Origin of the sequence: Streptomyces sp. MUM 203J, assembly GCF_022414595.1 — a bacterium.
Classification (GTDB): domain Bacteria; phylum Actinomycetota; class Actinomycetes; order Streptomycetales; family Streptomycetaceae; genus Streptomyces.
This window is the reverse complement of the sequence record NZ_JADWYO010000001.1, coordinates 57,672-288,357: the sequence shown is the minus strand read 5'-3', so window position 1 is coordinate 288,357 and position 230,686 is coordinate 57,672. Positions and strand designations below refer to the sequence as shown.

189 protein-coding genes, 2 tRNA genes, 6 pseudogenes and 1 riboswitch (2 of these 198 only partly in view) are annotated in these 230,686 nt (G+C 71.8%); of the genes and pseudogenes, 124 read left to right on the top strand and 73 right to left on the bottom strand.

Features of this window, described 5'->3' with window-relative positions; all coding sequences use genetic code 11:
- Window positions 1-3: the 5' portion of an NERD domain-containing protein gene (locus tag I3F58_RS01230; RefSeq protein WP_240106226.1), read on the bottom strand. It extends 801 nt beyond the left edge of the window; 3 of the gene's 804 nt are visible here — the first part of the coding sequence; it begins with the start codon at window positions 1-3; its stop codon lies off the left edge, out of view.
- Window positions 4-213: 210 nt separating this feature from the next.
- Here I3F58_RS01230 and I3F58_RS01225 point away from each other — a divergent pair, with 210 nt between their 5' ends.
- The 4 genes from I3F58_RS01225 to I3F58_RS01210 all read left to right on the top strand — a co-directional run bounded on the left by I3F58_RS01225 (window position 214) and on the right by I3F58_RS01210 (window position 7,972).
- Window positions 214-2,517 carry a PBS lyase gene (locus tag I3F58_RS01225; RefSeq protein WP_240106225.1) on the top strand — a complete coding sequence of 768 codons (2,304 nt, stop codon included), beginning with the start codon at window positions 214-216 and terminating at the stop codon, window positions 2,515-2,517.
- A gap of 1,106 nt (window positions 2,518-3,623) precedes the next feature.
- Window positions 3,624-4,718: a hypothetical protein gene (locus I3F58_RS01220; RefSeq protein ID WP_240106224.1), complete on the top strand. Its 1,095-nt coding sequence runs from the start codon at window positions 3,624-3,626 to the stop codon at window positions 4,716-4,718.
- A gap of 1 nt (window position 4,719) precedes the next feature.
- Window positions 4,720-7,092: a hypothetical protein gene (locus I3F58_RS01215; protein WP_240106223.1), complete on the top strand. Its 2,373-nt coding sequence runs from the start codon at window positions 4,720-4,722 to the stop codon at window positions 7,090-7,092.
- 193 nt (window positions 7,093-7,285) lie between these two features.
- Entirely contained in the window at window positions 7,286-7,972 is a 687-nt protein-coding gene (locus I3F58_RS01210) for a Crp/Fnr family transcriptional regulator (protein ID WP_240106222.1), read from the top strand.
- Between the two features lie 428 nt (window positions 7,973-8,400).
- Here I3F58_RS01210 and I3F58_RS01205 read toward each other — a convergent pair whose 3' ends face one another.
- Window positions 8,401-8,634, bottom strand: coding sequence for a winged helix-turn-helix domain-containing protein (locus I3F58_RS01205; RefSeq protein WP_240106221.1), 234 nt, complete (start codon window positions 8,632-8,634; stop codon window positions 8,401-8,403).
- Between the two features lie 151 nt (window positions 8,635-8,785).
- Between I3F58_RS01205 and I3F58_RS01200 the strand changes: the two genes are divergently transcribed.
- From I3F58_RS01200 to I3F58_RS01190, 3 genes are all read left to right on the top strand, one after another.
- Window positions 8,786-9,124, top strand: a complete 339-nt coding sequence (locus I3F58_RS01200; protein WP_240106220.1) for a hypothetical protein — start codon at window positions 8,786-8,788, stop codon at window positions 9,122-9,124.
- A complete protein-coding gene (locus I3F58_RS01195; protein WP_240106219.1) occupies window positions 9,121-9,585 on the top strand; it encodes a hypothetical protein in 465 nt (154 codons plus the stop codon). The genes I3F58_RS01200 and I3F58_RS01195 overlap by 4 nt, the downstream gene beginning before the upstream one ends.
- Before the next feature lie 99 nt (window positions 9,586-9,684).
- Window positions 9,685-10,668, top strand: coding sequence for an ATP-dependent DNA ligase (locus tag I3F58_RS01190; RefSeq protein WP_240106218.1), 984 nt, complete (start codon window positions 9,685-9,687; stop codon window positions 10,666-10,668).
- 3 nt (window positions 10,669-10,671) lie between these two features.
- Here I3F58_RS01190 and ligD read toward each other — a convergent pair whose 3' ends face one another.
- Window positions 10,672-11,562 carry a non-homologous end-joining DNA ligase gene (ligD, locus tag I3F58_RS01185; RefSeq protein WP_240106217.1) on the bottom strand — a complete coding sequence of 297 codons (891 nt, stop codon included), beginning with the start codon at window positions 11,560-11,562 and terminating at the stop codon, window positions 10,672-10,674.
- Window positions 11,563-11,612: 50 nt separating this feature from the next.
- Here ligD and I3F58_RS01180 point away from each other — a divergent pair.
- Window positions 11,613-11,738 (top strand): annotated as a pseudogene (locus tag I3F58_RS01180) (Ku protein); the annotation flags it as partial.
- A 128-nt stretch (window positions 11,739-11,866) separates the two neighbouring features.
- On the opposite strand, the gene I3F58_RS01175 reads toward I3F58_RS01180, so the two are convergent.
- The 5 genes from I3F58_RS01175 to I3F58_RS01155 form a co-directional block, all read right to left on the bottom strand.
- Entirely contained in the window at window positions 11,867-12,751 is an 885-nt protein-coding gene (locus tag I3F58_RS01175) for a DUF4190 domain-containing protein (RefSeq protein WP_240106216.1), read from the bottom strand.
- A 48-nt stretch (window positions 12,752-12,799) separates the two neighbouring features.
- Complete coding sequence (locus I3F58_RS01170) at window positions 12,800-13,846, bottom strand: Ku protein (protein ID WP_240106215.1); 1,047 nt, start codon at window positions 13,844-13,846, stop codon at window positions 12,800-12,802.
- A gap of 99 nt (window positions 13,847-13,945) precedes the next feature.
- Entirely contained in the window at window positions 13,946-14,479 is a 534-nt protein-coding gene (locus tag I3F58_RS01165; RefSeq protein ID WP_240106214.1) for a DUF6262 family protein, read from the bottom strand.
- Complete coding sequence (locus tag I3F58_RS01160; RefSeq protein WP_240106213.1) at window positions 14,476-16,962, bottom strand: site-specific integrase; 2,487 nt, start codon at window positions 16,960-16,962, stop codon at window positions 14,476-14,478. The genes I3F58_RS01165 and I3F58_RS01160 overlap by 4 nt, the downstream gene beginning before the upstream one ends.
- Window positions 16,959-18,122, bottom strand: a complete 1,164-nt coding sequence (locus tag I3F58_RS01155; RefSeq protein WP_240106212.1) for a tyrosine-type recombinase/integrase — start codon at window positions 18,120-18,122, stop codon at window positions 16,959-16,961. The genes I3F58_RS01160 and I3F58_RS01155 overlap by 4 nt, the downstream gene beginning before the upstream one ends.
- Before the next feature lie 128 nt (window positions 18,123-18,250).
- Between I3F58_RS01155 and I3F58_RS01150 the strand changes: the two are divergent.
- A pseudogene (locus tag I3F58_RS01150) lies at window positions 18,251-19,204 on the top strand (Ku protein); the annotation flags it as partial.
- 56 nt (window positions 19,205-19,260) lie between these two features.
- On the opposite strand, the gene I3F58_RS01145 reads toward I3F58_RS01150, so the two are convergent.
- The 3 genes from I3F58_RS01145 to I3F58_RS01135 form a co-directional block, all read right to left on the bottom strand.
- Window positions 19,261-19,605, bottom strand: coding sequence for a hypothetical protein (locus I3F58_RS01145; RefSeq protein WP_240106211.1), 345 nt, complete (start codon window positions 19,603-19,605; stop codon window positions 19,261-19,263).
- A gap of 1,091 nt (window positions 19,606-20,696) precedes the next feature.
- Window positions 20,697-20,957, bottom strand: coding sequence for a hypothetical protein (locus I3F58_RS01140; protein WP_240106210.1), 261 nt, complete (start codon window positions 20,955-20,957; stop codon window positions 20,697-20,699).
- Between the two features lie 184 nt (window positions 20,958-21,141).
- On the bottom strand, window positions 21,142-21,405 hold the full coding sequence (locus I3F58_RS01135; RefSeq protein WP_240106209.1) for a hypothetical protein: 264 nt from the start codon (window positions 21,403-21,405) through the stop codon (window positions 21,142-21,144).
- A 517-nt stretch (window positions 21,406-21,922) separates the two neighbouring features.
- Between I3F58_RS01135 and I3F58_RS01130 the strand changes: the two genes are divergently transcribed.
- The 11 genes from I3F58_RS01130 to I3F58_RS01080 all read left to right on the top strand — a co-directional run bounded on the left by I3F58_RS01130 (window position 21,923) and on the right by I3F58_RS01080 (window position 38,240).
- Complete coding sequence (locus tag I3F58_RS01130; protein WP_240106208.1) at window positions 21,923-22,204, top strand: hypothetical protein; 282 nt, start codon at window positions 21,923-21,925, stop codon at window positions 22,202-22,204.
- Between the two features lie 9 nt (window positions 22,205-22,213).
- The gene (locus I3F58_RS01125; RefSeq protein WP_240106207.1) at window positions 22,214-23,989 is read left to right on the top strand and encodes an AfsR/SARP family transcriptional regulator; all 1,776 of its coding nucleotides are present in this window, start codon (window positions 22,214-22,216) and stop codon (window positions 23,987-23,989) included.
- 5 nt (window positions 23,990-23,994) lie between these two features.
- Complete coding sequence (locus I3F58_RS01120; RefSeq protein ID WP_240106206.1) at window positions 23,995-26,166, top strand: TOMM precursor leader peptide-binding protein; 2,172 nt, start codon at window positions 23,995-23,997, stop codon at window positions 26,164-26,166.
- Window positions 26,153-28,051 carry a TOMM precursor leader peptide-binding protein gene (locus tag I3F58_RS01115; protein ID WP_240106205.1) on the top strand — a complete coding sequence of 633 codons (1,899 nt, stop codon included), beginning with the start codon at window positions 26,153-26,155 and terminating at the stop codon, window positions 28,049-28,051. The genes I3F58_RS01120 and I3F58_RS01115 overlap by 14 nt, the downstream gene beginning before the upstream one ends.
- Before the next feature lie 35 nt (window positions 28,052-28,086).
- Window positions 28,087-29,670: a SagB family peptide dehydrogenase gene (locus I3F58_RS01110; RefSeq protein WP_240106204.1), complete on the top strand. Its 1,584-nt coding sequence runs from the start codon at window positions 28,087-28,089 to the stop codon at window positions 29,668-29,670.
- Window positions 29,671-29,697: 27 nt separating this feature from the next.
- Window positions 29,698-32,379 carry a lantibiotic dehydratase gene (locus tag I3F58_RS01105; protein ID WP_240106203.1) on the top strand — a complete coding sequence of 894 codons (2,682 nt, stop codon included), beginning with the start codon at window positions 29,698-29,700 and terminating at the stop codon, window positions 32,377-32,379.
- A 71-nt stretch (window positions 32,380-32,450) separates the two neighbouring features.
- Window positions 32,451-33,413: a lantibiotic dehydratase C-terminal domain-containing protein gene (locus I3F58_RS01100; RefSeq protein ID WP_240106328.1), complete on the top strand. Its 963-nt coding sequence runs from the start codon at window positions 32,451-32,453 to the stop codon at window positions 33,411-33,413.
- On the top strand, window positions 33,410-34,516 hold the full coding sequence (locus I3F58_RS01095) for a M50 family metallopeptidase (RefSeq protein WP_240106202.1): 1,107 nt from the start codon (window positions 33,410-33,412) through the stop codon (window positions 34,514-34,516). The genes I3F58_RS01100 and I3F58_RS01095 overlap by 4 nt, the downstream gene beginning before the upstream one ends.
- A 23-nt stretch (window positions 34,517-34,539) precedes the next feature.
- On the top strand, window positions 34,540-35,457 hold the full coding sequence (locus I3F58_RS01090) for an ABC transporter ATP-binding protein (RefSeq protein ID WP_240106201.1): 918 nt from the start codon (window positions 34,540-34,542) through the stop codon (window positions 35,455-35,457).
- Window positions 35,458-35,520: 63 nt separating this feature from the next.
- Window positions 35,521-36,279 (top strand): ABC transporter permease, encoded by a 759-nt coding sequence (locus tag I3F58_RS01085; protein ID WP_240106200.1) that lies wholly within the window; start codon window positions 35,521-35,523, stop codon window positions 36,277-36,279.
- Window positions 36,276-38,240 (top strand): TOMM precursor leader peptide-binding protein, encoded by a 1,965-nt coding sequence (locus tag I3F58_RS01080; RefSeq protein WP_240106199.1) that lies wholly within the window; start codon window positions 36,276-36,278, stop codon window positions 38,238-38,240. Before I3F58_RS01085 ends, I3F58_RS01080 begins: the two co-directional genes overlap by 4 nt.
- 101 nt (window positions 38,241-38,341) lie before the next feature.
- Here I3F58_RS01080 and I3F58_RS01075 read toward each other — a convergent pair whose 3' ends face one another.
- A complete protein-coding gene (locus I3F58_RS01075; RefSeq protein ID WP_149184560.1) occupies window positions 38,342-38,515 on the bottom strand; it encodes a thiazolylpeptide-type bacteriocin in 174 nt (57 codons plus the stop codon).
- A 286-nt stretch (window positions 38,516-38,801) separates the two neighbouring features.
- Between I3F58_RS01075 and I3F58_RS01070 the strand changes: the two genes are divergently transcribed.
- Window positions 38,802-40,061: an amidohydrolase gene (locus I3F58_RS01070; protein WP_240106327.1), complete on the top strand. Its 1,260-nt coding sequence runs from the start codon at window positions 38,802-38,804 to the stop codon at window positions 40,059-40,061.
- Entirely contained in the window at window positions 40,058-40,318 is a 261-nt protein-coding gene (locus I3F58_RS01065; RefSeq protein WP_240106198.1) for a hypothetical protein, read from the top strand. The genes I3F58_RS01070 and I3F58_RS01065 overlap by 4 nt, the downstream gene beginning before the upstream one ends.
- A gap of 223 nt (window positions 40,319-40,541) precedes the next feature.
- Here I3F58_RS01065 and I3F58_RS01060 read toward each other — a convergent pair whose 3' ends face one another.
- Both I3F58_RS01060 and I3F58_RS01055 read right to left on the bottom strand, forming a co-directional pair.
- Window positions 40,542-41,537, bottom strand: coding sequence for a helix-turn-helix transcriptional regulator (locus tag I3F58_RS01060; RefSeq protein WP_240106197.1), 996 nt, complete (start codon window positions 41,535-41,537; stop codon window positions 40,542-40,544).
- A 223-nt stretch (window positions 41,538-41,760) separates the two neighbouring features.
- Entirely contained in the window at window positions 41,761-43,266 is a 1,506-nt protein-coding gene (locus I3F58_RS01055; protein WP_240106196.1) for a SulP family inorganic anion transporter, read from the bottom strand.
- A 246-nt stretch (window positions 43,267-43,512) separates the two neighbouring features.
- Here I3F58_RS01055 and I3F58_RS01050 point away from each other — a divergent pair, with 246 nt between their 5' ends.
- From I3F58_RS01050 to I3F58_RS01035, 4 genes are all read left to right on the top strand, one after another.
- Window positions 43,513-43,920, top strand: coding sequence for a MerR family transcriptional regulator (locus I3F58_RS01050; RefSeq protein WP_240106195.1), 408 nt, complete (start codon window positions 43,513-43,515; stop codon window positions 43,918-43,920).
- 898 nt (window positions 43,921-44,818) lie between these two features.
- Window positions 44,819-46,582, top strand: a complete 1,764-nt coding sequence (locus I3F58_RS01045; protein WP_240106194.1) for a DUF11 domain-containing protein — start codon at window positions 44,819-44,821, stop codon at window positions 46,580-46,582.
- A gap of 129 nt (window positions 46,583-46,711) precedes the next feature.
- A complete protein-coding gene (locus I3F58_RS01040; RefSeq protein WP_240106193.1) occupies window positions 46,712-48,868 on the top strand; it encodes a DUF11 domain-containing protein in 2,157 nt (718 codons plus the stop codon).
- Between the two features lie 85 nt (window positions 48,869-48,953).
- Window positions 48,954-50,738 (top strand): hypothetical protein, encoded by a 1,785-nt coding sequence (locus I3F58_RS01035; RefSeq protein WP_240106192.1) that lies wholly within the window; start codon window positions 48,954-48,956, stop codon window positions 50,736-50,738.
- Between the two features lie 192 nt (window positions 50,739-50,930).
- On the opposite strand, the gene I3F58_RS01030 is transcribed toward I3F58_RS01035, so the two are convergent.
- Entirely contained in the window at window positions 50,931-51,536 is a 606-nt protein-coding gene (locus I3F58_RS01030) for a TetR/AcrR family transcriptional regulator (RefSeq protein WP_240106191.1), read from the bottom strand.
- 44 nt (window positions 51,537-51,580) lie between these two features.
- Window positions 51,581-52,261 (bottom strand): cyclopropane-fatty-acyl-phospholipid synthase family protein, encoded by a 681-nt coding sequence (locus I3F58_RS01025; protein WP_240106190.1) that lies wholly within the window; start codon window positions 52,259-52,261, stop codon window positions 51,581-51,583.
- Window positions 52,262-52,357: 96 nt separating this feature from the next.
- Between I3F58_RS01025 and I3F58_RS01020 the strand changes: the two genes are divergently transcribed.
- On the top strand, window positions 52,358-53,281 hold the full coding sequence (locus I3F58_RS01020; protein ID WP_240106189.1) for an NAD(P)/FAD-dependent oxidoreductase: 924 nt from the start codon (window positions 52,358-52,360) through the stop codon (window positions 53,279-53,281).
- Window positions 53,282-53,761: 480 nt separating this feature from the next.
- On the opposite strand, the gene I3F58_RS01015 is transcribed toward I3F58_RS01020, so the two are convergent.
- The 4 genes from I3F58_RS01015 to I3F58_RS01000 form a co-directional block, all read right to left on the bottom strand.
- Window positions 53,762-54,592, bottom strand: a complete 831-nt coding sequence (locus I3F58_RS01015) for an RNA methyltransferase (RefSeq protein WP_240106188.1) — start codon at window positions 54,590-54,592, stop codon at window positions 53,762-53,764.
- 188 nt (window positions 54,593-54,780) lie between these two features.
- Complete coding sequence (locus tag I3F58_RS01010; protein ID WP_240106187.1) at window positions 54,781-55,068, bottom strand: hypothetical protein; 288 nt, start codon at window positions 55,066-55,068, stop codon at window positions 54,781-54,783.
- A 545-nt stretch (window positions 55,069-55,613) separates the two neighbouring features.
- A tRNA-Arg gene (locus I3F58_RS01005) sits at window positions 55,614-55,714 on the bottom strand.
- A 356-nt stretch (window positions 55,715-56,070) separates the two neighbouring features.
- Window positions 56,071-57,762 (bottom strand): DUF6119 family protein, encoded by a 1,692-nt coding sequence (locus I3F58_RS01000; RefSeq protein ID WP_240106186.1) that lies wholly within the window; start codon window positions 57,760-57,762, stop codon window positions 56,071-56,073.
- A 144-nt stretch (window positions 57,763-57,906) separates the two neighbouring features.
- Between I3F58_RS01000 and I3F58_RS00995 the strand changes: the two genes are divergently transcribed.
- The 4 genes from I3F58_RS00995 to I3F58_RS00980 all read left to right on the top strand — a co-directional run bounded on the left by I3F58_RS00995 (window position 57,907) and on the right by I3F58_RS00980 (window position 66,645).
- Window positions 57,907-60,066 (top strand): N-6 DNA methylase, encoded by a 2,160-nt coding sequence (locus I3F58_RS00995; protein ID WP_240106185.1) that lies wholly within the window; start codon window positions 57,907-57,909, stop codon window positions 60,064-60,066.
- Window positions 60,067-60,155: 89 nt separating this feature from the next.
- Window positions 60,156-62,150 carry a class I SAM-dependent DNA methyltransferase gene (locus I3F58_RS00990; RefSeq protein ID WP_240106184.1) on the top strand — a complete coding sequence of 665 codons (1,995 nt, stop codon included), beginning with the start codon at window positions 60,156-60,158 and terminating at the stop codon, window positions 62,148-62,150.
- The gene (locus I3F58_RS00985; protein ID WP_240106183.1) at window positions 62,147-63,457 is read left to right on the top strand and encodes a restriction endonuclease subunit S; all 1,311 of its coding nucleotides are present in this window, start codon (window positions 62,147-62,149) and stop codon (window positions 63,455-63,457) included. Before I3F58_RS00990 ends, I3F58_RS00985 begins: the two co-directional genes overlap by 4 nt.
- Window positions 63,454-66,645, top strand: coding sequence for a type I restriction endonuclease subunit R (locus I3F58_RS00980; protein WP_240106182.1), 3,192 nt, complete (start codon window positions 63,454-63,456; stop codon window positions 66,643-66,645). Before I3F58_RS00985 ends, I3F58_RS00980 begins: the two co-directional genes overlap by 4 nt.
- A 62-nt stretch (window positions 66,646-66,707) precedes the next feature.
- On the opposite strand, the gene I3F58_RS00975 is transcribed toward I3F58_RS00980, so the two are convergent.
- The 3 genes and pseudogenes from I3F58_RS00975 to I3F58_RS00965 all read right to left on the bottom strand — a co-directional run.
- On the bottom strand, window positions 66,708-66,920 hold the full coding sequence (locus I3F58_RS00975) for a DUF397 domain-containing protein (protein WP_240106181.1): 213 nt from the start codon (window positions 66,918-66,920) through the stop codon (window positions 66,708-66,710).
- Window positions 66,921-66,996: 76 nt separating this feature from the next.
- The gene (locus I3F58_RS00970; RefSeq protein ID WP_240106180.1) at window positions 66,997-67,836 is read right to left on the bottom strand and encodes an IS5 family transposase; all 840 of its coding nucleotides are present in this window, start codon (window positions 67,834-67,836) and stop codon (window positions 66,997-66,999) included.
- A gap of 230 nt (window positions 67,837-68,066) precedes the next feature.
- Window positions 68,067-68,912, bottom strand: a pseudogene (locus tag I3F58_RS00965) (helix-turn-helix domain-containing protein); the annotation flags it as partial.
- Between the two features lie 110 nt (window positions 68,913-69,022).
- Between I3F58_RS00965 and I3F58_RS00960 the strand changes: the two are divergent.
- From I3F58_RS00960 to I3F58_RS00940, 5 genes are all read left to right on the top strand, one after another.
- Window positions 69,023-69,523: an ATP-binding protein gene (locus I3F58_RS00960; RefSeq protein WP_240106179.1), complete on the top strand. Its 501-nt coding sequence runs from the start codon at window positions 69,023-69,025 to the stop codon at window positions 69,521-69,523.
- Between the two features lie 127 nt (window positions 69,524-69,650).
- Window positions 69,651-71,228, top strand: coding sequence for a serine/threonine-protein kinase (locus I3F58_RS00955; protein ID WP_240106178.1), 1,578 nt, complete (start codon window positions 69,651-69,653; stop codon window positions 71,226-71,228).
- 69 nt (window positions 71,229-71,297) lie between these two features.
- Window positions 71,298-73,496: an AIPR family protein gene (locus I3F58_RS00950; RefSeq protein WP_240106177.1), complete on the top strand. Its 2,199-nt coding sequence runs from the start codon at window positions 71,298-71,300 to the stop codon at window positions 73,494-73,496.
- A 24-nt stretch (window positions 73,497-73,520) separates the two neighbouring features.
- Window positions 73,521-75,653: a UvrD-helicase domain-containing protein gene (locus I3F58_RS00945; RefSeq protein WP_240106176.1), complete on the top strand. Its 2,133-nt coding sequence runs from the start codon at window positions 73,521-73,523 to the stop codon at window positions 75,651-75,653.
- A 66-nt stretch (window positions 75,654-75,719) separates the two neighbouring features.
- On the top strand, window positions 75,720-76,523 hold the full coding sequence (locus tag I3F58_RS00940) for a hypothetical protein (RefSeq protein WP_240106175.1): 804 nt from the start codon (window positions 75,720-75,722) through the stop codon (window positions 76,521-76,523).
- A 47-nt stretch (window positions 76,524-76,570) separates the two neighbouring features.
- Here the strand turns inward: I3F58_RS00940 and I3F58_RS00935 are convergent, their stop codons facing one another.
- Entirely contained in the window at window positions 76,571-76,984 is a 414-nt protein-coding gene (locus tag I3F58_RS00935; RefSeq protein WP_240106174.1) for a PIN domain-containing protein, read from the bottom strand.
- Complete coding sequence (locus I3F58_RS00930; protein WP_240106173.1) at window positions 76,981-77,244, bottom strand: CopG family transcriptional regulator; 264 nt, start codon at window positions 77,242-77,244, stop codon at window positions 76,981-76,983. Before I3F58_RS00930 ends, I3F58_RS00935 begins: the two co-directional genes overlap by 4 nt.
- A gap of 401 nt (window positions 77,245-77,645) precedes the next feature.
- Here I3F58_RS00930 and I3F58_RS00925 point away from each other — a divergent pair, with 401 nt between their 5' ends.
- Window positions 77,646-78,386 (top strand): hypothetical protein, encoded by a 741-nt coding sequence (locus I3F58_RS00925; protein WP_240106172.1) that lies wholly within the window; start codon window positions 77,646-77,648, stop codon window positions 78,384-78,386.
- A 368-nt stretch (window positions 78,387-78,754) separates the two neighbouring features.
- Here I3F58_RS00925 and I3F58_RS00920 read toward each other — a convergent pair.
- Window positions 78,755-78,826: transfer RNA gene (locus I3F58_RS00920), tRNA-Arg, on the bottom strand.
- A 107-nt stretch (window positions 78,827-78,933) separates the two neighbouring features.
- Here I3F58_RS00920 and I3F58_RS00915 point away from each other — a divergent pair.
- The 25 genes from I3F58_RS00915 to I3F58_RS00795 all read left to right on the top strand — a co-directional run bounded on the left by I3F58_RS00915 (window position 78,934) and on the right by I3F58_RS00795 (window position 105,974).
- Complete coding sequence (locus I3F58_RS00915) at window positions 78,934-79,410, top strand: response regulator (RefSeq protein WP_240106171.1); 477 nt, start codon at window positions 78,934-78,936, stop codon at window positions 79,408-79,410.
- Between the two features lie 69 nt (window positions 79,411-79,479).
- On the top strand, window positions 79,480-80,469 hold the full coding sequence (nrtL, locus tag I3F58_RS00910; RefSeq protein ID WP_240106170.1) for an ArgS-related anticodon-binding protein NrtL: 990 nt from the start codon (window positions 79,480-79,482) through the stop codon (window positions 80,467-80,469).
- Window positions 80,470-80,482: 13 nt separating this feature from the next.
- On the top strand, window positions 80,483-81,874 hold the full coding sequence (gene lysA / locus I3F58_RS00905; RefSeq protein WP_240106169.1) for a diaminopimelate decarboxylase: 1,392 nt from the start codon (window positions 80,483-80,485) through the stop codon (window positions 81,872-81,874).
- Between the two features lie 110 nt (window positions 81,875-81,984).
- Window positions 81,985-83,274 (top strand): homoserine dehydrogenase, encoded by a 1,290-nt coding sequence (locus I3F58_RS00900; protein ID WP_240106326.1) that lies wholly within the window; start codon window positions 81,985-81,987, stop codon window positions 83,272-83,274.
- Between the two features lie 7 nt (window positions 83,275-83,281).
- Window positions 83,282-84,361 (top strand): threonine synthase, encoded by a 1,080-nt coding sequence (thrC, locus tag I3F58_RS00895; protein ID WP_240106168.1) that lies wholly within the window; start codon window positions 83,282-83,284, stop codon window positions 84,359-84,361.
- A gap of 324 nt (window positions 84,362-84,685) precedes the next feature.
- Window positions 84,686-85,603, top strand: a complete 918-nt coding sequence (thrB, locus tag I3F58_RS00890; protein WP_240106167.1) for a homoserine kinase — start codon at window positions 84,686-84,688, stop codon at window positions 85,601-85,603.
- 1,524 nt (window positions 85,604-87,127) lie between these two features.
- On the top strand, window positions 87,128-89,233 hold the full coding sequence (gene rho / locus I3F58_RS00885; RefSeq protein WP_240106166.1) for a transcription termination factor Rho: 2,106 nt from the start codon (window positions 87,128-87,130) through the stop codon (window positions 89,231-89,233).
- Between the two features lie 185 nt (window positions 89,234-89,418).
- The gene (locus I3F58_RS00880) at window positions 89,419-90,513 is read left to right on the top strand and encodes an LCP family protein (protein WP_240106165.1); all 1,095 of its coding nucleotides are present in this window, start codon (window positions 89,419-89,421) and stop codon (window positions 90,511-90,513) included.
- Between the two features lie 187 nt (window positions 90,514-90,700).
- On the top strand, window positions 90,701-90,928 hold the full coding sequence (gene rpmE, locus I3F58_RS00875) for a 50S ribosomal protein L31 (RefSeq protein ID WP_240106164.1): 228 nt from the start codon (window positions 90,701-90,703) through the stop codon (window positions 90,926-90,928).
- A 138-nt stretch (window positions 90,929-91,066) separates the two neighbouring features.
- Window positions 91,067-92,134 carry a peptide chain release factor 1 gene (prfA, locus tag I3F58_RS00870; protein ID WP_240106163.1) on the top strand — a complete coding sequence of 356 codons (1,068 nt, stop codon included), beginning with the start codon at window positions 91,067-91,069 and terminating at the stop codon, window positions 92,132-92,134.
- A gap of 45 nt (window positions 92,135-92,179) precedes the next feature.
- On the top strand, window positions 92,180-93,025 hold the full coding sequence (prmC, locus tag I3F58_RS00865; protein WP_240106162.1) for a peptide chain release factor N(5)-glutamine methyltransferase: 846 nt from the start codon (window positions 92,180-92,182) through the stop codon (window positions 93,023-93,025).
- Window positions 93,026-93,077: 52 nt separating this feature from the next.
- Window positions 93,078-93,725 (top strand): L-threonylcarbamoyladenylate synthase, encoded by a 648-nt coding sequence (locus I3F58_RS00860; RefSeq protein ID WP_240106161.1) that lies wholly within the window; start codon window positions 93,078-93,080, stop codon window positions 93,723-93,725.
- Window positions 93,722-94,360 carry a protein-tyrosine-phosphatase gene (locus I3F58_RS00855; RefSeq protein ID WP_240106160.1) on the top strand — a complete coding sequence of 213 codons (639 nt, stop codon included), beginning with the start codon at window positions 93,722-93,724 and terminating at the stop codon, window positions 94,358-94,360. The genes I3F58_RS00860 and I3F58_RS00855 overlap by 4 nt, the downstream gene beginning before the upstream one ends.
- A gap of 173 nt (window positions 94,361-94,533) precedes the next feature.
- Window positions 94,534-95,778 (top strand): serine hydroxymethyltransferase, encoded by a 1,245-nt coding sequence (glyA, locus tag I3F58_RS00850; RefSeq protein ID WP_240106159.1) that lies wholly within the window; start codon window positions 94,534-94,536, stop codon window positions 95,776-95,778.
- A gap of 109 nt (window positions 95,779-95,887) precedes the next feature.
- Complete coding sequence (locus I3F58_RS00845) at window positions 95,888-97,207, top strand: MraY family glycosyltransferase (RefSeq protein ID WP_240106158.1); 1,320 nt, start codon at window positions 95,888-95,890, stop codon at window positions 97,205-97,207.
- A gap of 261 nt (window positions 97,208-97,468) precedes the next feature.
- Window positions 97,469-97,927, top strand: a complete 459-nt coding sequence (locus I3F58_RS00840; RefSeq protein ID WP_240106157.1) for a hypothetical protein — start codon at window positions 97,469-97,471, stop codon at window positions 97,925-97,927.
- A gap of 218 nt (window positions 97,928-98,145) precedes the next feature.
- Window positions 98,146-98,961 (top strand): F0F1 ATP synthase subunit A, encoded by an 816-nt coding sequence (gene atpB, locus I3F58_RS00835; protein ID WP_240106156.1) that lies wholly within the window; start codon window positions 98,146-98,148, stop codon window positions 98,959-98,961.
- A gap of 76 nt (window positions 98,962-99,037) precedes the next feature.
- Window positions 99,038-99,289, top strand: a complete 252-nt coding sequence (locus tag I3F58_RS00830; RefSeq protein WP_240106155.1) for a F0F1 ATP synthase subunit C — start codon at window positions 99,038-99,040, stop codon at window positions 99,287-99,289.
- 40 nt (window positions 99,290-99,329) lie between these two features.
- The gene (locus I3F58_RS00825) at window positions 99,330-99,875 is read left to right on the top strand and encodes a F0F1 ATP synthase subunit B (protein ID WP_240106154.1); all 546 of its coding nucleotides are present in this window, start codon (window positions 99,330-99,332) and stop codon (window positions 99,873-99,875) included.
- A complete protein-coding gene (locus tag I3F58_RS00820; RefSeq protein WP_240106153.1) occupies window positions 99,872-100,687 on the top strand; it encodes a F0F1 ATP synthase subunit delta in 816 nt (271 codons plus the stop codon). Before I3F58_RS00825 ends, I3F58_RS00820 begins: the two co-directional genes overlap by 4 nt.
- Window positions 100,688-100,846: 159 nt before the next feature.
- Window positions 100,847-102,445, top strand: coding sequence for a F0F1 ATP synthase subunit alpha (gene atpA, locus I3F58_RS00815; RefSeq protein ID WP_240106152.1), 1,599 nt, complete (start codon window positions 100,847-100,849; stop codon window positions 102,443-102,445).
- A gap of 20 nt (window positions 102,446-102,465) precedes the next feature.
- Window positions 102,466-103,392 (top strand): F0F1 ATP synthase subunit gamma, encoded by a 927-nt coding sequence (locus tag I3F58_RS00810; protein WP_240106151.1) that lies wholly within the window; start codon window positions 102,466-102,468, stop codon window positions 103,390-103,392.
- Window positions 103,392-104,834 (top strand): F0F1 ATP synthase subunit beta, encoded by a 1,443-nt coding sequence (atpD, locus tag I3F58_RS00805; RefSeq protein WP_240106150.1) that lies wholly within the window; start codon window positions 103,392-103,394, stop codon window positions 104,832-104,834. Before I3F58_RS00810 ends, atpD begins: the two co-directional genes overlap by 1 nt.
- 142 nt (window positions 104,835-104,976) lie before the next feature.
- On the top strand, window positions 104,977-105,354 hold the full coding sequence (locus tag I3F58_RS00800) for a F0F1 ATP synthase subunit epsilon (protein WP_240106149.1): 378 nt from the start codon (window positions 104,977-104,979) through the stop codon (window positions 105,352-105,354).
- A 173-nt stretch (window positions 105,355-105,527) separates the two neighbouring features.
- Entirely contained in the window at window positions 105,528-105,974 is a 447-nt protein-coding gene (locus I3F58_RS00795; protein ID WP_240106148.1) for a DUF2550 domain-containing protein, read from the top strand.
- A gap of 64 nt (window positions 105,975-106,038) precedes the next feature.
- On the opposite strand, the gene I3F58_RS00790 is transcribed toward I3F58_RS00795, so the two are convergent.
- The 3 genes from I3F58_RS00790 to I3F58_RS00780 all read right to left on the bottom strand — a co-directional run bounded on the left by I3F58_RS00790 (window position 106,039) and on the right by I3F58_RS00780 (window position 109,897).
- On the bottom strand, window positions 106,039-107,811 hold the full coding sequence (locus I3F58_RS00790) for a glycoside hydrolase family 18 chitinase (RefSeq protein WP_240106325.1): 1,773 nt from the start codon (window positions 107,809-107,811) through the stop codon (window positions 106,039-106,041).
- A gap of 236 nt (window positions 107,812-108,047) precedes the next feature.
- Window positions 108,048-108,722 carry a response regulator transcription factor gene (locus I3F58_RS00785; protein WP_240106147.1) on the bottom strand — a complete coding sequence of 225 codons (675 nt, stop codon included), beginning with the start codon at window positions 108,720-108,722 and terminating at the stop codon, window positions 108,048-108,050.
- A complete protein-coding gene (locus tag I3F58_RS00780) occupies window positions 108,719-109,897 on the bottom strand; it encodes a sensor histidine kinase (protein ID WP_240106324.1) in 1,179 nt (392 codons plus the stop codon). The genes I3F58_RS00785 and I3F58_RS00780 overlap by 4 nt, the downstream gene beginning before the upstream one ends.
- A gap of 202 nt (window positions 109,898-110,099) precedes the next feature.
- Between I3F58_RS00780 and I3F58_RS00775 the strand changes: the two genes are divergently transcribed.
- On the top strand, window positions 110,100-110,705 hold the full coding sequence (locus I3F58_RS00775) for a hypothetical protein (RefSeq protein ID WP_240106146.1): 606 nt from the start codon (window positions 110,100-110,102) through the stop codon (window positions 110,703-110,705).
- A gap of 137 nt (window positions 110,706-110,842) precedes the next feature.
- Here I3F58_RS00775 and I3F58_RS00770 read toward each other — a convergent pair whose 3' ends face one another.
- Window positions 110,843-111,415 carry a cob(I)yrinic acid a,c-diamide adenosyltransferase gene (locus I3F58_RS00770; RefSeq protein ID WP_240106145.1) on the bottom strand — a complete coding sequence of 191 codons (573 nt, stop codon included), beginning with the start codon at window positions 111,413-111,415 and terminating at the stop codon, window positions 110,843-110,845.
- 217 nt (window positions 111,416-111,632) lie between these two features.
- On the opposite strand from I3F58_RS00770, the gene I3F58_RS00765 reads away from it, so the two are divergent.
- The 3 genes from I3F58_RS00765 (at window position 111,633) to I3F58_RS00755 (ending at window position 116,186) form a co-directional block, all read left to right on the top strand.
- Window positions 111,633-112,481: a 3-hydroxyacyl-CoA dehydrogenase family protein gene (locus tag I3F58_RS00765; RefSeq protein WP_240106144.1), complete on the top strand. Its 849-nt coding sequence runs from the start codon at window positions 111,633-111,635 to the stop codon at window positions 112,479-112,481.
- A 159-nt stretch (window positions 112,482-112,640) separates the two neighbouring features.
- The gene (locus tag I3F58_RS00760) at window positions 112,641-112,964 is read left to right on the top strand and encodes an STAS domain-containing protein (protein ID WP_240106143.1); all 324 of its coding nucleotides are present in this window, start codon (window positions 112,641-112,643) and stop codon (window positions 112,962-112,964) included.
- Window positions 112,965-113,231: 267 nt separating this feature from the next.
- Window positions 113,232-116,186, top strand: coding sequence for an ATP-binding protein (locus I3F58_RS00755; protein ID WP_240106142.1), 2,955 nt, complete (start codon window positions 113,232-113,234; stop codon window positions 116,184-116,186).
- A gap of 79 nt (window positions 116,187-116,265) precedes the next feature.
- Here I3F58_RS00755 and nucS read toward each other — a convergent pair whose 3' ends face one another.
- Window positions 116,266-116,937, bottom strand: a complete 672-nt coding sequence (gene nucS, locus I3F58_RS00750; protein ID WP_240106141.1) for an endonuclease NucS — start codon at window positions 116,935-116,937, stop codon at window positions 116,266-116,268.
- Between the two features lie 261 nt (window positions 116,938-117,198).
- Between nucS and I3F58_RS00745 the strand changes: the two genes are divergently transcribed.
- Entirely contained in the window at window positions 117,199-117,591 is a 393-nt protein-coding gene (locus tag I3F58_RS00745) for an SCO5389 family protein (protein ID WP_240106140.1), read from the top strand.
- Between the two features lie 72 nt (window positions 117,592-117,663).
- Here the strand turns inward: I3F58_RS00745 and I3F58_RS00740 are convergent, their stop codons facing one another.
- Entirely contained in the window at window positions 117,664-118,701 is a 1,038-nt protein-coding gene (locus I3F58_RS00740; RefSeq protein WP_240106139.1) for an LLM class flavin-dependent oxidoreductase, read from the bottom strand.
- A 253-nt stretch (window positions 118,702-118,954) separates the two neighbouring features.
- Here I3F58_RS00740 and I3F58_RS00735 point away from each other — a divergent pair, with 253 nt between their 5' ends.
- Window positions 118,955-119,293 (top strand): ATP/GTP-binding protein, encoded by a 339-nt coding sequence (locus tag I3F58_RS00735; RefSeq protein ID WP_240106138.1) that lies wholly within the window; start codon window positions 118,955-118,957, stop codon window positions 119,291-119,293.
- A gap of 10 nt (window positions 119,294-119,303) precedes the next feature.
- Here I3F58_RS00735 and I3F58_RS00730 read toward each other — a convergent pair whose 3' ends face one another.
- The 7 genes from I3F58_RS00730 to mce form a co-directional block, all read right to left on the bottom strand.
- Window positions 119,304-120,131, bottom strand: a complete 828-nt coding sequence (locus tag I3F58_RS00730) for an ABC transporter permease (RefSeq protein ID WP_240106137.1) — start codon at window positions 120,129-120,131, stop codon at window positions 119,304-119,306.
- Window positions 120,128-121,354, bottom strand: coding sequence for an ABC transporter ATP-binding protein (locus tag I3F58_RS00725; protein ID WP_240106136.1), 1,227 nt, complete (start codon window positions 121,352-121,354; stop codon window positions 120,128-120,130). The genes I3F58_RS00730 and I3F58_RS00725 overlap by 4 nt, the downstream gene beginning before the upstream one ends.
- Window positions 121,355-121,531: 177 nt before the next feature.
- Window positions 121,532-122,311 (bottom strand): ABC transporter permease subunit, encoded by a 780-nt coding sequence (locus I3F58_RS00720; protein WP_240106135.1) that lies wholly within the window; start codon window positions 122,309-122,311, stop codon window positions 121,532-121,534.
- 6 nt (window positions 122,312-122,317) lie between these two features.
- Window positions 122,318-123,268, bottom strand: coding sequence for an ABC transporter ATP-binding protein (locus I3F58_RS00715; RefSeq protein WP_240106134.1), 951 nt, complete (start codon window positions 123,266-123,268; stop codon window positions 122,318-122,320).
- A gap of 230 nt (window positions 123,269-123,498) precedes the next feature.
- Window positions 123,499-124,437, bottom strand: coding sequence for a cellulose-binding protein (locus tag I3F58_RS00710; RefSeq protein ID WP_240106133.1), 939 nt, complete (start codon window positions 124,435-124,437; stop codon window positions 123,499-123,501).
- Between the two features lie 116 nt (window positions 124,438-124,553).
- Window positions 124,554-129,209, bottom strand: coding sequence for a polarized growth protein Scy (scy, locus tag I3F58_RS00705; protein ID WP_240106132.1), 4,656 nt, complete (start codon window positions 129,207-129,209; stop codon window positions 124,554-124,556).
- 175 nt (window positions 129,210-129,384) lie between these two features.
- Window positions 129,385-129,837, bottom strand: coding sequence for a methylmalonyl-CoA epimerase (gene mce, locus I3F58_RS00700; protein WP_240106131.1), 453 nt, complete (start codon window positions 129,835-129,837; stop codon window positions 129,385-129,387).
- 150 nt (window positions 129,838-129,987) lie between these two features.
- On the opposite strand from mce, the gene I3F58_RS00695 reads away from it, so the two are divergent.
- Window positions 129,988-131,202 (top strand): acetyl-CoA C-acetyltransferase, encoded by a 1,215-nt coding sequence (locus I3F58_RS00695; protein WP_240106130.1) that lies wholly within the window; start codon window positions 129,988-129,990, stop codon window positions 131,200-131,202.
- A 49-nt stretch (window positions 131,203-131,251) separates the two neighbouring features.
- Window positions 131,252-132,208, top strand: a complete 957-nt coding sequence (gene meaB / locus I3F58_RS00690; RefSeq protein WP_240106129.1) for a methylmalonyl Co-A mutase-associated GTPase MeaB — start codon at window positions 131,252-131,254, stop codon at window positions 132,206-132,208.
- 413 nt (window positions 132,209-132,621) lie between these two features.
- Here the strand turns inward: meaB and I3F58_RS00685 are convergent, their stop codons facing one another.
- Together I3F58_RS00685 and I3F58_RS00680 are read right to left on the bottom strand one after the other, a co-directional pair.
- Window positions 132,622-132,921 (bottom strand): MTH1187 family thiamine-binding protein, encoded by a 300-nt coding sequence (locus I3F58_RS00685; RefSeq protein ID WP_240106128.1) that lies wholly within the window; start codon window positions 132,919-132,921, stop codon window positions 132,622-132,624.
- On the bottom strand, window positions 132,918-133,265 hold the full coding sequence (locus tag I3F58_RS00680) for a DUF3817 domain-containing protein (protein WP_240106127.1): 348 nt from the start codon (window positions 133,263-133,265) through the stop codon (window positions 132,918-132,920). The genes I3F58_RS00685 and I3F58_RS00680 overlap by 4 nt, the downstream gene beginning before the upstream one ends.
- 183 nt (window positions 133,266-133,448) lie before the next feature.
- Here I3F58_RS00680 and I3F58_RS00675 point away from each other — a divergent pair, with 183 nt between their 5' ends.
- The 4 genes from I3F58_RS00675 (at window position 133,449) to I3F58_RS00660 (ending at window position 136,130) form a co-directional block, all read left to right on the top strand.
- Window positions 133,449-134,087, top strand: a complete 639-nt coding sequence (locus tag I3F58_RS00675) for an AIM24 family protein (protein WP_240106126.1) — start codon at window positions 133,449-133,451, stop codon at window positions 134,085-134,087.
- A complete protein-coding gene (locus tag I3F58_RS00670) occupies window positions 134,087-134,737 on the top strand; it encodes an AIM24 family protein (protein WP_240106125.1) in 651 nt (216 codons plus the stop codon). The genes I3F58_RS00675 and I3F58_RS00670 overlap by 1 nt, the downstream gene beginning before the upstream one ends.
- A 23-nt stretch (window positions 134,738-134,760) precedes the next feature.
- Window positions 134,761-135,516: an AIM24 family protein gene (locus tag I3F58_RS00665; RefSeq protein WP_240106323.1), complete on the top strand. Its 756-nt coding sequence runs from the start codon at window positions 134,761-134,763 to the stop codon at window positions 135,514-135,516.
- Between the two features lie 137 nt (window positions 135,517-135,653).
- A complete protein-coding gene (locus tag I3F58_RS00660; protein ID WP_240106124.1) occupies window positions 135,654-136,130 on the top strand; it encodes a MarR family winged helix-turn-helix transcriptional regulator in 477 nt (158 codons plus the stop codon).
- 145 nt (window positions 136,131-136,275) lie between these two features.
- Here I3F58_RS00660 and I3F58_RS00655 read toward each other — a convergent pair whose 3' ends face one another.
- Entirely contained in the window at window positions 136,276-136,563 is a 288-nt protein-coding gene (locus I3F58_RS00655; protein ID WP_374207878.1) for a hypothetical protein, read from the bottom strand.
- On the bottom strand, window positions 136,560-137,291 hold the full coding sequence (locus I3F58_RS00650) for an HNH endonuclease family protein (protein ID WP_240106123.1): 732 nt from the start codon (window positions 137,289-137,291) through the stop codon (window positions 136,560-136,562). Before I3F58_RS00650 ends, I3F58_RS00655 begins: the two co-directional genes overlap by 4 nt.
- Window positions 137,292-137,455: 164 nt before the next feature.
- On the opposite strand from I3F58_RS00650, the gene I3F58_RS00645 reads away from it, so the two are divergent.
- The 4 genes from I3F58_RS00645 (at window position 137,456) to I3F58_RS00630 (ending at window position 140,744) form a co-directional block, all read left to right on the top strand.
- Window positions 137,456-137,965 (top strand): MarR family winged helix-turn-helix transcriptional regulator, encoded by a 510-nt coding sequence (locus I3F58_RS00645; protein WP_240106122.1) that lies wholly within the window; start codon window positions 137,456-137,458, stop codon window positions 137,963-137,965.
- Between the two features lie 52 nt (window positions 137,966-138,017).
- A complete protein-coding gene (locus I3F58_RS00640; RefSeq protein WP_240106121.1) occupies window positions 138,018-138,350 on the top strand; it encodes a DUF3817 domain-containing protein in 333 nt (110 codons plus the stop codon).
- 85 nt (window positions 138,351-138,435) lie between these two features.
- A complete protein-coding gene (locus I3F58_RS00635) occupies window positions 138,436-140,136 on the top strand; it encodes a methylmalonyl-CoA mutase (RefSeq protein WP_240106120.1) in 1,701 nt (566 codons plus the stop codon).
- Window positions 140,137-140,252: 116 nt separating this feature from the next.
- The gene (locus I3F58_RS00630; RefSeq protein ID WP_240106321.1) at window positions 140,253-140,744 is read left to right on the top strand and encodes a GNAT family N-acetyltransferase; all 492 of its coding nucleotides are present in this window, start codon (window positions 140,253-140,255) and stop codon (window positions 140,742-140,744) included.
- Between the two features lie 6 nt (window positions 140,745-140,750).
- Here I3F58_RS00630 and I3F58_RS00625 read toward each other — a convergent pair whose 3' ends face one another.
- Window positions 140,751-141,389 carry a TetR/AcrR family transcriptional regulator gene (locus I3F58_RS00625; RefSeq protein WP_240106119.1) on the bottom strand — a complete coding sequence of 213 codons (639 nt, stop codon included), beginning with the start codon at window positions 141,387-141,389 and terminating at the stop codon, window positions 140,751-140,753.
- A 254-nt stretch (window positions 141,390-141,643) separates the two neighbouring features.
- On the opposite strand from I3F58_RS00625, the gene I3F58_RS00620 reads away from it, so the two are divergent.
- The 8 genes from I3F58_RS00620 to I3F58_RS00585 all read left to right on the top strand — a co-directional run bounded on the left by I3F58_RS00620 (window position 141,644) and on the right by I3F58_RS00585 (window position 154,264).
- A complete protein-coding gene (locus I3F58_RS00620) occupies window positions 141,644-142,624 on the top strand; it encodes a tetratricopeptide repeat protein (RefSeq protein WP_240106118.1) in 981 nt (326 codons plus the stop codon).
- 634 nt (window positions 142,625-143,258) lie between these two features.
- Window positions 143,259-143,924, top strand: a complete 666-nt coding sequence (locus I3F58_RS00615; RefSeq protein ID WP_240106117.1) for a DUF6230 family protein — start codon at window positions 143,259-143,261, stop codon at window positions 143,922-143,924.
- A 95-nt stretch (window positions 143,925-144,019) separates the two neighbouring features.
- Window positions 144,020-144,658 carry a DUF6114 domain-containing protein gene (locus I3F58_RS00610; protein ID WP_240106116.1) on the top strand — a complete coding sequence of 213 codons (639 nt, stop codon included), beginning with the start codon at window positions 144,020-144,022 and terminating at the stop codon, window positions 144,656-144,658.
- The gene (locus I3F58_RS00605) at window positions 144,648-146,105 is read left to right on the top strand and encodes a hypothetical protein (RefSeq protein WP_240106115.1); all 1,458 of its coding nucleotides are present in this window, start codon (window positions 144,648-144,650) and stop codon (window positions 146,103-146,105) included. Before I3F58_RS00610 ends, I3F58_RS00605 begins: the two co-directional genes overlap by 11 nt.
- A 181-nt stretch (window positions 146,106-146,286) precedes the next feature.
- Window positions 146,287-147,147, top strand: a complete 861-nt coding sequence (locus I3F58_RS00600) for a helix-turn-helix transcriptional regulator (protein ID WP_240106114.1) — start codon at window positions 146,287-146,289, stop codon at window positions 147,145-147,147.
- Window positions 147,128-147,415 carry a DUF397 domain-containing protein gene (locus I3F58_RS00595; RefSeq protein ID WP_240106113.1) on the top strand — a complete coding sequence of 96 codons (288 nt, stop codon included), beginning with the start codon at window positions 147,128-147,130 and terminating at the stop codon, window positions 147,413-147,415. Before I3F58_RS00600 ends, I3F58_RS00595 begins: the two co-directional genes overlap by 20 nt.
- 683 nt (window positions 147,416-148,098) lie before the next feature.
- A complete protein-coding gene (locus I3F58_RS00590) occupies window positions 148,099-152,934 on the top strand; it encodes an RICIN domain-containing protein (RefSeq protein ID WP_240106320.1) in 4,836 nt (1,611 codons plus the stop codon).
- 10 nt (window positions 152,935-152,944) lie between these two features.
- Window positions 152,945-154,264, top strand: coding sequence for a hypothetical protein (locus tag I3F58_RS00585; RefSeq protein WP_240106112.1), 1,320 nt, complete (start codon window positions 152,945-152,947; stop codon window positions 154,262-154,264).
- A gap of 99 nt (window positions 154,265-154,363) precedes the next feature.
- Here I3F58_RS00585 and pyk read toward each other — a convergent pair whose 3' ends face one another.
- From pyk to pta, 3 genes are all read right to left on the bottom strand, one after another.
- Window positions 154,364-155,794: a pyruvate kinase gene (pyk, locus tag I3F58_RS00580; protein ID WP_240106111.1), complete on the bottom strand. Its 1,431-nt coding sequence runs from the start codon at window positions 155,792-155,794 to the stop codon at window positions 154,364-154,366.
- 112 nt (window positions 155,795-155,906) lie between these two features.
- Entirely contained in the window at window positions 155,907-157,124 is a 1,218-nt protein-coding gene (locus tag I3F58_RS00575) for an acetate kinase (RefSeq protein WP_240106110.1), read from the bottom strand.
- Between the two features lie 122 nt (window positions 157,125-157,246).
- Window positions 157,247-159,391 (bottom strand): phosphate acetyltransferase, encoded by a 2,145-nt coding sequence (pta, locus tag I3F58_RS00570; RefSeq protein WP_240106109.1) that lies wholly within the window; start codon window positions 159,389-159,391, stop codon window positions 157,247-157,249.
- 258 nt (window positions 159,392-159,649) lie between these two features.
- Between pta and I3F58_RS00565 the strand changes: the two genes are divergently transcribed.
- Complete coding sequence (locus I3F58_RS00565) at window positions 159,650-160,675, top strand: ATP-dependent 6-phosphofructokinase (protein WP_240106108.1); 1,026 nt, start codon at window positions 159,650-159,652, stop codon at window positions 160,673-160,675.
- Window positions 160,676-160,749: 74 nt separating this feature from the next.
- A complete protein-coding gene (locus tag I3F58_RS00560) occupies window positions 160,750-161,736 on the top strand; it encodes a helix-turn-helix domain-containing protein (RefSeq protein WP_240106107.1) in 987 nt (328 codons plus the stop codon).
- A 9-nt stretch (window positions 161,737-161,745) separates the two neighbouring features.
- On the opposite strand, the gene I3F58_RS00555 is transcribed toward I3F58_RS00560, so the two are convergent.
- From I3F58_RS00555 to I3F58_RS00545, 3 genes are all read right to left on the bottom strand, one after another.
- Window positions 161,746-162,357 carry a helix-turn-helix transcriptional regulator gene (locus I3F58_RS00555; protein WP_240106319.1) on the bottom strand — a complete coding sequence of 204 codons (612 nt, stop codon included), beginning with the start codon at window positions 162,355-162,357 and terminating at the stop codon, window positions 161,746-161,748.
- A 211-nt stretch (window positions 162,358-162,568) separates the two neighbouring features.
- Window positions 162,569-163,258 carry a response regulator gene (locus I3F58_RS00550; protein ID WP_240106106.1) on the bottom strand — a complete coding sequence of 230 codons (690 nt, stop codon included), beginning with the start codon at window positions 163,256-163,258 and terminating at the stop codon, window positions 162,569-162,571.
- The gene (locus I3F58_RS00545) at window positions 163,255-164,994 is read right to left on the bottom strand and encodes a sensor histidine kinase (RefSeq protein ID WP_240106105.1); all 1,740 of its coding nucleotides are present in this window, start codon (window positions 164,992-164,994) and stop codon (window positions 163,255-163,257) included. The genes I3F58_RS00550 and I3F58_RS00545 overlap by 4 nt, the downstream gene beginning before the upstream one ends.
- 191 nt (window positions 164,995-165,185) lie before the next feature.
- On the opposite strand from I3F58_RS00545, the gene I3F58_RS00540 reads away from it, so the two are divergent.
- Both I3F58_RS00540 and I3F58_RS00535 read left to right on the top strand, forming a co-directional pair.
- The gene (locus tag I3F58_RS00540; RefSeq protein WP_240106104.1) at window positions 165,186-166,541 is read left to right on the top strand and encodes a cation:dicarboxylate symporter family transporter; all 1,356 of its coding nucleotides are present in this window, start codon (window positions 165,186-165,188) and stop codon (window positions 166,539-166,541) included.
- Window positions 166,542-166,735: 194 nt separating this feature from the next.
- A complete protein-coding gene (locus tag I3F58_RS00535) occupies window positions 166,736-167,965 on the top strand; it encodes a YncE family protein (protein ID WP_240106103.1) in 1,230 nt (409 codons plus the stop codon).
- A 365-nt stretch (window positions 167,966-168,330) separates the two neighbouring features.
- Here I3F58_RS00535 and I3F58_RS00530 read toward each other — a convergent pair whose 3' ends face one another.
- Both I3F58_RS00530 and I3F58_RS00525 read right to left on the bottom strand, forming a co-directional pair.
- A complete protein-coding gene (locus tag I3F58_RS00530) occupies window positions 168,331-169,221 on the bottom strand; it encodes an aldo/keto reductase (protein WP_240106102.1) in 891 nt (296 codons plus the stop codon).
- The gene (locus I3F58_RS00525; protein WP_240106101.1) at window positions 169,218-170,132 is read right to left on the bottom strand and encodes an NAD-dependent epimerase/dehydratase family protein; all 915 of its coding nucleotides are present in this window, start codon (window positions 170,130-170,132) and stop codon (window positions 169,218-169,220) included. Before I3F58_RS00525 ends, I3F58_RS00530 begins: the two co-directional genes overlap by 4 nt.
- A gap of 70 nt (window positions 170,133-170,202) precedes the next feature.
- Here I3F58_RS00525 and I3F58_RS00520 point away from each other — a divergent pair, with 70 nt between their 5' ends.
- From I3F58_RS00520 to I3F58_RS00500, 5 genes are all read left to right on the top strand, one after another.
- Window positions 170,203-170,715 (top strand): Lrp/AsnC family transcriptional regulator, encoded by a 513-nt coding sequence (locus I3F58_RS00520; protein WP_240106100.1) that lies wholly within the window; start codon window positions 170,203-170,205, stop codon window positions 170,713-170,715.
- Between the two features lie 110 nt (window positions 170,716-170,825).
- Window positions 170,826-171,389 carry an RNA polymerase sigma factor gene (locus tag I3F58_RS00515; RefSeq protein ID WP_240106099.1) on the top strand — a complete coding sequence of 188 codons (564 nt, stop codon included), beginning with the start codon at window positions 170,826-170,828 and terminating at the stop codon, window positions 171,387-171,389.
- Complete coding sequence (locus tag I3F58_RS00510; protein WP_240106098.1) at window positions 171,386-171,883, top strand: transmembrane transport protein; 498 nt, start codon at window positions 171,386-171,388, stop codon at window positions 171,881-171,883. The genes I3F58_RS00515 and I3F58_RS00510 overlap by 4 nt, the downstream gene beginning before the upstream one ends.
- Window positions 171,884-171,934: 51 nt before the next feature.
- A complete protein-coding gene (locus tag I3F58_RS00505) occupies window positions 171,935-172,072 on the top strand; it encodes a hypothetical protein (protein WP_240106097.1) in 138 nt (45 codons plus the stop codon).
- A 957-nt stretch (window positions 172,073-173,029) separates the two neighbouring features.
- Window positions 173,030-175,234, top strand: a complete 2,205-nt coding sequence (locus tag I3F58_RS00500; protein WP_240106318.1) for a UvrD-helicase domain-containing protein — start codon at window positions 173,030-173,032, stop codon at window positions 175,232-175,234.
- 66 nt (window positions 175,235-175,300) lie between these two features.
- Here I3F58_RS00500 and glgB read toward each other — a convergent pair whose 3' ends face one another.
- The 5 genes from glgB to I3F58_RS00475 all read right to left on the bottom strand — a co-directional run bounded on the left by glgB (window position 175,301) and on the right by I3F58_RS00475 (window position 184,338).
- Window positions 175,301-177,670 (bottom strand): 1,4-alpha-glucan branching enzyme, encoded by a 2,370-nt coding sequence (gene glgB / locus I3F58_RS00495; protein ID WP_374207877.1) that lies wholly within the window; start codon window positions 177,668-177,670, stop codon window positions 175,301-175,303.
- Window position 177,671: 1 nt separating this feature from the next.
- Complete coding sequence (locus I3F58_RS00490; RefSeq protein WP_240106095.1) at window positions 177,672-179,075, bottom strand: phosphotransferase; 1,404 nt, start codon at window positions 179,073-179,075, stop codon at window positions 177,672-177,674.
- Between the two features lie 331 nt (window positions 179,076-179,406).
- Window positions 179,407-181,140, bottom strand: coding sequence for a maltose alpha-D-glucosyltransferase (gene treS / locus I3F58_RS00485; RefSeq protein WP_240106094.1), 1,734 nt, complete (start codon window positions 181,138-181,140; stop codon window positions 179,407-179,409).
- Window positions 181,137-183,131, bottom strand: a complete 1,995-nt coding sequence (locus tag I3F58_RS00480; protein ID WP_240106317.1) for an alpha-1,4-glucan--maltose-1-phosphate maltosyltransferase — start codon at window positions 183,129-183,131, stop codon at window positions 181,137-181,139. Before I3F58_RS00480 ends, treS begins: the two co-directional genes overlap by 4 nt.
- 280 nt (window positions 183,132-183,411) lie before the next feature.
- Entirely contained in the window at window positions 183,412-184,338 is a 927-nt protein-coding gene (locus I3F58_RS00475) for an SDR family oxidoreductase (protein ID WP_240106093.1), read from the bottom strand.
- Between the two features lie 117 nt (window positions 184,339-184,455).
- Between I3F58_RS00475 and I3F58_RS00470 the strand changes: the two genes are divergently transcribed.
- The 7 genes from I3F58_RS00470 (at window position 184,456) to glgP (ending at window position 194,674) form a co-directional block, all read left to right on the top strand.
- On the top strand, window positions 184,456-185,409 hold the full coding sequence (locus tag I3F58_RS00470) for an AraC family transcriptional regulator (RefSeq protein ID WP_240106092.1): 954 nt from the start codon (window positions 184,456-184,458) through the stop codon (window positions 185,407-185,409).
- 316 nt (window positions 185,410-185,725) lie between these two features.
- The gene (locus tag I3F58_RS00465; protein ID WP_240106091.1) at window positions 185,726-186,196 is read left to right on the top strand and encodes a hypothetical protein; all 471 of its coding nucleotides are present in this window, start codon (window positions 185,726-185,728) and stop codon (window positions 186,194-186,196) included.
- 235 nt (window positions 186,197-186,431) lie between these two features.
- Entirely contained in the window at window positions 186,432-187,877 is a 1,446-nt protein-coding gene (locus I3F58_RS00460) for a 4-hydroxyphenylacetate 3-hydroxylase family protein (RefSeq protein ID WP_240106090.1), read from the top strand.
- Window positions 187,874-189,322 carry an MFS transporter gene (locus I3F58_RS00455; RefSeq protein WP_308354930.1) on the top strand — a complete coding sequence of 483 codons (1,449 nt, stop codon included), beginning with the start codon at window positions 187,874-187,876 and terminating at the stop codon, window positions 189,320-189,322. Before I3F58_RS00460 ends, I3F58_RS00455 begins: the two co-directional genes overlap by 4 nt.
- A gap of 81 nt (window positions 189,323-189,403) precedes the next feature.
- On the top strand, window positions 189,404-190,564 hold the full coding sequence (locus tag I3F58_RS00450; protein ID WP_240106089.1) for a monodechloroaminopyrrolnitrin synthase PrnB family protein: 1,161 nt from the start codon (window positions 189,404-189,406) through the stop codon (window positions 190,562-190,564).
- Between the two features lie 16 nt (window positions 190,565-190,580).
- Entirely contained in the window at window positions 190,581-191,888 is a 1,308-nt protein-coding gene (locus tag I3F58_RS00445) for an FAD-dependent monooxygenase (protein WP_240106088.1), read from the top strand.
- Window positions 191,889-192,025: 137 nt separating this feature from the next.
- Window positions 192,026-194,674, top strand: coding sequence for an alpha-glucan family phosphorylase (glgP, locus tag I3F58_RS00440; RefSeq protein WP_240106087.1), 2,649 nt, complete (start codon window positions 192,026-192,028; stop codon window positions 194,672-194,674).
- A gap of 69 nt (window positions 194,675-194,743) precedes the next feature.
- On the opposite strand, the gene I3F58_RS00435 is transcribed toward glgP, so the two are convergent.
- The gene (locus I3F58_RS00435; RefSeq protein WP_240106086.1) at window positions 194,744-196,780 is read right to left on the bottom strand and encodes a M4 family metallopeptidase; all 2,037 of its coding nucleotides are present in this window, start codon (window positions 196,778-196,780) and stop codon (window positions 194,744-194,746) included.
- Between the two features lie 250 nt (window positions 196,781-197,030).
- A complete protein-coding gene (locus I3F58_RS00430) occupies window positions 197,031-197,654 on the bottom strand; it encodes a hypothetical protein (RefSeq protein WP_240106085.1) in 624 nt (207 codons plus the stop codon).
- 73 nt (window positions 197,655-197,727) lie between these two features.
- Here I3F58_RS00430 and I3F58_RS00425 point away from each other — a divergent pair.
- The 3 genes and pseudogenes from I3F58_RS00425 to I3F58_RS00415 all read left to right on the top strand — a co-directional run.
- A pseudogene (locus tag I3F58_RS00425) lies at window positions 197,728-197,931 on the top strand (hypothetical protein); the annotation flags it as partial.
- A gap of 136 nt (window positions 197,932-198,067) precedes the next feature.
- Complete coding sequence (locus I3F58_RS00420) at window positions 198,068-199,702, top strand: IS200/IS605 family accessory protein TnpB-related protein (protein ID WP_240106084.1); 1,635 nt, start codon at window positions 198,068-198,070, stop codon at window positions 199,700-199,702.
- Between the two features lie 9 nt (window positions 199,703-199,711).
- On the top strand, window positions 199,712-199,870 hold the full coding sequence (locus I3F58_RS00415) for a hypothetical protein (protein WP_240106083.1): 159 nt from the start codon (window positions 199,712-199,714) through the stop codon (window positions 199,868-199,870).
- Window positions 199,871-199,897: 27 nt separating this feature from the next.
- On the opposite strand, the gene I3F58_RS00410 is transcribed toward I3F58_RS00415, so the two are convergent.
- Both I3F58_RS00410 and I3F58_RS00405 read right to left on the bottom strand, forming a co-directional pair.
- Window positions 199,898-200,089 carry a DUF1272 domain-containing protein gene (locus I3F58_RS00410; RefSeq protein ID WP_240106082.1) on the bottom strand — a complete coding sequence of 64 codons (192 nt, stop codon included), beginning with the start codon at window positions 200,087-200,089 and terminating at the stop codon, window positions 199,898-199,900.
- Window positions 200,061-200,765 carry a TetR/AcrR family transcriptional regulator gene (locus I3F58_RS00405; protein ID WP_240106081.1) on the bottom strand — a complete coding sequence of 235 codons (705 nt, stop codon included), beginning with the start codon at window positions 200,763-200,765 and terminating at the stop codon, window positions 200,061-200,063. Before I3F58_RS00405 ends, I3F58_RS00410 begins: the two co-directional genes overlap by 29 nt.
- 41 nt (window positions 200,766-200,806) lie before the next feature.
- On the opposite strand from I3F58_RS00405, the gene I3F58_RS00400 reads away from it, so the two are divergent.
- Window positions 200,807-201,145, top strand: coding sequence for a rhodanese-like domain-containing protein (locus I3F58_RS00400; protein WP_240106080.1), 339 nt, complete (start codon window positions 200,807-200,809; stop codon window positions 201,143-201,145).
- 10 nt (window positions 201,146-201,155) lie between these two features.
- Here the strand turns inward: I3F58_RS00400 and I3F58_RS00395 are convergent, their stop codons facing one another.
- The 5 genes and pseudogenes from I3F58_RS00395 to I3F58_RS29540 form a co-directional block, all read right to left on the bottom strand.
- Window positions 201,156-201,935 carry an alpha/beta fold hydrolase gene (locus I3F58_RS00395; protein WP_240106079.1) on the bottom strand — a complete coding sequence of 260 codons (780 nt, stop codon included), beginning with the start codon at window positions 201,933-201,935 and terminating at the stop codon, window positions 201,156-201,158.
- Window positions 201,936-202,021: 86 nt separating this feature from the next.
- Window positions 202,022-202,198 (bottom strand): DUF397 domain-containing protein, encoded by a 177-nt coding sequence (locus tag I3F58_RS00390; protein ID WP_240106315.1) that lies wholly within the window; start codon window positions 202,196-202,198, stop codon window positions 202,022-202,024.
- A pseudogene (locus tag I3F58_RS00385) lies at window positions 202,116-202,699 on the bottom strand (DUF5753 domain-containing protein). The gene I3F58_RS00390 and the pseudogene I3F58_RS00385 overlap by 83 nt, the downstream one beginning before the upstream one ends.
- Complete coding sequence (locus tag I3F58_RS29715; RefSeq protein ID WP_374207876.1) at window positions 202,626-202,805, bottom strand: Scr1 family TA system antitoxin-like transcriptional regulator; 180 nt, start codon at window positions 202,803-202,805, stop codon at window positions 202,626-202,628. The pseudogene I3F58_RS00385 and the gene I3F58_RS29715 overlap by 74 nt, the downstream one beginning before the upstream one ends.
- A 23-nt stretch (window positions 202,806-202,828) precedes the next feature.
- The gene (locus I3F58_RS29540; RefSeq protein ID WP_308354936.1) at window positions 202,829-202,945 is read right to left on the bottom strand and encodes a hypothetical protein; all 117 of its coding nucleotides are present in this window, start codon (window positions 202,943-202,945) and stop codon (window positions 202,829-202,831) included.
- A 216-nt stretch (window positions 202,946-203,161) separates the two neighbouring features.
- On the opposite strand from I3F58_RS29540, the gene I3F58_RS00380 reads away from it, so the two are divergent.
- From I3F58_RS00380 to I3F58_RS00355, 6 genes and pseudogenes are all read left to right on the top strand, one after another.
- Complete coding sequence (locus I3F58_RS00380) at window positions 203,162-203,353, top strand: hypothetical protein (RefSeq protein ID WP_240106078.1); 192 nt, start codon at window positions 203,162-203,164, stop codon at window positions 203,351-203,353.
- An 89-nt stretch (window positions 203,354-203,442) separates the two neighbouring features.
- Window positions 203,443-203,907: a hypothetical protein gene (locus I3F58_RS00375; protein ID WP_240106077.1), complete on the top strand. Its 465-nt coding sequence runs from the start codon at window positions 203,443-203,445 to the stop codon at window positions 203,905-203,907.
- A gap of 122 nt (window positions 203,908-204,029) precedes the next feature.
- Window positions 204,030-204,364, top strand: a pseudogene (locus I3F58_RS00370) (YnfA family protein); the annotation flags it as partial.
- A gap of 94 nt (window positions 204,365-204,458) precedes the next feature.
- Window positions 204,459-204,803 (top strand): hypothetical protein, encoded by a 345-nt coding sequence (locus I3F58_RS00365; protein ID WP_240106076.1) that lies wholly within the window; start codon window positions 204,459-204,461, stop codon window positions 204,801-204,803.
- Window positions 204,800-205,123, top strand: a complete 324-nt coding sequence (locus tag I3F58_RS00360; RefSeq protein ID WP_240106075.1) for a hypothetical protein — start codon at window positions 204,800-204,802, stop codon at window positions 205,121-205,123. The genes I3F58_RS00365 and I3F58_RS00360 overlap by 4 nt, the downstream gene beginning before the upstream one ends.
- A 36-nt stretch (window positions 205,124-205,159) precedes the next feature.
- The gene (locus I3F58_RS00355) at window positions 205,160-207,178 is read left to right on the top strand and encodes a serine/threonine-protein kinase (RefSeq protein ID WP_308354929.1); all 2,019 of its coding nucleotides are present in this window, start codon (window positions 205,160-205,162) and stop codon (window positions 207,176-207,178) included.
- On the opposite strand, the gene I3F58_RS00350 is transcribed toward I3F58_RS00355, so the two are convergent.
- From I3F58_RS00350 to glgX, 3 genes are all read right to left on the bottom strand, one after another.
- Entirely contained in the window at window positions 207,102-209,048 is a 1,947-nt protein-coding gene (locus I3F58_RS00350) for an ABC transporter ATP-binding protein (RefSeq protein ID WP_240106073.1), read from the bottom strand. The two genes, I3F58_RS00355 and I3F58_RS00350, sit on opposite strands and share 77 nt — an antisense overlap.
- Window positions 209,045-210,832, bottom strand: coding sequence for an ABC transporter ATP-binding protein (locus I3F58_RS00345; RefSeq protein ID WP_240106072.1), 1,788 nt, complete (start codon window positions 210,830-210,832; stop codon window positions 209,045-209,047). Before I3F58_RS00345 ends, I3F58_RS00350 begins: the two co-directional genes overlap by 4 nt.
- Window positions 210,833-210,913: 81 nt before the next feature.
- On the bottom strand, window positions 210,914-213,208 hold the full coding sequence (glgX, locus tag I3F58_RS00340; protein WP_374207887.1) for a glycogen debranching protein GlgX: 2,295 nt from the start codon (window positions 213,206-213,208) through the stop codon (window positions 210,914-210,916).
- Between the two features lie 547 nt (window positions 213,209-213,755).
- On the opposite strand from glgX, the gene I3F58_RS00335 reads away from it, so the two are divergent.
- From I3F58_RS00335 to I3F58_RS00310, 6 genes are all read left to right on the top strand, one after another.
- Window positions 213,756-214,988, top strand: coding sequence for an Ig-like domain-containing protein (locus tag I3F58_RS00335; RefSeq protein WP_374207886.1), 1,233 nt, complete (start codon window positions 213,756-213,758; stop codon window positions 214,986-214,988).
- Between the two features lie 165 nt (window positions 214,989-215,153).
- Window positions 215,154-216,434, top strand: a complete 1,281-nt coding sequence (locus I3F58_RS00330; protein ID WP_240106070.1) for an Ig-like domain-containing protein — start codon at window positions 215,154-215,156, stop codon at window positions 216,432-216,434.
- Between the two features lie 78 nt (window positions 216,435-216,512).
- Window positions 216,513-217,280, top strand: a complete 768-nt coding sequence (locus tag I3F58_RS00325) for an enoyl-CoA hydratase/isomerase family protein (RefSeq protein WP_240106069.1) — start codon at window positions 216,513-216,515, stop codon at window positions 217,278-217,280.
- A gap of 332 nt (window positions 217,281-217,612) precedes the next feature.
- Entirely contained in the window at window positions 217,613-218,119 is a 507-nt protein-coding gene (locus I3F58_RS00320; RefSeq protein WP_240106068.1) for an ATP-binding protein, read from the top strand.
- Between the two features lie 261 nt (window positions 218,120-218,380).
- The gene (locus I3F58_RS00315) at window positions 218,381-219,553 is read left to right on the top strand and encodes a YncE family protein (protein ID WP_240106313.1); all 1,173 of its coding nucleotides are present in this window, start codon (window positions 218,381-218,383) and stop codon (window positions 219,551-219,553) included.
- Window positions 219,554-219,650: 97 nt separating this feature from the next.
- Window positions 219,651-219,866 carry an EF-hand domain-containing protein gene (locus tag I3F58_RS00310; protein ID WP_240106067.1) on the top strand — a complete coding sequence of 72 codons (216 nt, stop codon included), beginning with the start codon at window positions 219,651-219,653 and terminating at the stop codon, window positions 219,864-219,866.
- A gap of 60 nt (window positions 219,867-219,926) precedes the next feature.
- Here the strand turns inward: I3F58_RS00310 and I3F58_RS00305 are convergent, their stop codons facing one another.
- The 4 genes from I3F58_RS00305 to gcvT form a co-directional block, all read right to left on the bottom strand.
- The gene (locus I3F58_RS00305; RefSeq protein ID WP_240106066.1) at window positions 219,927-221,294 is read right to left on the bottom strand and encodes an L-serine ammonia-lyase; all 1,368 of its coding nucleotides are present in this window, start codon (window positions 221,292-221,294) and stop codon (window positions 219,927-219,929) included.
- Between the two features lie 166 nt (window positions 221,295-221,460).
- The gene (gene glyA, locus I3F58_RS00300) at window positions 221,461-222,717 is read right to left on the bottom strand and encodes a serine hydroxymethyltransferase (RefSeq protein ID WP_240106065.1); all 1,257 of its coding nucleotides are present in this window, start codon (window positions 222,715-222,717) and stop codon (window positions 221,461-221,463) included.
- 87 nt (window positions 222,718-222,804) lie between these two features.
- Window positions 222,805-223,182 (bottom strand): glycine cleavage system protein GcvH, encoded by a 378-nt coding sequence (gene gcvH / locus I3F58_RS00295; RefSeq protein WP_240106064.1) that lies wholly within the window; start codon window positions 223,180-223,182, stop codon window positions 222,805-222,807.
- A 156-nt stretch (window positions 223,183-223,338) separates the two neighbouring features.
- On the bottom strand, window positions 223,339-224,454 hold the full coding sequence (gene gcvT / locus I3F58_RS00290) for a glycine cleavage system aminomethyltransferase GcvT (protein WP_240106063.1): 1,116 nt from the start codon (window positions 224,452-224,454) through the stop codon (window positions 223,339-223,341).
- Between the two features lie 173 nt (window positions 224,455-224,627).
- Window positions 224,628-224,744: riboswitch (glycine riboswitch) on the bottom strand.
- A 233-nt stretch (window positions 224,745-224,977) separates the two neighbouring features.
- On the opposite strand from gcvT, the gene I3F58_RS00285 reads away from it, so the two are divergent.
- The 6 genes from I3F58_RS00285 to I3F58_RS00260 all read left to right on the top strand — a co-directional run.
- On the top strand, window positions 224,978-225,658 hold the full coding sequence (locus tag I3F58_RS00285; RefSeq protein WP_240106062.1) for an AAA family ATPase: 681 nt from the start codon (window positions 224,978-224,980) through the stop codon (window positions 225,656-225,658).
- Window positions 225,659-225,734: 76 nt separating this feature from the next.
- Window positions 225,735-226,505, top strand: coding sequence for an enhanced serine sensitivity protein SseB (locus tag I3F58_RS00280; RefSeq protein ID WP_240106061.1), 771 nt, complete (start codon window positions 225,735-225,737; stop codon window positions 226,503-226,505).
- Between the two features lie 270 nt (window positions 226,506-226,775).
- A complete protein-coding gene (locus I3F58_RS00275; protein WP_240106060.1) occupies window positions 226,776-227,096 on the top strand; it encodes a hypothetical protein in 321 nt (106 codons plus the stop codon).
- Window positions 227,097-227,308: 212 nt separating this feature from the next.
- Window positions 227,309-228,085 carry an enhanced serine sensitivity protein SseB C-terminal domain-containing protein gene (locus I3F58_RS00270; RefSeq protein WP_240106059.1) on the top strand — a complete coding sequence of 259 codons (777 nt, stop codon included), beginning with the start codon at window positions 227,309-227,311 and terminating at the stop codon, window positions 228,083-228,085.
- A 218-nt stretch (window positions 228,086-228,303) separates the two neighbouring features.
- Window positions 228,304-229,983, top strand: a complete 1,680-nt coding sequence (locus tag I3F58_RS00265; RefSeq protein WP_240106058.1) for an ABC transporter substrate-binding protein — start codon at window positions 228,304-228,306, stop codon at window positions 229,981-229,983.
- A 97-nt stretch (window positions 229,984-230,080) separates the two neighbouring features.
- Window positions 230,081-230,686, top strand: partial view of an ABC transporter permease gene (locus I3F58_RS00260; RefSeq protein WP_240106057.1) — the 5' portion only. It continues 399 nt past the right edge of the window; the window shows 606 of its 1,005 coding nt (coding positions 1-606); its start codon is at window positions 230,081-230,083; the stop codon falls past the right edge of the window.

Genomic DNA, 230,686 nt, shown 5'->3' with positions numbered 1-230,686 from the left:
CACGCACCTCACCCCCGACGCCCATGGGAGCAGCCGCCGGGCACCACGGCAAGGAGTCGAACAGCGGATCGGACAAGGTCCCGGACACCCCCCGGGCGGGTGACCGAAGATGTGGCTCAGGTGTGTCCCAGGCGTGTCCGATTGGCAGGGCATCGCCGTTCCCGGTGTGGTGCACTATTGCCCCCAAGTGCAGTGTTCACGGGGAGGGAAGGCATGTTCACGGGGATCGACGAGGTCGACTGGGCCTCGCTGGGTCATGCCTACGGCCCGGCCGACGACGTGCCGGCGCTGCTGCGGGGGCTCGCCTCCGACGACCCGGCGGAGCGCGAGCGGGCGCTCGACGGCATGTACGGCACGGTGCACCACCAGGGCGATGTGTACGACTCCACGCTCGCGTGCATTCCGTTCCTGCTGGAGCTGGTCGCGTCCCCGGACGTCCAGGACCGGGGCTGCATCGTGGAGTTGCTGGCCGGCATCGGCGGCATCGACCTGTCCGGCGATGACGAACTGCAGGAACTCGACCCGGAGGACGAGGAGTTCGAGGACGCCGCCAACTACGCGATGGCCGCGGCAGCGGTGGCCGCGGGCGCCGACGTGTTCCTCGGCCTGGTCGGTGACCAGGACCGCGAGGTGCGGCTCGCCGCCCCCGGCGCGCTGGCCTCGCTGCACGGCGACCCCGTCCGCGTCCGCGACCTGCTGCGGGAGCGGCTGACGGTCGAGCTGGACGGGGAGGTGCGGCTGGCACTCGTAGAGGCGGTCGGGCGGGTCGCGCTGCGGTACGAGTCCCTGCGCGAGGAGACGGTGGGGTGGCTCGGCTGGCTGTCGGGCGCCGCGCAGGACCCGGCCCTGCGGCTGGCCGCGCTGGCACAGCTGGCCCGGTGCGCGCCCGCGCGGCTGCCGGAGGACGTGGCCACGACGGTCACCGGACTGCTGGCGGAGCTGCGGGAGGCGACGGGCGGCCCGGCGGGCCCCGGCGCCCTGAGCGGCCCGGGCGACCCGGGCTGTCCGATCGAGGACCCGGACGGTACGGGCTGCGGGCGCGAACCGGCCCTGCCCCCCGCTATGCCCTCAAGCCTCGGAAGCGCAAGCCTTGCGGGGTACAACATTCCTCCGACCCCGTGCAATTCGGCCAAAACCGGGGGCGCACCCGGAATGCGCGAGCCGGTGGCGGCCGCCGAGTCCGGCGGGGAGCCCCGCCCGGTCGCTCCGACCCTGGTCGGGCACCTCCGCGACCTTCGGGAGGAGCAGCGCGCGGGGCGCGGCACCGCGTGGGCCGACGACCTGCTGCGTACCCTGCACGGCGCGCTCGACGACCGGGTCGACGACCGAATCGCCCTGATCAGCGCCCAGTTGCGCAGCCCCGACCCCGCCCAGCGGACCGACGCTGTGTGGATGTGCGGCAGCCTGGTCCGGACCTGGCGTGGAGGCTACGCGGAGGTGGTGCGGCTGGTCGGGGCGCAGCTCGGCACCCCCGACGTGCGGCTGCGGGCGGCTGCGGCCGGCTGGCTGGAAGGCCTGTTCTCGCTGGCCGCGCCCGCGGCGGACGCACTGGCCGCGCGGGTCGCGGTGGACCCGGCCCCGTGGGCACCCGAATGGGTGGGGGGCCGCCCCGGCGCGGCGGGCGCCCTGCTGGCCCTGACCAGAGCAGGCGATGCCCGTGCGGTGCCCGCGCTGGCCCTGGCCCTGGAGGAGCCGGAGCCGAACGGCAAGCTGCTGTACGCGATCCCGCACCTGGCGGAGGCGGGGGCGCCGCTGGTCCCGTCCCTCTGCCGGAGGCTGGGCGCGCTGCCGCTGGACGACGAGCTGGGCGAGCGGTGCGGGCCGCTGCTGCTGTCCCTGGCGGGGCTGCGGGCGGTCGAGGCGCTGCCGGAGGTGCTGCGGGTGCTGCGGGGGGCGCCCGTGTTCCGCCGCGACTGGGTGCTGGAGTCGGCGCTGCGGGCGGTGGCCGCGTTCGGGCCCGCCGCGCGGGAGGCGGCGCCGGACCTGCGGCGGCTGCTGGACGACCCCTCGGCCGGTACGGCGACGGCTGCGGCGCGGGCCCTGTGGGCGGTGGAGGGCGGCGACGCCGGGGCGGTGCTCCCGCGGCTGCGGGGGCTGCTGCTGAGCGGAGACTGCCTGAGCCGCCGGTCGGCCGCGCGGGCACTGGGCGCGTTCGGCGGACCTGCCGCCGGGGCGGCACCCGAGCTGCGGGCATGCCTGACCGTGCCGGACGTGTGGCTGCGGGTGGACGCGGCGGCGGCGCTGTGCCGCGTGACGGGAGACCTGGACGAGGCGTTGCCGGTCCTGACGTCGGCCTGGCAGGAGAACCGCCATACCCGCCTGCGGGTCGCGGAATGCCTGGCGGAGTGGGGCCCACCGGCGGTCGCCGGTGCCCCGGCCCGCCTCCTGCAGGCGGAACTGGCCCGCACCCGCCGCCACAACGCCTCCCCCGGAGGCGGCGGCAGCGACCACGACATCCACGACGACGAATGCCTCCTGGCCTTCTGCCGCGAGGCCCTGGGCCCGGCCGCCCGCTGACCGGACCCTGACCGGCCGCGCGAGCGCGCCCACGGACACGGTCGCTCAAGGGCGCCGGGGATCAGGAGGACGCGTCGGCGCGCATCACCGTCGGCGCCGACAATGCCTTGAACGGCTCGGCCTTCTGGCCTGCCCCGGCGCCTGCGCCGACGCGCCCTCCGGCCGTTCGCCGACGCCCGTGGGCGTGCGGGAGATCCCCTCCGGCCTGGATCACCCGGAACACGGCCCGGCGGCGTCGTTCCGGCCCGGTGCGGCATCCACCGGGGGAAGGCGGATGCCGCGATCGGCCTGGAGACGGTCGGCGACGCCACCGCCTCCGGCGGCTTCATCCGCGACGCCGACCGCGTGGAGGCAGGCATCTCCCGTCCAGGAGGCCGAAGCGTCCATCCAGGACCTGATGGAGCCGGGGTTCGGCACCGGACAGTACGCGGCGCCGCCGTCCGGGGCGGCGGCGCCGTGGCGGGCGCGGTCTCGCCGGAGCGGGCGACGATCCGGCTGGTGAAGCCCGAGGGCGGTTCGATGCCGTCGGCGTCGGCGTCGGCGGACCGCGGGGTCCCGCAGAGGCCGATGCCGTTCTGAGCGGAGGCGGCCGGCGCGGCGGACTGCCGCAGGCTGCCGATGAGGGCGGTACGCAGGACGGTGCGGCGCCGGAGGGGCTTCTGTTCCCGGTGGTGCACGTTCGGTTCCTTGGAGGCGCGACGGCGACCCCGGCCCAGGGAGGGGGGCGGGGTCTGGCGGCGGGAAACGTAGGGCCTGAGGCGGGAGTTGGCGGCGAACCGGTCGTGAAGCACACCGGAACGGTCTGGGGACGGGTGTACGCCATCGCGTATGCGCAGGTCACGGCGGTGCGTGCGGGAGCCGGCCACGGTGTGGGCAGTCGTCGACGACAGCGCGTGAAGTCATGCGTGCGCCCCGGCGCAGCCGCCGGGGCGCGTGTGCGACGACACCGCTCTCCGTCTCTTGCCGTAGCCCGCGTCGACGTTCCGCACCCTATGTGTCATATGACGTGGAACAGCCTCCGGCGCTTCGGTAGTCAGGAAGTCATATCGGTGGCGGGCGCGATGCGTACGCCATCAGGCGAACACGCAATCGAGAGGGGGAAGGTCATGACGGAACCCACGCCGGCGCATTTCCTGATGGCCGTCCTGGACATCGCGGACTCGGGCCAACGGGGGAACCCGGACCAGGAGTGGCTGCGCGCCCGCATGTACGAGATCACCGAAACGGCCCTGAGCGCCGCGGACATCACGGAGTACCACCTGGAGGACCGTGGCGACGGACTGGTCCTGCTCATCCCGGGCACGGTGCCGAAGACCGCGCTGCTCGGTCCCTTCACCGACGAGCTCCACCACGCACTGCGCGTCCACGCCCGGGAACACCGCACCGGACCGCGCGCACTGCGGATGCGCGCCGCCCTGCACGCCGGTGAGGCCGCCTGGGACGGCCGTGGCTGGGTGGGCGCGGACGTCAACACCACCTTCCGGCTCGCCGGCCTGGAATCACTGCGCGGGTCCCTGCGGGCCGCCCGCCGGGCGGTCCTCGCCGTCGTGGTCTCGGACCACCTGCACCAGGCCGTGGTGCGCCACGACTACCCCGGCATCGACCCCGACGAGTACCGGTCGGTCCGCTTCTCCGTCAAGGAACTGTGGGACCGGACGGCGTGGATCCGGGTGCCCGGATACCTGGAACCGCCCGGGCTCCCCACGAGCGAGGACACCGGTCCGGCCCCCGCGGCGGACTCCGGGCGCCGCGCCGCGCCCGGCCCCCGGCAGCCGCACCCGGCCACGTCTCCCACCGCCGCTCCACCGGCCGGTACCGGCAACACCGGCATCGGCGCCCTGTACGGCGGCATCAGCAGCGGCGGTATCGGCGTCGTCCAGGGCGGCACGGTCAGCCAGACGCACCACGTACCCGCCGCCGCACCCGGCGACGCCGACGCGACCGGGTCGCTCCGCCGCGAACTGCACGAGCTGCGCGCCGAACTCGACCGGGCGCTGGAGCGCCGGGAGATCGACGACGGAACCTACCAGGACGCCAGCAGCGAACTGGACGAGGCCGAGCGCCACAGCGAGGCGAACGACGAGGCGGGCCGCGGCCGGGTCCGCCGGGCCCTGCAACGACTCAGAGGAATGCTGGAGGACTTCGGCGGCCTCGCCGCCGCCGTCACCGCCCTCCTGGAGACCCTGAAGGGGGTGGCCTGACGTGCCCGGAACGCAGAATGCCCGCCAGCACGGCACGACGGGGCAGGGGGCCCTGGGAAACCAGGGCATCGCCGCGCTGTACGGCGGCATCAGTGAGGGCGGCATCGGTGTCAACCACGGATCCGTGCACCAGTACTACGTCGCCCCCGGGGCGTCGCCCGAGGAGCGGCTGCGGATGGCCTGGCGCTGCCTCGCCGCCGGGCTGCGAGAGCGCGCGGCCGAGCTCGTCGACGAGGTCCTCGCACAGGGCCATCACACCGACGAGGTGCGGTTCGTGGAACTGCTCGGCGTGCTCAGCAGGCGCAGCGCGGAGCAGCTCACCGACGCGGACTGGACCCGGCTGCGGGGCCTCCGCCGCCTCGCCAGGGCGGGCGTCCTCGCCTCGGTGCCGGACCCCGGCGGCTTCCGGGCCGCGACCTGGACCGCCGTCCAGCTGCTGACCCTCCACGTGGCGGGGGCGGACGCGGCGGCCGGCACCTCCGCCCGGGCCGGGCAGAACGGATCCGGCGAGGGGACGGCGGAGCCGGGGCCGTGGCCGGCGAAGGTGCCCCAGGCCCGGCACGCCCGCGACGGGCACGGCGACCATCGCGGCGGGCCTGCCGGCGTCCGGGGCGCGGAGGAGGTGACGGCGCTGCTCGCCGCGCTGCACCAGGAGCGGCGCACCGACCTGGAGGACCATCTGCGCTACGTGATCGGCGGCATCACCCAGCGCGCCTCCGGCACGGCCCGGCTCGTCGACGACCGCACCCGGCGGCTGGCGAACGACCGGGAACGGCGGGTGCCGGCGTTCTTCACCGCCGACCCGCTGCCGCCCCGGCCGCCCGACCCCGTCGCCAAGCGTGTCTTCACCACCCCGCTGATCGGCTGGAAGATCACCGCCTGGCTCGGCGGCGGCTACGCGGTGGCCCTGCTCTCTCTGCTCCTCATGGCGGAGATGCGGGCCAACGGCGGAGTCGGGGTCGCGTTCGGCATGGTGGCATGGGGTCTGCTGGTCGCGGGGGCCCTCTACCTCGCGGTCCGGGCCCGTGCCCGGGCGCGCACCCGGATCAGCCGGCTGCGCGAGCTCGGCGACCCGCTGGAACTGGCCCGGCTCACCGCCGCGGCCAGTGCCGCCACCGGCACCTTCGCCCGGATGGCGGCCCAGCGCGGGGCGCAGGCCGCCGCGCGCTACTCCGACGCGATGCTGGGCCCGGCCGGACGGCGCCGCGCCCGGTTCCGCGGCAAGGTCGCCGACCTCGTGCGGTCCCGCTTCGACGCGATGGTGCCCGACAATCCCGCGGCGGCCGTGGCCTGGGCCCGGGACAGCGACCTGGCGCGCCGTGAGCTGACGGCCGAACTCACCCACGCCTTCTGGCAGTCCGGGACTCCGGCGGGCCTGGACTGGCTGATCCAGCGGCGGGCCCGGGCGGAGTTCGACCGCTGGCGGCAGCACGGCCCGCGGAAGCTCGGCGAACCCGGCTGGGCCAAGCCGGTGATGGTCCTCGCCCTGCTGGCCGGAGCGCTGTTCGCCCTGGCCCTGCTGGGTGGGGTGATCACCATTCCGGCACTGGGGTGCTGGGCCGGGGCCATCGCCGTCGGCTGGTACACGGTGCTGTTCGAGGCCGATCTGGCGCGGTACGCGGAACAGTCGGCCGTCTACCAGGACGATCAGCGGACGCACAAGGCATGGCAGGCCGAGCTGCTGGCGCTGCGCCCCGACGACCCGCAGATGGCCGAGTGGCTCGACCTGGACCAGCGTCACCTGCTGCGGGAGATGCTGGACGAGCACGAGATGGAGAACCGCGACATCGTCTACAGCTTCTTCGTGCTGCTGGCGGCTCCGGAGGCGGTACGGGCCCGGGTCGCGGGCGGACCGGTGCGCTACTCCGCGTACTTCGTGAAGCTCTTCGTGCTCACGGAGAGCGGCGTGTGGGTCAGTACCTGGAAGATGGACTTCGCCACCGGCACCCACAGCGGGCGCAACGACCTGGCGTTCCGCTACGAGTCGATCAGCACCGCGATGCTGGAGACCCTGGTGGCGACACCGGCCACCGGATCCGGCGGCGGAACCGTGAACGAGGTCTCCGCCGACCGGGAGGCCCTGGCGGGCGCCCCCGGAGGGGACGCTCTGGTGCCGCGGGAGGCGCTGCGGCTGGTCCTGGAGAACCGCCAGTTCCTGGACATCCCGCTGGAGGACTACGCGCTGCTGGAGGACGCCGCCGAGAGCGTCGGCGCGCTGCGCGAGCTGGCCCGGGAGTCGTCCGGCGCCTACGCCGGCTTCCGGGTGCTGGCGGCGCTGGCCACCGAGGGCGCCGAGTGGTTCGGGAACCGGCGCAGGCACTCCCGGGAGATCTTCCTGGGGGAGACGCCCGACGAGAGGGGGGCGCACGTCTGACCGCCAGGGCGCGCCTGGCGCCAGGAGCGGGGTGCTGATCGCCCGTCACGCCCCGCGCGTCCTGGCCGGATTCCCCGCCCACCGCCGTCACAGCCTCGTACGGCCCCTGCAGCTTGGCCATACGGGTGGCGGCCCGGCGGGGAATCCCTATGCTGAAACCCGTCCGGACCCGTGGTCCGAGCGGGAGATGCGCATGCCCCAGCAAAACGCCGCCGATGCCCGTTTCACGCCCGAGCAGCTGACCCTCCTCCGGGACTCGGGCGTTGCGCGGCGCTGGCGCCTGGGCGAGGTGCTGCTGGCGCAGGGCACGCCGTCCACCGAGGTGATCCTGGTGGGGCGCGGGCTGGTGAAGGTCACCGCCGACACCCACAACGGCTACACCAGCATGCTCGCGCTGCGCGGCCCCGGTGACCTCCTGGGCGAGCTGTCCTGCGTGGACGGGCGGCCCCGGTCCGCCACCGCCCGGGCCGCCGGAGAGGTCACCGGGACGGCGATCGGGGCGGACGAGTTCCGCCGCCTGCTGACCGAGGAGGGCGGCCTCGCCCTGACGGTGCTGCGCTGCGTCGCGGGCAGACTGCGCGACGCGGACCGGCTCCGCTCGCACCAGGGCGCCTACCGGTCGGAGGAGCGGGTAGGCCGGGTGCTGCTGGAACTGGCCCGGCGCTACGGCTCCCCGCACGTGTCCGGGGCCGGCGCGCTGGAACTCCCGATCACCCAGTACGAGCTGGCGGGCGCGGCGGGGACCTCCCGTGAGTCCACGAGCCGTGCGCTGCGGACCCTGCAGGACACCGGGCTGGTGGCGCGGGCGCGCGGCCGGGTGGTCCTTCCGGTCCCGGACCGGCTCGCCCGCTGGCTCGCCGGGCCGCATGCGCGCGGCTGACGCCCGGCCGCGATTCGCAGCTGTTCGGCCACCGGCTGCGCCGGTGCTCCAGTCGGCCCGGCAGCAGCTTCAGGGTGAGATCGTCGATCGGGCGGACACGTCAGGCGATGGTCGGCCGACGGATGCCGAGGTGTGTGCCGTCGAGTGTGAGGGTGGCAATCTGGGCCAACCGGGCGGTGTGGACTGCTGCCCGGGCGAGGACGAGCCGCGTCACCGGGGCGGTGGCAGCTGCGACGGAGTGATCCGCCTGTTCGAGAGGAGCGGCTGCAGCACGGCGTATTCGTATGGCCCGACTGAGCCGTTCGGGAACCGTGCCACCGGCTCACTCCGGCGGCAGCGACCGGCCGTCCCGGCGCTTGGGCCGGCGGCCACCACGCCTGGCCGGACAAACCGGCCGAGGCCTGGGCCGTCCGATCTGGACGGATAGGTCAGCTGTCGGCGGGCGGCAGCGGGTCGACGACATAAGAGCCCTTGTGCGGCAAGGTCTCGATCAGGCCGCGCTCGCGAAGATCCCGCAGGGCGCGGCGAACGGTTCGGTCGGCAACGCCGTATGCCTCTGCCATGCGTGTGATGCCGGACAGGGCACCACCCGGCGGGATGCGGCCCGACCTGATGTCTTCCTCGATGGTGCGGGCGATCCGCTGCCACTCGTACTCAGCCATGGCGTTAGCTTCCCGTGGCGCACCGGACCCGGCATCGTCAGCCCATGGTGCACCAAGTGCGTCCATGGCGTACCGTGGTGCATCCGTGAAGCGCCCCCGCGACCGTTGCAGCGGCCCGGGGGCGTGGCCAACCTGAAGAGAGCAGGTCGACATGAGAGACCTTATCTGCCGGATCTCCGTCTGGCTCCGACTGGTGTTCGCGCCCGGCCCCGGCCGACGGCGCAGGGGCGCGGCCCGCCAGGCCGTGGCGGTCCCCGTCACCCCCCGTCCCGCCGCGCCGTCTCTACCCGTTCACCGGTCGCCGTACGGACTGCCCGAGCGGTTCGACGGCGCCACCACCGCCGTGCGGCCGTACCTGATCGCGCATGAGCGTCGGCAGCAGCGGCTTCGGCAGCAGCAGCGGCGGCGGCGTCTGACGCTCGTGCTCGCGGCGGACTTCGGTGTCGACCTCGACACCCGCGTCCTGCACGGGGCGGGGGCGGCCCGATGAGCGCGGACGTTCAGCGGCCGGGGCCGGGCGGGGCCGGTGTCCCGGAGGTGCGGAAGCCGGTCCGGATGTGCGTGCGCTGTCAGCGGATCACCGACAGCCCCGTCGTCGTCTCCGAGGTGCACCAGAACAGCGGGCCCGGCTTCAACGTGTACGGCTGCCCCGACTGCGCCCCGCACTTCCCGCCCCTGCCCGAGGCCCTCGACCTCCTGGAAGGGTGGCACCGCCGACGGCACCCGGTGAACGGGCTGTCCCTCACCGTCACGGAAGCGTGGACGGAGATGGAGCGGGCCGGACTCTCCGGCGCGTGTGTGATCGATGAGCACCGCTTCTGCACCCCGCCGCTGGATGTGTACGTGCGGCAGCGCGGACGGCCCGTCGTCGGCCCGCCGGCCGTGATGATCAGATGCGCGTGTGCCTGTCACCGAGGTCACCCCGTCCTGCGGGAGGTGGTCACCCTGTAGACGGGGTCCTCGTCCTCGCTGCACCGCCGGACCCCCGGACGGGGGACGCCGGGCGCGGCCCGAGGCGGAGGCATGGACTCCACGGGGCAGGCTGGCCCCGTGGAGCTGCCTCAGATCGCGCCGATGCTGGCCACGCCCGGAGACCTGCCGCCCGCCGGGCAGGACGCCCAGTGGGCGTACGAGACCAAGCAGGACGGCCAGCGGGTCATGTTCTACCTGCCCGGGGACGGCGGGCTGCGGCTGCGGTCGAGGTCCGGGGAGGACGTCACGGGCGCCTATCCGGAGCTCCAGCCGCTGGCCGCCGCCCTGCCCGGGGGCCTCGCCGTCATCCTGGACGGCGAGGTCGTCGCGCTCGACGCGCAGGGCCGCAGCGACTTCGCGCGGCTCCAGCCCCGTATGGGCCTCGTCGGCTCGCCCGCCCGGGCCCGGCGGCTCGCCGCCCGGGAGCCTGTGCACGCGGTGCTGTTCGATGTCGTCCACCTCGGGGGACGGCCGCTGACCGGGCTGGCCTGGAGCGCGCGGCGCGAGGAACTGGAGCGGCTCGCGCTCGCCGGGGCCGCGTGGTCCACCCCCGCGGCCCTCGTCGGTCATGGCGCCACAGCCCTGCGCGCCACCCGCGAGCACGGGCTGGAGGGGCTCGTGTGCAAGAAGCTCAGCTCCCTGTACGAGCCCGGTGTCCGTTCCCGCAACTGGATCAAGATCCGCAACATGCGTACCGCCGACGTCGTCGTCTGCGGCTGGCTGCCCGGCGGCGGGCGGCTCACCGGGCTGCCCGGCTCGGTGCTCATGGGGCAGTTCCGCCCGGACGGCGGGCTGCGGTACGTCGGTGCCGTCGGTACCGGCTGGAGCGAGGCCGAGCGTGCCGAGCTCGCCCGCCTCCTGCGCGCCGCCGAGACCGGGACCTGCCCGTTCCCCGAGCCCCCGCCCGTCTCCGCCGACGCCCGCTGGGCCGTCCCGCGTCTCGTGGGAGAGGTCCGCTACTCCGTACGGACCAGGGCCGGGCTCCTGCGCCAGCCGTCCTGGCTTCGGCTGCGGCCGGATCTGACACCCGAGGAGTCCTCCGCGTACGACGCGGAGGGGTGACTCCTAAGGAGGCGGCACCCGCCCGGCACCCTCGCCCTCGGCCAGTGCCCCCAGCAGGTCCCCGAACCGCTCCGCCCGCGCCGCCATGTCGCCCAGCAGGAACACCAGCTCCGACGGGTCACCGCAGGACTCCACCTCCTCCCAGGTGACCGGCGCCGACACGGTCGGCTCGCGGCGGGCCCGCAGGGTGTACGGCGCGGCCGTCGTCTTCGCGGCGGCGTTCTGGCTGTGGTCGACGAAGACCTTGCCGGGCCGCAGGGCCTTCGCCATCCGGTGCACCACCAGGCCCGGGAGCGTTCCCTCGGCCTCCACGGCCAGGCGTTTCGCGTAGCCGGACACCTCCTCGGACGGGGTGGGCTCGACCGCCGCGTACAGATGGAGCCCCTTGGCTCCGGAGGTCTTCGCGTACGCGGCCAGCCCGTCCTCCGCGAGCCGCTCCCGCAGCCACAGCGCCACCCGGCAGCAGTCGACGACCGTCGCCGGCGGGCCCGGGTCCAGGTCGAACACCAGCCGGTCCGCCACCCCGGGCGCCCCTGCCCGCCACTGGTGCGTGTGGAACTCCACCACCAGGTTCGCCGCCCACATCAGGGACGGCAGGTCCTCGACCACGACCTGCCGGGCGCCCGGATCGTCCGACCGGGGCACCGGGGCCGTGCTCACCCAGCCGGGTGTGCCCGGCGGCGGGTTCTTGGTGAAGAAGAGCTGACCGTCCGGGCCGTCCGGATAGCGCAGGAAGGACAGCGGGCGACCGCGCAGATGGGGGAGGAACAGGTCCGCGACGACCGCGTAGTAGTGCAGGATCTCGCCCTTGGTCGTCCCGGTCGCCGGATGGATGACCTTGTCCAGGTTACTGAGCGCCAGCCGCCGCCCCGCCACCTCCGTGATCGGCGTCATACGATGAGAGTCCCACGAATCCCGGAATTCCGGCATGAAAGGGATGAATCGTGCGATCCATCTGGAACGGCGCCGTCTCCTTCGGGCTGGTCAGCATCCCCGTCAAGCTGGTGAACGCCACCGAGAACCGCTCGGTGTCCTTCCGGCAGATCCACACCGAGGACGGCGGTTCTCTGGGGGTGTGAGGCGTTCTGTTTGGCGAGTGTGTGGTCAAGCCGCAGGCAGAGGGAGGTTTCTTGAGCGCGAGTGACTGCGACAGCTGTGGTGGATGTCGTGAGTGCCCCCAGTTGAACGGGTCTCGCCGTCAGGGTGTGGGACCGCTCCATACCGCAGAGTCGTAGTTGAAGCCGGGTCTCACTTCGATGTCCAGGCTGTCGGCAGCATTGCGCGGTAGATCGAAGGCATAGGCGGCCACTGATTGCCTGTCCGGGAGCAACGTTCCGCTGAGGCCGCCAGTGAGGCCTTCGGCGCTGTCAAAGATCCTTTCCGCGGTGCGTCCGTCGGCGTCCCTCGCTTGGACGCTGACGAGGTTGAGGTTCAGCCGTTCTTCGGAGCCGTTGCGAACGGTGACCTCGACCGTCACGGCCCGGTTGCCAGGGGAGTGACCGGCTGCCGTATCGGACGGGCTGAACGGGCGCGGAGCCGAGACCGTGACTTGCAGGCCGTCCTCGTACCGCTGGGCAGTGTTGAAGTCGAGTGCCCCGGGGGTGGCCGGAGTGGTTGTTTCTTGTCCTGGCGGCGGGCTGGTTCCAGGCGTGGCAGGCGCAGTCGTCTCTGTGGTGTCCAGTTCCCGTTCGAGGTCCTCGAAGGCGTCATTGACGATCAGTACTCCAATGATCGAGAGCACGATGGCCAGGCCTCCGAGACCCGCGCCGGTGAAGGACATGCGCCGGTTGGTGGCGTACCCCTGCTTCGCGCGGCGTGCGCCGGTAAGGCCTAGGACCAGGGCGATGATGCCGAGAACAGCGGCCATCCAGAAGAGGATCGGGATGATCCCCGCGAGGACCCCGATGATGCCGAGGATCAGGGCGGCGATGCCAAGCCCGTTGCGGGGCGGAGGCGCCTGCTCCGGTCGTCGCCGACCCGCGTCGCCGGGAGGTCCTGCGCCGGCAGGGCCTTCGCCTGGCGGCAGAGATGAGGGCCGTGAACCGCCCCAGGTAGTCCAGCGGGGCTTGTCCTTGTCTGCCATCCCCCCTCCTCTCTCCCATCGAGCAGGAGCGCTCCTGGCGTGCCGATATCAGGAGGCTCGTGCTTTGCGTCGACTGTTCCTGCCGGTGAGCGCTTTGATCAACTCCGCGCGGCTCATCGATGAACGCCCGGGGATGTCGGCTTCGGATGCGCGCTGGTAGAGCTCTGCCTTGCTCAGCCCTTCCAGTTCGGAGATCTTCGAGGACTTCTCTGCCCTTCCTGGTGTACCGCTGGCGCGTCGTTCGGTTGCTTTCCGCAACTGTGTCGGCGGACGGCCACCCGCCGCTTCGTGTGCTTCCTCTTCGCTGCTCTTCCTCGTGGCTTTGGCCTGCTCAACGCTGGCCCGCAACGCGTCCATGAGATTGATGACGTTGGTGGAGCGTGGTGGCGGCTCGCCCTTCTCCACTGTCTGGCCCGTGCGCTTCGCCTCCACGAGCTGAAGCACCTTCTCCTGGTAGGTGTCGTGGTACTCCTCCGGCTTCCAGTCGATGCTCAGCGCCTCGACCAACTGCACGGCCGTCAGCAACTCCTTGTCGGCGACCTGCGTCTCCTCCGGGAGACTCCCGATCTCCCGATGAGGGTCGCGGACCTCGTCCGCCCAGTGCATGGTGTGCATCGCCAGGACGTCGCCCTCTGCCTTCACGGCGACCAGGTACTCGCGGTTGCGCATGACGACGGTGGCGATACCGACCTTGTTCGCCTGGGCCATGGCGCTGTGGAGCAGGGCGTAGACCTTGGCGTACTCCTTGCCCTTGGGCGCCAGGTAGTAGGTTTTGTCGAAGAAGACCGGCTCGACCTGGTCCAGGTCGACGAATCCGGTGATCTCCATCGACTTGGACTGGCCAGGTGCGATCTCGTCCAGCTCGTCCGGCTCGACGACCACGTATTCATCCCCCATGTCGAAGCCCTTGACGATCTCCTCCATGGGGACTTCCTCGCCGGTGCGCTCGTTGACTCGCTTGTTACGCACCCGGTCGGACGTTCCGCGTTGGAGCTGGTTGAAGCGGATGGTGTGGCTTTCCGTCGCCGTGAACAGTTGCACCGGCAGGGCCACGAGCCCGAATGAGAGAGCACCGCTCCAGACCGCTCGGGCCATGGCTTTCCCACCTCCTGTTTTCCCATGTCACCCCCGTCGGCCGCTGATCGCATCCCGGCATACGCCACCCGGACTGTTCGTTCGGAGGAAGAAGCGCGGTCAGCGGTGGGCTTGGTTGAGGGATCGGGTCAGCTCTCGGTTAGCGGCCCGTGCGGCGTGCAGTTCCTCGGCGCGCTCTTCGAGCTGGCCTTGGAGTTCCACCACCCGCTGTTCGAGGGTGGTGATCTGCCGCCGGAGGTGGTCGATGTCAGTGGGCGTTCCGAGGCCGGAGTCGTACCAGGCCTGTTCACCGAGCTGTTGGGAGAGCCGGTTCTCCAGTTGCCGGATGCGGGCGGTGAGCCGGGCGTTGCGCTCTAGGGCGTTCGCCAGGTCGGCCTGCAGGGAGGCTCTGCTGACCTGGGCGTGTCCTTCGCCGGACGGCGGCGCCGTTGCCGCGGTGTGGATGAGTTGCAGCAGGTCGCGGTGTCGGTAGAGAAAGGACCGGTCGACTCCGGCGGCTCGGGCGATGCTGGATGCGGTGATTTCTCCGCCCTCCTTGACCGCGGCGCTGATGGCCTTCTCGACTCGCTGCCGTCGGCGTGCTGAGTCCCCCCGTCGCCCTTCGGCCATGGGGAGGTTGTTCTTGCTGGTCACAGTGGCCTTTCTGGTCGCAGGTCGGGGAGAGGTTGGCGGACCCGAGGCATCCCCAGCAGTACGCTTTGTCGGCCGCGGCGGACCAAGGAAACGGCTTCCTCGACCTCGGTGCGCTGGCTCGCGTCGAGGTCGTCCAGGCCGTCCTTGACTCGCTTGATGAGCCGTCTCACACGGCTGATCTCCTCGTCCGACGGCATCGCCTCGGCCTTGGCCCAGTCGTCCGCGTCCAGCGCAGCGGCGATCCGCTCCCGATTGCGCAGCAGGTCAGAGAGGTAAGCCTCGAGGTCGGGCAAGTAGGAGACGTCCGTACGGAAATGTCCGCAGCCGACGCAGCGGAATCTGACGGGGCAGTCGTGTCCACCCGCTGCCACGTTCGACGGCTCGGTGCAGACGCCGTAAGGAACGGCGACCTCGCCGATGGCCCGGCGGGCGTGCTCGGAGTCGAGCAGTTCCTTGGCCTGCCGCCAGATACGCTTGCCGTGCCGGTCGAACTGCATCTCGGTGACACGGTCCACGGCCTCGCGGCGCCGCTGTTCAGTGACCCGGTAGTAGGCCTGAGTGGTGTCCAGGCGTCGGTGATCCATCAAGGCACTGAGGACGTCGACGGCAACCCCGGCGTCCGCGTGCCGTTGGCAGTAGGTGTGCCGGTACGCGTAAAGGAAGACCTTCGACTTGTCGAAGGGCATCATCCCGGTGACCGGCAGACCGTCCACCTCGACCCGAGTGGGGACCAGGAACTCGGGCAGGGACCGGACCCACTCGCGGTGGCGGCCGGAGAGCCATCCCGGTGAGATGGGCTTGAGGCCGTGGGGATTGGCCACCCGCGTGGGCAGCAGCATCAGTTGGTCGGTCGGTGTGCTTGGGAAGTCGGCGCGGACCAGTGCCTGCTGTCTGGTGATCACTCCTGCCGTCGCCTGGGAGATCGGCAGTCGGCGGCCGTGGCGGTTGGCCTTGTAGTTGTCGTAGATCAGCACGTGCTGCCCGTCGGCGTCCTGCTTGAGACAGTCCCAGCGCAGCTCACAGATCTCCTGAGGCCGCCTCCCGGAGTCGATGAGCAATTCGACCGCCACCCGGTTCTCGTTGCCGTTCCGGTCCTGGCCGACGAGGGACGGCAACCGCTCGCAGATCTGCCGCATGACCTCGGCAGGGAGGTCCTTGCCGGCTTCGGTGTCTTCCGGGTCGTCGGGAATGTCCTCCGTGAGGATCGCGAAGTCATCCGGCAGCCCGTGCAGCGGCTGATCGGGCCGGGTCAGTCCCAGTGACCGCATACGGGCGAGATGGGTACGGACGTAGCGGACGACCACGACCCGTCTGCGCGCCGAGATCTCCCCGTTGTGGTGCAGGAAGGCCAGGCGGTTGGTGAACGCGGTGATGTCCCGGCGGCTGAGCGCGCGGATGTCGTTGCCGTGATCCTCGCGCTGAAGCCTCAGGCTCTCGGACAGGAGGGCGAACGCGTTGAGGATGCCCTGGATGCTGCTCATGACATTGCCACGCCGCTGAGGCAGGGAGAAGAACGCCCATTCCTTGGCCGCGGTCCTCAGCCAGGACTGGTGGATCGCGGTGAACCGCAGATGCCCGGGGTGCCCGAACGCGGCGCCGTTCCACACGTCCTTGCCCCGCTCGCCCTCCGGCGTCAGTCCGAACCGACCCACGAGGGCGCCCAGGCTGCTGCAGAGGCCGCGCGTACCCCGGGAGAGATGTGCCGGGTCCACCGCGGTCAGCGAGGGCAGTTGGAGTTCGCGGAGACGGTTGGTCAGATTGCGGAGCAGGAACTGCGTGGTGTGGAGTCCTTCGCGCGTTCGGGCCTGGACCCCGTAGAGGATCTCCGCCATCACACGATCGGGTAGTCCTCGCAGGCTGACCTCGTTGTTTGCGGATACGGGAGATGTTGTGCGCCGCCATAGCTCCTCGTCCTTCTCGCTCCGCCCGCGGGTGACCGCGTTCCTCCAGCGCTCCCGGTGGGCGTGACAGTACGGAGATACGCCGTCCCTGTACCGGTGGCAGGCAGCGACTTCGCAGGGGCCGAACGCGGGCAGCGCGACGACATCGTCGAGGGCGAGGAACTCCTCCAGCGTCACGTTCCGGCGCTTGAGCTGCGCGAGGTGAGTTGAGCACAATGGCCGCCGCCAAGACGAGAACGGCCGCTTACATCCGGACACCGAGCAGTCCTCGACCCCGACCTGCCGCCAGTTGCCGCGATCCATCTCGGCGAACTCCTCCAGCGGCGGCTCCCCGGCCTGTTTCCACCGCAGTCGGCAGCCGGAACACAACTGTCTGGTCACGCTGGTCTGCACGCAGCCGTTCACTCGGCACAGCGGCGTGCCCAGCAGCGGGTCGTCCGCAGGGAAGAAGAGCACGCCGGTCTCCGGCGACCAGTCGAAGACGGCCAGAAACGCCGGATCGACTGCCGCCCACAAGGCGGCGGTGCTGCCGTCTTCCACGTCTTGGCCGAGGGGCTGGAGGGGGACAACGCTGAGCGTCATCGACCTGGCTCCCCACCCAGGTCCCTCGGCGAGGGAACACGGCTGATCGCTTCGCGCAGCCGCGACTGCGCGGGGTGCAGGTATGGACGAGCCGAGTCCGGGTGCTTATGGCCCAGGAGAGACTGGATCTCGTCCAACGAGCCGCCGGAGTCCGCGACATTGCTGGCGAAAGCGTGCCGCATCATGTGCGGGGTGACCTTGCGGTCCAGCTCGGCACGGCGGGTCAGGGCCTCCACGGTCTCGCCGATCGCGTCCGGTGTGATGGGCGACCCCAAGGGCTCACGAAAGAGGTTCACCAGCAGGAAATCACTGCCCGCCGACCCGAGCCGTTCGTGCCGCTCCAAGACGTACTGGTCAAATGCCTGCACCACCAGGAAATCCACGGGAAGCACCACCGGACGTCGCGATTTCGACCAGGCGTTGTTCGGGTTCTGCCGCCGTACGACGTGCAGGTGGGCTCCTTCCAAGCGGCATCCCAAGGCCGCCGAGTCCACGAGCAGGTGAGCGTCACTGCGACGCAGGCCCGCCACCTGCCCGCGGCGAAGCCCCACCCTGGACAGCAGCAGGATCAACAACCTGTCGCGCGCCGAGCGACAGGCCCGGAACATCGCCACAATCTCCGCATCGCTGGCCCGATCCACGGCCTTCTCCACTTCCGGCAGGCGATGCTGAGCCTGGAGCCGGTAGCGGAGCCTGCCGTCTTCCGACTGTGCCTGAAGGGGGAGGTCCAAGCTGTCGCCGAGCTGGTAGAGCTGCTCCAGCACCCAGCCCGGGACTTCTCGCTCCGTCACCGCGTGGGCCAGGAAGCCGCGAATGGCTGTGAGCACGCCATTGATCCGGCGTGCATCCCGGGCGGGCTTCCCGCCGGGCCCTGGTACGACCGTCGCCTGCCCCTCTGGCCCAGCCGGTTGCCATTTCAGCCAGAGGATGAACGAGCTCAAGTCGCGGGCGGCTGTACGCCAGTCCCGCCCTGTAGCCGTACACCAGCGCAAGAACAGCGCGATCGCTCCGGCGTACGCCTTCGTCGTCGACTCGGCGCGGTCCTTGCTCAACCTGAGACCCCGTAGGTACCGGTCGGCTTCGTTCACCACCTGCACGTCGGTATCGACCACGGTCCAGTACGCAGCACCGGACGGCATCCGGACCGGAAAAGCACGCACCTCTTGATCTCCTTGCTCCACGGACAGACCGCAACGGTCCACCACAGAGCAACACCCCCAGAGAACCATCGCAGCACCCTCAACGACGAAGCGCACCGCGACGTCACGCAACACATCTGGAACCCCCAGAGAACGGCGGGCGCATCCGCTATCGCAAGGTGTGCGAACTGGACGGGCAGGAGGTGACCGCCGCCGAGATCGGCAAGGCGTACGAGGAGGCCGACGGCACCATGATCCCGATCACCGACCGGGACCTGGCCGCGCTGCCGCTGCCCACGGCCAGGACGATCGAGATCGTGGCGTTCGTGCCCGCCGCCGAGATCGACCCGCTCCAGATGGACGCGGCCTACTACCTCCAGGCGAACGGGGTGCCCGCCGCCAAGCCGTACACACTGCTGCGTGAGGCGCTCAAGCGCAGCGAGAAGGTCGCGATCTGCAAGTTCGCGCTGCGCGGCCGGGAGCGGCTCGGCATGCTGCGGGTCGTCGACGACGTGATCGCCATGCACGGGCTGCTCTGGCCGGACGAGATCCGCCGCCCCGAGGGGGTGGCCCCGGAGACCCCGGTCACCGTCCGGGAGGCCGAACTGGACCTGGCGGACGCACTGATGGCCACGCTGGGGGAGGTGGACATCAGCGAGCTGCACGACGACTACCGGACGGCGGTGGAGGAGCTGATCGCCGCCAAGGCGGAGGGCGCCTTGGAGGTCCCGTCGCCGCAGCCGGAGAAGGGCGCACAGGTCATCGACCTGATGGCGGCACTGGAGAGCAGCGTGCGGGCGGCCCGGGAGGCGCGCGGCGAGGAGGCGGCGGGCGGGGCCGAGGCGTCGGTCACGGAGCTGCCGGGCGAGGCACGGCGCACCCCGCCGCGTGCGGAGGCGGTGCCGAAGGGGACGGCCGGAGCCAGGAAGTCCACGGCGCGGACATCCCGGGGCACGGCGGACGCGGGCGGCGAACCGGCGCGCAAGACGACCTCGAAGGCGAAGAAGACGACCGCCAAGACGGCGGGGGCCGAGGGGGCCGGGAGGACGGCGGCCAAGAAGACCGCTGCGAAGAAGACGGCGGCACGGAAACGGCCCGCCTGACACACCTGTGTCCCCCTCTCGACGAGAGGGGGACACAGGTGTGGCTTCATGTGCTGCTACGAGACGCGGACCTCGGGTCCGTCGTCGCCCGGCTCGGGGGTTTCGAGCTGCATCCAGACCTCGTCGCAGTCCAGCGTGTCCGTGGAGTTCTCGACCTCGCAGACGGTCTCGTACACCTCGCCGTCCGTGGTCAGGACCTGGATGGAGGTGCCGTTGGCCTGGTTGGCGATCGAGACGGAGCAGGCGCCCATCGGGTAGCCCTCACCATCGTCGGTCAGGTCGTACCAGACGTAGCCCCGGTCGACGTTGGGCCCCGTGAGGGCACGGATGCCGGCGTAGGTGATCCCGTCGCTGAGTACGGCCTTGACCTCGTGACTGGCGCTGGGGTTGTAGGCGTCCATGCTGTTGCACGGTCCCGTGGGCCCGGGGGGTCCTTGCGGTCCCTCAGGTCCCTCAGGTCCCTCAGGTCCCGGAGGGCCGGGAGGTCCTGGCGGCCCGGGAGGTCCGACCTTGCACTTGTCGCCTCCGGCCGCCTCGGCCGCGGCAGCCGCCGCGTGGTCGGCGGGCGCGCCCGGGTAGCCCTTGCCCGGCTTGCAGTCGCCGGACGCCGTCGGCGCGTGGGGCGCGCCCGCGGCGAGCGCCGAACCGGAGAACCCGCCCAGCGCGAGGGCGAGCGAGGCCAGCGCCCCGCCGGCCAGCCGCGCACAGCGACGGGGCACGGGACCGAGGGCACGTACCCCCGGAAAGGGTCTCGGGGGGTGCGGAGGACTCATCAGCGGCTCCTTGCTTGATCGTTGAAGCTTCCGCCCTGGCGCCGGGCGAGCCCGGTGAAGGCGTCCGTCCTCCGGCATGCGTGCCACCCGGGCCCCCGTTCCCCAGCGCTTCGCTGCGGGGAGTCAGCACAATGGCCCACAGAGCCCCCACGTATGGCGGTCGGGGCTGCCGAGCCCTGCCGCGTTTCGCCCGCGCGTACACCGAGGGCGGGCATCGCACGGGACAGCCGCCCCAGCCGCCCCAGCGGCTCTTCGCCGGTCCTCGCCCGTCCGTGGTCCGAGCCGTGGGGCCGGCAGGGCGGTCGGACCTGCCTGCGGTCACCGACGCGGGGCGATGGTCAGTACGGCACCCGCAGGCTTGTCGACGCTCGGCGGCCGACCACGGGTGTTGGCGCGGACATGGACGCGATGCATCCGGCGGTTCAGGCTGCCCCACTTCGTGTCCAGGGCGCACGGGGACGCGTGGTGCGGAAGTTGTCGACAGTGAGGAGGCCGACCGGGGTAAGAGTGACCGACTCGGTGACACCGTCCGGGGACTTCGGTGCATCACCGTGCAGTCGGCCGACGCTCGGTTCGGCAACGTCCACACGCGGCGTGCCGTGCCTTTTACGCCGCCGACGAGGGAGGCTCTGCCGGAGTACGGCGACGACGGGGCGCTCATGCCTTTCCGGACTGCTCAGGCATCGTGGGCTGCGAACGCGTGTGCCTTCCGCATGCGCTCAGGAGCGTGCTCTTTGCGTGATGGCTCCCCACGCGGCTGTTGTCACGGCGAGGAGTGCGAGGGCACCACAGATCACCACGGTGGGGTTGACCCACGCGGGAACCAGATCATGGTGGGCGCTGCACCAGTCGTGCAGCGGAAACGGCCGCTGGGAATCGGCGGAGTGAGATTCGGCGAATCCGCTGTCATAGCCGGCGCCGTCCAGTCGGCATGCATCCTCCTTGTCCATGAGACCTGACTGGGAGAGCAGTCCGGACACCCACGCCACGGTTCCGGTGAACGTGAACGCGCAGGCAGCCTGGATCCGCCAGCGAGGACCTCCCCACGTTCTGAGAAGACATCCCTTGACCACCAGGACGATGCTTCCGACACCCACAACCGTCCACACGGCGAGGCCCGCTATGGCCGTCAGCGTGACAAGAGTGCGGTCCCCCATGGCGCGGCTACCGGTCGCCGACGGCGGCCCGGGGCCCCGCCGCCCAGGGACGGTTCTCCCGGTGGGAGCCGGACGTGGACATGCGTCGGGTCTCCGTTGCCATGCGGGCCGACAGGCGGTCGACGAAACCCTGCTCGAAGCGCTGAAACCGGTCGAAGCCGCCGGGGGCGCTCCGGCAGACGAAGAGGAGCGCAGTACCCCGGCGACCGGCGGGCTGGCTGGATGCGACGCCGAGTACCGCGTCAGTGGCGATCGGTGCGTGCGGCTGCAAGTACCTCTCCTGTCGGGCACGAAGTCGGGACGAGACAGTCCTGAAGCCGTTGTCTCTCGCTGCTGTTTCACCTGTTTCCGGGGTTGTGCCCGGGCACGATCAAGGTACCGTCGGCCGGATCGCGTGTCCGGCCGGGGGCGCTTCCGGGCCGCAGAGCGGCCGGCCCGGGTCATGTATGCGGAGGACGGCCTGGTCCGGCGGGCCGTCGGACAGCGGTCCGGGGCGGTGAACGCGCCCTCCGAGGTGCCGGGATCGGTGCCGATCGGCACCTCCTCGATCCGCTCCCGGCGGGTTGCGAAGGCACCCGCCACTTCGCCGCACCGGTCGGCGGCGGGTACACCTCGCCGACCCGAGCAACCCGTCGCCGAAGAAGCCGAGGCCGCTGTCACCAAGCTGCACTCGCGCGTGCAGCAAGCTGTCAGCGCTCAGGGGGTTCCCGTCGACACCCCGCTGGCATCGTGAAGCGCGCGATGCAGGGATGCAGCGATTCAGCAGCTCAGTGACTCCTGGGGGAAGCATGACGGGAACGGCGAGAACGTCCGGGTGGGTTCGGTTCGGTGCCGCTCTGGTCCTGTCCGTCGCCGCGCTGTCGGCCGGTGCCGGTTCGGCGGCCGCCGCCTCCGCCGCGCCGCCCGAGCGCGCCGTCCACGGGGAGGCCGCCGCCGCGTGGGAGCTGCCCGGGCAGGCCGTCCGCGCCCTGTGCGGGCACTGGGAGGAGACCTGGGAGGTACACGCCCCGAAGGGCCCCGCCACCGCTGCGCCCGTCCGGGTGTGCAAGATGGTCAACGGCTGGGACTAGGCGCCGGGCATGCGGTTTCAGCTGCTGGGGCCGCTGAGCATCAGTGACGGTCCCGACACCGTCGTGCTCCAGCCCTCCCGGCCCACGAGCCTGCTGGCTGCGCTGCTGCTGCACGCCAACAGTGTGGTGTCCGCCGAGTATCTCCAGCGGGCCATCTGGGGCGAGGAACAACCCGCCACCGCCAAGGCCGCGTTGCAGACCTGCGTGCTGCGGCTGCGGCGGCTGTTCGTCAAGCACGGGGTCGACGAGACCCCCATCGAGGCCGTCCCCGGCGGCTACCGCATCACCGCCGGGCCGCGCAGTCTGGATCTCATCGGCTTCCGTGAACTGGTGGGACGGGCACATGAGTCGGCGCAGGGGCAGGCCGAGCGGGAAGTGCGGACGCTGAAGGACGCGCTGGCGCTCTGGCAGGGATCCCTCCTCGCCAACGTGCGGTCCGACGTGCTCCACCGGGACCAGGTGCCCCGGCTCGTGGAGGAGCGGCTGCGGACCGTCGAGCGGGTCTGCGACCTGGAGCTGGCTCTCGGCCGCTGCGGTGAGGCGCTCGTCGCGCTGTGGGGCGAGACCCGCGCCCACCCGGGGCACGAGCGGTTCCACGAGCAGCTGATCGAGGCGCTCTACCGGACGGGGCGGCAGAGCGAGGCGCTGGCCGAGTACCGGAGGGTCAAGGAGTACCTGCTGGACGAGCTGGGCGTCGACCCGTCCCCCGGACTGCGGCGGCTGGAGCTGGCCATCCTGCGCGGCGACGACCTCGGGCCGTCCGCCGACGCGGCGCCCAGGGAGCCCGCACCCGCCCTCCAGCGGGCCCCCGTCAAGGAAGCACCGCCATCCGTGGTGCCCGTCCCCGCCGTGCCGTCCTTCGCCGGCCGGGACGTCGAGGTCGCCGCCATGGTCGCCCGGCTCACCGGCACCTGCGACGAGCCCGTGACCATCCTGCTGTCGGGCGCCCCCGGCATCGGCAAGACCGCGCTCGCCCAGCACGTCGCCCACCAGGTACGGGACCGGTTTCCGGGCGGGCTGCTGCTGGTGCGGATGGTGCGTCCGGACGGGCTGCCCCGCGACCCCGCCGAGGCCGCCGCCGCGGTGGCCGCAGCACGGCGGGGCCAGGAGCCTGGTGCGCCCGCGCTGCTCGTGCTGGACGACGTCGTCGACGCCGACCAGGTCCGGCCGCTGCTGCCGGAAGGTCCCGGCGGTGCCGCCGTCATCACCAGCCGGATGGGCCTCGCCGGACTCGTGGCCACGCACGGCGGCCGGGTCCACCGGCTGTCGGCGCTCGACGAGGAGGACGCCCACCGGCTGCTCGTCGCCGCGCTCGGCGCCGAACGCGTCCGCCCCGAGGAGGACGCCGCCCGCGAACTCGCCGCGCTGTGCGGCTACTTCCCGCTCGCCCTGAGGATCGTCGCCGCCCGGCTGCTGACCCGCCCGGGTCTCGGCCTCGCGGATGCCGCGGGGTGGCTGGCCGAGGACCCGCTGGCCCGGCTGTCCCTGGCGGACGACCCCAGGCTGTCCGTCGCCCGCGTGCTGGGCGCCGCCCTGGACCGGCTCGACCCCCGGCTGGCCGAGGCGTTCGTGCGGGTCGGGTCCCTGCCGCAGGCCGCCTTCCGGGCCCAGGACGGCGCCGCCGCGCTCGGCACCGGTACCGGGGAGGCCGAACAGGTGCTGGAGCGGCTGGCCGACGCCGGGTTCCTGGAGGAGGGCCCGCCCGGTCCGTACCGGATGCACGAACTGCTCCGGGTGTACGCCCGCAGAGCCCCCGACCTTTCCGAGACCTCACAGAGAGTGTGACCCGCATGGCCGACACCACCTTCGACGCGCTCGCCCCCACCCGGCCCCGGATACGCCGGGACGTGCTGTTCACCGAGACCCCCGGCGGCGTGCTCTTCCACAACGCCGACGGTGGCTTCCACCTGACCGGCCGCACCGCCTACCGCTTCGCCTCCCTCCTCGTCCCGCATCTCGCCGGACACCACCGCCTCGGCGACATCTGCCAGGGCTTCGGCCCGGCGCAGCGCGCCATGGCGGCGGAGCTGGTGAAGACCCTGTACGAGCGGGAGTTCGCCCGCGACATCCCTGAGGCGGAGGCCGCCGACGAGGCCGCCGACTCGACCGTGACCCGCAGGTTCGCCGCGCAGATCGGCTACGTCGACCACTACGCGGACGGCGCCCCCGAACGGTTCGGGCGGTTCCGCGACACCCGGGTCGCGGTCCTCGGGGACGACGAGGTGGCCCGCTGGTGCGCGCTGAGCCTGGTCCGCAACGGCTGCGCTCGGGTCGCGGTCACCGCCCTGTCCGCCGACCTCGTCGCCGAGGCCGCCGCGCTCGACGAGGACGGCTGCCCGGTGCTCCTCGACCAGCTGACCGCCGGGTCCGGCTGGCCCGAACTCACCTCGTACGACACCGTCGTCGTCACCGGACCGGACGCCGCCGGCACCACCCGCCGCCTGCTGGCCGAGGGCGTGCCGGACGGAGTCACCCTCATTCCCTCCTGGCCCTTCGGCGGTCACGCCGTCACCGGCCCGCTCGTCACCGCGACCTCCGCCGGCTGCTGGACCTGCGCCGTGCTCCGCCTCGGCGGAAACGCCGACGCCGGAGCCGCCGCCGACCTCTGGGCCACCGTCACCGGCGACGTGACACCCCCGTCCGGCCGTGCCCTGCCGACCGGTCCTGTCGCCGCCATGACCGGCAACCTCCTCGGATACGAGGTGTTCCGCCTCGCCACCGGCGCCCTGCCGCCCGAGACCGACCGGCAGATCCTCGTCCAGGACCTGGAGTCCCTGGACGTCATGGCCGAGCCCGTGCAGCCGCACCCCCGCTGCCGCCGCTGCGCCCCCCTCGTACCGGCCGGTGACCCCGGCCTGCCCGAGGCCCTCACGCTTCCCGTCACCCCCACCGTCGAGACCGCCCGCCAGGCCGAGGCCCTCGTCGACGACCTCAACCGGATCAGCGGCGCGCTCGTCCGCCCGTACAGCGGGATCTTCAAGCGGTACGACGACGAGGAGATCACCCAGACCCCGCTGAAGGTCAGCCGGGTCGAGGTGGCGCTCGGGCACGGCGAGCGGCGGCGCATCGCCGCGTTCGACGTCCACCACCTCGCGGGCGCGCGGATGCGGGCGCTGTACGCGGCGGCGGAGACGTACGTGGAACACGTCGTCCCCGTCGACCCCGGGACTCCGGGCACCGACGGCGTCACCGCGCTGGGCCCCGACCGGCTGACCACCGGCGGCGGCACCGGCGCCCGGGTCACGGACTGGACGGCTGCCGCCTCCCTCCTCACCAAGGAGCCGGTACGGGTGCCGACCGCGGCGGTACGTCCCTTCGGGGAGCGCAACCGCGACCGTGTCCACCTCGCCACCCGCGCGGGCGCCGGAGCGGGCGGCACCCCGCAGGAGGCCGCGGGCCGCGCCCTGATGTCGGCGCTGTCCCATGACGCCCTGCTGCGCGCGGTACGCGGCACGACGGAGGTACGCCCGCTGGCGACGGCACAGGAGGACGACCCTGAGCTGGTGTTCCTGCTCAAGTCCGCCGGAACGCTGGGCGTCGACGCCGAACTGCTCGACCTGGGCGAGGCCGCGCGCACCACGGCCCACGTCGTCCTGGCCCGCTCCGGGGACGGCCGCTGGGCGGTCGGCGCCGAGCTGTCCCGCCGCGCGGCGGCCTGCGCGGCTCTCCGCGACCTGCTGGGCCAGGCGCAGCTCGCGGCCGAGGACCCGGAGACGGAGGTGGACCCGGGCGATCCGCTGCTGGCCGACCTGGCGCCCGGGACGGTCGCGGTGACGGGCGAGGCGGTGCCCCCGGACGGCCCCGCGACGGACTTCCCGTCCGTCCTGGACCGGCTCCGGGCGGCGGGCCGCGACGCGCTGTACGTCCGGACCACCCCGGCGGACCTCCCGGCGGGCGGCATCAGCACGGCGTACGTCCTCCTGACGACCGGCCCGGAGGCGGGTGCGCATGCCCACGGCTGAGACCGAACTGGCGCAGCGGCTCCGCGAGGCGCTCGCCCGGCACGGTGTCACGTCGCCCGAACCGGACGTCGCGCCGCTGGGCGTGCGGGACGCGTTCACGGCGGACGCCGAGCGTGCGCCGGGGGCGGTGCCGGTGCGCTTCTACGGCCGTCAGGCCGTGGTCGGCCCGTTCCCCGCCGAAGGCCGCCGGGCCTGCGGCCTGTGCCTGGACCGCCGCTGGCAGGCGGTCCGGTCGGTGCCGTTGCGCGAGGCGCTGGAGTCGGGCGGCGCGACCCGGGCGGCGGGGGAGTACCCGTACGTCACGCCGTTCGCGGTGGAGGCGCTGGCGGCGCTCATCGCCGCACCGCGGCGCGAGGCGTCCTTCCCGCAGGTCCGTCTCCTGGACCTGGAGACGCTCCAGACCCGCGCGTTCCCCCTGGTCCCGGATCCCGAATGCCCTGCCTGCGGCGAAACCTGCCCCGACACCCCCGCCGCTGCGGAACTGCGCCTCCAGCCCCGGCCCAAGCACCGCCCGGGAAGCTTCCGCGTCCGCGACATCGGCACCTACGACCTCCCGCCCGAGCCCTACGTCAACCCGGTCTGCGGCTCCCTCGGCCCCTCCGTCATCCAGGACGTGGGCTCCCCGTCCACATCCGCGACCATCGGCTGCTTCTCCATGCGTTCGGGCGAGTACCTGCGCGAGACCTTCTGGGGCGGCCACGCCGACACCTTCGCGCAGAGCGTCCGCATCGGCATCCTGGAGGGCCTGGAGCGGTACGCCGGCATGCGGGCCCGTGCCAAGCGGGCGGGGGTGCGGGACTCCCTGGACGGCCTCCGCGCCCGGGGCGCGCACGCTCTGGACCCGCGCGCGTGCGGGCTGTACTCGGACGCGTTCCACCGCGCCAACCCCCGCGTCACCCCGTTCCGCCCGGACCGCGAGATCCCGTGGGTCTGGGGCTACTCCCTCCGCGACCACAGGCCCGTCCTGGTGCCGGAGGTCCTGACGTACTATCACGCGCCCGGACTGGAGAACCGCTTCGTCCAGGAGTCCTCCAACGGCTGTGCCTCCGGCGGCTGTCTCGAGGAGGCCGTGTACTGCGGCCTCATGGAGGTCGTCGAGCGCGACGCCTTCCTCCTCACCTGGTACGGGCGGGCCGCGCTGCCCGAGATCGACCCGCGCACCAGCGCCCGCCCCGCGACCCGCGCGATGGTGGACCGGCTGGAGATGTACGGATACGAGGCCCGGTTCTTCGACACCCGGATCACCTTCCCGGTCCCGGTCGTGACGGGCGTCGCGGTACGGCCCGACGGCGGTGTCGGCCGCATGTGCTTCGGTGCCGGGGCCGGGCTCGACCCCGAGGCCGCGCTCGCGGGCGCGCTGTGCGAGATCGCCACCGACTCGGTGAACCTGCAGGGCCGCACGGAGCGCGACTGGGAGCGGCTGCGCGCCATGGCGGACGACTTCCACCGGGTCGAGGCGCTGCACGACCACCCGATGGCCTACGGCGTCCCGGAGATGGGGGACCACGCCCACTTCCTGATCGGGGAGCCGGGCGCGCCCAGGCCGCCCAAGCGGTCCTTCGCGGAGCTGTACGGCGACGGGGCCGCCCGCCCGGCGCCGCCCGTGTCGGACGACCTGCGGGACGACCTGGAGCACTGCGTCACCGCGGTCACCGATGCCGGGTTCGACGTCGTCGTGGTCGACCAGACCATGCCGGAGCAGCGGGACCTGGGCCTGACCACGGTCAGCGTGATCGTGCCGGGACTGCTGCCGATCGACTTCGGCTGGACGCGCCAGCGGGCGCTCGGCATGCCCCGGCTCCGCACCGCGCTGCGCGAGGCCGGTCTGCGCGACCGGGACCTCGTACCGGCCGACTTCAACCCCGCGCCGCACCCGTTCCCGTGACCGCCGTCACCGACCGAGCCACCGAGGAGTCCGCCATGGGGTACGCCCATGAATACGCCGCAGCCATCATGCGGCGCGGCCGGGTCGCGATGCCGCCCGCCGACTTCGTGCCGAACTGGGCCGACGGCCCCCGCAAGACCAAGTACTACCCGGGCGCCGACAGCCTGCCGCTGCCGGACGGCGACTACCCGGCCGAGGCCACCCTGGACCGGGGCCTGGGCCCGTCCGTACCAGCCGTCGAAGGCGCGGAGTTCGACCTGGCCGCGCTGTCCGGCATGCTGCGTGACTCCTACGGCCTGACCGGCCGTCGCCTGGGCGTCCAGGCCAACACGGATCTCGCCACCCTGCCGTCCTACCCGCTCGCCAACTGGTCCCGGGGCACCGCGTCCGGCGGCGGCCTCTACCCGGTGAGCGTCTACTGGGTCTCCGGGGCGAGCGGCCCGGTACCGCCCGGCGTCCACTACTACGCGACCCGCCGCCACGCCATGCAGCGGCTGCTCGCCGGCGACGTGTCGGGCGAGGTGCGCGCCGCGCTGGGCGAGGGCGCGCCGGGGGCCGAGGCGACGGACCAGTACCTCGTCCTCGGCGTCAAGTACTGGCAGAACGCCTTCAAGTACAACAGCTTCTCCTTCCACGCGGTCAGCATGGACGTCGGTACGGTCCTGCACACCTGGCGCATGTGGGCACGGGCCCGGGGCCTCGGTGTCGAGCCGCTGATGTGGTTCGACGAGGAGCGGCTGGCGCGGCTGCTGGGCGTACGGACCGAGGAGGAGGGCGTCTTCGCGGTCGTCCCGCTGAGGTGGCGCGGGACACCGGCGCCGTCGGCTCCGGTGACGGCCGCCGTACGGCACCGGGACTCCGAGCGGTCCCGTACTGTCCTCTCCTTCGACGCCGTCACCCGCATGCAGGCCGCCACCGCCGAGCACGCCGCCGACCGCCCCGCCCCCGGGGCGCTCGCCCCCGCCGCCCCGCGTCCCGGCGGGTCCACGCCGGGCACCCCGCTGCCCGCACCCCGGCCGCTCACCGCCGACGTCCGCACCGCCCTGCGCCGCCGCCGCAGCAGCTTCGGCCGCTTCGACGCGGGGCGCCCGGTCGCGCAGGACCAGCTGGCGGCCTGCCTGCGCGCCGCCGTGGAGGCGGCCGGACTCGGCGGCGACACCGGGACCGGAAGCACCGGCCTGGTCGGCCTGTACGTGTTCGTCAACCACGTCGAGGGCCTCGCCCCCGGCGCGTACGCGTACCAGCACGAAGGGCACCGGCTCCGGCTGGTCAAGGAGGGGCGGCCCGGTCCGTTCCTCCAGAGGAACTACTTCCTGGCCAACTACAACCTGGAGCAGGCCGGGGCGGTCATCGTGCCGACCGTCCGCACGACCGCAGTCCTCGACGCCGTGGGGGACCGGGGCTACCGGATCGTCAACGCCGCCGTCGGCGCCGTGTCGCAGGGCGTCTACACCGCCTCGTCCGCGATGGACCTCGGCTGCGGGGTCGCCCTGGGCTTCGACAACATCTCGTACATCGAGGAACTCGGGCTGGAGGAGAGCGGCGAGGCGCCGCTGCTGATCATGATGATCGGCAACGACCGGCCCGCGCCCGCCGACTTCCGGTACGAGATCGCCTGAGACCGCCAGATGAGGAGGACGACCTCGATGCCGCCGTTCATGCTCCGGGTCGCCGGGCTGCCCGTCGAGACCGTGCGGGAGCTGCGCTGCCCGGACAGCCGCCGCTGGGCCGACGACGTGCTGGCCGCCGGCGAGGAACTCGGCGCGTCAGGAGCCGAACTGGGTGATCTGCTGCACCCCCTGGTCGGGCGGGCCGCCGACGACGCTGAGCGCCGCAGGCTGCTGAGGCTGCGCCGGGACGTGTTCAACAACCGTCTCCCGCAGGACGCCGGCACCGCGTCGGCCCTGGTCTCCGGGCTCGACCCGGACGTGGGCCGGGCGCTCGCGGACTGGCTGGCCGCCCGCCGCGGCCTCGCGGCCCGCACCGCCGAGGGCGCCGCACTGCTGGCCGCCGAGACGGCCCGCAGCCGCGCGGCCCTGGCCCGGCTGGCGGGCGAGGAGCGGCTGCGCAAGGGCCTGCTGCTGGCCTCGCCCACGCTGGACGCCCAGCTCGACGCGTACGTACGGAAGACGGCGGCGGAGCCGGACGCCCGCCCGGACAAGAAGCGGCGCAAGATCGAACGCTCTCTGCTCTCGTACCTGTACCGCACGGCCTGCAAGACCAGTCCCTTCTCGACGTTCACCGGGGTCGCCCTCGGAGAGTTCGCGGAGGGTGCGGCGAACGGCCTGGAGGCGCGGATCGCGGAGGAATGGACCGGGCACGCCCGGCTCAACGTCGTAGCGCTGCGCCGTCTCGCGGAGACCGTGGCCACCGACCCGGCCCGCCGCGCCGACCTGCCCGTGTCCCTGGCCTCCGGCTGGGGGCGGGACGAGGACCGGGTGCGGTACGTGCGCCGCTGGGTGACAGCGGGAGACGACGACACGGCCGTCACGTTCGACGCGGTGAAGGACCGGCTTTTCTTCCTGCGCCGCAGCGGCACCCTGGAGCGGCTGCTCGGCCTCTTCGAGGAGCGTGGCAGCCTGCGCTTCGGTGAGCTGACCGACTGGCTCGCAGCCGACCGGGGCGCCGGGGAGGAGGAGTGCGCCCAGTACCTCCAGGCCTTGCTGGACGTGGGCATGGTGCAGGTGCCGTGCCTGCGGACCGAGGTGCACGACACGGACCCGCTGCGCGCCTTCCAGGTGTCACTGCGGGGCCTCGGACGGGCCTGGGCGGACGCGCTGGCCGCCCGGCTCGACGCGGCCGTCTCCCGCGTGGACCGGTTCGCGGCCGCGGACCCGGCGGAGCGGAGCGCGCTGCTGGACGAGCTGAGGGCCGAACTCCGCGCCGTGCAGGAGGAGCTGGGCGCGGAAGGACGGGCCCGGGTGCCGCAGACCGTCCTGTACGAGGACGCGGCGGCGGGCTCCGGGGCGGTCCTGGACCGGGCGGCGTGGGAGCAGCGGGTCGCGGGGCCGCTGAGCGAGGTCGAGCGGATCCTGCCCGCCTTCGACGTGACGCTGCCGCAGCGGATCACCTTCAAGGGGTTCTTCCTCGCCCGGTACGGGCAGGGCGGGCGCTGCGACGACCTGCTGAAACTGGTGCACGACTTCCACGAGGACTTCTTCGACCAGTACATGACCTTCACGGCCCGGCGTACCACGTTCGACGCCGAGGGCCGGTACGTCCCCGAGGTGAACTGGCTGGGCCTGCCGCAGGTGAAGGCGCTCGACACGGCCCGTGAGGCCTTCGTGGCCCGCATGCGGGCTCTCTGGGACGCCTGCGAGGGGGAGGAGATCACCGTCGACGACTCCCTCATCGACGAGGTGGCCGCCGAACTCTCCCCCGTGGCACCGGACTTCCTCCCCATGAGCCATCACCTCCAGCTCGCGGACCCCGGCGGCGGATCCGCCCCGCTGGCCGTGCTGAACCGCTCGTACGGCGGCCTCTCCTTCCCCTTCAGCCGCTTCACCCACTGCTTCGAGGGCATCGAGGAGAGGCTGCTGCGGCGGGCGGAGGAGATCCGCCCCGAGGGAGCGGTCTTCGCGGAGGTCACCGGCGGACAGGTCACCAGCAACCTCAACCTGCACGGACGGCTCACCCGCTACGAGATCGTCTGCCCGGGAGAACGCGGCACGCTGGAACCGGAGTTCCGCATCCCCCTGGAGGACCTGTTCATCCGGCACGACGAGGCCGCCGACCGCCTGGTGCTGCGCTCGGCCCGGCTGGGCCGCGAGGTGATTCCCGTGTACCTCGGCTACCTCGTCCCGCTGGCCCTCCCCGAACTGCCCCGCACCCTGCTGCTGCTCTCCCCGACGTCCATGGCGCCGCTCGACGTCTGGGGCGGCGTCCCCGAGGGCGAGCCGCGCGACGGGGTGACCCGAAGGCCGCGCGTCCGGTACGGCAGCGTGGTGCTCGGCCGCCGGAGCTGGAGCTGCCAGGCCGCCGCGCTGCCGCGGGCCCGGCCCGGCACGACGGACGAGGACTGGTTCCTCGGCTGGCACCGCTTCCGGCGGGCGCACGGACTGCCCGACCGGGTGTTCGCGACCGTCTCCGGCGGCGGGGCGCGCGGTGCGACCGGCGCCAAGCCGCAGTACGTCGACTTCGACAGCGCGCTGTCGCTGTCCGCGTTCGAGGGGCTGATCAGGACGGACGGGGCCCGGGTCGTGTTCCGCGAGATGCTCCCGGACGAGACCGCCCTCCACACCGCGTCCGCCCGAGGCCGCCACGTCGCAGAACTCGCGGTGGAGACCCTGCTGTCCACCCGCATCCCCGGAAGGGACGCCCACCAGTGACCGACACCGCACTCCGTACGGGCGCAGCCTGGCAGGCCACCCACGTCTTCTACGCGGCCAACCCCCGCCCCATGCTGCTCCACTGCATCCGCCCCCTCGTCGCCGAGCTGGAGGCGGACGGGCTGCTCGACGGCTACTTCTTCATCAACTACTGGCTCGAAGGCCCCCACGTCCGCCTCCGCGTCAAGCCCTCCTCCCCGGACGCCGCGGACGAGGTCCGGCGCCGCACCGGACAGGCGGTCGACGCCTTCCTCGCGGAGCGCCCCGCCCTGTACGAGGTCGACTCCGGCTTCCTCAAGGACTTCTACAACACCCTCTTCGAGATCGAGTTCCCCGCCGCCGAGCGCGCCCACTACACCGACGACGAGGGCCGCATGCGGCTGCGGCCCAACAACTCCCGCAGTCCGGAGCCCTACGAACCGGAGTACGGCAAGTACGGCGGACCGGCCGGCATCGAGCTGGCCGAGTGGCACTTCCGGCACTCCAGCGACCTGGTCATCGAGGCGTTCCGCACCAAGAACCTGCACCTGCGGACCGTGCTCCTCGGCACCTCCGCCCAGCTGATGATGGTGATGTCCGGCACCTTCCTGCCCGGTGACGGCGAGCTGGCCGACTACCTCGACAGCTACTACGAGTTCTGGCACCGGGCCTTCCCCGGCACGGGCTTCATCGGCAGTGAGGAGTACGACACGAACTACGCGGCGATAGCCCCGAAGCTGGCCTCCCGGTTCGCGGCCGTGCGCGCCGCCGTGTCCGGCACGGCGGGCGCGCCCCCGCTGCCGGCCTTCCTGGCCGGGTGGGCCGGGCACTGCGCCGAACTCCGCGACCGGGCACGCGAGCTGGCCGTCAACGGCGACCTGGTCTTCCGCTCCTGGGACGGTGAGCGCGACGAGCGGGTCACCGACCCCGCCGAGGCGTTGCCGCGGCTGCTCTCCCCGTACATGCACATGACCAACAACCGGCTGCACGTGACCATCCGTGACGAGGCCTATCTGGCGCATGTCCTGGGCCGTGCCCTGCGGGAGTCCCGGTGACCTCGCCGCCCGACGCCTTCACCGCTTACCGGCCCCGGCTCCGGCCCGAGGTGGTGATCAGCGACGCCCTGCTGCACGGGCCGGACACCGTGCACCTGATCAAGGACACCGGAAGTGGGCAGTCCTTCAAGGTGGGCACGAAGGAGCACTTCCTGATCTCCCGGATGGACGGGGAGCGCAGCCTGGAGGCGATCGGCGGGGAGTACGCCCGGGAGTACGGGCGCAGGCTGGCCGCCGCCAACTGGCAGCAGCTGCTGGGCATGCTCGGCAAGCGGGGGCTGCTGGCGGGCTCCCCGGCAGCCGCCCCGGCACCCGCGCCCCAGGAGCCCCGCACCCTGCTGCGCGGCAGTCTCCGGCTCGTCGCCGACGCCGACGCGACGACCGCCCGGCTGCACAGGGCGGTCGGGTGGCTGCTGTCGCCGTGGTGCATGGTCCCCCTGCTGGTCCTGGTGGTCGCCATGGAGGCCGTACTGGCCTGGAACGCGGGTGAACTGGTCTCGGCCGCCTGGGAACTGTTCACGAACCCGGTGCTGCTCATGGCGGCGGCCACGCTGATGTGGCTCAGCACCGCCCTGCACGAGCTGGCGCACGGCGTGGTGGCCCGCCACTACGGCGGTCACGTCTCCGAGATCGGCCTGCGCTGGAGGCTGCCGGTCGTCATCATGTACTGCACGGTCGACAACTTCCTCTATCTGTCCGCCCGTCGGCACCGCATCGCCACCGCCGTGGCGGGTGCCGTGATGAACCTGCTGTTCCTGCTGCCGTTCTTCGCGGTGTGGCGGTACGCCCCCGTCGACGACGCCACCCGGGGTGCCCTGGCGGGGCTGCTGTTCCTCGGGAGCGTGCAGGGGCTCAGCATGCTGATCCCGCTGCCCCCGCTCGACGGCTACAAGATCGTCGCCCAGCTCGCAGGCGCCACCGAGCTGGCCGCGTCGAGCCGGACGTACCTGCGGCTGGCCGTCCGCCGCGACCCGGACGCCCGCACCTACCCACGCCGGGCCCGCCGCGCCTACACCGCGTACGGGGTGTGCGTGCCGCTGGTGCTCGGCGCCCTGGTCGCGGCGGTCGTCGCGATCGTCCACCACCTGCTCACCACCGCGTGAGCACCGAGAAGGAGAGTCCCACCATGAGCACCACCGTCCAGGACGGGCCCGCCGTCGCCCTCGACTCCGTGCACAAGCACTACGGCTCCACCAAAGCCGTGGACGGCATCTCGCTGACGGTGGAGCGCGGTGAGTTCTTCGGGCTGCTCGGCCCCAACGGCGCCGGCAAGACCACCCTCATCGAGATCACGGAGGGCCTGCGCCAGGCCGACTCAGGCTCCGTCCGGGTCCTCGGCGAGAGCCCGTGGCCCCGCAACGTCGGACTGCTGCCGAGGATCGGCGTCCAGACCCAGGCGTCCGCCTTCTTCGTCCGGCTCACCGCCCGCGAGCACCTGCGGACCGTCGCCGCCCTGTACGGCGCCGGGCACGAGGCCGCGGAACGGGCCCTGGCCTCAGTCCGGCTGACCGAGCATGGCGACGTACGGGTCGAGGACCTGTCCGGCGGACAGCGCCAGCGGCTGGCCATCGCCGCCGCCCTCGTCCACGAGCCCGAGCTGATCTTCCTGGACGAGCCGACCGCCGCGCTGGACCCGCAGGCCCGCCGCGACCTGTGGCAGGTGCTGCGCGACCTGAAGGGCGCGGGCCGCACCATCGTCTACACGACCCACCACCTGGACGAGGCCGAGGTGCTGTGCGACCGGGTCGCCATCATCGTCGCCGGACGCGTCGCCGCGCTGGACACGCCCGCCCGGATGGTCGCCGCGGGCAGCCCCGTCACCCGGCTGCTGGTGCCCGCCGACCGGCTGACGCTGGAGGCGGCCCGGGACATCCCCGGCGTCGAGGCCGCCACCCTGGACGGGGACACGATCGTGCTGGAGACCCTGGACTCGGGCCCCGTCCTGGCCCGGGTCGACGCGCTCGCCGGGCTCCGGGGAGTGCGCACCCGCACCGCCAGTCTCGAAGACGTCTACCTCGAACTGACCGGCCGCGAGGCGAAGTAGAGCACCCGCGTCCTTCCCGGCGCACCCCTCCCGTACAACGCGTACACGAAAGAGAAACACCACATGAGCGCATACGCCGCGTTGAGCCAGGCCGGCTACCGGGCCTACGTCCGCGACAAGACCACCCTCTTCTTCACCTTCGCCTTCCCGCTCCTCTTCCTCGTCGTCTTCGGCCTGATCTTCCACGGCAAGAACGTCGAGCAGAGCGGCCTGCCGTACATCAACTACATCGCGCCGGGCGTGCTGGCCTGGGGCGTCGCCAACGCGGCCGTCTTCGGCATCGGTTTCGTGCTGATGCAGTGGCGCCGCGACGACCTGCTGCGGCTGATCCGCATGTCCCCGGTCCGGCTCCCCGCCGTCCTGGGCTCCCGGTACGTGCTCGCGCTGGGCATCGGCCTCTTGCAGGCCGTGCTGTTCGTCGGCGTGGCCCTCCTGCCGTGGTTCGGGCTCAAGCTCTCCTCCGGGTGGCCGCTGGCGCTGCCGGTGCTGTTCCTCGGCATCACCGCGTTCCTGGCGGTGGGCGTGATCGTCGGCACGTACGCGAAGACGCCCGAGGCGGTCGCGGCGGTCGCCAACTGCCTGATGATCCCGATGGCGTTCCTGTCCGGTTCGTTCTTCCCGCTGGACGCGATGCCGGACTGGATGCAGACCCTCGCGAAGGCACTGCCGCTGCACTACCTGGTCGAGGGGACGTCCGCCGCGATCACCGGCGGCGACAGCGTCGGTACCGACGTCGCCGTGGCGTGCGGGGTGCTGGCCGCCTGCGCCGTCGTCTTCGGGGCGATCGCACTGAAGACCTTCCGCTGGAGTGACCAGTCATGACCGCTGTCGCCGAACGGCCCCTGGCAGCGGCCCGGACCCGTCTGCAGCGCGAACTCTCCGCCCGGCACGCCCTGTTCCCGTCCCTGCCGGCCCCCCTGGTGGTGCCGCTGGGCCATGCCGACACGCTCGGCTTCGGTGTGGCGGACCCGTACGCGGCCGAACGCCCGGCCGCGAACGTGCAGCTCACGTCCCGGGCCGTGCTCCTCGGCCCCTGGAGCGGCCCCGGCCCCTGGGACGGTCCGGGCAGGGGACCGTGCGGGCAGTGCCTGGCCATGCGGTGGCAGCGGCTGCGGAGCCGCTCGGAACGGGAGGCCCTCGAACTGGGCTTCCCGTCACAGGGCGCCACCGAGTGGCCGGTCCTCACCGACTTCGCGGTGGACGCGGTGTGGGCCGCCTACCAGGCCGTGCTGCCGGGCGGGCGGCCCGCCCCGGTCGGGTTCGCCGCGGCCGACCGGGCCCTGCCCCAGGTGACCCGCGTCGACCTCGGGACGCTCGCCACCGCCACGTTCCCGCTGCTGCCCGAGCCGCTCTGCCCGTCCTGCGTACGGGAACGCCCCGACACCGCCGACGCGGCCCGCATGGACCTGCGCCCGAGGCCCAAGCCCGACCGGGACGGCTACCGGCTGAAACCCCTGGAGGCGTACCCGCTGCCGACCGCCGCCCTGGCCAACCCGGTCTGCGGGGCCATCGGCACCGACACCTGGATCAACCCCGCGTCCACGACCACCGCCCCGGTCGCCGGCACCCACTTCGTCCGCGGTTACGCCGGGCTGAACGACGTCACCTGGAGCGGCCAGGCCAACCGCTACTCCACCAGCAGGACCCTCGCCTACCTGGAGGGCCTCGAACGGTACGCGGGCACCCACCGCCGCCGCGGCACCTCGCCGGTGACGGAGTCGTACAACGCCCTGTGCGGCGCAGGCGCCCGGGTCCTGGACCCGGCCGACTGCGGCTTCTACGCCCCGGAGACGTACGCGACGGACCACCTGGTCAGCCCCTTCGACCCGGACCGCCCGATCCCCTGGGTGTGGGGCCACTCCCTCCGCGACGACGAGCCGGTCCTCGTCCCGGCCAGGCTCGCCCACTACAGCGCCGGAGTCGACGCCGACAACTTCGTCTTCGAGTGCTCCAACGGCTGCGCCACCGGAGGCAGCCTGGAGGAGGCGATCCTGTTCGGCCTGCTGGAGCTGATCGAGCGGGACGCGTTCCTGCTCACCTGGTACACCCGGACCCGGCTCACCGAGATCGACCTGGCGAGCTGCCGGACCCCGGCCATCCACGACATGGTCCACCGGGCCGCGCTGCACGGCTACGACGTGCACGCCTTCGACACCCGCATGGACCTGGCCGTCCCGGTCGTCTCCGCCGTGGCGGTCCGCCGCGACGGCGGCCTCGGCACGCTGTCCTTCGCCGCAGCGGCGGGCCTCGACCCGGAAGGCACCGTCGAGGCGGCCCTCTCCGAGGTGCTCACCTACATCCCGTACCTGCCCTACCAGGTGGCCGAGCGCCGCACCGAACTGGAGGCGATGGCCGCGGACTTCAGCAAGGTCCTGCACCTGAAGGACCACGCGCAGCTGTACGGCCTGCCGGAGATGGCCGAGCACGCCCGCGAGTACCTGGAGCCGACCGCCGTACGGGGCCTCACCGACCTGTACGCGGACTGGGAGGAGCTCCGCCCGCGCACCGGCGACCTGCTGGACGACCTGCGGCTGGTGCGCGACGGACTGACGGGCGCGGGCTTCGACGTGATCGCCGTGGACCAGACGACCCCCGAGCAGCACCGCATGGGCCTGCACTCCGTCAGCACCACGGTCCCGGGGCTGCTGCCGCTGGACTTCGGCTGGACGCGGCAGCGCGCGCTGCGGATGCCCAGGCTGCGCACGGGGCTGCGGGACGCGGGAAGAAGGCCGGACACCCTGCCGGAGGAGGAGATCAAGACCGTCCCGCACCCGTTCCCGTGACGCACGCTCCGAGGGGCTGCCGCAACAAGGGGCAGCCCCTTCCCGGGCGACGGGGGTCCGCCGGGGAAGGGGCTGCGGCTCGGGCAGACGCCGGACCGGGGTCAGGCGCTGCAGGAGGTCGTGCTGGTGGTGCTGGAGCAGGTGGAGGTCGAGGACGAGGAGCACGAACCGGCGAGGACGACCTCGACCGCGTCCGAGTAGTCCGAGATCTCGAAGGTCTCCGACTCCAGCTCCAGGATCTCGTCGGCGAGGGTGGCAAGCTCGGTCTTGGCCATGGTGCTCTCCTTGGTCGCTGGCTGTCTGGCTTCTGGCTACGGGTCAACGGCCGTCCGGGCGCCCGCCGGCCGTACCGGCGGCGCTCCCGGGGCTGCCCCCATTCCAGCCGCGCCCGCTGTCAGATGGCCCCGCCGTCCACTGCCAGCCCGCTGACACCGGGTGACAGCGGGCCGAAGGCCGGCCGCCCGGCCGGTCCCCGAGACTCCTCCGTACAAAGGCGTACGCAGCGAAGCCAGATCCACGTTCCACGTCCCTGACGAGCCCGTACAGACCTCAGCGAGGAGAATCCCCGTGACACCAGGCACGGCCGGAGGACCATCGGCACCCCCGCTGCCCGCGATCCCGCGCGAGGCCCTGCGCCCCGCCCTGGAGCTCTACCTCGACCTGCACGCCCATCCCGAACCGTCCGGCGCCGAGCACCGCACCGCCGACCGCTTCGCCGCCGAACTAGCGCGCCACGGCTGCGCGGTCACGCTCGGGGTCGGCGGCCACGGCGTGGTGGGCGTCCTGCGGGGCGGCCCCGGCCCGACGGTCCTCCTGCGCGCCGAACTCGACGCCCTGCCGGTGACCGAGCGGACCGGCCTCCCCTACGCGAGCACCGTCCCGGGCGTCATGCACGCGTGCGGCCACGACCTGCACCTGGCCGCCGTCGCGGGGGCGGCAGGCGAACTGGCCCGCATGCGGGACCGCTGGCGCGGCACCGTCCTCCTGGTCGGCCAGCCCGCCGAGGAGACCCTGACGGGTGCGCGGGCCATGCTGGACGACGGCCTGTACGACCGGTTCGGCACGCCCGACCTGGCGCTCGCCCAGCACACGGCCCCGCTCCCGGCGGGTACGGTCGCCCACGCGACACCCGGCACCCCGCTCATGTCCGGCAGCGTCACGCTGGACGTGGTGATCCACGGCCGGGGCGGCCACGCGGGCACCCCGCACCTGACCGCGGACCCGGTGCTGGCCGCGGCGGCAGCCGTGGTGCGTCTCCAGTCGGTCGTCTCGCGCGAGACCGCGCCCTCGGAACAGGCGGTCCTGACCGTGGGCGCGCTGAGGGCGGGCGAGTCCGCCAACATCACTCCCGACAGGGCGGAGCTGAAACTCTCCATCAGGGCGTTCACCGACGAGACCCTCACCAGGACGAGGCGGGCCGCGGAGCGCGTCATCAGAGCGGAGAGCGAGGCCTCCGCCTGCCCACGGCCCCCGGAGTTCGCGGAGACCTCCCGCTCGCACCCGCTGACCCCCGACAGCAGGGCGACAGCACGGCTGACAGACGTCCACCAGCAGGTGCTGGGCCCGCACCGAGTGCTCCACACCCCGCCGACGACGGCCACGGAGGACTTCTCCCGGTACGGCTCCGGGGGAGTTCCGCTCGCCTACTGGCTGCTGGGCGTGACGGGCGCCCGCGCGTGGCGGGAGGCCCGGGCGGGAGGCCCGCCGGTGCCGCCGAACCACGCTCCCGGCTTCGCCCCCGACGTACGGACGGCCCTCCCGGCCGGCATCGCCGCGCTGACGTCGGCCGCGCTGCACGCCCTGGAGGAGGCGTCCCCGTGACGACCGGCTACCTGGACGTGCAGGCGGTACGCGACGACGACCGCGCCCCGGCCTCGGCGACCACCCTGGTCCGCCTCCTGGCCCTGCTGCCCCCGGACTGGTCCTGTACGGAGGCGATCGGCCCGAACTGGATCCGCCTGCGTATCGCGCTCACGGCCCCGGCGGACGAGGCGACGGCCCGAGGGGCGGTACGCGCGACCCTCGCGGACCCCGCGCTGAGGGGCTGGAGACTGACCGGCCTGAGAACGGCGGCCTGAGGCCGGGGCGCGAGGCCGCCCGGGCGCCGGGAACAGGCTCGGTGAGGTGCGTCCCATGCTCCTCCGGCGTGTGCCGACGGGCTCCTCCGGGCCGCTCGGGACAGGGGCCGTCTCAGAAGCGCCGTCCGGGGGCGCCCCCCGGCTCCGGGAAGCGGCGGGACAGGGGAAGGGACCGCCGGACGCGGCCCGTTCGCGCCCCGGGCACGCGCGGTGCCGGGATCCGCTAGATCCACCCCCGCTCCCGCGCGAGGAGCGCGGCATGCGCCCGGTTCCCCGCGCCCAGGGTCTGCAGCAGCTCGGCCACGTGCCGCCGGTAGGTCCGCACGGAGACGCCCAGCTCCCGGGCGTCGGCCTCGTCCTTGCCGACGGTGCACATGGCGACGAGCACCCGCCGCTCCATCTCGCTCAGCCCGCAGCCCCGGCTCCCGCCGTCGGCCTTCTCGAAGTCCTCGGAGGCGTCCCAGATCTTCTCGAACAGGGCGATGATGTTGGCGACGAGCCCACTCCGCCGGGCCAGCAGGGCCCCGCGCGACGTGTTGGCGGGATCGAGGGGCACCAGCGCGGTGGCACGGTCGTAGACGAGCAACCGCTCGGAGGTACTCTCCGAGACCCGTATCTCGGCTCCGTGGGCGACGAGCTCCCGCAGGTAGTCGGACGTGGCCGGATCGTCGAGCACGTCCCGTACGACGACGTTGCGTATCCGCACCCCGCGCCGCAGACACCGCAGGTCGAGCGGCCGGGACCGGGCGATGTTCTCGGGGGAGAGCTTGCGGTAGGGCTCGACGGCGAGGATCTCGTCCCGCGCGAAGAACGCGAGATCGTCGATCCGGTCACGGATCTCGCTCAGGTTCTCCAGCTGCTCGATGCCGGGATCGGCGTACGACCGTGTCGCCTGCTCCGCCCGCAGCCCGTCCACGACGTGCCGCGACCGGGTGACGCGCATCAGCTCCTGGTGCAGTTCGTGCATCCGGGCATCCATCAGCCGGGTGAGCGCGACCTCGGGGTCCACCGGGGAGACAACGCTGTCGTCACACCCGTCGACCCACTGCAGCAAGCCCATGTCCCGCAGCCGCCGCAGACACCGCCGGGCGTGCTCGGGGCTGTCGTGCAGGAGCAGATGGATGTCGTCGGCGGTGGTGCCGGGGTTCCGCAGGAAGTGCCGGTAGAGCTCCTCCTCCTGCGCCGACACACCGAACACGGCCATCTCGTTCTCGCGCATCTTCCCCCCGAGATCGATCGTGCCAAGTCCCGGCGAAGAAAACGCGGATGGTCGGTCAGCGCCCGCCGGGATGATGCGGCCAAAGTGTAGGTGAAGTGATCGGGTTTGTGTCTTTGCCGTGCACGAACCTGTGATGACGGTTTCCGGACCGCGCCGGGACATCCCCCCGTGCGAAGAGGACCGCCCCTGCAGGCAGGGGCGGTCCTCTTCGCACGGGGACGGGTCAGTGGCCGGCGGTGAGCTGCCCGGCCAGCTTGTCGTGCATCTCGGCGCTGGGCTCGTTGAGGCCGATGATGGTGACCTTCTTGCCGCGCTGGGCGTACTTGGTCTCTATCGCGTCGAGGGCGGCGACGGAGGAGGCGTCCCAGATGTGGGCGTCGGACAGGTCGATGACCACGTCGTCCGGGTCGTCCTTGTAGTCGAACTGGTAGACGAGGTCGTTGGACGAGGCGAAGAACAGCTCCCCGGTGACCGCGTAGACGACCTGGTTGCCGTCGGGGTCGACGACCCCGCTGACCTCGGCGAGGTGCGCGACCCGCTTGGCGAAGATCACCATCGCGGTGAGGGAGCCGACGATGACGCCGATGGCCAGGTTGTGGGTGGCGACGACGACGGCGACGGTCACGACCATGACGAGCGTCTCGCCCAGCGGCAGCCGCTTCAGGGTCCTGGGCCGGACCGAGTGCCAGTCGAAGGTGGCCACCGACACCATGATCATCACGGCGACGAGGGCGGCCATCGGGATGTCGGACACGACCGGCCCGAAGACGATGCACAGCACCATCAGGAAGGCGCCGGCCAGGAAGGTCGACAGTCGCGTACGGGCGCCGGACACCTTCACGTTGATCATCGTCTGGCCGATCATCGCACAGCCGCCCATGCCGCCGAAGAAGCCGGTGACGATGTTGGCGACGCCCTGACCGATGGACTCGCGGGTCTTGTTGGAGTGGGTGTCGGTGATGTCGTCGACCAGCTTGGCCGTCATCAGCGACTCCATGAGCCCGACCAGCGCGAAGGCGAGGGCGTACGGGGCGATGACGGCCAGCGTGTCGAGCGTGAACGGCACGTCGGGCAGCCCCGGCACGGGCAGCGAGGAGGGCAGCTCGCCCTTGTCGCCGACGGTCGGCACGGCCAGCCCGGCACCGACGGTGATGACGGTGAGGATCACGATGGAGACCAGCGGCGCGGGCACGACGGTGGTGAGCTTCGGGAAGAACACCATCATCAGCAGACCGCCGAGGATCAGCGGATAGACGATCCACGGCACGTCCTTCATCTCCGGCACCTGGGCCATGAAGATCAGAACGGCGAGCGCGTTGACGAAGCCGACCATGACGCTGCGCGGGATGAACCGCATCAGCTTGGCCACGCCGAGCGCGCCCAGGGCGATCTGGATCAGTCCGCCGAGGATGACGGCGCCGATCAGGTAGCCGAGGCCGTACTGGTGGTTCAGCGGGGCGATGACCAGGGCTATCGCGCCGGTCGCCGCGGAGATCATGGCCTTTCGGCCACCGACGACCGAGATGACGACGGCCATCGTGAACGACGCGAACAGGCCGATCGCCGGGTCGACACCGGCGATGATCGAGAACGAGATCGCCTCGGGGATCAGGGCGAGCGCCACCACCAGCCCCGCCAGAACCTCGGTGCGGAAGACCTTGGGGGAGGCGAGCCAGTCGGGCCTGGACAGCTTGGACTGCCGGGGAGCGGCGGACAGCGGTGAGGACATGCAACCGTTTCTGTTCGGGGGGAGTCCCCGGCGGCCCGACCTCGACGGGGGCCCTGCCGGTGGGAGTGGCGGCCGGTGGGCCGCCGGTCGGGCATCATTGCCCGGAAGCCGTAGATCCACGACTCTACCCTGACGTGAGGGCAGAGTGCGACTTGCGGCTTGTGAAATGCAGGTAAACGGCACGCTCGGGCTTGTGATCCAAGTCACTCTCCGGGTGGGCGCAACAGGGGACGGAGACAGCGGGCGATGGTGGACCAGCGGCGGCAGATGCAGATCGGTGAGGTTGCCGAGAGGACCGGTCTGTCGCTCCGCACGATCCGCCACTACGAGGACGTGGGCCTTGTCACCCCCTCCGCCCGCAGCAAGGGCGGTTTCCGCCTCTACACCGAGACCGACGTCGACCGGCTGATGGTGATCCGCCGCATGAAGCCGCTGGACTTCTCCCTCGACGAGATGCGCGAGCTCCTCGGCATCGTCGACCGCCTGGCCGCACCCGACACGCCCCCCGCCGGAGCCGAACGCACCCGCCTCCGTGAACGCCTCGACTCCTACCAGAAGGTCGCCGAGGCCCGCTGCGAGAAGCTCCGTGCCCAGCTCCTGGCCGCGGAGGACTTCGCCGCCACCCTCCACCGCAAACTCGACGAGACCGCCTGACGGCAGGCCGGGCCGTGCGCGGGCGGTGACGCCCGCGGGGGACGGCCCGGCTCCGTGCCCGACGGGGCGGCCGGGCCGATGCCCCGTGCCCGGCGGAGGGGTGCGCCCGGGCGAGCGGCCGTGCCAGGCCGGTCCGGCCCGGACTGGCTGTGGAGGCTCGGCCGCGGCGCCCCCGTGGACCCGGGAGTGCCGGGCGGCCTCCCGCGTCATGCCTCCACCGGCCGTGACGCAATCCCGCCCCGGTGGGAGGCCGCTCCGCGGCCACGGCTCCGGGGGCGCGGTGCGAAGCGCCCCTCAGTGGGCGGCGGTCCACGAGCGGGTGGCGCCGTATCGGCGCTGCCGGGCGGCTGCGCGTGTCCGTCCGGCGGGGAGCGGTCGGGCGGCCGGGTGCGGCCGGGGTGCTGCCGCCTCTCCGGTGACGGCTCCCGGGTCTGCTCCCGGCCGGGGCCCGTCTGCTCCCGGGCCGGCTCCCGGCCGGAGGGCCCGTCGCACGGCACGCCCCCTCGTCCCGTGGGCCGGCCGGCGTGCCCGCGAGCCCCTGCGCCCTCGTGCGGCGGAGGGGGCGGGAGGGTGTCCGCGGGCGGAGGCCGGCCCGGTCCTGCCTCGGCAGCCGCCCGCACCTACGCCGTGCCGGTGAGCCCGGTGGCCGACCTCGCGGTGACCGTGCCGTCGAACCGTCAGGCCGGTGAAGGTGTCGGCCACTCCGCACCGGGCCTTGGCCCGGACCCGCGCCGGTATCCCCCCGTGCCCCTTGGCGGGACTCCGTGGGCCGCGCTGCGGCACCGATTGGAGTATGACGAAATGTCGCGGTCTGCACAGACGTGTACATAAATATGAGTAACAGATCGTCAGGGAACGCGGGGCCGGTCAGCCCCCTGCGGGAGAGCGAGGGCCCTTCATGGCGAGCGGTCTCAAGGCGGCGCGGGACGGAGCCGCGGACGCCGGTGTGCGGCGCAGGGCTGCGCACACGCTTCCGGGTGTCCTGGTGGGTGTGGTTCTCGCCGGAGCGACGGCCCTTCCCGCGTCCGCGACGCTCGCCCCGCCGCTGGAGGGGCGGGGGAGCGGCTGCCCCCACGAGGCTCCGGTTCCGACGTCCCGTCAGGAGGCGCCGGACGACTGCCCCGACGGGGGCACGGAAGCGCGGACCGGGGAGCCGCGCGCGGAAGAGCGGGAGACACGCGAGGAGCCGCGCGAGGAAGAGGAGCAGGGCGGGGCGGAGGGGCCGCGGGGCACGGCGGGAGCGGACCGGCCCCAGCGGTTCCCCGGACGGGCGGACCTGGCGGCCCTCAGCCCTGTGCTGCCCCGTGACGTGGCCCCCGGTGAGACGTACGACTACAGGATCACCGTCGTCAACCACGGCCCGGCCCAGGCGAGAAACGCCACCGCCGCCGACGAACTCCCCCCGGCCCTGTCGTTCGTGGGCTCGAAGGACGGCTGCACGGCCGAGGGGCGCAGGGTGACCTGCGGTCCGGTGGTGACACTGGATCCGGGGGAGACCGCCTCGTGGACCATCACCGTACGGCTGGACCCCGCCTACACCGGTGACGGCTCGGACATCCTCAACCAGGCGACGGTGTCGTCGGACACCGGCGACCCGGACCCGGCCAACAACACCGGCCCTCATCCGGGTGCCGGACCGCCGCACGGGAAGGTGCAGCCCCCACGGGCCGATCTCGCCGTGACCAAGGAGTTCACCGACCCGGACCCGGTAGCTCCGGGTGCCGTCCTCGCCTACGTGCTCACCGCGCGGAACCACGGCCCCTCACAGGCCGTCGGCGTCTCGGTGACCGACCGTCTCCCCGAGGGCCTGGCCTTCGTGGACTCCCCGGACGGCTGCACGGGAGAACCCGGCGCCTACGGCGGGACCGTCACCTGCCCGGAGACCGCGGTCCTCGGCCCCGGTCGGCGTGCCGTCTTCACGGTCCGGGCCAGACTGCACCCCGGTTACACCGGTGACGGATCCGACCTGGTCAACCGGGCCCGCACGGGGGCGAGGACCGGTGATCCGGACCAGTCCAACAACACCACCGAGCTCACCGGCCTCCCCGGTGACGGCGGAGGTCCGGCCCCGGCCTCGGCCGACCTCGTCCTCGCCAAGCGGTACGAGCTTCCCGACGGCGCCGACGCGGCCACCCCCGGCGAGACCTACGCCTACGTGATGACGGTACGGAACGAGGGGCCCTCCACCGCCCGGGACGTCACCGTCACCGATCCGCTCCCCCGGGCCCTCTCCTACGCCGGTTCGTCCGACGGCTGCTCGGCCGAGGGCGCCACGGTCACCTGCGGCGGCTCCGGCAGCCTCGCCCCCGGGCAGACGGCCGAATACCGCTTCACCGTACGGCTCGCCCGGGACTTCGACGGCGACTGCGCCGCGGTCGACAACACCGCGAGGGCGTCCTCCGCCGTGCACGACCCGGATACCGGGAACAACGCCGCCACCGTCGGGAAGACGACGCCCGGCGAGACGGGCGACTGCGGCGTGCCCGTCCGCCCACGGCCCGGACCTTCGCCGTCACCCACACACCACGACCACGACCACGACCACGACCACACCCTCCCGGACACCGGGAGCGGGGTGCCCGGGTGGCTGCCCTGGACGGCGGGGCTGGCGCTGGCCGCAGGCAGCGGGCTGGTGGTCCTCGTACGCCGGCGCCGGGCCTGAGCGCCCGGGCGCCGGGCCGGGCGGGCGGCCGTGACCGACGGCCGCACGGCCGGTGCGGCTGCTCCACACCCTTCCCCACGCGTGCACCGGCCACCCGGGCCGGGGCGGAGAGAACAGGAAGCGATGCCGATGGCAACAAGGAGACCCTGGAGGCCACTGCCTTGGCTGGCGGGTGCGATCGCCTGCGCGCTGCCGCTCTGGGCCGCCGCCCCGGCCGCGACGGCACTGCCGCCGCGGCTCGACGTGACCTCCGCGCACTCGGCCGCGCCGTCCGGCGCGGGCCGGGCGGTCCCGCCCGGCGGGCTCATCACGTACACCCTCACGGTGACGAACAAGGGCCCGTCGGTGGCGAAGAACGTCACCGCGACCGACACGCTCCCCGCGGACATCACCTTCGAATCCTCGGAGGACGGCTGTACGGCCGTCGGCCAGAAGGTGACCTGCGGCCCGGAGCCGGAGCTGGCGGTCGGCAGCACCAGGACCTGGACGTTCGTCGCCCGGCTCAGCCCCTCCTACGACGGCACCGGTGACGATCTGGGCAACGCGGCCGTGACGGAATCGGACGCCACCGACCCCGACGAGGACGACAACACCAACGAACCCGTCGTCCCGCCCGGCCCCTTCGACCCCGAGGCCGACCTGGTCGCCACCAAGACCGTGGTGCAGACCGAAGCCGTGGCACCCGGCGAGGAGTTCGCGTACACGGTCACCGTCACCAACAGGGGGCTCTCCGACGCCCGGAACGTCAAGGCCACGGACACCCTCCCGGACCTCCTGAACTACGTGTCCTCCGACGACGAGTGCACCGAGTCGCAGCAGAAGGTCACCTGCGGCCCGGAACCGGTACTCGCCCCCGGCGCATCGGCGAGCTGGACGTTCAGGGTCCAGCTCGACCCGTCGTACACCGGTGACGGCAAGGACCTGCCCAACACCGCCACAGCGGGCTCCGACACCCCCGACCCGGACCGGCGCAACAACACCTCCGACCAGGTCTACCCCAGGGTCGGCACGCCCGAGGCGGACCTGAGCATCGACAAGACCACCGTCACGGACACCCCCGTGTCCCCCGGCGAGACCTTCCAGTACGCGGTACGCGTCACCAATGACGGACCCTCCCGCGCCGAGAGCGTCAGCGTCACCGACGCCCTGCCGCAGGGGCTGTCCTTCGAGTCCTCCGACGACGGCTGCACGGCCCTCGCACAGCGGGTCAGCTGCGGCACCGAGCCCACCCTGGACCCGGGGGCCTCCAGGACCTGGATCTTCACGGTGAGGCTGGACTCCGGCTACACCGGAGACGGTTCGGACATCCAGAACATCGCGACCGTCACCTCCGAGACGGCCGATCCCGACGAGACCAACAACACCAGCGAGCCGGCGGGCCCGCCCGGCGACAGGGTCAACCCGCCCACCGCGGACCTCGCCGTGACCAAGGAACCGGTGGGCGACACCCCGCCCGTTCCCGGCGAGGAGTTCCAGTACCTCATCACCGTCTCCAACGACGGCCCGTCCTCCGACGCCCACAGTGTGACCCTCACCGACAAGCTGCCCGAGGAACTCACCTACGTCTCGTCCCGCCCGTCCGGCTGCACCTTCGACGGCGACGCCGTCCGCTGTGCCAGGAGCACGCCGCTCAAGGTCGGCGAACAGGTGCAGTACCTGCTGACGGTCAAGCTCGACCCGTCCTACACGGGAGACGGAACCGAGATCGTCAACAGCGCCACGGTCACGGCCGAGAACATCGACCCCAACGACGGCAACGACACCAGCACCGCGCCGCTGCCCGGCGGCGAGTCCGGCGACCCCCGTGCCGACCTGAGAGCCGACAAGCGGCTCGGCAGTGACACACCGGTCTCACCGGGCGAGTCCTTCCCGTACGAGATCACCGTCACCAACGACGGCCCGTCCGAGGCGAAGCAGGTCAGGGCGACCGACACCCTGCCGGAGAACCTCACCTTCGACCGCTCGGCGAGCGGCTGCACCGCCGTCGGAAGGACGGTCACCTGTGGGCCCGAGGCCACGCTCGGACCGGACGAGTCCAAGACCTGGATCATCTGGGCGAAGCTGGCCCCCGACTACACCGGGAACGGCGACGACATCGTCAACACCGCCACCGTCTCCTCCGCGACGGCGGACCCGGACAGCGGCAACGACTCCAGCACCGTGACCGGTGTGCCCGGCAGCCGGGTCGACGAGGCGAAGGCCGACCTCGAAGTGGACAAGGAGGCCCACGAGAAGAAGGAGGCAGCGACCACGGCCACCACGTCCCGCACCTTCGGGCGGGACTGACGGGCGACAGCGGATCAGCGATCGCGCACCCGACAGCCCCGGCCGGGAAACCGGCCGGGGCTCCCGGCGAGGAAACGGTTTCAACGTGGAGAACACCTCAGGACCCAGACCGCGCGGACGGAACGCGCGGTGGCCCCGCATCCTGGCGGCGCTGTGCACCGCGGCCCTCACAGCCGCCGCCCTGACCGCCGCGGCCCCCGCACGGAGCTCCCGCCCCGGCCCCGCCGAGGGCGTCGCGCACCACGGCGCGCCGCCCGCCGCCCGGGCGGCGGAGGCCCGTTTCCCCGTGCACGAGCCGTTCGACGGTTCCGACGGCATCGGCACCACCTCCGGCGGCGCCGCCTATGTGAAGGACGGCTGGCTCCGGCTGACCAGCACCGCCACCAGCCAGGCGGGCAGTTGGAGGATGAGCGACCCCTTCTCCTCAAGCCTCGGCTTCCTGGCCGAGTTCACCTACGCCTCCTGGGGCGGTCAGGCCCACGCGGGCCGTCGGGGCGACGGCCTGGCGTTCTTCCTCGCGGACGGTACGGCGGCCGACGGAGTCGGCCAGTTCGGCGGAGCGCTGGGCTACGCCTGCTCGCGCAGGAGCTCCGGCTGGTTCGGCAACCCCTGTCAGGACAGGGGGCTTCCCGGGGCCTACCTCGGCATCGGTTTCGACGAGTACGGCAACTTCTCCAGCGCTCTGGTGGGGAACGGCGGGCCGGGGCAGGCGTCGGACCGTGTGGTGATCCGAGGCGGCGGCAACGGGACGACCGGCTACCGGTACGCCACCTCCGCCGCCGGGCCCGGCGGCACCGTCGAGACCGCGGGGCAGGGGGACTACCGCACGGTCCGGGTACTCGTCCGCCCTGAGGACGGGCAGGTTTTGCTCTCCGTCTGGTCCGACACCGGACCCGGCACCACGATGCAGAAGCTGATCACCGACTACGACGTCACGCGGATCACCGACCAGCCCGCGCTTCCGTCGACGCTCAAGATCGGCTTCTCGGCCTCCACCGGTGGTGCCACCAACAACCACGACATCGGCGATCTCAAGGTCAACGTCCCCGTCGACCTGTCGCTCGCCAAGACCGGCTCACCGGCCTCGGTCCCGGCCGGCTCCGGCAGGGTCACGTACACGGTCCGAGTGAGCAACGACCGGACCAACAGTGTCACCGCCGCCCGCGTCCGCGATGCCGTACCCGGACTGACCGGCGTCACCTGGACCTGCGTGTCCACCGCCGGCAGCGCCTGTGGTGCGGCCTCCGGCACGGGCCCGCTGGACACCACCGTCGATCTGGCGCGCGGCGGCTCCGCGACCTACACCGTCACCGGCACCGCCCCGGCCTCCCCGGCCACGCTCACCAACACCGCGACCGTCACCCCGCCCGCGGACCGGACCGACCTCGACCCGGCCGACAACGCGGCCTCCGCCACGACCACCGTGACGCAGGGTCCCGCCGACATCGCCGCCGAGAAGAAGGCGGTGGGAGAGGGGCCGGTGGCCCCCGGCGAGACGTTCCGGTACACCCTGACGGCCGTCAACAGGGGCCCTGCCGACGCCACCGGCGTCTCCGTGACGGACACCCTCCCGGCCGGGCTCGCCTTCCTGGCCTCGCCCGACGGCTGCACGGCCGACGGCCGGACCGTCACCTGCCCGCAGAAGAGCGCCCTCGCGGTCGGGGAGTCCGTGACCTGGACCATCGAGGTCCGGCTCGACCCCGCGTACGAAGGGGACGGCAGCGACGTGCGGAACACCGTCACCGCCACCGCGCGTGAGGCCGATCCGGATCCCGGCAACAACACCAGCGCCGCCGTCGGCCCGCCCGGCGGGGTCAGCGGAGCGAAGGCCGACCTGGCGCTCGCCAAGAAGGCCGAGGCGGGCGGCTGAGGCCCGCCGGGCGGGCCGACGGCCTGCGCCGGCCCGGCGTGAACGGCTGCCTCGCCGGACGGGCCGGGGCCGACCGCCCGCAGGCCGTCGGCGGTCTCCTCCGCGCCCGCGGCGGCACGCCTGCCGGACCCTCACCCCGCCGCACGCCCGGCTCGCGGAGACCGGCCGGTCACACGGGAAGGCGCGAGGGCTTTACGGCCGGCCGGGCGGGCGGGCGGCGACGACGCGGCGGAAGAGGGCCTGGACGGCGGCGGTGATGTCGGTGCCGGTCCGGGTGTGGTGGCAGGGGCCGGTGTAGGCGTGGGTGAGGAAGTCGGCGGTGAGCCGGGGGTCGGCGACGTCGAACTCCCCCGCCGCGTGGCCTTCCTCCAGGAGGGTGACGAGCAGGTCGCGGGCGGCGGTCATGGGTTCCTCGCCGGTGGCGCCGCCGTGCTCGTGGAAGAGCCGGTGGTAGAGCTCGTGGTGGTCCTGCTCGGCGGCGATCCAGGCGGCTACGAGGCCGTCCAGGCGTTCGGTCCAGGTGAGGTCCGGCTCCTTCAGCAGAGCGGCGGGCCGCTGGAGCATGCGGTCCCACATCTCGCCCTGGAGGGCGGCCAGGAGCTCCTGCTTGGAGTCGAAGTAGAGGTAGACCGTGCCCTTGGCGACCCCGGCGCGGGCGGCGACCTTGCTGACGGTCAGCGCTTCGTAGCCGTCCTCCAGGAGCAGGGCGGCCGTCGCGTCGAGGATCTGGCGGCGGCGGACGTCCGGGGGCTGGAAGCGGCCGGTGGGCTGGGCGGGGGCGGACTGGTCCGCGGGCACGGTCCCTCCAAGGTCGTCGGGGTGACCGGCCGGCCGGTGGCCGGTCAGCCGGTGGCCTCCAGGGTGTCATGCGGCCTGCGGGCCACGACGATCACCGCGTGGTCCTCGCTGGGGTGCTGGATCCGTGGTACGACCCGCCGCTCGGCACGGACGATCTCCAGGCCGAGACCGGTGAAGGCCTCGGTCAGCTCGGTGAGCGTGGCCAGGTCGCCGGGCTCTCCCCAGTCGCAGGCCTCCTCGTCCCACTCGCCGAGGGCCAGCACCCCGCCCGGGGCGAGGGCGGTGGCCAGAGTGGCCAGGGTGGCGGTGCGGGCGGGACCGCGGGGCGGCAGCGCGTAGGAGCTGAGGGCGAAGCCGTAGGCGGTCTCGGGCTGCCAGAGGGCGCTGTCGGCGACGACGAGATCGACCCGGTCGTCCAGGCCGCGGGCGCAGGCACTGGCCCGGGTGGAGGCGACGGCGCGGGGCGCGAGGTCCACTCCGGTGACGCGCCAGCCGCGTTCGGCGAGCGCGAGGGCGTTGCCCCCGGCGCCGCAGCCCAGGTCCAGGGCCCTGCCCGGCGGGAGGCCGTCGGCGGGGGCGAGGAGCGTCGGGTCCGGGTCGGCGGTGTCGCTGCCGTCGCCGGCGTAGAGGTCGTCCCACTCGAAGTCCGGGTACGAGGCGGCCCCGGGTCCGTGGGTGTGGTCGCCGTCCTGCGTGCCGCAGGCGTGGCCGGTGGTGTGGGTCACATTTCCTCCAGTGGGAATGGGATCGGTCGAATGACCGTTGGTCAGTAGTATGACCGCTGGTCATTCAAATCCGTCAAGTCCCTTCGGAGGCATCCCATGAACCCCACCGCCCAGTACGACACCGTGATCATCGGCGGCGGGCCCGCCGGACTGACCGCCGCGCTGACCCTGACCCGGTACCGCTGCCGCTCACTGGTGATCGAGTCCCCCGCCCCGCCGCGGAACGCCGCTTCCCGCGGTGTGCACGGCCTGATCGGCCTGGAGGGCGCCACCCCCGACGAGCTGCGCTCCCGCGCCTGGGAGGAGCTGGACCGCTACGGGCTGGCCACGCGGCTCGACGCCACGGTCGGCGAGATCACCCCGCTGCCCGGCGACGGTTTCACCGTGCGTACGGACGACGGGACCGCCGCCTGGGCCCGTAACGTCGTCCTGGCCACCGGGGTCGTCGACCAGCACCCCGAGGGCGTGGAGGGCTTCGCCGCGTGCTGGGGCCGCACGGTGATCCACTGCCCCTTCTGCATCGGCGAGGAGAACGCCGACCGTACCTGGGCCCTGGTCTCCGACGAACCCGGTTACCTCGGCATGGCCGCCACCGCCTTCCGCGCCTGGACCGGTGACACCGTCGCCATCGCCCCGCCCTCGCTGCCCGGCGCCGACGCACTGCGCCGGAGCCTGCGCGAGCAGGGCAGCGACCTCGTCCAGGGCGAGATCGTCCGCCTGCACCACACCGACGGCGACCTGCACGCCGTGGAGCTGGCCGACGGCACCCTCCTGGAACGCCAGACCCTGCTGTGGCCGCTGCCGCAGCGGCAGGTCCCGCTCGTCGAGCGCCTGGCCGCGGAACACGGCCTCGCCCTGAGCGACGGCTACGTCACCGTGGACGACGGCCGCCAGACCAGCATTCCCGGCCTCTACGCCGCCGGCGACCTCACGGGAAGGACCTGGGAACAGGGCGCCGTCCCCGCCGTCACCGCCGGATCCGCCGCGGCCGACGCGATCCACTTCGCCGGCCTCCGCTGAGCCCGGGACCCGCGCGGCCGGCGCCGCTCCGCCGACGACCGCGGCGCGCCGCGGGCCGTGCCGTGGCCGAGGCGCTCCGCCGCCCGGCCGCCCGGCGGGAGTGAACGGCCCGGGCTCCGGGAGCCGCCGTCCGCCCACGAGCCGGGGCGGACGGCGGCTCCCGCGCGGGCGCGACGACGATGCGGCGGTCGTCCACGACGCGGCCGAGCGGGCGGAGCCCGAAGGTGAGGAGCGGCCCTTCGCCACAGGAGTTCCGCCCCCTCCCGGACCATCAGGAGCAGGAGGGGCGTGCCGTGCCGGGTTCGAAGGCCGAAGCGCCCACCGCGAGTCACAGCAGCCGAGCCCGGCCCCACCGTGGTCGCCGAGGCCTCGGCAGACCGCCCCCGGGAGCCGGGACGGTACCGCGGCCCGGCGGGGACATCCCGCATGCCGCCCGCGGAGGGGAGCGTCAGCGGAGGCGGCCGGAGGTGACCGCGGCCGTCACACCGACCGCTGCCGCGCCAGGCGCTGCCGACGGGCCTCGTACAGCACGACGGAGGCGGCGTTCGACGCGTTCAGCGAACTGGCCGACCCCGTCATCGGAATGCTGATCGTGTGGTCGCACAGCTCGCGCCAGGCGGAGCTGAGGCCCGCGGTCTCGTTGCCGATGAGCAGCAGGACCGGCCGGGTCAGGTCGAACGCGGAGACGTCGGCATCACCGTTCTCGTCCGTGCCGACGACGCTGACCGGCCGCCCCTGGGCGCGGGCCTTCCCGACCCACTCCATGACGTCGTGATGCGAAGGACTGCGGACCACGGGTACGGAGAAGAAGGACCCCGTGGAGGCACGCACCGACTTGGGGTCGTACGGGTCGGCGGCATGCCCCGTGACGACGAGACCGTCGGCCCCGAAAGCGTCGGCCGACCGCATGATGCTTCCGATGTTGCCGGGCTGCGTCGGCCGGTCGAAGAGCAGCCCGAGGAAGGCGTCGTGGATCTCGATTCGCGACAGGCTGTCCGGCGGCATCCCGACCACGGCCAGGACCTCCGCCGCCCCGTCGGACTTCTCGCTCAGCTCGGCGAGGAGCTTCGGGGCCACCGCGACCCGCTCGGCACCGACTCCCCGCATCAGGTCCTCGGCCCAGCGCGAGAGCGGGCGGTCGGCGTCGTACAGCACGGCACGGATCGTCCATCCGTGTTCCACGGCCATCGTGATCGGCCGCACACCCTGGACCAGGAACTCCCTCGCCCGACCTCGCTTGGCGCGGTTGTGGAGCAGCGTCTGAAGCTGCTGGAAACGGGCGTTGCGGGTCGTGATCCGCTGTACCGACACCCGTCCCCCAAGGCAGACAACCGTTGTGGACCCGGCGGTTCCAGATGAAGATCACCGAGCCGCCAGCAGGCTACACGGCCTCGGACGCCCCCGAATCCGGAAGCGAAGAACCGGGCCTCGCACCAGGCAGGTCGCCAGGGCGTAGAGCACTCCATGATCACGGGACCTCCCACGGCACCGCCCCCAGGTCACATCAACGCCGCAGCCCTGCCCGCCACCCAGGCCCGCCAGACATGAGGCGTGTTCGGCATGTCAGGGCGGTCAAGGAGGCAGAGCACACAGCCTGCCTGGCACCGGGCCCACGGGCTGTCCGAACCGACCGCACGATCCAGCCTGCCGCCCAGGTCGGCGCTGTCAACAGCCCGGGCAACCCGCACGTATTCGCGGTCCTTGCAGTGATACGCGCGGAGGACGACGATCTCGACCAGATCGGTGAGCTTCGCCCTGATCGCCTCCTCCTGGTGAACCAGGGCCATGTTCCCGGACAAGACTCTGCTTCGTACCCCACGCCTTCGCATGCTGCGTCCACTCCCGCGGGTATCTCGCTTACCGCTCCAGGAAGAGCAACGCATAGGGCAACCCCGGCCAAGTCGCCGGATCCCCGCTCGCCGGGCGACCCCACAGCCCGTCAGGCAGCGAACGCCTCTGTGCCCGGTGATGCCTCCGACGCGCCTGGAGATAGGCCGGCTCCCGGTACTGCTCCTAGCGCAGTCGGCTCGCTCCACCCGGCGGTGCCGACAGACACGACAACTCCGAACAACGTTCCGTGAGCAGGGAACCGTACGCTCGCCCTCCTTCAGCTCACGTGATCACGAAACGGGCGCCCGCCGACTACGCCGACGCCCTGCGGGGGTGGGGGTCTGGGCGAGCGACAGGCGCCAGCACCCTCCGGCTCTCACTCGCCACTCACTCGCGATCGGCGACTCAATGACAGAGACCCGGACTCAGTGGGACTGAGTCCGGGTCTCTGTGTTTCGCACTCTCGCTGGCCAGCGGGTTGATCACGCTGTACGAGCAGGAGTGCCCCCGGCAGGATTCGAACCTGCGCACACGGCTCCGGAGGCCGTCGGCATTCCCGACGTCTTCCCAGGTCAGCGGCTTAGCTGACGCTATGCCAGGGGCTCGGTCCCGCGCATGTCCCGTGAAAATGGAATGTCTCTTTAGATGTCATTCTGTGCTGGAGTCCCTCGCGTTGCGGCCCCGCCACGACACGGTGGGCATCAGAGGTCCTGCAACACGCCAGGCTGCGCGGCCCCGGCTCGGGCGGTCGGGATGTCTCGGTGACCAGAACCTTCGGAACGTCGGCCGCCCGCTGAGCGGCGGTCTGCGGCGAGGTCCGGTTGAGATTGACGCTGATCAGCCCCGACGTCACGTCGTGCTTGTCCAGAGAGATTGTGTGGGTGGCCTTCGGCAGGTCCACGGTGACGGGCTGGGGCATGAGGCAACTTTCCAGGGTCGGGGAACCGGTGGGCGATGCCTCAGGTGCTCGTGCCGGGGGACGGAATGTCGACCACCGCGACGTCGATGCCCTGCGTGCGCAGCGCGCGAACCGCTTGCAGCAGGGACACCTGGGCGAATGTGAACAGGTTGCGTGTAGTCAGGGTCTTGCCGCTCTTGAGCGAGACGGCGTAGACGACCTTCCTCGGGGTGAAGTCCTGGCTGATGGGATGCCCCGGGTGCTGCTCCCGTACGCGTCGGACGAACTCGGCGCGTGCCTCTGCGTCGAAACGCAGGGCCTCGGCAGAGACTCTCCCCTGTGCGAAGAGGTGGCTCAGCGGTGCTGAGGAGGCCGCCCTCTTCACGTGGACGAGGGTTCCGTCCTCGGCGAGCAGGTCTGCGGCCTCGAAGCCGTGCGGATGCTGGGCGGTCCGGATCAACTGACGGTCCAGGCAGAGGTAGCCGCTCTCTGCTGCCTCCAGGTTGTACGCCTCCTCTGTCCCGTGGTCGGTTCTCCAGGGAGGCAACGGACAGCTGGCCGGTGCGGCGAGCAAGGTGTCGACCTCGGCCCGGACACCTTCCAGATAGTGGTCTCCGATCTCGAACCAGCGTCCCTCGTGGTGGAAGTAGCGGCTCGTGTCGAGCGGGATCTCCGCGGTGATCCACTTGTGGGCCCGCACCTGAGCGCTCACCGGATCGGTACCCTCCTCGTCCCGGTGCATCTGTACGTAGCCCGCAGACAGGGCCTCCAGCCGCCTGCCCGGCGGAACGTCGTCGAGCAGTTCCCGGATGTCTTCGATCGTCGGAGAAGGGACGAGACGGCGGACGGACCCGATCTTCACCCGGTAGGAGAGTGCGGCGTCCTCCTGGTCGAGGCAGGCCGCGGGGACGGCAACGGCCATTGACCCGGTGTCCGCCGGGGCGCCCAGCAGGACATCGAGGCGGGCCTGCAGGACGCTGCGTCGCGGGTCGCCGCTCTTGAGCGGCCGTACGCGGGCGATGGCCTCGAACTCCGGGGCGGGAGACCGGCGGTCAAGGATCTCCTGGATGTGTGCGAGGTCCTGGACGAGGTCTTCGGGCTGGGCGCCGAGGTGGATCTTCAGGGCGTCTGTGCCGGCCACCTGAGCGGTTCGCCGACTGTGCTTGCTGATCGTGAGCTCGGTCGCGCCCAGGGTCCCGACCAGCCGGCTCACCACCTCTCCGTACTCCTCGATGGCGAACGCGCGGATGTGTTGCCCCAGGGCGGCCGAGCTCCGGTCCGTGCGGCCTCGGGCGTCCATCAGGCTGTGCGTGACCTGGCGGATGGCGTCGGGCTGTGCCGCGCGCAGCACGAAGTCGAAGCCGAAACCGGGCGAGATCCTGCTCTGATCGAGCAAGAGGTGTCCCATGCCGAAGGTGAGGGCGAAGACGTCGTCGGCGACGGGGAGCAGCAGTACGCACGCCGACGTGTGGTTCTCCGCGGGCGGCTTCCGCCCGGTGAGGGTGTGCACGGACGAGGTCCAGTCGGGCGGCCGATGGCGGCCGATCACACCGTGGCAGAGGAGTGCCGGGGTGTCCTCGATCATCACGTCCTCCACGACGAAGGAGTGATCGCGCTCGTACTTGGGATTGAGGGCGGAGCGCAGCTCCTCGGGGGACGTGCCGGTGTCCCGGAGGAGGTAGAGGGTGCTGCGCCGGGTCTTGGTGGCGGTGGCGGTGGCGGTGCTGTGGTCGGTGGTCGGACCGAGCGACATGTGGACTCCCAGGCGATGAGGTGAAGGGCGCCGCTAACGACACTCAGTAGACGTAGCCATGAAAGCGCTGTCAAACAGAAATTATCTGATGGGTTGTGGTGTAGTCTGTGAGCTGTCCATTCCGAGGAGAGGTGTCGCCCGGCCATGCCCGAGACAACAGCCCATGTGACAGCCGCGGAGATCTCCCGCATCGCCGGTGTCACCCGGGCCACCGTCAGCAACTGGCGCAGGCGGCACGACGACTTCCCCACTCCGACCGGCGGCACCGACACCAGTCCGCTCTACGACCTCGGAGCGGTCCGGACATGGCTCGGCTCACGCGGTCACACACACGTCGCCGACGCCCGGGAGGAACTCCGCACCGCGGTCCGCCTCCAGCCGTCCGACCCGGGCAGGACGACCGGCCGCATCGGCTTCGTCCTCGCGCTCGCCCGCCGTGCCCCGGACGAGACGGCGGCGCTCGCCGAGCTCACGGACGCCGAGCTCGCCGCTCGCGCCTCCGAGGAGGCGGCCGGACTCCTTGCCTCGCTCCCCGGCCCGACGCCCGCAGGCCCTCTCTTCTCCGCGCCCGACAGTCCCACGCTGCGCGCCCTCCTGCGCTGCGTGCGCGAGGCGGGAGGTCCCGCCGCGCTCACGGTGCTCGCGGAAAGGGAGCTCGAAGACGCTGCCGCGACCGGCGTGTACGGGACTCCGGAGCGCTTGGCACAACTGGTCGCGGCGCTGCTCCCGGCCGGCGTCGCGCGCGTCCTGGATCCGGCCTGCGGCAGCGCCACGCTCCTGGCGGCCGCCGCCGAGCGAGGTGCCACCGAACTCCTCGGCCAGGACTCCGTACCCGTGCAGGCGCAGCGCGCCGCAGCGGGACTGAGCCTCGCCGCACCACGCGCCGAGGTCACCGTGCGCATCGGCGACAGCCTGCGCGCGGACGCCTTCGACGGCCTGACGGCCGACGCGGTGGTGTGCAACCCGCCGTACGGTGACCGCGAGTGGGGCCACGACGAGCTCGCCTACGACCCGCGCTGGGCGTACGGCGTGCCGGGCCGTCCCGAGTCCGAGCTCGCCTGGGTGCAGCACTGCCTCGCCCACCTCGTACCCGGCGGCCGGGCCGTGCTGATCCTGCCGCCCGCCACCGCCTCCCGCGCCTCCGGGCGCCGGGTCCGGGCCGAGCTGGTGCGCAGCGGCGCCGTGCGGGCCGTGCTGGCCCTCCCGGCCGGCGCCGCGCCGCCCCTGCACGTGGGCCTGCACCTGTGGGTCCTGTCCCGGCCCGAGCCGGGCGGTCCGGAGCGGAAGTCGGTGCTGTTCGTCGACACGGCCGGCGCACCCTCGCCTGACACCGGGGAGCGGGCCACGGGCGGGCCGCGCACGAGTTCCTCCCGGGCCCCGATCGACTGGGCCGGACTGACTGCCCGGACCCTCGCCCACTGGGAGGCCTTCACCGCCGACCCGGACCGGTTCGAGACCGAGCCCGGCACCGCACGCGCGGTGCCGGTCCTCGACCTCCTCGACGACCACGTCGACCTCACCCCGGCCCGCCTGGTCCGCATCTCGCGCACGGACGTCGACCCCGTCGAGCTGTCCGTCCGTACGGAGACGGGCCGCCGTGAGCTGACCGAGGCCGCCCGCGCCCTCCTCGACACGGCTGACCTCACCGGCTGGACGGCACCCGGCCGCTCGGCCCGGGACTGGCGTACGGCCACCGCCTCCGACCTCGCCCGGGGCGGGGCACTGACCCTGCTCCGTACCGTGCCGGACACCAAGGCTCCGGAGCCGGAAGGGGCGGACCCCGCCGCACCGGTCCTCACCGGAGCCGACATCGCCCGGGGGACGGGCCCGACCGGTGATCCGGCGGAGCTGGGCTCCGCGACCGCGACCGCGCCCGTGATCGCCGCCGGAGACGTCCTCGTACGGGCGGTCGCCGGCGGTACCGGGCCGATGGCCCGGGTGGCCGACGAAGCGGACGCGGGCGCCCTCCTCGGCCCCCAGGTCCATCTTCTGCGCCCCGACCCGGCCCGCCTGGACTCCTGGTTCCTGGCCGGATTCGTCGGCTCGGCGGAGAACGTCGCCGGGGCCTCCACCGGCAGCACCGTCCTGCACGTCGCCCCGGGCAGGCTCCGGGTCCCCCTGCTCCCACTGGAGGAGCAGCGCCGCTACGGCGAGGCGTTCCGGCACGTCCACGACCTGCGCGCGCGGGCACGACGGGCCGCGCGCCTCGCGGAGGACGCGGCAGCCCTTCTCACGGACGGGCTCACGGGCGGCGCGCTGCTCCCGGCCACGGCCGAGACGCCGGCGGATACCGGCCCGGCCTGAACCACACCTGAACTTCGCGACCATCCACCACACTTGTCCGCACCCGCTCCGGTTGGGCGGGACGGTCCGGAAGGAAACCGGGGAACCCCTTGAACAGCAGTAAGCACACGGAACTGGCGAACCACGCCTGGTCCGTCGCCGACCTTCTGCGCGGCGACTACAAGCAGTCCGACTACGGCAAGGTCATTTTGCCGTTCACGGTGCTGCGCCGGCTGGAGTGCGTCCTGGAGCCGACGCGGGAGAAGGTCACCGAGACCGTCGCCCAGTACAAGGACCAGGAGGACATCGACCCGGACTACTGGCTGCGCAAGGCCTCCGGCCACTCCTTCTACAACAAGAGCGACCTGACCCTGAAGAAGATCGCCGCGGACCCGCAGAGCGCGGCGAAGAACCTCCAGATCTATGTGGCCGCCTTCTCGGACAACGCCCGTGAGGTCCTCGACAAGTACGACTTCGCCCAGCAGATCAAGCGGCTCGACGGGGCCGACCTCCTCTACCAGGTCATCGGCAGGTTCACCGATCTGGATCTGCACCCGGAGACCGTGCCCAACCACAACATGGGCTACATCTTCGAGGAGCTGATCCGTCGCTTCGCGGAGCAGTCCAACGAGACGGCGGGTGAGCACTTCACCCCCCGCGAGGTCATCAAGCTGATGGTCAACCTGCTGATCGCGCCCGACGGCGACGCCCTGACGGTGCCGGGTGCGGTCCGCACGGTCATGGACCCGGCGTGCGGCACCGGCGGCATGCTGTCGGCCGCCGAGGAGCACATCAGGTCCCTGAACCCGGACGCCACGGTGGAGGTCTACGGCCAGGAGCTCAACCCCGAGTCCTGGGCCATCTGCCGGTCCGACCTGATGATCAAGGGCCAGGACCCGGAGCACATCGCCTCCGGCAACTCGCTGAGCGACCCGGGGCAGGGCCGCGAGAAGTTCGACTACCTCCTGGCCAACCCGCCCTTCGGCGTGGAGTGGAAGAAGGTCAAGGACGAGGTCGAGTACGAGCACAAGCACCTGGGCGAGGCCGGCCGATTCGCCGCGGGCCTGCCGCGCATCAACGACGGCTCACTCCTCTTCCTCCAGCACATGATCTCGATGATGAAGCCGGTCGACGCCAAGGGCGGTGGCGGCTCCCGCCTCGCCATCGTCTTCAACGGCTCCCCGCTCTTCACCGGCGCGGCAGGCTCGGGCGAGTCCGAGATCCGCCGCTGGATCCTGGAGAACGACTGGCTGGAGGCGATCGTCGCCCTCCCGGACCAGCTCTTCTACAACACCGGCATCTCTACGTACTTCTGGATCCTCACCAACCGCAAGGCGCCGGACCACAAGGGCAAGGTCGTCCTGCTGGACGCGCGCGACCAGTTCCAGAAGATGCGCAAGTCGCTCGGCGACAAGCGCAAGGAGCTGGGCAAGCAGCACATCGCGGACGTGACCCGCCTGTACGGGGAGGCCGTCCAGGCCGCGGCCGACCCGGACCACGCGCTCCACGCCAAAGTCAAGGTCTTCGACAACACGGCCTTCGGCTACCAGCGCATCACGGTCGAACGCCCGCTGAAGCTGCGCTTCGAGGTCACGGAGGAGACCTTGACGGCCCTGGCGGCGGCGAAGCCGGTCCAGAAGCTGGCGGACGCGGAAGCGTTCGTGGCCGCGGTGCGTACGCTGCTGGGCTCGACGTGGTCGACGAAGTCCGACGCACTGGTGGCCCTGAAGGACGCCGTGGTCGCGGCCGGCCTGCTGTGGCCGACGGGCGCCCCGTTCGCGAAGGCGCTGCGGGAGGCGGTGGGCGTCCGCGACCCCGAGGGAGAGGTCCAGAAGGTCAAGGGCGAGCCGGAGCCGGACACGGAGCTACGCGACTACGAGAACGTCCCGCTGGGCGAGGACGTCGAGGAGTACCTGAAGCGCGAGGTTCACCCGCACGTCCCGGACGCGTGGATCGACCACGCGAAGACGAAGATCGGCTACGAGATCCCGTTCACGCGGCACTTCTACGTGTACGAACCGCCGAGGCCACTGGCGGAGATCGACGCGGAGCTGAAGGAACTGGAGGCGGAGATTCAGGTGCTGTTGGGGGAGGTGACGGAATGAGCCTCGCATGGGACGTGCGTTCTGGGTCAGGTAGAGAGGCCCTTCCACCTGACTGGCAGATTCGTCGAGTTGGTGACCTCGTCACTCTGAGCAACGGCTACCCGTTCCCATCGGAGAGTTTCGGTCCGACCGGTGATATTCCTCTGGTCCGTATTCGCGATCTTGCGGACCATTCCTTTGAGACCTATGTGACCGGCAACGTGCCCCAGTCCGCCCTTCTCCGGGACGGAGACGTGGTGATCGGAATGGACGGCGACTTTAATCTCGTAGTCTGGGACCGTGGTGAGGCCGCCCTCAATCAGCGACTCTGCTTGCTTCGACCGCGGGCAGACGTAGACATGCGTTTCATCGCGTATGCACTGCCTTCGTCACTTAAGATCATTAATGATCTGACCTTCGCGACCACCGTGAAGCATTTGTCGTCGACCGATGTCCTGACTGAACGTGTAATGCTGCCCCCGTTGGAGGGGCAGCGCTGCATCGCCGACTTTCTCGACATTGAGATCGCTCGCATGGATGCTTTGGCGACTGCAGAAAGACGGGTTCTCGACCGTCTGGCGGAACGCCGAGCCGCCGGGGTGGTGTCAGCTGTAGCGGGCGGAGAGCATGTCGACCGTCGTAAGTCCACGTTGGCCTGGTTGGAGACGGTCCCCGACTCGTGGCAAGAGGTGAGAGTCGGTCTCCTGGCCCAGATGGGCAGTGGCCACACACCGAGCCGGTCTCACCCCGAGTGGTGGGTGGATTGTGCGATCCCCTGGATCACAACTGGTGAGGTGAAGCAGGTCCGGGACGATCGTATTGAGGACCTGTACGAGACACGTGAGAAGATCAGTGAGCTCGGGCTTGCCAACTCTGCGGCAGAGTTGCATCGGAGGGGCACCGTGTTTCTCTGCCGGACGGCCTCGGCTGGCTACGCCGGAGTGATGGGGGAAGACATGGCCACGAGCCAGGATTTTGTTACCTGGACATGTGGCCCGCGCCTCAACCCGTACTACCTTCTTTGGTGTCTCCGTGCCATGCGTCCTGACTTGCTCGGGCGACTCGCCATGGGGTCCACGCACAAAACGATCTATGTCCCTGACCTTCAGATGCTGCGCATTCCGCTGCCCCCGCTGGATGAGCAGGGGCGAATCGTCGAATCCATTCGTTGGCAGAACGCGCGGATTGATGTCCTTGTAGACAAGGTGCGGCGCCAGATTGACCTTCTGAATGAGCGCCGCCAAGCCCTCATCACTGCTGCCGTAACCGGCCAGTTCGACGTATCCACCGCCAGCGGACGCAACGTCACGGAGGGAATCACCGTATGAGCCCCGGCCCCGTCCACAGCGAGTCCGCCTTCGGCGAAGCCATAGTCGCCGCCATGACCGCGCGCGGCTGGCGCGAAGCGAGCCCCGCCGGCTATCAGCCCGACCTCGGCCTGGACACGGGCGAACTCTTCGAGTTCATCCGCAGGACTCAGGCCGAGGAGTGGCACGAGCTCCGCACCGTCTACGGCGACACCAAGGACGCCGAACGCGGCTTCGCGCGCCGCCTCGATCAGGCCATCGCCCATGACGGACTCCTCCACGTCCTCCGTAACGGCGTCAAGGACCGCGGCGTACTCGTCCGCGTGGCCTACTTCAAGCCAAACCTGGTCGCCGACGCCTCCGTCCTCGACGGCTACCGCGCCAACCGCCTCACCGTCGTCCGCGAGCTGCCCTACGCCACCAAGCAGCTCGACTGGAACAACCGTCTCGACCTGACCCTGTTCCTGAACGGCATTCCCGTCGCCACCGCCGAGCTGAAGAACCCGCTTACCGGCCAGGGTGTCGAGCGTGCCATGGCCCAGTACCGCACCGACCGCGACCCCACCGAGCTGATTTTCACCCGCCGGGTCATCGCGAACTTCGCCATAGACCCCGACCTGGTCTTCGTCGCCACCCAGCTCAAGGGCAAGAACACCCGCTTCCTGCCCTTCAACACCGGCTCCGAGGGTCCTGGCCGCCCCGGTGGCGCCGGCAACCCCGCCCCCACGGTGTACGGCCAGTACGCCACCTCCTACCTCTGGGAGCAGGTCTGGGAGCGGGACAACTGGCTGGACCTACTCCAGCGGTTCGCGCACCAGCAGAAGTCCAAGACGCCCGGCGGCGGCACCACCCGGACCACGATCTTCCCGCGCTTCCACCAGTGGGACGCGGTCAAGAAGCTCACCGCCCACGCCGCCACCCACGGCGCCGGTCAGAACTACCTGATCATGGCCTCGGCCGGCTCCGGCAAGTCCAACACCATCGGCTGGCTTGTCCACCGCCTCTCCGACCTGCACGCGGACAACGACCCCCGTACGCTGAACACCGAGGCCCTGGCCGCGGGGTTCATCAAGCCCGGGGCGCCCGTCTTCGACAAGGTCATCGTCATCACCGACCGCCGCAACCTGGACGCCCAGCTCCGCGAGACGGTCGGCAGCTTCTCCCAGACCGACGGCCTGGTCGTCAAGATCGACGAGAAGCAGGGTGCCAAGAGCGAGCAGCTCGCCCGCGCCCTCTCCCGCGACACCGGCAAGATCGTCACCGTCACGCTGCACTCGTTCCCCGCGCTGCTCGACTACCTCCAGCGCAACCCGACCGAGATCAAGGGCACCACCTTCGCCATCGTCATCGACGAGGCCCACTCCTCCCAGTCCGGTGACGCGGCGACCTCCGTCCGCGCCGCCCTGCGCGAGCTCGGCCTCGACTCGGACTCCGAGGACGCCGGCGCGACCAGCGTCACCGTCACCGACAAGCTCAAGAAGAAGGCGCTGGAGCGGTCCCGGGCCGCCAACCTCTCCTACTTCGCCTTCACCGCCACCCCGAAGTCGAAGACCCTCGAACTCTTCGGTACCCCGGACCAGGTCGACGGCAAGGCCGCCTACCGCCCCTTCCACACGTACTCCATGCGCCAGGCCATTGAGGAAGGCTTCATCCTCGACCCGCTGCGCAACTACGTCACGTACAACACGTACTGGAAGCTGGTGAACCAGAACACGGACGAGCGCGAGGTGGACCCCGCCAAGGCGAACTCCCTGCTCGCCCGGTACGTCCTCACCCACGACTCGACCGTCTCCCAGCACGCCCAGGTGATCGTCGAGCACTTCGTGGCCCACACCCGGGGCCGGCTCGGCGGGCGCGCCAAGTCCATGGTCGTGACGGCCTCCCGGCACTCCGCCGTCCAGATGGCCCGCGCCATCAGGAGCTACATCAAGGACCGCCAGTACGACGCCAAGTACCCGGAGATGGGCGTCCTGGTCGCCTTCTCCGGCTCCCTCACCATCGACGGTGAGGAGACCACCGAGCCCAAGGAGAACGGGGGACTGTCCGAGTCCGCCCTGCCCAAGGCCTTCGGCTACACCCGCGCCGACGACAAGGCGGTGAAGGCCGGGGCGAAGGGGAAGCAGGAGTACCGGATCCTGATCGTCGCCGAGAAGTACCAGACCGGCTTCGACCAGCCCCTGTTGACGACCATGTACGTCAACAAGACGCTGACTGGTATCGCCGCCGTCCAGACCCTCTCCCGGCTGAACCGCACCGCCGAACGCAAGACACAGGCCGACCTCGCCGTCCTCGACTTCACCAACGAGGCCGAGGACATCAAGGAGGCGTTCCGCCCGTACTTCGAGGAGGCCAACACCCTCCCCTCGGATCCCAACCTCCTCTACACCGCCCAGAGCCGGGTCATGTCCGCGCCGATCATCTCCGAGACGGAGATGGACGAGTTCGCCGCCGCCTGGTTCGAGGCGAAGGAGAAGGCCGCCGGATCCCCCGCCAAGTGGGAGAAGCTGCACGCCGAGCTGTACCGCCGGCTCTCCCCGGCCGTCACCCGCTACGAGGCCCTGCGCGACAACGACGAGGACGAGGACGACGTCAGGACGGCCGAGGACTTCCGCGCCGACCTCCACGACTACGTGCGCAAGTACGGTTTCCTCGCCCAGATCGTGCCCTACCACGACCCCGACCTGGAGCGCCTCCACCTCTACGGCCGCTACCTCCTCACCCGGCTGCGCGGGCGCGCGGACGGCGGCGTAGACATCGGCGAGGTCGACCTCAGCCACCTGCGCGTGCAGAAGACCGGCGAGCATGACGTCTCCCTCAGCCCGGAAGGGCCCGCGACGATGCCCGGCTTCGGCGAGGGGCCGGGCGGCGCCAAGGAGGCCGAGAAGTCGCTTCTGTCCGAGCTGATCGAGAAGTTCAACGCCAAGTTCGGCACGGACTTCACCGAACAGGACGTCATCCGGCCCTTCGAGGAGGCCAAGGCCGACGCCAAGGTCCGGGCGGCGGCCGTCGTCAACGACGAGGACAACTTCGGCAAGGTCTTCGACAAGGTCTTCGCGGACAAGATGGCCGACCACGTCGACTCCATCGCCGGGCTCGGCCGCCAGTACTTCGGCGCGGACCGGAACTTCAAGTCCAGCCTCGACCGCAGCGCCCGCCGCGCCGCGTGGCGGATGATCCGCCGCGAGGAGGGCGTGGACGACGCCGCGTAGCCCTCTCGGTGCGTGAGAAGAGGCCTCGTACACCTCACCGGTGTACGAGGCCCCGCCAGCACTCAGACCGTGAGGTCTGCCGCCAGCTCCACGAGCCCTGTCCACGCACGGGGGCTCACGCTCAGCACGGGCCCGCCGAGCCGCTTGGAGTCCCGGATGTGCACGGTGCCGGAGGCGGCGGCCACCTCCACGCACTGACCACCCTCAGCGCCGCTGTAGCTGCTCTTGAACCAAGCGAGTACCGGCTGCACAGGTGCGGTAACTGCGGTGCTCATAGTTCTCCCAGCAACTTCTCGATGAATCCCATGGTCTCTCGGGGACTGACTGGGTGTTTCATCCCTGATTTGTGGATCATGTTCCGCGCCAGGTCGGGGTGGTTTCGTTGGTCAGTCGGCGGGTCATGAGGTTGATCATTGCGACGTGGATCATGGCTTCGGAGCGGGCTGGGAGGGCTTCGTAGTCGCGGGCGAGGCGGCGGTGGTTCATGAGCCAGCCGAAGGTTCGCTCGACGACCCAGCGGCGGGGCTGGACCACGAATCCCCTGGTCGTGGGGTCGCGGCGGACGATCTCGACGTCGATGCCGAGGGTCGCGCCGTGTTCGATGACGGCGGTCTTGTAGCCCATGTCGGCCCAGGTCTTGCGTACGGTGGGGTGGTCGGCGGCGACCGCGGTCAGCAGGTGCTGGCCTGCGGTGCTGTCCTGGACGCTGGCGGCGGTGACCAGGACGGTCAGCAGGAGTCCGATCGTGTCGGTGTCGATGTTCCGCTTCCGGCCGGCGATCTTATTCCCGACGTCCACGCCCTGGGTGGCTGCAGGGGCGTTGGTGGAGGTCTTGACGCTCTGGGAGTCGATGATGCAGGCCGTCGGCTCCGGATCGCGGCCCTCGCTGGCGCGGACCAGGCGGCGCAGGAGCCCGTTGAGCTGCTCGAACACGCCGTCGCGTTGCCATCGGGCGAAGTGGGCGTAGACCGTTTGGTGGGGCGGGTAGTCGTGCGGGAGGTAGCGCCAGGGGATGCCCGTGCGGTCGACGTAGAGGATCGCGTCGAGGAGGTCTCGCAGGTCGTGCTCGGGCGGCCGGCCGAAGGCGAGTGCGCGTGCGGTCCGGGCCTGGCGCCAGGCTGTCAGGGTTGGTTCCACCAAGGCCCAGCGGGCGTCGGACAGGTCGCTCGGATATCGTCGACGATCCGTCATAACGGCGGCATACCGCGGGATCGCCGCTCTGGCCAGGGTCCGCGGGAGTAGGCAGACAGATGCTCTCCGGCCTGGCCTTTTGGAATGAGACAGAACGAAGTGCACAGTTCCGGCGGACATTCGCGCGCCAGCGACACTCCTGCCACCACAGCTTCCGGAGTCACCGCAGCAGAGCCGATCACACACCCCGCGAACCGGCTTGAAACGGCGATTTCAGAGACGAAACACCCAGTGAGAGCCTGGCTCCGAATGATGCCATAGCGGGCGGCGGCGAGCCGAGCCTCCTCCCGGTCCGTCAGCAGGTTGCTCCGTGCCTGGACTTCCATGTACACGAGTTGCTGCCCGCCTTTGCGGGTGATGACGGTGAAGGGGCCGTCCACACCGGCGTTGTCCTCGCGGTCGAGTGGCATGACCTGGATCTCTACGTTGCGCTTCTCGCCGATGAGTAGCAGGTGTTCCAACTGGCCGCGCAGGGCCGCCTTGCCACCCAGGGGGCGGCGCAGAACCGACTCCTCCATGACGAAGCTCAGCAAGGGAGCCGGCCACCGGTTGAAGATCTCCTGGCGGGCCAGCCGCGCCGCCACCCGCGTTTCGATGGTCTCCTCGTCCAGCAGGGGCCGTCGCATGGCCAGTACGGCCCGCGTGTACTCCTCCGCCTGCAACAGTCCGTTGACCACCAGGGTGTCGTAGGCGCACAACTCCACTGCCTCCGACTCCAGTCGCGCCATGTCCCGGAAGAAGGCCGGATACTGGGCCCGCGCCACCTCCTCCTTCAGCGCCTTGAGCACCCCACCCGCGTCCAGCACCTCGTCCGCCCGGTCGATGAACCTGGGCGGCGGGATGCGTCGGCCCTGCTCGAACGACGCGACCGACTGGGCCGCGTACCCCACCAGCTTCCCGAACTCCGGCCGCTCCAGCCCGGCCCGCAGCCGAAGGAGCTTCAGCTGCCGCCCGAAGGCCGTGACCACTCCCTGCCCCGGCTCGTCCTCCGGCCGCTGCCCCACCGGACCCGCCGACCCGAGCCGCTCCTCAGGCTCCACCGGCTCCCGTCCGGCTGTCGCGTCATCGTCCCGCACCGCCGCCACCCTTCCGCGCGCGTACACCGCGCCGCCCGCCCGCGTACAAGCGGAACGCGACGGCGCGTCACCCATGGTCACGCTACGCCACCACGGCCCACCGTGGAGCCATGACGAACAACCCCACCGGCACCACTCACGCCACCCAACCCGCCATGCCCACCCGTCACTTCGCCATGCGCTTCACCGCCACGCCCCGCGGCGCCCGTCTCGCCCGCCGGCTGTGTGCGGAACGGCTGCACGCCTGGGGCATCCTGTACGGCTCCGATGCGCACGACGTGATCGCACTCCTCGTGGCCGAGCTCGGCGCGAACGCCGTCCACCACGGCCGGCTCCCGGGCCGGGACTTCCACGTACGGCTCACCGTCCCCGTACAGCCCCTCACCACCGTGCGGATCGAGGTGGCCGACACCCGGGGCGAGCGGCTGCCGGAACCCGCGCAGCAGCTGCCCGGCGCCGAGCGTACCGACGGGCGCGGTCTGCTCCTCGTCGCCGCCCTCGCCGACCGGTGGGGCTGGGGCCCACGGCCCTGCGGGGCGCCCGGCAAGATCGTGTGGGCCGAGTACGACAGGCGAAACCACGACACACAGACGGTTCTCGGCCAGATCTGACAGACCTCGTACGCCTCCCTGGACGGAAGATCGCCACCCCCACCACACTGGCTCCGACATGTCGGGCCGGCCGACACCACCTCGGGGTACCACGTCGGCGACAGCAACACCACGGGGCAGGGGCACGGTGCCGCAGCGGATCATCGACAGACGTTACGAACTCCTGGAGGAGCTCAGCCACGGCGGCATGGGCGACGTCTGGCGCGGCTACGACTCCGTGCTTGACCGGCCCGTGGCGGTGAAGCTCATCCGGGCGCAGGCCGTCACCTCACCGCAGCTGGCGGACGAGCTCGCCAAGCGGTTCCGGCGCGAGGCCAGGATCACGGCCCGTATCCAGCACCCCGGTGTGCCGCAGGTCTACGACGCCGTCCTGGACGACTCCCACGAGCACCTGTTCCTCGTCATGGAGCTGGTCGAGGGCGTCCCGCTGTCCGCCTACGTGGACCCGGCCCGGCCGCTGCCGGTGAGCTGGGCGGTGGCGGTGGCCGCACAGGTGGCCACCGTGCTGTCGCACGCCCACGAGGTCCCCGTGATCCACCGGGACCTCAAGCCGGGCAACGTCCTTGTCGCCCGCGACGGGACCGTGAAGGTCCTGGACTTCGGCATCGCGGCCATCCTGCGCACCGACGCCACCAAGCTGACCGCGACCGGGAGCCCCATCGGGACCTCCCAGTACATGGCGCCCGAGCAGGTCCGCGGCGGGCGCGTCACCCCGCGGACGGACCTGTACGCGCTCGGCTGCGTGCTCCACGAGCTGCTCTCCGGCCGGGTGCTGTTCCAGGCGGACAGCGAGCTCGCGCTCATGTACCAGCACGTCACCGAGGACCCCACACCGCTCCGGCACCTGCGCCCCGAGGTCCCGGCCGCGCTCGAGGAACTCGTCCTGCACCTGCTCCGCAAGGCCCCGGAGACGCGGCCCGCCGACGTTCAGGAGGTGTACGAGCGGCTGCGGCCCTTCCTCCCGCAGGCCGGCCAGGACCCGTCGCCCGGCGAGACGGGCCCGGCCGGTACCCCGGACCCGACCGCGCTGTTCCGCCACCCGTACGCGCCCCGCTCCCGGCCCCGGCCGGCGGCCGCCCCGACGCCCTCGGGGGAGCAGGCCCCCGCACCCGTCCCCGTCCCGGACGAACTCAGGGCGGACATCAAGGACGCGTACGCGCACTCCGACGCCCTCCTCGAAGAGGAGCGGTTCACCCAGGCCGCGGAGGTCCTGAGCGAGGTCATCGAACCGGCCGCCCGCGCCCTCGGCACCGAGAACCGGCAGGTGCTCGAACTGCGCACCCAGCGGGCCGCGATCCGGCTGCTCGGCGGGGACTACCGCGCCGCCCTGCCCGAGTTCACGGCGCTCGCCGACGCCTACGGGCGCATCGCGGGGCCCACGAGCGAGCAGGCCCGCGCCTGCCGAGCCCAGGCCGCCCGCTGCCGCGCCGAACTCGGCCAGGTGACGGAGGCGCTCACGGCGCTGGAAGCGGTGCTGGCGGTCGTCCGGTCCGTGGACAGTGACGTCAGTGAGGAAGCCGTCGAACTCCGCCGTGACATCGGCATGCTACTGCTTGCCCAGGGCCGGGCCGCCGAAGCCGTGGTCGTCCTCGAACCGCTGCACGACGACTTGAACGTCGTCTACGGCCCCGCGGACGAGCTGACCGCGGAGATCGCCGAGGCGCTGGCGCTGATCCGGCTCGATCTCGACGGTCAGGGTTCCTGAAGCGGCGGGACAACGGCGCAACGATCGACCTGGCGGGCGACACGGCCCAGCCGACGGGAGGGGAAGAACATGAGCGCGACGCACGGCCCGGACAGCCTGCCGAATGTGGCGACCCAGGTTCGGCAGGTGGGCAGCGCGTTGAGAAGCACCTACAAGGGACTGCTCAACGTCGACGACCTGGAGGGCTACGCCGGGGACGCCTACGACAACCGGATGCTGTCGCGGGCCCTTACGGCGCAGGCCGTGCGCATCGTGACCGGCTTCAGCCATGCCGAGGCGGCGGCCACGGTGATCGACGGGCATGCCGACCAGGGCATCGACGCCATCGCGGTCGTCGAGGGTCCGGACCCGCACGTGTATCTCGTCCAGGCGAAGTGGAGCCCCGAGGGGCGGGCCGGGGCCGACCGGAAGGCCGTCCTCGAACTCCTCGCGGGACTGCGGCTCATCGACGACGAGGACTTCGCGCCGTTCAACCCGCGCGGTCGGCAACTGGCCGAATACGCCAAGACCGTCATGGACAAGGGCCCCGTGCCCGTCACCCAGGTCGTGGTCCTGATGCGGCCCGACCAGCCGGGGCAGGGCTTCCTGCAGGCTGTCGAGAACGGGGAGAACGAGTTCAACCGCTTCGGGAAGGTGCTGCGAAACCGCATCATCCTCGCCCCCGAGGTGTGGGCGTCCGTGCGGAGCGACCAGGCCCCCGAGCCTGTGGTGCTCACGGCGGAGCTGTACCCGTGGTTCGGCATGGGGTCGGACGCGCTCTACGACTCCTACCAGGGAGTCGTAGACGCCGAGCAGGTAGGGAAGTGGGCCCGACACGGTGCGGACCTGTTCAGCCTCAACATCCGCAATCCGCTGGGCCGCACCGTCATCAACAACGCCCTCGTCCACACCCTCACCGAAGAGCCCGCGCACTTCTGGTACTACAACAACGGCATCACTGTGCTGTGCGACCGGGTCGAGAAGGTCGAGCGGTCCGCCCGCGCCCCGCAGCACCGCCCGCTCGCCCTGACCCTGCACAACGCGAGCGTGGTCAACGGCGCCCAGACCGTGCGGGCGGTGGCCGAGGCCCTGGCCCAGGGCGATGCCGCCGCCGAGGCGCGGATCACGGTGCGTATCATCGTCACGGGCGAGGAGAACGACTTCGCCAAGGAGACCACCAAGGCCACGAACCGGCAGAACAGCGTCGGTGCACGCGACTTCATTGCCCTCGATCCGGTCCAGGGCGCGATCATGGAGGACATGCGGGCCGAGCTCGGTCTCGAGTACGTCGTGAGGCGCAGCGAACTCGACCCGCCGGAGGAGACCGGCTGCTCGGTCGTCGAGGCCGCGTGCGCCCTGGCCTGCGCGCACGCCGACAGTCAGTACGCGGCCCGGATCGCGCTCTCCCTGGAGCCGCTCTGGGAGCGGGGCACCCAGGGGATCTACGACGTCCTGTTCCGGTCCCGGCCCGGTGCCTTCTCCCTGTGGAACGCGGTTCAGGTGCTGCGCCAGGTGCGTCGGAGCCTCTTCGAGATCCGCCGCCGCTACGAGGGGCGCGGTGCCGCACTCACCGAGCACGGCGTCTACCTCATCACCCATATGGTGTTCAAGCTCCTCGACACCGAGTCCATGGGCGAGCCCGATGTCGGGCTGGCCTGGGCCGAGAACGCCACACAGAAGACGAAGGAACTCGTCCAGCGGCTCGTGCCCGTCACCGCGAGCGCCATCGACCAGCTGTTCACGGAACGCTCGCAGATCCGGGCCGTCTGCTCGGACGTGGCTCGCACCCGTGAGCTCACGGACCACGTGGTGAAGGCCATGATCTCACCTCAGGGCGCCGGGGCACCGGACACGTATCGACGCGTCCGCCCTCAGCGGAAGCGCCGCAGGCCCAACGCCGTCCACGTCCTGGTGGACAAGGGCGTGCTCGTCGACGGGACCCCTCTCGTCCTCAGCTCGGCGTACCCGCTGGAGGCCGCGGCCCTGAGCGACTGGCTCGCGAAGGACGGCCGACGGGCCCTGGCCAGCTGGGTCAACCACCGCACCAAGCCGATCCTGTGGGCCGCGGACGGGCAGCGCTACTCGCCCTCCGGCCTCATCACTCACATGTGGGAGCAGGCCGGCTGGGCCGAGCGCCCGGTCGCCAACCAGGGCACGGCCCGGTGGACCACGAAGGACGGGGCGACCCTGGCCGACCTCGCCTGGAGCGCCCTGAACGCGCTCGACGAAGCGGACGAACCCTCCGACCCCACCGAACCCGTGCCGGGTGCGGACCCGACCGACCAGTAGAACCACCGGGAGAGACGCTCCGCCATGCCCCGCCTCGCCTTCGACATCGCCTTCTGCGCCCAGCTCCCCAAGCTCCAGGGCGCGGTCCGCAAGGGGGTCTTCGACGCCTGGGAGAAGTTCGAACGGCTCAGCCTGAACCAGCTCTTCAAGGACCCCGGCCTGAAGCTGGAGTCACTCAAGAACGCCCGGGACCCGCACATCCGGACCATCAGGATCGACCGCGGCACCCGAGGAGTCGTGCTGGCGCCCGACAGCGGGGACACCTACGTCCTTCTGCGGGTGCTGCCGCACGACGAGGCCAACGCGTGGGCGGTCAAGCAGAAGGCGACCATCAACACGGTCACCCGAGCCGTGGAGATCCGCGACATCGCCGTCCTGGAGGAGCTCACCCCGGCGTACGAGCGGACCGCCCCCGCTCCCGAGCGGCGGCTCTTCGCCGCGTTCTCGGACGGCGATCTGGCCGCCCTCGGCGTCGACGGGACGACCCTGCACCAAGCCCGGGTCCTGACCAGCGTGGAGCAGCTGGAGGCGTTCGCGCCGTACTTCCCCCAGGACCAGCGTGAGGTGCTCGAATACCTCGCCGCCGGCTTCACGGTGGAGGAGGTGTGGCGGGACGTGGTCGCCGTCCACCTGGCCGCCGCGGACAGTGCGGGGCCCGTGAACACGGCCGACTACGAGGCGGCCATCCGGCACACGCGCACGCGCATCGCGCTGGTCACCGGGTCGGACGAGCTCCGCGAGATCCTCGACAAGCCCTTCGCCGCCTGGCGGGTCTTCCTCCATCCGTCCCAGCACAAGGTGGCCTACCGGGCGTCGTACTCCGGCCCGGCCCAGGTCACCGGAGGCCCCGGCACGGGCAAGACGGTCGTCGCCCTGCACCGCGTACGGCACCTGCTCGGCCACGTCCGCGACGGCGACCGGATCCTGCTCACCACCTACACGAACACCTTGGTGGCCGCCCTGCGCTCGGGCCTCGCCGAACTCGTCGACGACCCGGCGCTCCGGGACCGGGTGGACGTCATGACCGTGGACGCCTTCGCCGGGCGGGTGCTGTCCACCTCCCGCCAGCCGCTGCGCGCCGACGAGGAGCAGGCCCGCTGGGGACGGGCCGCCCGGGCCACGGGCTGCACCGGAAGCCCGCAGTTCCTCGCCCAGGAGTACAAGCACGTGGTCCTCGCCCAGAACCTGCGGACGTACGAGGAGTACGAGGCCGCCGAGCGCAGGGGGCGCGGCAGCGCGTTGCCCGCCGCAGCCCGGCCGCCGGTGTGGGGCGCCATCGAGGAGTTCACCGCCCGGCTGGCCTCCGACGGTCTGCGGACCTACCTCGGCACCTGTGCGGAGGCCGCGGACCTGCTGGAGCGGACCGGGCCGCGCTACCGGCACGTCGTCGTCGACGAGGCCCAGGACCTGCATCCCGCTCAGTGGCGTCTTCTGCGCGCCGCCGTCCCGGTCCGCCCGGACGACCTGTTCATCGCGGGCGATCCGCACCAGAGGATCTACGACAGCAGGGTCTCCCTGAAGGCAGTTGGGATCAAGGTGGCGGGGCGGTCGACGAAGATGCGCAGGAACTACCGCTCCACGCACGAGATCCTCAGCTGGTCCACCGCGCTGCTCGTCGGCCGCCCCTTCGCGGAACTGGAGGACGACGCCCGCCACGAAACCCTGCTCGGCTACCGTTCGGCCCTGCGCGGGAGCGGCCCCGAGACCCACGGGGCGGGTTCCGCGGAGGCGGAGCTGACGGCGCTCGTCGCGCGCGTGCGCGGCTGGCTGGACGACGGCGTCGCGCCCGGTGACATCGGCGTGAGCGCCCGCTTCAACCGGATCTGCGACCAGGTGACGGAACACCTCACCGCGGCAGGCATCCCCGCTCAGCGGCTGCGGGCGGACCGACCGTCAGCCGCCGACGCCGTGAACGTCGGCACCATGCACTCCTTCAAGGGCCTGGAGTACCGGTGCGTCGCGGTGGTCGGTGTCCGCGACGGCGCCGTGCCCCACCCCAAGGCGCTGACGCCCGTGGACGTCGACCGTCTCCAGCACGAAGCGGACCTGCTGGCCGAACGCTGCCTGCTGTTCGTCGCCTGCACCCGGGCCCGCGACGGCCTGTACGTGTCCTGGTCGGGGGACCCCAGCCCTTTCCTGCTTGTGGAAGGGGTGTGAGCTGCAGCGGACCGGTCCGGCCACGTAGCGGCCGTACACAGAATCAGGACGACATGAGGAGGAGAGATGGGCGAACTCGCGGACCGCGTGGCCCGGCTGGAACGGGAGGCCGCGGAGGCCCAAGAGGCGTTGCGAGTCGCCGAGAAGGTCGACGAAGAGATCGAGAACGCCATGGACGAGGTTGAAAGCGTGTGCGAGGCGCTCCTCAACCTCTCAGGGGAACTCGACGTCGAGATCGCCGATCACAACTATCAGGCTGTAGAGCGATGTGCTTATGAGCTGTGGGGTTTGATCGACAGTGAACAGGTTCGGCGGGCTGTCGACACGGTCGCTTTGTTGACGGCGGTACGCGATGGGGGTTCTCTCCCCACCGTGTCCGTCGAGGCCCTCATTGCCGGCCTGAAGGACGTCGAGGCATCGCATCCGACACTCACGCAAGAGGTACTCGACACAGAGTTCCAGACGGCGCTGGATCGGGCTGAGGGCATCTGGAAACGGATCTACGACGACGGCTCATGGGACAGCGAGGAAGCGCGCAACAACCATCTTTCAGACCACATGGATGAGGCGAGGCAAGAGGCGATTTCCGAGCGTGCTGCGCGTGCGGGACGCTTCCTGATGGAGCTTTGCGATCACCTCGCGGAGGCCGTGTGGCCGGAGGTCACGGATGGTCTCCGCGCGGCGGACCTCGAAAGGGTGGCACGCGCCCTGAAGGAGGCGTCCATGGCAGGGGAGACTGCCCCGGCGGTGTACAAGCTGTACGAGGTGAATCTGTCGGTGCAGTACGAGTCCTCGCCATACTCGCTCGGGGCCATGGGCGAGCAGCTGATGGCCTTCGATTCATGGTTGGGGGCCGGGGGCAGGGGCTGACACGGCTGCCTGGAACTCACGAGCGTGTTCCGAGCTGCAGGCCACTGTCAGATCTTGATCACGGTCGTGCGTCCGCCGCACAGGGCGGTGAGGTCCTCGGGGTCGGATGTGAGGATCGTGGCCGGCCCGGGTGCGGCAAGGGCGGTGGCGGCGAGTATGGCGTCGATGGCGTACTTGTGGCCGTGCAGGCCGGTATCGGCGAGGAGGGCGGCGGCGTGGCGGGCGATCGGTTCGGTGATCGGCTCCACGATGAGCCGGGAGAGTGTCCATTCCAGGGCCGGGCGGTTGATGCGGGGGTGGATGACTTCGACGAGGGTGGTCGCAGAGGTGATCACGCGGAGGTCGTCGGCGCGTGCCAGGGTGAGCCAGGCGGTGACCGTGCGGTCGCGCCGGACGGCCTTGGCCAGTCCTTCGCTGTCGAGGACGAGTGTGCCGCCGGGGACCGCGGGGGAGCGGGTCACGCGGCGTCCGCTCCGTGCTCCGTTTGCTCGCGACGGGCCTGGGCGAGCTGGTCACGCAGGGCCTGGATCTCTTCGTCCGTGACAGGACCGTGCTCGGCTTCGGCGACCGTGATGAGTTCGTTGAGGTTGTCGCGTTCGATCTGGCGGGCGACGGCCGCGGCCACGTAGGCGGACAGGCCGGAGGGGCCGCTGCGGGCCTTGGCGGCCTCGGCGATGTCGCGCGGCATGGTGATCGAGTACTTGCCGGTGGGCTCGCTCATGCTATCTATCCTACCTTCCATCCTCCCAGGGGTCAGGATTTCTTTCCGGTCGGCATGGCTGCCGCAGGCGGCGCGTTGACCTGGAGAGAGGCGGTGGACGCCATGCGGAGTTCAGCAGGCCAGGTACGAGGTACACCCCGGCGACATGGGGCCAGGGCGGTGAAGCCCCGGTGGGGGCTGACGGCCGACGACGGGGCGGATGTCAGGGCGCTGGCCGACGAGCTCGGGGCCTCGTTGGTCCGGGCCATCAGGGAAGCCGCCGCTGACGACTTCGGCCGGGTGGCGAAGGGGCGTGGTGCGACCCGCATCAGCTGGTACGCCTTCGCGCTCGAATACCTGGAGGTGCGCTGGAGCAGGTTTCCGCGAAGACCCGGAACGAGACCAACGACGCTCTCTGCTCCATGACCATGGCGATGCTCCGAAGGACGCGAGGGCGGCCGGATGACGAACTGTTGCGGCGGGCGTTGCGGAACTGGGCGTTCGTGATGCCCCGGCCCGACGCGCGCATCGCGCCCGCAGAGGTGCGGCTCGCTCTGGACTGGGTCGCCAGGGCTTCACGCCCCCTGGACGACTTGTTGGACCCGGTCGTGATGCGCGGCGTGCTACAGGCTCTCCGGCTGAAGCATGACGGCACGATCGCGGCTGTCGAAACACAGCGGCGCAAGCGCACGACGCTCGTGAACTCGGTGCCGTATGCGATCGAGCTGGGCCGACTCCGCACCGATCCCCTGGCCCATGTCAGCTGGCGCATCACCGAGACCGTCCAGCAGGTCGACCCCCGGGTGGTCGTCAACCCCGCGCAGGCGTGGAACCTGCTCTGCGCGGTCTCCTACGTCGGAGGCTACGAGCGGGCGCGGGCGCGGGGGCGGAGGCTGGCCGGCCTCTTCGCCGGGATGTACTACGCCGGACGCCCCGCGGCACTCGGCCCTGTCCACCTGGTTGAACACCGGCGTCGATCCCACCGAGGTCGCCGAACGGGCGGGCAACAGCGTCAAGGTCCTCATGACCTGGTACGCGAAGTGCCTCTACGGTCGCCAGGCCCTCGCCAACGGGCGCATCGACGCGCTTCTGGACGAATGCAACTGAGGGGACGTCAACTCCTCGTGGTGAACCCAGCAGCTCACGTGGATCTCGTGTCCTGAGTGCGTCCCAGCGCCCCTGGGAAGCCCGCGCCCTGTCGAGGCGAAGGACCAGGCCAGAGAGGCGGGAGCACGAAGTGCAACGGCCCCGCTCCGTATGTGTTTTACCTGTGCCGGCTGGAAAACGTGCAGGTCACGGGGTGTAGGAGAGGGGCGTCTGTCTTCCCTGAGGCGCTTTCGTCCCGCGCATGTCCCGTGGCGCCGATTTCGCGGGATCGGACATACGGGACACCGCGCGTGCGGTGCGGTAAAAGCCCAGGTCGGGGCGGTGCCGGTAGGAGAAGTAACGGCAAGCGGGGCCGTTGCTGTTTCGCCTCAAGCAAAAGAGGGCCTGACCAGCGTTTCCGCTGGTCAGGCCCTCTTTCCGGAAGTGCCCCCGGCAGGATTCGAACCTGCGCACACGGCTCCGGAGGCCGTTGCTCTATCCCCTGAGCTACGGGGGCGTTGCCGCCGGTGTCTCGCGGCGACGGGAAGAACACTACCAGCTCCCGGAGGGTGCCTGTGAACAGGTATTTCCGGGGGTGAGGTGGCGTGGGGTCGCTCGCCGGGGGTGGAAGTGGCGAAAACCCGGACGCGGGGGAGCGCGGGGTCCTACTCTCTAGTTGTGTCAGGCGCGTCCGGGCGGGTGCTGGTTGTGGACGACAACCGGGTCATCCGGCAGTTGATCAGGGTCAACCTCGAACTGGAGGGCTTCGAGGTGGTGACCGCGGCTGACGGTGCCGAGTGTCTTGAAGTGATCCATCGCGTGCGCCCCGACGTGGTGACGCTCGATGTGGTCATGCCCCGGCTGGACGGGCTCCGGACGGCTGCGCGGCTGCGGGGGGACACGCGGACGCGGCATCTGCCCGTGGTGATCGTCAGTGCCTGCGGCCGGGACGAGGTGGAGAGCGGGCTCGACGCCGGAGTGGACGCCTTCCTCGCCAAGCCCTTCGAGCCCGCCGATCTCGTCCGTGTCGTGCGGGGGCTGCTGCCTCCGCCTCCGCGTCCGCCCAAGGACGGGTGCCGGGCCGGGACGCCGCGGGTGTAGCCCCCGCCCCCTGCCCGCATGGCGAAACCGGTTCGCCCCGGGTACCCCCTTCTCGCCTAGGCTTGTCCCGTGACCCCCGCAGAGCTCTCCCACACCGTGCTGCACGCCGTGCGCCGCGCGGTCGGTGACGGTGCCCTGCAGGACGTGGCCCTGCCCCCGCGGGTCCTCGTCGAACGGCCCCGGGCGGGCGGGCGCGGGGACTGGGCCACCAACGCCGCCCTCCAGCTGGCCGGGTCCGTCGCCCTGCCGCCCCGGGAGGTCGCGGAGATCCTGCGGGCGCGGCTGCTGGACGCGCCCGGCATCGCCCGTGTCGACATCACCGGGCCCGGGTTCCTGAACCTCACCCTGAGCGCCGACACCCGTGCCCGGGCCGATCGGGGTCTCGTCGAGCGGGTGCTGCGGGAGGGGCCGGGCTACGGGGCCGGGGAGGGACTGCGGGGCGTCGACGTCGAGCTGGCCCTCGACGAGCGTGAGGTCCGGGCCCGGGTGGTCGGGGAGGCCGTCGCCCGGCTCGTCGAGCGGCAGGGGGGGAGCGTCCGGTTCTCCGGTGCGGGGGAGCGGCTGTCCGTACGGGCTCCGCATTACGACGTCGCCGCCCGCCTCGGGGCCGACGCCGCCCGCTGGGCCTGCCTGCGGCCCGCCGCTCATGACCGGGTGCCCGAGCCGGGGTCCCTGCTGCGGCAGGCCGAGGGCGACAACGGGCTCTTCACCGTCCAGTACGCGCACTCCCGGGCCCGCGCACTGCTTCGCAACGCCGCCGGGCTGGGCGTCCACCCCGTGTACGAGGTGCCCGCCGACGCCCCCCGGCTGATCGCCGCCCTCCGCGACCACCCGCTCGTTCTGCTCGCCGCCGCCCGGCACCGCGCGCCCGACCGGCTCGCCCGGCACCTGGAGGTCCTGGCCGACGCCCTCCTCGGGTTCCAGCACACCGTGCTGCCCCTCGGGGACCAGAAACCCTCGGCCGCCCACCGCTCCCGGCTCGCGCTCGCCGAAGCCGCCGGGACGGTGCTGGCCGGCGGCCTGACCCTGCTCGGCATCAGCGCACCCGTACATCTCTGAGAGAGCCACCGACATGAGCCGTTCCGCCCACCCCGCCGGGCCCCGTCACGCCGACGTCCTCCCCGAGGGCCACTACTCCCCGCCGCCCGCCGACCTCAACCGCCTCGACGAGAAGGTGTGGGCCCGGACCGTCCGCCGGGAGGACGACGGGGTCGTCTCCGTGGGCGGCCTCCCCGTCACCGAGCTCGCCGAACGCTTCGGGACCCCCGCGTACATCCTCGACGAGGACGACTTCCGCGCCCGCTGCCGTTCCTGGGCCGAGGCCTTCGGCAAGGACGCGGATGTGTTCTATGCCGGAAAGGCCTTTCTCTCACGGGCCGTTGTGCGGTGGCTCGGAGAGGAAGGGCTCAATCTCGACGTGTGTTCCGGCGGCGAACTCGCCACCGCCCTCTCCGCCGGAATGCCCGCCGAGCGCATCGCCTTCCACGGCAACAACAAGAGCGGCGAGGAGATCCGGCGGGCCGTCGAGGCCGGTGTCGGACGCATCGTGCTGGACTCCTTCCAGGAGATCGTGCGGGTCGCGCACATCGCCCAGTCCCTCGGTGTGCGCCAGCGGGTCCAGATCCGTGTGACCGTCGGAGTCGAGGCCCACACGCACGAGTTCATCGCCACCGCCCACGAGGACCAGAAGTTCGGTATCGCCCTCGCCGGCGGACAGGCCGCCGAGGCCGTGCGCCGGGCCCTGCGGCTGGACTCCCTCGAACTGGTCGGGATCCACTCGCACATCGGCTCGCAGATCTTCGACATGGCCGGGTTCGAGGTCGCCGCCCGCCGGGTCGTCTCCCTGCTGGCCGAGGTGCGGGACGAGCACGGCGTCGAGCTGCCCGAGATCGACCTCGGGGGCGGGCTCGGCATCGCGTACACCTCGGACGACGACCCGCGCGAGCCGCACGAGATCGCCAAGGCGCTGCACGAGATCGTCTCGCGCGAGTGCGAGTCCGCCGGGCTCGCCACTCCCAGGATCTCCGTGGAGCCGGGGCGGGCCATCGTCGGGCCGACCGCCTTCACGCTGTACGAGGTCGGCACCGTCAAGGCGCTGGAGGGGCTGCGGACGTACGTCTCCGTCGACGGAGGCATGTCGGACAACATCCGCACCGCCCTGTACGACGCCGAGTACAGCGTCAGCCTCGCCTCCCGCACCTCCGACGCCGCGCCCATGCTCAGCCGTGTCGTGGGCAAGCACTGTGAGAGTGGCGACATCGTCGTGAAGGACGCCTTTCTGCCGGCCGATGTCGCACCGGGTGATCTGCTCGCCGTTCCGGCCACCGGCGCCTACTGCCGCTCCATGGCCAGCAACTACAACCACGCTCTTCGCCCGCCTGTCGTCGCCGTCCGGAACGGCGAGGCGCGGGTGATCGTCCGGCGCGAGACGGAAGAGGATCTTCTGCGTCTCGACGTCGGATGATGAAATATCGGTCTCAGGATTCGGACGAGGGATAGAAACCCTCGTCCGGTGAGTGAGACTGGACCACCGTAGAAATACGAACAAGCAGGAAACGGAAACGAGGTCGGATGATGCGTACGCGTCCGCTGAAGGTGGCGCTGCTGGGCTGTGGAGTGGTCGGCTCCGAGGTTGCGCGCATCATGACGACGCACGCCGACGACCTCGCCGCCCGGATCGGCGCCCCCGTGGAACTCGCCGGGGTCGCCGTCCGGCGGCCCTCCAAGGTCCGCGAGGGCATCGACCCCGACCTCGTCACCACCGACGCCACCGCCCTCGTCAAGCGGGGCGACATCGATGTGGTGGTCGAGGTCATCGGCGGGGTCGAGCCCGCCCGGACCCTGATCACCACCGCCTTCGAGCACGGCGCCTCCGTCGTCTCCGCCAACAAGGCCCTCCTCGCCCAGGACGGCGCCGCCCTCCACGCCGTCGCCGAGCAGCACGGACGGGACCTCTACTACGAGGCCGCCGTCGCCGGAGCCATCCCGCTCATCCGGCCGCTGCGCGAGTCGCTCGCGGGCGACAAGGTCAACCGCGTGCTCGGCATCGTCAACGGCACCACCAACTTCATCCTCGACAAGATGGACTCCACCGGCGCCGGGTACTCCGAGGCCCTGGACGAGGCCACCGCGCTGGGCTACGCCGAGGCCGACCCGACCGCCGACGTCGAGGGCTTCGACGCCGCGGCCAAGGCCGCCATCCTCGCCGGGATCGCCTTCCACACGCGCGTACGGCTCGACGACGTCTACCGCGAGGGCATGACCGAGGTCACCGCCGCGGACTTCGCCTCCGCCACACGCATGGGCTGCACCATCAAGCTGCTCGCCATCTGCGAGCGCGCCGCCGACGGCGAGTCCGTCACCGCGCGCGTGCACCCCGCGATGATCCCGCTCAGCCACCCGCTGGCCTCCGTGCGCGGCGCCTACAACGCCGTGTTCGTCGAGTCCGAGGCCGCCGGGCAGCTCATGTTCTACGGCCCGGGCGCCGGCGGTGCGCCGACCGCGTCCGCCGTACTCGGCGACCTCGTCGCCGTCTGCCGCAACCGCCTCAACGACGCGACGGGACCCGGCGACTCCGCGTACACCCAACTGCCCGTGAGCCCCATGGGCGACGTGGTGACGCGGTACCACATCAGCCTCGACGTGGCCGACAAACCGGGCGTGCTCGCCCAGGTCGCCACCGTCTTCGCTGAGCACGGCGTGTCGATCGACACCGTCACCCAGCAGGGGAAGGACGGCGAGGCCTCCCTCGTCGTCGTGACCCACCGCGCGCCCGACGCGGCCCTCTCCGGGACCGTCGCGGCGCTGCGCAAGCTCGACACCGTCCGCGGTGTCGCCAGCATCATGCGTGTTGAAGGGGAGTAGAGGACCCATGACCAGCAAGGGCACCCAGCGCACCCACCAGTGGCGCGGCATCATCGAGGAGTACCGGGACCGCCTTCCGGTCACGGACACCACGCCCGTCGTCACCCTGCGTGAGGGCGGCACGCCACTCGTCCCCGCGCAGGTCCTCTCCGAGCGCACCGGCTGCGAGGTCCACCTCAAGGTGGAGGGCGCCAACCCGACCGGGTCCTTCAAGGACCGCGGCATGACCATGGCCATCAGCAAGGCCAAGGAGGACGGCGCCAAGGCCGTCATCTGCGCCTCCACCGGCAACACCTCCGCGTCCGCCGCCGCCTACGCCGTGCGGGCCGGGATGGTGTCCGCGGTGCTGGTGCCGCAGGGCAAGATCGCGCTCGGCAAGATGGGGCAGGCGCTGGTGCACGGCGCCAAGATCCTCCAGGTCGACGGGAACTTCGACGACTGCCTCGACCTCGCCCGCGCGCTGTCCGACAACTACCCGGTCGCGCTGGTCAATTCCGTCAACCCGGTACGGATCGAGGGGCAGAAGACCGCCGCCTTCGAGATCGTGGACATGCTCGGCGACGCCCCCGACATCCATGTCCTGCCCGTCGGCAACGCCGGGAACATCACCGCTTACTGGAAGGGCTACCGGGAGTACGCCGGAGACGGCGTCTCCTCGCGCACCCCGCGGATGTGGGGCTTCCAGGCGTCCGGCTCCGCGCCGCTCGTGCGCGGCGAGGTCGTCAAGGACCCGTCGACCATCGCCACCGCGATCCGCATCGGCAACCCCGCCTCCTGGCAGAACGCGCTGGCCGCGCGCGACGAGTCCGGAGGGTTCATCGACGAGGTGACGGACCGTGAGATCCTGCGCGCCTACCGCCTGTTGGCCGCGCAGGAGGGCGTCTTCGTGGAGCCCGCGTCCGCCGCGTCCGTCGCCGGTCTGCTGAAGGCCGCGGAGCAGGGCAAGGTCGACCCGGGCCAGACCATCGTCTGCACGGTCACCGGCAACGGCCTCAAGGACCCGGACTGGGCCGTGGCGGGCGCGCCGCAGCCGGTCACCGTGCCGGTCGACGCCGCGGCCGCGGCGGAGCGGCTGGGCCTGGCCTGACGTTTCCGCTGACCGCCGCCGTAAGGCGGCGGTCAGCTCTCCTGTGACTCCACGGGAGCACGGGAGAGTACGTCACACGCATCGTGCGCCTCCCGTGCGCCCCATGTCGCGGCCGAACCGTCCTTCGATACGCTGTGCCGAGCCCGGCTCCCGCAGAAGCCGCGGGTGACAAGGCTCTTCACGACGACGGCGCTTCGGCCCGACGCCCCCTCCCGGGGGCATCCCCAGGGCGGCGCCCGCCGCGCCCCCTTCATCCCCTTATCCCCGCCCGTCCCCACCTCGCAGGTCACCCCCGCAGGCCAGATCAAGGAGAGTCAACGAGCGATGGCCGGTCCTGCCTTCCGCGCCGCCGCCGTCCGGGTGCGCGTCCCCGCCAGCAGCGCCAACCTCGGCCCCGGGTTCGACGCCCTGGGCCTGGCCCTGGGGCTGTACGACGACGTGGTCGTCCGGGTCGCGGACTCCGGGCTGCATGTCGACATCGCCGGAGAGGGCGCCGACACCCTGCCGCGCGACGAGAAACACCTGCTCGTACGGTCCCTGCGCACCGCCTTCGACCTGCTCGGCGGGCAGCCGCGCGGCCTTGAGGTCGTCTGCGCCAACCGCATCCCGCACGGAAGGGGTCTCGGCTCCTCCTCCGCGGCGATCTGTGCCGGAATCGTCGCCGCGCGCGCGGTGACGATAGGCGGCGAGAGCCGGCTCGACGACGCCGCGCTGCTGGACCTCGCCACCGAGATCGAGGGTCACCCCGACAATGTCGCCGCCTGCCTTCTCGGCGGCTTCACTCTGGCCTGGATGGAGAACGGCGCCGCCCGGGCCATCAGAATGGATCCGGCGCATTCCATCGTTCCGGTGGTTTTCGTACCGGGAAGGCCGGTACTGACCGAAACCGCCAGGGGGCTGCTCCCGCGCACCGTGCCCCATGTGGACGCCGCGGCCAACGCCGGGCGTGCCGCGCTGCTCGTCGAGGCCCTCACCCGGCGCCCCGAGCTGCTGCTGGCCGCGACGGAGGACCGGCTCCACCAGGAGTACCGGGCTCCGGCCATGCCGGAGAGCATCGCCCTCGTCAACCGGCTGCGGGCGGACGGCGTGCCCGCGGTCATCTCCGGCGCGGGCCCGACGGTGCTCGCGCTGGCCGAGGACGGCGCGGCGGACAAGGTCGCGGCGCTGGCGGGGGAGGGCTGGGCGGCGAACCGCCTCCGCCTCGACACCGCCGGGGCGAGCGTCCTGCCGCTCGCCGCGTAGGAGGTACGACAGTGGCGACGCCTTGACGCCGACGTGGCCGACGTCGACGTCTTGACGCTGCCGCGGAACGCACGGCGCCACCGGACCCTCCGGGGAGTCCCCGGATCCTGCCTCCGTGCTCCCGGCCCGGGGCAGCACCTCCCGGGGGCAGCGACCGGGGTCCGAACACGGGGTCTCCGTCTCCACGAGGCCTGCGGGCTCCGGCGCCATCGGCCCGCGGCTCCGGTCCCGGGCGCCACGGGATGCGGGGCCCCTCGGCCTCGGACCTGCGGGTTCGGGCCGGTGGGCCTCGGACCTGCGGTTCGGGCTCACGCCAGGGGCTGCCGGGCCGACGCGGGGCGGCCCGGTGCCGCACTCCGGGGCCGCCGGCCTCGGCTCGCGGCCTGCGGCCGGGCCGCGAGTGGTGGCTTCGGACCCTGTGGGTTTGGTTTGATGGATCATGGTCTGGCGGACTTGGCTCCGGCGGACCGGACCGGTGAGCTCCGGGCTCTTCGGATACGGGTGCGGCGGGTTTCCGGGTCTGCGGATTCGGTCCGTGGATCCGGGGCATGTACGGCCTCGGACCTGCGGACACGGGCCTGTCGGTCCCGGGTCTGCGGATCCGGCCGCGCCGCCCGGCCCGCGTGCCCGGCGCGCAGGCTCCGGGGCCTGCGGGCTGCGGGTTCGGCACAAGAGTCTTGACCCGCGGGTCCCGGGCCTCGCTCGACGGATCCCGGGCCTGCGGGGCCCACGGGTCTGGTCCGCGGGCCGTGGGCTAGGGCTTGTGGGCTCGGGCCTGCCGGTCCGGGGGCGTCGGCCCCTGCGGGCGCACCGGCCCGCGACCCGGGGCCCGGTCTGCGGGCGTCGGGCCTGTGCGGCCGGGGCCGCGGGGTCCCGGGCCGTCGGCTCGGAGCTCGTGGCTTCGGGACCGGGGGCCGGGAACCGGTTTCGGGGGTGACTCGGAGACCGGGGCTCGGACTTGGGGCTTGAGTCCCGGGGCCTCGGCACGGAGGCTGGGCCCGGGTCCCGGGCCGCGGGGTTCCGGGGCCGGAAGCCGGGGCCGGGAGCGGCGCGAAGCGCCGGCCGGGGGCTGGCACAGACCCGGTCGCGGGTGGAGGGCCGAGAGGAAATGCCGGGTCGTGAGATCCGGGGAAAGGCGGGCCGGCGGATTGCCGGTGTGGGAGAGGGGGAATGTTTGTTGGAGCCGGTAGTGTTAACCTCAAGTCTGCACCCGACGTCTTTTTGGCGCGGTGCTGCGCGTTCCCCTCAGGGACGACCATTCTTCCGGGAGCCTCCTCCCCAACTGCCTGAGCAGCCTGCCTGAGCAGTTTCGAGCACGCTCCGGAACCGGCGCGCGACACCCCTCGCCTTTCCCAGGAGAGGGCCGAGCAGGGGGCCTCGGGCCGGACCCACGCACGTTATCTCTTCCCCCGCCGCACCCGGCGGGACCACCGCCCCGGCTCGGTCGACATCAGGACCAAAGCCGGACAGCACAACCGGTCGCCGAGCCAGAAGGCCGACGTCCGCTCCAGGGAAGGACCCTTCGTGAGCGACACCACCGATCTGATGGGCGTGACTGCCGACAAGTCTGTCGACACCTCCGCGCCCGCCGCGGGTGCTGCCACCGGCACCACCTCACGGCGCCGCCGCTCCGGCACCGGCCTTGAGGGCATGGTCCTGGCCGAGCTGCAGCAGGTCGCGTCCGGCCTCGGCATCAGGGGCACCGCGCGGATGCGCAAGAGCCAGCTGATCGAGGTCATCAAGGAGGCGCAGGCCGCCGGAGGCGCCCCCGCCGCCAAGAGCGCCGACACCGCCGAGCCCAAGCCGAAGCGTCGCGCCACCTCCCGTACGGCCGCCGCCAAGGCCGGCGAGAAGGCCGAGAGCGCCGAGGCCGGTACCACGGCCAAGGCCGCGAAGGCGGAGAAGGCCGTCAAGGCGGAGAAGGCCGAGAAGGCCACCGCGAAGGCCGAGCAGGCCGAGGCCGCCGGCGAGCAGGCCGGCCAGGGCGTCCAGCAGCACATCGAGATCCCCGGCCAGCCCACCAAGGCCGCGACCGCGCGCGAGCAGCAGACCGCCGCCGGGGAGGAGCAGACGGCCGCCTCCGCGCGCCGTCGCCGCCGGGCCACCGCGCCCGTCGGCAGCCCCGACGCCACCGCCGAGGCGACGGCCGCCGAGGCCCGTACCGACGTCCGGACCGAGGCCCGCCCCGACGGGCAGGCCGAGGCCTCCGTCGACACCGCCGAGAGCGGGCGCCGGGACCGCCGGGACCGCCGCGACCGCCAGCGGGACCGGGACCGGGACCGCGACCGCCGCGATCGCGGCAAGGGCGACGAGCAGCAGGGCGGCGGCCAGAGCCGGCAGGCCCAGCAGGGCCAGGGCGGCGGCGGCCCCCAGGGTGACGGCTACGACGAGGACGGCGGCGGCCGGCGCGGTCGCCGTGGCCGCTACCGCGACCGCCGTGGCCGCCGTGGCCGCGACGAGTTCGGCGGCGAGCCGCAGCTGTCCGAGGACGACGTCCTGATCCCCGTCGCGGGCATCCTGGACATCCTCGACAACTACGCGTTCATCCGGACCTCCGGCTACCTGCCCGGCCCGAACGACGTGTACGTGTCCCTCGCCCAGGTCCGGAAGTACGGGCTCCGCAAGGGCGACCACATCACGGGTGCCGTGCGCCAGCCCAAGGAGGGCGAGCGCCGCGAGAAGTTCAACGCGCTGGTCCGCCTGGACTCGGCCAACGGCATGGCCGCCGACTCCGGCCGCGGGCGCCCCGAGTTCAACAAGCTGACCCCGCTCTACCCGCAGGACCGGCTCCGCCTGGAGACCGACCCGGGCGTGGTGACCACCCGCATCATCGATCTGGTCTCCCCGATCGGCAAGGGCCAGCGCGGTCTGATCGTGGCCCCGCCGAAGACCGGCAAGACCATGATCATGCAGGCGATCGCCAACGCGATCACGCACAACAACCCCGAGTGCCACCTGATGGTCGTCCTCGTCGACGAGCGTCCGGAAGAGGTCACCGACATGCAGCGGTCGGTCAAGGGCGAGGTCATCTCCTCGACCTTCGACCGCCCGGCCGAGGACCACACCACGGTCGCGGAGCTGGCCATCGAGCGCGCCAAGCGGCTCGTGGAGCTGGGGCACGACGTGGTCGTGCTGCTCGACTCCATCACCCGTCTGGGCCGTGCGTACAACCTGGCCGCGCCCGCCTCCGGCCGCATCCTGTCCGGTGGTGTCGACTCGACCGCGCTGTACCCGCCGAAGCGCTTCTTCGGTGCCGCGCGGAACATCGAGGACGGCGGTTCGCTGACCATCCTGGCCACGGCGCTCGTGGACACCGGGTCCCGCATGGACGAGGTGATCTTCGAGGAGTTCAAGGGCACCGGCAACATGGAGCTGAAGCTCGACCGGAAGCTCGCGGACAAGCGCATCTTCCCGGCGGTGGACGTCGACGCGTCCGGTACCCGCAAGGAGGAGATCCTGCTCGGCAGCGAGGAGCTGTCCATCGTCTGGAAGCTGCGCCGGGTGCTGCACGCCCTCGACCAGCAGCAGGCGGTCGAGCTGCTGATCGACAAGATGAAGCAGCACAAGTCGAACGCCGAGTTCCTGCTCCAGATCCAGAAGACGACGCCGTCGGCCGGCAACAACGACTGACGCCGCGTCAACCGGCAGCGGAACGACGCCGGTCGTCCCGTCACCCGTTCGGGTCCTCGCGAGAGGACCTGCCGGGGGTGGGGCGGCCGGCGTCGTCGTGCCGGGACCTCCGTGCAACCCTTTGCGCCCCCCGGCCGTCTGACCAGACACCGAAACGGGGGAACAGCGGGCGAACCGGGGAGAGCATGGGCAAGCAGGAGACGCGCGGCCGAATACGCGGATCGGGCCGTCGGCGCGGCGGGTCCGCGACACCGCGCAGGGGACTCGGCGCCGCCGCGTGGACGGCCGTCGGGCTGCTGCTGGCCGGCGGGGCCGCCATCGGCGGGGCGTACGTCAAGCTCGACGGCAACATCGAGAGCGTCGACATCAACACGCAGCTCGGGGACAACCGGCCGAAGAACATCGACAACGGTTCCATGGACATCCTGGTCCTCGGATCCGACTCGCGGGCCGGTGACAACTCCGCGTACGGCCGCGACGACGGCGGCTCGGCCCGCTCCGACACGGCGATGATCGTCCACGTGTACGAGGGCCACAAGGCGGCGAGCGTCGTCTCGATCCCGCGCGACACGCTGATCACCCGCCCCGAGTGCACCGACCGGGACGGGACGGCCGTGCCCGCCGCGTACCGGGCGATGTTCAACACCGCGTACGAGGTGGGCGGGCCCGCCTGCGCCGTGAAGACGGTGGAGCAGATGTCGGGCATCCGCATGGACCACTACATCGAGGTCGACTTCACGGGCTTCAAGAAGCTCATCGACGAGCTGGGCGGGGTCGAGGTCACCACCACCCAGCCGATCAAGGACGGCAGCAGCCACCTCGATCTGGCGGCGGGCACCCATCTGCTGGACGGTGAGCAGGCCCTCGGGCTGGTCCGGACCCGGAAGGCGGTCGGGGAGGGCAGCGACCTCGGGCGGATCCAGCTCCAGCAGGCCTTCATCAAGGCGCTGATGGAGCAGGTGAAGAAGGTCGGCGTCTTCAGCGGTCCCGGCAAGGTCTGGGGGCTCGCGGACGCAGCGACCAAGGCGATCAGGCCGGACTCCGAGCTGGACGGCGTGCAGGAGCTGGCGGACTTCGCGAGCGGGCTGGCGGGGCTGGACGCGGACGGCGTGCAGATGATCACGCTGCCGGTCGTGTACGACACCGTGGACCGGAACCGGGTCGTGCCCGTCGACGCGCAGGCCCAGCAGGTCTGGGACGCGCTGCGGCGGGATCTGCCGATTCCGGCGGAGGCGACGAAGGACACGGCCACCGGGCAGGCCGAGGGCGTGGTGCGGTAGCCCGGCGCGCCCCCGCGGAACGCGGTCCGGGGCGCCGCCGGGCCGCGTCGGCGGGGGCGGAATAGATCCGGGGAGGCCCCGGTTTTGGGAGATGCGGCCGGTCCTGGCAGACTGGTACGTCGGCCCCGGTTCACGCACCCGCAGCCCGCGCGTGCGACCCGGTGCCCTCCACAACCTAGGAGACACCTTGAAGCGCGACATTCACCCCGAGTACGTCGAGACCCAGGTGAGCTGCACCTGCGGCGCGTCGTTCACCACCCGCAGCACGATCGACGGCGGCACCATCCGCGCCGAGGTCTGCTCCGAGTGCCACCCGTTCTACACGGGCAAGCAGAAGATCCTCGACACCGGTGGCCGTGTGGCCCGCTTCGAGGCCCGCTTCGGCAAGAAGGCCGCCGGCTCCGCCAAGAAGTAGCGAGCCCTCGCGCCGGTCTCCGGCCGCCCCGCTGGGGGTCGGCCGGGACCGGCTTTTTGGTCCCCGCAGGCCCGGAGCGCGGGCCCAAGTCGTCGGCCCGGTCGCAGGCCCGAGTCATACGGAAATCAGGAGCCCCCGATGTTCGAGGCGGTCGAGGAACTGGTCGGAGAACACGCCGACCTGGAGAAGCAGCTCGCCGACCCCGCGGTCCACGCCGACCAGGCGAACGCCCGCCGGCTCAACAAGCGCTACGCCGAGCTGACGCCGGTCATCGCCGCGTACCGCTCCTGGAAGCAGACCGGCGACGACATCGACACGGCCCGTGAGCTGGCCGCCGACGACCCCGACTTCGCCGCCGAGGTGAAGGAGCTGGAGGCGCGCCGCGAGGAGCTGACCGAACGGCTGCGGCTGCTGCTCGTGCCCCGCGACCCCAGCGACGACAAGGACGTCATCCTGGAGATCAAGGCCGGGGCCGGAGGCGACGAGTCCGCGCTGTTCGCCGGAGACCTGCTGCGCATGTACCTGCGGTACGCCGAGCGCGTCGGCTGGAAGACCGAGATCATCGACGCCACCGAGTCCGAGCTGGGCGGCTACAAGGACGTCCAGGTCGCCGTGAAGGCGCGCGGGCAGATCGAGCCCGGGCAGGGCGTCTGGGCGCGGATGAAGTACGAGGGCGGGGTGCACCGCGTGCAGCGCGTGCCCGCCACCGAGTCGCAGGGCCGTATCCACACCTCCGCCGCCGGTGTCCTCGTCACACCCGAGGCGGAGGAGGTCGACGTCGAGATCAACCCGAACGACCTGCGGATCGACGTGTACCGGTCCTCCGGTCCCGGCGGGCAGTCGGTGAACACCACCGACTCCGCCGTGCGGATCACGCACCTCCCGACCGGTGTCGTCGCCTCCTGCCAGAACGAGAAGAGCCAGCTCCAGAACAAGGAGCAGGCGCTGCGCATCCTGCGGTCCCGGCTGCTCGCCATCGCCCAGGAGGAGGCCGAGCGGGAGGCCGCCGACGCCCGGCGCAGCCAGGTGCGGACGGTCGACCGGTCGGAGAAGATCCGGACGTACAACTTCCCGGAGAACCGCATCTCCGACCACCGTGTGGGCTTCAAGGCCTACAACCTGGACCAGGTCCTCGACGGGGACCTGGACGCCGTGATCCAGGCGTGTGTCGACGCCGACTCCGCCGCCAAGCTCGCCGCGGCGTAACGACGCGGTGCACCGAACAGCCCGCTGCCCCAGCCCGGAGGACCCGTGAACCTGCTGCTTGCCGAGGTGGCCCAGGCCACCCAGCGGCTGGCCGACGCCGGCGTGCCGTCACCGCGCTTCGACGCGGAGGAGCTCGCCGCGTTCGTGCACGGAGTCAAGCGGGGGGAACTGCACACCGTCAAGGACGCCGACTTCGACGCCCGCTACTGGGAGGCGGTCGCCCGCCGGGAAGCCCGTGAGCCGCTCCAGCACATCACGGGACGGGCGTTCTTCCGCTACCTGGAACTCCAGGTCGGACCAGGGGTGTTCGTGCCCCGGCCGGAGACCGAGTCCGTCGTCGACTGGGCCATAAACGCGGTGCGCGCCATGGACGTCGTCGAGCCGCTGGTCGTCGACCTGTGTTCCGGTTCGGGCGCGATCGCGCTGGCCATGGCCCAGGAGGTGCCGCGCTCGCGGGTGCACGCCGTGGAGCTGTCCGAGGACGCGCTGGTGTGGACCCGGAAGAACGCGGAAGGCTCACGCGTCACCGTCCACCGGGGCGACGCGCTGACCGCCCTGCCCGAACTGAACGGCCAGGTCGACCTGGTCATCTCCAACCCGCCGTACATCCCGCTCACCGAGTGGGAGTACGTCGCGCCCGAGGCCCGCGACCACGACCCCGACATGGCGCTGTTCTCCGGCGAGGACGGTCTCGACGTGATCCGCGGGATCGAGCGCACCGCGCACCGGCTGCTGCGGCCCGGCGGGCTCGTCGTCGTCGAGCACGCCGACACCCAGGGCGGCCAGGTGCCGTGGATCTTCAGCGAGCAGTCCGGCTGGGCCGACGCCGCCGACCACCCGGACCTGAACAACCGCCCGCGCTTCGCGACCGCCCGCAAGGCGCTGCCTTGACCACCCCGAGCAGCATGCATATGTACCTGTACGTGTACGAGGAGGCCCGCTGATGGCACGGCGATACGACTGCAACGACGCGACCGACCGCGCGATGGGCCTGCGTGAGGCCGCGTCGGCGGTGCGCCGCGGCGAGCTGGTCGTGCTGCCCACGGACACCGTGTACGGCGTCGGCGCGGACGCCTTCAGCTCCGAGGCGGTCGCGGACCTGCTGGAGGCGAAGGGGCGCGGCCGGAACATGCCGACCCCGGTGCTCATCGGTTCGCCCAACACCCTGCACGGGCTGGTCACGGACTTCTCCGAGCAGGCGTGGGAACTCGTCGACGCCTTCTGGCCGGGTGCGCTGACGCTGGTCGCCAAGCACCAGCCGTCCCTGATGTGGGACCTGGGCGACACCCGGGGCACCGTCGCGGTCCGGATGCCGCTGCACCCCGTCGCCATCGAGCTGCTGACGGAGGTCGGCCCGATGGCCGTGTCGTCCGCGAACCTGACCGGGCACCCGGCTCCGGAGGACTGCGACGCCGCGCAGGGCATGCTCGGGGACTCCGTGTCCGTGTACCTGGACGGGGGCCCGACGCCCGGGATCGTCCCCTCGTCGATCGTCGACGTCACGCGGGACGTGCCCGTTCTGCTGCGTGCGGGGGCCGTGTCGGTGGAGGAGCTGCGCAAGGTCGTTCCCGACCTTGAGGTGGCCAATTGACGGCCCCTGAGGGGCGTGGCATAGGCACGGGGCGTTCCACCTTCCGCATCCTCCACGTCAGCACCGGCAACGTATGCCGCTCGCCGATCACCGAGCGGCTGACCCGCCATGCCCTGCACGACCGGCTGGGAGACACCTCGCGGTGCGGGCTCGTCGTCGAGAGCGCGGGAACGTGGGGACACGAGGGGGCGCCCATGGAGGCCAACGCGGAGGCGGTACTCGCGGACTTCGGGGCGGACGCGAGCGGGTTCGCCGGGCGGGAGCTGATGGACGACCACGTGATCCGCGCGGACCTGGTGCTGACGGCGACCCGTGACCACCGGGCCCAGGTCATCTCCATGGGACACAGCGCGGGGCTGCGGACGTTCACACTCAAGGAGTTCACGCGGCTGGTGCGGGCCATAGATCCGCACACTCTGCCGGATCCCTCGGCCGACGGGGTCGTGGCCCGCGCGCAGGCACTGGTGCACGCGGCGGCGGCGCTGCGGGGGTGGCTGCTGGCGCCCAGCGCGGAGGCGGACGAGGTGAACGACCCGTACGGCGGGCCGATCACGTACTTCCGCGCTGTCGGGGACGAGATCCATGAGGCGCTGGACCCCGTGGTGACGGCGCTGACGGGGGTGCCGCGCCGGTAGCGGTCGCGGCGCGTGTCCTTCCCGCGACCCCGCGACCCCCGTAAGCGGTGGCACCGCCCCGGCCCCGCCTTGGCACGCTTCGCCGCTCGTCCCCGAACGCCGGACGGGCTGAATCGGGTGCCTCGGCCTACATTGGAGGGGCACGGAGTCGTCCACTGCAGGCGGGGTCAGCCATGTCGGTCACCGCTGGAGCCGCGAGTACGGGTATCGACGCGCTGCGGCAGCGAGACCCGGAGGTCGCGGACGTCCTGGAGGGGGAGGCGCGGCGCCAGGACGACAGCCTGCAGCTCATCGCCGCGGAGAACTTCACCTCGCCCGCCGTTCTCGCCGCCCTCGGCTCGCGGCTCGCCAACAAGTACGCCGAGGGGTACCCCGGCGCCCGCTACCACGGCGGCTGCGAGTACGTGGACGCCGCCGAGCGGCTCGCCGTCTCACGGGCCGTCGCGCTCTTCGCGGCCGAGCACGCGAACGTACAGCCGCATTCCGGATCCGCCGCGGTGCTCGCCGCGTACGCCGCGCTGCTGCGGCCCGGGGACACCGTGCTCGCGATGGGTCTGGCCCACGGGGGGCACCTCACCCACGGCGCGGCCGACAACTTCTCCGGGCGGTGGTTCGACTTCGTCCCGTACGGCGTCGACGCCGAGAGCGGGCTCATCGACGAACACCAGGTCCGGGCGCTGGCCCACCAGCACCGGCCGAAGGCGATCGTCTGCGGGTCGATCTCCTATCCGAGGCATATCGACTACGCCGTCTTCCGGGAGATCGCGGACGAGGTGGGCGCCGCGCTCGTCGTGGACGCCGCCCACCCCATCGGGCTGGTCGCCGGGGGCGCCGCGCCCAGTCCCGTCCCGTACGCGGACGTCGTGTGCGCGACCACACACAAGGTGCTGAGAGGCCCCCGCGGCGGCATGCTGCTGTGCGGGGACGAGCTGGGCGCGCGGATCGACCGGGCGGTGTTCCCGTTCACCCAGGGCGGCGCCCAGATGCACACCATCGCCGCCAAGGCCGTCGCCTTCGGGGAGGCCGCGACGCCCGCCTTCGCCGTGTACGCCCATCAGGTCGTCGCCAACGCCCGGGTACTGGCCGAGGCGCTGTCCACGTACGGGCTCGTCATCGCCACGGGCGGGACCGACACCCATCTGGTCGTGGCCGATCCCGCGCCGCTCGGTGTCGACGGGCGGGTCGCCCGGGCCCGGCTGGCCGCCGCGGGGATCGTGCTCGACACCAGTGCCCTGCCGTACGGCGACTCGCGCGGCATCCGGTTCGGGACCGCCGCCGTGACCACGCAGGGAATGGGGCGGGACGAGATGGAGCGGGCCGCGGAACTGTTCGCGTACGCCCTCCGCGGCGAGGAGGAGGCGCTCGCCGCTCGTCCGCAGGTGCGTGAACTGGCCGGGCGGTTTCCCCCGTATCGGTAGGGAAGTCGGCCTTCCGCAACCGTCGGCGGCGCTCCGGTGTCCGTAAGCACATGAGCGTCGGGACTAGGGTGTGGGGCTGTGATGGCCAGCGATTCCTGTGGGGCAGCCCGTGCGTAACTACCTGCTGACGCTCTGCATCACGGCCGTGGTGACCTATCTGCTCACCGGCCCGGTGCGGAAGTTCGCCATCGCCTCCGGTGCCATGCCGGAGATCCGGGCGCGTGATGTGCACCAGGAGCCGACGCCCCGGCTCGGCGGGATCGCGATGTTCGGCGGGCTGTGCGCGGGGCTGCTGGTGGCGGACCACCTGGACCGTCTGAACAGCGTGTTCGCCCTGTCCAACGAGCCGCGTGCGCTGCTCTCGGGGGCCGCCCTGATCTGGCTGATCGGTGTCCTCGACGACAAGTTCGAGCTGGACGCGCTGATCAAGCTGGGCGCCCAGATGATCGCCGCGGGTGTCATGGTCGTGCAGGGTCTGACGATCCTGTGGCTGCCCATCCCGGGTGTCGGCACCGTCGGGATCACCCAGTGGCAGGGCACGCTCCTGACGGTGGCGCTGGTGGTGCTCACCATCAACGCGGTGAACTTCGTCGACGGGCTCGACGGCCTGGCCGCCGGCATGGTGTGCATCGCGTCCGCGGCGTTCTTCCTGTACGCCTACCGGCTCTGGTTCGGGTACGGGATCGAGGCCGCGGCACCGGCCACGCTCTTCGCGGCCGTGTTGATCGGCATGTGCCTGGGGTTCCTGCCGCACAACATGCACCCGGCCCGGATCTTCATGGGCGACTCCGGGTCGATGCTCATCGGGCTGGTGCTGGCCGCGTCCGCGATCTCGATCACCGGCCAGGTCGACCCGGACACGCTGAAGCTCTTCGAGGGCGGTTCCACCCGGCAGGCCACGCACGCCGCGCTGCCGGTGTTCATCCCGCTGCTGCTGCCGCTGACGATCATCGCGATCCCGATGGCCGACCTGGTGCTGGCGATCGTGCGGCGCACCTGGAAGGGCAAGTCACCGTTCGCGGCAGACCGGGGGCATCTGCACCACCGGCTGCTGGAGATCGGGCACTCGCACAGCCGGGCCGTCTTCATCATGTACTTCTGGTCCGCGCTGATCGCGTTCGGGACACTCATGTACTCGGTGCACTCGGCGTCCATGTGGATCATGCTGCCGATCGTGGCGCTGAGCGCCCTGGGCCTGGTGCTCCTGCTCCTGCCCCGGTTCAAGCCCCGTGCGCCGTTGTGGGCCCAGTCGTTCGTGCCGCCGCGCTACCGGCGCCGGAAGGTCGCGCCGTTTCTCACGGCGGGGCTGGAGCACGGGGACGAGGACGCGGAGGAGCCGGAACCCGTTCCGGCGGGGGTCAACGGGGCGACCGCCATCGGGGCCCGTTCGCGGCTCCCCGAACGGCGGAAGGCCGGAACGCCGAGTTGACGAATGCCTCAACTGGGGGCATTAGCAGGCGAATACCTCTACTGTCGCGCACACACGCGCAGTGTCACTCTCATGTGTGAGAGTTAGCACACCATCGGGTAAAGACCTCTTCAAATAGTTTGTGATACGGTTCACGAGACCCGGCGACAGTGCCGAAGGGCCGTAGTGCGACGGCTCGTTGGCCCCGAGATCTGCCTCGGACCGGGCCTACGCTCGTCCATGACGACACCCTGCCCCCACCCCGTATGCGGAGATGCCGCCATGCTGTCCAACGACGTCCGCACGCTGCTCCAGGCTGCTGTGCCCACAGCCGCCGTCGGCGCGATCGCCGCCGCTGTCGCCGCTGTCTTCGCCGGTGGTCAGGGGGCAATGGGGGCCGTCGTCGCGGTGCTGGTGACGACCTTCTTCATGGGGCTCAGCCTGCTGGTGCTCCTGCGTACCGCCAAGTCCCTGCCGCACCTCTTCCAGGCGATGGGGCTGGTGCTCTACACGACGCAGATCCTTGTGCTGTTCGTGTTCCTCGCCACCTTCAAGAACACCACGCTGTTCCATCCCCGTGCCTTCGCGATCTCGCTGATCGCGACCACCCTCACCTGGGTGACCGCACAGACGATCGGACACATGAAGGCCAAGGTCCTCTACGTCGAACCGGACACCTCGAAGCCGGACGCCGCGAAGGGCGCAGAGCCCCGGACGGCGGGCCTTGCCCGTGAGAAGTAGGGCCGGGATAAGGGCGCGTTCGACGAGCTGCTATCGTCCGATGCCGAGTGCGGCACCGCGGGCGCGGCCGTCCGAGCAGGCGCCTGTCCCATCGCGAGGTTCGACACCGAGCCGCCGCCCCCAGATTCGAAACACCAGTCCAGTGCCGAACCGCGGCTGCGCGCCGCGCCGACACAACGAGGTTGCCGTACCTATGCGCCACGCTGAAGGAGCCCGCGGTGAGTGCTGACCCGACGCAGGTGCTCGCCTTCGAGACCGACTGTCACATCTTCGACGGATGTGGCTTCCCGGCCCCCGGCCTGCACTCCTTTATCTTCGAGCCGATCTTCACGGTCGGCGGCTTCGAGTTCAACAAGCCGATGCTGCTGGCGCTGGTCACCACGGTCGTGGTCGTGGGCTTCTTCTGGGCCGCCTTCAACAAGCCCAAGCTGGTCCCCGGCAAGCTCCAGATGGTCGGTGAGGCCGGTTACGACTTCGTGCGCCGCGGCGTCGTCTACGAGACGCTCGGCAAGCGCGAGGGCGAGAAGTACGTCCCGATCATGGTCTCGATGTTCTTCTTCATCTGGATCATGAACCTCTGGTCGATCGTTCCGCTCGCCCAGTTCCCCGTGACCTCGGTCATCGCCTTCCCCGCCGGTCTGGCCGCGATCGTCTACATCATGTGGGTCAGCCTGACCTTCAAGCGCCACGGCTTCGTGGGCGGCTGGAAGAACATCGCCGGCTACGACAAGTCGCTCGGCCCGGTGCTCCCGGCCGTCATGGTGATCGAGCTCTTCTCGAACCTCCTGGTCCGCCCCTTCACCCACGCGGTCCGGCTCTTCGCGAACATGTTCGCCGGCCACGTGCTGCTCCTGATCTTCACGATCGCCAGCTGGTACCTGCTGAACGGCATCGGGATCGCCTACGCCGGCATCTCGTTCGTGATGGTCCTGCTGCTGACCGTCTTCGAGCTGTTCATCCAGGCGCTGCAGGCCTACGTCTTCGTCCTCCTGGCCTGCAACTACATTCAGGGCGCTCTCGCCGAGCACCACTGAGTCACTGCCAGGCCCCACCCCGCCAGTCGTCCGGTGACCATCGCCACCGGTCCGTAAAAGAGAAGGAAGAAACGGCATGTCCGCTCTCGAGACCCTCGCCGCCGTCAACATCCAGGGCAACCTCGGCGCCATCGGCTACGGCCTCGCGGCCATCGGCCCCGGCGTCGGCGTCGGCATCATCTTCGGTAACGGCACCCAGGCCCTCGCCCGCCAGCCCGAGGCGGCCGGCCTGATCCGCGGCAACCAGATCCTCGGCTTCGTCCTCTGTGAGGCGCTCGCCCTGATCGGTCTGGTCATGCCGTTCGTCTACCCGACCCCCGGCTCCTGACCCGGCCGTCGGACTGCCCCTTTCGACGAAAGGCACAGATATGAGCCCCCTGGTTCAGCTGGCGCAGGAGGAGGTCCAGAACCCCCTCATTCCGCCGATCCCAGAGCTCGTCATCGGCCTGCTCGCCTTCGCCATCGTCTTCGGCTTCCTCGCCAAGAAGCTCCTCCCGAACATCAACAAGGTTCTGGACGAGCGTCGCGAGGCCATCGAAGGCGGCATCGAGAAGGCCGAGGCCGCTCAGATCGAGGCCCAGAGCGTTCTTGAGCAGTACAAGGCCCAGCTCGCCGAGGCCCGCCACGAGGCCGCGCGTCTGCGCCAGGAGGCTCAGGAGCAGGGCGCCGCGATCATCGCCGAGATGAAGGCGGAGGGCCAGCGCCAGCGCGACGAGATCATCGCCGCCGGCCACGTCCAGATCGAGGCCGACCGCAAGGCCGCCTCCTCCGCGCTGCGGCAGGACGTCGGCCAGCTCGCGACGGACCTGGCCGGCAAGCTGGTCGGCGAGTCCCTTGAGGACGTCGCCCGCCAGAGCCGCACCATCGACCGTTTCCTCGACGAGCTCGAGGAGAAGGCCGAGGCCGCCCGATGAACGGAGCGAGCCGCGAGGCACTGGTTGCCGCACGTGAGCGCCTCGACGCGCTGACCGACAACACGTCGGTCGACGCGGCGGAGCTCGCCGGGGAACTGGCCGCCGTCACCGCGCTGCTCGACCGCGAAGTGTCGCTGCGTCGGGTCCTCACCGACCCGGCGCAGGCCGGAGAGGCCAAGGCCGAACTGGCCGCGCGACTGCTGAGCGGTCAGGTGGGCGGCGAGACCGTCGACCTGGTCTCCGGCATGGTCCGCTCCCGCTGGTCCCAGTCGCGCGACCTGGTCGACGCGGTCGAGGAGCTGGCGAACACGGCGGACCTCACCGCGGCCCAGCGGTCCGGTGCGCTGGACGACGTGGAGGACGAGCTGTTCCGGTTCGGCCGGATCGTCGCCTCCAGCACCGCGCTGCGCGCCGCGCTGACCGACCGGACCGCCACCGCCACCGCCAAGGGCGAGCTGCTGCGCAGCCTGCTCGGCGGCAAGGCGAACGCGGTGACCGAGCGCCTGATCGTCCGCCTGGTCACCGCGCCCCGAGGACGTAGCCTGGAGGGGGGCCTCGAGTCCCTGTCCAAGCTCGCCGCGGCGCGCCGGGACCGGATGGTCGCGGTCGTCACGTCGGCGGTACCGCTCACCGACCGGCAGAAGCAGCGCCTCGGCGCCGTGCTGGCGAAGGTGTACGGCCGGCAGATGCACCTGAACCTGGACGTGGACCCGACGGTCCTCGGCGGGATCTCGGTGCGGGTCGGAGACGAGCTGATCGACGGTTCCGTCGCCAGCCGCCTCGACGAGGCGTCCCGGCGACTGGCCGGCTGACGGTCTGACGTACCGGGTCGCTCGGCGTACCAGGCACAACACCCAACAAAGCGTTACCTACGGCCCGGTTGGGCCGTGCACAGGATGCAGAAGTTCTGGGGGGAGCCCCCAGACCCCCCAAGAAGACTTCGGGCCCAACAAGGAGAGCAGGGAACCCAGATGGCGGAGCTCACGATCCGGCCGGAGGAGATCCGGGACGCACTGGAGACCTTTGTCCAGTCGTACAAGCCGGACGCGGCCTCGCGCGAGGAGGTCGGCACTGTCAGCCTCGCCGGCGACGGCATCGCCAAGGTCGAGGGACTGCCCTCGACCATGGCCAACGAGCTGCTGAAGTTCGAGGACGGCACCCTCGGTCTCGCCCTCAACCTCGAGGAGCGCGAGATCGGTGCGATCGTCCTCGGTGAGTTCAGCGGCATCGAGGAAGGCCAGTCGGTGCAGCGCACCGGCGAGGTCCTGTCCGTCCCCGTCGGTGAGGGCTACCTGGGTCGCGTCGTCGACCCGCTCGGCAAGCCGATCGACGGCCTCGGCGAGATCGAGACGTCCGGCCGTCGCGCCCTTGAGCTGCAGGCCCCCACGGTCATGCAGCGCAAGTCGGTGCACGAGCCGATGGAGACCGGCTACAAGGCCGTCGACGCCATGACCCCGGTCGGCCGTGGTCAGCGTCAGCTGGTCATCGGTGACCGTCAGACCGGCAAGACCGCGCTGTGCGTCGACACGATCATCAACCAGCGTGACAACTGGCGCACCGGCGACCCGAAGAAGCAGGTCCGCTGCATCTACGTCGCCATCGGCCAGAAGGGCTCCACCATCGCGTCCGTGCGCGGCGCGCTGGAGGAGGCCGGTGCCCTGGAGTACACGACCATCGTCGCCGCCCCGGCGTCCGACCCGGCCGGCTTCAAGTACCTGGCGCCCTACACCGGCTCCGCCATCGGTCAGCACTGGATGTACGAGGGCAAGCACGTCCTCATCGTCTTCGACGACCTGTCGAAGCAGGCCGACGCCTACCGCGCCGTGTCCCTGCTGCTGCGCCGCCCGCCGGGCCGTGAGGCCTACCCGGGTGACGTCTTCTACCTGCACTCCCGTCTGCTGGAGCGCTGCGCCAAGCTCTCCGACGAGATGGGTGCCGGTTCGATGACCGGTCTGCCGGTCGTCGAGACCAAGGCCAACGACGTGTCGGCGTTCATTCCGACCAACGTCATCTCCATCACCGACGGCCAGTGCTTCCTGGAGTCCGACCTGTTCAACGCCGGTCAGCGCCCGGCCCTGAACGTCGGTATCTCGGTCTCCCGAGTCGGTGGCTCCGCCCAGCACAAGGCCATGAAGCAGGTCTCCGGCCGCCTCCGTGTGGACCTCGCCCAGTACCGTGAGCTGGAGGCGTTCGCCGCCTTCGGTTCCGACCTGGACGCCGCTTCGAAGTCGGCCCTGGAGCGCGGCAAGCGCATGGTCGAGCTGCTGAAGCAGCCGCAGTACCAGCCCATGTCCACCGAGAACCAGGTCGTCTCCGTCTGGGCCGGCACCACCGGCAAGATGGACGACGTCCCGGTCGAGGACATCCGCCGCTTCGAGACGGAGCTGCTGGACTACCTGCACCGCGAGCACGGTTCGCTCATGACGTCGATCCGCGAGGGCGGCAAGATGTCGGACGACACGCTCGGCAAGGTCGCGGAGTGCATCAGCACCTTCAAGAAGCAGTTCGAGACGTCGGACGGCAAGCTGCTCGGTGAGGACACCCCGGCCGCCGTCAACGCCTCGAAGTGACGACGGAAGGGACCTGATCCATGGGAGCCCAGCTCCGGGTCTACAAGCGTCGGATCAAGTCGGTCACGGCGACCAAGAAGATCACCAAGGCGATGGAGATGATCTCCGCCTCGCGCATCGTCAAGGCGCAGCGCAAGGTGGCGGCCTCCACGCCGTACGCGACCGAGCTGACCCGCGCGGTCACGGCGGTGGCGACCGGCTCGAACACCAAGCACCCGCTGACCACGGAGGCCGAGACCCCGGTCCGCTCCGCGGTGCTGCTCGTCACGAGCGACCGCGGTCTGGCCGGCGGCTACTCCTCCAACGCCATCAAGACGGCCGCCCGGCTCACCGAGCGGCTGCGCGGTGAGGGCAAGGAGGTCGACACGTTCATCGTCGGCCGCAAGGGTGTCGCCTACTACGGCTTCCGCGAGATGCCGGTCGCGGACTCGTGGACCGGCTTCACCGACAACCCGTCGTACGAGGACGCCAAGAAGATCGCGGGCCCGCTGATCGAGGCCATCGAGAAGGACACGGCCGAGGGCGGTGTGGACGAGCTCCACATCGTGTTCACCGAGTTCGTCTCGATGCTGACGCAGACGCCGGTCGACAACCGGATGCTGCCCCTCAGCCTCTCCGAGGCCGAGGGTGGCGAGGGCGCCGAGGGCGGCTCGAAGGAACTGCTGCCGCTGTTCGAGTTCGAGCCGTCGGCGGAGGACGTCCTGGACGCCCTCATGCCCCGGTACGTCGAGAGCCGGATCTACAACGCCCTGCTGCAGGCGGCTGCCTCCGAGCACGCCGCCCGCCGCAAGGCGATGAAGTCCGCGACGGACAACGCGGGTGAGCTGATCAACACGTACACCCGCCTTGCCAACCAGGCCCGCCAGGCCGAAATCACCCAGGAAATCAGCGAGATCGTCGGAGGCGCCAGCGCCCTGGCCGACGCGACCGCGGGGAGTGACAAGTAATGACGACGACTGTTGAGACGGCCACGGCGACTGGCCGCGTCGCCCGGGTCATCGGCCCGGTCGTCGACGTGGAGTTCCCCGTCGACGCGATGCCGGAGATCTACAACGCGCTGCACGTGGAGGTGGCCGACCCGGCCAGCCCCGGCAGCACCAAGACCCTGACCCTCGAGGTCGCCCAGCACCTCGGTGAGGGCCTGGTCCGTACGATCTCGATGCAGCCCACCGACGGTCTGGTCCGCCAGGCCCCGGTCACCGACACCGGCGACGGCATCACCGTCCCGGTCGGCGACTTCACCAAGGGCAAGGTGTTCAACACCCTCGGTGAGGTGCTGAACGAGCCCGAGGCCAACGGCCAGGAGACCGAGCGCTGGGCGATCCACCGCCAGGCCCCGGCCTTCGACCAGCTCGAGTCCAAGACCGAGATGTTCGAGACCGGCCTGAAGGTGGTCGACCTCCTCACCCCGTACGTCAAGGGTGGAAAGATCGGTCTGTTCGGTGGTGCCGGTGTCGGCAAGACCGTGCTGATCCAGGAAATGATCATGCGTGTCGCCAACCTCCACGAGGGCGTCTCCGTCTTCGCGGGCGTCGGTGAGCGCACCCGTGAGGGCAACGACCTCATCGCGGAGATGGACGAGTCCGGCGTGCTGGACAAGACCGCGCTGGTCTTCGGGCAGATGGACGAGCCCCCGGGCACCCGTCTGCGCGTGGCACTGGCCGGTCTGACGATGGCGGAGTACTTCCGTGACGTCCAGAAGCAGGACGTGCTGTTCTTCATCGACAACATCTTCCGCTTCACCCAGGCCGGTTCCGAGGTGTCCACCCTGCTCGGCCGCATGCCGTCCGCGGTGGGTTACCAGCCGAACCTGGCCGACGAGATGGGCCTCCTCCAGGAGCGCATCACCTCGACCCGCGGTCACTCGATCACCTCCATGCAGGCGATCTACGTCCCCGCGGACGACCTGACCGACCCGGCCCCGGCCACCACCTTCGCCCACCTCGACGCGACGACGGTTCTCTCCCGTCCGATCTCCGAGAAGGGCATCTACCCGGCCGTGGACCCGCTGGACTCCACGTCCCGGATCCTGGACCCGCGCTACATCGCGCAGGACCACTACCAGACCGCGATGCGCGTCAAGGGGATCCTCCAGAAGTACAAGGACCTCCAGGACATCATCGCGATCCTCGGTATCGACGAGCTGGGTGAAGAGGACAAGCTGGTCGTCCACCGCGCCCGTCGTGTCGAGCGCTTCCTGTCCCAGAACACCCACGCGGCGAAGCAGTTCACCGGTGTGGACGGCTCGGACGTGCCGCTCGACGAGTCGATCGCCGCGTTCAACGCGATCTGCGACGGTGAGTTCGACCACTTCCCGGAGCAGGCGTTCTTCATGTGCGGTGGTCTCGAGGACCTGAAGAAGAACGCGAAGGAGCTGGGCGTCAGCTGACGTCTGTGCCTCTGTGAAGGGGGCGGGCCCGCCCGCCCCCTTCCCGCACCCCCGGCTGCCGGCACCGAGCCCCGGCAGTCCTACTAGACTTGTGACCCAACACCCGGCACATCCCGCCGGGTGGTGACCCGAGGAGCCACCCTTGGCTGCTGAGCTGCACGTCGAGCTGGTCGCCGCGGACCGGAGTGTCTGGTCCGGCGAGGCCACCCTGGTCATCGCGCGCACCACCTCCGGCGACATCGGCGTCATGCCCGGGCACCAGCCGCTGCTCGGTGTGCTGGAGTCGGGCCCGGTGACCATCCGTACGAGTGAAGGTGAGACGGTCGTCGCCGCGGTGCACGGCGGTTTCATCTCGTTCGCGGACGACAAGCTGTCCCTGCTCGCGGAGATCGCGGAGCTGGCGGACGAGATCGACACCCAGCGTGCCGAGCGCGCGCTGGAGCGCGCCAAGTCGGATTCGGACGCCGCCGCCGAGCGGCGCGCCGAGGTCCGGCTGCGCGCGGTGACGGCGGCGCGCTGACCGGCGCACCACCGCGGAGCATGACGCCGGCCCGCCCCGTACTGCGGGGCGGGCCGGCAAACCCTCAGCCGCGGCCCGGGCTGGACCTTCCAGACCGGGCCGCGGCTGAGGCGATGCAGATGACAGGTACGCGTGGGTATCCGTAACGGGGAGAAGCGAGGAGGTCGGTGGAGATGATCCTCGCTCTGCTGCTGAGCGCGATTGTCGTCTCACTGGTGGTGATCGGGCTCTTCGTCTTCGGACTGCGGCGGCGGCTGATCCAGCGTTCCGGCGGTACCTTCGACTGCAGCCTGCGCTGGAACGTTCCGGAGGAGGGCGACCCGTCCGGCAAGGGCTGGGTCTACGGGGTCGCCCGCTACAGCGGTGACCGGATCGCCTGGTTCCGGGTCTTCTCGTACGCGCCCCGCCCGCGCCGGGTGCTGGAGCGTGATGCCATCGAGGTCCTCGCCCGCCGGATGCCGGAGGGTGAGGAGGAGCTGGCACTGCTCTCGGACGCGGTGGTGCTGGGCTGTCTGCACCGGGGGACGAGGGTGGAGCTGGCGATGAGCGAGGACGCCCTCACCGGCTTTCTGGCCTGGCTGGAGGCGGCGCCTCCGGGACAGCGGGTGAACGTCGCCTGACCTCGCGTGAACACGCACAGTGGGCCGCACCCTCGTGGAGGGTGCGGCCCCTTGCGTTGCCGGGTCAGGACGCGAGGCCCGTGTGGATCGCGCTCACGAGTTCGCCGTTCGCGGTGTCGCCGCTGAACTCCCAGAAGAACGCGCCGCCCAGGCCCTGGCGCTTGGCCCACGCCATCTTCGCGCGGATCGTCTCGGGGGTGTCGTAGCTCCACCAGTTGGTGCCGCAGTGCGCGTACGCCGTGCCGGCCACCGTGCCGTTCGCCGGGCAGGAGCTCCTGAGGACCTTGTAGTCCTCGATGCCCTGCTCGTAGGTGCCGGCCGCCGGGCCCGTCGCCGTGCCGCCCGGCTCCTTCTGGGTCACGCCGGTCCAGCCGCGCCCGTAGAAGCCGATGCCGAGCAGCAGCTTGTCGGACGTGATGCCCTTGGCCTTCAGCTTGGCGATCGCCGCCGCGGAGTTGAAGCCGTCCTGCGGGATGCCGGGGTAGGCGGTGAGCGGGGAGTGCGGGGCCGTCGGGCCCTTCGCCGCCCAGGCGCCGAAGAAGTCGTACGTCATCACGTTGTACCAGTCGACGTACTTCGCGGCCGGGCCGTAGTCCGCGGAGTCGATCTTGCCGCCCTCGGAGGCGTCGGCCGTGATCGCCGCGGTGAGCAGGTTGTCCTGGCCGAACTGCGCGCGCATGGCCTTCATCATCCGCGACATGGAGTCGTAGCCGCTGGTGTCACAGCTCAGACCGCAGGCGTTGGGGTACTCCCAGTCCAGGTCGATGCCGTCGAAGACATCGGCCCACCGCGGGTCCTCCACCAGGTCGTAGCAGGACTTGGCGAAGGCCTCCGGGTTCTGCAGGGCCTGGCCGAAGCCGCCGGACCAGGTCCAGCCGCCGAACGACCACAGCACCTTGATGTGCGGGTACTTCGCCTTGAGCTTGCGGAGCTGGTTGAAGTTGCCGCGCAGTGGCTGGTCCCAGGTGTCCGCGACCCCGTCGACGGACTGGGCGGCGGTGTACGCCTTGTCGTAGTCGGCGTAGCCGTCACCGATCGTGCACTTGCCGCCCTGGACGTTCCCGAAGGCGTAGTTGATGTGCGTGATCTTCTCGGCGGAGCCGGACGTCACGATGTCCTTGACGTGGTAGTTCCGGCCGTAGACGCCCCAGTTGGTGAAGTAGCCCATCTTGATGTGCTCGGACGGCCCGGGGCCCGGGCCGGGGTCCCCGCCGGTGGTGGTGACCTTGACCGACGCGCTGACCGGGCCGGTCTGGGCCGCGGTGTCCCGGGCCTGGACGCTGTACGAGTAGTCGGTGCCCGGGGTCAGGCCGGTGTCCGTGTAGGACAGCCCGGTGACCGTGGCGACCTTGGCGCCGTCGCGCAGGACGTCGTAGTTCTTGACGCCCTTGTCGTCGCTGGCAGCCGCCCAGCTCAGCTTGGCCGAGGTGTCGGTGATCCCGGAGGCGGTGGGTGTTCCGGGAGCGGAGGGCGGCTCGTCGCCGGGCTGTGACGGGCCGCCGTCACACGAGCCGCCGTTCAGCTTGCAGCCCGACGGGGAGCCGTCGCCCTTGCCGTTGAACCCGAAGGAGACGGAGGCGCCCGGGGCGAGGGTACCGTTCCAGCTCAGGTTCTTGGCGGTCCAGTGGGTGCCGCTGCCGGTGACGGAGGCGTCCCAGGCGGAGGTGACCGAGGTGCCGGCGGGGTAGTCCCACTCGACGGTCCAGGAGTTCAGGGTGGTGGTGCCGGTGTTCTTCACCGTCCACTTGCCCTGGAACCCGGTGCCCCAGTCCTGGACCTTGGTGTACGTCGCGGTCGCGGAGGCCGCGGCCTGGGCGGGGCTGGCGAGGCCGACCATCGCGGCCAGGGGAAGCAGCAGGGCGGTGGCTCCGGCCGTGGCTCTGGCCCGGAGTCTCCCTCTGCGCGGTGGTGCTTGAGTGCTCGTGCTCAACGGTGCTCCTCAAGATGCGAACGGACAAGGTGGGGGTCCGTGCGTGCATGCGTCCATGACAGGGCCGCGCCGTGAGCGTAGGAAGGTCTGGACCAATCGTCAATAGGTCCAGACCAGTAGCGGGATGGCTGGGGCGCTTGCGGTCAGACCCCCAACTCCTGTGCCATGACGGCCGCTTGGACGCGACTGCGCAGGTCCAGCTTGTTGAGGAGCCTGCTGACGTGGGTCTTGACCGTGGCCTCGGCCATGTCGAGCCGCTCCGCGATCTGGGCGTTGGACAGACCCTCCCCGAGGCAGGACAGCACCTCGCGCTCCCGCCGGGTGAGCGGCTTCAGTACGGCCGGGTCGGGCGCGGGGTGCCTGCGCGGCGGCGCGGCGAACTCCGCGATGAGACGGCGGGTCACCGCCGGGGCGATCGTGCCCTCGCCCCGCGCCACGGTCCGCACCGCCTCGATGAGGTCCCGGGCCTCGGTGTTCTTCAGCAGGAACCCGGCGGCACCGGCGCGCAGCGCGCCGAACACGTACTCGTCCAGATCGAAGGTGGTCAGGATCAGCACGTCCGCGAGGCGCTCGGCGACGACCCTGCGGGTGGCCGACACCCCGTCCAGCAGCGGCATCTGCACGTCCATCAGGACGAGGTCGGGGCGCAGTTCGCGCGCCAGCCGGACCGCCTCCTCGCCGTCGCCCGCCTCCCCGGCGACCTCGATGTCGGGGGCGCTGCGCAGGATGAGGACGAGGCCCGCGCGTACGGCCTGCTGGTCCTCGGCGACGAGTACGCGGATCTTCCGGGGGCCGGGCGTGTCACTCGTGGGGGTCATGCCGACGGCTCCTTGTCGTCCGCTCGTACGGGGAGTTCGGCCCGTACGTGCCACTGCGTGTGCTCCGCCCCTTCGGCGGGGCCCGCCGTGAACTCCCCGCCGAGCAGGGCGACCCGCTCCCGCATGCCGACGAGTCCGGCACCCGAGCCGGGGGCGCGCGGTCCTGGGGGCGTGTCCCCGTAGACGCTGGTGACGTGCACGGCCAGGGCGTGGCCGGTGCGGCGCAGGGAGATGCGGACGGGGCCCGGGGCGGCGTGCTTGAGGGCGTTGGTCAGGGATTCCTGGACGATGCGGTACGCGGCCAGCTCGACCGGCGCGGGAAGCGCGTCCCGCGCGTTCTGCCCGGGGGCGTCCAGGGTGAACGTCAGGGCGCCTGCCGCGCCTGCGGCTTCGGCCTGGCGCACGAGGGCGGGGAGGCCGTCCAGGGTGGGGGCGGGGGCGGGGGCGTCACCGTTCCCGCCGGTGCCGTCGCGCAGCAGGCCGATGAGGCGCCGCATCTCGGCGAGGCCCTCGACGCTGTTCTCCCGGATCACTCCCAGGGCGTCCCGGCTGGTCCCCGGGTCGTCCAGGGACAGCGCCGCGGTCGAGTGGATGGCGATGGCGGACAGGTGGCCGGCCACCATGTCGTGGAGCTCGCGGGCCATCCGGGCGCGCTCGGCGGTCACGGCCTGCCGGCGGTCCATCTCCGCGAGCAGCGCCGTCTGTTCGGCCCGCAGCCGGGCCGCGTCGGCGGCCTCGCGGTGGTTGCGGACGATGGCGCCGGTGGTGGCGGGCGCGAACGAGATGAGGCCGGTGAGCACACCCAGCAGCAGAGCCTCGGGCTGCTGCCACCAGGCGAGGAACCCTAGGGACACGCCGACGGTGATCAGCCCGGTCGTGACCGGGATCCGGCGGGCGGAGGCGGGAGTTCCGTACAGCACGGCGGCGTAGACGAGGTCCGTGAACATCAGGACCGTCGCGATGTTGCCCCGGGTGAGCTGGTCCGCCACGATCGCGGCCGTGCCGACGAGGAGCGCCGTCCTGGGCCTGGTGCGCCGGATCAGTTCCAGTCCGGCCATCACGAACAGCGGCAGCAGCATCAGCCGGTCCGTGTGGATGAGCGCGTGCTGCTCGCCCTGCATGTGCAGCCCGAGCGCCCAGAGCAGCACCCCGCCGGCCAGGCCGCTGACGGCCATGATGATGTCGTCGCGGTGCGGCGGCGGAATCGGCAGCCGGGGGCGGGGGAGCGTCACGGTCCCATCCAACACCGGTGCGCCGCTCCCCTGCCTCGCCGGGTGGTGCGACCTGCGAGTACATCGAAGGATGCAGTCCGGGCGCCCGTCCTCTCGTCACCCCCGACGACGCCCCGCGCCCGTGCGGGGCGGCAGGCTGGACGGCATGGTGCTGACACTGATCGTGGCCTGTGAGGTCGGTTTCTGGGTGCTCCTCGCGGCCGGCCTCACCGCCCGTTACCTGCTGCGGATGCCCCGGACGGGCGCTGCGCTGCTTCTGTGCGAGCCCCTGCTGGAGATCGTCCTGCTCATCGCGACGGCGGTGGACCTGCGCAACGGGGCGGAGCCGAGCTGGGCGCACGGGCTGGCCGCGCTGTACATCGGCTACACCGTCGGGCACGGCCACCGGACGGTGAAGTGGCTGGACGGCCACGCCGCGCACCGGCTCGGCGGCGGGCCGCGCCCCGCGGGTCCGCCCCGGTACGGAACGGCCCGGGCCCGGTACGAGGGGCGGTTGTGGCTCGGGACGGTGGTGGGGGCCGCGGTGGCGACGGTGCTGCTGTGGGCGGCGATCCGGTACGTCGACGACCCGTCCCGCGTGGCGCCGCTCCAGGACTGGACGGGTACGGCGTGGCGGGTGGTGTTCTTCCACGGACTGGTCGCCGCGACGTACGCGATCTGGCCCCGTAAGGCTCCGGCGCCGGAGGTTTCCTCCCCCGCCGCGCCCCTTCCCGAAGCCGAGGCTCCGCCCCGGACCTCGAATCGCGCCTGACCGGCGCTTGTTCCCGGGCGCCGGGCGGGCCGGGGTGCGGGCCCCGCCCCCGCCGGGGCCGGGCGGGGCGTTCCCTCAGCCGCCGGCCGGGCCGAGAGCGCGGGACCCGCCCTCGTGCGGTGGCCGGCCTGCGCGGGTCACCGCTCCCCGCCGGGCACCCACAGCACGTCCCCGACCTCCTTGTTCGCCACTCGCGCCAGGATGAACAGCAGGTCCGACAGGCGGTTCAGGTACGTCGCCGTCAGGGGGTTCATCGTGTCGCCGTGGGACTCCATGGCGGCCCACGTCGAGCGTTCCGCGCGGCGGACGACCGTGCAGGCCTGGTGGAGGAGGGCCGCGCCGGGGGTGCCGCCGGGGAGGATGAAGGAACGGAGCTTCTCCAGGTCCTCCAGGAAGCGGTCGCAGTCCGCCTCCAGCTTGTCGATGTAGGACTGCTCGACCCGCAGCGGCGGGTACTCCGGGTCCTTCACCACCGGCGTCGACAGGTCCGCGCCCACGTCGAACAGGTCGTTCTGGACACGTGTGAGGACCTTCACGACCTCCTCCGGCAGCGCGCCCAGCGCGATCGCCGTGCCGATCACCGCGTTGGCCTCGTTCGCGTCGGCGTACGCCCCGATCCGCGGGTCGGTCTTGGCGGTGCGGCTCATGTCGCCCAGCGCGGTCGTGCCCTTGTCGCCGGTGCGGGTGTAGATACGCGTCAGATTGACCATACGGTCAGCGTAGTCACGCCCGCGTCCGGTGTGATGTCCGTCATGTGAGACGTGACGCGTATCTCTTCGTCGCCACAGAGTGCCTCCCGGGCAGTAACCTCCCGCCCGAGAACACTCAAGTGAACGCCTGTTACTCAGGTCCGGCCGGGGGCCGGGGGCCCGCGGCGCGGCCGCGACCGGATCCAGCCCCCGGGTCAACGCATTAAGGGGAGAGAACGTGGCCAGGAAGCTCGCCGTCATCGGTGCCGGTCTCATGGGTTCCGGCATCGCTCAGGTCTCGGCCCAGGCGGGCTGGGAGGTCGTCCTGCGGGATGTCACCGACGCCGCCCTGACGCGCGGCACGGACGGCATCAAGGCGTCGTACGACAAGTTCGTCTCCAAGGGCAAGCTGGACGCGGCCGACGCCGAGGCCGCCTTCGCCCGGATCACCCCCACCACCGACCTGGACGCCGTGGCGGACGCGGACATCGTCGTGGAGGCCGTGTTCGAGAAGCTGGAGGTCAAGCACGAGATCTTCCGCGCGCTCGACAAACTGGCCAAGGACGACGCCGTTCTCGCGTCCAACACCTCCGCCATCCCGATCACCAAGATCGCGGCTGTCACCGAGCGCCCGGAGCGGGTCGTCGGCGCGCACTTCTTCTCGCCCGTGCCGATGATGCAGCTCTGCGAACTGGTCCGCGGCTACAAGACGAGCGACGAGACCCTCGCCACCGCCCGCGAGTTCGCGGAGTCCGTTGGCAAGACCTGCATCGTCGTCAACCGTGACGTCGCAGGCTTTGTGACGACGCGTCTGATCTCCGCGCTGGTCGTCGAGGCCGCCAAGCTGCACGAGTCGGGTGTCGCCTCCGCCGAGGACATCGACGTCGCCTGCAAGCTGGGCTTCGGGCACGCGATGGGGCCGCTCGCCACCGCCGACCTCACCGGGGTCGACATCCTGCTGCACGCCACGAGCAACATCTACACCGAGTCCCAGGACGAGAAGTTCGCGCCGCCGGAGCTGATGCGCCGGATGGTGGACGCGGGTGACATCGGCCGCAAGAGCGGGCAGGGCTTCTACACGTACTGAGCGCCGCCCGCTACCCGTACCGGGCACCGCTCGCCAGACCGCCCTCACCCCAACGGGTGAATTGGGTATCGGTTTGCTTACAACGCGCAACTGGTCTGCCGATGCGGCAGTCAGTTGTTGCAACGAACGCACCGCCACAGCACTCTCGGGGAGCGCGATATGCACATCAGGGGCGACCACACCGAGCTGGTCGTCGGGGGCCGCCTCGATGTCCGCAGCGCGGCGGACGCCCGTACGGTCCTGCACACGGCCGTCGACGACGGAAACGGCGACCTCGTGCTCGACCTGACCGGTCTCGACTCCTGGGACGCCACCGGGCTCGGGGTCATCATGGGCGCCCACCGCCGGGCCGGCCGCTGCGGCCGGCGGCTCGTGCTGCGCGGCGTACCGCCCCAGATGCAGCGTCTCCTCGTGGCCACCCGGCTCCACCGGATCCTCGCCATCGAGGGCGGAATCGCCGCTGAATCGTTGCCCCGGGTGTGACGGGGCCCGCCAGGGCCCCGTCACAGGTCCGGCACCGGCCTCCGGCGCCGGACCTGTCCGTATATGACCGACAAACACCCCCGGGATTGCCCGGTCGGCCAATCCCCCTGAGACCATGACGTCTTGGGGTGCCCGGCCACCCGGATGTTCCGGGACGCCCGGCGAGCGTCTAGGGTTTCGGGCGTCTGCCCAGCAACCGACGGACACCGCGCGTGCACCACGGCCGGGGAAGGGCTTCGCCGCACGACGCTTTGGGGGGCACCCACCATGGACCCGATGAACCGGCGGCCGGACGAGCACGGTCGGCCCGACGCCGCCGCGGACTCCGGCGACGGAGACACCGGCCGCGCCCGCACGTCCCGCGACGACCTCCCGCCCCCGCTCGCCCCGGGCGGCCCGAACGCGCCCGCCCGCACCGCCCAGCTGACCGCGGGCGACTTCCTGCTCACCGTCAACCCCGTCGACGGCAGCGAGATCGAGCCCTGCCCGCCCGGCCGCCGCCCCGGAGTCCCCGCCCGGTACACCGCCGAGCAGCGAGCCGAACGCGCCCGCGCCGTCGCCCCGCGGCCGCCCTCCACCGCCACGCCGCCGCCGCTGCTGGAACGGGACGAACAGCACGGCCGGCTCGTACGGCTCCTCACCCGGGGCCGCTCCGCGCGCCTGACCGGCCCCTCCGGATCCGGGCGCACCCTGCTTCTCGACGCCGTCGCCGCCGACTGCGCCGCCCTCGCTCCCGACGGGCTCATACGCCTGTCCGGCCACCGCCGGACCCCGACCGAGCTGCTCCACGAACTGTTCGCGGCCGTCCACGACGCGCCCGGACACCGGCCCGACCGGGCCGCGCTGCTCGCCGCCGTCCGCGAGATCGGCGCCGTGGTCGTGGTCGACGACCTGGAGTTCGGCGGCGCCGCCCTCGACGAGCTGCTCGACGCCGCGCCCGAGTGCGCCTTCCTCCTCGCCGCCACGCCCGCGACCCCGGCGCCCTCGCCCGGCACCGACGTGGAGGAGGTCTTCCTCACCGGACTCGACCGGACCGCCACAGTCGAGCTGCTGACCCATGCCGTGGACCGCGACCTCACCGAGGACGAGGCCAACTGGGCGGGCGACCTCTGGTTCGAGTCCGAGGGCCTGCCCCTCCGCTTCGTCCAGGCCGCCGCCCTGCTCCGGCAGCGCGACGCCCAGCACGCGGCGCTCGCCTCCTCGCCCGCCGACGCGGTCGCGGCCTTCGACGACGACACCGACGCGGAGGACGCCGACGCCCCGGACACCGCACCGGACGACGCGGAGGACGGCGACGACGACGCCAGCGTCTTCAGCGACCGCCGGGAGATCCCGCTGCCCAGCCTCGGTGAGGCCGCCGCGCCCGCGACCCTGCTGGCCTCCCGGCTCTCCGAGGCCGCTCGCGAGACCCTGCGGTTCGCGCTCGCCCTCGGCGGCGAGGTGCCGCACCAGGCGCACCTGCCCGCCCTGATCGGGGACACCCATGCCGACGCCGCCCTCGGCGAACTCCTCGGCTGCGGGCTGCTCACCCCCGTCGGACCCCGTTACCGGCTCGCCGCGGGCATCCCCGAACAGCTCACCGAACGCGGCTACGCCGACGACACCCTGACCCGTGTTCACACCGCCGCCCAGCACTACGCCTGGTGGGCGGGCCACCCGTCCGTCGCGCCCGAACGGGTCGCCGCCGAGGCCGACGCGGTGCTGGCCGCGCTCACCGCGCTCGCGCCGAGCCAGGAGGCCGGTCACGCGAGCGCAGCCGTCCTGCTCGCCCGCAGCGCCGCCCCGGCCTTCGCGGCCGGGCTGCACTGGGGCGCCTGGGAGCGCGCGCTGCGGGCCGGGCAGGCCGCCGCGCGGGTCGCGGGCGAGGTCGCGGAAGAGGCCTACTTCCACCACGAGCTGGGCGTTCTCGCGCTGTGCTCCGGCAATCTGGACCGGGCCCGGGCCGAGCTGGAGGCGTCGATCGGCATGCGCGGGGCGCTGGCCGACAAGCGCGGCACGGTCGCCGGGCGCAGGGCCCTGGCCCTGGTGGCCGACCGCGAGCGCGGGCTGGGGGTGGCGGACGCGGCCGGACCGGGGCAGGGCTTCGGCGGGGACGTGTGGCCGGGCGGCGAACCCGGAGGTGCGCGGGGCGGTGCGCCCGCGCGTGCGGCGGCCGGCGTGCCCGTGCCCGAGGGAGCTGCGAGCGGTGCCGTTGCGGACACGGTCGTGTACGGCTCCGAGGGCGGCGCGCCGGCCCCGTACCCGTACCAGGGCGACCACACCACGAAGGGCGCTTTCGCCTCCCATCCCGGCGACGGCGGGCCCGGCTACGGCAAGTGGCGCCGGCCGCTCGCCGCGCTGCGCGGCGGTGTCCTGACCGGTACCCGCCGCAACCTGGCCGCGGCCGGGGCGGGCGCGCTGCTCGCCGCCGTCCTCGGCACCGTCGTCACGCTGGGCGCGACCTCCGGCGACGGCACGGACACGGGCACGCCCGGCAACAGCACGATCGGCACGGACCGTTCGACGGGCGCCGATGACGGCACCGGCACCGGTTCCGGCGACGACGCCCCGGGCGACGGCGGGACCGGCGACGGCCTGAGCGGCGAACCGGACGGCTCCACCCCGGGTGCGGGCACCACCGGCGGGACGGGCACCACCGGAGGATCCGACGGGACCCCCGGCTCCTCCGCCCAGCCCGGCGCCACCGGCACGGCGGGCGACGCCTCGTCCCCGGGCACCCGGTCCCCGAACGGCTCCTCGCCCGGTACGTCGCCGAGCGGAGACTCCTCGACTGCGACGGGCGGCTCCTCCTCCCCGTCCCCGAGCGACAGCGGCTCGTCCACGTCCACCGGCGGAGGCACGTCGGGCGGTTCCACCGGCGGTTCGACGGGCGGTACGTCGACCGGCGGCAGCTCCACCGGCGGCGGGACCACCACGGGCGGCGACTCCACCGGCGGCGGGACCACCACGGGCGGCGACAGCACCGGGACGACCACCGGCGGCGGGACGACCGCGGGCGGAGGCGACTCCACGACCGGCGGCACGGACAGCACCGGCGGAACCACCGGTGGGACCACCGGCGGAACCACCGACGGGTCCACCGGCGGCGACGGCGGCACGACCGGCTCCGGCGGCGGGGAGGCGGGCGGTACGACCGGGGAGAGCGCCGGGGGCACCGTGCCGACGGCGAGCGGCTCGGCCACGGTTCCGGACGAGCCGGACGAGACCAGCGTGACGGCCTGACCCGGAGACGTACGGCGAAGGCCCCGGGGGCGGGTGTTCCGCCGCCCCCGGGGCCGTGCCGTTTCCGAGTTCTCCCGGCTCAGAAGAGCCGCAGCTTGTCGTCCTCGATGCCACGCAGCGCGTCGTAGTCGAGGACCACACAGCCGATGCCGCGGTCGGTGGCCAGCACCCGGGCCTGCGGCTTGATCTCCTGCGCGGCGAAGACGCCCGTCACCGGCGAGAGGTGCGGATCGCGGTTCAGCAATTCCAGGTAGCGGGTCAGCTGCTCGACCCCGTCGATCTCCCCGCGCCGCTTGATCTCGACGGCGACGGTCCCGCCGTCGGCGTCGCGGCACAGGATGTCGACCGGGCCGATGGCGGTCGGGTACTCGCGGCGGATGAGCGTGTAGCCCTCACCGAGTGTCTCGATCCGATCGGCCAGCAGCTCCTGAAGGTGCGCTTCCACGCCATCCTTGATCAGACCGGGATCGACGCCCAGTTCGTGCGACGAGTCGTGAAGGATCTCCTCCATCGTGATGATCAGCTTCTCGCCCGCCTTGTTGACGACCGTCCACACCCCCTCCGACTCGCCGTCGCCCTCCTTGAGGGTGCAGGGCGGCGACATCCAGTTGAGGGGCTTGTACGCCCGGTCGTCGGCGTGGATGGACACGCTGCCGTCCGCCTTGACGAGGATCAGACGGGGGGCCGAGGGCAGATGGGCGGTGAGCCGGCCGGCATAGTCCACGGAGCAACGGGCGATGACGAGACGCATGGTCCGCAACGCTACTCGACACCGTGCCCTGAACGCGATTCGGCGCCGTGCTCCGGCCGCTGCGCCGTCGGGCGCCCTGCCGGGGCGCTGCAAAGCCCCCTCTTCCATGGCCTGTTGTGGCCCAATCTTCTGGTGCGGTCAGGACGGCGCGCCTAACGTGGACGCGGGAGGTTGTCGCTCGTGCACGCTGCGTGCCGTACGGGGGCCTCCTTTCCCTGCCCGTAAGGCCCCGCCCCCGTGGGGTCGCGAGAGGAGAACCCCATGTCGCTCGACGTCTCACCGGCCCTGTTGGAACAGGCCGAGCGAGGCGAGGTCGACGAAGCCGACTTCGTCGACTGCGTCCGGACCTCCCTGCCCTTCGCATGGGAGATGATCAGTTCCCTGGTGGCCCGGCTGAAGGTGGACGGGGGTACGTTCGCCGACAACCAGACGCCGCCGCCGGACGAGCAGGCGCGTGGACAGCTGCTGCGCGCGCTGGCGAGCGACGCGATCCGGGGGGCGCTGGAGCGTCACTTCGGCGTGCGGCTCGCGTTCCAGAACTGCCACCGGGTCGCGGTGTTCCCCCTGGAGCCGTCGGCCGACGAGCGGCTGGCCCGCTTCACCTCGCCCCGGGGGCAGTTGCTGAACCAGTCACCCGAACTGCGGGACTGCTGAGGGCAGGTGCGCGTGTTGCCGCTCCGCGGACCGTGAGGTGACTCCCGCAGGGGCGGCAGCAGATCCGTTCGCTCAGCTCAGCAGGGGCAGGACCTCCGAGGCCAGGCGTCGTACGTTCTCCTCCGTGGCGGCCACCAGGCCCGAGCCCTCGACCAGCAGCGCGAACCGCCGGATCCCGGTCCGCTCGGCCGTCGCGGCCAGCCGGTCGGCCGCCAGCCGGGGGGTGCCCACGGGGTGGAGCCGGCAGAGCAGTTCGGTGTACGCGAGCGGGTCCCGCATCGTCCGCTTCCGGCCGTCCACCGTCACATGCGCGCCCAGCCCCGACCGGAACCAGCCGGGCATCGACTTCAGCAGGACCTCCGCCGCGTCCGGCGTGTGGTCCGCGATCTGGGCGACGCCCGCCGACACATGCAGGCCTGCGATCCGGGCGACCTCCTCCGGAGCGTGTCCGGCCGCGAGGGCCTCCGTTCGCCACGCCGCGACCATGTCGGCCTTGACGTCGTCCCCGCAGTGCATGCCGAGCAGCATGGGCAGACCGTGCCGGGCCGCGAGCTTCACGCTTGAGGGTGAGGTGCAGGCGAGGATCGTCTCCGGCGCCGCCGAGCCGTCGACCAGTTCGTCGGGGCGGGGGACCACGGCGACCTCGCGGAAGCGGTGCCGGGGGCCGTCCCCGGACACCCTGGTGGGCCCGCGCTGCCAGCGCATCAGCAGGTCCAGCGCCTCGGGGAAGTCCCGCTCGAAGGCGTCCAGTCCGCCGCCGAACACCTCCAGGTCCACCCATGGCCCGCCGCGGCCGACCCCGAGTGTGAACCGGCCGCCCGAGGTGATGTGCAGCAGTGCGGCCTGCTCGCCCAGCGCGACAGGGTGGGTGTTCGGCAGCACACTGACGGCTGTGCCGACCCGGATCCTGCGGGTGCGGCCCAGCAGCAGTGCGGCCAGCGTGACGGCCGAGGGGCACGTCCCGTAGGGCACGAAGTGGTGCTCTGCCAGCCACACCGAGTCCAGTCCCGCCTCCTCCGCGACCTCGGCGGAGCGCACCGCTCGGTGCAGCGCCTCACTGTGGCCCTGGCCGGGAAACTGGGCCGCCAGTACGAAAGTTCCCACACGCATCGTCTGTTGCCTCCTCGACGGCCGACGCGGCTGCCTCACGGGCAACAACGCCTGACACGTGCCAAAGGCAACGGCCCTGTGGCAAGTTCTTCCGATTTTCCGCTAAGCATCCCCAGGGAGAGGGATGTGTCGTACGTCTGAGCGGTTTGTCCGGGGCGGGACGGGTGCCCTGCGGCCGTTCAGGCGGCTCCCGTCAGCCCCTTACGCTGGACCGGACGAGTCCCTGACCGCCCGCCCCTGTGAGGTGTTTCCTGTGTCCCCGCGCCACAACCGGTCCCGGAGGAGGGGCGGCCAGCCGTCCGGCACGCCCGGCGGTGAGACGGGCGGCGACCGCTACGGCGGCTTCCAGCGGACCGAGACCTGGCAGGGCGAGGAGTGGTCCGTACGGAACGTGGCGGGCGCGAGCGCGGCGGGCAAGCGGTACCGGTGTCCCGGCTGCGACCAGGAGATCCCGTCCGGGGTTGCGCACATCGTGGCGTGGCCCGACTACGGGGGCGTGGACGACCGGCGCCACTGGCACCAGGCCTGCTGGAACGCGAAGGACCGCCGCGGCGTCCGGGTGCAGCGGTCCCGGAACGCGCCGCGGTACTGAGCCCGCACCGTCACACGTCCCTGCGCGTCAGCGACACGTAGGCGCCCGCCATCGCCGCCGCCGTCAGGCCACCCATGATCCACAGGGGGTCCCAGCCTGACGGGTGGCCGTCGAAGCCGCTGCCGTCGCTGCCGTAGAGGATCGACAGCTGGGCGGGGATCGAGTACTCGACGAGCCAGCTCCGCAGGCCGCTGAGCGAGTCCGCGTACAGTCCGATGACCAGCACGAACGGCAGCAGCACCAGACCGATCATGGCGGTGATCGCTCCGGCCGAGTGCCGCAGCATCGTGCCCACCGCCAGCGACAGCAGCCCGAGCAGGGCCATGAACAGGCCCACGCCGACGGTCGCCCGGATCCAGTGCGAGAGCGTCGGCGTGCCCGCGTGCTGGACCAGTCCGGTCTGGATGAGCCCGGTCAGCGCGGAGACCGCCGTCGTGATCGCGAAGACCACCACGAAGAACACCAGGGACTTCGCCGCCAGGATCCGCCCCCGGCTGGGGCACGCGGTGAAGGTGGCGCGGACCAGCCCGGTGCCGTACTCGGAGGTGATGGTCAGCACCCCGAGCGTGATCACGCAGACCGTGCCGAGCAGCATGCCGACGATCCCCAGCTCCAGGACCGCACCGCTGCGGCCCGCCTCCTCGGCGGCATAGTCGTCGGGCACGCTCCGCACCGCGATCGCGAGCATGAGCCCGACCCCGACCACGACGGCCGTCATCACCCCGAGCATCCACATCGTGGAACGGAGTGACCGCATCTTGGTCCACTCGGCGGCGACCGCGTCCTGCAGCGTCGCGGGCCGGACGGGGATGGGCGAGGTGTACGGGGCGGTGGTCATCGTGCGTCCTCGGAGCGGCGGGTTCCGGTCGTCGTCTCGGCTTCTGCGGGAGAGTTGCCGCTGCCTCCCGCACCCCTGTCGGCCGGCGGCACCGCCGCCGTGCCCGTGCCCGTGCTCGTGGCGGCCGTCGGGGGCTCCGGGCGGGTGCCCGCGCCGGCGTCCGCCTCGCGGGGGGCGTGCGGGGGAGTCTTGCGGGACGGAGGCGGCGGAGCGTACCAGCTCTCCGTGGGGACCTCCGGGACCACCGGTCCCGGAGACGGCGGCCACTCCTCCGGCAGTTCCTGCATCAGGCCCGAGCGCTCGTCGTCCGTCGAGCGGTAGTCGACCGCCGACTGGGTCATCCGCATGTATGCCTCCTCCAGGGAGGCCTGGTGCGGCGACAGCTCCCAGAGCCGGACGTCCACGCCGTGCGCCAGGTCGCTGATCCGGGGCAGCGGCAGCCCCGTCACCCGCAGCGCGCCGTCCCGCTCCGGCATGACGTGACCGCCCGCCTCCGTCAGCGCGCCGGTCAGCTTCTCCCGCTGCCCGGGATCGCCCTCCGGCGTCCGCACCCGGGCGAAGCCCGCCGAGTTCACCGCGATGAACTCCCGCACGCTCATGTCGGCCAGCAGCCGCCCCCGCCCGATCACGATCAGGTGCTCGGCGGTCAGCGCCATCTCGCTCATCAGGTGCGAGGAGACGAAGACGGTGCGGCCTTCGGCGGCCAGCGCCTTCATCAGGTTCCGCACCCAGAGGATGCCCTCCGGGTCCAGCCCGTTGACCGGCTCGTCGAAGAGCAGCACCTGCGGGTCGCCCAGCAGCGCGGCGGCGATGCCCAGCCGCTGGCCCATGCCGAGCGAGAAGCCCTTGGTACGGGTCCGTGCCACGTCCTGGAGCCCGACGACCCCCAGCACCTCGTCCACCCGGCGCGCCGGAATGCCCGCCAGCTGGGCCAGCGCCAGCAGGTGGCTGCGGGCCGTGCGGCCCCCGTGGACGGCGCGGGCGTCCAGCAGGGCGCCGACGTGCCGGGGGGCGTTCGGCAGTTCCCCGAAGGGCTTGCCGCTGATCGTGACGTGACCGGAGGTGGGCCGGTCCAGCCCGAGGATCATGCGCATGGTCGTGGACTTGCCGGAGCCGTTCGGCCCCAGGAAGCCGGTCACCGCGCCGGGCCGCACCTGGAAGGTGAGGTCCTCGACGGCGGTCTTCGCGCCGTAGCGCTTGGTCAGGCCGACTGCCTCGATCATTCTTCAGCCCTAACGACAGGTCGGTACTACAGCGGGGGCGGCGGTCCGGCGACCGCGCGGCACGACGGCCGCACGCCCACCGGAAACTCACCCGTAGGAGGTAAGAGCAGGTTACGCACCTGACGGTTCCACCTCACGGGGAAAACGCCCCCGCACGACCCGGCACCCGGCTCCCTGCTACGCGTCCCGCTTCCGCAGGACGAGGTAGCCGCCGGCCAGCGCCGCGGCCACCCACAGCACCATGATGCCAAGCCCGCCCCACGGGCCGTACGGAGCGGGCTCCTCGCCCAGCCCCCCGGGCACCACCTGCATGATCGCGGACCCCGCCTGGTCCGGGAAGTAGAGCGCGACCTCCTTGGCCTTCGGCACCGCCGCCAGGATGGGCGACACCAGGAAGAACAGCGGCATCAGGATGCCCAGCGAGAGCATGGAGGAGCGCAGCATCGCCGCCACGCCCATCGAGAACATCGCGATCAGCCCCATGTAGAGCCCGCCGCCGATCACCGCACGCAGCACGTTCTCCGCGCCGATCGTCGTCCCGTGATCACCCAGCAGCGCCTGTCCGAGGAAGAACGACAGGAACCCGGTGCCCACGCCCACCGCCAGCGCGAGGGCGCTCGCCACGGCGATCTTGCCGAACAGGAACGTGGCCCGCCGGGGGACCGCCGCCAGCGATGTACGGATCATGCCGGTGCTGTACTCGGTGCCGACCACGAGCACACCGAAGACGACCATCGCGAGCTGGCCCAGCACCATGCCGGAGAAGCTGACCAGCGTCGGGTCGAAGGTGAGCCGCTGCTCCGCGGGCAGGTCGTCGAAGGTCACCTTCATCAGGACGCTGATGGCCGCGCCCATGGCGACCGTCACGAACAGCGCGCCGGCCAGCGTCCAGACCGTGGACGCGACCGTGCGGATCTTGGTCCACTCCGACTGGAGGACCGCCGGTACCGATGCCATCGCCGCTCAGGCCCCCTTCACGTCCGCGCCCCACTGCGGGGCCCGGCCGGTGCTGTCGTGTGCGTGGTACTCGACCGCCGCGGCGGTCATCCGCATGAACGCCTCCTCCAGGGAGGCCCGCTGGGCGCTCAGCTCGTGCAGGGTGATGCCGTGGCGGGCGGCCAGCTCGCCGATCCGCTCGGTGGACGCCCCGTCGATCTCCAGCACCCCTTCCTGCGCCTCGACGGGCGTCAGGCCCTCCGCCGCCAGCACGTCCAGGACCTGCTCGCGCTGCGGCGAGCGGAGCCGTACGTAGCTGCGGGAGTTCTGCTGGATGAAATCCGCCATCGACGTGTCGGCCAGCAGCCTGCCCTGTCCGATGACGATCAGATGATCGGCGGTCAGCGCCATTTCACTCATCAGATGACTGGACACGAAGATCGTTCTTCCCTCGGCCGCGAGGGCCTTGAAGAGATTGCGGATCCAGTGAATTCCCTCGGGGTCCAGACCGTTGACGGGTTCGTCGAAGAGCAGAATGCGCGGGTCGCCCAGGAGTGCGGCGGCGATTCCCAGCCGCTGGCCCATGCCCATGGAGAAGTTCTTCGACTTCTTGCGCGCGACCGCCGTCAGGCCGACCAGGTCGAGGACCTCCGCGACCCGGCGCTCGGGGACACGGTTGGACTGCGCCAGGCAGAGGAGGTTGTTGTACGCGGTGCGCCCGCCGTGCATGGCCTTCGCGTCCAGCAGGGCGCCGATGTACTTCAACGGCTCGTCGAGGTCCCGGTAGTGGCGTCCGTCGATCCTTACGGTGCCGCTGGTCGGCGCGTCCAGGTCCAGCATCATGCGCATGGTCGTCGACTTGCCGGCCCCGTTCGGGCCGAGGAACCCGGTGACGACGCCGGGCCGGACGGTGAAGGTGAGGCGGTCGACGGCCGTCTTCGTGCCGAAACGTTTGGTCAGCCCCTCAAGCTCGATCATGGCGCCCACGCTACGGGGGGCGAAGGCGCCTGCGCCACCCGAATGCAGGTGCGGGCAGTGGGGAACCCCGGGTGCGTGCGGAGGGGCACCGTCGGGCGCGGTGGAGCCCCTCCACACCTCGGAGCCGCAGCCGCCCACAGCCGGGAGGCGGTAGGTGCCGGAAAGCGCCCCGCCCCGGCACGGACACCGTGACGGGGCGGGGCGGGGGCTGGGTCCGCAGGGGCCGTGGCTCAGCGGGACTGCTGGGCCGGGACGCCGCGGGTGGCGGACTCGTCGTCCCCGGGGACGTTCGCCGCGGCGACGGCCGCACCGGTCAGCGTGGCCAGCATCTCGCGCACGTTGGTCAGCTGCGCGTTGATCGAGTCGCGGCGGTTCGTCAGCGCCGCCAGCTCCCGCTCCGACTCGGACCGGATCCGGTCCGCCTTGGCGTTCGCGTCGGCCACGATGTCCTCGGCCTGCCGCTGCGCGGTCTCCACCGTCTGCCGGGCCCGGCGCTCCGCGTCGGTCCGCAGCTTCTCGGCCTCCAGGCGCAGCTGCTCCGCCCGGTGCTCGATCTCCGCGAGTCGCTTCTCCGCCTTCGCCTGACGCGAGGCCAGGTCACGCTCCGACTGCTCCCGCCGCTTCGCGAGGTTCGTCTCGAAGTCGGCCGCCGCCTGCGCGGCCTTCGCGCGGGTCTCCTCGAAGAGCGCGTCGGCCTCCTCGCGCTTGGACTGCGCGTCCTTCTGCGCCTCGGCGCGCAGCTGGTTCGCCTCGCCCTGCGCCTTCTCGACGATCCGTACGCCCTCGTCCTCGGCCTTCGACTTGCGCTCGGCCGCGTACGACTCCGCGTCGTTGCGCACCTGCTGCGCCGCCGCCTCCGCGAGCTCGCGGTGCTGCTCGGCGGCGTGCCGCGCCTCCTCGCGCAGATCCTTCGCCTCCTCCTCGGCGAGACGGAGGATCTTCTCGACCCGGGCACCGAGACCGGCGTACGACGGCTCGGCGTCGCTCACCTGGGCCTGTGCGTTCTGCGTTTCGAGGTGCAGCTCCTCGATGCGCTTTTCCAGAGCACTGATTCGGGCCAGAGCACTGTCGCGGTCGGCAACGAGCTTGCTAATGCGGTCATCCACCTGACCGCGGTCGTAACCACGCCGCACGAGCTCGAAGCCGAAGGGGGAGGAAGTGTCGCTCATGGGGTTCCTGTCGAATGAGACCGGCTGAGGTGTTAGGGGGAATCCTAGGGGTCAGAGCGGCGTGTCATCGAGCGGATGACCGTTTGATTGGGACAATCTCCAGCCTTTTGAGTGGCTTAACCGGTGTTTGACTTGCCACTCGAACGGGTACCCCCGGCTCCCGCACCCGCTTTGACGCTGTTTCCGCTGCCGCCGCCCTTGCCACCGCCGTCACCGGCGGGCGCTTCGAAACTCTCCAACGCCTCCAGCACCGCCTGGACACGGGAGATCTCGCCCTTGATGTCCTCCTGGCGGCGTTCCAGCACCTCCAGCTCCCGGCGCGCGGCGCCCAGCATGACGTCCGCCTCCCGCTCGGCGTCCTCCCTGATCTTCTGCGCCTCGCGGTTCACGTCGGTCTTCTTCTGGTTGGCCTCCTTGAGCAGGCCCTCCGCCTTCTTCACGGCGGCGATACGGACCTTGCTCGCCTCCGAGTTGGCGTCCGCGACCAGCTCCTTGGCCTTCTCCTCCGCCTCGGCCAGCCGCTGCTCCGCGGTCTTCACCAGCTTGTCGGCGCGCTCCCCGGCGACCCGCGTCTGCTCGGTGCTCTCCTGACGGGCCCGCTCGTGCAGCTCCTCGATCTCGCCCTCGGTGCGGCTCCGCAGCTCCTCGACCCGTTCCCTTATGGCGTTCGCGTCCCGGCGGGCCCCGACCAGCAGTTCGTCCGCGTCCGTACGGGCCTTCTCCACCAGGGCATTGCCCTCGACAGTCGCCTCGGACACGATCCGCCCGGCCTCCTTGCGGGCCGCGCCCACCATGGTGTCGGCCTGCGACTCGGCGTCGGTCGTCGCCCGCAGCGCCTCCTCCTGGGCCTTCGCGATGAGCTGGTCGGCCTGTTCGGCAGCGTCCGCCCGCCGCTTGGCCGCGTTCTCGCGCGCCTCGTCGACCACCCGGTCGGCCTCTGCCCGCGCGTCCGCCCGCAGCCGCTCGGCTGCCTCCCTGCCGTCCTTGGCGTGCCGTTCGGCCTCCTCGCGGATCCGGTCGGCCGCCTGCTGCGCCGAACCGACCGTCTCGGCCGCCTCGGCCCGCAGCCGCTCCGCCTCGTCCGCTGCCTCCGCGATGAGCCGGTCGGCCTGTTCGGCGGCGTCGGCCCGCCGCTTGTCGCCCGCCTCGCGGGCCTCGTCGACGAGCCGCCGGGCCTCCGCGCGGGCCTCGTCCAGCACCTGCTCGCCGTCCGCGTGCGCGGCGGCCCGCAGCCGCTCGGCCTCGGCCTCACCCTCGTCCTTGACCTGCTCGGCCTCGCTCCGGAGCCGCTCCGCCTCCTGCCGGGCCTCCTCCAGCACCTCGGTGGCCTCGGTGGCGAGCCGGTCGGCCTCGGCGGCGGCCTCGGTGATGAGCTGGTCGGCCTGTCCGGCCGCGTCGGAGCGTCGCTTGTCCGCGGCCTCGCGGGCCTTGTCCACGAGCCGGTCGGCCTCCGCCCGGGCCTCGTCGAGGACCTGCTCGCCGTCCGCGCGGGCGTCCGACCGCAGCCGCTCGGCCTGCGCCTCGCCGTCCGCCTTGACCTGCTCGGCTTCCGCGCGGAGCCGCGTCGACTCCGCCCGTGCCTCCTCCAGGAGGTCGGTCGCCTCGGTGGTGAGCCGCTCGGCCTCCGCCGAGGCCTCGGTGACGAGCTTGTCGGCCTGTTCGGCAGCGTCGCTGCGCCGCTTGTCCGCGGCCCTGCGGGCCTCGTCGACCAGCCGGTCCGCCTCGGTCCGTGCCTCCTCCAGGAGGTCGGCCGCCTCGGTGGTGAGCCGCTCGGCCTCCGCCGAGGCCTCGGTGACCAGCCGGTCGGCCTGTTCGGCGGCGTCGGCCCGCCGCTTGTCGCCCGCCTCGCGGGCCTCGTCGACGAGCCGCCGGGCCTCCGCCCGGGCCTCCTCCAGGACCTCCGTGGCCTCGGTCGCCAGCTGGTCCGCCGAGGCCGCCGCCTCCGCCGTGATCCGCTCGGCCTCGCCCGTCGCGTCCGCGATCAGCCGCTCCGCCTCGCCGGACGCCTCCGTCACCAGCCGGTCCGCCTGGTCGGCCGCCTCCGACCGGATACGGTTCGCGTCCGACCTGGCCTCCTGCCGGGTGCGGCCCGCGTCCTGCTCCGCAGCCGACAGCGCGTCCGAGGCCTCCGTCCGAACCCGCTGCCCGTACTCCGACGCGTCGGACCGCGTCTTCTCGGCCTCTTCCAGCGCGTCCCGTACGGTCCGCTCGGCCAGCGCCTTCGCCGCCTCGGACTCCTCGCGCGCCCGGTCCCGCAGCAGCGTCGCGTCCGCCGACGCCCGCTCCCGCTCCTCGTGCGCGTCCGTGCGGACCCGCTCGGCCTCCTCCAGGGCCTCCGACCGGGTGCGCTCCGCCGCGTGCTCGGCCGCCGACCGGAGTCCGGCGATCTCCTCCTCGGCCTGCTCGTGCAGCCCCGCGACGGACTCCCGCACCTCACGCGCGGTCTGCTCGGCCGCGCCGACCATCTCGGCGGCCCGCTGCTCGGCCTCCTCGACCAGCCGCTGCGCCTCGGCCTGCGCGTCCTCGACCCGCTTGCGGGCCGAGGCCAGCAGCTCCTCGCTCTGCTCCCGCGCCCGCTCGCGCTCCCGGTCCGCCTCCGCGCGGGCGGCGCCCAGCGTCTCCTCGGCGGCCCGGCGCCGACGGTCGGCCTCCTCCTGCGCGGCCGACAGCTCCTCCGCCGCCTCCGCCTTCAGCCGCTCCGCCGCCGCGGCCGCCTCGGCCCGCACCCGGTCGGCCGACTCCTGAGCCTCCGCCTTGAGCCGCTCGGACTCCGCGGCCGCCTCGGCCCGGAGCCGTACCGCCGCGTCCTCGGCCTCCGCGCGGGCGCCCGCCGCGTCCGCCGCCGCCTCCGTCCGCAGCCGCTGCGCCTCCGCCTCGGCCTCTTCCTGGAGAGCCCGGCGCCGCTCCGCGGACTCGGTGCGCAGCCGCTCCGCCTCCTCGGCCGCCTCCCGCCGCAACCGCTCGCTCTCCGCGCGGGCGTCCGCCAGCGTCTGCTCGGCCGACACCAGCCGCGCCTCGGCGTCCGACTGGAGCCGAGCCAGCTCCTCCGCGGCCTCCGCCTGCCGGGCCGCGATGCCCCGTTCGGCCTCCTCGCGCAGCGCCGCCGCCGCGGTCTCGGCCGCCGTCCTGACCGACTCGGCCTGCTCGTCCGCGTCCGCCCGCAGCTGCTCGGCCTCGCCGCGCGTCCGCTCCAGGGTCTCCTCGGCCTGCGCCCGCAGCGACGTGGCCCGCTCGATGGCCTCGGCCCGTACCCGCTCGCTCTCGGCCGTCGCCCCGGCCCGCAGCTCGTCCGCGTCGGACTTCGCCTTGGTCAGCAGCTCCTCGGCCTTCTTCGCGGCCTCCTCGATCTGCTGCACGGCCTCGCGGCGGGCCTCCGCGCGGATCCGCTCGCCCTCCGCGATCGCCTCCGCGCGCAGGCTCTCGGCCTCGCCCCGCAGCCGCCGCGCCTCCTCCTGGAGTTCGACGGTCTTGGCGCGGTACTCCTCGGTGTCGTCCTTGGCGGCGCCCCGCAGCTGCTCCGCCGTGCCGGTCGCCTCGCGGACCAGCCGGTCCGCCTCGGCCTCCGCCTCCCGGCGGATCCGCTCGGCCTCCTCGGACGCCTTGCGGGTGGTGGACTGTGCCTCCTCGGACGCCTTGCCGAGCATCTCCTCGGCGCTGCGGGCCGCCTGGGCGAGCTGTGCGGCCGAGTCCTCGGCGGCCTTCGTGCGGGCCTTCTCCGCAGCCGCCGCGACCAGCTTCTCCGCCTCACCGCGGGCGTCGGCGAGGGCCTGCTCGGCCTCCGCCTTCAGCGCCTCGGCCTCCTTGGTCGCCTCCCCGACCAGCCGGGCGATCTCCGCCTTCGCGGTACGGGTGCGCTGCTCGTTCGCGGAGTCGGCGGCGGCCAGTCGCCTGGTCGCGTCGTCGGTGGCGGTCGCGACCAGCCTGTCGGCCTCGGTGCGGGCCTCGCGCAGCCGCTCCTCGGCCTCCTGCATCCGCTGCTCGGCGCCCCGGCTCAGCTCCGTGGCCTGCTGCCGGGCCGTCTCCGCCTCCGCCGTGGTGGCCGTACGGACCTGCTCGGCGTGGCTGGTGGCCTCCTGGGCCTGCGCGGACGCGGCGTTCAGGAGCCGCTCGGCGTCCTTGCGGGCCCGCAGCAGGACCGACTCGGCCTCGGTGCGGGCCGCCTCCGCCTCGGCGCCGACCCGCTGCCGGGTCTCCTCGGCCAGCCGGGCCGCCTCGGCGCGGGCCCCGGCCAGTGCCTGCTCGGCCTCGGCGCGCGACTCCTCGAGCAGCCGGCGGGCCTGCTGCTCGGTGCGGGTGCGGAGCTGCTCCGCCCACGCCACGTTCTCGTTGACATGCGTCTCGACCGTCTGGCGCCGCTCGGCCAGCTCCTCGTCGAGCCGCTGGCGGCGCTGCACCGCCTCGTTGTGCAACTCCGCCTGGAGGCGGGCCTGGTGCTCGGCGTGCTCCTGGAGGATGCGCTGGGTCTGGGCGCGGGCCTCGCGCAGTTCCCGCTCGGCGTCGGAGCGCATCTGCTCCGCCTGCGCCTGCGCGTTGCGGAGGAGCTGTTCGGCCTGGTAGCCGGCCTCGTTCGGATCTACGTAGGCAGGGCGGGACGCGATGGTGCGCCGCGCCTCGTGGAGCTTGGCGCGCAAGACCTCGACCTGGTAACCGAGGTCCTCGGCGTGCTGGACGGCCTTCTCCCGCTCGGTCTTCAGCCGGTCCATCTCGGCTTCGAACCGCGAAAGGTGGTCGTCGTCAGCCCGGTGGCTCTCCTGGCGTTCGTAGCCCCGCACTGCGCGGTCCCATCCGTCCCCTGGTTGCGAACTCTCTTTGCACGGGCGCCGTTCGCGGCGAACGGCCCCCCGGGGAATGGTGTCAGACAGTCGGCTCCGACGACGACGCCGCGATGCGGCCCCGATCCGACCCCGGCCCGGAGGCGCCCACTCTACCGGGCCGGGAATCCGGAGGTCAGTGCTCCGCTGAGCCGTCTTCAGTCGGCTGCCCGGCCGAGGTGACGAGCTCGGTCAGCACTCCGTGACAGTCCTTGGGATGCAGAAACGTGATCCGCGACCCCATGGAGCCGCGCCGGGGCTCGTCGTAGAGGACCCGCACACCCTTCTGGCCGATGGCCGCGGCGTCCCCGTCCACGTCGGCGGTGCCGAAGGCGATGTGGTGGACTCCCTCCCCGTTCTTGGCCAGCCACTTCCCGACCGCCGAGTCCTCGCGGGTGGGCTCCAGCAGCTGGAGGTAGGAGGCGCCGCCGTCGGACGTCTCGTTGATCTTGAGCATGGCCTCGCGGACGCCCTGCTCCTCGTTGACCTCGGTGTGGAACACCTCGAAGCCGTAGGTGGCGCGGTAGAACTCCACCGTCTTGTCGAGGTCGAAACAGGCGATCCCGATGTGGTCGATTCTCGTGAGCATGTGACCAGTGGAGCGCTCCGCTGAGCGGTTACGCAACGTGCGCGCCGTCACACCGATCGCCCGGTGACCGGGACACGTACGCCTCAGTACATTGGCAGTAAACCCTCGTTCACTCCGCAGCCCCCTCGGGCTGAAAGGGGATCGTCCTCCATGTCTGGAACGACCGGTAGCACCACCTCTGTCATCGTCGCGGGTGCCCGTACCCCGATGGGCCGCCTGCTCGGCTCTCTCAAGTCCTTCACCGGCGCCGACCTCGGCGGCTTCGCCATCAAGGCCGCCCTGGACCGGGCCGGCATCGGCGGCGACCAGGTGCAGTACGTGATCATGGGCCAGGTGCTCCAGGCGGGTGCCGGGCAGATCCCCGCCCGCCAGGCCGCCGTCAAGGCCGGCATCCCGATGAACGTCCCGGCCCTCACCGTCAACAAGGTGTGCCTCTCCGGCCTCGACGCCATCGCGCTCGCGGACCAGCTGATCCGCGCGGGCGAGTTCGACATCGTCGTCGCCGGCGGCCAGGAGTCCATGACCAACGCCCCGCACCTCCTGCCCAAGACCCGCGAGGGCTACAAGTACGGCGCTGTCCAGATGCTGGACTCCATGGCGCACGACGGGCTCACGGATTCCTTCGAGGGCATCGCCATGGGCGAGTCCACCGAGAAGCACAACAGCCGCCTCGGCCTGGGCCGCGCCGAGCAGGACGAGATCGCCGCCCTGTCCCACCAGCGTGCCGCCGCCGCCCAGAAGAACGGCCTGTTCGAGGCCGAGATCACCCCCGTGGAGGTCCCGCAGCGCAAGGGCGACCCGGTCGTCTTCGCCAAGGACGAGGGCATCCGCGCGGAGACCACGGTCGAATCCCTCGGCAAGCTGCGCCCGGCCTTCTCCAAGGACGGCACGATCACCGCCGGCACATCCTCCCAGATCTCCGACGGCGCCGCCGCGGTCGTCGTGATGAGCAAGGCGAAGGCCGAGGAGCTGGGCCTGGAGTGGATCGCGGAGATCGGCGCCCACGGCAACGTGGCCGGCCCGGACAACTCGCTGCAGTCGCAGCCGTCCAACGCGATCCGGCACGCCCTCAAGAAGGAGGGCCTGGAGGTCTCCGACCTCGACCTGATCGAGATCAACGAGGCGTTCGCGGCGGTCGCCGTGCAGTCAATGAAGGATCTCGGGGTATCCCCTGAAAAGGTGAACGTCAACGGTGGCGCGATCGCCCTGGGCCACCCGATCGGCATGTCCGGCGCCCGTCTGGTCCTGCACCTCGCCCTGGAGCTGAAGCGGCGCGGCGGCGGGGTCGGCGCGGCTGCGCTGTGCGGCGGCGGCGGCCAGGGCGACGCGCTGATCGTCCGCGTACCGAACCACACGGCCAAGTAACCGGCCACGGCACAGCACCGCCACGGGCAGTAAGGAGCGCTGGTAGACAATGGTGGACGTCCCCGCACTGGTGACCCAGGCACGGGAGGGCAGGCCACGGGCCGTGGCCCGGCTGATCTCGCTCGTGGAGGGGGCGTCCCCGCAGCTCCGTGAGGTGATGGCCGCGCTGGCCCCGCTGACGGGCGGGGCCTACGTGGTGGGTCTGACGGGCTCGCCGGGCGTGGGCAAGTCGACGTCGACCTCGGCCCTGGTGACGGCGTACCGCAAGGCGGGCAAGCGGGTGGGCGTCCTGGCGGTGGACCCGTCCTCCCCCTTCTCCGGGGGAGCCCTCCTGGGCGACCGCGTCCGCATGTCGGAACACGCCTCGGACCCCGGCGTCTACATCCGTTCCATGGCGACCCGCGGCCATCTGGGCGGCCTGGCGTGGGCGGCCCCGCAGGCGATCCGGGTGCTGGACGCCGCGGGCTGCGACGTGATCCTGGTGGAGACGGTGGGCGTCGGCCAGTCCGAGGTGGAGATCGCGTCCCAGGCGGACACGTCGGTGGTCCTGCTGGCCCCCGGCATGGGCGACGGCATCCAGGCGGCCAAGGCGGGCATCCTGGAGATCGGCGACGTGTACGTGGTGAACAAGGCCGACAGGGACGGCGCGGACGCCACGGCCCGCGAGCTGAACCACATGCTGGGCCTGGGCGAGTCGCGGGCCCCCGGCGACTGGCGCCCGCCCATCGTCAAGACGGTGGCGGCCCGCTCCGAGGGCGTCGACGAGGTGGTCGAGGCCCTGGAGAAGCACCGCGCCTGGATGGAGGAGCACGGTGTCCTGAACGCCCGCCGCCGCGCCCGCGCCGCGCACGAGGTGGAGACCATCGCGGTCACCGCCCTGCGCGAACGCATCGGAGACCTCCACGGCGACCGCCGCCTGGAGTCCCTCTCGGAACGCATCGTGTCGGGCGGCCTGGACCCGTACACCGCCGCCGACGAACTGGTGGCGGGCCTGACGGGCAACTGAGTCCGCGCCCCCGCACGGCCCCCGCCGCCCCGCTCGCGGAGGGGGCCGTGCGGTGTCCCGGGCGGGCCCCGCCGAGCCGGTGCCGCCCGCTTCCCGGGAGGCCCTGGCGCGGGCCGGGCGCAAGGTCCGGCAGGGACAACGCCCTTGTGGCACCGCGCCCTCGTGACGGACCCGGACGACAGGGCGGCAACGCCTCCGTGGGCGGGGGACGGCCGGTCGCCGCCGCTGCGGGTCTGCCGGGACGGCGGGCGCACCCGGAGCGCGGAGACGGCCGTCCGCCCGCATCGAGCCCTGGCTCCGACGCCGTCCCCCCTCGGCCCCGGGGCGGTGCCGGCCGTGCCGCAGGCGTGCGTCGGCCCGCCCGCACGTCCCCACCCGGCAAGGGCGGGCGGGGACGTCCGGGCGGTGCGGTTTCAGTCGCCCCCGGCCAGGTGCCGCTCCACCGTCGCGACCTTCGAGGTGAGGCCGTCCGTGACGCCCGGGCGGATGTCGGCCTTCAGGACGACCGAGACGCGCGGGGCGCGGGCCTCCACAGCGGCGACGGCGCGCTTCACGACAGCCATCACCTCGTCCCAGTCGCCCTCCAGGGTCGTGAACATCGCGTCCGTGCGGTTCGGCAGGCCGGACTCGCGGACCACCCGCACCGCGTCGGCCACGTACGCGCCGACATCCTCGCCCACGCCCAGCGGGGTGACGCTGAATGCGACGATCATGCGGCGTCCACCACGCCGTCGCGGCGGGCGCGGGAGGCGATGACCTCGGCGTCCGCGGCGCTCTTCAGCTTGCGGTCCGCGAAGAAGCCGCCGAAGGGCAGGACGGACAGAGCGAAGTAGAGCGCCGCCGTCTTCAGCGGCCACTTCACCTTGTTCCAGGCGTCGAGCCAGAAGAGCACGTACAGGACGAAGAGCACACCGTGGATCGCGCCCATGACCGGGACCGCGTTGAAGTCCGTCGTGCGCTTCAGGACCGAGCAGATCAGCAGCAGGATGAACGACACGGCCTCGGGGGCGGAGACCAGGCGGAGACGGTGGAGGGCGGAAGCGGTCTTGATGTCCACGGAAGGCACCTTCCGGCGTGGTGGGGGTGGAAAGGACGGTCGCCGCGCAGGTCCACGGATCTTGTGAACGCGTGCACAAGCGCGTCCATTGTGACAGCCCCTCTTTGCCATCCCTTTATCAGGGTCACGTTCCTCCGCAGGGACCTGTCGTTGCCGCCGGGGGGCCCGCTACCGTCTCTGGGCGTGGCAACCTTCCGACTTCAAGGCAGCAAAGTGCTGGCCGTCGACATGACCGGGGACGCCGTCAAGGCGAAGAACGGGTCGATGGTCGCGTACGAGGGCGATATGGCCTTCAAGAAGATGACAGGCGGCGGTGAGGGGCTGCGCGGCATGGTCACGCGGCGGATCACCGGCGAGAAGATGGAGGTCATGGAGGTGAAGGGGCAGGGCACCTGCTTCTTCGCGGACCGGGCCTCCGACATCACGGTGCTGGGCCTGCGCGGCGACAAGCTGTGGGTCGAGGCCAGCAACCTGCTGTGCACCGAGGCCGCGCTGCGGACCGGCACGACGTTCACCGGCCTGCGCGGCGGGGCGAGCGGCAACGGCCTGTTCACCACCACGGTCGAGGGTTCGGGCCAGGTCGCGATCATGTCGGACGGTCCGGCGGTGGTGCTGCGGGTGTCGCCGCAGTATCCGCTGGCCGTGGACCCCGGGGCGTACATCGCGCACCAGGGGAATCTGACGCAGAGCTTCCAGTCCGGTGTGACGTTCCGCACGTTCGTGGGCGAGGGCGGCGGCGAGGCGTTCCAGATCCGCTTCGAGGGCGATGGGCTCGTGTACGTGCAGCCGAGCGAACGCAACACGATCGGGGGTGACCTCTGATGCCGTTCCGTGAGGTCAATGCGCGGATGGTGGAGGCCACCATCGTGCCGGGGCAGCGAATGTTCAGCCAGCGCGGCGCCATGCTCGCCTACAAGGGTGACGTCAGTTTCACGCCGAATCTGATGGGTGGTCAGGGCGGGATCATGTCGATGATCGGCCGCAGGATGGCCGGCGAGTCGACGCCGCTGATGACGGTCGAGGGCAGCGGCACGGTGATGTTCGGGCACGGAGGTCACCACGTCGAGGTGATCGAGCTGTCCGGGGACACGCTCTGCGTGGAGGCGGACCGGCTGCTGGCCTTCGACGGGACGCTGGAGCAGGGGACGATGTTCATGGGCTCGCAGGGCGGGGTCATGGGCATGGTGCGCGGGCAGGTGACCGGGCAGGGCCTGTTCACGACGACTCTGAAGGGCCACGGGGCCGCGGCCGTCATGGCGCACGGCGGGGTCATCCAGCTGCCGATCACACCGGGCCGCCCGGTCCACGTGGACCCGCAGGCGTATGTCGCGCACCACGGCGACGTACGGAACAAGCTGTCCACCGCGCTGGGCTGGCGCGACATGGTGGGCCGGGGCTCGGGCGAGGCGTTCCAGCTGGAGCTGAGCGGCAGTGGTGCGGTGTTCGTCCAGGCCTCGGAGGAGAAGCTGTGAGCGCGTCCGTCGTGTACGACCCGATGACCCTGCCGAGTGACGACAACGTCAACGCGTACACCTTCTGCGTGGAGCTGAAGGGCTCCCAGTGGTTCTTGCAGAAGGGCAAGATGATCGCGTACTACGGGAACATGAGTTTCAACGGGATCGGTCACGGCCCGCTGGAGCGCATGGTGCGCACGAGCTTCCACTCGCCGCTGCACGCGAGCGACTGGGTGGTGGCGGAGGGCAGCGGCAAGATGCTGCTCGCGGACCGGGCGTTCGATGTGAACTCGTACGACCTGGAGAACGGCAACCTGACCATCCGGGCCGGGAATCTGCTGGCCTTCCAGCCGTCGCTGTCGCTGAAGCAGTCGATCGTGCCCGGGTTCCTGACGCTGATCGGCACCGGCAAGTTCGTGGCCGCCTCGAACGGTGAGGTGGTGTTCATGGAGCCACCGATCCGGGTGGACCCGCAGGCGCTGGTCGGCTGGGCGGACTGCCCGTCGCCGTGCCACCACTACGACCACGGGTACATGACGGGCGTGATGGGCGGCGTGCGAGCGCTGACCGGCATCGGCGGGGCGTCCGGGGAGGAGCACCAGTTCGAGTTCGTCGGCGCGGGGACGGTACTGCTCCAGTCCACCGAGACGCTCATGGCGGAGCAGAACACGGGAACCGTTCCGCACGAGCCGGGCGTCCCCGGGGGCGGTACGCCTGGTTCCGGCCACGGCCCGCACTCTTCGACACCGCGCCTTCCCGGCCAGCTGGGGGACCTCCAGCGCCGCTTCGGGCTGTGAGCGGTAGTCTGCGGAGGGTGACGCGCTCGAACGCCTGCGCCTTTTGCGTGGGCGTTCGGGGACGGGGGACGAAGCGGAGCAGGCGTCACTGCTTGTCGATTTCGTCCACTATTCAACTGCTTAGGTAGAATCCATCTATGGAGACCGAGACGGCCACCCCGTGGCTGACCGACGCGGAGCAGTGCGCCTGGCGCACCTATCTGGACGTCAACAGACTGCTGACGTACCAGCTGGAGAAGGAACTCCAGCCCTTCGGCCTCACCATGAACGACTACGAGATCCTCGTGAACCTCTCGGAGTCCCCCGAGCGGCGCATGCGGATGAGCGACCTGGCAGCGGCCACCCTCCAGTCCAAGAGCCGGCTCTCCCACCAGATCACCCGCATGGAGAACGCCGGTCTGGTCCGCCGTGAGAACTGCGAGTCGGACCGGCGGGGCCTGTTCGCGGTCCTCACGGACCAGGGCATGGACACGATGCGGAAGGTGGCGCCCCACCATGTCGAGTCGGTACGCCGCCACTTCATCGACCAGCTCTCACCCGAGGCCCTGACCTCGCTGCACAAGGCTCTCCAGCCGATCGCGGAAGACCTCCGCGGCCTTCGCGGCAAGCCGTAACCCCGCACGCCGCCACGCCCCGCGCTGCCCCGCGGGCGCCCGCCCTGTGAGGGCCACGCCGACAGTCCCCCACAGGAACCCGCACCGCCGCACGGCGGCCTCGCCCCTGCCGAGGGGGGAGGCCGCCGCGCGCGTTCCCGGCAGGTCAGGGGTCCGCCCGGCGCGGCGCCTCCGCCGCGTCACCCGCGCGGACGCGGCGCAGCACCTCCGCGTGCAGGGCCGCCAGGCCTCCCTCGGGCGGTACGGGAACGGGCGCGCCCGTCATCACGTACCACTCGTCCGCCTCGGAGTACCGCACCCGCACAGCCGCGAGGCCGTCCGGCCGCGCCTCCGTGACGACGTCCAGCTCGCCGGTGACGACGCCGACCTCGTCGGTCATCACGCCGCCGGGGCCGGCCTCCACGTACAGGTTCTCGTGTCTCGTGGTGCTCACGAGTCACAAGTGTTCAGCATCTCCACCAGCTTGTCCTTCTCCGCCTCGGTGACGGTCAGCTCGTATGTCGCCTTCACCGACGTCCAGGCGCGGCCGTACGCGCACCAGTACGTCTTCGACGGCGGCTGCCACTGGTCCGGGCCCTGGTCGCCCTTGGAGCGGTTCGTCCTCGCGGTCACCGCCAGGAGCTGCGGGTGCGTCAGGTCGTTGGCGAACGCCCTGCGCTTCTCCTGGTCCCACTTGTCCGCGCCCGAGCGCCACGCGTTGGCCAGCGGCACCATGTGGTCGATGTCCAGCTCGGACGCGTCGTCGACGGTCACGTCGTCGTACACGCTGACCCACGTGCCGGACACCGCCCGGCACTGCTCGTCCTGCCGCACCTCGGCGCCCTCGCGCTCCAGCACCGTCTCGCGCGTGTTGCACTTCTGGCCCTGCTCCGCCCAGTGCGGGAACTTCGAGCGGCTGTAGCCGCGCATGCTGCCGTGCGGGGCGACCGTCAGGCCGTCGAGCCGGGCGCGGGCCTCGGCCGCGGTGGGCATGCCCGGGAGGGCGCTGTCGTCGGAGCCGCCCGTCCCTCCGCCGGTGGACGGGGACGCGGGTGCCGACGGGGTGGCCGCGCCCTTGCGGTCCGTCCCCTCCCCGGTCGCCGTGCAGCCCGCCACCGTGAGTGCGGTCAGTGCCGTCGCCGCCGCGAACGCCCTTACCCGCCACCGTCGCTGATGCCTCATGGCCCGACGGCCCCCCTCTGTTGATTGAACGTGTGAGCAGTTCATTGTCGGGGCTCGCGCGGAGCCGCGGCAACGCCGGAACGGCCGGAGGCGTGGTGCCGGCCGCGGCGACCAAAGCGTGAGACCGGGCTGACCGGAATGTGACTGCTGGGTAAGGTCGAGGCGTGCCGAAGCCGCTCAGTCTCCCGTTCGACCCCATCGCCCGCGCCGACGAACTCTGGCAGCAGCGCTGGGGCCCGGCTCCCTCGATGGCCGCGATCACCTCGATCATGCGCGCCCACCAGATCCTGCTGGCCGAGGTCGACGCCGTCGTCAAGCCGTACGGGCTGACCTTCGCCCGGTACGAGGCGCTGGTGCTGCTCACCTTCTCCCAGGCGGGCGAGCTGCCCATGTCCAAGATCGGTGAGCGGCTCATGGTCCACCCCACGTCGGTGACGAACACCGTGGACCGGCTGGTCAGGGCCGGTCTGGTCGACAAGCGCCCGAACCCCAACGACGGGCGCGGCACTCTCGCCTCGGTCACGGACAGGGGCCGCGAGGTCGTGGAGGCGGCCACGAAGGACCTGATGGGCATGGACTTCGGGCTGGGCGTGTACGACGCGGAGGAGTGCTCGGAGCTCTTCGCGATGCTGCGGCCCCTGCGGGTGGCGGCGGGGGACTTCGAGGAGAGGTAGTCGGCCGGGGGTCTGTGAAGATCGCCCGGAACGCCTGGTTACGCTCGTGGGCATGAAATCCAGCGTGCTGACCCGTTACCGGGTGATGGCCTACGTCACCGCCGTCATGCTGCTTGTGCTGTGCACGTGCATGGTCTTCAAGTACGGGTTCGAGATGGGCGAGGACGTGACCTTCATGGTCTCCCAAGCCCACGGTCTGCTCTACATCATCTACCTGATCTTCGCGTTCGATCTGGGCTCCAAGGCGCGCTGGTCCTTCGGCAAGCTGCTGTGGATCCTGCTCTCGGGCACGATTCCCCTCGCCGCCTTCTTCGTCGAGCGCAAGGTCGTCCGGGAGGTCCAGCCGCTGGTCACGGGCGCGGTGACCGCCCCGGCCAAGGCCTGAGAGGGCTTCTCGCCGCCGGGTGTGACGTACACGTCCGGCGGCTTCCCATCGACATTTACTAGGACGTCCTAGTAAATTCGAGGGTATGGACGCTGACGCCATCGAGGAAGGCCGCCGACGCTGGCAGGCCCGCTACGACGCCGCCAAGAAGCGCGACGCCGACTTCACCACGCTCTCCGGCGATCCCGTGGAGCCCGCGTACGGGCCGAGGCCCGGCGACACCTACGACGGCTTCGAGCGGATCGGCTGGCCCGGTGAGTACCCCTTCACCCGAGGCCTGTACCCGACCGGCTACCGGGGCCGGACCTGGACCATCCGCCAGTTCGCCGGGTTCGGCAACGCCGAGCAGACGAACGAGCGCTACAAGATGATCCTCGGCAACGGCGGCGGCGGTCTCTCCGTCGCCTTCGACATGCCGACACTCATGGGCCGCGACTCCGACGACCCGCGTTCGCTGGGCGAGGTCGGCCACTGCGGGGTCGCGATCGACTCGGCCGCCGACATGGAGGTCCTGTTCAAGGACATCCCGCTCGGTGACGTCACCACGTCGATGACCATCAGCGGGCCGGCCGTCCCGGCCTTCTGCATGTACCTGGTCGCCGCCGAGCGCCAGGGCGTCGACCCGGGGGTGCTCAACGGCACGCTCCAGACGGACATCTTCAAGGAGTACATCGCCCAGAAGGAGTGGCTGTTCCAGCCCGAGCCGCACCTGCGGCTGATCGGTGACCTGATGGAGCACTGCGCGGCGAACATCCCCGCGTACAAGCCGCTCTCGGTCTCCGGCTACCACATCCGCGAGGCGGGCGCGACGGCCGCGCAGGAACTCGCGTACACCCTGGCCGACGGCTTCGGCTACGTCGAGCTGGGCCTGTCGCGCGGTCTGGACGTGGACGTCTTCGCCCCCGGCCTGTCCTTCTTCTTCGACGCGCACGTCGACTTCTTCGAGGAGATCGCGAAGTTCCGCGCCGCCCGCCGCATCTGGGCGCGCTGGATGAAGGAGACCTACGGCGCCAGGACCGACAAGGCGCAGTGGCTGCGCTTCCACACCCAGACGGCGGGCGTCTCGCTGACCGCCCAGCAGCCGTACAACAACGTCGTACGGACGGCTGTGGAGGCGCTCGCGGCGGTCCTCGGCGGCACCAACTCCCTCCACACCAACGCCCTCGACGAGACCCTCGCGCTGCCGAGCGAGCAGGCCGCCGAGATCGCGCTGCGGACGCAGCAGGTGCTGATGGAGGAGACCGGCGTCGCCAACGTGGCCGACCCGCTGGGCGGTGCCTGGTACGTCGAGCAGCTCACGGACCGGATCGAGGCGGACGCGGAGAAGATCTTCGACCAGATCAAGGAGCGCGGCCTGCGCGCCCACCCGGACGGCAGGCACCCCATCGGGCCCATCACCTCCGGCATCCTGCGCGGGATCGAGGACGGCTGGTTCACCGGCGAGATCGCGGAGTCCGCGTTCCGCTACCAGCAGTCTCTGGAGAAGGGCGACAAGCGGGTCGTCGGCGTCAACTGCCACACCGGCTCGGTCACCGGCGACCTGGAGATCCTGCGGGTCAGCCACGAGGTGGAGCGCGAGCAGGTCCGCGCCCTGGCCGACCGCAAGTCCCGCCGGGACGACGCCAAGGTCCGCGCCTCCCTGGACGCGATGCTGGAGGCGTCCCGGAGCGGCGCCAACATGATCGAGCCCATGCTGGAGGCGGTCCGCGCGGAGGCCACGCTGGGCGAGATCTGCGGGGCGCTGCGCGACGAGTGGGGCGACTACGTGGAGCCTGCGACGTTCTGAGGGCCCCCGCGAAGGCCCTCCGGTCCTGCCCGTCCCGCCCGGTCCTCTCCGGCGGGCCGGGCAGGGGAAAAGCCCTGGCGGGAGGCGATGCCGGAGGGCAAGCTGGGCCGATGCGCATCGAGATCCGTGAGGCCGCCGCCGAGGACTGGCCCGCCGTCTGGCCGTTCTTCCGTCAGATCGTCCAGGCGGGGGAGACGTTCACCTTCCCCGTGGACCTCACCGAGGAGGACGGGCGCGGCTGGTGGATGCTCACGGCGCCGAACCGCACCGTCGTCGCCGTCGACGCGGAAACCGGCGCGGTCGTCGGCTCCGCCAAGATGAACAACAACCAGCACGGCAACGGCGCGCACATCGCCAGCGCCAGCTACATGGTCGACCCGGCGTTCGGCGGCCGGGGGGTCGGGCGGGCGCTCGTCGAGGAGAGCCTGGAGTGGGCGCGCGCCGCCGGATTCCGGGGGATGCAGTTCAACGCCGTCGCGGAGACGAACAGGCACGCCGTACGGCTCTACGAGGACCTCGGGTTCCGGATCGTCGGCACCGTCCCGGGTGCCTTCCGGCACCCGGTGGAGGGGTACGCCGGCCTGCACGTCATGTTCCGGGAGCTGTGAGGCGCCTCAGGCCCCGTCGGCCGCCGCGCCCAGGCCGCCCAGCAGCAGCGCCGTGAAGCGCCGCACCCACTCGGCGTCGACCGGCTCCCCGCTCACCAGCGCGCGGTGCACCACCGCACCCGCGATCACGTCGAAGATCAGGTCGTCGGTGCCGCTCTCCGGCGCGCCGACGCCCGGGGGCAGTTCGCCGCGGGCCTGGGCGCGGGCACGTCCCTCCAGGACGAGGCGTTTCTGGCGGTCCACGATCGAGGTGCGGATCCGTTCGCGGAGGGGGGCGTCCCGGGTGGACTCGGCCACCACCGCCATGAGCGCCGTCTTGGCCTCGGGGCGTTCCAGGATCGCCGCGAACTGGTGGACGACGCCCTCGACGTCGGCGGCGAGGCTGCCCCGGTCGGGAAGCTCCAGCTCGTCGAAGAGGACCGCGACGGCGTCGACGACCAGTTCGCTCTTTCCGGCCCAGCGCCGGTAGAGCGTGGTCTTGGCGACACCCGCGCGGGCGGCGACATCGCTGAGCGAGAGCTTGGACCAGCCCAGCTCGACCAGGGCCGTGCGGGTCGCCTCCAGGATCGCGGTGTCGGCGGCGGCGCTGCGCGGGCGCCCCGGGCGGCCGGGGGAGGTGGGGGGAGTGGTGTGGCGGCTGCGCATGACGGCGACCATACCGGTGAGTAGCTTCTTCTGGCCCGAGGCCGTGCATGTGGGGCAGTTCACAGCTCCCGCCGGCCCGCGCCCCGTGCGGTCCAGATACGCTACGACCCGTAGCGAAAGCGGGTGGACGCGTGGTTCCATCGGCCCGAGCGACGACCACAGGACAGGCGCAGGCACCGAGTGGGGACCCGGTGCCGTCCACGGCGCGAGCCGTGCCGTACCGGTCACACGCGCGGAAGGGGGAGGATGTACGTATGCAGCCTAGGAACATGTCCATGAGCGGCGTCGTCGACCTCGCCGCGGTGAAGGCGGCCGGTGAGGCCAAGGTGAAGGCGGAGCAGGCGCGGGCCGAGGCGGCCCGGCAGGGCGGGGGCGGAGCCGTACCGCCCTCCGCCCTGGTGATCGATGTCGACGAGGCGGGCTTCGAGCGCGAGGTTCTGCAGCGCTCGGCCGAGGTGCCCGTCGTCCTCGACTTCTGGGCCGAGTGGTGCCAGCCGTGCAAGCAGCTCAGCCCCCTGCTGGAGCGACTGGCCGTCGAGTACGACGGCCGTGTCGTGCTCGCGAAGATCGACGTCGACGCCAACCAGATGCTGATGCAGCAGTTCGGGATCCAGGGGATTCCCGCGGTGTTCGCGGTGGTGGCCGGGCAGGCCCTGCCGCTGTTCCAGGGGGCGGCGCCCGAGCAGCAGATCCGCGAGACCCTGGACCAGCTCGTGCAGGTGGCCGAGCAGCGCTTCGGGATCACGGGGATCGCCGTGGACGCCGACGCCCAGGGGCCCGAGGGGGATGCGGCCGAGGCTCCGGCGGCGCCCGCCGGTCCGCACGACGCCCTGCTGGAGGCGGCGGTCCGCGCGCTGGACTCCGGCGACATCCCGGGAGCCGTCCAGGCGTACAAGAACGTCCTCGTCGACGACCCGGGCAACACCGAGGCCAAGCTGGGTCTCGCGCAGGCCGAACTGCTGGGCCGGGTCCAGGGCATGGACCCGCAGCAGGTGCGGAAGGCCGCCGCCGAGAAGCCGGAGGACGTCGCGGCGCAGCTCGCCGTGGCGGACCTGGATCTGGTCGGCGGCCACGTGGAGCACGCCTTCGAACGGCTCGTCGACACGGTGCGGGTCACCGCGGGCGATGACCGGGACGCGGTGCGGGTGCGGCTGCTGGAGCTGTTCGAGGTGGTCGGGCCGGACGACCCGCGGGTGACGAAGGCGCGGGGGGCGCTGGCGCGCGTGCTCTTCTGAGCCGGGCCCCGCGGCCCGGTCGCCGTGAACCCGGTCGCTGATATGGCGACACGACGACATGGCGACTCGGTGACAGGCAGAAGGACGGCGGCTGCGCTTTACCAAAACTTGGTAATCCGCAGCCGCTGTTACTTGTAGTAAGTCAACGCTCGCTTTATGTCCGTCCATCATCCGGCATATCCGCTTCTGTCGAACCGGCCGGTAGCACCGTGTGTGCCCGTACGGCGCCATGCCGTCGCAGCCGTTTTATCGACCCGTTACTAGCCGGTAACGAACCCCCTTGTGCGCGCCGCCCGAATGCACCACGATCAGCGACGCTCGGTCCGAAACCGCAACAGCCCGGCAACCAGCCGCGCTCGCGGACTTCGGGTCCCCACCGGGTAGGCCGGCGGCACTGTCGCGCCGGCCGTGGACAGGGGGGTTCCCGCCTATCCGGCAGGACCTGTCCGAACGGGCCGCAGGCGAGAGCGCCGAGCGGCCCGCGGTTGTCGCTCGGGAGTGATCGCCGGTGATACGGACGCGGGCTCGCGCCCTATCCGCGGGCGTTCCCCTTCCCGAGGACGTAGCACTTCTCCCATCCCAGGACGGGCCCGAGGGTCCCTCCCGGAGATGTACGTCCGAGAAGGAGGAATCTATGCAGTCCCAGGTTCGCGGTGGGACCAGATGGAAGCGGTTCGCCGTCGTCATGGTGCCGAGCGTGGCCGCGACGGCCGCGATCGGCGTCGGTCTGGCCCAGGGCGCGCTGGCGGCGTCGTTCGCGGTGTCCGGCCAGGAGTTCAAGGTCACCACCGAGCGCCTCAAGGGTGACGGCTTCGCCCAGTACGGCGGCGCCGACATGGGCTACAAGGAGATCAAGGGCGGAGACGCGGTCACCGTTCGTCCGGTCGCCATCTCGTCTTTCGAGAATGCCACGATCACCAAGATGTGCCAGTCGGTGGTCACCCCGGACGTGCCCTTCATCGGTAAGGTCACGCTCCGGCTGGAGGCCGGCAAGGACAAGCCCGTCGAGGCTTCGAGGTTGTACCTCGACGTCACAGAGCTCGACGCCGACGCCACGTTCGAGAACATCGACATCGGCATCGCGGCCAAGCACACCGCCAAGGGTGACGCCAAGGGCTGGGGCAAGGGACCGGCCATCAAGGACCAGATCAACCAGAACGGCTTCGCCCAGCAGGCGGAGTCGGTCGTCCTCACCGACGTGAGGCAGAAGGCGTGGGCGACCACCGCCGGCACTTTCAAGCTGAGCGGTCTGAGCATGCGTCTGCACGTCGGCGACGGTCCGAAGGTCGAGTGCTTCTGACCGGCGATCCGTACGGGCGGGTGTGAGAGCCCCGGGCTGTCGCGCCCGCCCGTCTCCCTCTTCACACAGCACATCCAGTACCAGGGAGCTTTCTCATGAGCGCCGAGTCAGCCGCGCCCGCGCCCACCACCGCCGAGCAGAACGAGCACTACCTTCGCGTCCTGAAGCGGCGGTTCCGCGCCTGGCGGGGCAACCGGCCGTTCTGGGCGGGGCTGCTCACGCTGCTGGGCGGCATCCCGATCGCGTACTTCCCGTACGCGAGCCTCCACCTCGGGCAGATGACCGTCACCATGCAGACGCCCGGAGGTTCAGGGTCGCTGATCATCGGGGTGCTGCTGGTCACGCTGGGCCTCACGATGTGGTTCCAGCCGCTGGTACGGATCTTCGCGGGCGTGGCCGCGATCATGCTGGCGCTGGTGTCCATTCCGGTGTCGAACTTCGGCGGCTTCGTCATGGGCTATCTGGGCGCGCTGCTGGGCGGCGCCCTGTCCATCGCGTGGGCGCCGGGGACTCCGGCAGCCGAGGCGGGACCTGAGGCCGCGCCCGAGGCGGAGCGGCAGGCGACCCCCGTACAGCCGGAGGCGCCCGCACAGACGCTGAACCTGGCGAAGGAGGCTCCGGCTCCGGCTCCGGAGCCGCGGCCCGACGCCACCGCGCCCCACGACAGCACACCCACGGACATCAGCACCGAAACGATCCCTGACCCGAACGGCGGGAGGAACAGTGCGGGGTGACGAGACGCAGCCGACGGCCGCCGACGGCGAGGCCGCGCGCACGAGACGCGGCCCGCGCCACGCGGCCCCGCGCAAGTCTCTGCTGACCAGACTGCAGGGCCCGGCCGGCAAGGCCATCGCCCTCGCGGCCATGCCCACTGCGGTCATCGTCGGCATGAGCCTGACGCCACGGCCCGCGATGGCCGACGAGAACGACATCCCCTTCGCGCCCGGCCCCTGTGTGACGCAGCCGGACGAGCAGGAGCAGCCGGAGGACTCCGAGGAGCCGAAGGCCACGCCGTCCCCGTCCGCCTCCCAGGACTCGCAGGACTCCCGGGAGGAGCAGGCGTCCGGGAAGGAGCGGAAGCCGGAGGCCGAGCCGCAGCAGCAGGCCCCCAAGCCCTCGTCGAGCCCGTCTCCGGGCCGTACGGAGGCCGCGCCGACCGCCCCGGTCACGGAACCGGGCGCCGGTACGGGTGCGGACGCGGGTTCCCCTACGGGCTCCACCGCCCCGGAGACGGCCGCCCCGGGCCCCGCGCCCACCGAGACCAGGAACCCCCTGGACCCGCTGGGGGTGGGGGAGACCGTCAAGGACTTCTTCGGCGGCCTGCTCGGCACGGGCGGTTCGGGCGATGCCCCGGCCGAGGGCGACGGTACGGCGACGGAGCAGCAGGCGCAGACCCAGCCGCAGACCCGGACCGAGGAGGAGCCGCCGCCGGCGGAGCCGCCCGCGGCCGGGAGGGTCACCGACAAGGTCCCCGAGACCGTGCCCGAGGCACCCACGGCCCCCACGCCCCAGAAGACGCCCGAGGCCGTCAAGGACACGGCCGAGGACACGGCCGAGGTCGCCGTCGCGGACACCACCGAGGAGGCCATCAGGAAGGCCGCCGACCAGGTCGGTGCCGAGGTCGAGGAGCTGCCCGAGGACGCCCGGGGGCTGGACGCGAAGCAGGACGAGGACATACCCGACGGGGCCAAGCCCCGCTTCCCGTGCCCCACCTCCGACCCGGAGGCGCTGGCCGCCGCCGAGCTGGAGCCGGGCATGCCACAGCTCCCGGACGAGCCGTGGCAGCTGGAGTCCACCCTGCTGACGCTGCGCGGCCTCGACTACCACGGCATCGTGGAGGTCCAGACCGGCAGCGGCAAGGTCAAGAAGGTCCTGAAGTTCACCGCCTCCGAGGTGGACATCAAGGACCTGCACCAGAAGACCGTCCACAGCGAGGGCCGGACGGGCCATGTGACGTCCCGCGCGGGCTCCACGTCCACCATGCGCAACGGCACGGTGACCATGTACACCGAGGAGCTGAAGGGCAATCTGTTCGGCATCATCCCGGTGACCTTCAGCCCCGAGACCCCGCCCCCGCTGGACGTGCCCTTCGCGTTCTTCACCAACGCACGCGTCACCCAGGCGGGTCAGTTCGGCGGCACCCTCACCGTGCCGGGCCTGCGCAACTTCATCGAGGGCTGACAACACCCCGGCGCACTGTGGGCCGTGCCCCCGCCCAGCGGGAGCGCGGCCCACAGCCATGCGGAATGAGTGGATTCACCCTTCTGCGCGTGGTGTGATGAACGCGTCACGCAGCGGCGTCGAACGGGCTTAGCCTGAAGCGGGTTTGGGCTTCAGCGCGAGGTGTGAAGGGCGGTCACCCATGGGGCAGGGGAAGCGGAAGGACATCGACGGGTCGCGGAACGTTCCGTGCTTCTACGGCAAGGAGCTGAGGCACCAGCGGGAGAAGGCGGGCCTGACCATGGCCGAACTCGTGGAGGGCAGCTTCTACGGGGTGACGCTCCTGAGCGAGATCGAGCGCGGCCAGCGCAGCATGCCGGTGGAGCTGGCCCGCCACGCTGACCGGATCCTCAAGACGGACGGCTGTTTCGAGCGCGGCTGCGACGACGTACGGAAGGCGCGACGGAACGGCCATGCCGAGTACTTCGAGCGGGTACTGGAGGTGGAGAAGCACGCGCTGACCATCGAGGAGTGGTGCCCCACCGCAGTGCCGGGGCTCTTGCAGACCGAGGCGTACGCACGTGCCGTGGTGCGCGCGACGCATCCGCTGGAGGCCGACGAGGAGACCGCCGCCAAGGTCAACGGCCGACTGGCACGGGCCCGCCTCTTCGAGGATGACCACAACACGCCGCAGTACTGGGCTGTCCTGCACGAGTCGTTGCTACGGCAGCCGATCCTGGCTCCTGCTCAGATGGCCGAGCAATTGGACCGGATCGCCGCACTGGTGCGAAGGCGGAGGATCTTCTCGCAGGTGCTGCCGTGGGACTCTGGGGCCCACCCGTTCATGCTCGGCACTGCGATGATCATGACCTTCGCGGACGCGCCGCCACTGGTGTACACGGAGTCGCTGCACACCGGCCACACCGTGGACGATCCGGGGCTCGTGGCGGCGTATCAGAAGTCGTACGATCTGCTCAGGGCCGCCGCGCTGCCGCCAGAGGCGTCCCTGGCCATGCTCGAATCAGCGGCTGAGGACTATCGAAATGGTAAGCAACCGGATTGACTTGAGCGCCGCCTTCTGGCGCAAGAGCAGCTACAGCAATGGGTCGGGCGGCAACTGCGTCGAAGTGGCAGAAGACTTCGTGGACGCCGCCTTCTGGCGCAAGAGCAGCTACAGCAACGGGTCAGGCGGCGACTGCGTCGAGGTAGCCGACGACCTCCCCGGCGTCGTCCCCGTCCGGGACTCCAAGGTGCCCGACGGGCCCATCGTCACCGTCTCCGCCCGCGCTTGGGCGCCGTTCGTCGCGGCGCTCAAGGCGAGGCGCCCGTGATGACCGCACCGGCCGCGCGCCGGCAGGTGGGACGTCCCGGGGTCGGCACACCCGCCAGACCGGGGTGCACACAGCCGAGGGTCATGACGTAATCGCGTACGTCGCGACGCCGTTGGCCACGATGGCGTTGTCGATCGACGTAGGGACGGTCGCGTCGGCCTCGGCTACCGCGCCCCCCCGTGACCGCGTCCTGGTCCGCACGGGAAGTGACAGCGTGCTGGGCGGTGTTGAGAGGGGGAATCCCCTTGATCCGGGGCGATGGCTTGTGCCTATGGTGATCGCTGTGTGCGTGCAGTGGAGCTGACCACTCTGCCAAGGCGCGCGCACCTCAGCCGGCGGCCGGGGGAACAGTGCCGCCACGGGGAGGGAAGATCACCATGCCGTATCGGCTCACCTTGTATGCCGTCTCCGCAGGGGGCCACCGCGTGCCGTCGCCGCGCCCTTGGCAGGACAGCGGCATGACGCGGGCGTAGCTGCGCGTTCACTTCTCTTCATTCGGGTACCCCCGCCTGCCCTTGTTTCCATGAAGGGACACCCTCTTGCGCCCCAGACCAGGGCTGTTCAAGAACAGACAACGCAGATCCACCCCTCTCACCTCGTTCGTCGCCTCCGTAGCCGTCGTGGCTGTCTTCGGTGGCCTGGCCGTTCAGCCTGACCTGCTGAGCCGGGAGGCCTCCCCGCGCATGGCGCCGGTGAGCGACGGCGACGACTGGTTCGAGGACACTGCCGCGGAGCAGCTGCGCCAGGACCAGTGTCTGATGGCCGACGTGCTGCGGCTGGGCGGGTCGGCCATGGCCGGTATCGCGCAGGACGGCTTGAACCAGCCGCAGGACAAACTGCACGAGCTGGCCGACCGGCAGCACTGGGAGAAGACGCCGCTCGCCGAGGCCTTCGACAAGGACCGGGAGGCGGCGACCAGGAAGCTGGAGGCCATTCGCGCGCTCCAGGCCGTATGGGAGAAGCCGCTCAAGGGGCTGGAGACTCCCGGCGGCTTCGGAGACAACGAATTCCACTCGCCGCCCGGAAGCTGGCACGACGGCAAGGACGACTTCCACGGCCAGACCGGGCTGTCCAAGTGGATCGCCGACTGGTACTGGAAGAACGAGTCCGACTTCTACGAGGACCCCACTCCCAGGGCCGATGAGACGACGGTCAAGGCCGTCAAGGACCTCGGCGCCCCGCTGTACGGCAAGGACCCGGATCCGCGCCTTCCCGAGTGGGATCGTCAACTCGCCGAGCACAGTGCCTTCGAGCACATGACGGACTGGTCTTTGGAGCCCACCGGTGCGGACAACGCCCGCATCTTCCTCGCGTCCGGCGGGTTCCCGCGTACCGCCCCCGAACCCGGGTCGGCGGAGTTCCGCATCGCGGTCGAGGACATGAAGACGAGGTTCGCGTCCTGCGCGTGGCGCGACCCCGTCGATCCGAACAGGGTGCTGCGGACGATCTCCGACACCGCGGCCGCGGAGTGGCAGCAGGAGATCGCCTCCCAGGCCAAGCAGCGCAACCAGCTCCTGGATATGAACGATTTCGCCACCGACTCCCTCGCCGACGGAGCGGAGGCTCTGGGAGCGTTGCTGGGCCACTCGTGGGTAGCCGATCACCTGGCCCGGTGGCAGGACTACTGGTCCCCGGGCGGAGTCGGGTGGATCGGTGACTCACCTGTGGTCATCGAGGTGCCGGGTGCGAAGGGCAAGTGCCTGGACGTCCAGGGCGGCGGCAAGAAGAACGGCACCCCGGTCCAGATCTACAAGTGCAACGGCACGGCGGCCCAGAAGTGGCTGATCGAAGCCGATGACCGGGGTCTGCATCTGCGGAACTACAACTCGTACAAGTGCCTGGACGTGTCGGGCGGTAAGGCCGACAACGGCAGGAAGATCCAGATCTGGTCCTGCAACCAGAGCCCGGCGCAGACGTGGTCGTTCAACGTCCGTGCGACCACGCCTCTGAAGAGCGTCGGCACGGGTAAGTGCCTGGAACTGCCGAAGTTCGACAACGGCTACGACGCGCGGCAATGGTCGTGCAAGAGCGCCTCGTCCCAGCGGTTCCGGGTCAAGCCGACCGGCCACAAGGGCACCGACTCCCTCAGCTACCCGGACAAGGGGCAGTTCGCCAAGGCGAAGAAGGGCATCCCGGAGGCGCAGGCGGCGGCGAAGGCCCAGCTCGCCGCCCTCAAGAAGACGGCCAAGTACGCGAAGACGGCCGCCGACACCAGCGCCAGCGTGGAGCGGACCGCCTACGGCATCGCGGACGCCAACGGCGCGCCGCGCGGCCGCGGTCTGTTGGTGGGGCAACAGAAGGCGCAGGTCACCAGGGGCGCTGCTGCCGCGCTGGAGGCGATGGTGAAGGCCGGCGAGACCGCCGAGGCCGCCACCCGCGCGTCCGCCGGGGACAGCGCGACCATCATGCAGCGCGCTCTGGCCCAGGCCGCTCAGTCGAAGGCGGAGTTCCGCAAGGAGGCGGCTCGCGCGGCCGAACTCCAGGCCAAGGCGGCGGCTGACGCGGCGAAGACGCACCGGGACAACGCCAAGAAGGACAAGGAGACGGCGGAGGCCAAGCTCGCCCAGGCCATGAAGGCGGAGGCGGACGCCAAGGCGGCCGCTGCCGAGGCCCGCGCGAAGCGGCTGGCGGCTGAGGCCGAGGAGAAAACGGCGCTGAAGGAGAAGGCGAACGCCGACGCCAGGAAGGCCGAGGCGGCGCGGCACCGGACGACCGCCGAGGCCGAGGCGACGAAGGCGAAGGACGCCAAGGCGAAGGCCGAATCCGCCGAGGCGACCGCCGTAGAGAAGAAGAACGCCGCCAAGGCTGCCCGCGAAAAGGCTCGCGACCTGCGCGACGACGCGTGGGACGCCGAGCAGAAGGCGAACGCTGCACGGGCCCGCGCGGACGCGAAGGAGGCGTACGCCCAGGCCCACGAGTCCGACGCCAACGCCAAGGAGGCCAGGGCCGCCGCCGACGAGGCCGACCGGCACGCCTCGGACGCCGAGGCGGCGGCAGGCCGGGCTCGTACCGCGGCGAACGCCGCGACCAAGGCGGCGACCGACGCGGACGCTGCGGCCACCCGCGCCGAGGCTGCCGCCAAGCGCGCCCGCGCCGCCGCCGACGCCGCCCAGGCGGCGAAGCTGAAGGCCGACGCCGCGGTGAAGACCGCCACCAGCGCTGCCGCCGAGGCCATCCAGGCCGCGAAGGACGCCGCCGCGGAGGCGAAGGCCGCCGTCAAGCTGGCCGACGAGGCCGAGGCCAAGGCGAAGACCGCCAAGTCCCATGCCGACGCGGCCAACAAGGAGACGGCCAGGGCACAGGCGGCGGCAGCGAAGGCCGCGGGCTACGCCCACGTCACCGCCCTGGCCGCCGTGGACGCCGGGAACGCCGCCTCGCAGGTCGCCAAGCCGGCCAACGACGCGATCCAGCTCGGCTCCCCGTACGTCACGACCGACTCGGCCGCGGGCCTGGTCGTGCTGACGGGCCAGTCGTCCAAGTCGATCGCCGACCGGCAGAAGGCCGTCGCCGACGCCCACGCCAAGAACGCGCAGGAGGAGGCCGCTGCCGCCAAGGCGCTCGCTGAGGCCGCCAAGGGCGACACGAAGGCCGCCTACCAGCACGCCGCGAACGCGGCAGGCCATGCCGCCCGGGCCCGTACGTACGCGAAGGAGGCGCTGGGCTATTCCGCCGACGCCGCCACCGCCGCGTCCAGGGCCGCGCAGTCACTGGCCCGCACGATCGAACACGGCCGCGAGGCCACGGCGGACGCGGCCGCCGCGGACAAGGCCGCCGGACGCGCCGAGGGTCACGCGAAGGCCGCCCGCGCCTCCGCCGACGGAGCCGCGCTCGACGCCCAGGCCGCCCGCACGGCTGCGGCCACGGCGGAACAGGCCGCCAAGGAGGCCCGCGCGGCGGCCACACGCGCCGACGAAGCCGCCACCGCGGCCGAGAAGGCCGCGAAGGACGCACACAAGTACGCCGAGGAGGCGCAGAAGGCGGCCGAGGCCGCCGAGACGGCGGGCAAGAACAGCCAGATCAAGGCCGGAGCCACCACAGGCATCGGCAGCGTGTTCTATGTCGTCGACCGCATCGAGACCGTCGGTGAGCCCGACATCGTGAAGAAGGAGAACTGCAACCCGATCGTCCACTTCGGGGACTGCGTGATCACGGCGGTCATCCACTTCACCGCTGTCGTCGACCTCTACCTGTGTACGGAACAGGACTTTCCCGCCGCACAGTACGGCTGCCCGTCCTCGGCCACGGTCTTCCTCGGACGCGAGACGCTCAAGAACCAGAGCAGCACGGTCACCCGCACGCTCTCGATGCTCGAGTTCAACGAGGGCATCGACCCGGTGAAGATCCTGCTCGGCGACTTCATCGAATGCGCCCAGAAGATCGCCCCCGGCGGTGAGCCGGGCAGCCTCACCGGCTGCGCATGGGCCGCCGTTTGGTTCGTCCCCACCAAGGCCTTCAAGGCCGCGGCCGACGGGATCCGCGCCCTCGACGCCGCTATGCGCACCGGGATCGGCATCGCTGATGCGGCCCGGGCGCTGAAGGCACTGGAGCTGGACCCCCGAGCCATGGTGGCCATCCAGCGCGAAGCTGATGCGGCCGAGGCGATGTTCACCACATGTACCAGGAACAGCTTCCCCGCAGGTACGCGGGTGCTCATGGCAGACGGAACACGTCGGCCGATCAGCTTGCTCCAGGTAGGCGACCAAGTGATGGCCGCCGATCCGGATGCCGGTGTCCTGCGTGCCGCACCTGTCACCGACACGTTCCAGCACTCCACCGACGAGCTGTTGACCATCAGTCTGGCCGACGGCAGCAGTTTGGAAACCACACCCGGCCACAAGATCCGCGCAGACGGTCGGGGGTGGATCCTTGCCTCCGAACTGCGCCCGGGCGACCGGTTGCTCGGCCCGGACGGCAGCCTGCACAACGTGACCGAGGTGCGCGGCCGCTGGGGCATGGCACCCCAGCAGGTCCACGACCTCACCGTTGGTGACCTGCACACGTTCTACGTGAGCACCGGGGGTTCCCGGGCCGCGGATGTACTGGTGCACAACTGCTTGAACCTGAGGGACGAACAGCTCCCCAACCTCAGGGACTACGCGGACGAGATCCACACCCTGAAGGAGCACGTCAACCCGGATGCGCTGAGGGCGTTCCAGCTTGCGGAGAAGAAGGGGAAGGTCAACACGGTCTGGACCAGCGAGGCGATCGCCCAGCAGGCAGTGGACCGGGTGGTGTCGGACTTCTTCTACGTCTCCAACAAGCACGGCCAGAAGGTACTGGACCAGAAGAAGTGGACCAGCTTCCAGAAGTGGCTGAGCAAGGCCAGGGACGGAGAGCAGTACCCGGTGACCATCACGGGGAAGTGGAACGAGTATCCGTCTCTGGGCAAGGCATACCATCCAGACGGTGTGACGATGACGAACGCCGGCAATGAGGTTGTAGTGATCTTGATGAAGGTCAAGAAGCACACCGGACAGGGTCGTGGTGGATATGTCGTCAAGACCGCCTACCCGAAGTAGTGGAGTGGCGATGACAGAGAGTCATCCCACGTACGTCGAACTCGGCTATGGCGAGGACTTCGGGCTAACCGGGCTGACGGAGCGACTGTGTTCCCTGGGCCGCCGTCCTGACCTGGCGGACGCGCTCGACGCCGTGGCATGCCTGGCGGACCAGTCCGATGGTGAGGAAGCCGTCGAGCTGGGGGAGGACGCCCGCCGCCTGCTGGAGTCCCCGCTCCCGGACGAGGTCGTCCACATGGTCTGGCTGGCCGTGGTCGGCCGGTGTTTCGATCCGGCCGACCACGGACTGGACATCCGCGCCTGGTTGCGGAGGCTCTCGGAGCTGGCCACGGAGCGGCTCCGCCGAAACAGGAAGTCCTATGTGCCGCCGCCCGTGCGGCCAGTACGGGACGAGGAGTTCTGCCATGCGGTCGTGGCGGAGATCCGGGACCTCGCCCCGACACTGGGCCTCGCCGCCGGGCTGCCGGACCTTGCCACCGGTCTGCAGCAGGTCGTCACGCGCGCCGACGCCGATCTCGGCTTCCGGCTCTTTGTGCGGTCGCTGAAGACATACTCCGTACGGGTAGGGAAGGAGCGGTACGACCGGTTCCTCGGGCTGGCTGAACGCTTCGGATACCCGGCGGCTGTGGTCTACGACGGCCTGAACGTCGTCTGGCCGCCGGTCGACACTGCCCGGCGTGACGCCACGTGGGACTTCGGGCTGTCGCGGCTCGCTGCGCGGTTCGCGGGCGCGTGGCACAGTCGTACCGCGCGGGATATCGTGCAGAAGGCCGCCGGAGTCGGCGCCGACGCACCCGACCGGACCCCGGGCTCCGAGGCGGCCGTCCTCCTGGAGGACACGCTGAGACTGTTGGAGTCCGTCCTCTCCACCGACGCGATCACCACCCTGTGGGTGGCCGCGTCGGACCGGGGTTTCGGTATCGACCATCTCGGCATCGACGGACGGGACTGGCTGAGAGAGATCGCGGAGGTGTGCGAAGAGGTCCTGCGGGACGCGGCCCCCACGTATACGGCTGTCGTCCTGCCGGTTCCGACCGATCTGGCGGAGGAGGTGCTGAGCGCCGTCCGAGAAGTGGCGCCGCTGGTCACGGACAAAGCGGTCAGCCCCACATGGAAACCCATTCCCGCCACGACGGTCCTGGCCGCAGTGGAGCAGGTCGTCACCCGGGTCGACCCCGACCTTGGGTTCCGTCTGTTCCTGCGGGTTCTGCTGGTGCTGTCCGTGCCACTGACCGAGGAGCAGTACTCCCGGTACGAGTTCCTCGGCGGGCGGTTCGGGTATGGCGAGTACCACCTGCTTGAGCTGGACCAGCTCGTCCGGAGCGTCTGACGGTCACCGGCCCGAAAGCGCCGGAGACAACAGGCGGTACCCGCGCTCCGTACGGGGCGCGGGTACCGCCTCGTCACGTCCGGCGGCGTGGCGGCGGCGTCAGTCCCGGGCGCCGCCGCCCAGGTGGTGGACGCGGACCATGTTCGTGGTGCCGGGGACGCCGGGCGGGGAGCCCGCGGTGACGATCATGACGTCGCCGGCGTTGTAGCGCTGCAGCTTCAGCAGCTCGGCGTCGACCAGGTCGACCATCGCGTCCGTGTTGTCGACGTGCGGGACGACGAAGGACTCGACGCCCCAGCTCAGGGTGAGCTGGTTCCGGGTCTCGACCTCGGTGGTGAAGGCCAGGATCGGCTGCTCGGCGCGGTAGCGGGAGAGACGGCGGGCGGTGTCGCCGGACTTGGTGAAGGCGATGAGCGCCTTGCCGGAGAGGAAGTCCGCGATCTCGCAGGCCGCGCGGGCCACCGAACCGCCCTGGGTGCGCGGCTTCTTGCCGGGGACCAGTGGCTGGAGGCCCTTGGCGAGCAGTTCCTCCTCGGCCGCCGACACGATCTTCGACATCGTCCGGACGGTCTCGATCGGGTAGGCGCCGACCGAGGACTCTGCCGACAGCATGACCGCGTCCGCGCCGTCCAGGATGGCGTTGGCGACGTCGGAGGCCTCGGCGCGGGTGGGGCGGGAGTTGGTGATCATCGACTCCATCATCTGGGTCGCGACGATCACCGGCTTGGCATTGCGGCGGCACATCTCGATCAGCCGCTTCTGCACCATCGGGACCTTCTCGAGGGGGTACTCGACGGCCAGGTCGCCGCGGGCCACCATCACACCGTCGAACGCCATCACGACGTCCTGCATGTTGGCGACCGCCTGCGGCTTCTCCACCTTGGCGATGACCGGCACCCGGCGGCCCACCTCGTCCATGACGCGGTGCACGTCCTTGACGTCGTCGGCGTTCCGCACGAAGGACAGCGCGACCATGTCGCAGCCCATGCGCAGCGCGAACCGCAGGTCCTCGACGTCCTTCTCGGACAGGGCCGGGACGTTGACCGCCGCGCCCGGCAGGTTGATGCCCTTGTGGTCGGAGACGACACCGCCCTCGATGACGATCGTCCGTACCCGGGGGCCGTCGACCTCCAGGACCTTCAGCTCGACGTTGCCGTCGTTGATCAGGATCTGGTCGCCCTTGGCGACGTCGCCCGGGAGCCCCTTGTAGGTGGTGCCGCAGACCGACTTGTCGCCGGGGACGTCCTCGATGGTGATGGTGAACTCGTCACCGCGGACCAGCTCGACCGGACCCTCGGCGAAGGTCTCCAGACGGATCTTCGGCCCCTGGAGGTCGGCCAGCACGCCCACGGCGCGGCCGGTGTCCTCGGCCGCCTGGCGGAGACGGTGGTACCGCTCCTCGTGCTCAGCGTGGGTGCCGTGGCTCATGTTGAAACGGGCCACGTTCATGCCGGCCTCGATGAGCGCTTTCAGCTGCTCGTAGGAGTCGACGGCGGGGCCCAGTGTGCAGACGATTTTGGAACGGCGCATAAGGCGGATCCTATCGGTTTGTTTCAGTGCGGAATATTCCGGCTGGCGAAATGTACAAATGGGCGGGGGGCCGCTCAGTCGAGTTCTTCCAAGGCTTCCGTTGTTCCTGTTTTCAGTTGATTACCAGCGAGTAAGTCTGACGGGCGATCTCCAGCTCCTCATCCGTCGGGACCACCGCGACCGCCACCCTCGCGCCTTCCGGAGAGATCAGCCGCGCCTCCCCGGACCGTACGGCGTTGCGCTCGGCGTCCACCGCGAGGCCCAGCGACTCCAGGCCCTCCAGGGCAGCTTCCCGCACCGGCGCCGCGTTCTCACCCACACCCGCCGTGAACACCACCGCGTCCACCCGGCCGAGCACCGCGTAGTACGCGCCGATGTACTTCTTCAGCCGGTGCACGTAAATGCCGAACGCCAGCCGCGCCCGCTCGTCACCCTCGTCGATACGCCGCCGGATCTCCCGCATGTCGTTGTCGCCGCACAGCCCGATCAGGCCGCTGCGCTTGTTCAGCAGTGTGTCGATCTCGTCGACCGACATTCCCGCGACCCGCTTCAGGTGGAAGGTCACCGCCGGGTCGATGTCCCCGGACCGGGTGCCCATCACCAGGCCCTCCAGCGGGGTCAGCCCCATGGACGTGTCCACGCACCGGCCGCCCGCCACCGCCGATGCCGAGGCGCCGTTGCCCAGGTGCAGCACGATGACGTTCACCTCGGACGGGTCCTTGCCCAGCAGCCGCGCCGTCTCCCGGGACACGTACGCGTGCGAGGTGCCGTGGAAGCCGTAGCGGCGGATCCGGTGCGCGTCCGCCACCTCCGTGTCGATCGCGTACCGCGCCGCGTGCTCCGGCATCGTCGTGTGGAACGCCGTGTCGAAGACGGCCACCTGCGGCAGGTCCGGGCGCAGCGCCCGCGCGGTGCGGATGCCGGTGACGTTCGCCGGATTGTGCAGCGGCGCCACCGGGACCAGGCGCTCCACCTCCGCCAGCACCTCGTCCGTGATCACGGTCGGCGCGGTGAACTTCAGCCCGCCGTGCACCACGCGGTGGCCGATCGCCGCCAGCTCGGGCGAGTCCAGCCCGAGCCCGTCGGCGGCCAGCTCCGCCGCGACCGCCTTCAGCGCCGCCGCGTGGTCCGGCATCGGGCCGGTGCGCTCGCGCTTCTCGCCGCCGTCGACGAGCGGGGTGTGGACCAGCCGTGAGGTCGCCTCGCCGATCCGCTCGACCAGCCCGACCGCGAGCCGGTCGCCCGCCCGCATGTCGAGCAGCTGGTACTTCACGGACGAGGAGCCGGAGTTGAGGACGAGGACACGGGTGGCGGGGCTGGCGCTGGTCACGGGCGGGGCGCTCTCTCTCGGTGCGGGTGCGGGTGCGGGTGCGGGTGCGGGTGCGGGCTGGTGGGCGGGGTGCGGGGCGGTGGCCGAGGACGCCGGGACGGACCGGCCGGGCCGTACGGCCGTTACGCGGACGGGTCCGGGCGCGGGCCGGGAGCCGGGGCCGGGGTCCGGGGCGCAGCCGGGGGCTGGGACGGGGACGGGGTCGCCTGGGCCTGGATCGCGGTGATCGCGACCGTGTTCACGATGTCGCTCACGAGCGCGCCCCGCGACAGGTCGTTGACCGGCTTGCGCAGTCCCTGGAGCACCGGGCCGACCGCCACCGCGCCCGCCGAGCGCTGCACGGCCTTGTACGTGTTGTTGCCGGTGTTGAGGTCCGGGAAGATCAGCACGGTCGCCCGGCCGGCCACCTCGGACCCCGGCAGCTTGGTCGCGGCGACGGACGGCTCCACGGCCGCGTCGTACTGGATCGGACCCTCGATCTTCAGCTCCGGCCGGGCGGCGCGCACCCGCTTCGTCGCCTCCCGGACCTTGTCCACGTCCGCGCCCGAGCCGGAGGTGCCCGTCGAGTACGACAGCATCGCGATGCGCGGTTCGACACCGAAGCGCGCGGCGGTCGCCGCCGACTGCGTCGCGATGTCCGCGAGCTGCTCGGCGTTCGGGTCCGGGTTGACCGCGCAGTCGCCGTACACCAGCACCTCGTCGGCCAGGCACATGAAGAAGACGGACGACACGATCGACGCCTCCGGCTTGGTCTTGATGATCTCGAACGCGGGGCGGATCGTCGCGGCCGTCGAGTGCACGGAACCGGACACCATGCCGTCGGCCAGACCCTCCTCCACCATGAGCGTGCCGAAGTAGTTGACGTCCGACACCACGTCGTACGCCAGCTCCACCGTCACGCCCTTGTGGGCGCGCAGGGCGGCGTACCGCTCCGCGAAGCGCTGCCGCAGCTCGGACGTGGCCGGGTCGACGAGCCGGCTGTCCCCGAGCTCGATGCTCAGGTCCGCGGCCTTCTTGCGGATCAGTTCCGGGTCGCCCAGCAGCGTCAGGTCGCACACGTCGCGCCGTACGAGGACGTCGGCGGCGCGCAGCACGCGCTCTTCCAGTCCCTCCGGCAGGACGACCCGGCGGCGGTCGGAGCGGGCCTGCTCCAGCAGCTCGTGCTCGAACATCATGGGGGTGACCCGGCCGCTGCGGGCCACGGACAGCCGCTTCACCAGGTCGGCGGTGTCGATGTACCGCTCGAACAGGCCGAGTGCGGTCTCCGCCTTGCGCGGGGTCGCCGCGTTGAGCTTGCCCTCCAGCGCGAACAGCTCCTGCGCGGTGGGGAAGCTGCGTCCGCCCACCGAGATGACCGGGGTGCCGGGTGCGAGCCGGGCGGCGAGGGTCAGGATCTCCTCGCTCGGCTGCTCGTTCAGTGTGAGCAGGACGCCCGCGATGGGCGGCGTGCCCGCCGAGTGCGCCGCCAGGGCGCCCACCACCAGGTCGGCGCGGTCGCCGGGGGTGACCACCAGGCAGCCGGGCGTCAGCGCGCTGAGGAAGTTCGGCAGCGTGGCGCCGCCGAACACGAAGTCCAGGGCGTCCCGGGCCAGCCCCGAGTCGTCGCCCAGCACCACCTTCGCGCCGAGCGCGTGGGTGATCTGCGAGACCGTCGGCGCCGCCAGCGACGGGTTGTCGGGCACGACGTAGCAGGGAACGGGGAGGCGGGCCGCGAGCCGCTCGGCTATGCCGTCCCGGCTCTCCGGGGAGACCCGGTTGGTGACCATCGCCAGCACGTCGCAGCCCAGCCCCGCGTACGCGCGGAACGCGTTCCGGGTCTCGGCCCGCACCCGCTCCGGCGACTGGTCCTTGCCGCCGACGACCGGGATGACGGAGGCGCCGAACTCGTTGGCGAGGCGGGCGTTGAGGGCCAGCTCGTCGGGAAGCTGGGTGTCCGCGAAGTCGGTGCCCAGGACGAGGACGGCCTCGTAGTCCCGCGCCACCGTGTGGAAACGTTCCACCAGCCGCGACACCAGCGCGTCCGTGCCCTGCTCGGCCTGCAGCGCCGAGGCCGTCACGTAGTCCACGCCGTAGACGGTCGCCGGGTCCTGGGCGAGCCGGTAGCGGGCCCGCAGCAGTTCGAACAGGCGGTCGGGCCCGTCGTGCACCAGCGGGCGGAACACCCCCACCCGGTCCACCTGGCGGGTCAGGAGTTCCATGACTCCCAGCTCCACGACCTGGCGGCCGTCCCCACGGTCGATCCCGGTCACGTACACGCTGCGCGCCACGCCCTGTACTCCTGTTCGCCGCTGCTGCTCTGCTGGTCGCCTTGGCGGAAAACACCCCCTGCGAGGTGCCATACCCCCTTGACAGTACCTCTGTGAATGGGTAGGGCGCTTGCCGGGTGTGCGGGGCCGGACGGGGCCCTGACGTCCACATTTGAGCGCGGACTTGAACAGATGTGTCCGGTTCGTCCGACGTGGGAGAATCCCGGGAAGCTCACCCCGTCAGCCCCCCCCCGACTAGCGAGCAGGAGACACAGCACGATGCGTATCGGAGTTCTCACCGCAGGCGGCGACTGCCCCGGCCTGAACGCCGTGATCCGCTCGGTCGTGCACCGGGCGCTGGCCGGTCACGCGGACGAGGTCATCGGCTTCGAGGACGGCTTCAAGGGCCTGCTGGACGGCCACTACCGGTCGCTCGACCTCAACGCCGTCAGCGGCATCCTCGCCCGCGGCGGCACCATCCTCGGCTCCTCCCGCCTGGAGCGGGCCCGGCTGCACGAAGCCGCCGAGAACTGCGGCGAGCTGCAGCGCCGGTACGGGCTCGACGTGCTCATCCCGATCGGCGGCGAGGGCACCCTGACCGCGGCCCGCATCCTGTCCGACGCGGGGATGCCGGTCGTCGGTGTGCCGAAGACCATCGACAACGACATCTCCTCCACCGACCGCACCTTCGGTTTCGACACGGCCGTCATGGTGGCCACCGAGGCCATGGACCGCCTGAAGACCACGGCCGAGTCGCACCAGCGGGTGATGGTCGTCGAGGTGATGGGGCGTCACGCCGGGTGGATCGCCCTGGAGTCCGGCATGGCGGCCGGCGCGCACGGGATCTGCCTCCCGGAGCGGCCGTTCGACCCCGCCGACCTGGTCAAGATGGTCGAGGAGCGCTTCGCGCGCGGCAAGAAGTTCGCGGTCGTCTGCGTCGCGGAGGGCGCGCACCCGGCCGAGGGCACGATGGACTACGGCAAGGGCGAGATCGACCAGTACGGCCACGAGCGGTTCCAGGGCATCGGTACGCGGCTGGCGAAGGAGCTGGAGCGGCGGCTCGGCAAGGAGGCCCGCCCGGTGATCCTGGGCCACGTCCAGCGCGGCGGCACCCCCACCGCGTACGACCGTGTCCTCGCCACCCGGTTCGGCTGGCACGCGGTGGAGGCGGCGCACCGGGGCGACTACGGGAAGATGACGGCGCTGCGCGGGACGTCCATCGAGATGGTCCCGCTCGCGGAGGCGACGACCGAGCTGAAGCGGGTCCCGGAGGACCGGATGGCGGAGGCGGAGTCGGTCTTCTGACACCGTCCCTCCGCGGGTCGTGCGGCTGAAACTCCCCCTTGAGGGTGATCGCGTGGTCCACGAGGCTGGGGCCCATGAGCGAGCAGGGGGAGGCCGGGTCCGAGGCGGCACCCGATCCGCGCCGGGCCGGGAGCGCGGCGGAGTTCGTCGCCCGGCTCCGGGTCCTCAAGGACCGGTCCGGGCTGACGTGCCGTGAACTGTCGGCCCGTGCGGAGGCGCTGGGCCACGCCCTGCCGCGCTCGACGATCGCGGACATGCTGTCCCGGGCGGCCCTGCCCTCCAGGGGAGCCCTGACCGCGTACGTCCTCGCGTGCGGGGTGCCCGTCGGCGAGCTGGACCGTTGGACCACGGCACGCGACCGGCTGGCCGGCCGAGCGGGTGACGGGGCGGCAGCGCCTCCGGGAGGCGTACGGGACGACCACGCGGACGCGGCCGAGCCGGGGGCGGCCGACGCGGACCCGGGTGACGGGGCGGACGGCCGGGACGGGCCGTGGGCGGCCTGGTGGCGCGGCGCGGTGACCCTGGTCGCCTTGGCGGGGCTCGTCGTGGCCGGGACCAGCGTCGTGGCCTTCGTGCGCGGGGACGACCGGGACCGGCACGTCGTGGCGCCCGAACCCGGGGACGTACGGATACGGGCCATGCACTCCGGGCTGTGCCTCCGGGAACGCGGGGGCGGCAACCGCAGCGGGTTCGTGTACCAGGCGTCCTGCGCGGACGCGCCCCTGCCGCGCTACTCCCTCACCCCGCTGGACGGCGGTCTGTGGCGGCTGGTGACCCGGTACCCCGGCTTCGGCGTCGGCTGTTCCGCCGTCGACGCGTCGCCCGACGACCCGCAGCGGCGTGCCCCGCTCGTCAACGGCGAGTGCGGCGGCCGGGAGGGCCGGGCGGCGTTCCGCATCGAGCGGTACGGCACCGATCCGGTACGTGGCTACCGCATCCGGGCGGCGCACTCAGGGCTGTGCCTCACTCCGCGCGGCGGGACGGAGGAGTGGGCCGAGATCGTCCAGTCGCCGTGCACGCCCGACGCGAAGCAGCAGCTGTTCAGCTTCGACCGGCTGTAGCGCGCGTGTTCACAGGCGGGCCAGCGCCCAGAAGTGGTCGACGATCCGGTCCAGGAACTCCCGCCCCGCCTCGCCGCCGCTGCCGCCCGAGTCGCCCCAGCTGTACGTCGCGACCATCCGCGCCTGGTAGTCCGCGTGCAACTGCTGGAGCACCTCCTCCAGCCGGGCCCGGCTCAGCGGCAGCAGCTTCGCCGCCGGGCGGACGTACGCCTGCCAGCGGGTCGTCGCCGCGTCCCGCAGCACCGCCGCCAGCTCCTCGTCCTTGCCGGTCGCCGCCAGCAGGTCGCGCGGGCCAAGCCCCAGGACCTCGGCCAGCGCGGCCGTCTGCCGCTCGTTGCCGCGCCAGCGGCCGGACTCCTCCATCCTCAGGTACGCCCTGGCCTCGACGCCCACCCTGCGCGCCAGGTCCTCGGGTGCCATGCCCCGCGCCACGCGGTGCTCCCGCAGCGTCGTCGCCGTGGCGATCAGGTCGCCGGGCGAGCACCACAGGACGCCCGCGAGCGCGGTCAGCTCACGGTCGCCCGGGCGGGCCAGCCCGCGCTCCCACGCGACGACCGTGTCGGGCGGGACGTTCAGTCCGTACTGGGCGCGCAGCCCGTACGCGACATGGCCGGGCAGCATGCCCAGGCCCTCGCGCAGTCGGCGCGCGGCCGACGCGTCGAACGGCGGCGGGGTCGGGGAGGAGGGGGGAGACGGGTGCACGCGCACAAGGTAGGTGCGCAGGGTGACGTCTGGCTACGGTGTGTTCGACCAACGCCGAATGTTGGAGGAACGTCCAGATCGCGAGCCTCGTTCCTACTCGTGCGTAGATGGAGAATATGTCAGGGGCGGATCACGGCCGTGTCGTCACCCAGCGGTACTGGAGTTCCGGGCGGCCGATCTGCCCGTACTGCGGGGTCCGCTCGGCGCGACCCGCTGTGACCAGGTGCTCCAGGTAGCGGCGGGCGGTGATGCGCGAGACGCCGACCGCCGCGCCCACCTCGGCGGCGGTCAGCCCGTCCGGGGCCTCCCGCAGGCTGCGGGTGACCGCGGCCAGGGTCGGTGGGCTGAGGCCCTTGGGCAGTGCGGCGGGCTGGGGGGCACGAAGGGCGGCAAGCGCCCGGTCCACCTCGTCCTGGCCGGAGGCCTCGCCCGCGGCGGCCCGGAAGTCCGTGTACCGGGTGAGACGGTCCCGCAGGGTGGCGAAGGTGAACGGTTTCAGCACGTACTGGACCACGCCGAGCGATACGCCCTCCCGGACGACCTCCAGGTCCCGGGCGGAGGTCACGGCGATGACGTCGGCGCGGTGGCCGCCCGCGCGGAGGGTGCGCAGGAGACGCAGGCCGTGGCCGTCGGGGAGGTACAGGTCGAGAAGGATCAGGTCGACGGGCGTCCGCTCCAGGAGCCGCAGGGCGGAGGCGCGGGTGTGGACCACCCCTACCACCTGGAAGCCGGGGACCCGGCCGGCATAAAGGGCGTGGGCGTCGGCGGCGACGGGGTCGTCCTCGACGACGAGGACGCGGAGGGCTCTGCCGCCGGTCATGGTGCGGCCTCCCCGTGCGGTGCGGGTGCCCGGCGGCCGGGCAGCCCTCCGCCGCGTCCGGTGGCCGCGGTGCGACGGACGCCGCCTGCCGGAACCGGAGGCGCCGCACCCGGACCCCGCTCCCGTGCCGCGGGGGTACGCGCACGGCACGAGGCCGGCAGCCGGACCGTGAAGCACGCGCCGCCCTGCGGGGCCACCCCCAGCTCCACCGACCCCCGCGCCCGGTGGACCGCCTGCCGCACCAGCGCCAGACCCGTCCCGCGGCCCGGGCCCCGGGTGGTCCAGCCGTGCGTGAACACCGCCTCCCTGTCCTCGGGCGCCACCCCGGGGCCGCTGTCCGCGACCCGCAGCAGTACCTGTCCCTCCGGCTCCACCCGGGCCGTCACCGTCACCCGGGGTGACGGCGAACCCTGGGCGGCCTCCACCGCGTTGTCGAGCAGGTTGCCGAGGACCGTCACCAGGTCCCGGGACGGCAGCTCCCGGGGCAGGACGCCGTCGTCGATCCGGCTGTCCTCCGTCAGGACCAGCTCCACGCCCCGCTCGCTCGCCTGGGCCGACTTGCCCAGCAGCAGGGCCGCCAGGACCGGTTCGCCCACCGCGGCGACCACCCGGTCCGTCAGTGCCTGCGCCAGTTCCAGCTCGGCCGTGGCGAACTCGACCGCCTCCTCGGCGCGGCCCAGCTCGATCAGCGACACCACCGTGTGCAGCCGGTTCGCCGCCTCGTGCGCTTGCGCCCGCAGCGCCTGCGAGAAACCCCGCTCGGAGTCCAGTTCACCGGACAGCGCCTGGAGTTCGGTGTGGTCCCGGAGTGTGGCGACCGTGCCGCGCCGCTCCCCTCCCACCACCGGGCGGGTCGACAGCACCAGCACGCGGTCGGCGGTCAGGTGCAGCTCGTCCTCGCGCGGCTCCGGATCGAGCAGCGCCTCCGTCAGCGGCGGCGGCAGTCCCAGCGCGTCCACCGGCGTGCCCACCACGTTCTCGCCGGTCAGCCCCAGCAAGTCCCGCGCCCCGTCGTTAGCCAGCGCGATCCGCCGCCGTCCGTCCAGCATCAGCAGTCCTTCGCGCACCGCGTGCAGCGCGGCCTCGTGGTAGTCGTGCATCCGGCTCAGTTCGGCCGCGTTCATGCCGTGGGTGTGCCGCCGCAGCCGAGCGTTGATCACGTACGTACCGGCTCCGCCGAGAGCGACCGCCGCGCCCGCCGCCCCGAGCAGCGCGGTCAGCTGGTGCCGTACCTGCTCGGTGATGCGGTCGATGGTGATGCCCGCGCTCACCAGCGCGACGATCCGGTCCCGGTCCCAGACCGGCGTGACCGTCCGCACGGACGGACCGAGCGTCCCCTCGTACGTCTCCGTGAGCGTCTCGCCCCGCTGGGCGGGGCCGATGTGGCCGAGATAAGCCCCGCCGATCCGGTCCGGCTCCGGGTGTGTCCACCGCGTACCGTCCGGGGCCATGATCACCACGAAGGTGACCCCGCCGTCCCGGGTGAGGGCGTCCGCGTAGGGCTGGAGGAGGGCTGTCGGACGGTCGGCGCGGGCCGCCGCGACCACCGCGGGCGACCGCGCCACGGCTGTCGCCGTGGCGGTGACCTGACGTCTGGCCGTGGCCTCCGCCTCCTGCCGGTCGGTGACGTACACGAACACGGCGCACCCGGCCACGACCGCGGCCACCAGCACCACCTGCATCGCGAAGAGCTGGCCGGCGAGGCTCCGGGGCAGGCGGGGGCGGGGCGTGCGCATGCCGGTAAGTGTGCCTGTCCGAAAACCGGACGGGAACCGCGACGGGATGCGCCGGGAACCCCGTCTCACGCTCCGTGTGAACGAAAGGTACGCAACGGTGACCGGCGTCACAGCCGTGGTGGATAGTCGCGGGGATCGCTCCACGGGGACGACGTGGAAGCGAGTGAACCGACCTCGACGAGGAGGATCCCGTGGCCGCACGGCGGGAACGCACCCACTATCTCTATCTGGCCGTCATCGCGGCGGTCGTACTCGGCATCGCCGTGGGCTTCGCCGCCCCGGAGGCGGGCCGGGAGCTGAAGCCGCTCGGCACCGGCTTCGTGAGCCTCATCAAGATGATGATCTCGCCGGTGATCTTCTGCACGATCGTGCTGGGGGTCGGTTCGGTCCGCAAGGCCGCGAAGGTGGGTGCCGTGGGCGGGCTGGCCCTCGGCTACTTCATGGTCATGTCGACCGTCGCCCTGGCCATCGGCCTGGTCGTCGGCAATCTGCTGGAGCCCGGCTCCGGCCTCCGGATCACCGACGCCACCCGCTCGGCGGGCAGCGCGCAGGCGGAGGGCGCCAGTGAGGGCACGGCCGACTTCCTGCTCGGCATCATCCCGAAGACGCTGGTCTCCGCCTTCACCGAGGGCGAGGTCCTCCAGACCCTGCTGGTCGCGCTGCTCGCGGGCTTCGCGCTCCAGGCCATGGGCAAGGCGGGCGAGCCGGTGCTGCGCGGCATCGGGCACATCCAGCGGCTGGTCTTCCGCATCCTGGCGATGATCATGTGGGTGGCCCCGGTCGGCGCGTTCGGCGCCATCGCCGCCGTCGTCGGCTCGACCGGCGTGAACGCGCTGAAGTCCCTGGCCGTGATCATGCTGGGCTTCTACGCCACCTGCGTCGTGTTCGTGTTCCTGGTGCTGGGCGCGCTGCTGCGGCTGGTCGCGGGCGTCAACATCTTCTCGCTGCTGAAATACCTGGGCCGGGAGTTCCTGCTGATCCTCTCCACCTCCTCCTCGGAGTCGGCGCTGCCCCGGCTGATCGCGAAGATGGAGCACCTGGGCGTCAGCAAGCCGGTCGTGGGCATCACCGTCCCCACCGGCTACTCGTTCAACCTCGACGGCACCGCGATCTACCTGACCATGGCGTCGCTGTTCGTCGCGGAGGCGATGGGCCAGCCGCTGTCGATCGGTGAGCAGGTGTCCCTCCTCGTCTTCATGATCATCGCTTCGAAGGGCGCGGCCGGTGTGACCGGCGCCGGGCTGGCGACGCTCGCGGGCGGACTCCAGTCCCACAAGCCCGCGCTGGTCGACGGTGTCGGCCTGATCGTCGGCATCGACCGCTTCATGAGCGAGGCGCGAGCCCTGACCAACTTCGCGGGCAACGCGGTCGCGACGGTGCTCGTAGGCACCTGGACCAGGGAGATCGACAAGGCCCGGGTGGCCGAGGTCCTGGCGGGCCGGGTCCCGTTCGACGAGAGGACCCTGATGGACGACCACGGGTCCGCCGCTGCGGCCGAGGTGCCCGAGACGCGGGGCGAGACGGCCGCGGAGCCGGCGCGCGTGTGACGCGAGGACGGATGCAAGGCTGCCGCGCGGGGGCCGGTCGGCGGCCCCCGCGCGGTGCCCTCGTCCGCGCGGGGGTCTCGTCCGGGCTCCGCACGTGCGGGTCCGGTCGGCCGTACCGCCGGTAACATCAGGCGCGTCAGCTGGTGGCATGCGCACGACCTTCCCGATCCCCACCTCCGCGAAGGGACGGCCCCATGGCACGCACGGCACGCTCCACGGCGCGCAAGGCGCGCTCCACCGCACTGCTCACCCTCGCACTCGGCCTCGTCCTCACCCTCGGGCTCGGCACGGCGACCGCCGCTCCCACCCGGGAGGAGCCCCTCCGGGACGTCGTGCTGGTCGGCAACAGCGCCGACGGCACGGTGAGTTTCCTCGACGCCCGGACGTACCGGAACCTCGGCACCCTGGACGTGGTCCCCGACCTGGAGGAGATCCTCTCCGGCATGGACCCGTTCCGGAGGGCCGCGTACGAGATCGTCAGACAGCAGGCGGGCGGCGACAAGTTCGTCGACGACGCCCACCTCTCGCCGGACGGCCGCACCCTGTACGTCTCGCGCGGCAACCTCGGCGACGCCGCCGCGTACGACATCGCGAGCGGCCGCCGGCTGTGGCGCACCCACCTGGCCGGTTTCAAGGCCGACCACGCCGCGCTGTCCGCCGACGGCCGGACCTTCGTCGTCTCCGCGATCAGCGCGGGCAAGGCGCAGACCCTGGACACCGTCACCGGCCGCATCACGGGTGAGTTCCCGACCGGGACGTACCCGCACGAGAACATCTACTCCGCCGACGGCAAGCTGATCTACAACATGTCCATCGGCGTCACCTCGATGCCGTATGCCCTCGACTTCCTCAAGGGGAGCAGGCGAGTCACCGTCGTCGACGCCGAGTCGCTCCGGGTGGTGCGCACCTACCCCTTCGACAAGGGCGTCCGCCCGGCCGTGATCACCCCGGACGGGAAGACCATGTACGCCCAGCTGTCCTATCTGAACGGCTTCGTCGAGTACGACCTGGAGGCCGGACGTACGGTACGGACCGTCGAGATGCCGTACAGCGCGGCGGGCGCGGCGCTGAAGCGCGACGACTATCCGCAGAACTCCGCACACCACGGCATGGCCATGAACGGCGGGCGGCAGGACAAGCTGTGCATGGCCGGGACCATCGACGACTACACGGCGATCGTCTCCCGCGACGGCCTCGCCACGGACGGCTTCGTCCACTACCCGCAGGACGCGCTGCCCTACTGGGCGGTGACCGGGCCCGGCGGGCGGCACTGCTGGGTGACGCTGTCCCGGCGCGGGGAGGTGTCGGTGGTCGACTACGGCACGGCGGAGGAGATCGCGCGGGTGAAGGTCGGTGCCTTCCCCCAGCGGGAGCGGACGGGGCGGGTGGCGGAGGACGTGCTGGGCGGCCTGACACCGCAGTAGGGCGGGCCGTACCCCGGCCCGCCTCCTCCCGGCCTGCGTTCGATCCGTCTCAGCGGCGTCCGTCCTCAGGGGCCGGGCTGGCCCGCAGGCCCCCGGGGGCCTGCGGGCCTCCTGCTCGAAGAACCCGAAGGAGCCTGCCGAACCGGGCCCGCGGGGACAGCGCCCCGGCCGGGCCGCCGCCGGTCCCGGCGGGCAGCCGGGCAGGCCCGCAGGGCCGCAGCCGCTCCTCACCCGGGAGCGGTGGCCGGGGCAGGGCTGCCCGCCCCGGCCGTCCGGACCCCGTGGCCGCGGTCGTGCCCGGGGGCCTCCTCGACGCGCTTGTGCACGGACGCCGGGCGGGCCCGGCTCGCGCGGGGCGGACCGGGCTACGCCCCCAGCAGCTCCAGTTCCCCCCGGTCCAGCGCCAGGTCCCCCGCCGCCGCCGAATCCCGTGCCGTCTCCGCCCGGGACGCCCCCGGGATCGGCAGCATCACCGGCGACCGCGCCAGCAGCCATGCCAGCGCGACGCGCTGCGGGCTCACCCCGCGCGCCCGGGCCACCCGGTGGAACGCGCCGAACCGGGGGTCCGCCTCCCGCGACGACGCCCCGTCGAGCGCGCTGCGCGAGATCCCGCCGAGCGGGGACCAGGGCATGAACGCCAGCCCCAGCTCCGTGCAGAGCCGCAACTCGTCTTCCGCGTCGCGCACTTCGGGCGAGTACCGGTTCTGGACGGACACCAGCCGGTCACCCAGGATCTCCCGGGCCAGCAGGATCTGCTCACGGTCCACGTTGGAGATCCCGGCCAGCCGGACCGTGCCCGCGTCCAGCAGTTCCCGCACCGCGCCGAGCGACTCGGCGTACGGAACGGCCGGATCCGGTTTGTGCAGCTGGTACAGCCCGATGGCGTCCCCGCCGAGCCGCTTCAACGACCCCTCGGCGGCCCGCCGCAGGTGCGCGGGGTCGCCGTTGACGCTCCAGCCCCCGTCGGGTGTCCGGCCGCGCCCTCCCTTGGTGGCGACCAGGACACCGTCACGTCCGCCGCCGTACTCGGAGAGGGCGCGGGCGACCAGCAGCTCGTTGGCGCCGGGTTCCTCGCCGGGGGCGTGGTAGGAGTCGGCGGTGTCGATGAGCGTGACGCCCGCGTCGAGCGCCGCGTGCAGCGTGGCGAGGGCGCGGGTCTCCTCCGGGCGGCCCTCGATGGACAGCGGCATGGCGCCGAGCCCGATGGCGCTGACAGTGACGCGGGCGGCGCCGGTGCCGAGCGTGCGGTACGTCACGGCCGTGCCTCCAGGGTCTCGGCGACGGCCCGGTCGAGCCAGTCGGCGGCGGGCCGGAAGGAGTATCCCAGGGCGGTGGCGCGGGAGTTGTCCATCGCGTACGCACGGGTGAAGGAGAACGGCGACACCGCCCCGCCCTCCGCCTCCCGGTACACGGGGGAGAGTCCGCCGCCGATCCGCCGGGTGACGGCCTCGCAGATGTCCCCGGTGGTCAGGACCCCCTGGGAGGCGGCGTTCAAGGCGCCGGTGAACTCCGCCTCCACCACTGCCCAGACGAGAAGGTCTGCGATCTCCTCCACATGGATGTAGGTGGCGGGATGGTTCCGCGCCGGCACGGCGATGGGCTCGCCGCGCCGGATGCGCTCGGCGTAGTGGGTGAGCCGCCCGGTGAAGTCGTCGGCCCCGCCCAGCACATGCGCGACCCGGACGGCCGCGAACGTGACGGCGGGATCCTGTGCGAACACCGCCTCGGCCTGCCGCTTGCCCTCCCCGTAACGGGCCTCCAGGAAGTCGGGCCGGTCCCAGGGGAGGCCCAGGTCGACGGACACGGACTGAGGATCGACGGCGTCCTCCCGCACGAGGGCGTCGGGGCGGTGCTCGTGCTCGTACACCTCGACGGTGGACGTCATGAGGTACCGCCGGGTGCGGGGTGCGAGGACCCGGCGGGCGACGGCGGCCTGGCGGGGTGTGTAGCAGACCTGGTCGACGACGGCGTCGAACGCCAGCGTCCCGAGGGCGGCGTCGAGGCCCGCCTCGTCGTCCCGGTCGGCCACGACGTGCCGCGCGCCGGCGGGCGGGGGAGCGGGGGCCGAACCCCGGTTGACGACGGTCACCCGGTGCCCTCGCGCCACGAGCCGTTCCACGACCCGTCGCCCGAAGTACCGGCTGCCGCCTATGACGCAGATATCCATGTGAGCTACCGACTCCTTTGCGCGATGGATCAAGTGTTACGTTGACCCGCCACGCGCTGAAGGGGGAATCATGGGAGATACGGCTGCCGGGCCAAAAGAACGACGGCATACCGGTCCGTACGCCGACGAAACGTCGTCGCACTCCGGTGACCCCATCGACCGGCGCATCCTGGAGGAGCTCCAGACGGACGGCCGGGTGCGGCTGAGCGAACTGGGCCGCCGGGTCCGGCTGAGCCCGGCGGCGGTGGCGGAACGCGTCCGCCGCCTGGAGTCGAGCGGCGTGGTCACCGGGTACGGCGCACGTGTCTCGGCGCCCGCGCTGGGCTACGGCATCCAGGCGTTCATCCGCGTCAACCCCCACGGCGGTTACACCCTCAAGCACCCCAGAACCCTGGAACTCCTGTCCCGCCCCGAGATCCTGGAGGCCCACCACGTGGTGGGCGAGGACTGCTGGATCCTGAAGGTCGCGGTCCGGGACACGGTCCACCTGGAACACGTCCTGGAACAGACCTCGGCCCTGGGCCGCACCACCACCTCGATCATCCTGTCCTCCCCGGTACCCCGGAAGCCCCTGCTCCCCTAGGGCCCGTCCGAAGTCATGACCAAGGGGTGGGTTTCCCTTACCGCCGGCGTTTCGACCGGATGCCCAGGACGATTCCGTGAACCTTTCCGCCCGGAACGCCGACTGTCTGTGTGACGGACGGTGCAGAGCAGGGAGGTGTGGTGGGCAACGACGGGTTGCTGGTGGTGCGCTGCCAGCTGGGGGAGCGGGAGGCGTTCCGCGAACTGGTGGCCATGTGGCATCCCCCGCTGTGGCGCTATGTCCGGGGCATGGTCGGCTCGCCGCACCTCGCGGAGGATCTTGCTCAGGAGACGTGGGTCGCCGTGGTGCGCGGCCTGCCGCGGTTGCGGCAGCCGGAGAGGTTCGCCCCCTGGCTGTTCACCATCGCCCGGCGCACGGTCACTGACCATCTGCGGCAGACGTACAGGGCTCCGGAGACGGCCATGGAGGACGCCACGGCTGTCGTCACCGACGACGAGCTCGGCGGCGTGCTCACCACGATGCAGATCGAGGCAGGTCTTGCCGCTCTGCCGCCGCTGGAGCGCGAGGTGCTGATCCTCTTCCACCTGGAGGACCTGCCACTGGCGTCCTGCGCGGAGGTGCTCGGCGTACCGGCCGGCACGGTCAAGAGCAGGCTGCACCGCGCCCGGCGCATGCTGCGCAACCACCTTGCCGAGAAGGGATACGAGGCATGAGCGAGCAGAACCGCGCAGTGCAGCGGGCCGTGCCCGAGCAGTTGGAGCGCGCGCTGGCCACGGAGGTGTCACTGCGGTCCCGGCTGCGCCACGTGGCAGTGGGCCTGGCCGGGGGATGCGGCGCGGCCATGATCGCGGTGCTGTGGGCCACCGAGCCGAATCCTCTGCCGTTGCGTACCCGGGCCGCCTTCGCTGGACTGATCGCCATCGGGCTGGCCTGGGCCGTCTTCGCCGGCTGGGTGCTGAGCAGGCGCCGCCCGCTGTTCGCCCGGGACCGGGTGCTGTCCGCCCGGATCGCACTGGCGACGACCGTGGTGACCGCTGTGGCCGGGGTGGCGCTGGCCGCGGTCCGCGGCAGCACCGCCGACCTGGTGGCCACCGCCGCGGGCGGGGTCGTCTTCACCGCCGCCGCGATGCTCACCCTGGTACGGGCGCGACGCCGCCGGCGCGAACTGCTGCGACTGCGGGATGCCTTGCGACAAGACGCCCCCTGAACAGCCGTATTCACCCGAGCCGAGAACACCCAGATCATCAGGGAGACAGACATGGACGGCAAGACCCCTCCGATCGGCCCGCTGGCCCTCGCGCTCCGCCTCCGCGGTGCAAGCAGGCGCACCGTCCTGGTCGTCGCGGCCCTGGCCTGTACGACCCTGCTGATCGGCGTCGGCTTGCTCCTGACCTGAGCTCGCGACCCAGGAGCCGAGGTCCCACCGGCGAGACCTCGGTGACACCCGCCCAGGAATCCAGCGGCACAGGGCAGCTGGCGGAGGTCGGGGACGGCCCGCAGGGAACTCCCGGACTTCAGGTCGGAGCTGATCGAGCCGTTCCTGCCGGCGGACACGTCCGGCACGCATCCGGAGCATCTGCGGGAGCAGTTCGAGGGCGTGATCCGGAAGGTCCGCTCGGGTGCCCGGTGGCGCGAGATGCCGCCGGAGTCCCGAGGTCCGGCGGACCGTCTGCGGCTGCTTCGTCCGGAGGCGTGACGCAGGCGTCTTCCTGGCACCGATGGACGGAACGATCGCCGAGGCGGCTCAGCCCGCCGTCAGTTTCGCGAGGTCCCGGCGCTGAGCGGGGGACGGGGCGCATGCCGCGCCGGTGAAGCGGTGGCGGCAGGGAGCGTCCTCCCGTTCCACGGCCGGGTACGACACCTCACGTACAGGTACACCAGTCCTCCACCTCCGCCCCGATCGCGTCCCGCAGGTCCGCGCGCCGCTCCGGCGGGAGCACGGAGTGCGGGATCCCGTCCGTGCCCAGAAGGCGTGGCACAGCCCGGCGCGCTGGAGCGCGGGGCGGACGCCCCGGTCCGCGAGCGTCCCGCACCCGCGCCAGGCGGGTGAGGAGTGCCCCGCCCGGATGCTCCACCCCCTCCGCGCCGCACGCCCGCAGCAGTGCGAGGGCCGCCGGTGAATCCTTCGCGCGGCCTATGCTCTCTCCCTGTTCCAGGCACAAAAAATCCCCGGCGGAATTGACGGCCGGGGGATACGTACGCGTATATTGAATGTTTCGTGTGCGCGCACAGAAAGGCGCACAGGAGATTCGACTAAACGAACTTTATCGCGTCGGGAGTGGAATTGTCAATCGGGGAAAACGGCGCAACCGGGGATCGCGTTTCCCGCGACGGGGACCTCGCGGGAAACGCGCTGCGCCAGGAGCAGCAGTTCGTCAGCGGCCTCTACGCCCGCCTCGACGCCCTGCGCGCCCGGGCCGAGGACGCCGTGCGGGACGCCCTCAAGCACACCGGCACCAATTTCCAGGCCCGCCTCGAACGGGACGTCCTCGTGGCCGAGCAGTCCGGGCTGCTCGCCGCCTACGACGCCGCCGACAACGGGCTCTGCTTCGGCCGCCTCGCCTTCCGGGACGGCCGCGACCACCACATCGGCCGTATCGGCATCCGCGACGACGACCCCGAGCGCACCCCCCTGGTCGTCGACTGGCGCGCCGGGATCGCCCGCCCCTTCTACCTCGCCACCGGCCACACCCCCATGGGCCTCAGCCGCCGACGCCACATCAGCCTCAAGGGCCGCACCGTCACGGCCCTGCACGACGAGATCCTGGACCTGCACGACGAGACCCGCAGCGGCCACGAGGGCCACGACGCGGACGACGTCCTCCTCGCGGCGCTCGACGCCGCCCGCACCGGCCGCATGCACGACATCGTGCAGACCATCCAGGCCGAACAGGACCGCATCATCCGCGCCCCCCACCAGGGTGTCCTCGTAGTCGAGGGCGGGCCCGGCACCGGCAAGACCGCCGTCGCCCTGCACCGCGCCGCCTACCTCCTCTACGCGCACCGCGAGCAGCTCGCCCGCCGTGCCGTGCTCGTCGTCGGCCCCAATCCGGCCTTCCTCGGCTACATCGGAGAGGTCCTGCCCAGCCTCGGGGAGACCGGGGTCCTGCTCGCGACCGTGGGCGAGCTGTTCCCGGGCGTCCGCGCCACCGGGACCGACACCCCCGAGGCCGCCGAGATCAAGGGCCGCGCCGCCATGGCCGAGGTGCTCGCCCGGTTCGTACGCGACCGGCAGACCGTCCCCGGCACCCGTACACCGCTGGAGATCGCCCACGAGGACTACGGCACCCTCCTCCTCGACCGCGCCATGGCCGAGGACGCCCGCGCCGGTGCCCGCGACACCGGCCTCCCGCACAACCTCGCCCGCCCCCGCTTCGCCACCCGGATCATCGACGCGCTCACCGAGCAGCTCACCGAGCGCCTCGGCGCCGACCCCTTCGGCGGGCCCAACCTCCTCGACACCTCCGACATCGTCCAGATCGGCAAGGAGGTGGCCGCGAGCCCCGAGGTGCACGCCGCGATCGACGAACTCTGGCCCACGCTGACCCCCGAGGAGCTCGTCGCCCGCCTCCTTGCCGACCCGTACGGCTATCTCCCCGACGGCGAGGCCGAGTTCGTGCGGCGCGAGTCGGGGCCCTGGACGGAGGCCGACGTGCCGCTGCTCGACGAGGCCGCCGAGCTGCTCGGCCACGACGACTCGGCCGAGCGCGCCGTCGCCGCCCGCGAGCGCGCCGAGCGGATCGCCTACGCACAGGGTGTCCTCGATGTCGCGTACGCCTCACGCACGTACGAGTTCGAGGACGAGGAGTCGGAGGTGCTCGGCGCGCAGGACGTCATCGACGCGGAGCGCTTCGCGGAGCGGCACGAGGAGACCGACCACCGCAGTGCGGCCGAACGCGCCGCCGCCGACCGCACCTGGGCCTTCGGCCACGTCATCGTCGACGAGGCGCAGGAGCTGTCCGCGATGGCCTGGCGGCTGCTGATGCGACGCATCCCCACCCACTCCATTACCCTCGTCGGAGACCCGGCCCAGACCGGCGACGCGGCAGGCTGCGGGTCCTGGGACACGATCCTCTCCCCATACGTCGGCGACCGCTACGAACACGTCCGGCTCGGCGTCAACTACCGCACGCCCGCGGAGATCATGGCGGTCGCCGCGGAGCTGCGGCGCACCGAGGAACCCGGGTTCGAGCCGCCGCGCTCGGTGCGGTCGACGGGCGTGCCGCCCTGGGACGTCACGGCCGCGGACCTCCCGGCGGCCGTCGCGGAGGCGGTGGCCCGCGAGCTGCCCGAGGAGGGACGCCTCGCCGTGATCGCCCCGCCCGGGCTGCTGCCCGAGCTGGCCGCTGCGCTCCCCGGCGCGGCCCACGGGCCCGCCCCCGACCTGACCCGCCCGGTCGTCCTGCTCGAACCCCGGCAGGCGAAGGGCCTGGAATTCGACACGGTCCTCGTCGCGGACCCCGCGGCCATCCGGTCGGCCACGCCCCACGGGGTGAACGACCTGTACGTGGCGCTGACCAGGGCGACGCAGAGGCTGGGGCTGATCAGGCCGGTGTGAGTCTCCGGCGGTTCCCGGCGCCGGGGCCGACCAGCCACCCCGGCGCCGGAAGGGCGGAGCGCGAGGCTACGCCGGCACCAGCCACACCGTCGCCAGCGGCGGCAGTGTCAGCCGTACCCCGTCCGCCTCCCGCTTCACCGGCCCCGCGTTCCGCACGTCTCCTCCGCCGTACCGCGCCGCGTCCGTGTTCAGGACCTCCGCCCACGCGGCGACGCCGTCCGGCGCCCACAGCCGGTAGTCCTCGCGGACCACGGGCGAGAAGTTGCTCACCGCCAGCAGCGGGGTCCCGGCCGCGTCGTACCGTACGAACGCGAAGACGTTGTCGTCGGCGGCATCGCCCAGTGCCCACTGGAAGCCCTCCGGCACCGTGTCCCGCTCCCACAGCGCCGGGACCGCCGCGTACGCCCCGTTCAGGTCCCTCACCAGGTCCCGCACGCCCCGGTGGTCGCCCGCGGAGTGGTAGGCGTCGTCCAGCAGCCACCACTCCGGGCCGTGCGCCTCCGACCACTCGGCGCCCTGAGCGAACTCCTGCCCCATGAAAAGCAGTTGCTTGCCGGGGTGTGCCCACATGAAGCCCAGGTACGCGCGGTGGCCGGCGCGCCGCTGCCACCAGTCGCCCGGCATCTTGGACACCAGCGCCTGCTTGCCGTGCACCACCTCGTCGTGCGAGATCGGCAGCACGTAGTTCTCGCTGTACGCGTACACCATCGAGAACGTCATCTCGTTGTGGTGGTACTTGCGGTGCACCGGGTCCTTGGACACGTACACGAGCGAGTCGTGCATCCAGCCCATGTTCCACTTCAGGCCGAAGCCGAGCCCGCCGTGGTCGGTCGGCCGGGTCACGCCCTCCCAGGCCGTGGACTCCTCCGCGACGGTGACCACCCCCGGGCAGCGCCGGTACACCGTCGCGTTCATCTCCTGGAGGAACCGCACCGCGTCCCAGTTCTCCCGCCCGCCGTGCTCGTTGGGCGCCCAGTCGCCGTACTCACGCGAGTAGTCCAGGTAGAGCATCGAGGCGACCGCGTCCACCCGCAGGCCGTCGATGTGGAACTCCTGGCACCAGTACACCGCGTTGGCGACGAGGAAGTTCCGCACCTCCGTCCGCCCGTAGTCGAACTCCAGGGTCCCCCAGTCGGGGTGTTCCGCCCGCCGCGGGTCCGGGTGCTCGTACAGCGGCGTGCCGTCGAACCGGGCCAGCGCCCAGTCGTCCTTCGGGAAGTGCGCCGGGACCCAGTCCACGATCACACCGATGCCCGCCTGGTGGAGCCGGTCCACCAGATACCTGAAGTCGTCGGGCGAGCCGAGCCGGGCCGTCGGCGCGTAGTACGAGGTGACCTGGTAGCCCCAGGAGGGACTGTACGGATGCTCGGAGACCGGCATCAGCTCCACATGGGTGAAGCCCAGGTCCTTGACGTACGCCGGGAGTTCCTCGGCCAGTTCGCGGTAGGTGAGCCCCGGGCGCCACGACGGCAGGTGCACCTCGTACACCGAGAACGGCGCTTCGTGCACGGGGCGGTCGCCGCGGTGGGCCATCCAGTGGCCGTCCCCCCACACGTACTCCGACGAGGTCACGACCGACGCGGTCTCCGGCGGGCACTGGGTGCGCCGGGCCATCGGGTCGGCCCGCAACGAGTGGTGGCCGTCGGGGCCGGTGATCTCGAACTTGTAGAGCGTGCCCTCGTCGATGCCCGGCATGAACAGCTCCCAGACCCCGCTGGAGCCCAGCGACCGCATCGGCAGGCCCCGGCCGTCCCAGAACGTCCAGTCCCCGGCCAGCCGCACCCCGCGCGCGTTCGGCGCCCACACCGTGAAGCGGGTGCCCGTGACACCCTGATGGGACATCACCTGTGCGCCGAGCGCCCGCCACAGCTCCTCGTGCCGCCCCTCCCGCACCAGATGCAGGTCCAGCTCCCCGAGCGAGGGCAGGAAGCGGTACGGGTCCTCGGCAAGCACCTCGCCGCCGTCCTCGTACCGGACGGCCAGCCGGTACGACTCCGGTACCGCCGGCAGCGGCAGGACGCCCGAGAACAGGCCGTCGCCGTCGTCGTGCAGCGCCCGCCGCTCCCCGTCGGCCGTCACCACTGCCACCGCACGGGCGTGCGGGCGCAGCGCCCGGAACGCCACGCCGCCGCCGTCCGGCAGCGCGTGCGCGCCCAGCAGGGCGTGCGGGTCGTGGTGCTCCCCGGCGAGCAGCCGGTCCCGGTCGGAGCCCTCCACGGGGTGCGGCACCGGCGCCCCGTGGGCCTCGGCACGCGGCCGGGGCGGTACGGCGACGGGGTCCCGGCCCTCCGCGGGCGCTTCCTCCAGGGGGAGCGTCGCCTCGGGCGCGGGTGCCTCCAGGGTGGCCCTGCCGCGCGGGGCGCGGGTTCGGGCGGGGGCGGATTTGCGGGTCGGACGGCTGGGGGTCACGGGGGAAGGCCTCCTCGGGCGGGTCACATCAGGGGGTCGGGGGCGTGGGGTGGGCGGCGCGGGTGCCGGTCCGGGGCGCTGCCAGGCGCCGGACGGCCGCCATCGGGACCGGCAGCCAGTCGGGGCGGTGCCGGGCCTCGTACACGACCTCGTACACCGCCTTGTCGGTCTCGTACGCGCGCAGCAGTGCCTGCTCGGCGCGCGGGTCGCGGCCGGACGCCTCGGCGTATCCGGCGCAGTAGGCGGCCCGGCAGCGCTCGGCCCACTGCGGCGCGGCGGGACGGCAGGAGTGGGCCGCGTAGTCGAAGGACCGCAGTATTCCCGCCACGTCCCGCACCGGCGGCTGCGGGTGGCGGCGCTCCGCGAGCGGCTTCGTCGGTTCGCCCTCGAAGTCGATGAGCGTCCAGTCGCCCCCCGGTGTGCGCAGCGCCTGCCCCAGGTGCAGGTCCCCGTGCACCCGCTGGGCCCGCCAGGTCGTGCCCTCCTCCGCGAGCGCGGCCACCGCCTCGAACGCGGCCCGCAGCCCCGGCACGTACGGCATCAGCGCGGGCACCGCCTGGGTGGCTGTGTCCAGGCGGCGGCTCATCGCCACGGCCAGGTGCTGGGCCTGCCGCCGGTCGAGCGTGACGGTCGGCAGGGTGGCGGCCAGCGCGGTGTGCACCTCCGCGGTGGCGCGCCCCAGGGCGTGTGCTTCCGGGAGGAAGTCCCGCCCCGCCGACAGGGCGTCCAGCGCCAGCTGCCAGCCGTCCTGCGAGCCGCGCAGGAACGGCTGGAGGACGCCGAGGGTCGAGCCGTCCGCCTGCCCGGCCGCCGCCTCGTACCAGGCGACGGGCGCGGGCACGCGCGTGCAGCCCGCCCGGGCGAGGGCGAGAGGCAGCTCCAGGTCGGGGTTGGCCCCGGTGTGGATGCGCCGGAAGATCTTGAGGATGTAGGCGTCGCCGTACACGAGCGAGGTGTTGGACTGTTCGGCGTCCAGGACACGCGGGGACAGGCCCTCCGGGATGCGGACCGTGCGGTGGAAGTCCAGCGGCCCGATCGCGCCCGGGGTGCGCAGCCGTTCCATGAGCAGCGAGGCCAGGCGAGGGTCGTCCAGCGCCTCGTACACGGCCCGCCCGGCGAGCGGACCGTCCGTCACATGGCCGATGAGCGCGGGTGCGAGCTGTGGCGGCAGGGCCTCGCGGACGCCGAGCAGCAGCTGGTAGCAGTCACCGTCGGTGAGGCCGGGCTGCTGGACCCGCACGAGCAGGTGCAGCAGCCCGGGGCCCGCCGAGTCGACCGGCAGCAGTTCGGTCGACGAGACGAGGGCGAAGCCGGTGACGGGCCTGCCCTTCCCGGCGAACCAGCGCCTGCGCGGGAGCCACGTGCGGAGCAGTGGCGCCAGCGACGGCAGCAGGGCGACGGGTGCCCGGGCGGTGGATGCGGTCTCCGACATGGCAGCGCGTCCTTTCCCCGGGTACTACAGAATGCACGGAACGTGCAGAGTGTCCCGGAATGCGGCAAGGCTGTCCGGCTGTGCGGGACGTGTCGGGCGGGGATGATCCGGATAGACCCGGATCGAGGTACAGCGTGGGCGTCAGAACGTAAGCGCGTACGACTGGTGAATACGTACGGCGTGTGAGGGTGACAGTGCCCAGAGTGAGGCGGGGAAAACACCACGGCCCGTGGGCGTCCGGCGATCCGGCCCGATCGGGCCGTCGTCGCGGACGCCGGGCAGCGGCGCGCGGGGGTGGGCGAAGCCGATGCCGTACGGGGACGTGCGGGGGTCAGGCCGTGCGCGTCACGCCCGGCCTCTTCCGCGGCGCCGGGTCCTTCCGCAGCCGGAACCAGTAGAAGCCGTGCCCCGCCAGCGTCAGCAGGTAGGGCAGCTCACCGACGGCGGGGAAGCGTACCCCGCCGATCAGCTCCACCGGGTGCATCCCGTCGAACCGGCGCAGGTCCAGTTCGGTCGGCTGCGGGAAGCGCGAGAAGTTGTTCACGCACATCACCAGGTCGTCCTTGTACTCCCGCAGGAACGCGAGGACGGCCGGGTTGGACGACGGCAGCTCGGTGTACGAGCCGAGACCGAAGGCCGGGTTCTGCTTGCGGATCTCGATCATCCGCCGGGTCCAGTGCAGCAGCGAGGACGGCGAGGCCATCGCCGCCTCCACGTTGGTCACCTGGTAGCCGTACACCGGGTCCATGATGGTCGGCAGGTAGAGCCGTCCCGGGTCGCAGGAGGAGAAGCCCGCGTTGCGGTCGGGTGTCCACTGCATCGGGGTGCGGACCGCGTCCCGGTCGCCGAGCCAGATGTTGTCGCCCATGCCGATCTCGTCCCCGTAGTAGAGGATGGGCGAGCCGGGCAGGGACATCAGCAGAGCCGTGAACAGCTCGATCTGGTTGCGGTCGTTGTCGAGGAGAGGCGCCAGGCGCCGCCGGATGCCGATGTTGGCGCGCATCCGCGGGTCCTTGGCGTACTCCGCGTACATGTAGTCGCGCTCCTCGTCGGTGACCATCTCCAGGGTCAGCTCGTCGTGGTTGCGCAGGAAGATGCCCCACTGGCAGTTGGCCGGGATCGCCGGCGTCTTGGCCAGGATCTCGGAGACGGGGTAGCGGGACTCCCTTCTCACCGCCATGAAGATGCGCGGCATCACCGGGAAGTGGAAGGCCATGTGGCACTCGTCGCCGCCGGCCGCGAAGTCGCCGAAGTAGTCGACGACGTCCTCCGGCCACTGGTTGGCCTCGGCCAGCAGCACCGTGTCCGGGTAGGCGGCGTCGATCTCCTTGCGGACCCGCCTCAGGAACGCGTGGGTCGCGGGGAGGTTCTCGCAGTTGGTCCCTTCCTCCTGGTAGAGGTACGGCACGGCGTCGAGGCGGAAGCCGTCGATGCCCAGGTCCAGCCAGAACCGCAGCGCCGACAGGATCTCCTGCTGGACCGCGGGGTTCTCGTAGTTGAGGTCCGGCTGGTGCGAGAAGAACCGGTGCCAGTAGTACTGCTTGCGGACCGGGTCGAAGGTCCAGTTGGAGGACTCGGTGTCGACGAAGATGATCCGGGCGTCCTCGTACTGCTTGTCGTCGTCGGCCCAGATGTAGTAGTCGCCGTACGGGCCGTCGGGATCGGCACGGGACTCCTGGAACCACGGGTGCTGATCGCTGGTGTGGTTCATCACGAAGTCGATGATCACCCGCATGCCCCGCTGGTGGGCGGCGTCCACGAACTCGACGAAGTCCGCCAGGTCGCCGAACTCGGGGAGCACGGCCGTGTAGTCGGCCACGTCGTAACCACCGTCCCGCAGCGGGGACTTGAAGAACGGCGGCAGCCACAGGCAGTCGACGCCGAGCCACTGCAGATAGTCCAGTTTGGCCGTGAGGCCCCTGAGGTCGCCGATGCCGTCGCCGTTGCTGTCCTGGAAGGAGCGGACCAGCACCTCGTAGAACACGGCACGCTTGAACCAGTCGGGATCCCGGTCCTTGGCGGGAGTGTCCTCGAACGTGTCGTGGACGGGCTCGTTCACGGTCATGATGTGGGTGACCCTCCGATCGGGGGAGACGGTCGCAGGACCACGAGTACGTGCGCGGGCGTGACGCCCGGCTCAAGGCGCACGTAGTTGGACCTGCCCCAGTGGTATGTCTGGCCGGTGAGCTCGTCGCGCACCGGTACGGACTCGTGCCAGTCGAGGCCGAGTTCCGGCATGTTCAACGAAACCGTGGCCTCCTGGGTGTGGTGGGGGTCGAGGTTCACGACCACCAGGACCACATTCGAACCCTGCCGCTTGCTGTACGCGAGGACCGCGTCGTTGTCGGCGTGGTGGAAGGCCAGGTTCCGTAGCCGCCGCAGCGCCGGGTGACGGCGCCGCAGCCGGTTGAGTGTGGTGACGAGCGGGGCGATGCTGCGGCCCTCCCGCTCGGCCGCGGCCCAGTCCCTCGGCCGCAGCTGGTACTTCTCCGAGTCCAGGTACTCCTCGCTGCCCGGTCGCAGCGGGGTGTTCTCGCACAGCTCGTACCCGGCGTACATGCCCCAGGCCGGAGACATCGTCGCCGCCAGCACCGCCCGGACCTCGAAGGCGGGCCGGCCGCCGTGCTGGAGGTAGGCGTGCAGGATGTCCGGGGTGTTCACGAACAGGTTCGGCCGCATGAAGCCGGCCGTCTCCCGGGACAGCTCCGTCAGGTAGTCGGTCAGCTCCTGCTTGGTGTTGCGCCAGGTGAAGTACGTGTACGACTGCTGGAAGCCGACCGCCGCGAGCGTGCGCATCATGGCCGGCCGGGTGAACGCCTCGGCCAGGAAGACCACGTCCGGGTCCGTGCGGTTGATGCTGCCGATGACCTTCTGCCAGAACACCACCGGTTTGGTGTGCGGATTGTCGACCCGGAAGATCCGCACCCCGTGCTTCATCCAGTGCCGCAGCACCCGCACGGTCTCCCGGACCAGCCCCCGCATGTCCTGGTCGAAGGCGATCGGATAGATGTCCTGGTACTTCTTCGGCGGGTTCTCCGCGTACGCGATCGAGCCGTCCGCCCGGTGGTGGAACCAGGCCGGGCGCTTCTTCACCCACGGGTGGTCCGGCGAGCACTGGAGCGCGAAGTCCAGCGCCACCTCCATGCGCAGCTCACGGGCGCGCGCCACGAACGCGTCGAAGTCCTCAAGCGTGCCCAGGTCCGGGTGGACCGCGTCGTGACCGCCGTCGGCCGAGCCGATCGCCCAGGGCACCCCCGGGTCGTCGGGCCCCGCGTCCAGCGTGTTGTTCGGGCCCTTGCGGTGCGTCGTGCCGATCGGGTGTACGGGCGGCAGGTACACCACGTCGAAGCCCATCGCGGCGATCGCGGGCAGCCGCTCGGCGGCGGTGCGCAGGGTGCCGGACACCATGCGACCGGTGCTCTCGTCGCGATGGGCGCCCTCCGACCTCGGGAACATCTCGTACCACGCGCCGTACAGCGCCCGCTCCCGCTCCACCAGCAGCGGCAACTTCTTGGAGGCGGTGACCAGTTCGCGCAGCGGGTGGCGCGCGAGGACCTCCCGCACGTCTGTGGCGAGCGCGGCCCCGAGCCGCCGCGCCGGCTCCATCCGTACATCCCTGAGCGCGTCCACCGCGGCGAGCACGGCCTCCCGCTCCTCGTCCTTCGGCACGCCCTCGGCGGCACGTTCGTGCAGCGCGGCCCCCTCGGCCAGGACCAGCCCGGTGTCGATGCCGGCCGGGATCTTGATGCCCGCCTCGTGCCGCCAGGTGGCGACCGGGTCGCTCCAGGCCTCCACGTGGTACGTCCAGCGGCCCTCACACGTCGGGGTCACGTCCGCGCCCCACCGGTCGGTGCCGGGCGCCAGCTCTCGCATGGGGGTGAACGGGCCGGGCCGCCCGGCCGGGTCGGTCAGCACCACGTTCGCGGCCACCGCGTCGTGGCCTTCGCGGAAGACGGTGGCCGAGACCTGGAAGGTCTCACCGGTCACCGCCTTGGCCGGCTGTCTGCCGCAGTCGACGAGCGGGGTCACATCCAGGACGGGAATGCGGCCGATCAGCGAGTTCACAGATCCACCTGAGGGTTGTGTACGGGATATCGCTCTTTGTAACCGCTCTGTTGACGCAGAGGATGTCGCAGGCATCACCGCTCCTCTCCGGGTTCACTCGGGTGGGCGGGTACCGGAGGAGCCTTCCCATGCCTCTCGGGTGGGCAATCCGGGGGTTTCGCACTTACCGGCACGTAGGGTTTCCGGCCAGACAGCCGAGAACCGACCCCGTTCGATGGAATCCGGGGCCGGTTCACATTCCGGGTGTGTCCCGGGCCTGCGGCCGGCCCGGTCAGGACGCCTCAGCCGACCCGCCCGCCCACATCTGCCAGGGGCGCCGCGCCACCCAGTCCTCCACCGGCGCGGGCTTCAGCGACAGCACCCCGGCCGAGGTCCCGTCGTCGCCCGCCATCAGCAGCGGGTCCGCGTCCCCCGCCATGTGGTGGTAGAGCCCCGCCACTCCGGCCGCCGCGGCGGCGCCCAGCACTCCGGCCAGGGTCCGTTCGAACACCGCCGGATCCAGCGGCACATACCGTACGGAGCGGTTCAGGCCGCGCTGGAAGGCCCCCGCCAACTCGTCGCCCGTCAGCGTCCGCGCGCCTCCCACGTCGAACGTGCGCCCCTCCGCGCCGTCCACGGTGAGCGCCCCGTACACCGCCTCAGCCAGGTCCTCGTGCGACAGCCACGCCACGGGCGTGTGTGCGGGCAGCGGGTAGGCGAGCACGCCCTCGTCGACCAGCGCGGGCCCGTTCCAGGGGCTGAACAGGTTGTCGAGATACACCGGAGGCCGCACCACCGCAAGGGGCACACCACTCTCCCGTAGCACCTCCTCCGCGAGCCGCCGTGTCTCGAACGCGGCGACACCGCTGTCCGTCGAGGGAATCCGCGTGTTGGCGTTGTACACGAGCCGCCGCAGCCCCGCGTCCCGGGCCGCGTCCGCGAGGTTGCGCGCGTAGGTCACGACGCGCTGCTCGTCGTATACGAGCGGCATCACCACGGCGGCGTGCGTGGCGCCCTCGAACAGGGCCCGCACGTCCTGCGCCCGGCCCAGGTCGCCGGTGGCGCAGGCGATCCCGGGCAGCGGCGGCCGGTCCGCCTCGGGGCGCCGGGTGAGGGTGCGGACGCGGTGACCGCGCCCGGCCAGGAGACGGGCGACGGCTCCGCCCTGGAAACCGGTCGCGCCGACGACGGCGACGCGCATCGGGATGTGATCGGACATGGGGATGAACGGCCCTTCGATAGGGTGTCTGATGCTGCCAATCCGGCAGGTTCAGGCTGGCGGCGGCGGCTTCGGCCGATCAATTAACAAACCGGGGCGGGGGTTGAAGGATCGTCCATGGACACCACGCGGAGCGACGGCGACGACCTTCTGAGCGAACTGCTGAAACCCCTGCGGCTGACCGGGGTGTTCGACAGTCGCTGGCACATGCGGGCACCATGGGCCATCGAGGGGGACGCGGAGCAGAGCTGCGCGGTGCTCCACTACGTCGTGCAGGGCAGTTGCTGGATCACCGGCACGGACCAGCCGCCGCAGCAGCTGCGGGCCGGGGACCTGGCGGTGTTCCCCACGGGCGTGGCACACCGTCTGTCGGACCGCCCGGACCGGCAGGGCGTGCCGCTGAAGGCGGTGCTGCCCGAGCGCGAGCCGGGAACCTCGGGAGAGATCCACATCGGTGGCCAGGGCGAGGAGAGCCGCCTGCTGTGCGCGGGCCTGCACTACGACGCCAGCGCGGCGACCGGCCTGTACCAGGCCCTGCCCTGGGTGCTGGTCCTGGACGGGGCGCAGGTGGACCGCGAGCCGCTGCTCCGGGACACCCTCACGCTGCTGGCGTCCCCCGACCGCCCGACGGGTCCGGGCGACCGCCTGATACACCTGCGGGCCTTCGAGATGGCCCTGGTCCTGGCCCTGCGCCCGCTCCTTCGCGACCTCACCGAGAACTCCTCGGGACTCCCGGTCCTCCGCCACCCGGCGATCAGCCGGGCCCTGGTCATGATCGCGACGCGATTCGCGGAGCCCTGGACGATCGAGTCCCTCGCCCGTGAGGTAGGCATGTCCCGCTCGGCCTTCACGGCGGCCTTCCGCGACCTGGTGGGGGAGGCCCCGGCCCGCCACCTGACGGGCCGCCGCATGCAGGAGGCGGCGCGGCTGCTGTGTGAGACGACCCTCCCCCAGTCCGCCGTCCCCCAGCGCGTCGGCTACCAGAGCGCGGTCGGCTTCCACCTCGCCTTCCGCAAGTGGTTCGGCCAGACTCCCGGCGAATACCGCACCCACGCCACGAGCGCCGCGTAGGGCGGCGCGACCCGCCCTGCTGCCGGAGACCCGCCCCGGACCGGCCGGCCCCGATGCACCAGGGCACCCCGACCGGCCGTCCCGCCCAGGCACCCCCGGGGGCGCGGCCCCCGGCTCTCGCGCCCACCCGCCCCCGTCCAGCCGCAGTGCACCGCCGGACGCTGGGGGAGGCGCGCCCGCAGCGGGGTGCCGGTCCCCGCGACGCGGACCCGGTTCCGTCGCCCGGGGCGGGCAACCGGTTGTGACCGACAGGTGGTCCTGGTGAAGTGCCCGAGCCGGATAGGGTGCCCCGGAGTCAGGCACGGGGGGGATCTCGTTGGAGCGACGGAAGCTGATCGGCATCGGGACAGGGGCGGGGCTGGCGGTCCTGCCCGCCTGGTGGACCCTGCGTCAGGCGGCGAACGGGGCGGGCGAGGACTGGCGCACCGACACCGCACCGCTGGAGCGCGCGTTCCCGCTGCTGGGCCCGCTCACCGACGCCAAGTGGGTCAGCAGCCGGGACAACGATCGGGGCCTGCCGTCGCCGGAGCTGGTGATCTCGGGCTTCGCCCGGCTGGCACCGGGGAGACTCGCCGAGCTGACGGCGGCCCACGCGTTCGTCTCCGAGGGGCCGGCCGACGACTTCTCCTCGTGGTTCGAGAAGCCGCTCAGGGGCGAGGGGCCGGAGAACCCCCGGTGGATCCGGTCACCCGAGCTCGACCGCGACGGCAGCGGCCGCTCCGCCGGCCTGTGGTTCGACCGTCGCAGCGACACCGTCCGCTTCCGGGCACTCAACCCCTACGGCTAGACGCGCAGATCGTGACCGGTCGGGCGGCCCGCGCGCGGTCCCCGGACCAGGTCGCCGCGGCGCGAGGCGCCGGACCGCCACGGTGTCCCCCGCCACTGCCCGCCGGTCTGGAACCGCCTGACGGGGGCGGGATGCTGGCCGGTTCTTAAGTGCTGCTGGACGGTCGTTCATTGCTCTGCTCACGTACCGCCGTACAGGCTCTGGGACGGCGCACAGACGTTCCTCCAGAGGAGACATGGTGACCCGGTCCGGTCAGGAGTACCTGCAGGCGTTGCGCGACGGGCGCGAGATATGGCTCGACGGCGAGCGCGTCGCGGACGTCACCGTGCACCCCGGCTTCCGCAACACCGCCGCGTCCCTCGCGCACCTCCACGACCTCGCGCACGACTCCGCGCACCGTCCCGTCCTCACCCGCGACGGCGTCCACCGGGCCGGGATCGTGCCGCGCTCCTACGAGGACCTCGTCGCCCGCCGCGCCGCACACAAGGTCTGGGCCGAGGCGGGCTACGGATTCCTCGGGCGCACGCCCGACTGCATGGCCGCGGCGGCCGCCGGGTTCGCGGCCGTGCCCGGGGTGCTCGCCGGTGGTGCCTACGACGGGACCGGGGCCGGGCTCGCGCTGCACCGGCGGCTCGGGGAGGGCGGGCTGTACGGCGCCTTCACCCTGACCAATCCGCCCGGCCGGCAGACCCCGGACGACGAGCGGACCCTGCGGGTCGTGGGGGAGAAGGACGGCGGCATCGTGGTGCGCGGCGCCAAGATGATCGGCACCGCCGCCGTCTTCGCGGACGAGATCGTCGTCGGCACGATCGAGCCGCTGGGGGAAGGCGATGCCGACCGGGCCGTCACCTTCGCGCTGCCCGTCGCCGCCGCCGGTGTCTCGCTCGTTTCCCGCACCTCCTACGAGGGCCGGGCACGGAGCGTCTTCGACAGTCCGCTGTCCGCCCGGTTCGACGAGAACGACGCCCTGCTCGTGTGCGATGACGTGTTCGTGCCGTGGGAGCGGGTCCTCACCTACCGCGATGTCGGTTCCACCTTCCGGGTCTGGTGGCACAGTCCCGCCTTCCTGAACCTCGTCCACCAGGGCGCCACCCGCTTCTGGACCAAGCTGGAGTTCCTGACCGGGATCGCCATCCTGCTCGCCAAGAGCAGCGGCACGTACGAGCTTCCGCCCGTCACGCAGGCCATCGGGCGGATGCTCGGGCGGGTCGCTCAGGCCAAGGCGTTCGTGCTGGCCGCCGAGGCGTCGTACGAGAGCGTCGACGAGGGGCGCGGGGGCGTCGCGCCCGGCAGGGACATCACCTACGCCCAGCGCATCATGGCCGGGGAGCTCTACCCGCAGGCCGTGCAGGAGGTCAAGGCACTGGGTGGCGGCGGTCTGCTGCAACTGCCTTCTTCGGGCGCGGACCTGCTGCACCCCGACCTCGGTCCGCTGCTGCGGGCCTACGTCCGGACGCCCGACAGTCCCGCCGACGCGCGCGTGAAGCTCCTCAAGCTCGCCTGGGACGCCCTCGGGTCCGAGTTCGCGGCTCGCCACGAGCAGTACGAGCGCTTCTATCACGGTGCCCCGCACGTCTATCTCATGCAGCAGGCGTGGGAGGGGGACGGCGCGAGTTGCGAGCGGCTCGTCCGGGACTGCCTGGACGGGTACGGGCCGACCGGTCGGCCGGAGAAGCGGTGAGCGGCGAACGGCGCGGGGGCGGGTGGGCGCTCGCCCTGCTCGCCTCCACACAGCTGCTGCTCATCATGGACACCGCCATCGTCAATGTCGCTCTCCACTCGATCGGGGACGACCTCGGGGTGGGGTCTGCCGCCCTGTCCTGGGTCGCCAACGCCTATCTGATCGCCTTCGGCGGGTTGTTGCTGCTCGCCGGGCGGGCGGCCGATCTCTTAGGGCACCGGCGGCTGTTCGCCGGGGGGCTCTCCCTGCTCGGGGGCGCCTCCGCGGTCGGGGCGCTCGCCCAGTCGGCCGGGGTGCTCGTCGCGGCCCGTGCCGTTCAGGGAGCCGGCGCAGCGCTGGCCGCCGCTTCGGCGTTCGCGCTGTTGCTGCTGCTGTTTCCCGAGGGAAGCGGGCGGCACCGGGCCCTCGGTGTCTTCGCCGCCATGGGCGGGCTCGGGGGCGTCTCCGGGACCGTCATGGGCGGCGTGCTGACCGATCTGCTCGGCTGGCGGTCCACCTTCTGGCTCAACGTCGGGCTGGTCCTCCTCATGGCGCCCGCCGCCCTGCGGCTGCTCGGACCGGGGCGCCGCGCCCCCGTAGCCGGTTTCGACCTCGGCGGCGCGGTCACCGCCACCGGCGGTCTCGGCCTCGTCGCGTACGCCCTGGTCGACCGCAGCCTCCTGGCGGGCGCCGCCGGACTCGCCCTCCTGGGCCTCTTCGCCGTTCTGGAGACCCGGCCGCAAGCCCTCCGCCTCGGCCGGGCAGGGGGGACCCCCGTCGCCCGGCCCCTCGTGCCGCCCGCCCTCGCGAAGCGCCGTAACCTGCGGCTCGCCAACGGGCTGAGTGCCCTCGCCCAGACGGCCCTCTTCCCGATGTTCTTCCTCGTCAGCCTTTATTTGCAGAGCGTCCTCGGGTACACGCCGCTCGGCGGCGGACTCGGGCTGCTGCCGCTGTCGCTGGCCGTCGTCGCCGTCGCCCCGCAGACCGGGCGGCTCATCGGGCGGCTCGGCCTTCCCCGTACCACCACCCTCGGGTTCGCCCTGCTCTGCGGCGGCATGCTGTGGCTCGCCCTCGGGCTGAGCGCCGACGGCACGTTCTCCGGCACCGTCCTCGCGCCCAGCCTCGTCCTCGGCGTCGCCCTGCCCCTCGTCGTGGTCACCACCAACGTGGCCGCCACGGCGGAGGCCGCGCCCGAGGAGACCGGGCTGGCCTCCGGACTGGTCAACACCAGCCAGCAGTTCGGCTCCGTCCTCGGGCTCGCCGTCCTCGTCGCCGTCGCCGACGCCGTGACCGGGACCGACGCGACCGCGCCCGCCCAGACCACCGGCTTCCGTGCGGCGCTGCTCGTCGGTGCCGCCTTCGCGGCGTCAGCCGCGCTGCTCTCCCTGCGGCTGCGCCCGCCCTCCCCTGCCCTCGGACCCGCGGCGACCCCGCGCGAGGACCGGGTGGTGGGCGACCCGCGGTGACCGCCCGGCGCCTCCGGGGCGCCCCCACCGGGCGACAACCGCGTCACACGTCATCTCACACTGCCCGAGAGGGGCCCCGCGTTGACTCTGTACGACCTTGTCGAGCCCGGCACCGGCATCAGGACCGGCACCGGCGACCACACCCGCACCGCCCCCGACCCCCGCTACCGCGTCCACCGGATACGCGCCGCCGACCCGCTGGGCGCCGACGCCCTGCTCGCCGCCGTGCCCGCCATGAACCGGGACGCCGACGTGCCCGCGCTCACCGTCGCGCTGCGCGCCCTCGTCCCCGAACCGGACCTGGTCGCCCGGTGGGACGTCGTCGAGTGCCTGGCCGCCATGCGTGATCTCGGGCTGCTGCTCGGCTCCCTGAAGCGGCACGGCACCGAACCCGTCGCGGCCGTCCCCGCCGTCCTGCCCGTCCTGCGCGAGCTGGGCCGCCGCACCGACATGGTGCCCCGCGACACCGTGCATCACTACACCACCTGGAACCCGCCCGGCGACCGCTGCCGCAGCTACACCGCCACGCCCATGGAGTACCACCTCCAGAACGCGGTCCGCATGGTGTTCCCCAGTCTGGTCGCCGCCCTGGACACCTGCGCCGAGGTCGCCCGCCTCGAACCGTACGACCCCGGGTTCGCCCCCGCCCTGGACCGCATCGCACAGCACGTCCAGGCCGTGGTCGACTCCATCGACTTCACCGTCGCCCATGTCACGCCCGAGTTCTTCGCCCGCACCCTGCGCCCGTACTTCGAGGAGGTCGGCGTCGACGGGCGGGACTACCTCGGCCCGGCCGCCGCGCAGGTGCCGCTGTGGCTCGTCGACCTGGCGCTGTGGCAGAGCGACCGCTCCGACCCCGCCTACGACGCGTTCCTGGCCGAGTCCCTCCCGTACGGACTCCCGGCCTGGCGCGCCTTCCACGCGGCGCACCGCGGCGGCGTGTCCGCCGTGGGCAAGCTGTCAGCCGCCCTCAGCTGGGAGGGCGCACACCGGACGCCGCCGCAGCTCACCGCCTCCGCCGTGTCCCTGGCCCGGGTGCTGCGGCTCCTCAAGACCTTCCGCGCCCGCCACTTCGGCATCGCCCGCAAGGCCTACAGCGACGACCTGCGGCTGTACGACGCGGGAAGCGGCGGCGCGCCCGTCGCCCTGCTGCGCACCGTGCTGGACCTGACCCGGGACAACGAGACGCTCGTCCGGTGCGCCCTGCCGGACCGGGGCGCCCCGCGCACCCCGGCCGCCTGAAGGGGAGCGACCGGACATGACTCACCCCACCACCCCCGACATCCTGGTCGCCGGCGGCGGCGTCGCCGGGCTCACCGCCGCGCTCGCCCTGCACGCCGCCGGGTTCGGCCGCGTCACCGTCGTCGAGGCCGCGGCCGAGCTGCGGGAGGTCGGCGCCGGGCTGAACCTGATGCCGAACGCGGTACGCGAGCTCGACGCGCTCGGGCTGCTCGACCACCTGGAGACCGACGCCGTACGCACCCGGGAGCTGCGCTACTACCATCGCTGCGGCACCCTCATCACCCGCGAGGAGCGCGGGCTGCGCGCCGGTCACCACTGGCCGCAGCTGTCCGTCCACCGCGCCCACCTCCAGCGCGTCCTGTCCGACGCCGTACGGGAACGCCTCGGTCCCGAGGCCCTGGTGACCGGCGTCCGCGTCACCGGCGTCGAACAGCAGCGCGGGCCCGGCGCCCGGCCCCGCGTCCGGCTGGAGCACCGTGACGGCGCCACCCGCAGCGTCGCCACCCTCGAACCGGACGTGCTGGTCGGCGCCGACGGCATCCGCTCCGCCGTCCGCGCCGCCCTCCACCCCGACGAGGGCGAACCGCCCTGGAACGGCATGCTGGTCTGGCGCGGCGTGTCCCGCATGGACGCCCGCCGCACCGGCTCGTTCATGCTCATCGCGGGCGACGACCGGCGGCGCGCCGTCGTCTACCCGATGACCGAGCCGTCCCTGCGGCGCCCCGAGATCCTCGTCAACTGGGCGCTGGCCGTGCCCGCCGAAGCGGTCGACGAGCGGTTCCTCGGGGACTGGAACCGGCCTGTGCCGGTCAGCCGGTTCCTCGGCCACTTCGAGGGCTGGGAGTTCGGCGGGGTCAGTGTCCCGGAGGTGCTGCGCGCGGCCGACGGCGCGTACGAATACCCCATGGTGGACCGCGACCCCCTGCCCCGCTGGACCGACGGCCGTACCACCCTCATCGGGGACGCCGCCCACGCCATGTACCCGGTCGGCTCCAACGGCGCGACACAGTCCGTCCTCGACGCCCGCGCCCTCGCTCACGCCCTGGCCGTCCACCGCGACCCGGAGGACGCCCTCGCCGCGTACGAGAAGGAGCGCCGTCCCGCCATGAGCGAGCTCCAGCTGGCCAACCGGAGGCAGGGACCCGAGGCCGTCATCACCCTCGCCCACCAGCGGGCCCCCGGAGGGTTCAGCGACATCGGCCAGGTCATCCCACCCGACGAGCTGCGCGCCATCGCCGCCCGGTACGCCACGGCCACCGCCAACGACCCGGATACCGTCAACCAGGGCTCCCCGTACGACATACCGGAGGCCGTGCGCCCCTGAGCGCGCCCCCAGTGCCACGTGCGCCGCGCGCCATGGCCGCGCGCGGCGCCGTGGCACTACGGTCGGAGCAGGAGGGCGGACGCATACCGTGGTGTGTCCGCCACTGTACGTACGTACTCCCTGCGAAGGTGGAACACGTGAAGGCCATCCGTCGATTCACCGTCCGCCCCGTCCTGCCCGACGCCCTGCGTCCGCTCAGTGATCTCGCCCGCAACCTGCGCTGGTCCTGGCATGCCGAGACCCGCGAACTGTTCCAGACCGTCGACCCCGAGGGCTGGCGCGCCGCCGGGGGCGACCCCGTGCGGCTCCTCGGCTCCGTCCCGGCCGCCCGGCTCGCGGAGCTGGCCAGGGACCGGCGTTTCCTGCGCCGCCTGACCGCCGCCGCCGACGACCTCGACGACTACCTGCGGGGCCGCCGCTGGTACCAGAACCGGCGGGAGGAGGCCGAGCCGGGCGCCGAACCCCCGGCCGCCATCGCCTACTTCTCGCCCGAGTTCGGCATCACCGCCGCCCTGCCGCAGTACTCCGGCGGCCTCGGCATCCTCGCCGGCGACCACCTCAAGGCGGCCAGCGACCTCGGCGTCCCCCTCGTCGGCGTCGGCCTGCTCTACCGGCACGGCTACTTCCGCCAGTCCCTCTCCCGTGACGGCTGGCAGCAGGAGCACTACCCGCTGCTCGACCCGAACGAGCTGCCCGTCACCCTGCTGCGCCGCCCCGACGGCAGCCCCGTACGGATCTCCCTCGCGCTGCCCGGCGGGCGGGCCCTGCACGCCCACCTGTGGGAGGCGCAGGTGGGGAGGGTCCCGCTGCTGCTCCTCGACTCGGACGTGGAGGAGAACGGGCCGGGCGAACGGAACGTCACCGACCGGCTGTACGGCGGCGGCAGCGAGCACCGGCTGCTCCAGGAGATGCTCCTGGGAATAGGAGGTGTCCGGGCGGTCCGCGCGTACTGCGCGCTCACCGGCCACCCCGCGCCCGAGGTGTTCCACACAAACGAGGGCCACGCCGGGTTCCTCGGCCTGGAACGCATCCGTGAACTCACCGACGACGGAACCGGCTTCGACGCGGCCCTGGAGGCCGTGCGCGCCGGGACGGTGTTCACCACGCACACCCCCGTCGCGGCCGGTATCGACCGCTTCGACCGCGACCTCGTCGCCCGGCACTTCGGGCCCGGCGCCGAACTGCCCGGCCTGGACGTCGGCCGGATCCTGCAGCTCGGCCGCGAGACCTACCCCGGCGGTGAGCCGAACCTCTTCAACATGGCCGTCATGGGCCTGCGCCTGGCGCAGCGGGCGAACGGCGTGTCCACCCTGCACGGCGCGGTGAGCCGTTCGATGTTCGCGGGCCTGTGGCCGGGCTTCGAGCCCGAGGAGGTGCCCATCACCTCCATCACCAACGGCGTCCACGCCCCCACCTGGGTCGCCCCCGAGGTGTTCCGGCTGGGCGCCCGCCGCATCGGCACCCAGCGTGCCGAGGACGCCCTCAGCGTCGGCGGCTCCAACCGCTGGGACGCCGTGGCGGACATCGACGACTCCGCGATCTGGGAGTGCCGCCGCGAGCTGCGCGAGCAGCTGGTCCACGAGGTCCGGGCCCGGCTGCGGGCCTCCTGGCGGGAGCGCGGCGCCGGAGCCGCCGAACTCGGCTGGACCGAACACGTCCTGGACCCGGACGTCCTCACCATCGGCTTCGCCCGGCGTGTCCCCTCCTACAAGCGGCTCACTCTGATGCTCCGTGACCGCGACCGGCTGCGCGAGATGCTGCTGCACCCGGAGCGGCCCGTGCAGATCGTCGTCGCCGGAAAGGCACACCCCGCCGACGACGGCGGCAAGCGGCTGGTGCGGGAGATGGTCAGGTTCGCGGACGACCCGCGCGTCCGCCACCGGATCGTCTTCCTGCCCGACTACGGCATGGCCATGGCGCAGAAGCTGTACCCCGGCTGCGACGTCTGGCTCAACAACCCGCTGCGCCCCCTGGAGGCCTGCGGCACCAGCGGCATGAAGGCCGCACTCAACGGCTGCCTCAACCTGTCCGTGCGGGACGGCTGGTGGGACGAGTGGTACGACCCGGACTTCGGCTGGGCCATCCCCACCGCCGACGGGGCGGCCACCGACGAGGACCGGCGCGACGAGCTGGAGGCGAACGCCCTCTACGAGCTGATCGAGCAGCGGGTCGCGCCGCGCTTCTACGACCGGGGCGGGGCGAGCGGACTGCCGGAGCGCTGGATCGGGATGGTCCGCCGCACCCTGACGTCCCTGGGGCCGAAGGTGCTCGCGGGTCGGATGGTGCGGGAGTACGTGGAGCGGCTGTACACCCCGGCGGCGCTCGCCCACCGGTCGCTGGACCTGGACGCGGCGCACGAGCTGGCCGGGTGGAAGTCCCGCGTGCGGGCCGCCTGGCCCGGGGTGGCCGTGGACCATGTGGAGGCGGACGAGGCCGGTGACGTGGCCGAACTGGGCTCGACGCTGGCTCTGCGGGTGCGGGTGACGCTGGGCGACCTGACGCCGGAGGACGTGGAGGTGCAGGCGGTGGCGGGCCGGGTCGACGCGCACGACGCGCTGGCCGACGGGCGGGCGGTCCCGCTGAAGCCGTCGGGCGGCGGTGCGGGGCCCGACCAGCAGGGCCGGTGGGTGTACGAGGGGCCGCTGAACCTGGACCGTACGGGGCCGTTCGGCTACACCGTACGGGTGCTGCCCGCGCACCACCTGCTGGCGTCGGGGGCGGACCTGGGGCTGGTGGCACTGCCGGCGGAGTCGGCGGGGGAGGGGGCGGGGGTGCTGATGCGGTAGCCCGGGACGGGCGCGAGGGCCGGAGGGGCCGATGTCAGCCCCTCCGGCCCTCGCGGCCTGTCTCCCGGCTTACGGGAACGTCAGCTTGAAGCTGTTGATGTAGCCGGTGTCCCACCGGGCCGTGTCCCGCACCCGCAGCGTCCAGGTGCCGTTCGCGTTCTCGGAGGACGCGTTGACGGTGTACGTCTCCTTGACGTTGTCCGCCGAGTCGCCGCCGCTGGAGTTCTTGAGGCGGAACTCCCTGCCGGACGGGCCGACCAGGTCGACGACCAGGTCACCGCGCCAGGTGTGGACGATGTCCACGCCGACCTTGAGGTCCGACGGCGCCTTGCCGCTGATGCCGGTGACGTCGACGGTGGACGTGGCGGTCCCCAGGTCGGGGATGTTCACGTCGGTGCCGTTCTCGAAGACCTTCCCGTCACCCGGGTCGCCGCCACCGGGGCGGGAGCCGACGTTGACCCCGGCCCAGGCATGCTGGACGGCCTGCACCTCGGCGCTGTTGGCGCCGTACAGCTCGGTGGCGACCGCGACCGTGCCCTCCCGGGCGCCCGCGTAGTTCGTGGTGGTGGTGAACTTGGTGGTGAGCGCCTTGAACCAGATCAGCGACGCCTTGTCGCGGCCGATGCCGGTGACGGGCAACCCGTCGGAGGTCGGGGAGTCGTAGTCGACGCCGTTGACCGTCTTCTTGCCGGAGCCCTCGGACAGCATGTAGTACCAGTGGTTCGCCGGCCCAGACGAGTAGTGCACGTCGACGTTGCCGATGCCGGAGTACCAGTAGTCCTTGGAGTTGCCGTCGCGGCTCGGCTTGTCCATGTAGCGCAGCGGGGTGCCGTTGCCGCGGATGTCGATCTTCTCGCCGACCAGGTAGTCGCCCTTGTCCTGGGAGTTGTTCCCGTAGAACTCGACGGCGGCGGCGAAGATGTCGGACGTGGCCTCGTTCAGGCCGCCCGACTCGCCGCTGTAGCGCAGCCCGGCGGTCACCGAGGTCAGGCCGTGGGTCATCTCGTGGGCGGCCACGTCGATGGACGTCAGCGGCTTGCTGTTGTTGGAGCCGTCGCCGTACGTCATGCAGAAGCAGCTGTCCTGCCAGAACGCGTTGACGTAGTTGTTGCCGTAGTGGACCCGGGAGTACGCCCCCACGCCGTCGCCGCGGATGCCGGAGCGCCCGTGGACGTTCTTGTAGTAGTCCCAGGTGAGGGCCGCGCCGTAGTGGGCGTCGGCGCCGGCGGTCTCCAGGTTGGACGGGGAGCCGTTGCCCCAGGTGTCGTCGGAGCCGGAGAAGAGGCTGCCGGTGCCGGACGTGCCGCGGTTGAGGTTGTACGTCTTGTGGTTGCCGCGGCCGGTGTCGGTGAGCGTGTACGAGGACCCGGACTGGGCGGTGCCCAGCGTGACCGTGCCGCTGTACATGGTGTTGCCGGTGCCGTTGTGGACGGCCTGCCACTCGTACAGCTTCTCGCCGGTGCGGGCGTCGGTGACGACGTGCAGCTCGTTGGGCGTGCCGTCGTGCTGGAGGCCGCCGACGACCGTCTCGTAGGCGAGGGTGGGTGTGCCCTCGGCCATCCAGACGACCTTGCGCGGGGCCCGCTCGGGCTTCGTGGCCTTGGAGCCCTCGGACCTGGCCGCGGAGAGCGCCTGCTTCTCGGCGGCGGCCGGGGCGAGGCCGGCGCGGGTGTCGACGCTCTTGAGGGCCGCCCGGGACGCCTTGGCGACGCCTTCCCGCTGACCCGCGCGGTCGGCGGAGACGACGAGGTCGCCGCCGAGGACGGGCAGTCCGTCGTAGGTCCGCTCGTAGCGGGTGTGGGTGGTGCCGTCGCGGTCCTGGACGACGTCGCGGACGACCAGCTTCTCCTTGGTGCCGAGGCCGAGTTCCTTCGCCGTCCTGTCCTTGGACGCGTCGGCGGCCTTGATCAGCGCGGTGCGCTGGGCGGGGGAGAGCTTGGCCGGCAGGGAGCCGGGGTCGGCCTGGCCGACGGCCTGTCCGCGGGGTGCGGCGAGCCGGGCGTCGTCGGCTGTGGCGGTGCCGGTCTGGACGCCCACGGCGAGCATGGCGGCAGCCGCCACGAGCGCTCCGGTGGCGGTCGCGCGACGGGTTGGCGTGGATCTCACGCGGACTCCTTTTGCGAGGGGGGTCGCCGGGGGCTGGGTGTGCCCCCGGGTGGTGCAAAGAAGTGCGGCGGAGCAGTTCGCGCGAACTCCCGTGCGGTCGTGCGGAGTACGCGCGAAGAACAGAGGAAGAACGCAGGAAGAGTGACACCGGAGGGCGAGTCCTGTCAGGACCGCGTCAACAACTTGGCCGGATTTCGTTCGTTGCCCGAAATGCCATTTCCGTTAACCGGACGGTTACTTGCTCGGGCGGTTACGTGTGCAGTACCGCGCCGTCCGCGCTGACGGTGATCGTCGTGCCGCCGTACAGCTCGACCCGTCGCCCGGTCGGCGTCAGCGCGTCCTCAGGCAGGAAGGGGCACAGCTCCAGCTCGTCGCTGTTGAGCCGGTGCACCATGCAGTCCCAGGCGCGGTGCGCGGGCGGGGCGTCCGGGTCCAGGTAGTGCGAGCTGCTGACAGCCACCTCCGCCCCGACCAGCCCCTCCTCCCGCGCCTCGGCGCAGTCCCCGACCCGCACGACGTCGCCGGTGCGGTACCGGGGAGGGGCGGCGGCCTCCTCCTCGCCCGCCGTCACGTTGCCGGGGCGGACGGCGGGGTGGAGGAAGGCGCCGCCGTCCCCGGGCCACTCCCACCCGCCGGTCTCGTCGAACCGGAACCCCAGCTCCCGCAGGCACGCGGCGGTGGACCCGTGGGGCGTGACCTCCAGCCCGAACCGCAGCCACCCGGGCCGCCGCTCCGACCACTCCGGCGCGGACATCTCGGCCTCCCCGTATACGGCGAGCGCGTCCCGGAAGAACGAGGTGAACCCCGCACCCTCCGAGGGCGGCGCCTCCACCCACAGGGAGATCCAGACGAGGCGGTATGGCGCGAGGGCCACAGGACGTCACACTCCTTCAGGGCGGGACAAAACGGCTGGTCGTAGGTGTCGGCCGCTGATTACGGTAAGGGACATGACCAGCGCGAACGGCACACCGACGACGACCGCCACACTCTGGCGCCCCACGGGCCCCGAGGAGCCGGCCCTCGTCCGCGCCGCCGACCGGCGGGCCTGGCCGCCCCGGCTGCCGGAGCAGCCGATCTTCTACCCGTTCCTGAACGAGGACTACGCGATCCGCATCGCGCGCGACTGGAACGTGAAGCACGGCGGGGTGGGGTTGTGAGGTGTTGGGTACTGAGTGCGCGTATGCGTGTGTTGGGTGAGGTGGGGTGTGGTGGGGCGTCACCTGTAGGCGTGTGGTGCGTTGATACAGGTGTCCGGCTGTCGGGTTCGCGTGCGAGAGGGGGTGCGGGGTGGGTGGTGAGGTGCTGCGGGTGGTGGCGGCGCCGTTCGTCGTGCTCGGGCCGTCCGGGGTGGCGGTGCGTGACCGCTTGAAGGGTCTGACGGCCGGGGACGCCGAGGTGTTGCGCCTGGTGGGAGACCATCTCGGGTCGCTCGCCTCGCGTGACCTGAAGGTGCGCTGTGCCGCCGGTACGGACCACGACACCGGCCAGTGGGCGGAGCGCAAGCGGGCGTTGACGCAGGAGTCGTCGTCGCGGTGGGCCGGGGCGATCACCAAGGCCACCCATGACCAATGGGCGCTGGCCCGGCGGGGTCAGCTCGTGCACATCCAGGGCCTGGAGGCGGGGGTGCGCACGCTCGCGCACCGCCTGTCCCTGCCGGTCGGGGAGAAGGGGACGAAGCGGTCGCCGGGCGGTTACCGCACCCGCCAGGAGTGGTTCGCCAAGTCCCGGCGCCTGCACGTGCTTGGCGACCGGCTCGAAGCAGCACGGACCGACCGTGAGGCCGGAGTCGTGCACGTGGTTCGCGGCGGCAGGCGACTGCTCAACACCCGCCACAACCTTCAGGCGGCCCAGCGCAGCGAGGAGGGGTGGCGGCGCCGGTGGGAGGCGGGGCGCCGGTTCTTCCAGGCCGATGGCGAGAGCGGGAGGCGGTTCGGCAACGAGACGGTCCGTGTGACCCCCGAGGGTGAGGTGAACATCAAGCTGCCCGCCCCGCTCGTCCACCTGGCCAACGCCCCGCACGGCCGCTACGTACTTGCCACGAAGGTGTCGTTCCCGCACCGGGGCGATCAGTGGCGCGACCGCGTCACGGCCAACCGGGCAGTCGCCTACCGCATCCACGAAGACACGGTGCGGGGCCGCTGGTACCTGACCGCCTCCTGGACCATCCCACCCGTCAAGACCGTGCCCCTTGAGACGGCGCGGGCTGGTGGGGTGATCGGGGTCGACACCAACGCCGACCACCTCGCCGCCTGGCACCTCGACCACCACGGCAACCTGGTGGGTGCACCCCGCCGGTTCGACTTCGACCTGTCCGGTACCGCCCAGCACCGCGACGCGCAAGTGAGGCATGCGCTGATCCGTCTGCTGCACTGGGCCGCCCGACGCGGGCTGTCGGTCGCGATCGAGGACCTCGACTTCGCTCGGGACAAGACGCGGGAGAAGCACGGACGGCGCAAGCGGTTCCGCAAGCTGATCTCCGGCATGCCCATAGCCGGACTGCGGGCACGGCTGGTGGCGATGGCGGCCGAACTCGGCATCACCGTCATCGCCGTCAACCCCGCCTACACCTCACGCTGGGGCGCCCAGCACTGGCAGAAACCCCTCACCACCAAGACCAGGAAACCCACACGCCACGACGCGGCATCCGTGGCGATCGGAAGACGCGCCCTGGGACACCCGATCCGGCGACGGACGGCACCGCCCCGCAACGACCAGAGAGATCGTTACGGGCATCGGACCGCCCAGGCCGGCTCGGTTGCCCCAGGGTGTGAGGAAACCCGCCCCCGCATCCCCGGACCACGCACAAGATGCGCGCCGCCCGGACGCGGAGCGAAAGCGGGCGACCAGAATGCCCACCACCGTTCGGGGCATTCGGCTGAGCACGAGTCCTGGCAACAGGACTCACTCCCGCTCAGTCCTTAGGAACGGTACGTGACCCGCTTCGAGATCGACACGGACTGCGTATCCAGATACCCGGTCCAGCGGGCGGGCAGCGAGACGATCCTCGAACTGTGGGGCCCGGCAACGGAATTAGCCGAGTTCAACGCCCACATCGTGGGCCGCATCGAGGTCGTCCACGAGTTCCGCTGACGCGTCGGTACGGGTCCCGGGCGCCCCTCAGGCGACCGGCGCCGCCGCCCTGCGCGGCCTGGGGACCAGTTCGCCGCCGCAGTTGGGGCAGACATCCTGCATCGCGTTGCCGCACGGAACGCAGAACGTGCACTCGTACGAGCAGATCCGCGCGGGTGCGTCGAGCGGCAGCGCCGCCGTCTCGCACCGCTCACACCGGTCCCGCATCTCCAGTGCCACGCCCGCCTCCCGGCTCACCCGTTGACCGCGGCCCATCGTAACCGCGCCGCGACGCGCGGGCGAGGTGCAGCAGCCCGGCGCGGATCCGCTGCTCGCCCACCTCGGGGAGCAGCGCGGCGACATGCTCGGCCGCCATCCCGGCGAGCAGTGCATGGGCCGTGTGGTCCGGGTCGGGCGCGCCCCGCAGCAGGATCGCCAGATGGCGGTGCCAGAACCGGTAGGCCCCGATCCGGTAGCGGGCCCCGGGTGCGGCCGTCTCCGACATCCGTACCAGGTCCAGGTGTTCCAGCAGGTAGTCCAGATACGCGTCGACGAACGCGGCCAGCCTCTCGTCCTCCGCTGCGCCGGGCCCCAGCGGCGGCGGCCCGTGCAGCACCGCCTCCTGGAGCGCGCACTCCCGGGCGTCCAGCAGTGCCACGGCCAGCCCGGACTTGTCCCCGAACCGCCGGTACAGCGTGCCCTTTCCGACCCCGGCCGCCGCGGCCACCTGGTCCATCGACACCGCCCCCACCCCGTGCTCCGCGAACAGCGCGGCGGCGGCCTCCAGCACGGCGGCGCGGTTGCGGGCCGCGTGGGCGCGCTCCTTGGGAGGGGGTGGAGTGCGCAGCAGTTCCAGGGGGGCGGCCCCCTCGGGCATTGCAAAACCGGACTGCGGTCCGTTACTGTCGTGAGCCACAACCGGACTATAGTCCGTTTTCCTGATGTGGAGGTAGTGGCATGACCGCTCTCATCACCCGTGACGAACTGAAGGCCGCGATCGAGGCCGGCGCGGTGACCGTCGTCGACACGCTGGGCGGCGCGTACTACGCGCAGCAGCACATCCCCGGCGCCGTCGAACTCGCCCCGTCCGAGGTCGACGCCCACGCCGCGACCCGGCTCCCCGACCGTGACGCGGCGATCGTCACGTACTGCTCCAACCCCGCCTGCGGCAACAGCGGCCAGGTCGCCGACCGGCTCACCGCGCTCGGCTACGGCAACGTCCGCAAGTACCGCGAGGGCATCCAGGACTGGGTGGAGGCGGGCCTGCCCGTCGTGTCCGCGTCCCCGGCCGCCTGACCGCCCCGCCTCAGGCGCGGCGGCGCACCGGGTACATCGTCTCGACCGGCTCCTCGCCGAGGAAGTCGAGAATGATCCGGTTCACCAGATCCGGCTTCTCCATGAGCAGCGCGTGAGAAGTGCCGGGGACGACGGCCAGCTCGGAGCCGGGCACCGCCCGATACAGGGCGATGGTGTGCTCCAGCGAGACCACGTCGTCGTCCCCGGAGAGGACGAGCGTGGGCGCGCCGATGCGGGCCAGGTCCTCCGTCGGGATGTTCGGCTGCGTACGGAACATCCCGGTCAACTTGCCCGTCACGACCGGCCAGTGCTCGGCGCCGTCCGGTGACACCGCGGCGTACATCTCCCGGAACGGCGCCAGCTCCGGGGCGTCGGGAGACATCTGGTCGAGCAGCCCCGGCGCCGCGGCGCACTTGGGGGCGGGCAGGAAGCTGGCGCCCGTGACCACCGCCTTGCGGACCAGGTCCGGCCGGGCGGACGCCACGAGGAGGGCGATGATCCCGCCGTCGCTCCACCCCACGAGGTGGGCGGGACCGCCGACCACCTCCTCCAGGAACGCGGCGGTGTCGTCGGCCATGTCCTGGTACGAGGCCGGCCCCGGCACGTCCGGCGTGTGGCCGTGCCCCCGCCGCTCGGGCAGGAACAGCCGGAACCGCGCGGCGAGGTCGGCGCGCTGCGGGCCCCATGTCTCGTTGGTGCAGAAACCCCCGTGCAGCAGGACGACCGGGTCACCCGAGCCCTCGGTCTCGTACCACGTCCTGACACCGGGCAGTTCCACGTACGTGCCCATCACCGCGGCCCTTCGCTCCGGTACGCCTCGGCCCCCTGGGCTTAGTGTCCGCCGCGGTTCCTGCACGCGCACGGCGAGCTACGCCGTCAGGCGTCGAAGCCCCCGCGCTGTACGGCGCTCACGAAGGACGCCCACGCGGCACGGTCGAAGGCGAGGACGGGGCCGTGGGGCGCCTTGCTGTCACGGACGGGGACGACGCCGGGGGCGGCGGGGGCGATTTCCACGCACTCGCCGCCGTCCGGGCCGCCGGAGCTGCTCTTGATCCAGTCCATGGCGCCGGTACCCCTCCATCACGTCTCTGATCAGAGCCGCTGAGTCCTGGGCAGACAGGACATCAGCCCTGAGCACATCATAGGCTTGGCTGTACCTGGCGTAGACGTGCGGATCGTCCAGGAAATGGCCTCCGTTGAGGGACTCCGAGTAGACGCAGTCGAGTTCGCCCGGAAGCGAAATCAGGTACATGGAGGTCTTGAGGCCGAGCCCGGACGGTCGGCCGGAACCACCTGGATCCTGATGTTGGGGCGCCGGCCCACGTCAAGGAGGTGCGCGCATTGGCTGCGCATGACGGCGGCGCTTCCCACCACGTTCCGCAGGCAGCTCTCGTCCAGGACTGCCATGAGTAGTGGGCCGCCAGGAGCCAGGAAGCGGGGCTGTCGGCTCAGTCGAGCTCTGATCCGCTCTTCGATCTTCTCAAGGTCCGCAACGTGCATGGAGAACTGGGCTCGAACTGTAGTCCCCGGTCTGCAACAGGCCGGGCATGAAATGCGTCTCGTACAGGCGAATCGCTGTGGCCCTCGCGTCCATCAGGGCACGTCGCCGGAACCAGTAGGGGTGCTCGACATTCGGGTACCAGTCGATCTTCCCCCGCATGTCCTGCAACACTGCGCCGGTCTTCAGGACCTCGTCGCACTTGATGGCGAAGGTGTCCTGGGGGACCTGCTTGCCCGCTCCACATGGGCGACGTGCGAGCGGCCGCATGGGGCCTCGCGGGCCAGGGCGGCCTGTGTCATGCCCGCCGCCTTGCGGCAGAGCTTCAGGACCTCCCCGAACATCGCGGCTGTGGTGTAGGGCGCCGCCTCTTGGGTCACCGTGTCCTCCTCTGTGCCCGTCCGCCAGTCTCACGCGCTGAGCGTTGAGTTGGTTCTACGCGCTACGCAACGCCGAGGGGAATCAGGGTAGTCACGCGCCTCCGTCGTGGGAGGCGTCTATCCCTGTACGGAGCACTCATGGAACAAGCAGCCGTATCTGGAACATACGTCTACGATCCCTCGCGCCCGCCCGCAGCCGTCCCCGGCTGCCCGGCCTGCCTGGAACTCGCCGCGCAGCGCGCGGAGGCCCGGCATCGGGGTGACGCAAGCGCCGCGACGGACGCGAACGTGTTGTTTCGCCGTCATCTCGAAACCGCGCACGTGGACTGAGGGTTCTGTCGGAGGTTGACGAACGGGGCGTCGGAATACTGTCGGCGGCGTAGTAAATCGCCTGCGCCGATGGCGGGTTGAATCCCGTCATGGCGACTGATTCTGATGCTTCGGTGTCGGGGCTGGACGGGCCCCGACTCCACCCGCGCGTCGAGGTCGAGCGGCTCCGTGACGAGGCTGCCCGGCACAGGAGCCTGTCGGACAGGCGGGCCGGCAGGTGGGTGAAGGTCGAGATCGCCCTCGGGTTTCCCGCCGCCCTGCTGGCCGGAGTGTCCGGCGCGACGGGGCTGGCCTCGGCCGATGCCCGTATTCCGGCCGCGCTGATGGCGCTCACGGCCGCAGGGCTGGCCGCGGGGGCGGCGTTTCTGCGGAGCGACGCTCGGCGCCGGGCCAACAAGCGGGCCCGCCAGGCATGGGCGGCCGTGGAGGACAGGGCCGGCAGGTTGCTGGTGCAGGATTCGGTGTCCTCCGAGGACCTCGACAAACTCTACGCCCTCCATCAGGCCGCCCTTGCCGCGTACGAAGGAGTCGCCGTCAGAGGCGAGGCCGAGTAACCCGGCCCGGCGAAGGCGAGCCACTCAGGGGCGCGGTTGCAGGGGGCAGAGTGCGGGCCACAGGTCCATGGACCACAGGACCAGGTTCTGCCGACCGTTCGCCCCGCCCGAAGGACTCTGCCGTGACCGTCGTCCGTTCCGTCGCCCTGTTCGTGCTGGCCGCCCTGTTCGGGATTGGCGGCGCCTGGCTCGTGTGCGGGAGGGCGTACGAGAGCACCGGGGCTGGAGGTGAGCGGGGGCCGGGGCGCCAGCTCTCGGTGCGTACGGGTTCGTCGCTGCTTTTCAGACGGACCCGCACTTCGGGCGGATCCTGGCCGCGTACGGCGGAGTGCTCGTGGCGGGGGCGTCGGCATGAGGAATGGTGATGGACGGAGTGCGGCCGGACCGGTCGGACGTGACGGGGGCGCTGGTCTGCCTGGTCGGCGTGGGCCTGATCATGTACGCGCCGCGCGGCGGCCAGCAGCGGGAGAATAATGACGTACCGAACCCTCGGCGCCCTGATGGTGCCGGGCACGCCTGACAGCTTCCGTCGCGAAAGGACCGCTCAGCCGATGACCACAGCCACGCACGGCGCGGGAGCCGTTCCCCCGATGCCCGAATACACCCCCAAGGCCCTCCGCGCGGCCATCGCGCAGCACACACCGAAACTCCTTGTCGACTTCGACCGTCACTGGCGCCGCGACATCGCTGACGCCTACGACCTGGCTCCCGTCCCCGCCTTCATGGCCCGATGGTGGGGCGAGTACGCACTCGCCCGCGACCCGCGCCTGGAAGCCGCGGTCCACCGCCTGGAGGACGAGGCCGCCCGCGAACCCGACTACACGCGCGCGAAGGCCCTCATCGAAGAGGCCGGACGTCTTCGCCGCGCCGCTGCGAAGGCGGAGCCCGGCCAGTGACGGACGAGTTCACGGGGCCGCCATGGCAGGCCGACTGGACCAAGGATGCCGAGGACGGCCGTAACACGCTCCCCGAGGCGGCCCGTGTCCTGGCCGAAGCCGCTCGCGCCGAACTCGTCGTCGCACGCGATCCCTATTTCCGTGGCATCGACACCGACCGGGACCTACCAGCCGGAATGAGCGTCGAACCTGTCCAGTCCACCCGGCCTGGTGGCATGCACATCATCTACTTCGACTGGGGGCGTGGGTGGCTTCGCTACCATTTCGTCCCCCGCACCGCTGACCCGCAGATCGTCATCGACGAGTGCTTCTGGCAGTAGCGGTCCAACCCCCGGCTCCGGCCGCCTCGCCGCCCTATGATGGGCGCCGTCATCAAGACGGATTGGGGGAGATCCGTGCGAGACCTGGTGCTCGGGGGCCGGTACCGGATGCTGCGACCGCTTGGCGAAGGCGGGATGGGGCAGGTCTGGGAAGCGCGGGACGAGACGCTCGAACGGCTGGTCGCCGTCAAGGTGATCTCGCTCCTGGCCGGTGGCGGAAGCCGGGGCGACGACGCGCGCGCCAGGTTCCTGAGGGAGGCGCGGATCACGGCCGCGCTCCAGCACCCGTCCATCGTGACCGTTCACGATCTCGGTGAGGCCGAGGCCGGGGAGGGCCGAACACCGTTCCTGGTCATGGAGCTGGTGCGGGGCGAGGGGCTGGACGCCGTCCTGCGGCGGCACCCCCTCGCCCTGCCACAGGCAAGCCGCTGGGGCGCGCAGATGGCCGATGCGCTCGGAGAGGCGCACGCGGTGGGTGTGCTGCACCGGGACATCAAGCCCTCCAACGTCCTCATCACCGCGTCAGGTGTGGTCAAGCTGCTCGATTTCGGGATCGCGCGGGCGGCGGACCCCTCCGCGACGCAGGGGCGCCTCACCCAGACCGGGTTCATCGTGGGCACGCCCCAGTACATGGCGCCCGAACAGGCGCGGGGCCACCCCGGGACGTACAGCGATCTGTACGCGCTCGGGTGTGTGCTCTTCGAGATGATCACCGGCCGACTGCCGTTCGACGCACCCGACGCCATGGGTCATCTCACCGCCCACCTCACCCAGGAGCCCCCCGCGCCCAGCTCCGTCGCGACCGGGGTCACACCGGCGTGGGACGAGCTGGTGCTCACCCTGCTCCGGAAGGAGCCCGACCAGCGGTACGGCTCCGCTGCCGAAGTCGCTCAGACGTTGCGGCGCCTCGACCAGGCGGCGCCCGCGTACGCCCCCACACAGGTGCCGGCACCCGCCGAACCGGAACGGCGCCCGATCGTCCCGCCGTCGGCCGCACCCACCGCCCCGGCCCCCGGGCCTCCGCCTCCCGTGGCTCCGCCCGCAATCCCCCCGGTTCCTGTGTCCGCGGTCCCCGTCCCCGTGCCCCGCAGAGCTTTCCGCACGGACAAGGACGCCGTCGCCGTGGCCTTCTGCTCCGGCGGGCGCCATATGGTCTACGCCATGACCAACGGGACCGTCGTCGTCATCGACCACGCGGGAGACGAGGTCCACCGCATCGTCCACCGCACCGGCTGGCTGGAGTCCCCGACGCTGGCCGTCAGCCAGGACGGCGCACTTCTTGCCACAGTCCGCCGCAAGGGCTGGAAGTGGCTCCGGATCTGGGACGCCGCCACCGGGAGCGAGCGCCAGGGGTTCGACCTCGGGGGGAGTGCGCACCACCTCGCGTTCAGCCCCGACGGAGCCCGGATCGCCACCGCGGGCGGTGGGTGGGTCCACGTATGGGACACGCGCACCGGTGAACGGCTCCTGCGTGCCCGTGGAGGCGTCAGCGGCCCGAACGACGTGACCTTCAGCCCGGACGGCCGTCTCCTCGCGGTGGGCGGACCGCGCGCGGTCTCCTGTGCGGTCTCCGTCGTGGACGCGGCAAGCGGCTCCATCGTCCTGGCCGTGCCGATCAAGCGGATCAAGATCTCCCCGGGCAGCCTCGCCTTCAGCCCGGACGGAACCAGACTTGCCCTGCCGGTCGAATTCCAGAACCCGTCGCTCAGCCAGGGTCTGTGCGTTGTGGACACCCGCTCCGGCGGCAGGCTCCTCGACCTCGACCTGGGGGAGCGCATCGACAGCAAGCTGCGTGTGGCGTTCAGTCCCCGCGGCGACTGGATCGCGACCTGCGGGGGCAGGGAAGCGCGCCTTTGGGACGCCACCAGCGGCGAACTCCTGTCACGCATCCCGCCACACACGGACCCCGTCTGCGACCTCGCCTTCAGCCCCGACGGCACCATGCTGGTCACCGCCGGAGCCGATCGCACGGTCAGGATCACGGACCTGACTGCCCCACCAGGCTCTCCCGCCACGCCCGGTGCAGCGCGGCGAAACGGCCCTCGTCCGCGATGAGCCGGGCGGGCGGGCCGTCCTCCACCACCCGGCCGTGCTCCATCACCAGGACCCGGTCCGCGATCTCGACCGTGGACAGGCGGTGGGCGATGACCACCGCCGTGCGGCCGCGCAGCACCGTGTCCATCGCGCGCTGCACCGCCCGTTCGCCCGGGATGTCCAGGGAGCTGGTCGCCTCGTCTAGGATCAGCACCCCGGGGTCGGCCAGCAGGGCGCGGGCGAAGGCGACCAACTGGCGCTGGCCCGCCGAGATGCGCCCGCCCCGCTTCCGCACGTCCGTGTCGTAGCCGTCCGGCAGCGACATGACGAAGTCGTGCGCGCCGATCGCCTTCGCCGCGTGTTCGATCTCCGCCCGGGTCGCCTCCGGGCGGCCCAGAGCGATGTTGTCCGCGACCGTCCCGGAGAAGAGGAACGCCTCCTGCGTCACCATCACCACTCCGCGCCGCAGTTCGGGCGTGGACAGGTGGCGGAGGTCCACGCCGTCGAGCAGCACCCTGCCGGTCGTCGGGTCGTAGAAGCGGGAGAGCAGCTTCGCTAGGGTGGACTTGCCCGCGCCCGTCGTGCCGACCACGGCCACCGTCTGGCCCGCCGCGATCTTCAGGTCGAAGCGGGGGAGCACTTCCCCGCCCGTCCGGTACGCGAAGCCGACGCCCTCGAAGACCACTTCGCGGCCCGGTGCGTTCCCGGGGCGCGGCGGCAGCTCGGCGGCCGTCCCCCCGGGCGGTTCGGGGACCGTCGGCCGCTGGGCCAGCAGGCCGGCGACCTTGCCCAGGGACGCCGCTGCCGACTCGTACGCGTTGAGGAACATCGCCATCCGGTCGATCGGATCGTAGAGCCGCCGCACGTACAGCACCGCCGCGGCCAGCACGCCCAGCGCGAGCGTGCCGTCCGCGACCCGGTAGCCGCCCCACAGGACCATGCCCGCGACCGCCGTGTTGGCGATCAGCCGGGAGCCGACGACATAGCGTGCCATCTCCAGGATCGCGTCGCCGTTGCGCCGTTCGTGTAAGTGGTTGAGCGCGTCGAACTCCGTGTCGTTCGCACGCTCGCGGCGGAACGCCCGCACCGGACGGATGCCGTTCAGGGTCTCCGTCACCTTCACGATCACCGCGGCGATCGCCGTGGAGCGGGCGCTGAACGCGACCGACGCGCGGCGCCGGTACACCCGGATCAGCAGGGCGAGAGGCACGAACGAGACGACGGCCACCGCGCCGATCCCGAAGTCCAGCCACAGCAGGAGGAGGGAGATGGAGAGCAGGGACAGGACCACCTCGATCAGCTCCTGGAGGCCCTCCGAGAGAAGCTGGCGCAGGGATTCGACGTCCGTGGTCGCGCGGGAGATCAGGCGGCCGGACGTGTAGCGCTCGTGGAAGTCCACGCTCAGCGCCTGCGCATGGCGGAAGATCCGGCCGCGCAGGTCCAGCAGCACGTTCTGGCTGACCCCGGCGTTCGTACGGACGGAGCCGTACTGGAGCAGGGCGGCACCCAGCGCGCAGGCGCCGTACCCGACCGCCACGGCGACCAGCGGGCCCCGGTCACCCGCGCGCAGGGCGGGCACGGCCCGGTCGATCGCGTACGCCACGAGGAGCGGCCCCGTCTGCACGGCCGCCTGATGGGCGATCAGCAGCAGCGCCGCCAGCAGCACGCGGGCCCGGTGCGGGCGCAGCAGATCCCGTAGCAGGGAACCGGTCGCGCCCCGGGGGCTGTCGAGGTCGTCGCTGTCGAAGGGGTCGGGGGGCGTGGCCCGCGCCGCCTGTTCCGCGCGGGGCGTCCGCCCCGCCTCCGCGGCCTCTGCGGGACGCCCCGCCGGGGACGGCCCGTCCCGCCCGTCCGGCTCATGCCGCGGCGTGTCGTTCGTCGCCGTGCTCATCGGGGCCCGCCCTTCCTCTCCTCGCCCGACATCAGCCAGGCGTACTCCGCGCAGTCCCGGAGCAGCTCCTCGTGCGTGCCCACCGCCGCGATCCGGCCCTCCGACAGCAGCGCCACCCGGTCGGCCAGCGCCACCGTCGACGGACGGTGAGCCACCACCAGGGCTGTCGTGTCGCGCAGCACCTCCCGCAGCGCCGCCTCCACCAGCGCCTCGGTGTGCACGTCCAGCGCCGACAGCGGATCGTCCAGGACCAGGAAGCGCGGCCCGCCCACCACCGCCCGGGCCAGGGCCAGCCGCTGCCGCTGGCCGCCCGAGAGGCTCAGCCCCTGCTCGCCCACCCGGGTCGCCGCACCGTCCGGCAGCGCGTCCACGAAACCGTCCGCGCGGGCGACGGCCAGCGCCCGGGCGAGCTCCGGCTCGTCCGCTCCCATCAGGACGTTGTCCCGCACACTCGTCGAGAACAGGGTCGGCTCCTCGAACGCCACCGACACCAGCGTCCGCAGCCGCTCCCGGGGCATCGCCGTGATGTCCGCACCGTCCAGCAGGATCCGCCCGGCCGTCACCTCGTGCAGCCTCGGCACCAGCGCGGTCAGTGTCGTCTTGCCCGAGCCGGTAGCGCCGACCAGCGCCATCGTCTCGCCCGGCCGGATGTGCAGGTCCACCCCGCGCAGCACCGGCGGTGTGTCCGGCGAGGCGTCCGCGTAGCGGAACGCGACGGCCTCGAAACGGATGCCGTCGCCCTCCGTCGGCACCGCCGCCACGGCAGCGTCCCGGGCGTCCTCCTCCGGCTCGTCCACCACCTCGAAGAACCGGTCCGTCGCCGTCGCCGCCTCCTGGCTCATCGCCAGCAGGAACCCGATCGACTCCACCGGCCACCGCAGCGCCAGGGCCGTGAACAGGAACGCCACCAGCGTGCCCGCCGACAGCCCCCCGTCGGCGACCTGCACCGTCCCCAGCACCAGCGCCGCCCCGATCGCCAGCTCCGGTACGAGGGTGACGACCGCCCAGGTCACCGCGAGCAGCCGGGCCTTCCCCAGCTCCGTGCCACGCAGCCGCCGCGCCAGTGCCCGGAACGCCACGGCCTGGCTGCGGTGCCGGCCGAAGCCCTTCACCACCCGGATGCCCAGCACGCTCTCCTCGACGACCGTCGCCAGGTCGCCCACCTGGTCCTGGGCCCGGCGCGCCACCACCGCGTACCGCGCCTGGAACAGCGAGCACGCCACGATCAGCGGCACCACCGGGACCAGCAGTACCAGACCCAGCGTCCAGTCCTGGGCCATCAGCAGCACGAAGCCCGCGAGCAGGGTCACGGCGTTCACGAACAGGAACGTCAGCGGGAACACCAGGAACATCCGGACCTGCGTCAGGTCGTTCGTCGCCCGCGACAGGAGCTGGCCCGAGGCCCACCGGTCGTGGAAGTCCATCGGCAGGCGCTGCACCCGCCGGTACAGGTCGCGGCGCAGCGCCGCCTCCACCCCGGTCAGGGGCCGCGCCACCAGCCACCGCCGGAACCCGAACAGCAGGGCCTCCAGCAGACCCAGCGCCAGCAGTGCCAGTGCACCCCACCCGACCCCTGCGGGGTCGCGGTCCGCGACCGGGCCGTCCACCATCCACTTCAGGACCAGCGGGATGACCAGGCTCAGGCAGGACGCGACCACCGCGACGAGCGCGGCCGAGAAGAACCGCACGCGGATGGGGCGCACATACGGCCACAGCCGCAGGAGCGACCGGACGGCGGACCGTTTGCGGGGCAGGGGCGCGTGGGGTGACCGTGAGTCAGGCATCAGGACCGAGCGTACGGTTCACCCCTGACGGGCTTCACGGATTTTTCCGCCGAACAGGTTCCGGCCCCCGGACCGAGGACTTCAGCCGGTACGGCACCTGAGGACGAGCGCCGACCTCGCCGCCACCCGCACGCCCGCCCCGCCCTCGTAGGCCGTCCCCGGCGCCGCATCCTGCTCCTCCCGCGCCGTGTCCACCACCAGCTCGTACGACTCCGCCCACGGAGGCCCCGGCAGCCGCTGCTCCACCTCGCGGTCGCCCGCGTGGAGCACCACCAGGAAACTGTCGTCCCGGACCGGCTCGCCCCGCGCGTCCCGCCCCGGGATGTCCCGCCCGGAGAGGTAGAAGGCGATCGTCGCCGTCGGCTCGTACCAGTCACGCTCCGTCATCTCCACGCCCCCGGCCGTGAACCAGGCCAGGTCCCGCAGCCCGTCCGCACCCTGCGGGCGGCCCGAGAAGAAGGCGCGGCGGCGCAGCACCGGGTGTGCGTGGCGCAGCGCCAGCAGCCGCCGGGTCAGCGCGAGCAGCTCCCGTGCCCAGGGCTGGTCGAGCAGGGACCAGTCGACCCAGCCCAGCTCGTTGTCCTGGCAGTACGCGTTGTTGTTCCCGCCCTGGCTGCGGCCCATCTCGTCGCCCGCGACCAGCATCGGGACCCCGGTGGACAGGAGCAGGGTGGTCAGCAGGTTGCGGATCTGGCGCCGCCGCAGCGCGGTGACGGCCGGGTCGTCCGTCTCCCCCTCGGCCCCGCAGTTCCACGACCGGTTGTCGTCGGTCCCGTCCCGGTTGTCCTCGCCGTTCGCCTCGTTGTGCTTGTGCTCGTAGGACACCAGGTCGCGCAGCGTGAAGCCGTCGTGCGCGGTGACGAAGTTGACGGATGCGTACGGGCGGCGCCCGCCCCACGCGTACAGGTCGCTGGACCCGGACAGCCGGTAGCCGAGGTCCCGCACGTCGGGCAGGGCGCCGCGCCAGTAGTCCCGTACGGCGTCCCGGTAGCGGTCGTTCCACTCGGTCCACAGCGGTGGGAAGGCGCCCACCTGGTAGCCGCCGTTCCCGACGTCCCACGGCTCCGCGATCAGCTTCACCCGGCGCAGCACCGGGTCCTGCGCGATCACCGCGAGGAACGGCGACAGCATGTCCACGTCGTGCATGGACCGGGCCAGCGCCGCCGCCAGGTCGAACCGGAACCCGTCGACGCCCATCTCCGTCACCCAGTACCGCAGCGAGTCCGTGATGAGCCGCAGCACCTGGGGCTGGACGACGTGCAGGGTGTTGCCGCAGCCGGTGTAGTCGGCGTACCGGCGCGGGTCGGACTGGAGCCGGTAGTACCCCCGGTTGTCGATGCCGCGCAGCGACAGCATCGGTCCGAACTCGCCCGCCTCGGCGGTGTGGTTGTAGACCACGTCCAGGATGACCTCGATCCCGGCGGAGTGCAGCGCCCGCACCATGCGCTTGAACTCAGCGACCTGCTCACCGCCCGTGCCGGACGCGCTGTACGCGGCGTGCGGGGCGAAGTAGCCGATCGAGTTGTATCCCCAGTAGTTGCGCAGGCCGCGCCGCAGCAGATGGTCCTCGTGCGCGAACTGGTGCACGGGCAGCAGCTCGACCGCGGTCACCCCGAGCCGCACGAGATGCTCGACGGCGGCGGGATGGGCGAGCCCCGCGTACGTACCGCGCAGGGCTTCCGGAACGCCCGGGTGCCGCCGGGTGAACCCCTTCACATGCAGCTCGTAGATGACGGAGTCGGCCCAGGGGGTCTTGGGCCGCCGGTCTTCCGCCCAGTCGTCGTCATCGTGCACGACCACTCCCTTGGGGACGTACGGCGCCGAGTCCCGCTCGTCCCGGACGGTGTCCGCGACCCGCTGGTCGGGCCAGTCCCGTACATGCCCGTACACCTCGGGCGGCAGGCCGAGGGCGCCGTAGTCGCCGTCGACGGCCCGGGCGTACGGGTCGAGCAGCAGCTTGGCCGGGTTCCAGCGCGCCCCGGTCCACGGGTCCCACCGCCCGTGCACCCGGAAGCCGTAGCGCTGCCCGGGCCGTACGCCCGGCACGAAGCCGTGCCAGATCTCGTGCGTCAGTTCGGCGAGCGGTACACGGGTCTCGCCCCCGTCCCGGCCGAAGAGGCACACCTCCACGCCCTCGGCCCCGCCGGCCCAGAGCGCGAAGTTGGTTCCGGCGACCCCGTCGGCCCCCACCCGGAACCGCGCCCCCAGCGGCGTCGGGGTCCCCGGCCACACGACCACGCCGCCGGGCCCCGTGGGCCTGTCGTCCTTCCGGCCGCCGACGGGGCTCGCCCCCGGGGCGGACCCCGCTCCAGCCCCCGCCGCGTCCGCGCCGACACCGCGGGAGGGACCGGCCTCGGCGGCGTCGCCCCGGCCCACCGCGCGGAGCGGTCCCGTGTCCGCGTCTGTGCGGCCGGGAGTCGGGGTTCCGGCATGCCCGGCTCCCCTCACCGCCCCGGCACCCGCCGCGCCCGCGCCGACGGGCCCTTCCGCACCGGTACGCCTCACCCCGATCACCGCCCTGTCACCCATGACGCCCGGGGCCGCCGCATCTGCGCCGCCGCCCCCGGGAGCCCCGTCTACCGTACGTCCCGACCTGGCCACCGCCTCGGCATCCGCCGCGTCCCCGCCCCCGCCGCCGGTCCCGGAGCCGGGAGCCGACGGAGGTAACCCGGCGGGGGCCGGGGGGCGGGTGGCCCGGGTTCGTTGCTGTTCCGCGTTCGACACCTGCCGGCCTCCTGCGGCTCGTCCGGCTGACGGGACCGGTCGCCCGTCCCGGGGGCTCCCGGTCCTCACCGTGTTCTGCCCGGACCGTCCTGATCCCAACATGGCCGATACCGAACACGACCCGTACAGACGTTTCCGTACCCGGGCCATGGTCGTTGTGCGGGACGTGAGACGACGTGGACTGTGCAGACTCTGGAAGCTGAAGCGGGCCGCCGTCGCCGCGCTCGCGGGCGGCGGGCTCCTCCTCGGGCTCGCCGGATGCCTCGGCGGCGGGCCGGGCGGGCCGGGCGGACCTGACGGGCGCGGCGGTGGTGAGAACCGGCGGTCCGACGACGTCATCCGGGTGCTCCCGGACGACGGGGCCGAGGACGTCGCCCCCGACGCCCGCGTCGAAGTACGGGTCCCCGACGGGCGGCTGGAGAGCGTACGGGTGCGCCGGATCGAGGACGCCCAGCCCGCCGACCTGCCCGGCGCCGTCTCCGGCGACGGGCTCACCTGGCGTCCCGGCAAGGGCACCCGGCTCGCGCTCGCCGCCAAGTACAGCGTCGACGCCGTCGCCGTCGACGGTCACGGCCGCCGTTCCGCCCGGCACACCACCTTCACCACGCTCGTCCCCGAGCACCGCTTCATCGGCTACTTCGCCCCGGAGAACCGCGCCACCGTGGGCACCGGAATGATCGTCTCGTTCCGCTTCAACCGGCCCGTGGAGAACCGCGCCGCCGTGGAGCGGGGCATCCGCGTCACCGCCGACCCGGCCGTCGCCGTCGCCGGACACTGGTTCGGTGACCAGCGGCTCGACTTCCGCCCCGAGACGCACTGGGCCCCCGGCACCCGCGTGACCGTCGACCTGCGGCTGCGGGACGTGGAGGCGGCGCCCGGGGTGTACGGGGTGCAGCGGAAGGTGGTGCGGTTCACCGTCGGCCGTCACCAGATCTCCATGGTGGACGCCGAGAAGCACACCATGGAGGTGTACCGCGACGGCAGCCTCCTCGCGACGCTGCCCGTCACCGCCGGAGCGCCGAAGACCACCACGTACAACGGGAAGATGGTGGTCACCGAACTGTTCGAGGTGACCCGGATGAACGGTGCCACCGTCGGCTTCAAGGACGCCAAGGGCAAGAGCGAGTACGACATCAAGGACGTCCCGCACGCCATGCGCCTCACCGCCTCCGGGACCTTCCTGCACGGCAACTACTGGGCCCCCGCCGACACCTTCGGCTCCGACAACGTCAGCCACGGCTGTGTCGGGCTGCGCGATGTGAAGGGCGGCGGCGACGACACCCCCGCCGGGTGGTTCTTCGGGCAGACCCTCGTCGGGGACGTCGTCGAGGTCGTCCACTCCAAGGACCGGAAAGTCGCTCCCGACAACGGCCTCGGCGGCTGGAACATGGACTGGAAGCGCTGGAAGGCCGGTTCCGCCCTGCGCGGCTGACGCCGGAAAGTTGTCCATTGAAGCTTTGGGACCGAACGGTGACATTCCGGCGCGCTTCACGTGACCGGCGGTGTGATTCTCTGGCCTCGTGCGCGCGGGGACAGCGCGCGGGGGTGCGGGTCGCGGCGGTGCCGGGCCCGGCGAGGGGAGAGGTGCATCGTGAGGATGCTGCCGATATCGGAGGACTACGCCCAGGGGCCCGTGCGGGCGTCGGACGGGCGCGGCGGTACCCGACCGCGCCGGAGCGGCCGGACCGCGCTGGCGGTCGCCGCCGGAGCCTTGCTGCTGCTGGTCTCCGCCTGCTCGGGCGGTTCCGGCGCGGGCAGTACCGAGGACGACGCGGCCCCGGCCGCGCCGGGCGCCCGGCAGGTCGACAACTCGCCCTCGCAGGCCATCGTCACCATCGCCCCCAAGGACGGCGCCGACGGCGTCGAGACCAGCGGCGCCCTCAAGGTCTCCGCCGAGCAGGGCAGGCTCACCACCGTCACCGTCACCGACTCCAAGGGCACCCCCGTCGACGGCCGCATGTCCACCGACGCCACCAGCTGGCAGCCCGTCCGCCACCTCGCCGCCGCCACGACGTACAAGGTGCACGCCGTGGCCGAGGACGAGGCGGGCCGCGAGTCGGCCAAGGACACCAGCTTCACCACGCTCGTCCCGCAGAACACCTTCATCGGTGAGTTCACGCCCGAGGACGGCTCCACGGTCGGCGTCGGCATGCCGGTCTCGCTGCGCTTCTCACGCGGCATCACCAACCCCGAGGCCGTGGAGGCCGGTGTCAAGGTGACGGCCCAGCCGTCCGTACCGGTCGAGAGCCACTGGTTCGGAAACGACCGGCTCGACTTCCGCCCGGAGAAGTACTGGGCGGCCGGCACCAAGGTGACCCTGGAACTCGACCTGGACGGTGTCGAGGGCCGCCCCGGCGTGTACGGCAAGCAGAAGAAGACCGTCAGTTTCACCGTCGGCCGCAGTCAGGTCTCGACCGTCGACGCCGAGGCCAAGACCATGACGGTGGTCCGTGACGGCAAGGTCCTCAAGACGCTCCCGATCACGGCCGGAGCCCCGTCCACGACGACGTACAACGGCCAGATGGTGATCAGCGAGAAGTACAAGGTGACCCGCATGAACGGCGCCACCGTGGGCTTCGGCGGCGAGTACGACATCAAGGACGTCCCGCACGCCATGCGGCTGTCCACCTCCGGCACCTTCGTGCACGGCAACTACTGGGCCGCCAAGTCGACCTTCGGCTCCGCCAACGTCAGCCACGGCTGCGTCGGGCTGCACGACGCGCGCGGCGCCGGGAACCCGAACACGCCGGCCGCGTGGTTCTACGACAACTCGATGATCGGTGACGTCGTCGTCGTGAAGAACTCCAAGGACAAGCAGATCCAGCCGGACAACGGCCTCAACGGCTGGAACATGTCCTGGGAGGAATGGAAGAAGTAGGGCGTCCCGACGCGGGGCCCGGTGCTGTGACGCACAGCACCGGGCCCGCTGCCGTTAACGGCGGCTAACCTGCCCCGTATGACAGTCACTCTCGAAGTCTCCGCGGGCGTCGGCACCATCCGTCTGGACCGTCCCCCCATGAACGCCCTGGACGTCGCCACCCAGGACAGGCTCAAGGAGCTGGCGGAGGAGGCCTCCCGCCGCGACGACGTACGGGCCGTGGTCATCTACGGCGGCGAGCGGGTCTTCGCGGCCGGTGCGGACATCAAGGAGATGCAGGCCATGGACCACACGGCCATGGTGCTGCGCGCCAAGGCCCTCCAGGACTCCTTCACCGCCGTCGCCCGCATCCCCAAGCCGGTCGTCGCCGCCGTCACCGGCTACGCCCTGGGCGGCGGCTGCGAGCTGGCGCTCTGCGCGGACTACCGGATCGCCGCCGAGAACGCCAAGCTGGGCCAGCCCGAGATCCTGCTCGGCCTGATCCCGGGTGCGGGCGGCACCCAGCGGCTCGCCCGGCTGGTCGGGCCGTCGAAGGCCAAGGACATGATCTTCACCGGACGCCAGGTGAAGGCCGACGAGGCGTTGACCATGGGGCTCGTCGACCGGGTCGTCCCCGCGGCCGAGGTGTACGAGCAGGCCCACGCGTGGGCGGCCGGGCTGGCCCAGGGGCCGGCGCTGGCGCTGCGAGCGGCGAAGGAGTCGGTCGACGCTGGCCTGGAGACGGACATCGACACCGGTCTCACCGTCGAACGGAACTGGTTCGCGGGGCTGTTCGCCACCGAGGACCGCGAGCGGGGCATGCGCAGCTTCGTCGAGGAGGGGCCCGGAAAGGCCAAGTTCCTCTGAGGTGCGGCAGATCGGGCGGACCGGACGGTACGGCCCGGGACCCCTCCGGACCTCCGGGGTCTCACGGGATCTTCCCGGATGTTCCGGGCCGCTGTGTGAACGTTCATCCATCCGGGTGGTTTAAGGCTGCCTTAAAGGGGCCTTAAAGCCTGTTCCCCCGGGTCTTTGCGCGACCATGACAGAGCGTTGCGTTACCGCAGGTCAGGGGGTGCGGGTTGGGTGCTGATTGCCTCCGTCATATGCCCACCGTGCCCCCTCCGGGCGTGGGTTCACCGGTGGTGATTCCCGAGTAACCCCTCCGCGCGCCCCGCCCGGCGGCCATCATGTAGGGCATGGCGGGGCTGGAAGGTGTGGAGCAACCATGGCAGCGCGGCAGTGCCACCACCGCGCGGTGGGTGCCCACGGCCGACGACGAAGAGGCGCTCAAGGCGCTGGAGGAGTACGGGGACCCGACGGTCGGAGAGGTGCAGATGCTGTCCCGCCCGCAGAACGCCCGCCTCGCCCGCCGGATCACCGAGCACATCGTGCTGCGCCGCTGGGCGCTCGGCCAGGCGGTCGCGGACGACGCGGTACTGCTGGTCTCCGAACTGGTCGGCAACGCCGTACGGCACACCGGGGCGCGGGTCTTCGGCCTCCGGATGCGCCGCGCCCGAGGCCGCATCCGCATCGAGGTCCGCGACCCGTCGCGGGGTCTGCCCTGCCTGATGCCGGTCCGCGACCTGGACGTCAGCGGGCGGGGGCTGTACCTCGTCGACAAGCTGTCGGTCCGCTGGGGCGTGGATCTGCTGCCGCGCGGCAAGAACACCTGGTTCGAGATCCGGGTGGCGGACCGCGGCTGACGTCCTGTCTCCCGCCCTGGTCGCACAGAAGCCCCCTGCCGGCCGCGGTCGCGGCCACCTCGGGGGCTTCTGGATGCGCGCGCCCCGAACGGATAGGGGTGTGTCCGACGGCGCTGTCGACGACCTGGCCCGGGTCAGGGGGGTCGTAGGCTCCGACTATGGCAGACGGGGGGCGTTGCCACCAAAAAACCGCACATGACGGGTCAATCGATACGTTCACCGCCTCATCGCCCTTAAATGGTCCGCGTGACCGTGCACAAGATGACGCGCCCCTCGATCCTGCTCGCGGCAGTCCTGCTCGCCGCGCTCGTCGGTGGCTGCGGCAGCGCGAGCGACCCGGCGAACCCGCAGGCCGCCGCGCCCGCCGCCGTACCGAAGAAGCCCGAGAAGCCGGCCGCGCCGCCCGGACTGCCCGGGATGCCGCCGGTCCTGGACCCGAAGGACATCTACGCGGCGGACCGGCCGGACAAACTGTCCGCGGTGGTCAAGGACTTCCCGTCCCGGGTGTACGTGCCGAACACGCTCTCCAACACCGTCACGGTCATCGACCCGGAGACGTACGAGATCGTCGAGACCATCCCGGTCGGCAGGCATCCGCAGCACGTCGTGCCGTCCTGGGACCTCAAGACCCTCTGGGTCAACAACAACCAGGGGCACACGCTCACCCCCATCGACCCCGCGACCGGCAAGCGCGGCAAGGACGTCGAGGTCCACGACCCGTACAACCTCTACTTCACGCCGAACGGCAGGCACGCGGTCGTCATGGCCTCGCTCGACCGGGAGCTGGTGTTCCGCGATCCGCACACCATGAAGCGGCTGCACACCGAGCCGGTCAGCTGCTACGGCGTCAACCACGCGGACTTCTCCGCCGACGGGCGCTACTTCATCGTCTCGTGCGAGTTCTCCGGCGAACTGCTGAAGGTCGACACCGAGAAGATGAAGGTGGTCGCCCAGCAGAAGCTGCCCTTCAACGGCGCTATGCCGCAGGACGTGAAACTCTCGCCCGACGGCAAGACCTTCTACATCGCGGACATGATGGCCCACGGCATGTGGGTCCTGGACGGCGACAGGTTCGGCACTCCGAAACTGCTGCCCACCGGCAAGGGCTGCCACGGGCTGTACATCTCCCGGGACTCCAAGGAGATGTACGTGCCCAACCGGGGTGAAGGCTCCATCTCCGTCTTCGACTTCGCCCGCAACAAGCTGACGAAGAAGTGGTGGCTGCCGGACGGCGGTTCCCCCGACATGGGCGGCGTGTCCGCCGACGGCAAGGTCCTCTGGCTGTCGGGCCGGTACGACTCCGAGGTGTACGCCATCGACACCAGGACCGGCGAGCAGCTGGCCCGCATCCCGGTGGGCGACGGCCCCCACGGCCTGGCCGTCTACCCGCAGCCGGGGCGCTACTCCCTGGGCCACACGGGCGTGTTCCGCTGACCGGGGCTCCGCCCCCGGCGGGGGCCTCACGAGGTGTCAGCCGCCCCTGCCGCTACGCTGATCGCCGTAAACGCAGGTTCCTGGAAGGGGTGGAGCGATGGCCGACATCGATGCCGCGCGCAAGGCTTTCGACCGGTTCGATGTGAACGGCGACGGGTTCATCACGGCCGCCGAGTACAAGAGCGTCATGGCGCAGCTGGGCGACTTCAACGTCACCGAGCCCGTGGCCCAGGCCGTCATCAACAACCAGGACGGCAACGGCGACGGCCGGCTGAGCTGGGACGAGTTCTGGGCCCACATCAACAAGGTCTGACGCGGCGGCCCGTCGCCGGACGGGTGCCCCCCCCACAGCCGGGGGCGCCCGCCCGGGACCTCAGCACTCGATGATGTTCACCGCGAGACCGCCGCGCGCCGTCTCCTTGTACTTCACGGACATGTCCGCGCCCGTGTCCTTCATGGTCTTGATGACCTTGTCCAGCGACACCTTGTGGCTGCCGTCCCCGCGCATCGCCATCCGTGCCGCCGTGACCGCCTTCACGGCGGCCATGCCGTTCCGCTCGATGCACGGGATCTGCACGAGGCCGCCCACCGGGTCGCAGGTCAGGCCCAGGTTGTGCTCCATGCCGATCTCGGCCGCGTTCTCCACCTGCTCCGGAGAGCCGCCCAGCACCTCCGCCAGCGCGCCCGCCGCCATCGAGCAGGCCGAGCCGACCTCGCCCTGGCAGCCGACCTCGGCGCCGGAGATCGACGCGTTCTCCTTGAACAGCATGCCGATCGCCCCGGCGGCCAGCAGGAAGCGGACCACGCCGTCCTCGTCGGCGCCGGGCACGAAGTTCATGTAGTAGTGCAGCACCGCCGGGATGATGCCCGCCGCGCCGTTCGTCGGGGCGGTCACCACCCGGCCGCCCGCCGCGTTCTCCTCGTTCACCGCCATCGCGTAGAGGGTGATCCACTCCATGGAGAGGGCCAGCGGGTCGCCCTCGGAGCGCAGCTTGCGCGCGGTGGTCGCGGCGCGGCGGCGGACCTTCAGCCCGCCGGGGAGGATGCCCTCACGGGTCATGCCCCGGGTGACGCAGGCCTGCATGACCCGCCAGATGTCCAGCAGGCCCTCGCGGATCTCCGCCTCGGTGCGCCAGGCCTTCTCGTTCTCCAGCATCAGCGCGGAGATCGACAGGCCCGTCTCGCGGGTGAGCCGCAGCAGCTCGTCACCGGTGCGGAAGGGGTACTTCAGGACCGTGTCGTCGAGCACGATCCGGTCCGCGCCGACCGCGTCCTCGTCGACGACGAACCCGCCGCCGACGGAGTAGTACGTCTTCTCCAGCAGCGTCTTCCCGTCGGCGTCGTAGGCCCACAGGGTCATGCCGTTGGCGTGGTACGGCAGCGTCTCACGGCGGTGCAGGACGAGGTCCTCGTCGAAGTCGAAGGGGATCTCGTGGGTGCCGAGGAGGATGATCCGCTTCTCGGACCTGATCCGCTCGACCCGCTCGTCGGCGGTCTCCACGTCGACCGTCCGGGGCGAGTCGCCCTCCAGGCCGAGCAGCACCGCCTTGGGCGTGCCGTGGCCGTGGCCGGTCGCGCCGAGCGAGCCGTACAGCTCGGACCGTATCGAGGCGGTGGAGGTCAGCAGCCCCTCGTTCCTCAGCCGGCGCGCGAACATCCGGGCCGCCCGCATGGGGCCGACCGTATGGGAGCTGGACGGGCCGATGCCGATCGAGAACAGGTCGAAGACCGAGATGGCCACGGGAACTCCTAGGGGTGGTAGACGCCGCTGTCTGCCGGGTCGTGCGGATGTGCGGTCGGGCGGGGCATGAGACGGGGCACCGCACTCACCGTCCAGTGTGCGCGGTGCCCCGCAATGTGGTCTGTAACGTACGCAACGCCGAAACATCCGGATACGTACGGGAAGGTTACAGACCCGGGTAGAGCGGGTGCTTGGCCGCGAGGGCCTCGACCCGGGCGCGGAGCGAGGCCGCCTCGTACGACGGCTTCAGCGTCTCCGCGATGATGTCGGCCACCTCGCGGAAGTCCTCCGCCTGGAAGCCGCGCGTGGCCAGCGCCGGGGTGCCGATCCGCAGGCCCGAGGTGACCATCGGGGGACGAGGGTCGTTCGGGATGGCGTTCCGGTTGACGGTGATGCCGACCTCATGGAGCCGGTCCTCGGCCTGCTGGCCGTCCAGCTCGCTGTTGCGCAGGTCCACGAGCACCAGGTGCACGTCGGTGCCGCCGGACAGCACGTCCACGCCCACGGCCTTGACGTCGTCCTGGACCAGGCGCTCGGCGATGATCTTCGAGCCCTCCAGGGTGCGCTGCTGGCGCTCCTTGAAGTCCTCGGTGGCCGCGACCTTGAAGGAGACCGCCTTCGCGGCGATCACGTGCTCCAGCGGGCCGCCCTGCTGGCCGGGGAAGACCGCGGAGTTGATCTTCTTGGCCAGTTCGGCGGTGGAGAGGATCACGCCGCCGCGCGGACCGCCCAGGGTCTTGTGCGTGGTCGTGGTCACGACGTGGGCGTGCGGCACCGGGTTCGGGTGCAGCCCGGCCGCGACCAGGCCCGCGAAGTGGGCCATGTCGACCATCAGGTACGCGCCGACCTCGTCCGCGATCCGGCGGAAGGCGGCGAAGTCCAGCTGGCGCGGGTAGGCGGACCAGCCGGCGACGATCAGCTTCGGCTTGGACTCCTTGGCGAGGCGCTCGACCTCGGCCATGTCGACGACGCCGGTCTCGTCCACGTGGTACGCGACCACGTTGTAGAGCTTGCCGGAGAAGTTGATCTTCATGCCGTGGGTCAGGTGCCCGCCGTGCGCGAGGTTCAGACCCATGATCGTGTCGCCCGGCTTCAGCAGCGCGAACATCGCCGCCGCGTTGGCCTGGGCGCCGGAGTGCGGCTGCACGTTGGCGTGCTCGGCGCCGAACAGCGCCTTGATGCGGTCGATGGCGATCTGCTCGACCACGTCGACGTGCTCGCAGCCGCCGTAGTAGCGGCGGCCGGGGTAGCCCTCGGCGTACTTGTTGGTGAGGACGGAGCCCTGGGCCTCCATGACCGCGACCGGAGCGAAGTTCTCCGAGGCGATCATCTCGAGGGTGTTCTGCTGGCGGCGGAGCTCGGCGTCGACGGCGGCGGCGACGTCCGGGTCCAGCTCGTGGAGAGGGGTGTTCAGAAGCGACATCACGCGGTCCCTAGGGGTGGGGTCTGAGTGTCGGGCTGATGCCGGTGGCCGGCCGACGACGGGCCGGCCACCGGCGGGCCGGGCCGGTCAGCCGGCGGTGTACTCGGTGTACGCGTCGGCGGAGAGCAGGCCGGCCGGCTCCTCCGTGACGCGCACCTTGAACAGCCAGCCGCCCTCGAACGGAGCGGAGTTCACCAGCGACGGGTCGCTGACGACGTCGTCGTTGACCGCGGTGACCTCGCCGGTCACCGGCGAGTACAGGTCGCTGACGGACTTGGTGGACTCCAGCTCACCGCAGGTCTCGTCGGCGGTGACGGTCTCACCGACCTCCGGAAGCTGGACGTACACGACGTCGCCCAGGGCGTTCGCCGCGTGCTCCGTGATGCCGACCGTCGAGACGCCGTCCGCGGCGGCCGACAGCCACTCGTGCTCCTTGCTGTAGCGCAGCTCGGTGGGGTTGCTCATGACCTGAATTCTCCTGTACGCGGGGGAGTGCTGATGAACGGGGTGCGCGTGCGCGGGGTGGGCGTACGCGCGCGGTGGGCGGGTGTGACGCGCGAGAGGTGTCCGCGCGGTGTCCGCAGGGGCGCTCGCGGGGTCACGTCCGGCCCCGCGAGCGTGTCACTTCTGCCGCTTGTAGAACGGCAGCGCCACGACCTCGTAGGGCTCGTGGCTGCCGCGGATGTCCACGCCGACGCCCTCGGTGCCGGGGGCGGCGTGCGCGGCGTCCACGTACGCCATGGCGATCGGCTTGCCGAGGGTCGGGGACGGGGCGCCGGAGGTGACCCGGCCGACAACCTCGCCGCCCGCGACCACGTCCATACCGGCGCGCGGCACCCGGCGGCCCTCGGCCACCAGGCCGACCAGCTTGCGCGGCGGGGCGGACTCGGCGCGCCCGGCGGCGGCCCGGAGGGCCTCGCGGCCGACGAAGTCGCCCTCCTTCTTGAACTTCACGACCCGGCCGAGGCCCGCGTCGAACGGGGTCAGCGCGGTGGTCAGCTCGTTCCCGTACAGCGGCATGCCCGCCTCCAGGCGCAGCGTGTCACGGCAGGACAGGCCGCAGGGGATGAGGCCCACGGAGGCGCCCGCCTCGGTGAGGGCCTTCCACAGCTGCTCGGCGTGCCCGGGCGCCACGAACAGCTCGAAGCCGTCCTCGCCGGTGTAGCCGGTGCGGGCGATCAGCGCGGGCACGCCCGCGACCGTGCCCGGCAGGCCCGCGTAGTACTTCAGCCCGTCCAGGTCGGCGTCGGTGACGGACTTCAGGATGCCGGGGGACTCGGGCCCCTGCACCGCGATCAGCGCGTACGCCTCACGGTCGTCGCGCACCTCGGCCTCGAAACCGGCCGCCCGCTCGGTCAGAGCGTCCAGCACGACCTGCGCGTTGGAGGCGTTGGCGACGACCATGTACTCCTGCTCCTGGAGCCGGTACACGATCAGGTCGTCGAGGATGCCGCCGTCCGCCTGGCAGATCATCGTGTAGCGGGCGCGGCCCACGCCGACGCCGCCGATGTTGCCGACCAGTGCGTAGTCGAGCAGCGCGGCGGCCTGCGGGCCGGTGACGGTGATCTCGCCCATGTGGGACAGGTCGAAGAGACCGGCCCTGGTCCGTACTGCGGTGTGCTCGTCGCGCTCGCTTCCGTACCGCAGCGGCATGTCCCAGCCGGCGAAGTCGGTCATGGTGGCGCCCAGCGAACGGTGCAGGGCGTCGAGCGCGGTGCGGCGGGGGGCTGTGCTCATGGAATGGCTCCCAGGTTCAGGGGGCAGAGGTGACGAGGACGGTCTGTCCTCCCCATCTGTCATCGGAACCTGAGAGGTTCGCCGTGACCCGGCGGCCTGGGGCCGGGGACGCGGCTTGCACCTTGGGTGGAGCGCTCACCGCGGGAGCGGGAGGGCTCGCTTTTCAGATCTGCCTCATCCGTGCGGTGCGGGGCCTGAGAGATTCAAGGGAGGAACTTGCTCCTTCGGCGCCCGGACCCGATGCCTGCGTGTTCTCGCAGGCCGGTCCGGAACTCTCCCGCACGGATTCGATCGGCCGGTATGAGGTTGTGGCCGGTCCCGAGGGGTGTCGGCGCGCACATCATCGCACGCGGGTGCGGATCGGCAAACCCTTGGTTTGTCACGCTCGTCACGGTGCCGCGGTATGCCGCTGACCTGGGGCTCCGGGTGAGGTCGTATCGCCTTGTCGGCAAATCAGGTTGGAGCTATTACCGTTTCTTTACACTTCATGGGCAGGCTGTGGGGAGCCGACTCGGGAGGGGCCATGACAATGCAGCGGTCCGGCGCGTACGCCACGACCGCGGGGGTGCCGGTGCGGGGGGCCCGACGGGCCCGGCGGGCGCCGATCCGTGCGCTCCCGGTCCCGGGAGTCGTCCGCGACCTCCGGGACCGCGCCGGGCGCGGGCCGCGCGAACTGACCTTCGCGGAAGGGGACCTGGTCGTGGTCTCCGGCCTTCCCGGCAGCGGCAAGTCCACGCTCATCCGGAGGGCCGTGCCGGACCGGGCGGTCGACTCCCAGGACGCCCGCGAGCGCTGGGAGCGGCGGCTGCCGCGGGGCCTGCGCTTCCTCCCGTACGCCCTCTACCGCCCGCTCGTGCGGGCCGCCCACTACGGCGGGCTGTGGCGGGACCTGCGCCGCGGCCGCGGGCTCGTCGTCCATGACTGCGGCACCCAGGCGTGGGTGCGCCGCTGGCTGGCCCGGGAGGCCCGGCGCCGGGGGCGGGCGCTGCATCTGCTGCTGCTCGACGTGGACCCCGGCACGGCCCGTGAGGGCCAGCGGGAACGGGGGCGGGGCGTCTCGGTGTACGCCTTCGCGCGGCACCGCGGGGCCGTCGGCCGCCTGGTGCGGGACGCCGAGCGGGGTGAGCCGCCGGCGGGCTGCGCCTCGGCGGTGCTGCTGGACCGGGCTGCGGCGTCGGGACTGGCACGGATCGCCTTCCGGTGACGCCGACCGGCTAGGGTGCGAGCGCAGGTACCGGGGAGATCCGGAGCAGGTACGGAAGGACACAGGAACGCACATCGTGGAGAGCGTCGCCGCAGCGGCCACCGCCTGGCCCGCCAACGAGTTGGAAGAAGTCCTCGCGGCCTCCGTCGGTCACCCCGGCGCCGGGGCCCGGATAGCGGAGGTCCTCGGCCGCAGCCAGCTGTGGATACCCCTGCCCAAGGGCGGTGGCCCCGACAGCGCGGGACCCGGCGGGCCCGGCCTCGACCTGCCGACCCTGGAACTCGACGGACAGCCGTACGTCCCGGTGTTCAGCTCCGAAGCGCAGTTCCGGCACTGCGTGGGCGGCCACATGGCGTACGCGGTGGCGCCCGCGGTCGAGTTCGCGCGGGGACTGCCGCCGCAGCTCGGCATCGCCGTGAACCCGGGCGGCGCGGTCGGGGCGCCGCTGCCGCCCCCGGCTGTCGCGGAACTGTGCCGCACCGGGCGCACCCCGCTGGACGGTCCCGCCTCCGGGGCCCGGGTGCGGCTCTTCGAACCGGACTGGAAGGACGACCCGGTGGACTTCCTGGCCGCGGCCGGGGAGGAGTTCGCCGCGACCGGCCTGATCCTGACGGCCCGCCGGGCCCTGGCCAGCGTCGAAGGTGAGCCGCCCGCCCTGTTCGTGGGCGTGCAGCTGTCCTCCTGGGAGAGCGCGGACCGCACGGTCGCGATGGACGCCCTCGGCCGCGCCCTCGGCCGCGTCCCCGTCCCGTGGCCGGTCAACCTCGTCCTCCTGGACGTGGCGTCGGATCCGGTGGGGGACTGGATGCTGGAGAAGGTCCGCCCGTTCTACTGCCGGGAGCCGTAGCACCCGCTGGGCAGCCGCGACCGGGGGCCGCCGGGGCGATGCCTGTTCTCGTACGCCGCACGGGCTCGGGCCGCCGCCCGTCGCGCGCCGGAAGAGGCGTCGCGCACCCGGGCGTTGCCCCGTGAGGCCCGGAGCCGGCCTCGCCCCGCGCCCGGGGTGCGGGCTCCGCCGACGCGGGTTCGGCCTGTCGTCCGGCGCCCGGCCCCCGCGGCCCGTGCCCCGGACACCCCCGGCGCCCGGGCCGGCCGACCCGCAGTGTTGGATGGAACCGTGGCGGGACGGCAGCGGGAGAAACGGCCTCCCTCCGGCCTGCCCGGGGAGATCGTCCTGTTCGCGACTCCGGAGGGCTGGCGTCACGGTCTCCTCACCGTGGAAGGCGGAATGCTCTGCGGGCGCCTGGACGTGCCGATCGGCACCGGCCCACCGGAGGCGCGGGCCGCGGCTGCGGACATGGTGACGCGACTCGCGCGCGAGTTCCACGGCACAGAGGTCGAGGTGACCTGGGATCCGCCCCGGAAGCCCTGGTCGTGGACCGCCCGGATCACCCGCGTCGCCGGGGAGGACATCGCCTCGCCGGATGTCGGACGCTGAACGGCGAGCCCACGTCCGCCCGGCGACCGTGCCGGGGCTGCCGGACGGGTTTCGGCCCGCCGGAGCCGGAGCCCCCGGTCACGGGAACGGGCTCCCGCCGCGCGGCGGTGATCGGGCACGGCGGGGAAAGAAGCGCCCCGCCGCCGACCCGTTCGCCACGAGGCCGCATAAGCTGGCCCCGCAAGTCACACGGAGCGAGGGGCGGGAGCCAGGTGGGCGCGTCAGGAACGGCGGCGAACAGCGGGGTCGAGCACACGCTGCGGCAGGTCACGCCCGGTCGCTACGACGCCTACGAGGCGCTGCTGCACGCCCTCGCCGACTCCAGGGTCTGGATGCTGCTCTGGCAGGGCCACCCCGGCACCCCGGACGCCCAGTACGGAAAGGTGGAACTGGACGGACACGGCTACGCCCCCTGCGTCACCTCCCCCCAGGAACTCGCCGCCTCCGGCTGGACCCGCGCGCACGAGGTCGTCCCCGTCCGCGACCTGGCCCGCACCCTCTACCCGGACCGCTGGGGCATCTGGCTGAACCCGCACAGCCCCGGTGGCGGCGTCGGCATCCCGTGGGCCGACCTGCGCCGCATCGCCACCGGCCTGGACCGCATGCCCGCCGGCCCCCTGCGGCTCGGCGAGCCCGCCCTCCCGCTCCCGCAGTTCTACGCACTGCTCACCCAGAACGCCCACCGCACCGCGGCCGTCCGCTCCCTGCGCCGCGCCTGGGTGCAGCCCGCGCTTGGCACGCCGTACCTGGCCATCGGCCTCGACCTGTACGACACGGGCCCGGGCTCCGTCGACGCGGTGCGCGCGATGATGGCCCAGTCCGTCGGAGCCGTACCCGACGGGCTCCCGGTGTCGACGGTCGCGATGTCCGATCCGTACGACCCGGTCGCGATGTGGCTGCGCGCCCACGCCCGGCCGTTCTACGACCGTGAGGCCCACCTGGCCGCCGCCCCGCCGCCCGGCGGCTACGGGTACCCGCAGCAGCGCTGACCTGCCCTTCGGCGGTCGTCCGAAGCCCCTGGCGAACTCCCCCGTATGTCCGGGGTGTTAACGCGCGCAGAGGGCTTGTCCCGGATCTGACCGGTTTGGCGACTGTCCGGGTCTCGACTAGGTATCACCGCTATCCGGACTGTTCTCCGGGTGGCCACCCGTGGGTAGTCTTCGGCCCACTCAAGACCTCGTTCACTAGGCCAAACCAGGGGTGGCCCATGCGAATATTCAAGTCCCGTACGGTCCGGGCGGTCACCGCGGCGCTGGCCGTCGGAATGATTGCCACGGGCTGCGCCAGCGAGCGCGGGAAGGACGGCGCCGGAGACGGCAAGGACGGGGCGAAGGACACCTTCGTCTTCGCGGGAGCCGGTGACCCGAGCTCCCTCGACCCGGCCCTCGCCAGCGACGGCGAGACCTTCCGCGTCACCCGGCAGGCCTTCGAGGCGCTGCTGGAGCACGAGTCCGGCGGCAGCAAACTCGTCGGCGGCCTGGCCGAGACGTGGGAGAGCAACGCCGCCGGCACCGTGTGGACCTTCAACCTCCGCAAGGGCGTGAAGTTCCACGACGGCGAGTCCCTCAACGCCGAGGCGGTCTGCGCCAACTACGATCACTGGTTCAACTGGACCGGCACCTACCAGTCGAGCGCCGTCTCGTACTACTGGCAGACCATCATGGGTGGTTTCGCCAAGAACGAGGACAAGGACGCGCCGAAGGCGAACTACAAGTCCTGCACCGCCAAGGACGAGAACACCGCCGTCATCGAGGTCCACGAGGCCTCCGCCCAGCTGCCCGGCGGCTTCTCCCTCCAGGCCCTCGCGATCCACTCGCCCAAGGCCCTCAAGGAGTACCAGAAGCAGGCCGCGACCGGTTCCGACGACGCGATCACGTACCCCAAGTACAGCCAGGAGCCCGGCACGGTCTCCGGCACCGGTCCGTACAAGATCACCGGCTGGAACAAGGGCAACAAGGAAGTCACCCTTCAGCGCTTCGACGACTACTGGGGCGACAAGGCCAAGATCAAGAACCTGGTCTTCCGCACCATCGACACCGAGGAAGGCCGCCGTCAGGCCCTCCAGGCCGGCGACATCGACGGCTACGACCTGGTGTCCCCGGCTGACGTGAAGACGCTGGAGGGCGAGGGCTTCCAGGTCCCCACCCGTGACGTCTTCAACATCTTCTACCTGGGCATGACCCAGGAGAAGAACCCGGCGCTGAAGAAGCCCGAGGTCCGCCAGGCCATCGCGCACGCCATCGACCGCGAGAACATCGTCAAGACCCAGCTCCCCGAGGGCGGCAAGGTCGCGACCCAGTTCATGCCCGACACGGTCGACGGCTGGTCCGACAAGGTGAAGACGTACGGCTTCGACACCGCCAAGGCCAAGCAGCTGCTGAAGGACGCCGGCGAGTCCGGCCTGAAGGTCGAGTTCTGCTACCCGACCGAGGTCACCCGCCCGTACATGCCCGCCCCGCAGGACATCTTCGAGCTGATGAAGGCCGACCTGGAGAAGGCCGGCATCCAGGTCACCCCCAAGCCCATGAAGTGGGCCCCGGACTACCTGGACGCCACCGAGTCGGGTTCCTGTGCCCTGCACATGCTGGGCTGGACCGGTGACTTCAACGACGGCTACAACTTCATCGGCACCTGGTTCGCCGGGTACGACAAGCAGTGGGGCTTCAAGGAGTCCGCGGTCTTCGACGCCGTGACCGGCGCCTCCAAGGAGACCGACCCGGCCAAGCGTGTGGAGGCCTACAAGGCCGCCAACGAGAAGATCATGGACTACCTGCCGGGTCTGCCGATCTCCTCCTCGCCGCCGGCCATCGCCTTCGGCAAGAACGTCAACCCGATGAACGTCTCCCCGCTGACGCAGGAGAACTTCGCCGAGGTCTCCTTCAAGTAACCGCATCCGCACGCGGAGTCCGCCCGGCCACACCACACACGTGGCCGGGCGGGCCCGCTTCTGCCGTATAGAAATACGCAAGAAAGGGGCACGCGGGGTGCTGCGACTTGTCGTACGAAGACTGCTCCAGCTGATTCCCACCCTGCTCGGCCTGTCGGTTCTCCTCTTCGTGTGGCTGAACCGGCTGCCCGGCGGACCCGCCTCAGCGATCCTGGGCGAACGGGCCACGCCGTCCGAAGTGGCGCGCATCAACCGGGCCCTGGGTCTCGACCAGCCTGTCTGGGTGCAGTACTGGCGCTTCCTGAAGCGCATATCCGAACTCGACCTCGGCACCTCCACCCGGACCCGCCAGCCGGTGTGGGACGAGTTCGTCCTGCGGTTCCCGGCCACCGTGGAACTCAGCATCACCGCCATGATCATCGCCATCGCCGTGGGCATCCCCCTCGGCTACCTGGCCGCCCGGCGGCGCGGCGGCTGGCTCGACGTGGCGTCCGTGTCCGGCTCGCTGTTCGGTATCTGCGTGCCGGTGTTCTTCCTCGGCATGATCCTCAAGGGGATCTTCGCCGTGCAGCTGCACGTCTTCCCCAGCTACGGGCGCATGACCACCGGCATCGACGCGACCGAGGTCACCGGCTTCGCCGTCCTCGACGGCATCCTCACCGGCGAGCTGGACGCCGCCTGGGACGCGCTCTGGCATCTGATA

What these genes read in the sequence shown, in the direction of transcription:
- I3F58_RS01100 (WP_240106328.1), top strand. Translation starts at nt 32,451, where the DNA reads ATGCTGCTCCACTGCATCCGCCCCCTCGTCGCCGAGCTGGAGGCGGAC.
- I3F58_RS01080 (WP_240106199.1), top strand. Translation starts at nt 36,276, where the DNA reads ATGACCGCTGTCGCCGAACGGCCCCTGGCAGCGGCCCGGACCCGTCTG.
- I3F58_RS00970 (WP_240106180.1), bottom strand. Translation starts at nt 67,836, where the DNA reads ATGACGGATCGTCGACGATATCCGAGCGACCTGTCCGACGCCCGCTGG.
- I3F58_RS00550 (WP_240106106.1), bottom strand. Translation starts at nt 163,258, where the DNA reads ATGACCGGCGGCAGAGCCCTCCGCGTCCTCGTCGTCGAGGACGACCCC.
- treS (WP_240106094.1), bottom strand. Translation starts at nt 181,140, where the DNA reads ATGACCGTGAACGAGCCCGTCCACGACACGTTCGAGGACACTCCCGCC.
- I3F58_RS01110 (WP_240106204.1), top strand. Translation starts at nt 28,087, where the DNA reads ATGGGGTACGCCCATGAATACGCCGCAGCCATCATGCGGCGCGGCCGG.
- I3F58_RS00960 (WP_240106179.1), top strand. Translation starts at nt 69,023, where the DNA reads ATGACGAACAACCCCACCGGCACCACTCACGCCACCCAACCCGCCATG.
- I3F58_RS00610 (WP_240106116.1), top strand. Translation starts at nt 144,020, where the DNA reads ATGAGCGCCGAGTCAGCCGCGCCCGCGCCCACCACCGCCGAGCAGAAC.
- I3F58_RS00825 (WP_240106154.1), top strand. Translation starts at nt 99,330, where the DNA reads ATGAGCCCCCTGGTTCAGCTGGCGCAGGAGGAGGTCCAGAACCCCCTC.
- I3F58_RS00395 (WP_240106079.1), bottom strand. Translation starts at nt 201,935, where the DNA reads ATGGGCACGTACGTGGAACTGCCCGGTGTCAGGACGTGGTACGAGACC.
- I3F58_RS01040 (WP_240106193.1), top strand. Translation starts at nt 46,712, where the DNA reads ATGGCAACAAGGAGACCCTGGAGGCCACTGCCTTGGCTGGCGGGTGCG.
- I3F58_RS00445 (WP_240106088.1), top strand. Translation starts at nt 190,581, where the DNA reads ATGACTCACCCCACCACCCCCGACATCCTGGTCGCCGGCGGCGGCGTC.
- I3F58_RS00950 (WP_240106177.1), top strand. Translation starts at nt 71,298, where the DNA reads ATGAGCGCGACGCACGGCCCGGACAGCCTGCCGAATGTGGCGACCCAG.
- I3F58_RS01175 (WP_240106216.1), bottom strand. Translation starts at nt 12,751, where the DNA reads ATGGCAGACAAGGACAAGCCCCGCTGGACTACCTGGGGCGGTTCACGG.
- I3F58_RS01225 (WP_240106225.1), top strand. Translation starts at nt 214, where the DNA reads ATGTTCACGGGGATCGACGAGGTCGACTGGGCCTCGCTGGGTCATGCC.
- I3F58_RS00785 (WP_240106147.1), bottom strand. Translation starts at nt 108,722, where the DNA reads ATGACCCCCACGAGTGACACGCCCGGCCCCCGGAAGATCCGCGTACTC.
- I3F58_RS01105 (WP_240106203.1), top strand. Translation starts at nt 29,698, where the DNA reads ATGCCGCCGTTCATGCTCCGGGTCGCCGGGCTGCCCGTCGAGACCGTG.
- I3F58_RS01045 (WP_240106194.1), top strand. Translation starts at nt 44,819, where the DNA reads ATGGCGAGCGGTCTCAAGGCGGCGCGGGACGGAGCCGCGGACGCCGGT.
- I3F58_RS00310 (WP_240106067.1), top strand. Translation starts at nt 219,651, where the DNA reads ATGGCCGACATCGATGCCGCGCGCAAGGCTTTCGACCGGTTCGATGTG.
- I3F58_RS00265 (WP_240106058.1), top strand. Translation starts at nt 228,304, where the DNA reads ATGCGAATATTCAAGTCCCGTACGGTCCGGGCGGTCACCGCGGCGCTG.
- mce (WP_240106131.1), bottom strand. Translation starts at nt 129,837, where the DNA reads ATGCTCACGAGAATCGACCACATCGGGATCGCCTGTTTCGACCTCGAC.
- I3F58_RS00595 (WP_240106113.1), top strand. Translation starts at nt 147,128, where the DNA reads ATGGTAAGCAACCGGATTGACTTGAGCGCCGCCTTCTGGCGCAAGAGC.
- I3F58_RS00380 (WP_240106078.1), top strand. Translation starts at nt 203,162, where the DNA reads ATGGAACAAGCAGCCGTATCTGGAACATACGTCTACGATCCCTCGCGC.
- I3F58_RS00545 (WP_240106105.1), bottom strand. Translation starts at nt 164,994, where the DNA reads ATGCGCACGCCCCGCCCCCGCCTGCCCCGGAGCCTCGCCGGCCAGCTC.
- I3F58_RS01200 (WP_240106220.1), top strand. Translation starts at nt 8,786, where the DNA reads ATGAGAGACCTTATCTGCCGGATCTCCGTCTGGCTCCGACTGGTGTTC.
- I3F58_RS00730 (WP_240106137.1), bottom strand. Translation starts at nt 120,131, where the DNA reads ATGACCACCGCCCCGTACACCTCGCCCATCCCCGTCCGGCCCGCGACG.
- I3F58_RS00365 (WP_240106076.1), top strand. Translation starts at nt 204,459, where the DNA reads ATGACCACAGCCACGCACGGCGCGGGAGCCGTTCCCCCGATGCCCGAA.
- I3F58_RS00740 (WP_240106139.1), bottom strand. Translation starts at nt 118,701, where the DNA reads ATGCGTGTGGGAACTTTCGTACTGGCGGCCCAGTTTCCCGGCCAGGGC.
- I3F58_RS00775 (WP_240106146.1), top strand. Translation starts at nt 110,100, where the DNA reads ATGGTGCTGACACTGATCGTGGCCTGTGAGGTCGGTTTCTGGGTGCTC.
- thrC (WP_240106168.1), top strand. Translation starts at nt 83,282, where the DNA reads ATGACCAGCAAGGGCACCCAGCGCACCCACCAGTGGCGCGGCATCATC.
- I3F58_RS00670 (WP_240106125.1), top strand. Translation starts at nt 134,087, where the DNA reads ATGCCGTTCCGTGAGGTCAATGCGCGGATGGTGGAGGCCACCATCGTG.
- I3F58_RS01205 (WP_240106221.1), bottom strand. Translation starts at nt 8,634, where the DNA reads ATGGCTGAGTACGAGTGGCAGCGGATCGCCCGCACCATCGAGGAAGAC.
- I3F58_RS00770 (WP_240106145.1), bottom strand. Translation starts at nt 111,415, where the DNA reads ATGGTCAATCTGACGCGTATCTACACCCGCACCGGCGACAAGGGCACG.
- I3F58_RS00640 (WP_240106121.1), top strand. Translation starts at nt 138,018, where the DNA reads ATGAAATCCAGCGTGCTGACCCGTTACCGGGTGATGGCCTACGTCACC.
- I3F58_RS00945 (WP_240106176.1), top strand. Translation starts at nt 73,521, where the DNA reads ATGCCCCGCCTCGCCTTCGACATCGCCTTCTGCGCCCAGCTCCCCAAG.
- gcvH (WP_240106064.1), bottom strand. Translation starts at nt 223,182, where the DNA reads ATGAGCAACCCCACCGAGCTGCGCTACAGCAAGGAGCACGAGTGGCTG.
- I3F58_RS01130 (WP_240106208.1), top strand. Translation starts at nt 21,923, where the DNA reads ATGACGGGAACGGCGAGAACGTCCGGGTGGGTTCGGTTCGGTGCCGCT.
- I3F58_RS00620 (WP_240106118.1), top strand. Translation starts at nt 141,644, where the DNA reads ATGCAGCCTAGGAACATGTCCATGAGCGGCGTCGTCGACCTCGCCGCG.
- I3F58_RS01075 (WP_149184560.1), bottom strand. Translation starts at nt 38,515, where the DNA reads ATGGCCAAGACCGAGCTTGCCACCCTCGCCGACGAGATCCTGGAGCTG.
- I3F58_RS00665 (WP_240106323.1), top strand. Translation starts at nt 134,761, where the DNA reads ATGACCCTGCCGAGTGACGACAACGTCAACGCGTACACCTTCTGCGTG.
- I3F58_RS00810 (WP_240106151.1), top strand. Translation starts at nt 102,466, where the DNA reads ATGGGAGCCCAGCTCCGGGTCTACAAGCGTCGGATCAAGTCGGTCACG.
- meaB (WP_240106129.1), top strand. Translation starts at nt 131,252, where the DNA reads ATGGTGGACGTCCCCGCACTGGTGACCCAGGCACGGGAGGGCAGGCCA.
- I3F58_RS00555 (WP_240106319.1), bottom strand. Translation starts at nt 162,357, where the DNA reads ATGCTGCCCGGCCATGTCGCGTACGGGCTGCGCGCCCAGTACGGACTG.
- I3F58_RS00505 (WP_240106097.1), top strand. Translation starts at nt 171,935, where the DNA reads ATGGACGGCAAGACCCCTCCGATCGGCCCGCTGGCCCTCGCGCTCCGC.
- I3F58_RS00830 (WP_240106155.1), top strand. Translation starts at nt 99,038, where the DNA reads ATGTCCGCTCTCGAGACCCTCGCCGCCGTCAACATCCAGGGCAACCTC.
- I3F58_RS29715 (WP_374207876.1), bottom strand. Translation starts at nt 202,805, where the DNA reads ATGCGGGGGAAGATCGACTGGTACCCGAATGTCGAGCACCCCTACTGG.
- I3F58_RS01220 (WP_240106224.1), top strand. Translation starts at nt 3,624, where the DNA reads ATGACGGAACCCACGCCGGCGCATTTCCTGATGGCCGTCCTGGACATC.
- atpA (WP_240106152.1), top strand. Translation starts at nt 100,847, where the DNA reads ATGGCGGAGCTCACGATCCGGCCGGAGGAGATCCGGGACGCACTGGAG.
- I3F58_RS00625 (WP_240106119.1), bottom strand. Translation starts at nt 141,389, where the DNA reads ATGCGCAGCCGCCACACCACTCCCCCCACCTCCCCCGGCCGCCCGGGG.
- I3F58_RS00400 (WP_240106080.1), top strand. Translation starts at nt 200,807, where the DNA reads ATGACCGCTCTCATCACCCGTGACGAACTGAAGGCCGCGATCGAGGCC.
- I3F58_RS00330 (WP_240106070.1), top strand. Translation starts at nt 215,154, where the DNA reads ATGCTGCCGATATCGGAGGACTACGCCCAGGGGCCCGTGCGGGCGTCG.
- I3F58_RS00325 (WP_240106069.1), top strand. Translation starts at nt 216,513, where the DNA reads ATGACAGTCACTCTCGAAGTCTCCGCGGGCGTCGGCACCATCCGTCTG.
- I3F58_RS01170 (WP_240106215.1), bottom strand. Translation starts at nt 13,846, where the DNA reads ATGGCCCGAGCGGTCTGGAGCGGTGCTCTCTCATTCGGGCTCGTGGCC.
- I3F58_RS00840 (WP_240106157.1), top strand. Translation starts at nt 97,469, where the DNA reads ATGCTGTCCAACGACGTCCGCACGCTGCTCCAGGCTGCTGTGCCCACA.
- thrB (WP_240106167.1), top strand. Translation starts at nt 84,686, where the DNA reads ATGGCCGGTCCTGCCTTCCGCGCCGCCGCCGTCCGGGTGCGCGTCCCC.
- I3F58_RS00285 (WP_240106062.1), top strand. Translation starts at nt 224,978, where the DNA reads ATGACAATGCAGCGGTCCGGCGCGTACGCCACGACCGCGGGGGTGCCG.
- atpD (WP_240106150.1), top strand. Translation starts at nt 103,392, where the DNA reads ATGACGACGACTGTTGAGACGGCCACGGCGACTGGCCGCGTCGCCCGG.
- prfA (WP_240106163.1), top strand. Translation starts at nt 91,067, where the DNA reads ATGTTCGAGGCGGTCGAGGAACTGGTCGGAGAACACGCCGACCTGGAG.
- I3F58_RS00600 (WP_240106114.1), top strand. Translation starts at nt 146,287, where the DNA reads ATGGGGCAGGGGAAGCGGAAGGACATCGACGGGTCGCGGAACGTTCCG.
- pyk (WP_240106111.1), bottom strand. Translation starts at nt 155,794, where the DNA reads ATGCGCCGTTCCAAAATCGTCTGCACACTGGGCCCCGCCGTCGACTCC.
- I3F58_RS01085 (WP_240106200.1), top strand. Translation starts at nt 35,521, where the DNA reads ATGAGCGCATACGCCGCGTTGAGCCAGGCCGGCTACCGGGCCTACGTC.
- gcvT (WP_240106063.1), bottom strand. Translation starts at nt 224,454, where the DNA reads ATGAGCACAGCCCCCCGCCGCACCGCGCTCGACGCCCTGCACCGTTCG.
- I3F58_RS00930 (WP_240106173.1), bottom strand. Translation starts at nt 77,244, where the DNA reads ATGAGCGAGCCCACCGGCAAGTACTCGATCACCATGCCGCGCGACATC.
- I3F58_RS00510 (WP_240106098.1), top strand. Translation starts at nt 171,386, where the DNA reads ATGAGCGAGCAGAACCGCGCAGTGCAGCGGGCCGTGCCCGAGCAGTTG.
- I3F58_RS00940 (WP_240106175.1), top strand. Translation starts at nt 75,720, where the DNA reads ATGGGCGAACTCGCGGACCGCGTGGCCCGGCTGGAACGGGAGGCCGCG.
- I3F58_RS00475 (WP_240106093.1), bottom strand. Translation starts at nt 184,338, where the DNA reads ATGTCCGATCACATCCCGATGCGCGTCGCCGTCGTCGGCGCGACCGGT.
- I3F58_RS00755 (WP_240106142.1), top strand. Translation starts at nt 113,232, where the DNA reads ATGGACCCGATGAACCGGCGGCCGGACGAGCACGGTCGGCCCGACGCC.
- I3F58_RS01195 (WP_240106219.1), top strand. Translation starts at nt 9,121, where the DNA reads ATGAGCGCGGACGTTCAGCGGCCGGGGCCGGGCGGGGCCGGTGTCCCG.
- I3F58_RS00685 (WP_240106128.1), bottom strand. Translation starts at nt 132,921, where the DNA reads ATGATCGTCGCATTCAGCGTCACCCCGCTGGGCGTGGGCGAGGATGTC.
- I3F58_RS01210 (WP_240106222.1), top strand. Translation starts at nt 7,286, where the DNA reads ATGCCCCAGCAAAACGCCGCCGATGCCCGTTTCACGCCCGAGCAGCTG.
- I3F58_RS00720 (WP_240106135.1), bottom strand. Translation starts at nt 122,311, where the DNA reads ATGGCATCGGTACCGGCGGTCCTCCAGTCGGAGTGGACCAAGATCCGC.
- I3F58_RS00980 (WP_240106182.1), top strand. Translation starts at nt 63,454, where the DNA reads ATGAGCCCCGGCCCCGTCCACAGCGAGTCCGCCTTCGGCGAAGCCATA.
- glyA (WP_240106159.1), top strand. Translation starts at nt 94,534, where the DNA reads ATGTCGGTCACCGCTGGAGCCGCGAGTACGGGTATCGACGCGCTGCGG.
- I3F58_RS01090 (WP_240106201.1), top strand. Translation starts at nt 34,540, where the DNA reads ATGAGCACCACCGTCCAGGACGGGCCCGCCGTCGCCCTCGACTCCGTG.
- I3F58_RS00995 (WP_240106185.1), top strand. Translation starts at nt 57,907, where the DNA reads ATGCCCGAGACAACAGCCCATGTGACAGCCGCGGAGATCTCCCGCATC.
- I3F58_RS01160 (WP_240106213.1), bottom strand. Translation starts at nt 16,962, where the DNA reads ATGACGCTCAGCGTTGTCCCCCTCCAGCCCCTCGGCCAAGACGTGGAA.
- I3F58_RS00780 (WP_240106324.1), bottom strand. Translation starts at nt 109,897, where the DNA reads ATGGCCGTCAGCGGCCTGGCCGGCGGGGTGCTGCTCTGGGCGCTCGGG.
- nucS (WP_240106141.1), bottom strand. Translation starts at nt 116,937, where the DNA reads ATGCGTCTCGTCATCGCCCGTTGCTCCGTGGACTATGCCGGCCGGCTC.
- ligD (WP_240106217.1), bottom strand. Translation starts at nt 11,562, where the DNA reads ATGACGCCGATCACGGAGGTGGCGGGGCGGCGGCTGGCGCTCAGTAAC.
- I3F58_RS00460 (WP_240106090.1), top strand. Translation starts at nt 186,432, where the DNA reads ATGGTGACCCGGTCCGGTCAGGAGTACCTGCAGGCGTTGCGCGACGGG.
- I3F58_RS00470 (WP_240106092.1), top strand. Translation starts at nt 184,456, where the DNA reads ATGGACACCACGCGGAGCGACGGCGACGACCTTCTGAGCGAACTGCTG.
- I3F58_RS00635 (WP_240106120.1), top strand. Translation starts at nt 138,436, where the DNA reads ATGGACGCTGACGCCATCGAGGAAGGCCGCCGACGCTGGCAGGCCCGC.
- I3F58_RS00660 (WP_240106124.1), top strand. Translation starts at nt 135,654, where the DNA reads ATGGAGACCGAGACGGCCACCCCGTGGCTGACCGACGCGGAGCAGTGC.
- I3F58_RS00375 (WP_240106077.1), top strand. Translation starts at nt 203,443, where the DNA reads ATGGCGACTGATTCTGATGCTTCGGTGTCGGGGCTGGACGGGCCCCGA.
- I3F58_RS01050 (WP_240106195.1), top strand. Translation starts at nt 43,513, where the DNA reads ATGGTGGACCAGCGGCGGCAGATGCAGATCGGTGAGGTTGCCGAGAGG.
- I3F58_RS00615 (WP_240106117.1), top strand. Translation starts at nt 143,259, where the DNA reads ATGCAGTCCCAGGTTCGCGGTGGGACCAGATGGAAGCGGTTCGCCGTC.
- I3F58_RS00860 (WP_240106161.1), top strand. Translation starts at nt 93,078, where the DNA reads ATGGCACGGCGATACGACTGCAACGACGCGACCGACCGCGCGATGGGC.
- I3F58_RS00925 (WP_240106172.1), top strand. Translation starts at nt 77,646, where the DNA reads ATGACCATGGCGATGCTCCGAAGGACGCGAGGGCGGCCGGATGACGAA.
- I3F58_RS00315 (WP_240106313.1), top strand. Translation starts at nt 218,381, where the DNA reads ATGACGCGCCCCTCGATCCTGCTCGCGGCAGTCCTGCTCGCCGCGCTC.
- I3F58_RS00715 (WP_240106134.1), bottom strand. Translation starts at nt 123,268, where the DNA reads ATGATCGAGCTTGAGGGGCTGACCAAACGTTTCGGCACGAAGACGGCC.
- I3F58_RS01145 (WP_240106211.1), bottom strand. Translation starts at nt 19,605, where the DNA reads ATGGACGCCTACAACCCCAGCGCCAGTCACGAGGTCAAGGCCGTACTC.
- glyA (WP_240106065.1), bottom strand. Translation starts at nt 222,717, where the DNA reads ATGTCGCTTCTGAACACCCCTCTCCACGAGCTGGACCCGGACGTCGCC.
- I3F58_RS00520 (WP_240106100.1), top strand. Translation starts at nt 170,203, where the DNA reads ATGGGAGATACGGCTGCCGGGCCAAAAGAACGACGGCATACCGGTCCG.
- I3F58_RS01000 (WP_240106186.1), bottom strand. Translation starts at nt 57,762, where the DNA reads ATGTCGCTCGGTCCGACCACCGACCACAGCACCGCCACCGCCACCGCC.
- I3F58_RS01125 (WP_240106207.1), top strand. Translation starts at nt 22,214, where the DNA reads ATGCGGTTTCAGCTGCTGGGGCCGCTGAGCATCAGTGACGGTCCCGAC.
- I3F58_RS00525 (WP_240106101.1), bottom strand. Translation starts at nt 170,132, where the DNA reads ATGGATATCTGCGTCATAGGCGGCAGCCGGTACTTCGGGCGACGGGTC.
- I3F58_RS00880 (WP_240106165.1), top strand. Translation starts at nt 89,419, where the DNA reads ATGGGCAAGCAGGAGACGCGCGGCCGAATACGCGGATCGGGCCGTCGG.
- I3F58_RS01020 (WP_240106189.1), top strand. Translation starts at nt 52,358, where the DNA reads ATGAACCCCACCGCCCAGTACGACACCGTGATCATCGGCGGCGGGCCC.
- lysA (WP_240106169.1), top strand. Translation starts at nt 80,483, where the DNA reads ATGAGCCGTTCCGCCCACCCCGCCGGGCCCCGTCACGCCGACGTCCTC.
- I3F58_RS00760 (WP_240106143.1), top strand. Translation starts at nt 112,641, where the DNA reads ATGCACATCAGGGGCGACCACACCGAGCTGGTCGTCGGGGGCCGCCTC.
- I3F58_RS00790 (WP_240106325.1), bottom strand. Translation starts at nt 107,811, where the DNA reads ATGGTCGGCCTCGCCAGCCCCGCCCAGGCCGCGGCCTCCGCGACCGCG.
- I3F58_RS00560 (WP_240106107.1), top strand. Translation starts at nt 160,750, where the DNA reads ATGAGCGAGCAGGGGGAGGCCGGGTCCGAGGCGGCACCCGATCCGCGC.
- I3F58_RS01120 (WP_240106206.1), top strand. Translation starts at nt 23,995, where the DNA reads ATGGCCGACACCACCTTCGACGCGCTCGCCCCCACCCGGCCCCGGATA.
- I3F58_RS00650 (WP_240106123.1), bottom strand. Translation starts at nt 137,291, where the DNA reads ATGAGGCATCAGCGACGGTGGCGGGTAAGGGCGTTCGCGGCGGCGACG.
- I3F58_RS00975 (WP_240106181.1), bottom strand. Translation starts at nt 66,920, where the DNA reads ATGAGCACCGCAGTTACCGCACCTGTGCAGCCGGTACTCGCTTGGTTC.
- I3F58_RS00695 (WP_240106130.1), top strand. Translation starts at nt 129,988, where the DNA reads ATGTCTGGAACGACCGGTAGCACCACCTCTGTCATCGTCGCGGGTGCC.
- I3F58_RS00350 (WP_240106073.1), bottom strand. Translation starts at nt 209,048, where the DNA reads ATGAGCACGGCGACGAACGACACGCCGCGGCATGAGCCGGACGGGCGG.
- I3F58_RS01115 (WP_240106205.1), top strand. Translation starts at nt 26,153, where the DNA reads ATGCCCACGGCTGAGACCGAACTGGCGCAGCGGCTCCGCGAGGCGCTC.
- I3F58_RS00590 (WP_240106320.1), top strand. Translation starts at nt 148,099, where the DNA reads ATGGCGCCGGTGAGCGACGGCGACGACTGGTTCGAGGACACTGCCGCG.
- I3F58_RS00900 (WP_240106326.1), top strand. Translation starts at nt 81,985, where the DNA reads ATGCGTACGCGTCCGCTGAAGGTGGCGCTGCTGGGCTGTGGAGTGGTC.
- I3F58_RS29540 (WP_308354936.1), bottom strand. Translation starts at nt 202,945, where the DNA reads ATGACACAGGCCGCCCTGGCCCGCGAGGCCCCATGCGGCCGCTCGCAC.
- I3F58_RS00355 (WP_308354929.1), top strand. Translation starts at nt 205,160, where the DNA reads ATGATGGGCGCCGTCATCAAGACGGATTGGGGGAGATCCGTGCGAGAC.
- I3F58_RS00745 (WP_240106140.1), top strand. Translation starts at nt 117,199, where the DNA reads ATGTCGCTCGACGTCTCACCGGCCCTGTTGGAACAGGCCGAGCGAGGC.
- I3F58_RS00985 (WP_240106183.1), top strand. Translation starts at nt 62,147, where the DNA reads ATGAGCCTCGCATGGGACGTGCGTTCTGGGTCAGGTAGAGAGGCCCTT.
- I3F58_RS01055 (WP_240106196.1), bottom strand. Translation starts at nt 43,266, where the DNA reads ATGTCCTCACCGCTGTCCGCCGCTCCCCGGCAGTCCAAGCTGTCCAGG.
- I3F58_RS01010 (WP_240106187.1), bottom strand. Translation starts at nt 55,068, where the DNA reads ATGGCCCTGGTTCACCAGGAGGAGGCGATCAGGGCGAAGCTCACCGAT.
- I3F58_RS00345 (WP_240106072.1), bottom strand. Translation starts at nt 210,832, where the DNA reads ATGCCTGACTCACGGTCACCCCACGCGCCCCTGCCCCGCAAACGGTCC.
- I3F58_RS01060 (WP_240106197.1), bottom strand. Translation starts at nt 41,537, where the DNA reads ATGCGCGAGAACGAGATGGCCGTGTTCGGTGTGTCGGCGCAGGAGGAG.
- I3F58_RS00535 (WP_240106103.1), top strand. Translation starts at nt 166,736, where the DNA reads ATGGCACGCACGGCACGCTCCACGGCGCGCAAGGCGCGCTCCACCGCA.
- I3F58_RS00820 (WP_240106153.1), top strand. Translation starts at nt 99,872, where the DNA reads ATGAACGGAGCGAGCCGCGAGGCACTGGTTGCCGCACGTGAGCGCCTC.
- I3F58_RS00490 (WP_240106095.1), bottom strand. Translation starts at nt 179,075, where the DNA reads ATGTCGGAGACCGCATCCACCGCCCGGGCACCCGTCGCCCTGCTGCCG.
- I3F58_RS00565 (WP_240106108.1), top strand. Translation starts at nt 159,650, where the DNA reads ATGCGTATCGGAGTTCTCACCGCAGGCGGCGACTGCCCCGGCCTGAAC.
- I3F58_RS00320 (WP_240106068.1), top strand. Translation starts at nt 217,613, where the DNA reads ATGGCGGGGCTGGAAGGTGTGGAGCAACCATGGCAGCGCGGCAGTGCC.
- I3F58_RS00795 (WP_240106148.1), top strand. Translation starts at nt 105,528, where the DNA reads ATGATCCTCGCTCTGCTGCTGAGCGCGATTGTCGTCTCACTGGTGGTG.
- I3F58_RS00710 (WP_240106133.1), bottom strand. Translation starts at nt 124,437, where the DNA reads ATGAGCGACACTTCCTCCCCCTTCGGCTTCGAGCTCGTGCGGCGTGGT.
- I3F58_RS00585 (WP_240106112.1), top strand. Translation starts at nt 152,945, where the DNA reads ATGACAGAGAGTCATCCCACGTACGTCGAACTCGGCTATGGCGAGGAC.
- I3F58_RS00725 (WP_240106136.1), bottom strand. Translation starts at nt 121,354, where the DNA reads ATGATCGAGGCAGTCGGCCTGACCAAGCGCTACGGCGCGAAGACCGCC.